The organism is Isoptericola sp. BMS4, assembly GCF_011634835.1.
In the GTDB taxonomy this organism is placed as follows: Bacteria; Actinomycetota; Actinomycetes; order Actinomycetales; family Cellulomonadaceae; genus Isoptericola.
In genome coordinates this window covers 1,636,252-1,812,779 of record NZ_SIRP01000001.1, presented here as the reverse complement: position 1 = coordinate 1,812,779, position 176,528 = coordinate 1,636,252, and the positions used below count along the sequence as shown (strand labels likewise).

Genomic DNA, 176,528 nt, shown 5'->3' with positions numbered 1-176,528 from the left:
CGGCGGGGAGAAACATTACCAGCAGCGGAGCGGTGCTCGGAAACCGTACGGCGCCGGCGGGCCTGTGACCTGCACGACAACGAGGCCGGGCGCCGCGGAGCCTCGACGGAGGCGGCACGGAGCACGCATCCGCTCAGAGGTACAGGCCGGTCGTGCCGGACTCCTGGTCGGTCTCGGCCACGCCGTGGACGTCGCGCTCGCGCAGCAGCACGTAGTCGGTGCCCGCGAGGTCCACCTCCGCGCGGTCCTCGGGGTCGTAGAGGACACGGTCGCCCACCGCGACCTGGCGCACATGCTCCCCCTTGGCCACGACGACGGCCCACGCGAGGCGCTTCGGCCCCGATGCCGTCGCGGGGATCACCAGCCCCGCCGTCGACTGCCGCTCGGCCGAGTCCACCTCGGGCTCGACGAGCAGCCGGTCGTGGAGCATGCGGATCGGCAGGGCCGGCCGCGACGCGCCGGTGCCGGACGAGGTGCCGGACGACCTGGGGCCGGTGGTGGGTGCTGCGGGTGTCACGGTGCCCACGCTAGTCGACGCAGCACATACGCTCGTCATGTCACCCCGGCCGTGGCCGAGCGCGTCGGCCCGCCGGCCCACCGCACCTGCGACAGACCAAGGAGACCCCGTGACCCGTCTCGCCGTCGGCGACACCGCCCCCGAGCTGCAGCTCGACGCCGTCCTGCCCGACCCCGCCGGAGGCACCACGACCGGCACGTTCTCGCTGTCGACGGAGCTCGCCGTCCCGGGGCGCAAGGGCGTGGTCGTGTACTTCTACCCCGCCGCGATGACGCCGGGCTGCACCACCGAGGCCTGCGACTTCCGCGACTCGCTGGCCGCGCTCCAGGGCGCCGGCTACGCCGTCGTCGGCGTCTCGCCCGACGGGGTCGACAAGCTCGCGCGGTTCGCCGAGCGGGACGCCCTGACGTTCCCGCTCGCGTCCGACCCGGACCACGCGGTGCTGGAGGCGTTCGGCGCCTGGGGCGAGAAGAAGAACTACGGCAAGACGTACGTCGGCGTGATCCGCTCGACCGTCGTCGTCGCCCCGGACGGCACCGTCGCCGTGGCGCAGTACAACGTCAAGGCGACCGGGCACGTCGCCCGTGTGCGCAAGGCGCTCGGCCTGGACTGAGGGCGCGGGCCAGACGGCGCTGGATCGACGGCGCGGTCCCGCCTCCGGCGCGCCACGACGGTGCCGGAGGCGGGACTCGAACCCGCACGCCCTGGGGCACGGCGACCTAAACACCGCGTGGCTGCCTGTTTCACCACTCCGGCCGGAGCGCGCGCCAGTCTAGCGCGCACCGCACCCCTCCCGCCCCTTGCCTGTCTCTTGACGTTCCCGTTGACGGAACCGGATGCGGTCAGTACCGTCCGTGGGAGCGCTTCCACAGCGCGGCCCGGCACCGCCGCCGGGCACCGAGCGCGGACGACGAGGTGCCGCGCGCGACGAGCACGAGGTGAGCCCGTGACCCCGCAGCCCAGCCGCAGACCCCGCACCACCCGATCCTCGCCGCCACGCCCCGCACCGCAGCGCCGGGCCGGCCGCCTCGCCGCCGCGGCGCTCGCGGCCACCCTGGCGACCGCCGGCCTCGTCGCCGTCGCCGCCCCGCCCGCCGCCGCGGACACCGTCCCGGTCGGCTCGGGCTCCTACACGACCGACTCCGTGGGCTCCACGCCGCAGGGCTGCGACGCCCTCGCCGCCGACCCGCGGGCGTTCCTCACCGCCGACGCCCCGGACGAGCCGCTGCCCACCAACGACTGGTGGACCTCCCTGGCCTACAAGAAGTTCGACTGCGCCTTCAGCGCACCCCTGCACGCCCACCCCGCGTCGTACCTGCCCGACGGTGAGGGCCTCGGCATGGGGTACACCACGACCGCGGCGATCAGCGGCGACGGCTCGGGCGTCTCGGAGTACCACTACCCCTACGGCGAGGACGTGCACGCCGGCGTCGTCGGGCTCACCGCGCCCGACGTCAAGGTCGCCGACTGGTCCGACTGGACCGTCACCGCGGCGTGGGACGACGGCACCCGGTCGCTCCGCGCGACCGTCGGCCACGGGCTGCCGCTCGCGTGGTTCGACGCGGCCGGCGGCGACGCCGAGCTGACCACGACGGCCCCCGCCCAGGTGTGGCTCGACGACGGCGCCCGGCTCGGCCTGCGGGTCGGCGACGCCGACTACCTCGCCGTCGCGCCCGCGGGCAGCACCTGGAGCGGCAGCGGCACCCGGTGGACCGCCCCGCTCGGCGCGGACGGCGGCTTCGCGCTCGCCGTCCTGCCCGACACCGACACGGCGGGCCGCGACGCCCTCGCGGCGGCCTACACCGACGCCGCGCGCGCCCCCGTCACCGACACCCGGGTCGACTACGTCTACGACGAGGCGGCGGGCGAGGTGCGCACCACCTACGCGTTCACCACCGAGCCGCGGCCCGGCGCCGCGGACGCCGGCACCGTGGCGGCACTGTATCCGCACCAGTCCGCCTACCTCTCCAGCGCCGACCCCGCCGGGCCGACGTACACCTCGGCCCGCGGCGACATGGCGGTGCTCGCCGGCGTCGACTCGTTCACGACCGCGACCCCGTTCCACGGCGTCCTGACCGAGCTGCCCGCCGTCGCCACGTCGTCGGGCACCGACGGAGCCATGCTCGAGACCTATCTCGACGAGGTGGCCGGCGACCCGCTCGGCCGGCAGGGCCCCGACACCTACTGGACGGGCAAGGCGCTCGGCCGGGCGACCCGGATCGTCGAGATCGCCGACCAGCTCGGCCGCACCGGCCAGCGCGACGCCGCTCTGGCCGCCGTCCGCGACGTCCTGACGGACTGGTTCACCGCCGAGCCCGGCGAGACCGAGGGGATCTTCGCCTACGACGACGGGTGGGACACCCTCATCGGCTACCCCGCCTCCTACGGCGCCGACACCGAGCTCAACGACCACCACTTCCACTACGGCTACTTCGTCGCGGCCGCCGCCACGCTGGCGCGCTTCGACCCCGGCTGGGCCGACGAGTACGGCGGCATGGTGGACCTGCTGATCCGGGACGCGAACGGCTACGACCGCACCGACACCCGCTTCCCGTACCTGCGCGACTTCGACGTCTACGCCGGCCACGACTGGGCCAGCGGGCACGGCGCCTTCGGGGCCGGGAACAACCAGGAGTCCAGCTCGGAGGGCATGAACTTCGCCGGCGCGCTGGTCCAGTGGGGCGAGGCCACCGGCGACACCGAGGTGCGCGACGCCGGGGCGTTCATCTACGCCACGCAGGCGGCCGCGATCCAGCGCTACTGGTTCGACGCGGAGGACTCCACGTTCCCCGACGGCTTCGCGCACCCGACGGTCGGCATGGTCTGGGGCGACGGCGGTGCGTACTCCACCTGGTTCAGCGCCGAGCCCGAGATGATCCAGGGCATCAACGCCCTGCCGGTCACGGGGTCCCACCTGTACCTGGGGCACTCCCCGGCCACGGTGCGCGAGATGTACGCGCACCTGGAGCAGGTCAACGGCGGGCCGCCCACCGTGTGGCAGGACGTCCTGTGGAGCCGGCTCGCGCTCGGCGACGCCGACGGAGCGCTGTCGCGGCTCCGCGCCGCGGGCGCCTACACGCCCGAGGAGGGCGAGTCCCGGGCACACACGTTCCACTGGGTCCGCAACCTCGCGGCGCTCGGCGAGGTGGACACGTCCGTGCGCGCGGACCATCCGCTCGCCGCGGTGTTCACCGACGACGGCGCCCGCACCTACGTCGCCTCCAACGTCACGTCGTCGGACCTGGACGTCACCTTCTCCGACGGCACCACGCTGACCGTCCCGGCCGGTCAGGTCGCCACGACGGGGGCGCACACGTGGAACGGCGGCAGCGCGCCGGGCGGCGGCCCCGGCGACGGCGGCGGAGACCCGGGCGACGGTGACGGCGGGGACCCGGGCACCTGCACCGATCCCGGTGACGCGGGCCCGGCGCTGCACGTGCGCGGCGACGGCACGCTGGCGGCCGACGCCGGCCCGGCGGGCACGGTGCGGCTGGCGAGCGCCGGAGGCGCCAACCACGACGGCACGCCGCACGAGCCGGCCGTGTTCACCGCGACCGGCGTCACGGCGTCGTACGACGGCGGCGCGACGGCGTTCGCCCTGCCGGTGGACGCCGGCACCACCGTGGGCCTGGGCGTGCAGGCCCGGGTGTCGTACGACCTCACCGGCGACGGGAGCTGGGACCGCACCGAGACGTACGCCTACTTCGCGACCGACCCCGTGCCGGGCGCGGAGACGTACGCCGCGGCCGGGCGGCTGGCCGACGCGAGCGGGTCGCTCGGCGACCTCGCCTGCGGCACCGTGCGGCTCGAGGTCTGGAGCGCGATCGGTGACGGCGAGCCCGTGCTGACCACCGGGCCGGACGCGACGCTCACGCTGCCGGCCACCGGCTGAGGGTCGGAACGCACGGAGGGCTCCCGGACCGGTGTCCGGGAGCCCTCCGCGCGCGTCCGTGGGGTCGTCAGCCCTGCGGCGCGCCGTCGTTCGCGGCGGCGATCTGCGCGCGGACCTCGTCCATGTCGAGGCCCTTGACGGCGTCGACGACCTGCTTCAGCGCGGGCGCGGGCAGGGCGCCGGCCTGGTTGAAGACCAGCACGCCCTCGCGGAACGCCATCAGGGTCGGGATGGCGGAGACCCCGGCGGCGGCCGCGATCTGCTGGTTCGCCTCGGTGTCGAGCTTGGCGTGCACGACGTCGGTGTTCTCCTCCGACGACGCCTCGAAGACCGGCGCGAACTGCTTGCACGGGCCGCACCAGTCGGCCCAGAAGTCCACGAGGACGATGTCGTTGTCGGTGACGGTCTTCTCGAACGTGTCGTCGGTGAGCTCGACGGTAGCCATGGGGTGTCCTTTCGCGTGGGTGTCCTGCTGGGCACAGCACCGCGTGCCGCTCGCGTATTCCCGGCAGCCTCCCGTGCGACCGCGGGCGCCGCCGCACGGCGGTGCGCCGTGGGCGGGGCGAAGGCTGGTAGAAACGACGATGTGACCGACACGGCCGACTTCCCGCCCGACGACGAGTACTTCTCCGAGCCGCCGCAGTCCTCGGGCTGGCTCAGCCCGGAGGACCTCGCCGCCGTGCGCGCCCAGCTCCCGCTGGTGTACGTGGACGCGGTGCCGGTGCGCGTCGACGACTCGGGCGACGTGGTCGCCGTCGGCCTGCTGCTGCGCGTGACCCCACTCGGCACGATGACGCGTGCCCTGGTCTCGGGGCGCGTGCTGTTCCACGAGCGGGTGCGCGACGCCCTGCTGCGCCACATCGAGAAGGACCTGGGCCCCGTGGCGCTGCCGCAGGTGCCGCCGTCCCCGCAGCCGTTCACCGTCGCGGAGTACTTCCCGACGCCCGGGATCACGCCGTACCACGACCCGCGCCAGCACGCGGTCTCGCTCGCGTACGTGGTGCCGGTCACGGGCGACTGCCGCCCGCAGCAGGACGCGCTGGACCTGGCGTGGCTCACCCCGGAGGAGGCCTGCAGCGACACCGTGCAGGCGGAGATGATCCACGGGCAGGGCACGCTGGTGAAGCAGGCGATGGCCTGGGTGGGCCGCCTGTCCTGACCCGCCCGGGGACGGCTCCGGGACAGGTGGCGGAACAGTTCAGGAGAGGTCCAGCACGTCCCAGTCGGCGAGGTCGGCGCGCATCCGGCGGTCGTGGGTCGCGACGACGACGGCCGCGGGCGTCACCTGCAGCGCCCGGGTGAGCTCGTCCACGAGGTCGACGGACAGGTGGTTCGTCGGCTCGTCCAGCAGCAGCAGGTGCGGCGCGTGCAGCAGCGCGCGGGCGAGCTCGAACCGGCGCCGCTGCCCCGCGGAGAGCTCGGCGAGCGGCCGCTCGAGATCGGCCTCGGTGAGCAGTCCCAGCGCGGCCACGGGAACCAGGTGGTCCGGGTCGAGCTCGCCCGCGGCCAGCAGCTCCAGGGCCTCCGCGGCGTAGGCGTCGAAGCCCGTGGGCGCCGCCCCGTCCGCCGCCCGGCCGGAGGGCCGCGGCTCGGCCTCCTGCGTGACGACGCCGAGGCGGGCGCCCGCGGTGACGGCACGCGCGCCGCGGTCCAGCGCGACCCGCCCGGCGAGCGCCGCGAGCAGCGTCGACTTGCCGGTGCCGTTCGCCCCGACGACGAGCAGCCGGCCCGACGGCGGCACCGCGAGGCGGGTGCCCGGCAGGTCCAGGCGCACCGTACCGTCGTCGGCCACCACCCGCGGCGAGCGCAGCTCGACGAGCGGGTCGGCGGGGTCCCAGCCCGGCGACATCGCCGGCAGGTCCGGGAACGCGAGCTCGAGCGGCGGCACGGGCACGTCCACGGCCTCCGCCTTCAGCTGCTCGACGAGCCGGTCCGCGGCCTTGACGTGGATGCGCGCCCGGGTGGCGCGCCGGTGCTTCTGCGAGCCCTTCGGCGGGCGCCACTCGTCGGACAGCCCCTCGTACGAGGCGTCGAGCCGCTCGGCGAGCCGCACCGCGCGCTTCTGCTCCGCCCGGTACCGCTGCCGCCACCGGTGCAGCGCCTGGTTCTTGGCGAACCGGTAGGCGAGGTAGCCGGGCTGCCCGTACAGCACGGGCCGGCCGTCCATCGACGGGTCGAGGTCGTAGATCGCGGTCGCGACGTCGTCGAGCAGCTCGCGGTCGTGGGTGACGAGCACGACGCCGCCCCGCCACGCGACGAGCTCGCCGGTGAGGAACTCGACGGCGTCGTCGTCGAGGTGGTTCGTCGGCTCGTCCAGGAGGAGCAGGTCGGCGCGCTCGGCCAGGCGGCAGGCGAGCCGCACCCGGTACCGCTGCCCCACGGACAGGGTGTCGAGCCGCCGGTGCGGGTCGCGGACGGCGCCCAGGCGGCTCAGCGCCACGTCGACGCGCCGGTCGGCGTCCCACACGGCGAGGTGCTCCGAGCGCGCGATCAGCGCGGACAGCTCGGCGAGGTCGCCCGCGTCGTGATCGAAGGCCGCCGCGGCGGCGTCGAGCTCGGCGGCCAGGGCGCGGAGCCCGGCGAGCGTGCCGCGGACCAGGTCGCCGACGGTCTGCCCGGGCGTGGTGACCAGCTCCTGCTCCACGAGCGCCACCGTCCCGGTCCGGTCCAGCCTCCCCGACGCGGGGGCCAGGTCGCCGGCGAGCAGGTGCAGCAGCGTCGACTTGCCCGTGCCGTTCTCCCCCACCACGCCGAGGCGGACGCCGTCGGACACCCGCAGGTCGACCCCGAACAGCACGGGCCGCCCGGGGTAGGCGAAGGCGAGGTCGGACGCGACGAGGTGCACCGGGAGACCCTATCGGCGAGTTGTCAGGGTGAGCACGAGGTATAGGTCGCGCAGGGTCTGACAACTCGCCACGAACGCGAGCTGTCAGGGTGAGCGCGGGGAATGCTCCGCGCTCACCCTGACAGCTCGGGGCGGTCAGTCGGCGCTGCGGACCGGGACGGTGCGCCGGGCCGGGTACCGGATCTCCTCGACCATCTCCTGCACGTGCTCCGACGGCGGCCGCGTCAGCGTCGAGACGACGACCGTGACGACCAGGTTCAGCAGCGCCCCGACGGCGCCGATCCCCTCCGGGCTGATGCCCAGGACGTGCTCGTGCGCCTGCGTGCCGAACACCTCGAGCGTGTAGATCATGTAGCTCGCGGTGAACACGAGGCCGGCGAGCATGCCGCTGACCGCGCCCGCCGCGTTGGTGCGCTTCCAGAAGATGCCGAGGATCAGCACCGGGAAGAACGTCGAGGCCGCCAGGCCGAACGCGAACGCCACCACCTGGCCCACGAACGCGGGCGGGTTGATGCCGAAGTAGATGGCGACGAGCACGGCCACCCCCATCGCGACCCGGCTGACGAACAGCCGGCGACGCTCCGAGGCGTGGTGGTCCACGTACCGGAAGTACAGGTCGTGCGACGCCGACGACGAGATCACCAGCAGCAGGCCGGCCGCCGTCGACATGGCCGCCGCGAGGCCGCCCGCCGCGACCAGCCCCACGATCGGGGCCGGCAGGCCGGCGATCTCCGGGCTGGCGAGCACCAGGATGTCGTTGTTCAGGAGCATGTCGGCACCGCCGGCGGCGAACGTGTCAGCGTTGTTCGTGATCGTCCCGACCGTGTCGGTCCCGTCGGCGAGCGAGACGAGCCCCGTCGCCTGCCAGTTCGCGACCCAGCTCGGCAGCGCGTCGACGGACACCCCCTGCACGCCCTGCAGCATGTTCAGCTTGGTGAACGCGCCGACCGCGGGAGCGGTCGTGTACAGCAGGGCGATGAACACCAGCGCCCACAGGGCCGAGAACCTGGCCCCGCGCACCGTCTTCGTCGTGTAGAAGCGGATGATGACGTGCGGCAGGCCGGCGGTGCCGATCATGAGCGACATCGTCACGAGGAACACGTCCAGCTGGGGCCGCGCGGTGAACGCCTGCGTGTAGGTGTCCATGCCGAACTCGCGGCCGATGGCGTCCAGCTCGGCGAGGATCTGCCCGAACGACACCTGCGGCACCGCGATGCCCGTCATGGTCTGCGCCACCGCCCACGCGGGGATGAGGTAGGCGACGATCATCACCGTGTACTGCGCCACCTGGGTCCAGGTGATGCCCTTCATGCCGCCGAACACGGCGTAGGCGAAGATGACCACCGCCGCGATGACGACGCCCCAGTGCTGCGGCACCTGCAGGAAGCGGGAGAACACGATGCCGCCGCCGGACATCTGCCCGACCACGTAGGTGAACGACACGACGATCGCCACGACCGCGGCCACCGAGCGCACGCTCTCCGAGAACCGGTCGCCCACGAACTCCGGCACGGTGAACTTGCCCCACTTGCGCAGGTACGGGGCGAGGAGCAGTGCGAGCAGCACGAACCCGCCCGTCCACCCCATGAGGTACACCGAGCCGTCGGACCCGAGGAAGGCGATGAGGCCCGCCATCGAGATGAACGACGCCGCGGACATCCAGTCGGCGGCGACGGCGGCGCCGTTCGCGAACGCCGGGACGTTCTGCTCGGCGACGAAGAAGCCCTTCGTCTCGCGGACGCGGCTGCGCCACGCGATGTAGATGTAGACGCTGAAGGTCAGGGCGACGAAGACGAGCGCCCAGGTCTGGATGTCGCTCATGACCGGCTCCCGTCGTCGTTGCGCTCGCTGACCCCGTACTCGTCGTCGAGGCGGTCCATGCGCAGGGCGTAGACACCGATCAGGAGGATGAAGACGTAGATCGACCCCTGCTGGGCGAACCAGAAGCCCAGCGGGAAGCCGGCGACCTCGATCTGGTTGAGCTCCTCGACGAACAGGATCCCGCAGCCGAACGAGACCACGAACCAGACCGCCAGCAGGACGACCATGAGCCGCAGGTTCTTCGTCCAGTACTCCTTGCGCCACCCGTTGTCCGGACCGCCGGCTCCGGGCGGTGGTGCCCCGCCGGTGCCGCCGTCCTGACCGGTGTCGGCCGTGTCAGCCATGCCGGACGCTCCCTTCGTCGCGTTCCGTCCCGGGCACCCTTGCCCGGGACGCGTCCAGTTCCCCGTCACCGGGAGCCAACTGCACCCGGCCGCGGGTGCACAAGGAGTTCTCGCCCGACGGCGGGTGCGGTGCCGTGAGCGGTCGTCCCGCGCCCGTGACCGGCCACGACGGTGGTGCGGACCGTTCGCGGGCCCGGACCGACCGTTCACGGGTGCGGCCGCGCCGTTCACCGACCCGCGGGGCTGCCGGGGCCGCCCGGGCGCTGACACCGCGGCCGCGCGGTCCTAGGGTCGGCCCATGGCCTCGACGACGAGCGCGACCGCACCGACCGTCCGCAGGCGGGTCCTGCACCCCGGCAGCGTCGGGATGCTCGTCGGCGGCCTCGTGACCGTCGTCGGGTCGCTCCTGCCGTGGGTGAGCACGCCGATGGGCACCCTCCTCGGCACGGCCGGCCCCGGGCTGTGGACCCTCAGCGCCGGGTTCCTCGCGATCGCCGGCGCGCTCATCCCGTCCCGGTGGTCCGCGATCGCGCACTGCGCCCTCGCCGGTCTCGTCGTCGGCGGCATCGCCGGGGCGCAGCTGGCGCGGATCCTCACCCTCAGCGCGGGCACGGGAGCCTGGGGGCAGCTGCTGCCCGGCATCGGGCTCGTCATGGTCGCGGGCGGCGCCGTGCTGCTGCTGCGCACCGGCGTCCGCCTCCTGCGCACTCCCCCGGTCGCCGCGTAGCGGCCGACGTCGTGGCATCCAGCGGGGTCTGGCGCCCGCCGGACGGCCTTCCGTAGGGTGCTCCGCATGGACGACGACGTCGACGCCCGCGACGCGCCCGCGGAGGTGGACGCCACCTTCCGCACGCTGCGCCGCGTCGCCGTCGGCTACTTCGTCCTCTTCCTCCTCGCCGTCGTCGGCTTCCCCGCCCTGTCGCTGACCCTGGGCTGGTGGTCCGACGCCCGGCTGGCGGGCGGGATGAGCCCGGGCTTCGCGATGGCGGCGTTCGGGCTGTACGTGTTCTTCGCCGTGGTGGGCGTCGCCGCGGCCCGGCTGTCCGGCGCCGTCGAGGCGCGGATGCTCGGCGACGACGCGCGCGACGCGCAGGTCGCGTCCACCGACGCCCCCGAGGGCGAGCGGTGAGCACACCGAGCGTCGCCGCGCTCGTCCTCGCGCTCGCGGTGGTCGCCGTGGTCGCGGTCGCGACGCGACCGCGCGGCGCGTCCACGCTCGACTTCTACCTGGCCGGGCAGCGCGTCGGCGTCGCGACGAACGCGTGGGCCATCTGCGGCGACTACCTCTCGGCGGCGTCGTTCCTCGGCGTGGCGGCCGCGGTCTACGTGTCCGGGCTCGACGGCGCCTGGTACGCCGTCGGGTTCGCGGCCGGCTTCGTGCCGGTGCTGCTGTTCGTCGCCGCTCCCCTGCGCCGGTTCGGGGAGTTCTCGATCCCCGACTTCCTGGGCCGCCGGCTCGCCTCCGAGCCGGTCCGGCTCGTGGCGGTCGGCGTGGTGCAGCTCGTCATCCTCGCCTACCTGGTGCCGCAGGCCGTCGGCAGCGGCATCACGTGGCAGCTCCTCGTGGGCCAGGGGGTCGCCGGCCTGTCCCCGTACGCCACCGGCGTGCTGGTCTCGACGGCGGTCGTCGCCGGGCTGGTCATGTTCGGCGGGATGCGGGGCACCACGTGGACGCAGGCGGTGCAGTTCGGCCTCCTCCTGGTCGCGCTGCTGTGGCTGGCCGCGACCGTCCTCGGCGAGGGGTTCCGGTACGGCGACGCGGTGCGCGAGCTGTCCGCCGAACCGCTGACGACCGTCGTCACGGGGCCCGGCGGCACCGAGCTCACCACCGAGCAGAACCAGATCCACCCCGACGGGTCCGCGACGTTCGGCGAGCCGGGCGCGCGGTACGGGGGCCTGGGGCAGTTCGCCCTGATCGTCACCCTGGCCCTCGGCACGGCGGGGCTGCCGCACGTGATGAACCGGTACTTCACGAGCCCGACCGGCGCCGCCGCCCGCACCACCACCGTGTGGGTGCTGTGCCTCGCGGGCGCCTTCTACGCCCTGGCGGTCATGCTCGGGACGGCGGCGCGGGCGCTCGTCCCCGGCGCCGTGGCGGACCACCCCTGGCTGGCCGACCTCACCGTCGACGGGGTCCTCGTGGTGCCCGAGCACGCCCTGCCGGTGCTCGGGCGCGTCTACGGCGGGGAGGCCGGGCTGGGGCTCGTCGCGGCGGGCGCCCTCGTCGCGGTCATGTCGACGATCGCGGGCCTGCTGCTGGCCGCGGCCGCGTCCTGGGGCCACGACGTCTACGAGCGGCACGTGAACCCGCGCGCCACCCAGCGCCAGGCCGTGCGGGCGGGGCGCGTCACCACGCTGGTCGTCGCCGGGGTCGCGGCGGGCCTGGCGCTCGCGCTGCGGCCCGAGGCGTTCACCTCGGTGACGCCGTCCGTCGTGGCCACGATGGTCACCTGGGCGTTCGCCGTGGCCGGGTCCGCCCTGACCCCGGTCTTCGTGCTGAGCATCTGGTGGCGGGGCACGACGGCGCCCGGCGCGGTCGCGGGGATGGTCACCGGGGTGGTGCTCGCGGTGGCCGTCTTCGTCGCCGGGTCGCTGGCCGCCGGCGGGCTGCTGCGCGAGGTGCTCGTCACCCCCACCCTGCTCGCGGCGCCGGCGGCGGCCGCCGTCACCGTCGCCGTCTCGGCCCGCACCCGGCCGCCGGCCGGCGTCGACGCGGCGTGGCTGCGGATGCACGGCACCGCCGCGGACCGGCAGGCCGAGCGACTCGCCCGCCTGACCGTGCAGCAGGGCGCCGTCGAGCCCGCCGGACGCGGGGCGTCCGTCCGTCCGGCCGCCGCGAGCCACCGCCGGGGGCGTCGTGCGCGGCGGTAGCGGGATCCTGGCCGGGGTGCTCGCCGCCGGCTGGGCGGCGGTGTGGCTGGTCACGCAGGTGCTCGTCGACCCTCCGCTCGCCGTGCTGCCCACCGTCGTCGTGGGCGTCGTGTGCTCCACCGCCGTCGTGCTCGGCTACCCGTCGGCGCTGCGCGGCCCGCGGGTCGCCCGCGCACCCCGCCGGCCCGCCGGGGTGCCGGGCGTCCGGCGCCCGGGGCTCGCGGCGACCGGCCGGTCGATGCCGCTGCGGCGTGGCCTCACGCCGGACGCGGCGAGGCGCACGGCGCAGCTGCTGCGCCCCGCGCTCGGCGGCGACGCGATCGCGATCACCGACACCGAGCAGGTGCTCGCCTTCGTCGGGCCGGGCGCGGACCACCACGAGGTGGGCGGCTCGCTGCAGACGAGGGTGGCGCGCGCGGCGATCGAGCGGCGGCGCACCGTCGTCGTGCACCGGCGCGCGGACGTCGGCTGCCCGGTGCCGGAGTGCCCCCTGCAGAACGCGGTCGTCGTCCCGCTCGCGATCGGCAGCCGCGTGGTCGGGACGCTCAAGGTCTACCGCACGGGCGACGAGCCGGCGTCGCGCGCGACGGTCGAGGACATGGCGGCAGTGCTCTCGCTGCACCTCGAGCTCGCGGAGATGGACCGCGAGCGCCACCTGGCCGCGGACGCCCGCCTGGACGCCCTGCGCGCCCAGATCAACCCGCACTTCCTGTTCAACATCCTCAACACGATCGCGTCCAAGGCGCGCACGGACCCCGAGGAGGCGCGCAGCCTGCTGCTGCGGCTGTCGGACTTCTTCCGGTACGCGGTGCGGCAGGACGGGCACTTCGCGGAGTTCGCGCAGGAGTACTTCTTCGTGCGCACCTACCTGACGCTGGAGCAGGCGCGCTACGGCGACCGCCTCCAGGTGCGCTACGACATCGACCCGCAGGTGCTCACGACGCGCGTGCCGGTGCTGACGATCCAGCCGCTGGTGGAGAACGCGGTCAAGCACGGCGTCGCGGACAAGGTCGCCGGCGGCACGATCCGGCTGCGAGCGCGGGTCGACCCGCTCACCCGGACGACGTCGATCCGGGTCAGCGACGACGGCGTCGGCATGGCGCCGGAGGTGCTCGAGCGGATCACGTCGGGCCGCCGCCCGGGCACGGCGCCGGAGGCCGACGGCGGCGCGCACCGGCACGGCGGCGTCGGGCTGTGGAACATCTCCCAGCGGCTGGAGTCGCTGTTCGGCGAGCGGTACTCGCTGGACGTCGAGTCCGAGGCGGGGTCGGGCACGGTGGTGGACCTGCGGATCCCGCTAAGGTGACGTCGATGCGACCCCGCGCCTTGATCGTCGACGACGAGGCCCCCGCGCGGGCCGAGCTGCGCTACCTGCTCGCCGAGGTCGGCGGGGTCCAGGTGGTGGGCGAGGCCACGAACGGCGAGGAGGCCCTGCTGCTGCTGGAGTCGCTCGACTACGACCTGGTGCTGCTGGACGTGCGCATGCCGGGCGGCTCCGGGCTGGACGTCGCGCGGGCGCTGGCGCGGCTGCCGCGCCGCCCGCAGGTCGTCTTCACGACCGCGTACCCGGACCACGCCGTCGAGGCGTTCGACCTGGCCGCGGCGGACTACCTCGTCAAGCCGTTCGACGCCGACCGGCTGCGCCGGGCGCTCGACCGGGCGCTCGCGCACGTGGGCGCGGACCCGGAGGCCCCGCCCGTCGCCCCGGCTGCCGGGGCCCGCGCCGAGACCGCCGCGGCGCCGCCCGCCGCGCCCGACCCGCTGGTCCGCGTGCCCGTGCAGCGCGACGGGCGCACCGTGCTCGTGGACGGCGACGCCATCGTGTACGCGAGCGCGACGCGCGGGTACTCGTCGCTCAAGCTCGCCGACGAACGGCTGCTGGTCAGCTACTCCCTCAACGAGCTGGAACGGCGCCTGCGGGGGCACTTCTTCCGCGCGCACCGCGCCTACCTGGTCAACCTGGACCACGTGCGCGAGCTGGTGCCCGACTTCCGCGGCACGCTCGCGCTTGTCATGGACGACCGGCAGCGCAGCCGGGTGGAGGTCTCGCGGCGCCACGCGCGCGAGCTGCGCCGCCGTCTGGGCCTCTGAGGTGTGCCCGGCCCGGCGCCGGTGGCGTCTACGCTGGCGCCATGACTTCTCCCGCTTCCGACGAGGCCGTGCTGCGCGCCGACGGCCGCACCCCCGACCAGCTCCGTCCCGTGACGATCACCCGCGGGTGGACCGAGAACGCCGAGGGATCCGTGCTCGTGGAGTTCGGCCGGACCCGCGTGCTGTGCACGGCGTCGTTCACCGAGGGCGTGCCGCGCTGGCGGAAGGGGTCCGGCGAGGGCTGGGTCACCGCCGAGTACGCGATGCTGCCGCGGGCCACGAACTCGCGCAGCTCCCGCGAGTCCGTCAAGGGCAAGATCGGGGGCCGCACCCACGAGATCTCGCGGCTGATCGGCCGCGCCCTGCGCGCCGCGGTGGACGTCTCCGCCCTGGGCGAGAACACGGTCGTGCTGGACTGCGACGTGCTGCAGGCCGACGGCGGCACCCGCACCGCCGCGATCACCGGCGCCTACGTGGCGCTGGCGGACGCGATCGCGTGGGGGCGCCGGCACGGGCACATCACGGGCGGCAAGGAGGTTCTCACCGAGTCGGTGGCCGCCGTCAGCGTCGGCATCGTCGACGGCGTGCCGATGCTGGACCTGCCGTACGTCGAGGACGTGCGCGCCGAGACGGACATGAACGTCGTGACCACGGGGACGGGGCAGTTCGTGGAGGTGCAGGGCACCGCCGAGCACGCGCCGTTCGACCGGGCGGAGCTCGACGCGCTGCTCGACCTGGCCGTCGCCGGCACCGCGGAGCTGACCCGGCTGCAGACCGAGGCGCTCGCCGGGGAGCCGGGCCGGTGACCGGCACGGACGCCGGCCCGGCAGCCCCGGCCCTCGTCGTCCCGGCCGGGGCCCGCCTGGTGCTCGCCACGCACAACCGCGGCAAGCTCGCCGAGCTGCGCGCCATCCTGCGCGAGCAGCCAGGCCTCGACGCCCTGCCCGACGAGGCCGTGGTCACCGCGGGCGACCTGGGCGCGCCCGAGCCCGTCGAGGACGGCGTGACGTTCACCGAGAACGCGCTGATCAAGGCCCGGGCGCTGGCCGCGGCGAGCGGGCTGCCGGCCGTGGCGGACGACTCCGGCCTCAGCGTCGACGTGCTCGGTGGCGCCCCGGGCATCTTCTCCGCCCGGTGGTCGGGACGGCACGGTGACGACGCCGCCAACCTCGAGCTGCTGCTCGCCCAGCTCGCGGACGTGCGCGCCGAGCACCGCGGGGCGGCCTTCGTGTGCGCGGCCGCCCTGGTCACCCCGGACGGCCGGGAGGAGGTCTGCCTCGGCGAGATGCCCGGCGTCCTCGCCACGGCGCCGCGCGGGACCAACGGCTTCGGCTACGACCCGATCCACGTGCCCGCCGAGCAGCCCCCGGCGTCGGACGGCACCCCGGGCACCCGCACGTCGGCGGAGCTCGACCCGGCGGAGAAGAACGCGATCAGCCACCGCGGCAAGGCGTTCCGGACGCTGGCTGAAGCCGTCGCCGCCGCCCTCTGACTCCCTGCCCCGATGTTGTGGGCGCGAGTTTGGCGTTATTCCCACAGGAATAGCGCCAAACTCGCGCCCACAACGCCTCAGGCCTGGCGGGAACGGCGCGTCAGCAGCGCGGTCAGTGCACGCCAACCCAGCATCGTCGCGCCGAGGAAGACCGCCGTCACGACCCCGAAGCTCACCGCCAGCCCGCCGCCGAACAGCGGGCGCAGCGCCAGCCCCAGGGCCACCGTCGCGAACCACACCGCCACGCCCGTCGGCCACGCCCGGGCCGGCGACCGCCAGGCCCGCGCCGCGACCCAGCCCACCGCGAGCCCCAGCAGGAACGGCAGCCCGACCAGCGCCACGTGACCGGCGTCCCCCGCCGTGGCATGGTTCGCCGTGCCCGCCAGGGTGAACGCGACGACGCAGACGACGTCGACGACGACCGCGGGCCACACGGCGCGCGCGCCGGTCGGCGCGCCCCCGGCGCTCACAGCTCGTGCTCCCCGCCGGGCACCGTGACGTCGACCGGGCCCCCGTACACCTCGCGGGCCTCCGCGAGCGGTACCCGCGGGTCGCTCCACGCCGCGACGTGCGTCAGGAGCAGCCGCCGCGCCCCGGCCTCGGCCGCCGCCCGCCCGGCGCGCCGCCCCGTCAGGTGGATGCCGCGCTCGATGCCGTCGTCACGGCCCTCCTGGAACGCCGCCTCGCAGAGGAACAGGTCTGCGTCCCGGGCCGCGTCCACCAACCCGGCGCACGAGTCCGTGTCGCCCGAGTACGCGAGCGTCGCCCGCTCCCCCGGCCGCACCGACGACGGGCCCGTCACCCGGAACCCGTACGCCTCCACGGGATGGAACACGGTGAACGGCTCCAGCTCCAGCGGGCCCAGCCGCACCGGGCGCCCCGGCGCCCACGAGCGGAAGTCGTACACGCCGTCCATCGACTCGCCCGGCCCCATCCCGTACATCGCCGCCGCACGCTCCGCCGCCGACCCCGGCCCGTACACCGGCAGCTGCCGGCTCGACCCCGTGCGCGCGTCGCCCCGCGTGGGGTGGTAGCGCAGGTACACGTACAGCCCCGACAGGTCCGCGCAGTGGTCCGGGTGCAGGTGCGACAGCGCCACGCCGTCCAGCGACAGCGGGTCCACGTGGCGCTGCAGGGCGCCCAGACCGCCGCTGCCCAGGTCGAGCACCACGTTCCACTCGCGCACGTCCGCGCCCGTGCACCCCGCCGCCGCGGCCTCCGCCGCCGACACCCGCACCAGGTACGTCGACGCGGGCGACTCCGGCCCCGGGAACGACCCCGACACCCCGACCGTCACGAGCCTCATGCGGTGCCCTCCTTGCACGGTCGCTGCGGTGCCTCGCTCCGGCACACCTCGTCCCTCGGCGTCCCTCCGCGGGGGCTCCTCGCGCTCATGCGGCCTCCACCCGCGCGACCTCCGGCCCCAGGAACCGCTGCGCCAGCTGCTCGAACGGTGCCGGGCTGCCGGTCGCGAGGAAGCGGTGGACGGGCGGCGGCGCGTCGACCGGGCGCTCCAGGCCGTGCGAGACCAGCATGCGGAACACGTCCTTCGCGGTCTCCTCGGCGCTGGAGACCAGCGTGACGTCCTCGCCCATCACGTACGACACGGCGCCCGCGAGCAGCGGGTAGTGGGTGCAGCCCAGCACCAGCGTGTCCACGCCCGCGGCCTTCACCGGGTCCAGGTAGCGGTGCGCGACGTCCAGCACCTCGGGGCCCGACGTCAGGCCCTGCTCGACCAGGGGCACGAACTCGGGGCACGCCTGCGTGGTGATGCTCAGCCCCGGGGTCACGTCGAACGCGTCGTCGTACGCCCGCGAGTCGACCGTCGCCTTGGTGCCGATGACGCCGATGCGGCCGGTCTTCGAGGCCAGGACCGCGCGGCGCGCGGCCGGGCGGATCACCTCGACCACCGGGATGCCGCGGCGCACCGTGTACCGCTCGCGCGCGTCGGGCAGCGCCACCGCGGTCGCGGAGTTGCACGCGATGACCAGCATCTTCACGCCGTCGTCCACCAGCCGGTCCATCACCGCGAGCGCCATCGCGCGCACGGCCGCGAGCGGCTTGGGCCCGTACGGGCCGTTCGCCGTGTCGCCGAGGTACAGCAGCTGCTCGTGCGGGAGCTGGTCGAGGATCGAACGCGCGACGGTCAGCCCGCCGACGCCGCTGTCGAAGATCCCGATGGGGGCGTCGTTCACGGCTGGAAGCCTAGTCGGTGACGGGCCGTCACCACCCCGCGACGTGACCGAGCGCACGGGTGGCGCGAACCACACCCGCGCAGGTCACCGGCGCGCCACCGGGCGACCTGTGCCGGGGCGGCCCGTACGGCGCCCGCGGTCAGCGCCCCGCGCGCAGGTCCTCGAGCATCTCCGTCACGAGGGTCTCCTGGGCGAACCCCGCCGCCACGAACACGCCGCCCCAGTAGCGGCGCTCGCCCGCCGTGAGTCCCGCGTCGTCCCGGGAGCCGTCGTCCGGCTCGTCGAGCTCGTCCGCGTCGTCGTCCAGCCCGGCGAGGACGGCGTCGTGCAGGTCCTCCACGTCCTCGTCGTCCACCAGGCCGAGCCGCTCGGCGAGCACCAGCCTCAGGTCCGTCAGGGCGCCGGCGAAGTCCTGCGCCGCCTCCCGTGGCACCACCACCTCGTCGTTCACCCGGGCCTCCAGCGCGGCGGCGTCGGCCTGCTCCTCGGGCGTGCCCTCCTCGCCACCGGCCTCGGCCGCGACACCGGGCGCCGTGCAGGCGACGAAGGCCTCGAGCCGCGCGACCTTGCCCGCCGCCAGGTCCGTCTGGGTGAGGTGGCGGAACTCGTCGGCGACGTCCGGGTCGTCGCGGTGCGCGTCCGGCAGCAGCCGCCGCACCGCCGGGTCGCTCGGCACGCGACCCACGCCGGTGAACGCCACCCCCTCGCCGACCTCCACGTCACGGCCGATGCCCGAGTCCGCGCGCACGAGCTCGGCCACGTCGCGCGCCACCCGGGCGAGCACCTCGCGCTCGACCGGCTCCCAGCGCGCGACGTACCCGGCCGGCGCGGAACGGAACGGCGTCATGCGGCGCCACCGTCCGTACCGCCGGCCGCGCCGCCGTCGGAGCCGCCCGACGTCCGCATCGTCGCCCACAGCCCGTAGGAGTGCATGGCCTGCACGTCGACCTCCATCCGCTCGCGCGGGCCCGACGAGACGACGGCACGCCCCGCGCGGTGCACCTGCATCATGAGCTTCTCCGCCTTCGCCCGCGGGTAGCCGAAGTAGCTCTCGAACACGTAGCTGACGTACGACATGAGGTTGACGGGGTCGTTCCACACGATCGTGACCCAGGGATCGGCGAGACCCGGGTCCTGCTCGGTGCGGGCCTCTGCCTCGGTGGCGGTGTCGCCTGCTGTCACGCTCACCCGTCCAGCCTACGGGTGGTGGCGTCCAGCAGCTCCGCCGCTGACCGGCGCGGGCGCCACGCGCGTCCGCCCGGCGAGTCGCGACCTGCCGGACGAACCGCCGCGGCCTACGGTGGGCTCATGATCGACGCGCACCGGGGCAGCGCGGCCTCGACGCCTGGCGGCGGGAGCGCGCCGCAGACCCTGCCCGACCCGCTGCCGGCGGCACCCCTGCCGGCGGTCCGTCCCTCGGTCGCGCTCCTCACCGACCGCTACGAGCTCACGATGCTGGCCGCGGCGCTCGCCGACGGCACCGCGCACCGGCACTGCGTCTTCGAGGTGTTCACCCGGCGCCTGCCCCCGGGGCGGCGCTACGGCGTCCTCGCGGGCACCGGCCGGGTGCTGGAGGCGCTCGCGCACTTCCGGTTCACGGACGACGAGCTGACGTACCTGGAGCGCGCCGGCGTCGTCGACGACCGCACCCTCGACTTCCTGCGCGGCTACCGCTTCACCGGCACGATCCTGGGGTACGCCGAGGGCGAGATGTTCTTCCCCGGCTCGCCGGTGATGCAGGTCGAGGGCACGTTCGCCGAGGCCGTGGTGCTCGAGACGCTGGTGCTGTCGATCCTCAACTACGACTCGGCGATCGCCTCGGCCGCCTCCCGGATGACGAGCGCCGCCGTCGACCGCCCCGTGCTGGAGATGGGCTCGCGGCGGGCGCACGAGCAGGCCGGCGTGGCCGCCGCCCGCGCGGCCGTCGTCGCCGGCTTCGCCGGCTCGTCGAACCTCGAGGCGGGGATGCGGTACGGCATCGACACCATCGGCACGGCCGCGCACGCGTTCACGCTGCTGCACGACGACGAGCCGTCCGCGTTCGCCTCGCAGGTCGCCTCGCTCGGCCCCGGCACGACGCTGCTGGTGGACACCTACGACGTGCGCCGCGGCGTGGAGAACGCCGTCGCCGCGGCCGGGACCGGCCTGGGCGCGGTCCGCCTCGACTCCGGCGACCTCGGGGTGCAGGCGGTCGAGGTGCGCCGGCAGCTGGACGAGCTCGGCGCCACCGGCACCAAGATCGTCGTGACGTCCGACCTGGATGAGCACGCGATCGCCTCGCTCGCCGCCGTCCCCGTGGACGTGTACGGGGTGGGCACCTCGCTGGTGACGGGCTCGGGCGCCCCCACCTGCGGCATGGTCTACAAGCTCGTCGCGCGCTCGGACGACACCGGGGTGCTGCAGCCCGTCGCCAAGGCCTCCGCGCACAAGCGCAGCACGGGCGGCCGCAAGGCCGCCGCGCGCCGCTACGACGCGACCGGGCGCGCCGTCGAGGAGGTGCTCGTCACGGGCCCGGACGACCGGGTGACCTCGTGGTCGCCGCCGGAGTCGGACGGCGACCTGCGCACGCTCCTCGTCCCGCTCGTCGTCGACGGCGCCGTGGACTCGCGCTGGGTGGGCGCCTACGGGGTGCAGAACGCGACGCTGCACCACGCGCAGGCCCGCGCCGAGCTGCCGCGCGGCGCCCGGCGCCTGTCCGACGGCGATCCCGCGATCCCCACCGTCGAGCTGGCGCTCTGAGCTCGCTCAGGGGCGGAGGTGCTGGATGTTGAGCACGTAGACGCCGTCCGACCGTTGGTAGGAAGGACCGGTCGGCACGACGATGCCGAGCGTGCTCGGTGCGCTCGCCGTCCGCATGGAGCGTGCAGCCGACAGCAGCCCGCCCGCCGCATCCTCGACGACACGGGGGGCCGCGCTGGCCTTCACCTCGATCGCCGACCATGTCTCACCGCCGTCGTGGAGGATCACGACGTCGATCTCCGTGGAGGAACGGGTGTCCTGCCAGGCACGTACCTGGCCCCCGTGCACCTGCGCGTACACACTCAGGTCACGGAAGACGAGCGACTCGAACAGGTGGCCGTACATCTTCCTCTGGGTCTTCTCGAGGGCCGCCGGACCTGTCCGCAGGACGGCGACAGCCAGGGAGGGGTCCACGAGGTGCCACTTCGGTGCACGTCGCACCTGCGCCGCAGACTTCAGCGACTCGCCCCACGCTTCCTGAGGCACCGCCACCCACAGCCGTCGCAAGGCGTCGAGGTAGTCGTCGAGCGTGTGCTGCGACGGCCCTTTGTCCCCCTCGATCCCGAGCCTGTCCTGCCCGTACCGGGCCGCGTCGGCCCGCATCGTCTTCTTGGACGTGTACTGGGCGACGCCGCGCGACAGGCTGAAGAGGAGCGCGGAGACCCTGCCCGGGTCATAGAGCTTCTGCCCGGCGGCACGGATGTCGACGAGCGCCATGTTCTGGACGTACGCGATGTTGGCATCCATCGCGGCGCCGAGGGTGCGCCGCAGGTTGGGGGGCCAGCCTCCACGACAGACGAGGTCGATGACGTCGCGGTCGTCCCCTCGGGTCGAGTCGGAGTAGATCTCGTTCCCGGCGAGCACGTCGGCGAGGGCGATCGTGCCGTCGGAATCCCCGGACTCGTGCAGGCTCATCGGGTGCATGCGAAGCCGGATGAACCTGCCGGCCCCGCTGTGTCTCGCGACGTCGTCCGCCGGCGTCGCGGACCCCGTCAGGATGAACTGCCCGTCGGCCTGCCTGTCGTCCACCTCCGCGCGGACGGCGTTCCACACCTCGGGCACCGCCTGCCACTCGTCCACGAGGCGCGGTACAGCGCCACGGAGCACGAGCCTCGGGTTCGACCTGGCGACCTGAACCGCCTGCAGGTCGTCGCCCAGCCGCACGTCGCTCGCCGCCGCCTGGGCTGCCGTCCAGGTCTTGCCGCACTGCTTCGGCCCCTCGATGAGCACCGCTCCGGACGCTTTCATGGCGCGTTCCAGCTGAGCATCGATGTGTCGGGGCAGGTACTCGGGCATACGCCCTCCCCTCGACAGCCCAACGGTCGATAAAAATAGCAGCCTGCTGCTGATTTTATCAGCAGCAGGCTGCTAGATCTACCAACGGCCGAGGAACCCGACGTCGACGACCTACTTCTTGCCGACGAACCAGCCCCGCACCATCTCCACGCGCGCGGACAGCTGGTCCGCGGTCGCCAGCGGCACCTCGGGCCCGCCGCACCGACGACGCAGCTCGCTGTGCACCTTGCCGTGCGGGGTGCCGCTCTTGCGGGCCCACGCCGAGACCAGCTTGGACAGCTCCTTGCGCAGGGCCGACGCGCGCCGGTGCTCCTGCTCGGACTGCTCCAGCACCGCCTCCCGCTGGGCGGCGTCACCCCCGGACGTGCCGCGCGCCTGCGCGGCCTGGCGCTGGCGCAGGAGGGTCGTGACCTGGTCCGCGTCCAGCAGCCCCGGCAGCCCGAGGTAGTCCTGCTCCTCGTCCGAGCCGACGTCCGCGCCGGTGCCGAACTCGCCGCCGTCGAAGAGGACGCGGTCGAACGACGCCTGCGCGTCGAGCGCCTCGAACGTGCCGGTGAGCTCTGCGGACGCCTTCTCCTCCCGGTTGGCCGCGGCGAGCAGCTCCGCCTCCGGGTCGTACTCGATCCCCTGCTCCTCGGCGGTCTGGGGCCGGTCGAGGGCGTGGTCGCGCTCGATCTCCATGCCGTTCGCCAGCTCCAGCAGCAGCGGCACGCTCGGCAGGAACACCGACGCGGTCTCGCCGCGCTTGCGGGCCCGCACGAACCTGCCGACGGCCTGCGCGAAGAACAGCGGGGTCGAGGTGCTCGTCGCGTACACGCCGACGGCGAGGCGGGGCACGTCGACGCCCTCGGACACCATGCGGACGGCGACCATCCACCGGGAGGTGCCCTGCGCGAACTCCTCGATGCGCGCGCTGGCGCCGTCGTCGTCCGACAGGACCACGGTCGGGCTCGTGCCGGTGATCCTGGCCAGGTGCCCGGCGTAGGCGCGGGCGTCGGTCTGGTCGGACGCGATGACGAGCCCGCCGGCGTCGGGCACGGCGCGCCGCACCTCCGTGAGGCGCTTGTCCGCCGCGGACAGCACCGACGGGATCCACTCGCCGTTCGGGTCCAGCGCGGTGCGCCACGCCTGGGCGTGCATGTCCTTCGTCATGGCCTCGCCCAGGCGGGCGCTGACCTCGTCCCCGGCCTTGGTGCGCCAGCGCATGTCCCCCGAGTACGTCATGAACAGCACGGGGCGCACGACGTGGTCGCGCAGCGCGTCGCCGTAGCCGTAGGTGTAGTCCGCCTTGGAGCGACGGATGCCCTCGCGGTCCTCGGAGTACGTCACGAACGGGATCGGGGCCGTGTCCGACCGGAACGGGGTCCCGGTGAGCGCGAGCCGGCGGGTGGCGTCCTCGAACGCCTCGCGCACGGCCTCGCCCCAGCTCAGGGCGTCGCCGCCGTGGTGCACCTCGTCGAGGATGACGAGGGTGGGGGCGGCCTCCGTGCGGGCCCGGTGCAGCGCGGGCTTGGCGGCGACCTGCGCGTACGTCAGCGCGACGCCGTCGTAGTGGGAGCCGTGCCGACCCTGGCTGTTCTTGAACGACGGGTCGATGCGGATGCCCACGCGCGCGGCGGCGTCGGCCCACTGGTGCTTGAGGTGCTCGGTCGGCGCGACGACGGTCACGCGCCGCACCGCCCCCGACTCGAGCAGCTCGGTGGCGATCCGCAGGGCGAAGGTCGTCTTGCCGGCGCCCGGCGTCGCGACCGCGAGGAAGTCCCGCGGCTCGCGACGCCGGTACAGCTCGAGCGCCTCGGCCTGCCAGGCACGCAGGTTCGACGCCGTGCCCCACGGGGCGCGGCGCGGGAACGCCGGGCTGAGGTGCGAGGCCGCCGACGACGACGGTGACTGCGGCAGCGGCTTGGCGGGCTCGGCCGCCGCGGCGAAGAGATCGGGGGTGTCGGGCTCGGGCAGCGGCTGCGCGCTCACTTGCCGGCGTCGCCGTCCTGTCCGGAGTCCCCGTCCTGCGGGTCGCGCAACCCGTCGTAGATCTCCTGGCAGATGGGGCATACCGGGAACTTCGACGGGTCGCGACCGGGCACCCACACCTTGCCGCAGAGCGCGATCACGGGCTTGCCGGACAGCGCCGACTCCATGATCTTCTCCTTGCGCACGTAGTGCGCGAAACGCTCGTGGTCACCCGGCTCGGCCGCCTGCTCGCTGGTCTCCGGGCGCTCCAGGACGCCCGTCGACGACCCCGTGTCCTGCGACGGGTCGGCGGGAGGTGCGGAGAGGGGATCGCTCATGACCGGCAGTCTACGACGCGCCCCCGACGTCCCGCGGGCGTCGCCGAGGTTCGGGGTCCTTCGCGCGGTCGCGTTCACGCGCCCCAGGGGGCGCTCCACTTCGGGACTGATACGACCGCGCGAAGGACCCCGGACCTCGGCGACCCCGGGGGACGGTGCCGTCGTCACAGGCCTTGCCAGTCCGGCTTGCTGTCGTAGGTCTGGCGGTAGTAGTCCGCGAGCTGCAGGCGCGACGCGGCGGCGTCGTCGACCAGCACCGTGGCGTGGGGGTGCATCTGCATCACCGTGGCGGGCCACATGGCCGAGACGGGGCCCTCGACGAGCTGGTGGACCGCCTCCGCCTTGTGCCGGCCCGTGGCCAGGAGCACCAGGTGCCGCGCCTCCATGATGGTGCCGAGGCCCTGGGTGAGGCAGTGCTGCGGCACCTGCTCGACGTCGTCGCCGAAGAACCGGGCGTTGTCCAGACGGGTCTGGCGGGTGAGCGTCTTGATGCGGGTGCGCGACGCCAGCGACGACCCCGGCTCGTTGAACGCGATGTGGCCGTCGGTGCCGATGCCGAGGAGCTGCAGGTCCACGCCGCCCGCGTCCGCGATCGCCCGCTCGTAGGCCGCGCAGGCGGCCGGGAGGTCGTCGGCGAGCCCGTCGGGGCCCTGCACCTGGTCGGACGGCCACGCGACGCGGGAGGCGACCTCCGTCTCGATGACGTTGCGGTACCGCTCCGGGTGGTCGGCCGGCAGGCCCACGTACTCGTCGAGCATGAAGCCGCGCGCGCGGGCGAACGACAGGCCCGCCTCCTCGTGGCGCCGCGCCAGCTCGTCGTACACCTTGAGCGGGCTGGACCCGGTGGCGAGGCCGAGCACCGTCGCGGGGTCGCGGCGCAGCAGCGACTCGATCGCGTCGGCCGCGAGCACGGCGAGCTCCTCGGCGGGGGCGATCACGACTTCCATCAAGGCTCCAGTCTCTCGGACGCGCCGGCCACGGCGGCGCGGCGTCGTCGGTGCGGTGGGTGCGTCCCCGATTGTTCCTGATCGGGGCGCGGGCGGCGCCGGGGCGGCCGCGTGTGCTGCCTCACGCCCGGCGGCTAGGGCCGCGGCTCGGGCGCAGTGGCGGCCCGCCGGCCGACCACGGCCGCGCCGACCGCGCCGACCGGCACCCGCCCGGGGGCGAGGCGGACCCGGTCCGGCAGACCGAGCGACGACAGGAACGGCGACGTCTCCGACTCCCGGGCGAGCGCGGACCGGACGGCCGCGAGCAGCGGCTCGCCGAGCTGCGCCACGCCGCCGCCCAGCACGACCCGCGGGACGTCGACCGACAGCACGAGCATCCGCACCGCCGCCGCGACGGCCGACGCGTACCGGTCGCGGGCCTCGGCGGCCCCGGCGACGCCCGCCGCGGCGGCCTCGAAGAGCTCGACCGGGGCGGGGCGCCCCGTGCGCGCCGGCCAGAGGGCGGCGACCGCCGACCCCGAGGCGTACAGCTCGAGGCACCCGTGCTGCCCGCACGGGCACCGCGGGCCCGCCGGGTCCACCGGGACGTGCCCGATCTCCCCCGCCGCGCCGCCCACGCCACGGCGCAGCCGCCCGTCGAGGACGAGCCCGGCGGCCAGCCCGGTGCCGAGCGCGAGGAACGCGAGGTCCGTCCCGCCCTCGGGCCCGCGCGGGGCGTCGGCGTCCGACGCCGCGAGGTGGGCGGCGCCCAGGGCCGCCACGTTGAGGTCGTTCTCGACGCCGACGGCGACGCCGTCGAGCTCGGCGGCCAGCAGGCGCGCCAGGGCGAGCTCCGCCCCGTCGACGCCGACGTTCACGGCGTGCCGCACGGTCCCCGTGACCGGGTCCACCAGCCCGGGGACGCCGACCCCGACTCCGACGACGTCGGACATCGCGATCCCCGCCTGGTGGGTGACGCCGCGCACGGCGTGGGCCGCGCCCGCCACGACGCCCTCGCCGCCGCGCCGCGTCGCCAGCCGGGCCTGGGCGACGACGTCGCCCGCCGCGTCGAGGAGCACGGCGAGCGTCTTCGTGCCTCCGATGTCGAGCCCCACCGTCGGCCCCGGGGCGGAGGCGGCCGCGGGGAGGGAGGCGGGGGCGCCGGTGGGCAGGGGGGCGGTCGTCACGGTCGTGTCCACGTCAGCCGTTCACCGTCCCGCGGGACGGTCCGGGCGCCACCGGGGTGGCGCACGCCGCCGGCGTCGCGGCGGTGGATCGGGTCCTCGTCACGGGTGGTGGTCCTCTCGCTGGTGGTGCGTGACGGCGTCGGCGCGCTGCCACGGGACGGGGTCAGGACACCCCGAGCTGGGCGGCCAGGACGAGCACGGCGGCGCCCGCCAGGACGACGTCCTCGTCGAGGCTGGCCATCCGCAGCTGCAGCCCCCTCGCGGTGGCGGGCATGGTGCGCTCGGTCAGGGTCTGCAGCGCGGCGGTGCGCAGCGCCCCGTCCAGGAGCTCGGGCGGTCCGCTGAGCAGCACGTCGGCGAGGTTGAGAGCCCCGACGACCGGCGCGAGGGCGGCGCCGAGCGTGCGCCCGACGCCGGCGAGCGCCGCGTCGGCCGCGGCCGGGTCGAGCCCGGACACGGCGGCGCGCAGCGCGGGGGCCGCCAGCACGGTCTCGAGGCAGCCCCGGCGGCCGCAGGCGCAGGGCTCGCCGTCGTCGACGACGGTCACGTGCCCGAGCTCGCCGGCCGCGTCGGCGGCGCCGTGCACGCGCGCGCCGTCGACCATCACGCCCGCGCCCACGCCCTGGCCGACGGTGAGGACGAGCATCGAGCCGGCGGCCCCGCCGTAGGTGTACTCGGCGAGCGCGGCGGAGTTCGCGTCGTTGGCCACGTGCACCGGCAGCGCGAGCCGGTCCGCGAGGATCGCCGCGAGCGGCAGGTCGGCCCACTGGCGGTTCGGCGCCTCGATGACGCGCCCGGCGGCGTCGACGACGCCGGGTGAGCCGACGCCCACCCCGACGACGGGGCGCGTGGCGGCGGCGACCAGCGTCCTCGCGAAGCGGGCGATGAGGTCCACGAGCTCGTCCCCGACCCGGCCGGCGGCGGGCAGCGATCGGCGCACCACGGCCTCACCGGTGAGGGTCATGACGGCGCCGCGCATCACCGCGTCGTCCGAGAGGTCCACGGCCACGATCTGATAGGCGTCGGTGCGCATCCCGACGAGGATCGCGGGCTTGCCCACGCGACGGCCGGGCTGGACGCCCAGCTCCTCCACCAGGCCTTCCGCGAGGAGCACGTTCACGAGGTCGGAGATGGTCACCCGGGTCAGCGACGTCGCGCGCGCGAGGTCCGCCCGGGAGGTGGGGCCCTCGTGGAAGAGGTGCTGCAGCACCAGGGACCGGTTGTGGGCCCTGGCGTGCTCCGGGAGTACCTTGGACGTGGCGCGCAGCCCGGCCCCCAGCCCCCTCCCGGTGCGGGTCGATGTGGACATGTTTGTTAGTAGACCGACTTAACCGCCCTCTTGTCTACCTCGTCTCATTCCGGCACCGCCCATCGTTACCCGATCGTGACGCACGTCACTCCGCGGACGCTGGGCGTACGGGACCGCCGGGCGCGGAATGTCACGGTCGCAGCACGGTCAGGTCACGATCGCGCTCGGTGACCAGGGATGACGTCGTGGCGCCCCGTAGCCTCGGAGCCATGCTCCGCGACACGCCGCCCCGCACGCCCGTGCGCCGCACCGCCGCCCTCGCCTGGCTCACCGGTGTCCTGGTCCTCGCGCTCGCGGCGTGCTCCGGCGGCGGGGCCGACAGCGGCGCCGAGTCCTCGTCCGCCGACTCGGGCGCGTCGCTCTCCGCCCCCGAGGGCGGCGACGCCGGCAGCGCGGGCGACGAGGCGGCGTTCGGGCAGGCGGAGGCCCCCAGCGACACCGACGCCGCCGCCGCGAGCGAGCGGCAGGTCATCACCACGGGCCACGCCACCGTCGTCACCGACGACCCGGTCGCCGCGGCGGGCGAGCTCGCCCGGCTCGTCGAGGAGGCGGGCGGGCGCGTCGAACGCCGCCAGGAGACCCGGGCCACCGGCGACTCCCCGGCCAGCGCCTCGCTCACCGTGCGGGTGCCCGCCGACCGGATGACGAGCGCCGTGGAAGCCCTCGGCACCCTGGGCGAGGTCGAGGACGTCCAGCTCGACAGCGAGGACGTCACGGGGCAGGCCCAGGACCTCGACGCGCGCATCGCCGCCCTGCGGACGTCGACCCAGCGCCTGCGCGGGCTGATGGCCGACGCGTCGAGCACGGCCGACCTCCTCGAGGTCGAGCAGGAGCTCTCCGAGCGCCAGGCGGACCTCGACGCGCTCACCGCGCAACGCCAACGCCTCGCGGACGAGGTCGCCATGTCCACGCTCGACGTCGCTCTCGTCGCCGAGCCGGTCGCCGCGGTGCAGTCCGGGGGCGGTTTCCTCGGCGGCCTCTCGTCGGGATGGAACGCGCTGGTCACGACCGCGCAGGCCGTCGTCCTCGTGCTCGGGGTGCTGCTCCCGTGGCTCGGGCTCGGCCTGCTGGGCTACCTCGGCTATCGCTGGGTCCGCCGGTCGCGGCGCTCCCGCACCGACGGCGGGCCGGGGCCCGATGACGACGGCGGCACGCCGGGGGCCCCGGACGGGCCGCACGACGGCGGAGACGCGGCGCGCGAGCCCGACGTCGCGGCCGCCCGCTCCTGACGCGTCAGCCCGCCGCGGCGCCGTCGGTGGGGCTCGTCCGTCCCGCCGGCGCGACGGACGCCTCCGGCCCCTCCCGGCCCTCGACCCAGCCGCCGACACCCGCCCAGCCCCCGGCCGCGAGCTCCGCGGCGAGGTCGCGCGGGTGGCCCGCGACCCCGGGACGGCGCTGCCACGGCAGCGGCCCGTCGAGCGGCCGGTACTCCACGCCGGCGGCGTCCAGCCGGGGCAGGTGGTGGGTCCGCAGCCGCTCCAGGAACTCCGCCGACGCCGGGCCACCCGGCGCGCGGCCCTGCTCGCCGTCGGCCCGGCCTCGGTCTCCGTCCCGGGACGGTGACCACACGGCCTCGGCGAACGCGGCCAGCCGCGGGTACGCGGCGTAGTCCACGCGGCGCACGGAGTCGAGGTGCTCGGCCCAGACCTGCGCCTGCCCGCCCAGCACCCGGCCCGCGTCCGCGCCCTCCAGGTCGGGGCGCTCGGCCCGGAACGCGGCGGGCAGCGGCTCGAACCCGTAGACGTCCTCGACCGTCCGCAGGAAGCCGACGGGGATCGGCTCGTCCGGGCCGTCGCCCGCGCGGTGGTCGAGGTAGGTCACCTGCTCCGGGGCGAGGACGACGTCGTGCCCCGCCGCGAGCGCGTCCGCGGCGACGGCCCAGCCGCGCCAGCAGGTCACGACGGTGTCCCGGGGCAGGTCCGGGCACAGCCCCTCGTCCCAGACGACGGCGCGGCGGCCGCGGTCGTGCAGGTGCTCGGCCAACCGTGCCAGGAACCAGCCGTGCAGCCGGGCCACGTCGCCCTCGCCGTCGGCCGTGCGGTAGCCGAGGCGCGCGGCGCGCTCGACGAGGTCCACCCGCTCCCGCCACGCCGTGGTCGGCACCTCGTCGCCGCCGATCGCGACGAAGGGGGCGTCGAAGACCTCGCAGACCTCGTCCAGGAGCTCGGCGAAGAAGTCCACCGCCTCGTCCGTCGGTGCCAGGACGTCCGTGCTGATGCCCCACGTGGTGCGCACCTCGTGGGGGCCCGGCCGCGACGCGAGGTGGGGGTAGGCGGCCAGCGCCGCCTCCGCGTGGCCCGGGACGTCGATCTCCGGCACCACCATGACGCCGCGCTCGCGCGCGTACGCGTCGATCTCGCGCAGGTCGTCCTGGGTGTAGAACCCGCCGTGGGGACGGCCGTCGCCGTGGCCCGTGCGCCAGGTGCCGACGGTCGACTCCTCGCGCCACGAGCCGACCTCCGTGAGGCGGGGGAACCGGCGCGACTCGAAGCGCCAGCCCTGGTCGTCGACCAGGTGCAGCTGCACGACGTTGAGGTGGTGCGCCGCGGCGAGGTCGACGAACCGCAGGACGTCGGCCTTCGGCAGGAAGTGGCGGGCGACGTCGAGGAGCACGCCGCGCCACTCGAAGCGCGGGGCGTCGGCGATCCGGCAGCACGGGAGGGTGGGCGCGGGCGCGGACCCGGCGCGGCGGTACGCGGACGGCCCCGCGAGCTGGCGCAGCGTCTGCGCCGCGGCGAACGCCCCGGCCAGGTCGGCCGCGGCCACGGCGACGGCCGCCCCGCCGTCCGCTCCCCCGACGGTCAGCCGGTACCCGCCCGCCGCCACGTCCGGATCCAGGCCGAACGTCACGTCGACGGCCTCCGGCGTGCCGGGGGCGAGGGGCACGACCTCGGCCTGGGACGACTCCTCGACGACCCGGCGCCACCACCGGGCGGCGGGTGCCAGCGCCGGCTCGGCGCGCAGCAGCACGCGTGCCGGCAGGGTGACGTCGCCGTCGAGGCGAGTGGCGTCCGCGGGCGCGGGCAGCAGTCCGAGAGTCCTGGGATCCGACATGAAAGCCACCCTAACGAACTCTCCTGGCCGGAGACGGCACGACGACGGCCCCGCCGGCTGGTGAGCCGGCGGGGCCGTCGCGGAGGGGTGGAGCTGCCGGGAATCGAACCCGGGTCCGGTAGCGCTTTTCGAGGACTTCTCCGGGCGCAGTCTGCTGTGATTTTCTCGGCCCCCGCACTCACGCAGACAAGGTGCGGACAGGCCCAGTCACCTGAGTGTCCCCGCCGCCCCGGTGACGAGGGCGACGAGCAGTGGCTCTCTAGATGACGTGAGCTACCGGGTCGAGAGCACTCCCGGGCTCACGGACTTCGGAGCTCGCTCAGGCGGCGAGGGCGAAGTCGGTGCGCTTGTTATCGGCACCTATAAGGTCGCAGGCAAGGCGTTTACGAGATGAGCCTGCATCCTCGGCCCGCTTCTCCTCGAAGCACGACCACCGTCGAAACCGATCAGCCCCTGTGGTGTTGTCAAAGCCCGTCCCACGGCGGACCGTGGGCTGCGGACGTGTCCATCGTAGTGGATGAACGCCGCGGGACGCACCGATATTTCCGCACGTGCCCGCAGCCGCGGACCGCCGCTGCGCCTCCGTCTCAGGCGTTCCTCATGTCGGCGGAGCCTGCGCTTCGCCTCCGTCTCAGCCGAGCAGCTCGTGGCGCCGCATCGCCCGCTGCGCCTCGCGCATGTCCTGCTTCTCGCGCAGGGTCTGGCGCTTGTCGTACTCCTTCTTGCCTCGGGCCAGGGCGATCTCCACCTTGGCGCGTCCGTCGAGGAAGTACAGCCGCAGCGGCACGATCGTGTGCCCCTTCTCCCGCGACCGCACGCCGAGCCGGTCGATCTCGTCGCGGTGCAGCAGGAGCTTGCGCTTGCGCTTGGGCGCGTGGTTGTTCCACGTCCCCTGGAAGTACTCGGGGATGTGGACGTTCTCCAGCCACGCCTCGTCGTGGTCGACGGCGACGTACCCGTCGACGAGCGAGGCGCGCCCCATCCGCAGCGCCTTGACCTCGGTCCCGGACAGCACGATGCCGGCCTCGAGGACGTCCTCGATCACGTAGTCGTGGCGGGCCTTCTTGTTGTTCGCCACGACCTGGCGCGGGTCGGCCTGCTGCTTCTTCTTGGCGCCCTTGGCCTTGCTGGACATCGGCTCCTCCTCCCGGGTGGTCGCGACGTCCCAGGATACGGGAACGCGGGCGGGCCACCAGCGTATTTCGCGAGGTCGCCGGTCAGTTCAGCCAGCCGCTCATGGGGTCGACGGTGCTGCCGTTGACGTACGTCTCGAAGTGCAGGTGGCACGCGGACGACGTGCCCGTGGTGCCCGAGTACCCGATGACCTCGCCCTCGTCGACGTACTCCCCCACGCTGACCGTGTCGTAGGACATGTGCAGGTACCGCGACATGACGTTGTCGCCCCGGTACGTGCCGTGGTTGATGAGCACGTTGTTACCCGGCCCGCTGCCGTAGTAGGCCTTCTCCACGTACCCGCTCTGCGCGGCGTAGATCGGCGTCCCGCAGTAGGTGCGGATGTCGGTCCCCGCGTGCAGGCGCCAGTAGCCCAGCGTCGGGTGGAACCGCATGCCGTACGAGCTCGTCACCACGTGGTAGTTCGTCGGCCAGCCGAAGAACGGTCCCGAGGAACCGCCCGACGACGATCCCCCGCCGGACGAGCCGCCGCTCGACGACCCGCCGTCGGAGGACCCGCCCCCGGACGACGAGCCGCCGCCCGAGGAACCGCCTCCCGAACCGCCGGAGTCCCGCTCCGCCTCGGCCTCCGCCTCCGCGGCGGCGCGGCGGCGCTCCGCCTCCTCGGCCTTGCGGCGCTGCTCGGCCAGCCGGGCGTCACGCGCCTTCTGCTTCTTGATGATCTGCTTGAGCTCGGCCTCGAGGTTCGCCTGCTCCTGCTCGTTGGCCTGGATCTCCTCGAGGGCCGTGTCGCGCTGGTCCGCGATCGACGCCTTGAGCTTCTTCTGCTGCGCGATGAGGCGCTCCACCTCGGCCTTGCGGTCCTGGGCCTCGCGCTCGGCGCGCTCGGCGGCGGCGACGTTCTCGTCCGCCTCCTTCTTCAGCTCAGCGATCGTGGCCCGGATGGCGTCCAGACGCGCCTGCTGATTCTTCGCGACCGCCTCGGCCTCCTGCAGCTCGGACAGCGTGCGCGCCTGGCTGCGGGCGGCCGACGACGAGACGGCGTACTCGTCGAGGAACTCGCTCGTGGACTGCGCCCCGGTCACGATCCCGACCGTGCTCGGGTCGTCGCCACCGCGGTAGGCCTGCCGCGCCATCTCGACGATGTCCGCGCGGGCGGCGGCCACCTTGCCCTCGCCGTCCTCGATCTGGGCCGAGACCGCGGACTCCTCCTCCTCGGCGTCCGCGAGCCGCTGGGCGAGGATCGCCGCCTTGCGGCGCGCCTCCTCGAGCTCGGCCTGCGCGGCCGCCAGCTCCGCCTGCGCCACCGGCAGCCGGCCCTCAACCTCGTTGAGGTCGAGGACGGCCTGGCTGTACTTCGCGTTGGTGTCCTCGAGCTCGTGCTGGAGCTCGTCGCGCTCGCGCTCCTTGGCGCGCTGCTCGGCCTCCGCCGCGGCCCGCTGGTCGTCGATGTCGTCGGCGACCGCCGTCGTCGTCCCCGTCAGCACGAGCCCGACCGCCAGGAGCGCGCCGACGACGCGCGCCCACCCCCGCCTGCCCGGCCCACGAGCCTCGGACCTCGCCATCGATGCCTCCGTCATACGACCTCAGACCCTCGTGTACCGGTTCAGCGTCACGACCGACGACACCACCGCGAGCAGCACCGCGATGCCGATCAGCAGCGGTGCGACGGCGAGCACGTCCCCCACGTCGACGTACGCCACCCAGTCGACCGCGTCCTGCAGCCAGTCGGTGACCAGGTACTGCACCGCGAGCCACAGCCCGCCCACCGCCAGCAGCGCGCCCACCAGCGCCGCGATCGCGCCCTCGAGCATGAACGGCAGCTGCACGAACAGGTTCGACGCGCCGACGAGCCGCATGATGCCGGTCTCCCGGCGCCGCGAGACGGCCGACAGCCGGATCGTGGTGGTGATGAGCAGGACCGCGGCGAGCAGCATCACGCCCGCGAGGCCGGCCGCGAGCATCGAGGCGCGGCTCAGTGCGACGAACAGCGGCTCGAAGACGGCGCGCTGGTCCTCCACGACCTCGACCCCGGAGCGGCCCTCCAGCACGTCGGCGACGACCTGGTACTGCTCCGGGTCCACCAGCTTCAGCCGGAACGACGCCTGCATGTCGTCCTCGGTGAGCTGCGTGCCCTGGTACCCGTCGGGGTACAGCTCGGTGAACGACTCGAACGCGTCCGCCTTCGACTCGAAGTACGTCGTGTCGACCACGTCGGCCAGCTCGGTGTCGATCACCTGCTCGACGGCGTCGATCTGCTTGTCGGTGGCCTCGCCGTCGGCGCAGGTCGGCGCCGTGGACCCCTCCGGGCACAGGAAGACCGACACCTCGACCAGGTCGTACCAGTCGCCCTTGAGCTTGCCGACCTGCATCTGCAGCAGCGCCGCGGCGCCCACGAAGGTCAGCGACACGAACGTCACGAGGATCACGGACACGACCATCGACGCGTTGCGTCGCAGGCCGTGGAGGACCTCGGTCAGGACGAACTGCAGGCGCACGCTCAGGCCTCCCGTCCGGCGCGGGCCGCCGTGGCCGTGTCGCGCTCGCGCAGCACGCGCTGCACCACCGCCTCCGCGGAGTCGTGCTCGACAGGCTCGGCGTGCGCGGGCACCTCGACGTGCGGCGCGGTCGGGTCGTCCGGGGTGTCGTCCGGCGTCGCCCGGGCGGCGGCCACCTCCGCGGCGCGCTCCGCCTCGAGGTCGGCGGGCTCGGGCGTGACCCGCACGCGCGGCGGGCGCGCGGGGGCGTCGCGGCCCGGGGCGTCCAGCACCGGCGTCTGCCCGACGGCCGGCAGGATCGGCTCGCGCTGGCCGTACCCGGCGTTGGCCTCGTCGCGCACCACCGCACCGGTGGAGAGCTCCACCACGCGCTTGCGCATCTCGTTGACGATCTCGTCGTCGTGCGTGGCCATGACCACGGTGGTCCCCGTGCTGTTGATGCGGTCGAGCAGGCGCATGATCCCGAGCGAGGTGGTGGGGTCCAGGTTTCCGGTGGGCTCGTCGGCGAGCAGGATCTGCGGGCGGTTGACGAAGGCGCGCGCGATGGCGACGCGCTGCTGCTCCCCGCCGGACAGCTCGTGCGGCATCCGCTTCTCCTTGCCGTCCAGGCCCACCATCTCCAGCACCTCCGGCACCGTCGTCTTGATCGTGTGCCGGGGCTTGCCGATGACCTGCAGCGCGAAGGCCACGTTCTCGTAGACGGTCTTGCCGGGCAGCAGCCGGAAGTCCTGGAAGACGACGCCGATGCTGCGGCGCAGGGACGGGACCTTCCAGCTGGACAGCCGCGAGAGGTCGCGCCCGGCCACGTACACGGTGCCGCCCGTGGGGCGCTCCTCGCGGTACACCAGGCGCAGGAAGGTGGACTTGCCGGACCCGGACGCACCGACGAGGAACACGAACTCCCCGCGCGCGACGTCGACGGTCACGTCCTCGAGCGCGGGGCGCGCCCCGCGTGCGTAGACCTTCGAGACGTTCTCGAAACGGATCACGACGCGACCTCCTCACCGTCACCGGCCGCACGACCCTCGGGCCTGTGCCGTCCGGCTCCGAGACTCGCACCGCGCGGGGCGCGTCACGGGAAGGACACGCCGGTGTGTCCGGCTTCCTCCGGTTGCCCGGGGCGACGTGCTCCGGACCGCGCCGCGCCTCCGGCCGGCGGGTCCGCGCAGGTCAGGAGGCGGCGCCGCCGCCCGAGCGGCGCCAGCGGACGCCCGCCTCGATGAAGTCGTCGATGGCGCCGTCGAACACGGCCTGCGTGTTGCCGGACTCGTGCTCCGTGCGCAGGTCCTTGACCATCTGGTACGGCTGCAGCACGTAGGAGCGCATCTGGTCGCCCCAGCTCGCCTTGATGTCGCCGGCGAGCTCCTTCTTCTTCGCGGCCTCCTCCTCCTGGCGGATCAGGAGCAGGCGGGACTGCATGACGCGCAGCGCCGCGGCGCGGTTCTGGATCTGCGACTTCTCGTTCTGCATCGACACGACGGTCCCCGTGGGGATGTGCGTCATGCGCACGGCCGAGTCGGTGGTGTTCACGGACTGCCCGCCCGGGCCGGACGAGCGGAAGACGTCGATCTTGAGGTCCGACTCGGGGATCTCGATGTGGTCGGTCTGCTCGATGAGCGGGACGACCTCCACCGCGGCGAACGACGTCTGCCGGCGGCCCTGGTTGTCGAACGGCGAGATGCGCACGAGGCGGTGCGTGCCGGCCTCGACGGACAGGTTCCCGAACGCGTACGGCGCGTTCACCTCGAACGTCGCGGACTTCAGGCCCGCCTCCTCCGCGTAGGAGGTGTCCATGACCTTCGTGGGGTAGCCGTGCCGCTCGGCCCACCGCAGGTACATGCGCATGAGCATCTCGGCGAAGTCCGCGGCGTCGACGCCGCCCGCGCCGGCGCGGATGGTGACGACGGCCTCGCGGGCGTCGTACTCGCCGGACAGCAGGGTGCGTACCTCGAGCAGGTCGAGGTCCTTGCGGATCGCCGCGACCTCCGCCTCGGCCTCGGTGAGCGAGTCCTCGTCGTCCATCTCCTGGCCGAGCTCGACCAGCGTCTCCACGTCGGCGATGCGCTGGCCGAGGCGCTCGACGCGCGCCAGCTCGTTCTGGGCCGTCGACAGCGCCGAGGCGACCTTCTGCCCCTGCTCGGGGTCGTCCCACAGGTCCGGTGCCGCGGCCTGCTCGGACAGGTCCGCGATCTTCGCCTGCAGCACGGTGGGGTCGCTCACGGCCTCGATGGACTCGAGGGTGGCGCGGAGCGCCTTGATCTCTGCGGGGAAGTCGATGGTGGCCACGACATTCAAGGTTACCCGCGGCCCGGGGGTGCTACTCCCCCCGCCCGCCCGCCGGACCCGGCGACGGCGGCGCGGGCAGCGTGCGGCCGAACATCTGCGCCGTGTCCCGGGCGCTGGGTGTCCCGGCGTCGGGGTCGGCGCCCGCGGCCTGGAGGGCCGCGACGACGTCGTCGGCCCCCTTGAACACCGCACCGGCCAGGGGCGCCTGGCCGCGCGCGTTGACGCGGTCGACGTCGGCGCCCCGCGCGGCCAGGCCCCGCACGAGCCCGGCATGGCCGTGGTAGGCGGCGAGCATGAGCAGCGTGTTGCCGGCCGCGTCCGCGTGGTCGGCGGGGACGCCCGCGTCCACGAACTCGAGCAGCAGGTCGGCGCCCGCGCGGGCGAGGTCGAACATCTGGTCCAGGTCGACGGGCAGCCGGTCCGCCCGCTCGCCCGCCGGGGGCTCGTCGTCGCTCATGCGGACGAATCTACCGGCCGCACCGGTCCCGCCGGGCAGGACGGCGCGTCGTCCGGGATGCTGGGTCGGGATGCGGGCTGAGGACCGGCCGAGGAGGGGCAGCGTTGACCACGTACGCATGGCGAGGAACGACCACCGGCAGCGTCGAGCACCTCGACCTCCTGCCCCGCGACGACCGGTGGCGCGCACGGTCCGTCGTCGACCTCGGGCCCGAGCGGGTGGAGTACGCGGTCGAGCTGGACACCGGGTGGGGCTTCCGCGCGCTGCGGGCGCGCTCCTCGAGCGGCAGGACGCTCGACCTCTCCCGGGCGGGCGGCGGGCAGGACGGCGCGGCGCAGGCCGAGCACCCGGGGCCGGGATGGCAGGCGGACGGCGTCGACCGGCCCGACCTGGACGGCGCGATCGACATCGACCTGGCGTTCAGCCCGTTCACGAACACGCTGCCGATCCGGCGTCTCGAGCTCGTCGTCGGCGCCTCCGCCGAGATCGTCACCGCGTACGTCACGCCTGAGCTGACGGTGGCGCCCGACCCGCAGCGGTACACCCGCCTGGCGGACGACCGCTACCTGTACGAGTCGCTCGACTCGGACTTCCGGGCCGAGATCACCGTGGACGCCGACGGGTTCGTCGTGGACTACCCGGGGCTGTTCGTGCGGCTGGCGGACCGGGGCTGACCACGGCACAGCGACCGCGCGTCCCGGTGCCGGGCCTCAGGGGCGTGCGACGGCGTACTCGTCGACCGTGACCACCTGGCTCGCCTCCACCGGGACGGCGAGGGGCACCCAGTCGCGCAGCGCCGCCGGGACGAACGGCAGCGGGACCTCCAGGCGGGCGCGCAGCTCGACGCTCGCGCCCGGGGACAAGCATGGGTCGGCGGAGCATCGCACGCCGAGGACGTCGGCGGCGGGGACGTCGTCGAACCCCTGGTCGGCGAGGGCGATCCCCGTCGCGGCCTCGGCGCGCGCCAGGCCGGTGCCCGAGTCCTCGGCGGTGACGAGCGCGCGGCCCGCCTCGCGCACGGCGCCCTCCGCCGCGAAGGTCCCCGCCTGGACCTGCGCCAGGGTGAGCACCAGGTAGACCAGCGGCACCAGGAGCAGCACCGCCGTGCCGAGGAACTCGACCAGCGCCGCGCCTGCCTCGCCGTCCGGGGCCTCGTTCGGCGTCTCGTCGCCCGGCGTCTGGTCCGTCGCCTCGTCCGTCGTCGCGGGCAGCGGGCTGTCCTGCGTGCCTCCGTGCGGCGGGGTCGCCCGGTCGACGCTCATGCCTCCTCCAGCGCGTGCCCGCGCAGCGTCAGCACCCCGGAGGGCCCGAGCAGCCCGACCACGGGCAGCGGGGCGTGCACCGTGACCTCCACGACGTCGAGTCCGTCCGAGGACGTGTGCCGCGCCGTGACGTCGTCGGCGTACGAGCGGCCCAGCGAGTCCGCGAGGAGCTCGCGGGTCCGTGCCGCGCCGGAGTCGAGGCCCCGGTCGGCGCGCGCCGCGAGCCGAGCGCCCTCGGCCGCCGCGTCGATGGCCGTCGCGCGCACGTGCAGCGCCAGCGCGACCTGCACGACACCGAGGAAGAGCGCGAGCACCAGCACCGACACCATGACGAACTCCGCCACCGCCGAGCCGGACTCCCCGTCCGGGTCCTCGGGCGCCGGCGCGCCGCCGCCGGGGAGCGGCCCAGCTCCGCGCCGGGGGCTCACCGCCCGGTGACGCTCGAGATCGCCTGCGTGAACGCGTCCTCGAGCAGCGGGCCCGCGATGGCCCAGAGCGCCACGACGAGGCCCGCGGTCATCAACGTCACGAGCACCCAGCCCGGCACGTCGCCACGCTCGGGGTCGTCGGCGGCGGGACGGTCCACAGGCGGGTGCGCGGGCGGGCCAGCGGGCCCCTCCGGCGCCGTCGGCTCGGTCGGGTCGTGCTGCATGGTGCGTCCTTTCGAGCGGGGCCGCGCTGCCGCGGCCGGGGAAGGGGCGTGGGTCAGAGGTCGATCCGCAGGGTGGCGAGGGACGGGAAGACGGCGAACACGACGGTGATGGGCAGGATGAGGAAGACGACCGGCACGAGCATGGCGACCTCCTTCTTCCCTCCGGCCTCCATGAGCGCCCGGCGCCCGGTCTCGCGCACGTCCTGCGCCTGGGCGCGGAGCACCTCGGCCAGCGGGGTGCCGCGCTCGAGCGCGACGGCGACGCCCTCCGCGAACCGCGTGAGCGACGGCAGGCCGGTGCGGTCCGCCATGGCCGTGAGGGCGGCGGCGATGGGCGCCCCGGCCCGCACCTCGGACAGCATCGTCGTGATCTCGCCGGACAGCTCGCCGCGGGCGGTGGCGGCGACGCGCTCGAGCGCGGGCACCGGGCCCTCGCCCGCGGTCACGGCGAGGGCCAGCAGCTCCGCGATGGTGGGGAACTCGGCCAGCATCCGCTCCTCGCGGCGACGCACCGCACGGCTCAGCTGCTGGTCGCAGAGCACGAACCCGGTGGCGCCGCAGAGCAGCACGAGAGCGACGAGCGGCACGGGCGTCGAGCCGCGGGTCGCCGCGAGCAGCAGCGCGAACGCGAGACCCGCGGCGAGACCCACGACGGCCCACACCACCTGGCGCACCCGGAACGACTCCACGCTCTGGTGCAGCCCGGCGCGGTCGAGGCGCCGGCGGAGCTCGGCGCGCGGCGACCCGAGCCGCTCGAACCAGTGGGCGGCGTCGGCGACCCACGGCGCCAGCAGGCGCTCGACGACGCCGAACGGGGTGTGCGCGTCGGCGTCGCGCAGCAGGCCCGACGTGGCGTCCCGGGGGCGCAGCGAGGGCGCGAGCCGCTCGTCCAGCGTGACCCGGCGTGCGCGCACGCGCGCCACGACGAGCAGGACGCCGAGGCCGCCGAGCAGCCCGATCAGGGCCCCCGACACGGAGAACCAGCCGCTCATCGCAGCACCCGGCCTTCCTCGGGCAGCCGCCCGATCCGGCGCATGAGCTGGTAGGCGAGCACGGTGACGCCGGCGCCGACGGCCAGCACCGCGACCCCGGCGGCGGAGTCGTACGCCTGTGCCGTCTCCGGGCGCGTGGCGAGGAAGCCCAGCACCACCCACGGACCGGCCGCCGCGAGCCGGGCACCGTTCACCGTCCAGGACTGGCGCGCCTCCAGCTCGCCGCGGGTGCGGGCGTCCTCGCGCAGGAACGCCGAAAGGGTGCGCAGCAGCCGGCCGAGGTCCGTGCCGCCCACCTCGCGGGTGAGGCGCAGCGCCTCGATGATGCGGTCGGCCACGGGGTCCGCGAGCCGTGCCTTGAGCAGGTCGAGGCACTCCCCGAACCGCCCGGTGGCCCGATAGTCCGCCGCGAACCGGGCGAACGGCTCGCGCAGCTCGACGGGCCCGCGCTCGCCGAGCTGGGCGACCGCCTCGGGCAGCGACAGGCCGGCGCGCACGCCGGAGGCGAGATGGTCGACGACCTCCGGCCAGACCTCGCGCAGGTCGCGGCGCCGCCGGCGCGCCCGGGCGCGCACGAGCACCTCCGGGGCGAGCGCCGCCATCGCGGCGAAGCAGACGGCGATGGCGGGCGACCGGGTGAGGGCGAGGCAGGCGAGGAACACGACGCCCCCGGCGGCCGCGCTGAGGGCCCACAGCGCCCGCGGCGTCACCGACCCGGCGCCCGCCTGGACGAGCAGGTCCTGCACGGCCGCGCTGCGCCCCGGGCGGCGCGGCGCCGGCGGCGCGGGCTCCCAGCACGACCACCACACGCACAGCAGCCCGGCGCCGAGCAGCAGACCGACGACGACTCCCACGCCCTCCCCCTCAGCGCGTCCCGGCGAGCAGCGCCCGCACGTCGACGCCGGCACGGGCGTAGCGCTCCTCGCCGGGCGGAAACCCGTCGCCCCGCACGAGCTCGGAGCCCTGGTCGATCCCGGTGCGGTGGAACAGGCCGGCGGTCTCCACACGGTCGCCCTCGACGCGGCCGGTGACGGCGACGATCTCCCGGACGCCCCGGCTGCCGTCCGCGGCCATGTCCAGGTGCACCACGAGGTCGATCGCGGAGGCCACGGTGGGCACCACGAAGCGGTCCGAGACGTTCTCCCCCGCGAGCAGCGGCAGCGTGCACATCTTCGTGACCGCCTCCCGCGCCGAGTTGGCGTGGATGGTGCACATCCCGGGGATGCCGGCGTTGAGCGCGACGAGCATGTCGAAGCTCTCCGCCTCGCGCACCTCCCCGATGACGATGCGGTCGGGCCGCATCCGCAGCGCCTCCTTGACCAACCGCCGCAGCGGGATCTCGCCGGTGCCCTCGAGGCTGGCCTGCCGGCACTGCATGGCCACGTGGTCGCGCGCCGACAGCCTGATCTCGAAGACCTCCTCCGCGGAGATGATGCGCTGGCCGACGGGGATGGACCCGGCGAGGGCGTTGAGCATCGTGGTCTTGCCGGCCTGCGTCGCCCCGGAGACGAGGACGTTGAGCCCGGCCCGCACGGAGGCGTCGAGGAACGCCGCGGCGTGCGGCGTGAGCGACCCGAGCCGGACGAGGTGGTCCAGGTGGTGGGCGCGCACCAGGTGCTTGCGGATGTTCACCGCCAGGTGGCGACGCGTGATGTCCGGGATGACGACGTGGAGGCGCTCGCCGCCGGGCAGGGACGCGTCGACGAACGGGCTGCTGAGGTCGAGCCGGCGCCCGCTGGACTTGAGCATGCGCTCGACGAGGTCGCGCACCTGGGCGTCGGTGAGGATCGTGGTGGTGAGCTCCGGCACGCCGCGGCGGGCGACGAACACCTGCGCGGGGCCGTTGATCCAGACCTCCTCGACCTCGGGGTCGTCGAGGTAGCGCTGCAGCGGGCCGAGCCCGCCGAGGGCGTCGGCGACGGTCCGGGCGGCGTCCGACGGGTCGTCCAGGGCGGGGACCACGCCGAGGGTCGCGCGCTCGTCGTAGTCGGCGGCGGCCTCGGCGACGAGCCGTTCCAGGCCCGCCCGGTCGCGGACGGGGTCGAGGCCCCGCCGGCGCACGAGCTCCCGGACCTCCTGCTCGAGGATCGCGGTGGCGTCGCGGCTCGCCAACGTCTCGGCCGGCACATGTCCCCCTGTCGTCATCGTCGCGTCCTCACGGCGTGCCCGGTCGGGCGCCGCCAGCGTAGGACATCGGGAGGTCCGGCCGTTGCGGGCCTGTGGACGACGCGCTCGTCGGCCCCCACCGCTAGGGTCGTCGCCATGCCCGACTCACCCCCGCCCGGACGCTGGCGCGACGTGGCGGCCGCGACCGGCCTGCTCGCGGCGGACGGCTCCGTCGCCCAGACGATCTTCGCCGAGATGACGGTGCTCGCGAACCGGGCCGGCGCGATCAACCTCGGTCAGGGGTTCCCCGACGTCGACGGGCCGGACGCCGTCCGGCAGGCGGCGAAGGACGCGATCGACGCGGGCCGCAACCAGTACGCGCCGGGCGACGGGCTGCCGGAGCTGCGGGCCGCCGTCGCCGACCACCAGCGCCGGCACTACGGCCTGGAGGTCGACCCGGCCACGCAGGTGCTCGTCACCACGGGGGCCACGGAGGCGCTGGCCGCATCGATCCTCGCGCTGACGGGGCCGGGCGACGAGGTGGTCACGCTCGAGCCGTTCTACGACTCGCACGCCGCGAGCATCGCCATGGCCGGCGCGACGCACGTGCCCGTACCGCTCACGACGGACGGGTTCCGGCTCGACGCCGACGCCCTGCGCGCGGCCGTCACGCCCCGCACCCGGATGATCGTCGTCAACACCCCGCACAACCCGACAGGCACCGTCCTGGAGCCCGCGGAGCTGGAGCAGGTCGCCGCCGTCGCGCGCGACGCGGACGCGATCGTGCTCACCGACGAGGTGTACGAGCACCTGACGTACGACGGCGCCGCCCACGTGCCGCTCGCCACGCTGCCGGGGATGGCGGGGCGCACTCTCACGGTGTCCTCCGCCGGCAAGACGTTCAGCCTCACGGGCTGGAAGGTCGGCTGGCTGCACGGGCCGGCCGACCTGGTCACGGCGGTGCGGACCGTCAAGCAGTTCCTCACCTACAGCTCCGGCCCGCCGTTCCAGGCCGCCATCGCCGGCGCCCTGGCCGACGACGAGGCGCCGCGCGCGCTGGCCGCCTCGCTCGCGGCCCGGCGCGACCTGCTGTGCGAGGGGCTCACCGCGGCCGGCTTCGACATCACGGTGCCGCAGGGCACGTACTTCGTCGTCGCGGACGCGACGCCGCTCCTCGACCGGGCCGGCGTGGCCGCGGGACCGGGCGCCGGGCACGAGCTGTGCCTGCGGCTGCCCGACCTGGCGGGGGTCGTCGCCGTCCCGGTGTCCGCGTTCTGCCGCTCCGGGTCGGCCGCCGCCGAGGCCACGGCGGCCCACCTGCGCTTCACGTTCGTCAAGCGCGAGCCGGTGCTGCGCGACGCCGTCGACCGCCTCGCGGGCCTCGCCCGCGCCGCCCGCTGACTACGCCCCGGCGACCAGGGAGACCGCGACGGCGACCATGATCGCCGCGACCACGGCGTCGACGACCCGCCACGCCCCTGGCCGCGCGAGCACGGGGGCGAGCAGGCGGGCGCCGTGGCCCAGGGCGGCGAAGAACAGCACGCTCGACGCCGCGGCACCGGCCGTGAACCACCAGCGCGCATCGCCGTACGAGGCCGCCACGGAGCCCTGCAGCACGATCGTGTCCAGGTAGACGTGCGGGTTCAGCCAGGTGATCGCGAGCGCCGTGAGCAGCACGGGCCGCAGCCGGCGTCCGGCGTCGGCCACCGCGCCGTCGGGCGCCGCGTGCAGCGACTCCTCCTCGCCGCGCCACGCCCGGCGGGCCGCGAGCGCCCCGTAGCCGAGGACGACGGCGGCGCCCGCCCACCGGGCGACCTCGACGAAGCCCGGGTGCCGCAGCACGAGCGCCCCGAGTCCGCCGGTACCCGCGGTGTACAGCAGGACGTCGGAGGCCGCGCACACGGCCACGACGGCGCCGACGTGCTCACGGCGCACGCCGGCGCGCAGGACGAAGGCGTTCTGCGCGCCGATCGCGACGATGAGGGACAGTCCGAAGCCGAGGCCGGCCAGCAGGGTGAGCACCCGGCGACGGTAGGCAGGCCACGATGATCAAGTCCATCTGTTCTTCCTTCACCTGATGAAGCCATACTTCAGGTATGCGATGGGACTCCGGTCAGCTCGAGGCGCTGGCGGCCGTGCTCACCGAGGGATCGTTCGAGGGGGCCGCCCGGGCGCTGCACGTGACGCCGTCGGCGGTGAGCCAGCGCATCCGTGCGCTGGAGAGCGCGGCGGGCGGCGTGCTGGTGCGCCGCACCCGCCCGGCCTCCCCGACCGCACCGGGGCGCACCCTGCTGCGGCTGGCCCGGCAGGTGGAGCTGCTCGGCGCGGAGGCCGCGCGAGAGCTCGGCGACCCCGGCGGGCCGGGGCCGGTCACCGTCCCGCTCGCCGTGAACGCGGACTCACTGGCCACGTGGGTGATGCCGGCGCTGGAGTCCGTGGACGGCGTGTGCTTCGACCTGTACCGCGAGGACCAGGACCGCACGGTGGACCTGCTGCCGACGGGGGTCGTGATGGCGGCCGTCACCTCGCAGCGCGAGCCCGTGCAGGGGTGCACCTCGGTGCCGCTGGGCGTCACGCGCTACCGCCCGGCCGCCGCGCCGTCCGTGATGGAGCGATGGTTCCCCGACGGGCCCACGCCCGACGCCCTGGGCCGGGCCCCGATGGTCGTGTTCAACCGGGCCGACGACCTGCAGGACGGCTGGCTGCGCGCGCGAGCGGCCGCGGCGGGGGTGCCCGTCCCGCGGCCGCCGCGGCACCACGTGCCGAGCACGTCCGAGTTCCTGGACGCGATCCGCCGCGGCCTCGGGTGGGGCATGTGGGGGCCGCTGCCGCGCCCCGGCGCCCGCTTCGGCCTGCTGGACGGCGGTCGCTCCGGCGACGGCGGTGACGAGGTCCGCATGCTCGACGACGACGCCGTGGTCGACGTCCCGATCTACCTGCAGCAGTGGAAGCTGCGCTCGGAGGTGCTCGACCGCGTGGCCGACGCCCTGGTCACCGCGGCCGCGCGGGCGCTGCCCCCGGTGCCGGGCCACTGACCCGACGGCGCCGGACGGCGCTCAGGCGCACACCCCGGGCAGCACGGACGGGCTGGACGAGGGGCTCGGCGACGTGCCGTCCGAGGGGCTCGTGGACGGGTCGGACGCGCCGGGGTCGTCGTCCTCGACCGGGGTGACGTCGGCCTCCTCGCCGTCCGAGCCCTCGCCGTCCTCGGTCCCTCCGGAGCCGCCGGTCTCTCCGCCGGACGCCTCGACGGCCGTGCCGGGAGGCGCCTCGTCGGCACGGATCCGCTCCCAGACGGCGTCGGCCTCGTCGGTCCACACCACCCGGTTGGGGTCGCTGGGCGCCGCGACGACCGGCACCGAGGTGAACACGATCCGCCGCGGGTCGATGTCCCGCACGCTCCACGCCAGGCCGGCGAGCGCCGTCGGGCTGGCGAGCTCCGGGCCGGTGGAGATCGACCCGAGGATCTCCCGCACCATCCGGTACAGGCGCGGCGAGTCGGTGATGACGTTCTGCGCCAGGATCTCGCGCAGCGCGGCGTCGAAGAACGCCTGCTGGCGCTCGATGCGCTTGAGGTCGCTGCCGATCTCCAGGCCCATGCCCTCGCCCTGGCGGGCGCGCAGGAAGTTGATGGCCGTGTAGCCGTCGAGGCGCTGCTTGCCGGCCTCGAGGTCGAGGTCGACCTTGCGGCCGACGACGGGCTCGGGCAGGCACATGGTCACGCCGCCGATGGCGTCGACGACCCCGATCACGCCGGTCATCTCGACGACCATGTGGTGGGTGACGCGCACGCCCGTGAGGGCCTCGACGGTGCGGATGGTGCAGGCCGCGGCGCCGGTGACGTCCTTGTCCGGGCCCCCGCCGAGCGCGAAGGCCGAGTTGAACATCGCGCCCGACCGCGCCTCGGTCTCGCCGCCCCCGGGCAGCGGACACGCGGGGATGTCGACGAGGGAGTCGCGCGGGATGGACACGGCCTCGATGCGGCTGCGGTCGCCCGAGACGTGCACCAGCAGGGTGGTGTCCGAGTGGAACTCGTCCCCCTCGCCGGCGATCTCGGCGTTGGCGTCGTCGCGGAAGTCCGTCCCCATGACGAGGATGTTCAGGGCCTGCCCGGCGAACGGGTCGCTCGGGTCCTGCTCCTCGGCGACGGCGGGCGGCCGCTCGCGGTCGTCGCCGAGCAACGTGTCGACGTCGGACACCTGGATCTGCGAGCGCAGGTCGAGGAACGTCGCGGCCATGCCGACCCCCAGGAGCACGACGACGGCCGTCACGACGAGCGCCACGACGCGCACCGCGCGGTGCGCGGTGGCCGTCGTCGCGTGCCGGGGGGCGGGCCGCTCCACACCTGCACCCTAGGCGCTGAGCAGCGCGTTCGCGCCTGGAGAGCTGCCACCCGCCCTGGCGGACGGCCCTCCCGGCGGCCGTCAGTGCGCCATGCCGACCCATCCCCCGCGCCGGTAGGCGGGGGTGGCGAGCGCGAGCACGAGCAGGGCGCAGCACAGCGCCCCGAGCATCACCGAGGACATCGCGACGGCGCCGCCTCCCAGGAAGCCGACCAGCGGCGAGACGACGCCCGCGACGCCGGACTGGGTGGCGCCGATGACGGCGGCGGCCGTGCCGGCCCGCTCGCCGTGGCGCGACAGGGCGATGGCGGAGGCGTTGGCCGGGATGAGCCCCTGGAAGGCCAGCACGACCCACAGCGCGACGAGCAGCCCGATGATGCCGCCGAACCCGGTGAGGGCCACGGCCAGCAGGACGACGGCGAACACACCCTGGATCGCCAGCGCGGCGCGCAGCAGGCGGATGGGCGCCACCCTGCGCACGAGCGCCGCGTTGATCTGCGCCGAGACGACGAGGCCGAGCCCGTTGAGCGCGAAGAGGACCGCGAACTGCCCGTGCGACAGTCCGTACCCGGTCTGGAAGACGAACGGCGAGCCGACGACGTAGCTCATCAGGACGGCCTGCCCGAGCCCCGGCATCACCGCGAGCGCCATGAAGTGCCGGTCCTTGACGAGCGAGAGGTACCCGGCGAACACGCTGCGCAGCCCGCCGGTCTGGCGGCGCTCGACGGCGTGGGTCTCCGGCATGACGCGCCACACCACGACGGCCAGGGTGGCCCCGGCGAGCGCGAGCACGGCGAACACCCAGCGCCAGCCCGCGGCGGCCGCGACCGCGGACCCGAACGTCGGGGCGAGCATCGGCGCAACCCCGATGACGAGCATCAGCCGCGACAGGATGCGTGCCGCCTCCGCACCGACGAACCGGTCGCGGACCACCGCCATCGCGGCCACGCCGCAGGCCGCGTTGAAGAACCCCTGCATCAGGCGCAGCCCGATCAGCACGGTCATGTTCGGCGCGACCGCGCACAGCAGCGAGGTCACGATGTGCAGCGCGAGCCCCCACAGGAGCGGCCGGCGCCGGCCGAACCGGTCGGAGAGCGGCCCGATGACGAGCTGCCCGGCGGCGCCGCCGACGAGCATGATCGACACGGACAGCTGGGCGAACGACTCCGACGAGCCCAGGTCCGCCGCGACCTCCGGCAGGGAGGGCAGGTACATGTCGACGGTGAAGGCGGGGAGAGCGGCGAGCGCGCCGAGCATCAGCACCCAGCGGTACGGGGAGCGGGCGCGCGTGGGTCTCGCAGGTTCGTCGGGCATGGCCGCCATCCTATCGAAACGATACGACGCGCGGCAGGGTCTTTCCGGTGCGGTTCGCGTGTCCCCGCTCACCCGCCGTCCCCCACCCCGCTCGGTGGTTCTGACGTGTCACGTATTCGGCCCCGTTCCGCGACACGTCAGAACCACCGGCGGGCGGCAGGGGCTGTCGGTGGCGTGCGCGACGATGGACCCATGTGCGGCCGCTACGCGTCCTTCCGCGACGCCCAGGACATCGCCGACGACCTCGCGATCGCCGAGATCGCCGACGACGCGCGGCTGCTGCCGCCGTCGTGGAACGTGGCCCCCACCGACCCGGTGCGGATCGTCGTCGAGCGGCCGCGGCGCATCGACGGGAAGAACACCGGCGAGATCACCCGCTCGCTGCGCGTGGCCCGCTGGGGGCTGGTGCCGTCGTGGGCGAAGGACCCCGGCGTCGGCGCCCGCATGATCAACGCGCGCTCCGAGACGCTGCTGTCCAAGAGCGCGTTCGCGCGCCCGCTGGCGGTGCGCCGCTGCCTGCTGCCGGCCGACGGGTACTACGAGTGGCGCAAGCTCCCGCTCCCGGAGGGAGCACCGGCCCGCGCCAAGGTGCCCAAGCAGGCGTACTGGATCCACCCGGCGGGCGGCCGCGTGGCCGCGCTCGCGGGGCTCTACGAGTTCTGGCGCGACCCGGCCAGGGCCGACGACGACCCCGACCGCTGGCTCGTCTCGGCAACGGTCGTCACAACGGCGGCCTCCGACGGCCTCGAGCGCATCCACGACCGCATGCCCGTGATCCTGCCGGCCGGCTCCTGGGACGCGTGGCTCGACCCGGCCGTCGGCGCCGAGGAGGCGATGGCGATCGTCGGCGGCCCGCACGTCGGCATGGACACGCGCCCCGTCGAGGCGGCCGTGGGGTCCGTGCGGAACAACCGCCCGACCCTGATCGAGCGCGACCCCGCGCCGCTCGACCCCGACGTCGTGTCCCTCGGGGCGTGAGCGTTCCCGGGGAGCACGTCAGCCGCCGGTGTAGGCCCGCTGCAGCCGGACCGGCGTGATCTCCCCGATGCCCTGCACGTCCCGGGCCGGCTGCTCCGTGAGCGCGTAGCGGGACGACGAGGCGAGCAGCGACGCGGTCGGCGGGTCCACGAGCACCGTCGCGGGCTCGGCCAGCTCGGAGATCCGCGAGGCCAGGTTGACGTCGGGCCCGAACACGTCGCCGAAGCGGGACAGCACGCGGCCCCACACGAACCCGACACGCACCGGGATCTGGTCGTCGGCCGCGTGGGGGGCGGCCAGGCCGAGGGCGACCTCGGCGCCGGTCGTGACGTCGTCGGCCACGAACAGGACCGCGTCGCCGACGGTCTTGACGACGCGCCCGCCGGCCTCGGTGATGACGTCCCGCGCCCGGGACTCGAAGAGCTGCACGAACTCCGAGAGCTCCTGCGAGCCCAGGCCCGCGGTCCGCTTGGTGAACGACACGATGTCCGCGAAGCCGACGGCGCGGCGCAGCGGCAGCTCGTCCACGCCGCCCGCCGCCGCGGGACCGCGGGCGCCGCCGAACTCCGTCGCGAGCCGGCCGGTGAGCGCCGCGAGCTGGCGCCGCCACGCGTGCTCGAGCTGGCGCGTGAGCTTGTCCGCCAGCTCGGGCACGCGGTCCAGGGCCATGAGCCGGGCGCTGACCTCGTCCAGCTCGTACCGGCGCTGCAGGTGCTCCACCAGCGCCTCCACGTGCCACAGCGCGAGCCGGTCCGTGGTGTGCCCGAGCGAGCGGATGAACGTCATCTGCGCCTGCTCGTCGAGGCGCTCGTCGTCGACGAGCGCGCCGATCTCCCGCATGGACGCCATGTCCGCGTCGGTGAACCACACCTCCGTGGGGTGGGTGACCGGCAGCCCCAGCCACCGCCAGTAGCTCTCGATGAACTCCTGGCTCAGGCCCGTGCCCTCGACCAGGTCCGTGAGGGTGTAGCGGCGCGGGCCGCCCAGGATCTCCTCGTCCAGCCGGGCCGCGGTGTCCGCCACGGTGTCGTCGTCCGCGGGGTCGCCGGCGGCACCGCCGCCGGTCATGGTGTCGCTCGTCACGCCTCCACTGTAGTCAGCGCCCCTGGGCGCGCCCTGAGCGCGCCCTGACGCCCTCCGGGCCTTCGTTCGGCAGTCCAGGACTCATTCGGTCCCGCCAGGTGCCGAACGAGTCCCGGACTGCCGAACGAGACCGACCCGGCGCAGGTGGTGGACGTCGCCGGCGGTGACGGCGCGCTCGCCGTCGCCGGTCGCCAGCACCAGACCGCCGTCGCTCGCCACCCGGGTGGCCACGCCCACCACCTCGCCCGCTCCCCCGGCCAGCTCGGCCCGCACCCGGGTGCCGAGCGTCGCGGACAGCGCGGCGTACTCGGACGCGACGCCCGCGGCCGCCGCGTCGCCGCCCGCCGCCTCCAGACGCCCGACGGCGGCGACGAGCTCGCGCACGAGGCCGGCGAGCAGGGCCGTCCTGTCGACCCTCGCGCCGGCCAGCGCGAGCGACGTCGCCCCGGCGACGGGCAGCTCGTCGGGGCGCTGGTGGACGTTGAGCCCGACGCCGACCACGACGGCCGGGCCGCCCGCCGAGCGACCCGTCGGCCCCGGCCCCGCGGGCACGACCTCGGCGAGCACGCCGGCCACCTTCCGGTGGGGGCCGAGGCCCGCCCCCTCGGTCGGCGCCGGCAGCAGCACGTCGTTGGGCCACTTGAGCCGGGCGGCGACGCCACCGGGCAGCACGTCGCCCACGGCGCGCGCGACGGCGCACCCGGCGACGAGCGGCAGCCAGCCCAGAGCGGCGGCGGGCAGGCGGGGGCGCAGGAGCAGCGAGACGGTCAGCGCGGCGCGCGGCGGCGTCTGCCAGGCCCGTCCGGCGCGCCCGCGACCGGCCACCTGGTGCTCGGCCACGAGCAGCGCGGGCGCCGGCCACGCGTCCGGGTCCTCGCCGGCGGCGCGCACCAGCGTCGTGTTGGTCGACGGCGAGGTGTTGACGACGTCGAGCCGCGCGAGCGGCCCCACGGGGCGGAGGAGGTCGCGGCGCAGCACGCCGGCGTCGAGCGGGGGGCGGGCCATGCACCCGATCCTCTCGCACCGCAGCGCCGTCCGGCACGACCCGGTTTGTATGAACCCCACAAGAGTCCGCGGGTGCGCGGCGGCCTGTCGCGCATCGAACCGTAGGCTTCGGCCATCTAGGGTCGGTCAGGTGAACGACGCGACCACCCCCACGACCGAGGCACCGGCCGGCACCCAGACCGGCACCGCCGCCAAGCTCGCCGACCTGGAGCGCCGCCGGGCGGAGGCCGTGACCCAGGCCGAGGAGAAGGCGCAGGCCAAGCAGCACTCGCGCGGCAAGAAGACCGCCCGCGAGCGCATCGAGGACCTGCTCGACGAGGGCAGCTTCGTCGAGCTCGACGCCCTCGCCGCGCACCGCAGCCGCAACTTCGGCCTCGACAAGCGGCGGATCGCGGGCGACGGCGTCGTGGTCGGCCACGGCACGATCGACGGCCGCCAGGTGTGCGTGTTCAGCCAGGACTTCACGGTGTTCGGCGGGTCGCTGGGCGAGGTGCACGGCCAGAAGATCGCCAAGGTGCAGGACCTCGCGTTGCGCACCGGGGTGCCGATCATCGGCATCTCCGACGGCGGTGGCGCGCGCATCCAGGAGGGTGTCGCGGCCCTCACCCAGTTCGCGGAGATGTTCCGGCGCAACGTCGCGGCGTCGGGCGTCGTCCCGCAGATCTCGCTGATCCTCGGCCCGAGCGCGGGCGGCGCCGTCTACTCCCCCGCCCTCACGGACTTCATCGTGATGGCCGACAAGACGTCGAACATGTTCATCACCGGCCCCGACGTGATCCGCACGGTCACCGGCGAGGACGTCGACTTCGAGACGCTCGGCGGCGGGCGCACCCACAACACCACCTCCGGCGTGGCGCACTACCTGGCGCCGGACGAGGACGACGCGATCGACTACGTGAGGCACCTCGTCGGCTATCTGCCGCAGAACAATCTCGGCGACGCGCCGTCGTTCCCGCCCCAGGACCCGGACGACGCCGTCGACCTGGCGCCCACGCCGGAGGACGAGGCGCTCGACACGATCGTCCCGGACAGCGACAACCAGCCGTACGACATGCGCGCCGTGGTCGAGGCGGTGCTGGACCCGGACTCGTTCCTCGAGGTGCAGCCGCTGTTCGCGCAGAACGTGCTGGTCGGCTTCGGGCACGTGGAGGGCCAGAGCGTCGGCGTGATCGCGAACCAGCCGCTGTCGATGGCGGGCACGCTCGACATCGACGCCGCCGAGAAGGCGGCGCGCTTCGTGCGCACCTGCGACGCGTTCAACATCCCCGTGCTGACGTTCGTCGACGTGCCCGGCTTCCTGCCCGGCGTCGGCCAGGAGCACCAGGGCATCATCCGCCGCGGCGCCAAGCTGATCTACGCCTACGCCGAGGCGACCGTGCCGCTGGTCACCGTCATCACGCGCAAGGCGTACGGCGGCGCGTACATCGTGATGGGCTCCAAGCAGCTCGGCGCGGACGTCAACCTCGCCTGGCCGACGGCGCAGGTCGCGGTGATGGGCGCCTCGGGTGCGGTGAACATCCTGCACCGCGCCACGCTGAAGGAGACCGCGGAGACCGGCGGCGACGTCGAGGCGGAGCGGGCGCGCCTGACCGACGAGTACACGGACGCCATCGTGAACCCGTGGGACGCCGCCGAGCGCGGGTACGTCGACGCCGTGATCCGCCCGTCCGAGACGCGCGAGCAGGTGACCCGCGCGCTGCGGGCGCTGCGCACCAAGCGCGCGGCCCTGCCCCCGAAGAAGCACGGCAACATCCCGCTGTGACCCTCGGTTGTAGGAGAATCGCCGGATGAGCCACGAGGACGCCACGCACGGACCGGCCCCGCTCGGGTCGGTCGACCCGGAACCGATGCACCGCGCCGTGGACGCGCTCGCGAACGCGCTGCACGAGTACGTGACCACCGCGGTGGGCGTGCGCGCCGAGTTCGGCGCCGCGGAGGCGGACGAGGACCCACGCGTCCTCGCGCTCGAGAACCGCGTGGGCACGCTCAACGCCTCGCTGTTCGACGCCATGCACGATTCGCTGGGCATGCACCCCGACCTCACGAGCTCGGTGTGGCAGCCGGGCGCGGGCGACGAGCCCGCCGAGGCGCACGACGCGCCGGAGGGGGCGGTCCCGGCGGAGGTGTTCTACCTCGGCTTCGTCGTCGCCGACCCCGCGCCGGGGGCGTCGATGACGCTGGACGGCGTGGTGGAGATGCTCGACGAGGCGGGCGCCGACGTCGCCCAGCGGCTGTTCGACGGCGGGTACGAGGTCGCCGAGTGGGCGACCTCGCGCGGCGCCGCGGTGGAGTTCGGCGACGACGACGAGATCGACGACGACCCCGAGGAGGACCGATGAGCCCCCAGGTGCGCGTGGTGCGCGGCCGGCCCGACGACGTCGAGGTGGCCGCGCTGGTCGCCGGCCTCGCGGCCGTCTCGTCGGCGAGCGGGCTGCCGGACGACGAGGCCCCGGTGGACGAGTGGACGAACCGCTCCCGCACGGTGCGCGGCAACGGCGCGGGCGTCACCGCGAAGAGCTTCGGCGGCCGGTGGGGCCGCCACCACGCCGACGCGTGGCGCTGGAGCCTGCGTTCGTGAGCGTCGTCTGGCAGCACGTCGACGGCGCGGACGACGTGGAGGCGCCGCTGGGCGAGCTGCCCGCCGCCGACCGTCCGGGCCCGCTGCGCCGCTGGCTGTGGGCGCCGGCGCTCGTGGCGGCCGGCGGCCTGTACGTGGCGCGGCGGCTCGTCGAGAACCCGTCGGGCGTACTCGAGCTCTGGCTGTTCATGGGCGTGCTCGCGGCACTGATGGTGACGGCCGTCGCGGCGCTGGTGCGGTACCGCGACGACCAGCGGCTCGCCGCCGAGACCGCCGCCTCCGCGGCGTTCGCCACCGGAGCCCGGGCTGCCACCGGGTCGGTCACGGTGCGCGAGCGCTCGACGTCGTCCGGCACCCTGCTCTCGGGCCTGCTCACCTACCCCACCGGCGACGGCACCGCCGAGGCGACCTGGTCAATGATGCTGCGCGCCGGGGACGAGACCGAGCCGCCGCGCGACGGCGACCCCGTCGCCGTGTGGTGGGCACCCGGCACCGACACCGTGGTGGCGCGGTACCAGCGGGACTGGGCCGACGCCCTGCGCCGCCGGGCCGAGGGCCGCTGACCCGCCTTCCCTCGGGTCGGCAGTCCGTCCCCGGGTCGGCACGGATGTCTGCCGACCCGGCGACGGAGTGCCGACATGGGCCCGTCAGCCGCGGGCGTCGCCGGCGGCGAAGAGCCCGCAGGCGTGGGCGGCGGTGTGCTCCAGCTCGACCAGGGCGTCGCGGGAGAGCTCGGCGAGCGTCCGCGGCCCCGGCGCGATGGAGAACGCGGCGGCGATGCCGGCGTCGCGCACCTGCGCGGGCGAGAGCTCCACTCCCCCGGCGACCACGACGACGCTCGCCCCGGCGGGCGCGAGACGCACCACGGTGTCGACGACCTTGCCGTGCAGCGACTGCTCGTCCAGGCGCCCCTCGCCGGTGAGGACGAGGTCGGCGTCCGCGAGCGCCGTGTCGAGCCCCACGGCCTCGGCGACCAGGACGCCGCCGGGCACGAGCTCGGCACCGAGCACGGCCGACAGCCCGGCCGGCAGCCCGCCGGACGCCCCGGCGCCGGCGAGCTCCCGCACGTCCTGGCCGGTCGCGGCGTCGAGCACGGCGGCGAACCGGGCCAGCCCGTCCTCCAGCGCCGCGACGTCGTCGGGGCCGGCGCCCTTCTGCGGGCCGAAGACGGCGGCCGCGCCCCGCTCGCCCAGCAGCGGGTTGTCGACGTCGCACGCGATGCGCCAGCGCACGCCGCGAGCGCGCCGGTCGAGCCCGTCGAGGTCGAGGGCGGCTACGTCGCGCAGGCCTCCGCCGCCCGGCGCGACCGGCGTACCGGAGTCGTCGAGGAACCGCGCCCCGAGGGCGGCGAGCAGCCCGGCGCCGCCGTCGGTGGTCGCGGACCCTCCGACGAAGAGCACGACCTCCTCGGCCGCCGGCGCCGCGTCGAGGGCGGCGAGCGCGAGCGTCCCGACGCCGTGGCTCGTCGCCTCCAGCGGTCGCAGGTCGTCCGCGACGAGCGGCAGCCCGTAGGCCTCCGCCGCCTCGACCACGACGGTCCGCCCGCCTGGCGACACGCCGTACCGCGCCGTCGTCGGCCGCCCGAGCGCGTCGGTCGTCTCGAAGGTGCCGGGCACCACGCCCCAGGCGTCGAGCACGGCGTCCAGGGTGCCCTCCCCGCCGTCGGCGAACGGGATCGCGCGGACGTCGGCGGCGGCGCCGAGGGCGGCGCGCGCCCCGGCGGCCAGCGCGTCGGCGACCTGCGTGGCGGTCGCGCTGCCCTTGAACGAGTCGGGGGCGACCACGACGCGCAGCGGCACGGTGGTGCCGGTGGTGCCGGTGGTGCCGGTGGTGCCGGTGGTCTGGCCGTCTCTCACGTCGTCGTGCACGGTCCGGAACGCTACCGGCTCGCGCCGCGACTGCGCCGTGGTGTCCACGGCAGGTCATAGGCTGCGGCCTGTGACCTCCAGCACCCCGCACCCGCACTCACCCCGCACCCCCACCCGGATCGACGCCGTCGCCGACGCGTACGTGGCCCGTTCCGCCGAGCTCGACCCGATCTTCGCGACGGCGGTGGGCGTGCCCGGCCACGACCACCGGATGCCGGACCTGTCCCCCGCGGGCCACGAGGAGCGCGCGGCGGCCGACCAGGCCATCCTGCGCGAGCTCGACGCCGCGGAGCGCGAGCAGGGCGGGCCGGCGGACGCCGTCGACCGCGTCACGCTCGCGGCGATGCGCGAGCGGGTCGGGCTGGCGCTGGAGCTGCACGACTCGGGCGAGCCGCTGGCCAGCCTCAACAACATCGAGTCGCCGGTGCAGCAGCTGCGCGACGTCTTCGACCTCATGCCGACCGGCACGACCGAGGCGTGGGAGAACGTCGCCTCCCGGCTGACGGGGATCCCGGAGGCCGTCGAGGGCTACGTCGCGTCCCTCACCGAGGCGGCCCGCCGCGGCCGGGTGGCGGCGGTCCGACAGGTGCGCGAGGGGATCACCCAGGCGCGCGAGCTCGCCGGCTTCGACGGCGAGTCGTTCTTCGACACGCTGGTGCGCGGCCCGGAGGTGGACGCGGTGCTCGACGAGTCGTCGGCCTGCAGCCTGGTGCGTGCCGAGCTGGAGCGCGGCGCGGCCGCCGCCCGGTCGGCGTACGCGCGGCTCGCGGACCACCTGGAGCGCGAGCTGGCGCCACGGGCGCCGGAGCGCGACGCCGTCGGGCGCGACCGCTACGGGCTGTTCTCCCGCGAGTTCCTCGGGGCCGAGGTGGACCTCGACGAGACGTACGAGTGGGGGCTCGACGAGCTCGCCCGCATCGTCGCCGAGCAGGAGGCCGTGGCCCGGAAGATCGCGGGGCCCGGCGCCTCCGTCGCGGACGCCGTCGCCGCGCTCGACGCCGACCCGGAGCGCACCCTGCACGGCACGGACGCGCTGCGGCGCTGGATGCAGGCCACCGCGGACGCGGCGATCGAGGACCTCGCGGGCACCCACTTCGACATCTCCGAGCCGGTCCGCACCATCGAGTGCCGTATCGCCCCGACGCAGACGGGTGGCATCTACTACACCCCGCCGAGCGACGACTTCTCCCGGCCCGGGCGCATGTGGTGGTCCGTGCCCGCCGACGTCACCGAGTTCAACACCTGGCGGGAGAAGACGACGGTCTACCACGAGGGCGTGCCGGGCCACCACCTGCAGTGCGCGGCCGCCGTCGAGGCCCGCGACACCCTCAACTCGTGGCGGCGGCTGGGATGCTGGGTCTCCGGCCACGGCGAGGGCTGGGCCCTGTACGCGGAGCGGCTCATGGCCGACCTCGGCCACCTCGACGACCCGGGCGACCGGTTCGGGATGCTCGACGCGCAGCGCATGCGTGCCGCGCGCGTCGTCCTCGACATCGGCGTCCACCTGGGCAAGCGCGCCCCCGAGCGGTGGGGCGGCGGCACCTGGGACGCCGAGAAGGCGTGGCCGTTCCTGCTGGCGAACGTTAACATGCCGGAGTCGTTCGTGCGGTTCGAGCTCAACCGGTATCTCGGGTGGCCTGGCCAGGCGCCGTCGTACAAGGTGGGCCAGCGGCTGTGGGAGCAGGCGCGCGACGACGCCCGGGCCGCCGCGGCCGCGCGGGGCGAGGAGTTCGACCTGCGCGGCTTCCACGCACGCGCCCTGTCGCTCGGGTCGGTGGGGCTCGACGTGCTGCGCGACGCGCTGCGCTGACCGTCCCGCATGCAAGGGATCTTCACCGGCTTCGCGATCATCGGCGTCGTCATCGCCGCCGGCTACCTCGCGGCGCGGCTGCGGCTCGGCGGGCCCGACGCCCGGACGGTGCTCAACCGGATCGGGTTCTTCGTCGCCAGCCCGGCGCTGCTGTTCACCGTCATCGCACGGGCGGACGTCGGCGCCCTGTTCCACGCGCCGCTGCTGGTGCAGGCCGTGGCCGCGGTCACGACCGCAGCCCTGTTCGTCGTGCTCAACCTGCTGTGGCTGCACCGCCCGGCCGCGGAGGCGACCGTCGGCGCGGTCGGCGCCGGGTACGTCAACGCCAACAACATCGGCCTGCCCGTGGCGGTGTACGTCCTGGACGACCCGACCGCCGTGGTACCGGTGATCCTGCTGCAGCTGCTGGTGCTGGCCCCCGTGACGCTGCTGGTGCTCGACGCGCAGACGTCCGGGCACGTGTCCGTGCGGTTCGTGCTCGCCCAGCCGGTGCGCAACCCGATCATCCTCGGGTCGCTCGCTGGCGCGCTCGTGTCGGCGGCGGGCTGGTCGCCGCCGGACGTGGTGATGGCACCGCTGGAGATCCTCGGCGGCGCGGCGATCCCGATGATCCTGCTCGCGTTCGGCATGTCGCTGCACGGCTCGCGGCCGCTCGCCCGAGGCGAGAGCCGCGCGCCCGCGCTCGTCGCCGCCGGCCTCAAGGCGGTGGTGATGCCGGCCCTCGCCTACGTGCTCGCCCGGTACGCCGCGGGCCTCGACGACGCGGGCGTGGTCACCGCGGTCACCCTGGCCGCGCTGCCGACGGCGCAGAACGTGTACAACTACGCCGCCCGCTTCCGTACCGCCGAGCTGCTCGCTCGCGACACCATCCTCGTCACGACCCTCGCCTCGCCGGTCGTGCTGCTGGTGGCGGCCGTCCTCCTCGCCTAGCCCCGCCGCGGGCCCGGTAGGGTCCTGCGCGTGACGCACCTCGTCCTCGCCTCGAAGTCCCCCGCCCGCCTGGCCACGCTGCGTTCGGCCGGCGTCGAACCCACCGTCGTCGTGTCCGACGTCGACGAGCCGGCGGTGCTCACCGGGGCGCGCGAGCGGTTCGGCGGGCTGGACCCGGCCGACGCCGTCCTGGTGCTCGCCCAGGCCAAGGCCGAGGCGGTGGCGCGCCGGCTCGAGGACGGTGACGAGGACTCCTCCGCGCTCGTCCTCGGCTGCGACTCCATGCTGGAGCTGGACGGCGAGGTCGTGGGCAAGCCCGCCGACGCCGACGAGGCGCGCGCCCGCTGGCGGTCGATGCGCGGCCGCTCCGGCGTCCTGCACTCCGGGCACTGGGTCGTGGACGCGCGCGAGCCCGGCGACGGCGGCACGGGCGCGACCCTCGGGGCCACGAGCTCCACGACCGTGCACTTCGGCGACGTCGACGACGACGAGATCGACGCGTACGTGGCGACCGGCGAGCCGCTGCACGTCGCGGGCGCGTTCACGATCGACGGCCTGGGCGGCCCGTACGTCGAGCGGATCGAGGGCGACCACCACGGCGTCGTGGGGGTGAGCCTGCCCCTGCTGCGCGAGCTGCTCGGCGAGCTCGACGTGCGGTGGAGCGCTCTGCGCGCACGCTGAGCGGGGCGGCCGCGCACTGCCGATTCCACCAACCGACCGGCACCCGGACCGCGCCCACGGGACGAAACAATGTCGAATCCCTCCAAACGGCCGCGATCCGGGTTGGTACCCGGCACAGACTTCTCCGCGGGCGCCGCGGCGAGTGCCTGAGCACGGGGGCACCCGCGTTACCGTGAGCCGTGCCCACCATCAGCAAGGTCCTCATCGCCAACCGCGGTGAGATCGCCGTCCGTGTCGCGCGCGCGTGCACCGACGCCGGTCTCGCGTCCGTCGCCGTGTACGCCGACCCCGACCGGGACTCGATGCACGTGCGGCTCGCCGACGAGGCGTTCGCGCTGAACGGTCAGCGCGCCGCCGAGACGTACCTCGACGCCGACAAGCTGCTCGACGTCGCGCGCCGCTCCGGCGCCGACGCCGTGCACCCGGGCTACGGGTTCCTCTCCGAGGACGCCCGGTTCGCCCAGGCCGTCCTCGACGCCGGGCTCACGTGGATCGGCCCCCCGCCCGCCGCGATCGAGTCGCTGGGCGACAAGGTCAGCGCCCGGCACATCGCCCAGGCCGCCGGCGCCCCGCTGGTCCCCGGCACGGCCGACCCGGTGGCCGGCGCCGACGAGGTGCACGCGTTCGCCGCGGAGCACGGCCTGCCGGTGGCGATCAAGGCGGCGTTCGGCGGCGGCGGGCGCGGCCTCAAGGTCGCCCGCACGGACGAGGAGATCGACGAGCTGTACGAGTCCGCGGTCCGGGAGGCCACGGCGGCCTTCGGGCGGGGCGAGTGCTTCGTGGAGCGGTACCTCGACCGGCCGCGGCACGTGGAGACGCAGTGCCTCGCGGACACGCACGGCAACGTCGTGGTGGTCTCCACCCGCGACTGCTCGCTGCAGCGCCGCCACCAGAAGCTCGTCGAGGAGGCGCCGGCGCCGTTCCTCACCGCGGCGCAGGAGGCCGAGCTCGACCGGGCGTCGAAGGCGATCTTCCGCGAGGCGGGCTACGTGGGTGCGGGCACGTGCGAGTTCCTCGTCGGCCTGGACGGCACGCTGTCGTTCCTCGAGGTGAACACCCGCCTGCAGGTGGAGCACCCGGTCACCGAGGAGGTGACGGGCATCGACCTGGTGCGCGAGCAGCTGCGCATCGCCGCGGGCGAGGAGCTCGGCTACGACGCCACGACCGTGCGCGGGCACTCGTTCGAGTTCCGGATCAACGGCGAGGACCCGGCGGCCGGGTTCCTGCCCTCCCCCGGGACCGTGAGCACGCTGCGCTGGCCGTCGGGGCCGGGCGTGCGCGTCGACACGGGCGTGGTCGAGGGCGACACGATCTCGGGGGCCTTCGACTCGATGATCGCGAAGCTGATCGTCACGGGCGCGTCCCGCGAGCAGGCGGCCCAGCGTGCGCGCCGCGCGCTGGACGAGCTCGAGATCGCGGGCATGCCGACGGTCGTGCCGTTCCACCGCGCGGTGCTGGACGCCCCGGACTTCGTCCCCGCCGGCGACGAGCCGTTCCGCGTGCACACGCGCTGGATCGAGACCGACTTCGCCGACACGGTGGCCGGGCTCGCCCCCGCCGTGCCGGCGCCGGCTCCCGAGGCCGAGGAGCCCGAGGAGGCCGAGCGGGTGGTCGTGGAGGTGGGCGGCCGCCGGCTGGAGGTCGTGCTGCCCGCCGGCCTGGGGGTCGCGGCGGGCCGCGCCCGCCGCGCGAACGCCGCCCGGCGCCCGGCGCGTCGCAACGGTGGCTCTCGGGCCGCCGGCGGGGCGGGCGGCGACACGCTCGCCTCCCCCATGCAGGGCACGATCGTCAAGGTCGCGGTGTCCGAGGGCGACACGGTCGCCGAGGGGGACCTCGTCGTCGTGCTGGAGGCGATGAAGATGGAGCAGCCGCTGCTGGCGCACCGCTCGGGCACGATCCGGTCGCTCGCGCTGGAGCCCGGTGCGGGCGTGACGGCGGGCCAGTCGATCTGCGACATCACCACCGACTGAGGCGGAGGTGCAGCGCAGGGTGAGGGCCGAGGAACGAGGCACTCGCCCGTAGCGGAACCGCAGCCTCTGTCGGCAACGGGCACCGACTGAGGTATCCCCCGTCCCCCGGTAGCCTGGCGGCGTGCCGAGCCCACCGTCCCCGCCCACGACCCTGCACCGTCACGCCGGGGACGGGTGGGTGACGTGCGGCGACCACCGGCACTGGGGGCTGTACGGCGCGGCGGGGCTGCTGCTGGCGCGGCGCGCCGCTCCCGCGGCCGGCCGGCCGGGGCCGGTGACCGACGTGGTGCTGCAGCACCGGGCGCTGTGGTCGCACGAGGGCGGCACCTGGGGGGTGCCGGGCGGGGCACTGGCCCCCGATGAGTCCGCCGTGGACGGCGCGCTGCGCGAGTCGCTCGAGGAGGCGGCGATCCGGCCGGAGCACGTGCACGTGGTGGGCACGCACGTGCTGGACCACGGCCCGTGGGCCTACACGACCGTCGTGGCCGACGTCATGCCCGGCGCCCGGGTCGAGCCGACGGCGGCCGACCCCGAGAGCCTCGAGGTGCGGTGGGTCGGCGTGGACGAGCTCGACCGGCTGCCGCTGATGCCCGCGTTCGCCGACGCCCTGCCGGCGCTGCTCGGCCTGCTGGGCCCGTCGCCAGACTAGGTCCGGTCACGGAACGGGTCAGCGATGCCAGAACACGTGATGGGTGACGCCACTCGGACTCGGCACGACGTCGTGGTGGAAGCGGTCGTCCAGCTCGTCGGGCGAGTCCCACAGACGCGAGCCGGCCCCGATCTCGACGGGGGCGACGGCGACGTGCAGCGTGTCGACGAGATCGGCGTCGAGGAACTCCCGGACGACGGTCGCCCCGCCCCCGAGGCGGACGTCCTTCCCTCCGGCGGCCTCGCGTGCCTGCTCCAGGACGGTGGCCGGGTCGGCGTCGACGAAGTGGAACGTGGTGTCCGAACGAAGTGGAACGTGGTGTCCGACAACGTGAACGACGGGCGCGGGTGGTGCGTCATGACGAACACCGGGGTGTGGAACGGCGGCTCGTCGCCCCACCAGCCGCGCCAGTCGTGGTCGGCCCACGGGCCCCGCTGCGGCCCGAACTTGTTGCGACCCATGACCTCGGCGCCGATGTTCCGGTGGAAGTCTCTGGTGAAGTAGTCGTCGAGGCCCCGGCTGCCGCCCGGCTCGGTCCGATTGGGCCAGCTCGCCGTCGCGCCCGCCCACGAAAACATGATCCCCGGGTCGGCGTCGCCGAACGGACGCTCGAGACTCTGGTGCTCGCCCGCACCGAAACCGTCGCTCGAGACGTTGAAGTTGTGGACTCTGAGCAGCTGGGACATGCTTCTCCCTCGGTTCGCCGGTCGTTGTCGAAGGGGTGACGACGACGATCCTGCGAACTCATCGGTGACGGCCGACCAGGTCCTGCGGTTCGGCCAACGCGTTCCGGAGGGCCTCCGACGGGTACGACGCCCCCGTGCACTCCTGCCGGAACCTCCGGGCGAAGTCCCCCATCGCCGCCGCCGCGGGGCCGTGCCGCAGGAACAGCGCCGCGACCGCCTCCGGGGCGTCCTCCGGGACCACCCCGCGGGCGCAGGCCTCCACGAACGACCGGCGCTCCTCCGGCCCGTACCCGTACAGGGCGACGGCCAGCCAGCTCACGAGGGACGAGGCGGCGTAGGCCCGGTCGTAGTCGCGGTGCTCGGCGACGAACGCGGCCTCGCCCGCGTCGAGCTCGAAGCGGGACGAGACCGCGAGGCCGTAGTCGGCGACGTAGAGCCGTCGCCCGTCGGTCAGGACGTTCTCGAAGTGGGCGTCCAGGTGCAGCAGGCCGCGGGCGTTCATGAACGCGATGCCGGCCCGGAGCTCGTCGTCCACCATGGCGCAGGCACGCTCGGCGGCCTGGCCGCCGGCGGCGACCTGGTCGCCGAGCCAGTCGTGGAGGTTCCACGGGACGTGCTCGAGGAACAGCACGAGGCTCGCCGACGACTGCCGCAGGGCCTCGATCCGCCGGCGGACGGCCGCCCCGCCTCCCCAGGCGGCGACCGCCCGCTCCACGTCGGCGAGCTCTGCGGGCAGCGGCGCGCCCCGGTCCGGCAGCACCCGCCAGTAGTACGTCAGGGGGAAGCCCTCGTGCTCGCCCGCGAGCACCCAGCCCGTCGTCATCGTGTGCACGGCCAGCTCCCGCCAGGCCCCGAACCCGGGGCTGCCGATCGCACCGATCCCGTAGTGGCAGCGGTCCGGGAGCCCGAAGAGGTTGGCCGTGGACCGGACGTTCTCCGGCCGTCGTTCGAGGTCGGTGAGGCGCACCTGCTTGACGAAGACCGGGGTGCCCTCGACCTCCAGCAGTCCGGTCCTCCCGCCGATGCCGGACCCGACCGGTGCGGCGGCGTCCACGAGGTCGCGCAGCCCGTGGTCGCTGTAGAGCGAAAGGGCGGTGGACACCGCCCCGTGGGCGGCCACCCGCCGTTCGCGTGACATGCCGGAGCGGCCTAGTGCACCTGGCGGTGCAGCACGCGTGCCGCCTCGGCCACGGACCCCGCGAGCGACGGGTAGACGGTGAACGCCTCGGCGACGTCGTCGACGGTGAGGCGGTGCGCGACGGCGAGCGTGATGGGGAAGATCATCTCGCTGGCGCGCGGCGCGACGACCACGCCGCCGAGCACCACGCCGGCCTCGGGGTGGGCGAACAGCTTGACGAAGCCGTCGCGCATGCCGAGCATCTTCGCGCGCGGGTTGCGCGCGAGCGGCAGCGTCGTCGTGACGTAGCGCGACCCCTGGTCCCGCAGGCGTTGCTCGCTGTACCCCACGGTCGCGATCTCGGGGGCGGTGAAGATGTTCGCGGCCACCTGGCCGAGCTTCAGCGGCACGACGGCGTCGCCGAGAGCGTGCGACATCGCGATGCGGCCCTGCATGGCGGCGACGGACGCGAGCGGCAGCTCGCCGGTGCAGTCGCCGGCCGCGTAGATGCCGCGCACGGACGTGCGGGAGACCTTGTCGACGGCGATGTGACCCGACCCGGTGACCTCGACGCCGGCCGTCTCCAGCCCCAGGCCCGCCGTGGACGGCACGCCGCCGACGGCGATGAGCACGTGCGAGCCGGTGACGACGCGCCCGTCGGTGAGCGTGACGGCGACGCCGTCGTCGGTGCGCTCGGCGGAGGCCGCGCGCGAGCGGGACATGACCGTCATGCCGCGCGAGCGGAAGACGCCCTCGATGAGCTCCGCGGCGTCCATGTCCTCGCCGGGCAGCACGCGGTCGCGCGAGGAGACCAGCACGACGTCGGTGCCGAGGGCCTGGTAGGCGCCGGCGAACTCGGCGCCGGTCACGCCGGAGCCGACGACGACGAGCCGCTCGGGCAGCTCGTCGAGGTCGTACAGCTGTGTCCAGGTGAGGATGCGCTCACCGTCGGGCTGCGCGGTCGGCAGGGTGCGGGGCGTGGCGCCGACGGCGAGCAGGACGGTGTCCGCGTCCCGGGCGGTCGTGGTGCCGTCGGCCTGCTCGACGACGACGCGGGCGGGCCCGTCGAGCCGCCCGGCGCCCGTGAGGATCTCGACGCCCTCGCGCTCGAGACGGGCGCGGATGTCGGCGGACTGGGCGGCGGCGAGCGCGAGCACGCGCGCGTTGACGGCCTTGAGGTCGACGACGTCGCGTCGCGGGGAGTCGGTCGGGAGGTGGTCGGCGCGGATCCCGAGCTCCGGGCCCTGCTCCGCCCCGGTGAGCCACTCGGCCGTGGCGATGAGCGTCTTGGAGGGCACGACGTCGGTGAGGACGGCGGCGCCGCCGAGGCCGTGCCGCTCGACGACGGTGACCTGGGCGCCGAGCCGGCGGGCGACGAGCGCGGCCTCGTAGCCGCCGGGCCCGCCGCCGACGACGACGACGCGCTGGCTGCGGGGGTCCGCCGACGTCGCGCCGGGTGCGGCAGAAGGTGCGGCGGCGGGGGCGGTGGTGTCCGTGGAGGAGGGGTTCGCGGTCGGCACGCGACCATTGTGACAGCCGCCGGCAGCACGGCAGGCAGCACGGCAGGCGCCGGGGCGAGCAGCACCGCGGTCCAGCGAGGCAGGGCGGACGCCACCCGACCGGGATACGCTCGGGACCATGAGCACGACGACCGCAGTCCCGGACCTCGACGACCCGAGCACCGACCCGTTCGACGTCGCACGGGCCGCCGCCGACCACATCGCCGAGGCGACCGGCGTCGCCGGGCACGACGTGGCTCTGGTGCTCGGTTCGGGCTGGGGCGGGGCCGCCGAGCTCGTCGGCGACGTCGTCGCGGAGGTCCCCACGCATGAGATCCCGGGGTTCGCGAAGCCGTCCGTCGTCGGGCACGGGTCGACGACACGCTCGATATGCGTGGAGCGGCCCGACGGCTCGGTGCGTCACGCCCTGGTGATCGGCGGGCGCACCCACCTGTACGAGGGCCGGGGCGTGCGGCGGGTCGCGCACGGGGTGCGCACCGCCGCGGCCACGGGGTGCGAGACGGTGGTGCTGACCAACGGCTGCGGAGGCCTGCACATCTCCTGGCGGCCGGGCCAGCCGGTGCTGCTGCGCGACCACCTCAACCTCACCGGGACGTCGCCGCTGGAGGGCGCGACGTTCGTCGACCTCACGGATCTGTACTCGCCGCGGCTGCGCGAGATCGCGCGCCAGGTGGACACGGAGCTGCCCGAGGGCGTGTACGCCCAGTTCCCCGGCCCGCACTACGAGACGCCGGCCGAGGTGAAGATGGCGGGGCTGATGGGCGCCGACCTCGTCGGCATGTCGACGACGCTCGAGGCGATCGCCGCCCGGCACGCCGGCATGGAGGTGCTCGGTATCTCGCTGGTGACCAACCTCGCCGCGGGCATCAGCCCGCAGCCGCTGTCGCACGAGGAGGTGCTGGAGGCGGGGCAGAAGGCGGGGCCCCGGATCAGCGACCTGCTCGCCCGCATCGTCAAGTCACTCTGACACCGTGACACCGTCCCGACCCGTCTGCGCGAAGGAGCGGAGGCCATGACGAGCCTCGACACCGACGACCCGGCGTTCGACCCGACGGGCGGCGACCGCGGCGCGGGGATGCCGCTGGACCTGCTGCTGGACCGGGCCGAGACGTGGATGCGGCACGACGTCGACGAGGACGACCGCGCGGAGCTGGCCGAGCTCACCCAGGCCGTGGCGTCCGGCAGGCCGGGGGCCCGGCGGGCGGCCGAGGCCGAGCTGCGCGACCGGTTCACGGGCAGCCTGCAGTTCGGCACGGCGGGGCTCCGCGGGGCGATGGCCGCCGGCCCGAACCGCATGAACCGGGCCGTGGTGGTGCGTGCCGCCGCGGGCCTGGCCGCGTACCTCACCGAGACGCTGGGGCGGCGTGCCACGCCGCGCGTCGTCATCGGCTACGACGCCCGGCGCCGGTCGGCGGACTTCGCGACGGACACCGCGGGGGTCCTCGTCGCCGCCGGGGTCGAGGCCCTGCTGCTGCCGTCGGCGCTGCCGACGCCGGTGCTCGCCTTCGCGGTGCGCCACCTGGCCGCGGACGCGGGCGTCATGGTCACGGCGAGCCACAACCCGGCCGCGGACAACGGCTACAAGGTGTACCTGGGCGGGCGGGTCGTCACGGACGCCGGCCAGGGGGTGCAGATCGTCCCGCCGCACGACGCCGGGATCGCCGCGCGCATCGCGGCCGTGGGGCCGGCGTCCGAGGTCCCGCGGGCCGACTCGGGCTGGACGGTGCTGGACCGGGAGGTCCCGCTCGCGTACCTGGAGAGCGTGCGCGCCCTGTCGGACGGTCGGCCCCGCACCCTGCGGCTCGTCACCACGTCGCTGCACGGGGTGGGTGGCCGGGTCCTCGCGCGGGCGCTGTCCGACGCCGGGTTCACGGACGTCGTCCCGGTCGAGGAGCAGCTCGACCCGGACCCCGACTTCCCCACGGTGCGGTTCCCGAACCCCGAGGAGACGGGGGCGATCGACATGGCGCTGGGGCTGGCGTCCGACGTGGGCGCCGACCTCGTGATCGCCAACGACCCCGACGCCGACCGGTGCGCCGTGGCGGTGCGCGACGAGACAGTCGGGACGTACCAGGGCGCCGAGACGGCCCGCTCGCACGGGTGGCGGATGCTGCACGGCGACGAGGTCGGCGCCCTGCTCGGCCGGGAGATCGTCTCGCACGGGCTCGGCGGCCGCCCGCCGGCGGGCGGCGACGGCGCGCGCCCGGTGCTGGCGTCGTCGGTGGTGTCGTCCCGCGTGCTGTCGTCGATCGCGGCGCACCACGGGGCCGGGCACGCGACCACGCTCACGGGTTTCAAGTGGATCGCCCGCACGCCTGGCCTCGTCTTCGGGTACGAGGAGGCGCTGGGCTACTGCGTCGACCCCGACCACGTGCGGGACAAGGACGGCATCAGCGCGGCGGTGGTGATGGCCCAGCTCGCCGACCGGCTCAAGGCCGAGGGACGGTCGCTGACCGACGCCCTCGACGACGTCGCCCGGGAGAACGGGCTGTTCCTCACCGACCAGGTCTCCGGCCGGTTCGCCGACCTCGCGCGGATCGGCGCGACCATGTCCCGCCTGCGGTCGGCGCCGCCGCGGACGCTCGGGGGCGCCGGTGTCGCGGAGGTGCTCGACCTGGCGGACGGCGTCGACGGGCTGCCGCCCACCGACGGGGTGGTGCTGCTCGCCGCCGACGACACCCGCGTGGTCGTGCGCCCGAGCGGCACCGAGCCGAAGGTGAAGTGCTACCTCGAGGTGGTCGAGCCGGTCACCCCCGACGCGACCTCGTACGAGGTGGGGCGGCTCCGCGTCGCGGCGCGGGGGCGCCTGGACCGGGTCGCGGCGGACATGCGCGCCGCGCTCGGCCTCTGAGGCCGGGACGGCCCGCAGGCGGGGCCCTCAGGCGGTGACGAGCGTCCCGTCGAGGGCGGCGTCGTCCTGCTCGACGGCGGCCACCCAGTCGCGCTTCACGGCGCGCCACGCCTCGTCGTCGTGCCCGCGACGCCAGTACCCGGACGCGGACAGCCGCTCCCGCGGGACGGCGAGCTCCGCGCGGGCCCAGCGCCGCAGGTCGCGGACGCAGGACGCCTCCCCGTGCAGGAAGGCGTGCGGCACGCCCGCGGGCAGGCGGCCGGCGGCGTGCGCGTCGGCGACGACGGCGGGCAGGTCCCGGGCGCCGACGTCCGCACGGTGCACCCACGTGACGTGCAGCTCCGCGGCGGAGGCCAGCTCCTGCTCCTCGGCGGCGGAGCCCACCTCGAGGTACACGTGCGCGACGGCGCCGGCGGGCAGCGATTCGACGGCGGCGGCGACGGCGGGCAGCGCGGACTCGTCGCCGACGAGCAGGTGCCAGGGCGCCAGCGGGTCGGGGGCGTAGGTCCCGCCCGGGCCGAGGATCGTCACGGGGTCGCCCACCGCGGCGCGCGCGGCCCAGGGGCCGCCGAGGCCCTCGTCGCCGTGCACCACGAGGTCGATGTCCCACTCGCCGCCCCGCGCCGCGCGGATCGTGTACGTGCGCACCACGGGGCGCGCGCCCTCGACGGGCGGCTCGCCCAGCACGAGCTTGACGTAGCGGTCCGTGCAGCCGGTGACATCGGCCGCCGCCAGGTCGGGCCCGGCGATCGTCACCCGCACCATGTGCGGGGTGAGGCGGCGGACGGCCGTGACAGTCGCGTGCCGCGGAGGGGAGCTCTTGCGTGCGGGAGATGCTGCGGAGGTGTCACTCATCGTGAGGTGAGCCTAACCTACTGAGGGTGCGGCCTGGCAAGACCCCGGATCACGCCCGCACGAACCGGCGCACCCCCGCGGACACGAGCCAGGCGGCCACCAGCAGCGCCACCACGACCGCCCCCGGCGACGCGGCCGTCCCGTCACCGCCCGTCCGGTGCATCAGCCACGCCGCGCCGGTCACCACCAGCCAGCCGCGGACGTACCAGGCCCCGAGGACGAGCATCGACGCGTCGCCGGCCGGGGTCATCATCGGCGTGAAGAGTCCTGGCGGCGCCGCCGTCGCGCCCGCGACCCACAGGCGCGCCGCCAGCACCACCACGAGCACGGCCACCACCGGCACCGCCACGGACCACGCCGACGGGCCGAGCGCCGCCGTCGCCGCCGCGGCGAGCGCCGTGACCGCCAGCGCCACCAGCCCCGGCACGACGGCGTGGGCGGCGATCACCCGCGGCACCGAGCCGGGCAGCAGCGCCCCGGGCTCCGGCTGGGCCGCCATCGCGCGCAGCCCGGCGCACCACGTGGCGGCCGCGCCGTACAGCACGCACGCCCCGGCGACCGTCGCGAGCGGCCCCGCGACCGCGCCCAGTACCACCAGGACGGCGCCGAGCACCCCGGCCACGACCGACCACGCGGCCGCGGCGGGCCGGCGGCGCAGACCGAGCAGGTCCCGGGCGGCGACCGGCGCACGCCGCAGCAGGGCGCGCGGGAGCGTCGCCCGCCGTCCGGCGTGGACCTGCGGCCCGAGCACCCCGGCCACGGCACCCGAGTCCCCACCGAGCAGCCCGACGCCCGCGGTCGCCGACCGCCGGAACCCTGCGGCCGCGGCGTCCACGTCGAACCGCCCGCGGGCCGTCTGCGCCGCCGCCCCCACGGCGAGCGGCACCTGGGCGAGCACCGCCGCACCGGCGCCCCAGACCCCGACCAGCCCCGGCGGCGCCCCGGCACCGTGCGCGACCGCCGTCACGACGAACGCCCCGGCGGCCGCGGCCCCCGCCGCCAGCGCCACGGCGCGCCGCCAGAGCACCTCCCGGACGCGGAACTGCCCGGCGAGGACGAACGTCGCCTCGGGCGGGCTCACCCACACCGGCCCGCCCGCGCGGGCCGCGACCAGCCCGCCCGCACAGGCGGCGGCCGTTCCGAGCACCGCGACCGCGGCGAGCGCCGCACCGTGCCGCGACGCGGGCAGGCCGGCCAGCAGCGTGCCGGCACCCGCGACCGCCGACCAGAGCATCGGCCCGTACACGAGGCCGAGCAGCACCACGCCGTAGACCAGGTACACCCGGTCGTGCGGGTCGGCGCCGGACTCCGCCGCGCGGGCCAGCACGGCGCGCCGCCGCAGCGAGCGCACCCAGCGCCTCCAGCGCCGGTACGGCACCCGCGTGCCGTCGTCGGTGCCGGCACCCCGGTCGGGCGCGGCCGTCCCGGCACGCTCCGGGCCGCGGGCCGTCATCGCGCGCCGGGGGCCGCGAGCTCGACCTCGCCGCCGCGGCGAGCCAGGTCGGCGCGCAGGTCCGGGTCGTGCGTCGCCACCAGCACCGTGCGTCCCGCGTCCGCGGCCCTGGCGACCATGCGCCGCGCCGCGGCGCGCCAGCGGGCGTCCAGCCGCTGCTCGGGCTCGTCGAGGAGCACCAGCCGCGACGGCCGGTACAGCGTCGTGACCAGCGCGAACATCTGCGACTCCCCCGACGACAGCTCACCGGGCAGCTGGTCGCGCACCCGCGTCAGCTCGGCGTCGGCGAGCGCCTCGTCCACGCCCGGGCCCCGGTGGCGGCCCGCCCACGCCGACGACACGAGCCGCAGGTGCTCGGCCACCGTGAGGTCCGGGTAGGCCGCCAGGCCGCCCAGCAGCAGCGCCACGTCCGCGCGCCGGCGACGGCGCGCCTCGACGGCCGGCAGACCCAGCACCTCGACCCGGCCGGACGTCGGCGCGTCCTTGCCCGCGACGAGCCGCAGCAGCGTCGACTTGCCGCTGCCGTTCGGCCCCACCACCGCGCGCGCCTCGCCGGGGGCGAGCCGCAGCGAGGTCGGTCCGAGCACCTCGACGGTGCCGTGGGTGCGGGTGGCGGAGTCGACCTCGACGATCACCTCACCCACCGGGTCGCCCTCAGTAGCCGGAGTCCGCCGCGGGCCGCGGGCCGCCGTCCTCGGCGAATCCTGCCAGCACCCCCGCCGTCCCCGACAGGCCGAGCCGGGTCGCGCCGGCGGCGACCATCGCGAGCGCGTCGTCCAGGGTCCGCACCCCGCCCGAGGCCTTGACGCCGAGGCGTCCGCCGACCGTGGCGGACATCAGGCCGACCGCGTGGACGGACGCGCCGCCCGCCGGGTGGAAGCCCGTGGACGTCTTCACGAAGTCGGCGCCCGCCGCCTCGGCGGCGCGGCACACCGCGACCACCTGCTCGTCGTCCAGGGCCGCCGACTCGATGATGACCTTGAGCACCTTGTCGCCCGGGACGGCCGCGCGCACAGCCGCCACGTCCGCCTGCACGAGGTCGAAGCCGCCCGCACGCGCGGCACCGACGTCGATCACCATGTCGACCTCGTCGGCGCCGTCGACGACCGACCGGGCCGCCTCCGCCGCCTTGATGTCGCTCGCGTGCTTGCCGGACGGGAAACCGCACACGGTTGCGACCGCGAGGCGGCCCGCAGCAGCCTCGACGGCGTGCGCGACGAACGTCGGCGACACGCACACGGAGAACACGCCGAGCCGCGCGCCCTCCTCGACCAGCGCCGTGACGTCGGCCGCCGTCGCCTCCGGCTTGAGCAGCGTGTGGTCGACGTACCGCGCGAGCTCCGCGGCCGTCGTCGGGATCGGGTGCCCGGTGCGCTCGTCGGTCATCGCTGGGCCCCCTCGAGCCGCTGGTAGCCGGGCAGGATCACCTGGTCGACGAGCTCGCGGCGCTCGTCGTGGTGCACGAAGGCGCTCCACGCCGCCGTCATCGTCACGTCGGCCAGGTCGTCGATCGTCCAGCCGGCCTCCGTGACCAGCCGCGTCATCTCGTGCGTCATCGACGTGCGCGACATCAGCCGGTTGTCGGTGTTGAGCGTGACCGCGAAGTCGAGCTCCTTGAGACGCGTGATCGGATGGGTCGCGATCGACTCCGCCGCACCGGTCTGCAGGTTGGAGACCGGGCACACCTCGAGGGTGACCTGGTGGTCGCGCACCCAGTGCGCGAGCGGCCCGAGCTCCGCGGTCCGTTCGCCGCCGTCGCCCGTGCCGAACGTGATGTCGTCCGCGATCCGCACGCCGTGGCCGATCCGGTCCGCCTGCCCGAGGTGCACGGCCTGCGCGATCGAGTCGAGGCCCGCGGCCTCCCCCGCGTGGATCGTCGTCGGGAAGTTCTCCTCGGCCAGGAACCGCCACACCCCCGCATGCCGGTCCGGCGGGAAGCCGTCCTCGGGGCCCGCGATGTCGAAGCCGACCACGCCGGCGTCCCGGTAGGCGACGGCGAGCTCGGCGACCTCCTGCCACCGGTCCGTGTGCCGCATCGCCGTGACGAGCTGGCCCACGCGGATGATCCGGCCGTGCGCCGCCGCCTCGCGGATGCCCTCGTCGATGCCCGCCTGCACGGCCTCCACCGTCTCCGGCAGCGTCATGCCGCGGCGCAGGTGCTGCTCCGGCGCCCAGCGCTGCTCCGCGTACACGACGCCGTCCGCGGCGAGGTCGAGCACCGCCTCGCGGGCGACCCGGGCCAGCGCCTCCGGAGTCTGCATGACCGCGATCGTGTGGTCGAACGTCTCGAGGTACCGCTCCAGCGACCCGGAGTCCGCCGACTCGGCGAACCAGGTGGCCAGGGCCTCCGCGTCGGCGGCGGGCAGCTCGTGCCCCACCTCCGCCGCGAGCTCGAGCACGGTGGCCGGTCGCAGGCCGCCGTCGAGATGGTCGTGCAGCAGGACCTTGGGCAGGTCGGGGATGAGATCGACGAGGGCTTGCGTCATGGGGCCAACCTACCGGCCGTCGTCCCCACCGCCGGCATCGTCCCCGCCCGCCTCGTCGTCCGCCCCGTCGGCCGGCTCGTCGAGGCCGGGCACCACCTGGGACTGCTCCACGACGTCGGCCTCCGCCGCCGCGCCCTCGAGGTCCGGGCGGGCCGTCCCGGGCCGGTACTCCTCCGGCCGCTCGTCGTCCGCGTCCGGCGCGTCCCGCACCTCCTCGACGAGGTTCGTGCCGTCCGGGTCCTCCAGCCCGGCGTCGCGCCAGGCGTCGTCAGGAAGCGTGCTCATCATGGGCTCCTTCCGGTCGGGCGATCACGTGGAACCATCGTGGCCCCGGCGGCATCCCCGCGCCACGTGAGTCGTCAGGCTCTCGTGCCGTTGTACGGCCACCAGGGTCTGACGACGCGCGGCCCCCACCCTCCGCTGCGTCTCCGTCTCAGCCGAGGCGGTCGAGCACGAGCGGGGCCGCGTCCACGGCGCCGGCGTCGTCCGCGACGTCCCACGCGCCGTCGAGCGCCGCCCGCGCGCGGTCGAACCGCTCGGGGGTGTCGGTGTGCAGGGTCAGCAGGGGGCGGCCCGCCTCCACCGGCTCGCCGGGACGCACGTGGATCTCGACGCCGGCGCCCGCCTGCACCGCCTCGTCACGCCGGGACCGCCCGGCGCCCAGCCGCCACGCCGCGACGCCCACCGCGAAGGCGTCCAGGCGCGCGAGCACGCCCGACCGGTCGGCCACGACGTCCAGCCGCTCGCGCGCCACCGGCAGCGGCGCGTCCGGGTCGCCGCCCTGGGCGGCGATCATGCGCCGCCACGTCGCCGCGGCGCGTCCGTCGGCGAGCGCGGCCCGCACCTCGGCCTCCGGCGTCGGGCGCCCCGCCCCGGCGAGCATCTCCACCGCGAGCGCGACCGTGAGGTCGACGACGTCGTCGGGCCCGCCGCCGGCGAGCACCTCCAGCGACTCGCGCACCTCGAGGGCGTTGCCGGCAGTACGCCCCAGGGGCGTCGCCATGCCTGTGAGGAGCGCGACGGTGCGCACCCCGGCGTCCATGCCCAGGTCCACCATCGTGCGTGCCAGCTCGCGCGCCGTGGCCAGGTCCTTCATGAACGCGCCGGAGCCGACCTTGACGTCGAGGACCAGGGCGCCCGTGCCCTCCGCGATCTTCTTGCTCATGATCGAGCTCGCGATCAGCGGCACCGACTCGACGGTGCCCGTGACGTCCCGCAGCGCGTACAGCTTCCGGTCGGCCGGGGCCAGCCCGGCACCGGCCGCACAGACCACGGCGCCGACGTCCTCCAGCTGCGCCATGAGCTCGTCGTTCGTCAGCGCCGCGCGCCAGCCCGGGATCGACTCGAGCTTGTCCAGCGTCCCGCCCGTGTGCCCGAGCCCGCGCCCCGAGAGCTGCGGGACCGCGACACCGAACGACGCCACGAGCGGCGCGAGCGGCAGCGTGATCTTGTCGCCGACGCCGCCGGTCGAGTGCTTGTCCGCCGTCGGCCGCGACAGCCCGGAGAAGTCCATCCGCTCGCCGGAGGCGATCATCGCGCCGGTCCAGCGGGCGATCTCGACGCGGCTCATCCCGTTCAGCAGGACTGCCATCGTCAGCGCCGACATCTGCTCCTCGGCCACCACCCCGCGGGTGTAGGCGTCCACCACCCAGTCGACCTGCGCGTCCGACAGGGCCAGCCCGTCCCGCTTGGCCCGGATCACGTCGACGGCGTCGAACGGCTCGTGCGGCATGCTCACTCCTCCTCCGCGCCCCGGCCGCGCACCCGGTCGAGGTCGTGCGCACCGAACGCGTCGGGCAGCACCTCGGTCATCGGCACCGCGCCCCGCGGCGAGTCCACCAGCAGGCCCGGCCCGCCGTGCTCCCACAACAGCTGGCGGCAGCGGCCGCACGGCATGAGCCGCCCCCCGTCGCCGTCCACGCACGTGAACGCGACCAGGCGGCCCCCGCCGCCGGCGACCAGGTCGGAGACCAGGCCGCACTCCGCGCACAGCGTCACGCCGTACGCGGCGTTCTCCACGTTGCAGCCCACCACGACGCGGCCGTCGTCGACCAGCCCGGCCGCACCCACGGGAAAGCCCGAGTACGGCGCGTAGGCGCGGGTGGCGGCATCGGCCGCGGCCGCGCGCAGCGCCACCCAGTCGACAACGTCCCGCTGGTCCATCCGGCTACTCCTTGGTGTACGGCGTGGCCAGCGCCGCGGGCGGCCGCGACCGCCCGACGAGACCGGCGACGGCGAACAGCGTCACCAGGTACGGGAGCATGAGCATGAACTGGCTCGGCACCGGCGACCCGACGACCGCGAGGACGTTCTGCAGGTTCGTCGCGAAGCCGAACAGCAGCCCCGCGAGCGCCGCACGCACGGGGTTCCACTTGCCGAAGATCATCGCGGCCAGCGCGATGAAGCCCGCGCCCGCGGTCATCTCCCGGTTGAACTGGTTGATCGACACCACCGTGTAGAACGCGCCGCCCATGCCGCCGACCGCGCCGGCGATCAGCAGCGCCCGGTACCGCGTGCGCAGCACGTCGATGCCGACCGTGTCCGCGGCCCGCGGGTGCTCGCCGACGGCCCGGAGCCGCAGGCCCCAGCGCGTGCGGAAGAGGGCGAACCACACCGCCGGCACCACGAGGAACATCAGGTACACGACGATCGTCTGGTCGAAGAGCACCGGCCCGATCACGGGGATCCGCTCGAGGAACGGGATCGGGATGCGCTCGAAGCGCACCGTCGTGTTGAGCGTCTCGGTGTTGGGGACCAGGACCAGCGAGTAGAAGAAGCTCGTCAGCCCGATGACCAGCACGTTGAGCACCACACCGACGATGATCTGGTTCACCCGGTAGGTGATGGTGAAGACGGCGAGCACCAGCGCGACGAGCGCGGCGGCGGCCATCGCGGCGACGAGGCCGGCCCACGGGCTGTGCGTGAGGGAGCCGACCACCGCGGCGGTGAAGGCGCCGGCGAGCAGCTGGCTCTCGATCGCGATGTTGATGATGCCGGCGCGCTCGCCGATGACACCGCTGAGGGACCCGTACACCAGCGGCACGGCGAGCACGACCGCCCCGCCCAGCAGGCCCACCACCGACAGGTCGCGCGGGCTGCCCGCCGCCGCCCAGGCCAGGAAGCCCACCAGCAGGAAGACGGCGAAGACCGCCGTCGCCCACAGCGGGGTCCGGCGCCGCGCGCGGGTCGCGAGGACCGACACGACGAGCATCACGAGGGCGACCGCGCCGCAGAGCCAGGCCGTCCCCAGCCCCGGCACCACGTACACGGGGAGCTGGAAGAAGTCCCCCGCCGTGGACAGCGCGAACCGCGCGTCCCCCTCGTGCGGGGCGAGCAGCAGGAGCAGGGCGTACAGCGCCAGCACGACGGCGAGCGCGATCGACGCCTTCCAGGTCACCGTGGACACGGTGCGGCCGCGCTCCGGCCGCTCCGGCACGGTGGCGGGGGCTCCGTCGACGGTCGTCGCGCTCATGCCGACACCTCCGCGGTCGCGGTCGTCGCGCCGCCGGCGCCGCGGCGCCTCGGCGGTCGCTTCTGGCGCGGGCCGGGCTGGGGCAGGCGGAAGATCGCCCGCACCAGCGGCGGCGCCGCGATGAACAGCACGATGAGGGACTGGACCACGAGCACGATCTCGATGGGGATGCCCTCGGCGGCCTGCATCGCCGAACCACCGGCCTTGAACGCGCCGAACAGGATGCCCGCGCCCAGCACGCCGACCGGGCTGGACCCGCCCAGCAGGGCGACGGTGATCGCGTCGAAGCCGATGCCGGCGTCGATGTCCGCGCCGAAGCCCGTGGTGACGGTCCCCAGCACCTGGGTGACGCCCGCGAGCCCGACGAGGGCACCGGCGACCAGCATCACCGAGACCGTGGCGCGCGAGACGTCGATGCCCGCGACGCGCGCGGCGCGCGGGTTCTCCCCCACCGCGCGGTAGGAGAACCCGACGGCCGACCGGTTGAGCAGCCACCACACGACGACGACCGCGACCAGCGCGAGCACGAAGCCCCAGTGCAGCGGGTACCGGTCACCGAGCAGCGGCGGCAGGATCGCGGACTCCTGCATCGGCGGCGTCTTCGGGTTCGCGGACCCGGGCGCCTGCATGAGCCCCGGCGTCGCCAGGAAGTACGACAGCAGGTAGTAGGCGACGTAGTTGAGCATGATCGTGACGATCACCTCGTGCGCGCCGGTGCGTGCCTTCAGCAGGCCGGCGATCCCGGCCCACAGGGCGCCGGCGAGGATGCCGCCCACCAGCGCGAGCAGCAGGTGCAGCGGGAACGGCACCCCGGTGACGCCGAAGCCGATCCAGCCCGCGGCCGTGGCGGCCATGAGGATCTGGCCCTGGCCACCGATGTTCAGCAGGCCCGCGCGGAAGGCCAGCGCGATGCCGAGGCCCGCCGCGATGAGCGGCGTCGCGTTCGTGAGCGTCTGGGTGAGCGGCCGGATGCCCTGCGCGAACGAGTCCGCGCCGAAGTTGTACACGGCACCCTGGAACATCGCCGAGTAGGCGCCGCCGACAGCGGTCCCGACCGCCGCGAGGGTGTCGCCCGGCCGGGAGAAGAAGTACTGCGCGGCCGCCTGGACGTTCTCGTCGGTGACGACGATCATCAGCGACCCGGCCAGGACCGCGAGCACCATCGCCCCGAGCCCGACGGCCCAGCCGCCCGAGACGATGCGGCGGAACGCCTCCCGCCAGCGCTCGTCGGGCGCGGGGGGCGCCTCGGCGACGCCCTCGCGGGCCCGCTCCTGCTCGATCTCCTCGACCACGCCCGGCTCGGCGGCCGGGTCCACGTGCTCGAGCGCCTCCTCCAGGCGGTCCTCGGAGGGCTCGGCGCCGCCGCCGTCCTCCGGGTTGCCCGTGCCCTGCGCGCTCACGCGGCGTCTCCTTCGCTCTCGGGCGGGATGCCGGCCATCATCAGGCCCAGCACGTCGCGGGGGGTGTCCGCCGGCACGATGCCGACGACGGCCCCGCGGTACATGACCATGATCCGGTCGGCGAGCGCCGCCGCCTCGTCCAGCTCGGTCGAGACCACGACCACGGGCACGCCCGCGTCGCGGGTGGCGACGATCTGCTTGTGGATGAACTCGATCGACCCGACGTCGACGCCACGGGTCGGCTGCGCCGCCACCAGCAGCCGCAGGTCACGCGACAGCTCGCGCGCCAGGACGACCTTCTGCTGGTTGCCGCCCGACAGCCGGCCGACCGCGAGGTCGATGCCCTGCGTGCGCACGTCGTACTCGGCCACCTTCTCGCGGGCGAACCGGTCGCGGAGCCCCGGCTGGACCGACCCGGCCCGCACGAAGGGCGGGCCGTCGGTGCGGTCGAGGATGAGGTTCTCCGCGATGGAGAACTCGCCCACGAGGCCGTCGGTGCTGCGGTCCTCGGGCACGAAGCCGACGCCCGCGTCGAGCACCTGCCGCACGGTGCGCCCCACCAGCTCGACCCCGTCGAGCCGGACGCTGCCGGCGACGTCGTCCTGCAGGCCGAGCAGCGCCTCGGACAGCTCGGTCTGCCCGTTGCCCTGGACCCCGGCGACGGCCAGGACCTCCCCGCCGCGGACGGTGAAGCTCACGTCGTCGACGACGACGTGCCCGTCGGGGTCCACGACCTGCAGCCCGGCCACCTCGAGGGCGTTGTCCCGCAGGTGCGGCGCCTCCTTGCGGACCGTGAGCTCCACGGCCCGGCCCACCATCAGCGACGCGAGCTCGGCGTCGGACGCCGTGGGGCTGGCCTCGCCGACGACCTTGCCGTGCCGCACCACGGTGATCCGGTCCGCCACCTCGCGGACCTCCCGCAGCTTGTGCGTGATGAAGACGATGGCGGTGCCGTCGTCGCGCAGCTGCCGCATGATCCCCATGAGCTCGTCGGTCTCCTGGGGGGTGAGCACCGCGGTCGGCTCGTCGAAGACGAGCACGTCGGCGTCGCGGCTCAGCGCCTTGATGATCTCGACGCGCTGCTGCACCCCGACGGGGAGGTCCTCGACGACGGCGTCCGGGTCCACCTGGAAGCCGAACCGCGCCGAGATCTCCCGCACCTTGGTCCGCGCGGCGTCGAGGTCCAGCACGCCCGGGCCCCGGGTGGACTCGTGGCCGAGCATCACGTTCTCCGCGACGGTGAACACCGGCACGAGCATGAAGTGCTGGTGCACCATGCCGATGCCCGCGGCCATCGCGTCGCCGGGGCCGTCGAACCGCTGGACGACGTCGTCCAGCAGGATCTCGCCCTCGTCGGCCTCGTACAGGCCGTACAGGACGTTCATCAGCGTGGACTTCCCCGCGCCGTTCTCGCCCAGCAGGCAGTGGATCTCGCCCGGCTCCACCACCAGGTCGATGTGGTCGTTCGCCACGAGCGCGCCGAAGCGCTTCGTGATCCCTCGCAGCTCGAGCCCCATGCTCCGCCCTCCTGGCACGTGCGCGGGCCCCGCAGCCGCGGGGCCCGCGCAGGATGGTCACGCGACGTGCGTGCCCGTCACCACCGACTCACTCCTGGCCCTCGAGGTACGAGGTGACCTCGACCTCGCCGGAGATGATCTGCTCCTCGAGCTTCTCCACCTCGGTCATCAGCGCGGGGTCCACCTTGTCCTCGAACTCGTGCAGCGGCGCGAGGCCGACGCCGTCGTTCTCCAGCGTGCCGACGTACGGGGTCGGGTCGAAGTTGCCCTCGCCGGCCGCCAGCACCGCGTCGTGGGTGGACACGTCCATCTTCTTGAGGATGGAGGTGAGCACGTACGGCTGGGTCGACGGGTCGGTCTCGTAGAAGTCCGCGTCGACGCCGATGAGGGCGATGTCGCGCCCCGAGTCCTTGATCGCGGCGATCGCGGACTGGTAGATCGGCCCGCCGACCGGGAGCAGCACGTCGACGCCCTGGTCGATGATGTTCTGCGCGGTCGTCTTCGCCGTCTGGTTGGCCTCGAAGCCACCCGTGAAGGCGCCGTCCTCGCCACCGGAGTACCCGACGACCTCGACGTCGGCGTCCTTGGTCTCGTTGTAGTACTCGACGCCCTGCTTGAAGCCGTCCATGAAGATCGTCACGGTCGGGAACGGCTGCCCGCCGAAGGTGCCGACCTTGCCCGACTCCGAGTAGCCTGCCGACAGGTACCCGGCGAGGAACGCCGCCTGCGCCGTGTCGTACAGCAGGGGCTTGATGTTCTCCGCGTCGGTCTCGCCGTCGAAGTCGGCGTCAGCCGCGTCGTCGACGATGATGTAGTGGGTCTCCGGGTTCGCCTTCGCCGACTCGATGGTCGTGGCAGACAGCGCGAAGCCGACGGAGACGATCGCGTCGCAGTTCTGCCCGACGAGCGACTCCATGTTGGGCTTGAAGTCGGACTCCGACTGCGACTGCACGTCGATGAGGTCCGCCCCGAGCTCGTCGGCGGCCTGCTTCGCCCCCTCGAAGCTGAGCTGGTTGAAGCTCTTGTCGTCGAAGCCGCCCTGGTCCGAGACGATGCACGGCTGGAAGTCGGTGGTCGCGGTGGTCTCGCCGCCGTTGCCGCCGGGCTCCTCCTCGGGCGCCTCCGCGCAGGCCGCGAGCGCGAGCGCCGCGACACCGGCGATGGCGGTGAGCTGAACTGCTCTCTTCACCTGTCGCTCCTGTCGATCGATCACCATGCCAGGTGATGTCCGGGTGAGTGGCGAGTGACGTCACGGTGGTCACCTGACGGGTCACACGGGTGCCCGGCGGGTCGCCGGCACCGTCACGATGGCAGCCTAGCCACGCGCTCGCACGGCGCTCGCCCCTGCGGGCCCCGACGGGACAGTCGTTATCGAAGCGGTATCAACATGTGAGATCTCACGGGGCGTCTCACACCGTGGGCGCCGGGGCCCCCACGGGCTCGAGCACGAAGCGGGCCAGCAGCCTGGCCCCGTAGGCGATCGCCCGCTCGTCGACGACGAGGTCGCCCTGGTGGATGTCGTACCGCCGCTGCCCCGGCGTCCCGGTGCCGAGGCGGGCCATGGCGCCCGGCACCTTGGTGAGGTACCAGGCGAAGTCCTCCCCGCCGAGCGACTGCTCGGTGAGCACGACGCCGTCGGCGCCGAGGACCGCCGCCCCTGCCGCCTCCAGCGCCCCCGTGACCACCGCGTCGTTGTCGACCGGCGGCACGCCGCGCGCATGGCGGACGCTCACGTCCACGTCGTAGGGCGCCACGACCTGCTCCACGGCGTCGTGCAGCACCTGGCCCGCCCGCTCCCAGGCGCGCACGTCGAGGCAGCGCAGGGTGCCGCTGACGACGCCGGTCGCGGGGATCGCGTTGTAGGTGCGGCCGGCGTGCACCGCGCCCCAGGTCAGGTTGACGCCCGACCTCGGGTCGAGGCGCCGCCCCAGCACGGCGGGGACCTGCGTGATGACCTGCCCGAGCGCGTACACGACGTCGCCCGTGAGGTGCGGCCGGGAGGTGTGGCCGCCGCCGGAGGACAGGGTGACGGTGACCGTGTCGGAGGCCGAGGTGATCGGCCCGATCCGGGTGCCGACCCGCCCGACGTCGAGCTTCGGCTCGCAGTGCACCGCCGCGATGCGCTCCACGCCGTCCAGCACGCCCTGGGCGACGACGTCGTGCGCCCCGGCGTTCATGACCTCCTCGGCAGGCTGGAACACGAGCCGGACCCCGACGTCGAGCCGCCCCTCGGCGTGCAGGGCCGCGAGCGCCAGCCCGGCACCGAGGACGACGGCCGTGTGCACGTCGTGGCCGCAGGCGTGCGCGACGCCGGGGGTGGTGGACTCGAAGCCGGTGCCGCAGGAGTCCTCCAGCGGCAGGGCGTCGATGTCGGCGCGCAACGCCACCCGGCCCCTCGGTTCGACCTGGCCGTCGGCCGGCTCGGGTCCGACGTCGCAGACCAGGCCGGTGCCGTCCAGCAGCTGCGGCCGCAGGCCGGCGCGGCGCAGCCGGTCCGCGACGAGCGTGGTGGTACGCACCTCCTCGCCCGCCAGCTCCGGGTGCGCGTGCAGGTCGCGCCGGATCTCGACGAGCTCGCCCGCCAGCGTGGCGACGAGGGCGTCGAGCCGCGCCCCCGCGTCCCCCGGGGTGCTCGCGGCGGCGCTCACAGCAGGTCCTCCCGACCGCTCGCCCGCACGGTGTCGACCATCTGCCGCACCTGCTGCGCCCGCGCGCGCGTGGTGACGAGCAGGGCGTCCGGGGTGTCGACGACGACGACGTCGTCGATGCCCAGGAGGGCGACGACCCGGTCGCCGGCGGGCACCACGACCGAGCCGGCCGACTGCACGCGCAGCACGTCGCCCGCGTCGCCGTGCTCGGTCGACAGCACCTTGGAGCCGGCGTCGTCGTCCGCGGGCAGCAGGGCCGCGAGGGAGTTGAAGTCGCCGACGTCGTCCCACCCGAAGGTGCCGGGCACGACGGCGACCCCGCCGGTGGCGGCCACGGGCTCCGCGACCGCGTGGTCGATCGCGATCTTCTCCAGCCCGGGCCAGACGGCGTCCATGACGGCGTCCCGCTCCGGGGTGTCCCACGCTGCGGCGATCTCGCGCAGGCCGTCGTGCAGCGCGGGACGCAGGCGGGCCAGGTGGTCGAGCAGCACCGACGTGCGGGACACGAAGATCCCGGCGTTCCACCGGTACTCGCCCGAGGCGACGTACTCGCGCGCCGTCGCGGCGTCGGGCTTCTCGGTGAAGCCGCGGGCGTGCAGGGCGCTCGGGGCGCCCGCCACGCCGAGCGGATCGCCGCTGCGCACGTACCCGAACGCGACCGAGGGGCGCGAGGCCGCGATGCCGATCGTGGCGACGTACCCCTCGTGCGCGGCGGCGGCCGCCTCGCGGACGGCGGCGTCGAACGCCGCCGCGCCGGAGACCACCTGGTCGGCCGCGAACGAGCCGACCACGACGTCGCCGTGGCGGCGCTGCAGCACGGCGGCGGCCAGCCCGATCGCCGCCATCGAGTCGCGGGGCGACGGCTCGGCCAGCACCTCGGCGTCCGAGAGCTCCGGCAGCTGGGCGCGGGCGGCGTCCACGTGGCCCGCCCCGGTGACGAGGACGACCCCGCCCGGGCCGGTGAGCGGCCGCAGCCGGTCCACCGTGCCCTGCAGCAGCGTGCGGCCGGCGCCGGTGAGGTCGTGCAGGAACTTGGGCGACGACGCCCGCGAGAGCGGCCACAGCCGGGTGCCGGCCCCTCCCGCCGGGACGATCGCGTGAAAACCGGGGACCGGTACGTCGGGAGGGGCGGCGGCACTCATGGGGGCATGATAGTGACGCAGCGCACGGGGACGACGTCTCGGCTGTGGGATCAGTCACGAAAGGCCCGAGGTCGTGCCGGTTTGTCGGCCCCGGTGCATCACGACACGACCGGATGTCACTACAGTGATCCCGAACGGAACCCACACAGAATCCGCCAACGGAGGCTTCCCCCGTGCCCACAGCACCCGCTGGCACGCTCTACCGCGGCCGTGAAGGCATGTGGTCGTGGGTCGCGCATCGCGTGACCGGCGTGCTCATCTTCTTCTTCCTGCTCGTGCACGTCCTCGACACGGCGCTCGTGCGGGTCTCCCCCGAGGCCTACGACGCCGTCATCGGGACGTACCAGACGCCGATCATGGGGCTCGGGGAGGCCGGCCTCGTCGCCGCGATCGTCTTCCACGCCTTCAACGGCATCCGCATCGCCCTCGTGGACTTCTGGGCCAAGGGCCCGCGCTACCAGAGGGTCATGCTGTGGGTCGTCCTCGGCCTGTTCGTCGTGACGATGGCCGGCTTCCTGCCCCGGCACCTGATGAACGTCTTCGGAGGTGGGCACTGATGGCCACGACGCAGCCCGGCTCCACCGCACCCGCCGTGATCGCCGAGCCCCGCTCGCCGTACGCGCGCCGCAAGACCACCCGCGGCAACTTCGAGCTGTACAGCTGGGTGTTCATGCGCGCCTCGGGCGTGCTGCTCCTCGTGCTGATCTTCGGGCACCTGTTCGTCAACCTCATGGTCGGCGAGGGCGTGCACGCGATCGACTTCGGCTTCGTCGCGGGCAAGTGGGCCTCGCCGTTCTGGCAGATCTGGGACCTGCTCATGCTGTGGCTCGCCATGTTCCACGGGACCAACGGCGTGCGCACCATCATCAACGACTACGCCCAGCGCGACGCCACGCGCGGCGTGCTCAAGGTGCTGCTCTACCTGGCGTTCACGATCGTCGTCGTGCTCGGCACGCTCGTCATCTTCACCTTCGACCCGTGCCCCGCGGGCGCACCGGCCGACCTCCTGCCGTCGATCTGCTCCGCGAACTAAGGACTGGCTCCCCCGATGCAGACACACCAGTACGACGTCGTCATCGTCGGCGCAGGCGGCGCCGGCATGCGCGCGGCGCTCGAGGCCTCCGGCGAGGCCCGCACCGCCGTCATCTCCAAGCTGTACCCCACCCGTTCCCACACCGGCGCCGCGCAGGGCGGGATGGCCGCCGCCCTCGCGAACGTCGAGGAGGACAACTGGGAGTGGCACACCTTCGACACCGTCAAGGGCGGTGACTACCTGGTCGACCAGGACGCGGCGGAGATCCTCGCCAAGGAGGCCATCGACTCCGTCCTGGACCTGGAGAAGATGGGCCTGCCGTTCAACCGCACGCCCGAGGGCCGGATCGACCAGCGGCGCTTCGGCGGCCACACCCGCGAGCACGGGCAGGCAGCGGTGCGCCGCGCCTGCTACGCGGCGGACCGCACCGGGCACATGATCCTGCAGACGCTGTACCAGAACTGCGTGAAGCAGGACGTGGAGTTCTACAACGAGTTCTACGTGCTCGACCTCATCACCGACCACGACCTCACCACCGAGGACATCGAGGACGGCGCCGAGGTCAACGCGACCGGCGTGGTGGCCTACGACCTCGCCTCCGGCGAGATCCACGTCTTCCAGGCCAAGGCGATCATCTTCGCCACGGGCGGCGCCGGGAAGATCTTCAAGACCACGTCGAACGCGCACACGCTCACCGGCGACGGGATGGCGCTGGCCTACCGCCGCGGCCTGCCGCTGGAGGACATGGAGTTCTTCCAGTTCCACCCGACGGGCCTGGCCGGCCTGGGCATCCTGCTGTCGGAGGCCGCGCGCGGCGAGGGCGGCATCCTGCGCAACTCCGAGGGCGAGCGCTTCATGGAGCGCTACGCCCCCACCATCAAGGACCTCGCGCCGCGCGACATCGTCGCCCGGTCGATGGCCAACGAGGTGCGCGAGGGGCGCGGCGCCGGCCCGAACAAGGACTACGTGCTGCTCGACCTGACGCACCTGGAACCGGCGCACATCGACGCCAAGCTCCCGGACATCACCGAGTTCGCGCGCACCTACCTCGGCATCGAGCCGTACACCGAGCCGGTGCCCGTGTACCCCACCGCGCACTACGCGATGGGCGGCGTGCCGACCAACGTCGCCGGCGAGGTGCTGCGCGACAGCCACAACGTCGTCAAGGGCCTGTACGCGGCCGGCGAGGTGGCGTGCGTGTCCGTGCACGGGTCGAACCGCCTGGGCACCAACTCGCTGCTCGACATCAACGTGTTCGGCAAGCGTGCAGGCCGGTCGGCCGCCGCGTACGCGAAGACGGTCGAGCGCCACCCCGACCTGCCGGAGCACCCGACCGCCCGCGTCGAGGCGCAGTTGTCGGAGATGCGCGACCGCCCCGAGGGCGAGCGCGTGGCCGACGTCCGCCGCGCCCTGCAGGAGACCATGGACGCCAACGCGCAGGTCTTCCGCACCGGCGAGTCGCTCAACGAGGCCCTCGCGGACATCCGCGAGCTGCAGAAGCGATACCGCAACGTGTCCGTGCAGGACAAGGGCAAGCTGTTCAACACCGACCTCCTCGAGGCCATCGAGCTCGGCTTCCTGCTCGACATCGCCGAGGTGACCGTCGTCGCCGCGCTCAACCGCAAGGAGTCGCGCGGCGGGCACTACCGGGAGGACTTCCCGAACCGCGACGACGCGAACTACATGCTGCACACGATGGCGTACCGCCGTCCGACGTCGGCCCCCGACGCCGGTGACGGGCACGTCCCGGGCTACTTCGACCACGTCGAGGACTTCGGGGACTACAAGGTCGTCCTGGGGTCCAAGCCCGTCACCCAGACGCGCTACGAGCCGATGGAGCGGAAGTACTGATGACTGCTGTACTCGAGAACCCCGCGACGGAGTCGCCGAAGCCCGAGGCCGGCGCCGTGTCGACCTTCGACGTCACGCTGCGCGTGCGCCGGTACAACCCCGAGTCGGAGCACGGCGAGGAGTCGGTCTGGGACGAGTTCACGGTCACCGCCCACGGCACCGACCGCGTCCTCGACGCCCTGCACAAGATCAAGTGGGAGCAGGACGGGTCACTGACCTTCCGGCGGTCCTGCGCGCACGGCGTGTGCGGGTCGGACGCGATGCGGATCAACGGCCGCAACCGCCTCGCCTGCAAGACTCTGCTCAAGGACGTCAACCCGGACAAGCCGATCACCGTGGAGCCCATCAAGGGCCTGCCCGTGATCAAGGACCTCGTGGTCGACATGGAGCCGTTCTTCGCCTCCTATCGCGAGATCATGCCGTTCCTCATCACCTCGGGGAACGAGCCGAGCCGGGAGCGGCTGCAGTCGGCCGAGGACCGCGAGCGGTTCGACGACACCACCAAGTGCATCCTGTGCGCCGCGTGCACGTCGTCCTGCCCGGTGTTCTGGACGGACGGGCAGTACTTCGGCCCGGCCGCGATCGTCAACGCGCACCGGTTCATCTTCGACTCGCGCGACGAGGGCGCCACGCAGCGCCTGGAGATCCTCAACGACAAGGAGGGCGTGTGGCGCTGCCGCACGACCTTCAACTGCACCGAGGCCTGCCCGCGCGGCATCGAGGTGACCAAGGCGATCCAGGAGGTCAAGCGCGCGATGATCACGCGCGCGTTCTGACGCTCTCCTCACGCAGGCCGTAGGAGCCCCGTCGTACCCCACGGACGACGGGGCTCCACGGCTTTCCGGCCCCCTGACCGCGGCGCACCACGCGGTCGATCTCCTCGGCGTCCCGCCGCGCGGCGACCTCGTCCTCCGCGTGGGCGAGCTCGTCGAGGCGCGGCGGGTCGTAGATCCACGCGCACACCAGCAGCAGCACCCGGGCGATGAAGTTCACGAGCACGAGCACGGTGACCAGCGCCGCGAACGACCCGAGGATGGGGTTGTCCGTCGCGCTCGCCGTGACGATCGACGTCCCCGCCCAGCGCAGCACGCCGGCGACGACGCCGGCCACCAGGCAGCCCACCAGGAAGTCGCGGCCGCGCCGCGGACGCACGCGGGCCACCACCCGGATCACGAGGAACACGAGCAGCGCGTCCAGGAGGACCCCGAACGCCAGCGTGCCCAGGCTCAGCGTGCGCGCCAGCAGCATCGAGTCGCCGAACCAGGCGGTGACCTGCCGGGTGATCGTCTGGGACAGGATGCTCGCCGCCGCCGACGCCAGCACCATCGCCCCGAGCAGCGCGAACCCCGCCAGCTCCCACACCTTCGACAGCACGGGGCTGACCCCGACGACGGGCTGGTCGAACATGGAGCGCACCGAGACACGCAGCGCCCGCATGAACCCGATCGCGGAGAACAGCAGCACGACGACGGCGATGACGTTCGGCAGGGTGAGCGCCGAGGGCAGGATGAGATCGTCCGGGCTGAGGATGTCGCCCTTGTCCGTGCCGATCAGCCCCGGCAGCCAGGTGTCGATCTGCGCGAACACCGCCTCCTGCAGCTCGGGGCGCCTGCCGAGGGTCACGGAGAAGAACGTGAACCCGATCGCCAGGGCCGCGAACAGGGAGAAGATCGCGGTGTAGGCGATGCCGCCGCACAGCAGCGCGCCGCGCCGGTCCGAGTACCACTTGAACGACCGCATCACCCGCAGGTCCTTGACGCGCTCGTTCAGCTGCACTGCGCGCTCGCCCGCGCGTCGGACCTGGTCGTTCACAGTGCCCGACCCTAGACAGCCGTGGCGAACCCCGCGAGCGGGACCCGGCGGGTCCGACCCGGCGCCGCCGCGACTCAGCCCGCCTGGACCAGGCGCTCCGCCGTCCACCAGAGTGCCACGAGGGCGATCGCCGCGGTCCCGGCGGTCACGGTCCACCGCGCTGTGCGCGGCGCGCGGGACCGCAGGAGCGCCAGCAGCGGGAAGAGCAGCGCGACGAGCGCGAGCTGGGCCGCCTCGATCCCGGCGTTGAAGGCGAGCAGCGACCACAGCAGGTCCCAGGACCAGGCCGCGTCGATCCCGAGGGCCCCGGCGAAGCCGAGCCCGTGCACCAGCCCGAACGCGACGACCACGGGCAGCCTCCACCGGTCCCATCGGGTCCCCCTCTTCCCCGCCGGCCGGGACCGGCGCAGCGCGTCGCGCAGCCCGACCGGGTCACCGCCGGCCGGCACCCAGGGCCCGGCGCGCCACAGCCCGGCCAGGTCCATGCCCGCGACGACCGCGATGGACGCCGCGATCACCGGCTCGATGACGGTCGCCGGTACGGCCATCAGCCCGAGCGCGGCGAGCAGGAAGGTCGCCGAGTGCGCCACGGTGAACCCGGTCGCCAGCAGCACGACGTCCCGCAGCCGCCGCACCCCGACCAGGAGCGCGAGCAGGAACAGCACGTGGTCCGGCCCGAGGAGCAGGTGCTCGGCCCCGAGCAGGAAGAACGACCCGAGCCGTGCCGCGACCTGCCGCTCCCCCGTGACCAGCGCAGGGGCGTCCACGGTGAGCACCGCGGACCCCCGCTCCCCGTCGAGGTCGTAGCGCACCAGCGTCTCGGTGGAGTGCACGAACGACTCCTGGTCCGGGAAGAGCGCACTGGTCACCCGGTGCGCCCGCCCGGGCTCGCCGTCGCACGCGAACGCGTAGTCGAGCGAGGCGTACATCGTCCCGCCGCGCTCGACGACGTCCGTGCCGCGCAGCGACGGAGCGCACGGCTCGCCGTCGTAGGCGACCTCGAACCGCCCGGTCACGTACCGGTCGACGTCGCCCTCGTACTCGTCGAGCTTCGCGAGCTGCGCCGCGCGCCCCGCCACCTCGTAGGCGTCGGCCCGCAGCCAGGCGGACTTCATGAGCAGGTCGTACTCGAGGTCGAGCGTCGCGTGCACGTCGGAATCCGCACCCTCGCCCGCTGACGCCGTCGTCCCGGAGACGTCCGCGTACACGTCGGACGTGGCGTCGTGCGCGGCGGCGGGGCCGGCGACGGCGACGAGGGTCGCCGCCGCCAGGCCCACCGGAACGAGGCGACGGATCACTGCCCGGCCGTCGTGAACCACGACGGCGAGGCCGTCGCGCGGCCCCCGCCGGCGGTCTCCGCCGTCGCGAACCACGCGTAGGTGCGGCCGGGCCGCAGCCGGCCGGCCCACTCCACGCGCGCCGTCCCGCCCGAGGCCACCGTGTCGCGTCCGATCTCCTCGACCGGGTCGTACAGCACCACGGCACCGGTCTCGACGCTGGTGGTGCGGCTGGTCAGGTCGACCGGCAGGACCATGTCGTCCTCGCGTCCGTCGAACCTCCCGTCCTCGTCGTACTCGGTCGCGCCGAACTCGTCCAGGAGCGGCGAGTACGTGTCGACGTGCATCTCGCCGGCGTCGACGTCGAACTGGAGCATCCGGAAGAAGGACGCCCCGAACCGCAGCCGCGTCGCGGGGTCGTACCCCACCGAGCCCAGCCCGAGGCGGTCCGCCCGCACCGTGTAGAACTGGTAGTCGGCGAGGAGCTCCACGACGCCGTGCCCGATGTCGCCCACCGCCGGCGGGCGGACGTTCGTGCCCACGCCGTGCCGGTGCCCGGCGAGCACGAGGAACACGTTGTCGTTGTCCCGCACCAGCAGGTCGTACAGGAGCGGCCCGTCCGACCCGCCGAGGTTCGCGCCGCGCCCGTCCGGGGATGTGGAGGGCTCCAGGTAGTCGTGCGTGAGCAGGATGCCGTTGCGGTCGCCGTAGCGCTGGAAGATCGACGCCGCCCACTCGGCCTCGTCCCGCGTGACGCCGTAGCTCAGCCCCACCACCACGAAGTCGAGGCCGCCGGCGGTGAACAGGTCGTAGTGGTTCTCGTTGGACCCCGGCGTCATGGTGCCGCCGTAGGTGGCGTTCTCCCAGGAGCTCGAGAGCGCCTCGTACCGGTCCGGCCCGAAGTGCTCGTCGTACAGGGTCGGGTCCTGGCCGGACCGGTTGTCGTGGTTGCCCGCCACGACCCCGTTCGGGATCCCTGCGGCGTCGATGCGCCCCTGCGCCGCGGACGCGAACTCGAGCTCGCCGGCGACCTGGTCCTCCAGCTCCGGGGGGATCGCACGGATGTTGTTCTCGATGATGTCGCCGGTGTGCGCGACGTAGGCGATCTTGCGCTCCTCGGCGTTGTCGACGATCCAGTCCATGACGCCGGTGTAGGCGCCCGCCCAGGTCCGGCGCTCCTTCTCGGTGGCTCCCTCGACAGCCCCCTCGGAGAGGTACTGCGTGTCGGTGTAGTGGACCATCGAGAAGTCGTAGTCGTCCGGGTCGGCGAACCTGTCGTGGTCGCCCGGGTCGATGTCGTCGGCGAACGGGTCGGTCCCCGTGACCATGGCGTGGACCGTGCCGCCGGTGACGTGCTCCGGCCGGACGGCGGCCTCGAGCGTGGTGTCGCCGTCGGCGGCGCCGCGCCGGGTGGCCAGGACGTCCCACGCCTCGTCGTCCGCGTCCCAGGCGTGCAGGGTGACCAGGCGCGCCGGGTCGGCCGTGCCCTCCCAGCGCAGCACGGGCTCGGTGGCCTTGCCGCGCACGGGGACGTCGAACCGCTGGTAGGTGACCTCCGCCGACGACGGCGACGCCACGCTCTGCCCGTCCCCTGGCGCGAGCCGACGGGCCTGGCGGACGCGCTGCTCCCCCGGGACCCGCAGCGTGGTGGGCACGGCGTCCGCCTCCCCCTGCCACGCGGCCTTCGGCGTCAGCGCCTCGGCCCGCGTGAACACGGTGGTCACGTCGCCGTCGTCCGGCTCGCTCACGGTGGCCGACAGCGTGACCGGCGCCTGCACGTCCTGCGTCCCGGAGGCCGGGGCGACGGCGGCAGGCACGTCGGGGATCCCGGCGCTGGTGAACGTGACCTCCCGGGTGGACTCGTTGCCGAGCCCGTCCGTCGCGGTGACCTCCACGGTGTGCTCGCCCGCCGAGAGGCCGGGCCCGACCGGGTCGCCGACGACGATGGCGGCGCCGTCGAGCGTCACGTGCGGGCCGTCGACCACGCCTGAGGCGTCCTCGAGCTCCACGGCCAGGGGCACGCTCGTGGTGATCCGGCCCCCGTCCGCGGGCGTGCTCGCGGTGACGGCGGGGCCGCTGTTGTCGGTGACGATCGTGCGAGTGGCGACCTCGCCGGTGGCCGACGTCGCCGCCAGGGTGTGCTCGCCGTCGGCCAGCTCGGCCGTGCGGACCTGCGCGAGCAGGCCGCGCGCCGGCGCGTCGACGTGGAAGTTCCAGTCGGCCTCGACCTCCGGGTTCACGCTGGACCCGCAGCTGCCGTCGCCCATGGTGTGGGTGGCGCGCATGCTCGCGTGCGTGGCCGTGCCCTCGGCGGGGATCAGCTCGGGCGCGGACAGCGCGAAGTCGTCGCGGTTGTCGCCGCACGAGGTGTCGTGCAGGGTCCCGGCGATCACGTCGACCCGGTTCCAGCCCGCCAGCAGCCACTGGTTCGGCACCGTGACCTCGACCCGCTCGGAGACGTGGTCCTCCTCGTCCAGGTCCACGCGGTGCCCGTTGACCAGCAGGTACGAGTGGTATCGGGCCTCCATCGAGTTCGAGCCGACGTCGAACGCGAGCGTCGCGTCGCCCGCGCCGAGCGAGTCGGCCAGGGTGACCGCCGGGGCGTCGATCGTGTACGTGAGCGACACCTCGCGCAGCGCGTCGTTCGACCCGCAGCTGCCGTCGCCCATCACGTACCGGTCGGCCGCGTCGCCGGGGACCGGCTCGCCGTCGTGCACGAGCGCCAGGCCGGAGATCGTGAAGTCGTCCCGGTTGACGCCGCAGGAGGAGCCGCGGTCGCCGGTGACGACCTCGATCGTGTTCTCGCCCGGGACCAGGATGCTGCCGGGCAGGGTGACGTCGACGCGCTCGTCGGCCCAGTCCCCGCCCAGCTCGACGCGGTGCCCGTTGACCCGCAGGAAGTCGTGGTAGCCGTCGTCGATCGAGTTGGAGCCGACGTCGAACGAGAACGTCGCCGCGCCGCCGCCGAGGTGCTCGGCCGCGGGCGGCGCCTCGCCGTCGAGCGTCAGGTCCGCGACGCCGCCCTCGCCGCCCGCCCGGGCCGCCGCGACGACCGGCACGATGCCGTGGGCGAGCGTCCCGTCCAGCGGGGTGAGGCTCGGGGCACCGGTCGGGGCGTTGTTCACCGTCACGGTGTGGGTGGTCGCGGCGCCCGCCGCAGTGCGGGCGGAGAGCTCGTGGGTGCCGTTGCCGAGCGCCGTCGTGTCGAGCTCGGCCGTCAGGCCCGTGGTGGACTGCGGGTCCGTCTGCACGAAGAAGCTCAGCTCCGCGCTGAGCACCTTCGACGTGCTGGAGCCGCAGCTCCCGTCCCCGAAGTCGTACGTGTACGCGTTCTCCTCGCCGTCGGCGGTCTCGCCGAGGAGCTCGAGCGTGAGGTTCGACAGGACGAAGTCGTCGTGGTTGGTGCCGCAGGAGGTGTTCTCCTTGGGGCCGGCGAAGATCTCGACCACGTTCTCGCCGGCGGTCAGGTACTCGTTCGGGATCTCGAGGGTGGCACGCTCGCCCGCCCACGTCTCGGGCTGGTCGATGCGGTGGCCGTTGACCTCGAACCAGTTGCCGAACGACCGGTCGGCCGAGTTGCTGCCCACGTCGAACCGGAGCGCGGACGTGCCCGTCGTCGCGGTGGCACCCGGGACGACGGCGCCGTCCATCCGCAGCTCCGCGACGCTCGCGCCGGGCGCCGTCGGGGTGGCCGCCACGGTGACGACGCCCTCGAGGTAGTCGCCGTCGTCCGGCACGAGGACCGGCGCGGACGCCTCGCCCGCGGGGCGGTCCTTCGCCGCCGGGACGCCGGGGTCGGTGCCGGCGGCGGCCGCTCCCGACGTCGACGTCATCCACGTGGTGAGCAGCAGCGCCGCCGTCGTCACGGCAGCCGCCGACTGGAGGAGCTTTCTGCGTGGTCGCCCGGTCTCGTGCATGGCGGTCCCTTCCGGTCGCGTGCGGATCGGGCCTCACGCTGCCGGGCAGGGGTGAACGTGGCCCGAGGCACGGGCGACGGGCGAGGAAACATCGGGCCGGCCGGGAGCACGCGGGTGAACACGCGCGACCCCGCAGGTCGCAGGGGCCGCCCCGGTGACGACCCGGGGAGATCGCGGGTCCGGCGGGCCACCGGGAGTTCACGCACCGGCGGTGGCCCGCACGAACGCCTCGGGGACCGGGCGCGCTAGCTAGGAGGCGAGGTCCCCCGTGAGCGGGAAGCAGCGCTGCGGACGCCACACCTCGTCGTCGCCGTGCTCGTACTGCCACAGGCAGTCGACGTCGAACGCCCCGTCGAATCCCGCCAGCTCGGTGAACGCGCGGTCCAGCTCGGCGTCGGGCACCTCGTGCGCCACCGTGACGTGCGGGTGGTAGTTGAACCGCGTCTCCTGGTGCAGCACTCCGGAGCGGGTCGCCCGCTCGAGCTGCTCGCACTCCGCGATGCCGGCCGCCAGGGCGACGAACACCACCGGTGAGACCGGCCGGAACGTCCCGGTGCCGCGCAGCTGCACCCGGAACGGCGGCGTGTCGGCCGCGACCTTGCTCAGGTGCTCGACGACCGTCGGCATCACGGCCTCGTCGACGACCGTCGGGCCGATCACGGTGATGTGCGGAGGGATGGCCTGCGCGAGGGGGTCGCCGAGCTCGGCGCGCGCCCGCTGCAGCTCGCCGGCGTACGGTTCGGGGACCGCGATCGCGATGCCGATCCGCACCTGGGCCGGCCCACGGGCAGGAAGGTTCACCGCGGGCCCCGCGGGAGCAGGCCGACGCGGTCGTAGAGCCGGTCCAGCACGGGACGGGCGATCGCACGGGCGCGCTCGGCCCCGTCGGCGAGGACCTTGTCGAGCTGGGCCGGGTCGGACAGGTACGTCTGCGCCCGCGCCTGGAAGGGCTCGAGGAACGCCACGACGGCGTCCGCGAGGTCCACCTTGAGGTAGCCGTAGCCGCGCCCGTCGTACTCCGCGGCGATCTCGTCGACGCCGCGCCCGGTGACCGCCGAGAAGATGGTCAGCAGGTTGGACACGCCCGGCTTGCTCTCCGGGTCGTGGCGCACGCCGTAGGTCTCGTCGGCGTCCGTCACGGCGGACTTGATCGCCTTGGCGGCCTTCTTCGGGTCCTCGAGCAGCCAGATGACGCCCTTGCCACCGGCGTTCGACTTGCTCATCTTGGCCGTCGGCTCCTGCAGGTCCTGGATCTTGGCCACGGCCTTGACGATGTGCGCCTCCGGGACCACCGCGGAGCCCGCCCCGAAGCGGCCGTTGAGGCGCTCGGCGAGGTCGCGGGTGAGCTCGAGGTGCTGGCGCTGGTCCTCGCCGACCGGGACGAGCGCGGTGTCGTACAGCAGGATGTCGGCGGCCATCAGCACCGGGTAGGTGAACAGGCCCACGGTGGTGCCCTCGGAGCCCTGCTTGGCCGACTTGTCCTTGAACTGCGTCATCCGGCCTGCCTCGCCGAAGCCGGTCTGGCAGCTGAGCAGCCAGGCGAGCTCCGCGTGCTCGGCCACGTGCGACTGGACGAAGAGGATCGACTTCTCGGGGTCGATGCCGCCGGCGAGGTACTGGGCCGCCGTGCGCCGGGTGCGCTCCCGCAGCGCGGCAGGGTCCGGCCCCACGGTCAGGGCGTGCAGGTCCACGACGCAGTAGAGGGCGTCGTAGTCGTCCTGGAGCCGCGCCCACTGGGCCAGCGCGCCCAGGTAGTTCCCGAGGTGCAGCGAGCCGTCGGTCGGCTGCATGCCGGAGAAGATGCGGGGCCTGGCGCCCTGGGAGGCCGGAGGGATCACGTCGGGCATGGGGCTCATTCTGGCAGGTCGGACGGAGCGGCAGGAAAACGCGGGCTCATGTGGCCTCGTCGTCGTACGGCGCGGGGTCGCCGCTCTCCGGCGCCGTCGTGGCCGGGGCCGGGGTGGCGGCGGACGCCGCGGCGGTGGCGCCCGCGGCGCGGCTCGCCGTGCGCCGCGGGGCGGGCTCGTCGTCGTCGAGGAGCGCCTCGCGCACGATCCTGCGGGGGTCGTACTGCCGCGGGTCCAGCTTCGACCAGTCGACGTCCTTGATCTCGTCGCCGAGCTCCTCGTCCATCCGCTCCTTCGCGTCGCGCAGCATCGCCTTGCCGCGCTTCACGAGCTTCGCGAGCTGCGCCGCGTACTCGGGCAGCTTCTGGGGGCCGATGAGCATGACGGCGAGCACCACGATGACGACGAACTCGGCGCCGTTGATGTCCAGCACGCACGCCAGCCTAGCGGGCTCCCGCCGTCGGCAGGACCCCCGCGTCCGGACCCGGCCTCATCCGCTGCGGCGCTCCTCGAGCACGACGCGCACGTCGCGCTCCCCCTCGCCGCTGCGCACCCGCAGCGTCACGGCGTCGCCCGGCTGACGGGCGCGGATGGCGACGATGAGCTCGTCGGTCCGCGCCACCGGTCGGCCGTCGACCGCCAGGATGACGTCGCCGGCGCGGATACCCGCCAGGTCCGCGGGGCCGCCGGGGGTGACCGGCTCCTGGCCCTGCTGGGCCTCCGTGACGACCTGCACGCCCTCGCCCGTGTACGAGCTGTCCAGCAGGACGCCGATCACCGGGTAGGTGGCCCGGCCGGTCTCGATGAGCTGCTCGGCCGTGTGCCGCACCTGGTTGGCCGGGATCGCGAAGCCGAGGCCGATGCTCCCGGTGCTCGTCATCGACCCGGGCGGCTGCGCGATGGCCGAGTTGATCCCCACGACCTCGCCGTCCGCGTTCACCAGCGGTCCGCCCGAGTTGCCCGGGTTGATCGCGGCGTCGGTCTGGATCGCGTCGATGAACGCCGTCTGCCCGGCGCCGTCCCCGGCCTGCACGGGGCGGTGCAGCGCGCTGACGATGCCGGTGGTGACCGTGGCGTCGAGCCCGAGCGGCGCCCCGACCGCGAGCACCGCGTCACCGACGACGACCGCGTCGGAGTCGCCCAGCACCAGCGGCTCGAGCCCGTCGGCGTCCACCTTCACCACGGCGAGGTCGTAGTCGCTCGTGCGGCCGACCACCTCGCCCCGGTGCTCGCTGCCGTCGGCGAACGTCACGGTGATCCCGGCGTCGCCCCCGGCCGCGCCCGCCACGACGTGCTCGTTCGTCAGGAGGTAGCCGTCGTCGCGCAGCACGAAGCCCGACCCGGTCGCGGCGCCCTCGCCCGTCGCGACCTCCAGCGACACGACGCTCGGCAGGACCTCGGCAGCCAGGGTCGCCACGGAGCCGGCCGGGCGGGACGACGGCGCGGCGTCGGCGTCGCTCGCGAGCCCTCCCACGGGGGTGGGCAGGGCGGCGTCGTCCGGGCGCCCGTCGTCCGTGGCGTCCGACAGCCGGTCCCCCGCGACACCGCCCACGACGCCGGCGAGGAACGCGAGCGTCACGACGCCCGCGCCGACGCGCCGGCGGGGGCGGGTGCTCCCGTGCCGCCGCCCGTCACCGGGGGGCCCGGCCGGCGCGGGAACGGTGCCGGCCGGCTCACCGGGCGTGCCGTGACCGGCCCTGGCGACGCCGGGCGGTGCCGGGGTACGACCGGCGTCAGGCGCGTCGTCGCGGACCGGGACGGGCGCGGCGGAGGGCTGCGGCCCGGACCCGGCGCCCGGGCCGGCGGCCTCCCCGCGCCCGGGAGGCTCCGGCGGCGCGAAGAGGTCGTCCGGGCGCGCCGGGCCGGTGCCCGGCGGTGCGTCGTCGGGGCGCTGCGTCATGGTCGCCAGAGAACTCCTGTCACGGTGGTCCACCCCCGGGACAGCTGGGGCAGGACCCCGGCATCGTAACGACCGCCGGGGAAGTCCGCCACGAGATCGGTGAGCACGTCGTCCGGCACGTCGGCGCTCACGTCAACCGCGGTGTCCCCCGCCTGCCAGACGACGTGCCACGGCTCGCTCGACAGCACGCGGACGTCGTGTCCCGGCACCTGCAGGGTCGTGCCGCCCGTGGTGGTGGCGGCGAGGCGGCCGTACCGCTGGCGCACGACGATCGTCCCGTCCGGCCCGGCGACGTCGAGCTCGACGACCCCGTCGCGCTCGGAGCCGCCGTCCGAGCCGGTGTCCGACCCCGTGTCCGAGCCGGCGTCCGCGGCGCCCACGCGGCGGACCGCGGGCCCCTCCGCGGCGCCGTCGACCCGCAGGGCCGTGACCTCGTACCCCTCCGGCAGCGCGGACGGTGCGGCCCAGCCGTGCTCGGCGAGCCACGCCAGGGCACCGGCGGTGGGCCCGTCCGGCCCCGACAGGTCGACCGCCGTGCCGGACGACGCCCCGCCCGCGAGGGTCTGCGCCGCGGGCTCCCCCGCGGCCTCGGCGAGCGTGGACAGCGCCGCCGCGCGCGACGGGTCGGGCGTGACGACCGGGGCCTGGCCGAGCGTGAGCAGGGCCACGCCCAGCAGCCCGACGCCGCTCGCGCCGACCGCCACGAACCGCCGCCGGCGCACCCGCCGGTGCCGGGCCTCGAGGTCGCCGGTGAGCGCCGGACCCCATGCAGGCTCCGGGTCGCGCCACGAGCGCGGGCCGTCGGCGCGCAGGGGGTCGTCGGCCGCGGGCGGGATGGACGCGGACAGCGCCAGCAGGCGGTCGGTCAGCCCCGGGTCGGGCGCGACGTCTCGCGCCGCGGCGAGGGCGCGGTGCGCGGCCCGTGCCGCCGCGAGCTCGTCGGCGCACCGGGCGCAGGTCGCGACGTGCGCGAGCGCGCGCTCCGTCGTCGCCGCGTCGAGCTGGCCGTCGACGAGGTCGCTGACCCAGCACCCCAGGTGCGCGCTCACCGTCGGCCCCCGCCGGCCGGGCCCGTCACCTCGTCACGGCGGTGCTCGAGCGAGTCCCGCAGCTGCGCCCTTGCCCGGTGGATCCGCGAGCGCACCGTGCCCAGCTTGATCCCGAGGGTCACGGCGATCTCCTCGTAGCTCAGCCCCTCGATGTCGCACAGGACGACGGCGGCCCGGTACTCGGGCCGCAGCGCGTCCAGCGCCTGCTGCACGTCGTTGTCGAGGTTGGCGTGCTCGAAGCCGCGCTCGGGGCGCCCCGGGCCCTCCGGGGACGCCACGCGGGCGGCGTCGTCGCCCATCGCCTCCATGCGGATGCGCTTGCGCCGGCGCACCTGGTCGAGGAACAGGTTCGTGGTGATGCGGTGCAGCCACCCCTCGAACGTGCCGGGCGTGTAGCTCGACAGGGAGCGGAACACCCGCAGGAACGTCTCCTGCGTGAGGTCCTCCGCGTCCTGCGGGTTGCCCGTGAGGCGGTACGCGAGGCGGTAGACGCGCGCGGAGTGGTCGCGCACGATCTGGTCCCAGGTGGGCGGCGTCCACGCGGCCGCGCCCGTGTCGTCCGCCGGTTCTCGCGCGGGCGCGCCCGGGCCGGTGCGGGCGACGCTCGTCCCGCTCATCGCTGTCCTCGTGGCCGGAGCACCGGCCGCTGCTTCGTCACTGACATCTCGCCCCCATCGTCCCACGGATGCGTGCGCGCAACCTGTGAGGTTCCCGCGTACGATCGCCACGACCTCACCGAGGGCTCGACCGAGACCTCGTCAGCATCCCGTGGAGGACCATCATCACCACCGACTTCACGTCCGGCGTCGACGGCGCCCGCGCGCGGACCGCGGCGTGGTCCTACGCCGAGGCGTTCGTGCCGGAGGACGACGTGCTGCTGCGGGCCCGCGAGCGCGCGGCGGAGCTCGGCTGCCACGCGGTGACGCCGGGCACCGGCGCGGTCCTGCGCGTGCTGGCGGCGGCGGTCGGGGCCCGCACCGTCGTCGAGGTGGGCACGGGCACGGGCGTCGCGGCGCTCTGGCTGCTGGGCGGCATGCCCCCGGAGGGCGTGCTCACCACCATCGACGCCGAGCTGGAGCACCAGCGGGCGGCCAAGCGGGCGTTCGCGGAGGCGGGCGTCGCGCCCACGCGGACGCGGGCGATCCCCGGCCGGCCCGCCGACGTCCTGCCGCGCCTCACGGACGCGGCCTACGACCTCGTGCTGGTGGCTGCCGACCCGCACGCCTACCCCGAGTACGTCGGCGAGGCGCTGCGCATGCTGCGCCCCGGCGGTGTCCTGGCCGTCGACGGTGCCCTGCACCACGGGATGGTGCCCGACCCGGCGCGGCGGGACGAGGTCACGACGGTCGTGCGGGAGGTGGGTCGGTCGCTGCAGGCGGACCCGCGCGTGCTGCCCTCGCTGGTGCCGGCGGGCGACGGCCTGCTCGTCGCCGTGCGGCGCTAGCAGTACAACTGGCGCGGGCGTCGAGGTCCGGTCGCGCGCCACGGCACGGGGCCGGACGACGCGACGGGCGTGGGACAGCCGCCGCTGTCCCACGCCCGTCGGTGCGAATCAGTCGCCGGACGATGTCATCCGGACGTCATCCGACGACGTCGTGGAGCGCCTCGCCCAGCTCGGAGGCCTCGGTCGCGTTGAGCTCGACGACCAGACGGCCACCACCCTCGAGGGGGACCCGCATGACGATCCCGCGGCCCTCCTTGGTGACCTCCAGCGGCCCGTCACCCGTCCGCGGCTTCATCGCAGCCATCTGTGGCACTCCATTCCGTTGTCCGGTTCCTCGGCCCGCCCCCTCCCCCGACGCTCGCCGGCCGGCGGGACGGCGAGGAGGCGCGCCCGACCATTCTAGGTCAGAACCGGGCCGCGACTTCCACACCTCGGACCGTGCCGGCCGACTGCCGAGACCGCGCGGGGAGGCGTCAGGCCATGCCGCGCGCGGCGCGACGCGGCGGGGCGTCGTCGCGCACCGCCGCCACCATGTCCAGCGCGTGCCGGGCGGCGGCGACGTCGTGGGCGCGGAAGACGGTGGCACCGAGCCACGCGGCCACGGCGGTCGCCGCGAGGGTGCCCTCGAGACGCTCGTCGGGCGGCAGGCCCAGCGTCTCGCCCACGAAGTCCTTGCGGGAGAGCGCCATGAGGAGCGGGTGCCCGAGCCCGGCGAGCGTGGCCGTGCGGCGTACCAGGTGCAGCGAGTGCCAGGTGTTCTTGCCGAAGTCGTGCGTGGGGTCGACCAGCACGGACGACGGCGGGACGCCGCACCCCACGGCCCGAGCGGCCGACGCCCGCAGCGTCGCGACGACGTCGTCCAGCAGCCCGTCGCGCGGGTCGCCGTCCCGCCCGGTGCCGGCGGGCGGGTACTCGACGCGGTAGGGGTCGGTGCGGGGCACCGCCCCGCCGGTGTGGGAGCACACGACGCCGACGCCGGCGGCGCCCGCCACCTCGACGAGCTCGGGGTCGTGGCCGGCCCACGTGTCGTTCACCAGGTCCGCGCCGGCGGCGACCGCCTCGCGCGCCACGCCCGAGCGCCAGGTGTCCACCGAGACCAGCAGGTCGGGCACCTGCTCCCGGACCCGCGCGACGAGGGGCACCACGCGGTCGATCTCCTCCGCCTCGCCGACCTCGGGGCCCACGCCCGCGCGCACCCCGCCGACGTCGAGGATCTGCGCGCCGTCGGACCACGCACGGTGCGCCGCCTCCAGCGCCGCCCCGTCGTCGGCCAGGCGCGCCGGGGCGTAGAACGAGTCGGTGGTGCGGTTGACGATCGCCATGACCACGGGGCGCAGCACGCCGTCCGTGCCCCGGCCGACCTCCCGGCCACGCAGCACCAGCGGGGTGCCCGCGGCGGGCACCCCGGGCGGCGGTGTCACGGCCGGTCGGCCGTCGCCGGCGACGCGTCCCGCTGGTCCTCCACCAGCTCGTCGAGGGCCTCCCGCTCGGAGGCCGCGAGCGCCCGGCCCCGCTCGACGACGTACTGCACGGCCTCGGCGGGCGAGTCCGTCAGGTGCAGCAGGTCGAGGTCGGCGCGGCCGATCATGCCGCGCTCCGCGACGGCGGAGCGGGCCCACTCCAGCAGACCGCCCCAGTAGTCCGAGCCGACCAGGACGATCGGGAACTCCGTGACCTTGCGCGTCTGCACCAGGGTCAGCGCCTCGAACAGCTCGTCGAAGGTGCCGAACCCGCCGGGCAGGACCACGAAGCCCTGCGCGTACTTGACGAACATCGTCTTGCGGGCGAAGAAGTAGCGGAAGTTCACGCCCAGGTTCACGTACTCGTTCATGCCCTGCTCGAAGGGCAGCTCGATCCCGAGCCCGATCGACGTGCCGCCGGCCTTGTGCGCCCCCGCGTTCGCGGCCTCCATGATCCCCGGCCCGCCGCCGGTGATCACGGCGTACCCGGCCTCGGCGAGCAGGCGGCCCACCTCGGTGGCCATCGCGTAGTCCGGGTGGTCGGGCGCCGTGCGCGCCGACCCGAAGACGGACACCGCCGGGCCGACCTCGGCCAGCGCGCCGAATCCCTCGACGAACTCCGACTGGATGCGCATGACGCGCCACGGGTCGGAGTGCACCCAGTCCGTCTCCCCGCCCGCCGCGAGGAGACGCTGGTCCGTCGTCTGCGCGGGGATCTGCGTGCCGCGCAGGAGCACCGGCCCCTTGCGGTATCCGCGGCCCGACTGCCGTACGCCCTCGTCGCTGCTGTCGCTCATGACCCGAGCCTACGGCGTCGCCGCGACGACACGTCCGCGGCTCGATCATGACGCGCGTTCCCGGTGGGATCCGTCACGCGCTCCCGCGCGTCAGCACGGCACCCGTCCGGTGTCTGGAAGGGGTGGAGGCCGGTACTACCTGCCGGCCCGACACGCACGACGAGGGAGAACCGTGCCACGCACACGACACCGCCAGCCTGCGTTCGCGCCCCGGGGGACGACGGTGCCTCCCGGCCGGCGCGGGACGCTCGCCCGCGCGACCGGGACGCTCGCCGCCCTCGGCCTGGCCGCCGCCTCGCTCGTGGCCGCCGGCGGCCCGGCGGCGGCCGCCGGCGCGGACTTCGAGGTCGACGGGAACCAGGCCACCGACACGACCCTCGACTGGGAGACCGTCGAGGGCGTCAGCGTCGTCACGGACGCGGTCGGCCAGGACGAGCAGGCCGCCGACCCGCAGACGTACTTCGGCCCGGGCGACCAGGAGGACGGCTACCCGGGCTGGGAGCCCGAGGGGACGCCGCCGTCGGGCAAGTCGGACGTCGGCAACGTCCTGGTCGCCAGCGAGGTCGACGACGACTTCGACCAGTGGCTGTACCTCGGCTTCGATCGTGACAACGGTCAGGGCACCGGGCGGTACTACGTCGAGCTCAACCAGGCCGACACGACCGGCGAGCTCGCCCCGACCCGCACCGAGGGCGACCTGCGGATCGTCATCGCCGACCGGGGCAACGTCGGCCTCGACTGCCAGAGCGTCGACGTGTGGGACGGGGGCTCCTGGTCCCCCACGGACTGCTCCGGGTTCGACGTCGCGGTCAACGACGAGCCCGTCGCGGACTTCTTCGGCTCCCCCGTCGCCGAGGAGGGCATGATCGGCGAGAACCAGTTCGTGGAGACGAAGATCGACCTCACCGAGCTCGGCGTCGGCGGCACGTGCCCGGCCGAGGGCTTCGCGACCGTGCACCTGCGCTCGCAGGAGGGCCAGGCGGACGGCGAGGGCAAGCTCAAGGACGACGCCGAGGGCCCGATCGACGTGCCGAGCCTGTGCGCCGACGTCACGATCCTCAAGGCGAACGAGGACGGCGAGCCGCTGGCTGGCGCCGAGTTCACGGTCAGCCCGGACCCGGCCACCCCGGCCGACGCGGACAGCTCGACGACCGTCACCACGGGCGAGGACGGCACGGTGACCTTCACCGAGCTCGGCGAGGACGCCTGGGGCGTCGAGTTCACGGTCACCGAGACGGCGGCCCCCGAGGGCTACCTGCTGCCGCCGCCGGGTGAGCGGACCCGGACGGTGACGCTCGAGCCCGGGGCCTCCGAGACCCTGACCTTCACCGACCCGCTGGCCTGGCAGCCGCTGGAGCTCGAGGTGGCCGGCGAGGCCGTGGCGACGATCACCCACGAGTGGACGGTCGACAAGGCGGCCGCCGAGGACGAGGTCACGATCCCGGCCGACCAGGAGTCGGCCGAGCTGCCCTACGAGATCGTCGTGACCGAGGGCGCGGCCGCGACCACGTCCGATCGGAGCGCCTCGGTGACGGTGACGAACCCGAACGACGGGGTGGTCACCGGCACGCTCGACGTCGTGATGAACGACGAGCCGTGCACGGTCGACGGCGCCGAGGACGCCGACCCCGGGACCGAGGGCCTGCAGGTGGAGCTCCCCGCCGGCGAGACGTCGTACGACGTCACCTGCGACACCGCGGAGCCGGGCGGCACGGCCACCGCCACCGTCACCTGGGACCGCGGCACCTACCCGGAGACGCAGGACGACGTCGACGACCCGGAGAACGCGCCGCTCGGCACGGCGACCGCCGCCACGGAGATCGACCCGACCACGACCCACGTGAACGGCTCCATCGAGGTCTGGGACGACTTCGTCGCTCCCGACGACGAGCCGGAGCTCCTCGGGACGGTCGACACCCAGGGCGAGGGCACGACCACGTCGTTCGACGTCACGCGGACCGTGGAGGTCCCGCAGGGCGAGTGCCTCGACGTCGTGAACGACGCGTACCTCGTCGCCGACGGGACCGAGCTGGACCGGGACACCGCCACCGTGCGCGTGTGCCGCGAGGTCCCGAGCGAGCCCACGCCGACGCCGACGCCGACCGTGCCCACCACGGAGCCGACGCCGCCGGCGACCCCGGGGCCGACTCCCCCGACGGAGCCGACCCTGCCCCGGACGGGCGCGAACATCGCGCTCGGCGTCCTCGGCGCCCTGCTCCTCGCGGGTGCGGGCACGGCGCTCGTCGTCCTGCGCCGGCGGGTCCGGGGCTGACCGCCCACCGCCGCCACGGCCACCCGTGGTGCGCGCCCGCTCCTGCGGGCGCGCACCACGGGTCTTCCCACGCGCCACGCGGCGGCCTACGCTCCAGGAGCCACCACCGACGGTGGCGACGAAGGAACGCATGAGACCACGCACCCGCAGTCAGGTCCCGCGTCGGGGCGGCACCGAGGCCGACGACCGGCGGCCGACCGCGCGCCCGTACGCCGACCTGGCCGACATCGAGCTCCTCGCGCGCGTGCGCGACGGGGAGGCCGAGGCCTTCGCCCCGCTGTGGGAACGGCACAGCGCCGCGGCCCGCCGCGTCGCCGCGCGCATCTCGTCGACGATGGACCCGGACGACCTCCTGCACGAGTCGTACGCGCGCGTCCTCGCGGCCGTGCGCGCCGGCCACGGGCCGCACACCGCGTTCGTCCCCTACCTCTATGCGACGATGCGCAACGTCTCGCAGAACGCCGCGCGCCACGTCGAGGAGCCGCTTGCCCTGGACCTCGACGTCACGGACCTGGTCGGCCCGACGGAGGACGACCTGCTGGACCGCGCGGTCCTCCGGAAGGCCTTCGCGGACCTGCGCCCGCAGTGGCGCGACGTCCTGTGGCTGACCGAGATCGAGGGGCTGGCGCCCCGCGACGTCGCCGCACGGCTCGGGGTCTCCTCGAACGCCGCGGCCGCCCAGGCCTACCGGGCCCGCGACGCGCTGCGCGCTGCCTGGCTCGCCGCCCACGTCCCGGGGCCCTACCCGACCGACGACTGCGCGTGGTGCGTCGCACGTCTGGTGCGGGAGCGTCCGCTGACGCGGCGCGGACGCCGGCGGCTGGACGCCCACCTCACCGGCTGCGACCACTGCCGGGCCGTCGAGCGCGAGCTCGTGGGTCTCCGCGCACGCCTGCGCGGCCTGCTCCTGCCGCTGGCCTGGTGGCCCGGCGCCGGCACCCTGCCCTGGCTGCCGCCCGAGGCCGGCGGTGGCGGCCCCCTCCTCGACGCGCTCGGCCGGGCGCAGCCGCCGCTGCCCGCCGCCCCCGGGGCGGGTGCCGGGGTCGCGGGGTCCGCGATGGCCGGTGCGACCGCCGTCGCCCTGTCCGGTGCGGCGGCGGTGTCGTTCGGTGCCGTCGCAGCCGTCCCCGACGACGCGCCGGCGATCGTGGTGTCCGCCGACGACGACGCGGCGGGTGGATCGGCTCTCGACCTCCCGGTCGCCGACGACGGCGACGCGGAGCTCGGCGACGACACGAGCGGGGCAGCCCCGGGACCGGCCGACACCACGGTCGCCGCAGCCCCGTCCGCCGCGGCGAGCACGCTCGAGACCGCCGAGGACGAGGCGGCCCCCGCCGTCGTCCCCGACCCCGCCCCGTCCGCGTCGCCGCCCGCCGCGACACCCTCCCCCACCGCCTCGCCGGGCGCGGCCACGCCGTCGCCGAGTCCCGAGCCCGAGCCCGAGCCCGAGCCCGAGCCCGAGCTCACGGTCGCGCCGGTCGCCGGCGACGGCCGATGGCTGCCCGAGCTGGCCGGCACGGGCCGGGCCGGCAGCCCGTTCACCGTCCTCGTGGACGGCGTGGCCGCCGCGACCGGCACGGTCGACGGTTCGGGGGCCTGGGACGCGGTCGTCGACGCCGCCCCCGGCGCGCACCACCTCACCGTCCGGTCCGGCGACGACGAGGTCGCGGCGGGCGCCGTCGACCTGACCGCGCCGCGCCTGCTCACCGTGCAGCGCGAGGGCACGGCCGCACCGAGGATCGTGGTCCGCACCGCCGGTCGCACCCCCTTCGCCCTCGTGGTCGACGGCACCCGCACGGAGGTGGTCGTCCCGGCGTCCTCGACCGTGCGACGGACCCTGCGGGGCCTCGACCCGGGCGAGCACGTGGTGACGCTGCGGCACCTCGACCCCGGGAGCGGGCGCCGGGGCGCCGCCCGGTCCCGCACCGTGCTCGTCGGCGACACGGCGCGGCCCGGCAGGCCGGCCACGACGCGGCCGGCACCGGAGGCCTCGCCCCGCGGACGGCAGGACGAGGTACGACCGGAGCCGGGACAGCCCGCGACCACCCCGTCACCGCCCGGCAGGCCCGCGGCGACGCCGCCCGTGGACCTGCCCGCCGTCAGCAGGCCTGCGCAGGCCCCCCACCGATGAGCCAGGCCCGCAGCGCGTCCCGGCACCGGGCGAGGCGGGCGACCGGGAGCCGCTCGTCGTCCTTGTGGGCCAGCACCGGGTCGCCCGGGCCGAAGTTCACCGCGGGCACGCCCAGCTCGGCGAAGCGCGCGACGTCCGTCCACCCGTACTTGGGCTGCGGGGTGCCACCCGTGGCGGCGAGCACCGCGGCGACGAAGTCGGCCGCGAGCGGCGCGTCGAGCCCGGGGCGCGCGCCCGGCGCGGCGTCGGTGACCACCACGTCGTAGCCGTCGAAGAGCTCGCGGACGTGCGCCTCGGCCTCCGCGACGCCGCGGGACGGGGCGAACCGGTAGTTCACGGTGACGGTGCACGCGTCGGGCACGACGTTGCCGGCGATCCCCCCGGAGATCCCCACGGCGTTCATACCCTCCCGGTACACGAGCCCGTCCACCTCGACGTCGCGCGCCTCGTAGTCCGCGAGCCGTGCGAGCACGGGCGCGGCCGCGTGGATCGCGTTGACGCCCGCCCAGGAGCGGGCGGAGTGGGCGGCGACGCCCGTGGTGCGCACCTCGACCCGCAGCGTGCCGTTGCAGCCGCCCTCGATGCCGGCGTTGCTCGACTCGCCGAGGATGGCGAAGTCGCCGGCGAGCAGGTCGGGGTGGTGGCGCGCGAGCCGGCCCAGCCCGTTGCGCTCGGCCTCGACCTCCTCCAGGTCGTAGAAGACCCAGGTGACGTCCACGCCGGGCTCCGGGCCGTCCGCCCGGCCGAGCTCGGCGGCCAGCGCCAGCATCACCGCGATGCCGCCCTTCATGTCCACGGTGCCGCGCCCCCACAGCTCGACGGTGCCGTCGGGCGCGGTGGCGAGCCGGGTGGGCAGGTTCGGCGGGTCGGTGAGCGGCACCGTGTCGAGGTGGCCGGCGAGGACGACGCGCTGCGCGCGCCCCAGCCGGGTGCGGGCCACGAGGGCGTCGCCGTCGCGCAGCACGTCCAGGCGCGGCTGCGCGCGCAGCACGACCTCGACGGCGTCGGCGAGCGCCCGCTCGTCGCCGGAGACCGACGGCACGTCGCAGACGGCCGCGAGCAGGTCGACGAGGTCCGAGTCGGGCAGCGTGGCCGGGTCGAGGAGGCCGAGCAGGTCGACGGCGGCGCGCGGGTCGGTGGGGGCGGCGGTACGGTCCGTGGTCACCCGCACATCCTGGCAGACGGGCCGTCTACCCTGGCCCCATGACGACGCCTGCTACGCACGCCACGCGCCCGGCCTGGGGCCTCGGCCTCGCCACCGTCACGGACGACGGCACGACGCTCGACGTCTGGTACCCGAGCCCGCAGCTCGGCGCGCCCCCCGCGTCCGACGTCGACGTCCCTGCGGAGCTCGACGCGCTCTCGGAGCGGGACGACGCCCGCCGGGTGGACGTCGTCGTCGTGCGCACCGAGATCGACCTCGACGCCGCCCCCGCCGACGCGGCCGACGCCTACCTGCGCCTGCACCTGCTCTCCCACCGGCTCGTGCAGCCCCACGGCGTCAACCTCGACGGCCTGTTCGGGGTGCTCAACAACGTCGTCTGGACGTCGCACGGCCCGTGCCCGGTGGAGGGCTTCGAGGCGACCCGGCTGCGCCTGCGGGCCGCGACCGGCCGCGCCGTGACCGTCTACGGCATCGACAAGTTCCCGCGCATGGTCGACTACGTCGTCCCGCCGGGCGTCCGCGTGGCCGACGCGGACCGCGTGCGCCTGGGCGCCCACCTGGCCTCGGGCACCACCGTGATGCACGAGGGCTTCGTGAACTACAACGCCGGCACCCTCGGCTCGTCGATGATCGAGGGCCGCGTCTCGGCCGGCGTCGTGGTGGGCGACGGCTCCGACGTCGGCGGCGGCGCGTCGATCATGGGCACGCTCTCCGGCGGCGGCAAGATCGTCATCAGCGTCGGCGAGCGCTCCCTGCTCGGCGCGAACGCCGGTCTGGGCATCCCCCTGGGCGACGACTGCATCGTCGAGGCGGGCCTCTACCTCACCGCGGGGACCAAGGTGACGGTGCTCGGCGAGATGGGCGCCGACGGCGACCCGCTGGTCGTCGCCGCCCGCGACCTGGCGGGCCGCGACAACCTGCTCTTCCGCCGGAACTCGCGCACCGGCGCGGTCGAGGCCCTGCGGCGCGGCGGCGTGGGCGTGGAGCTCAACGCCGCCCTGCACGCCAACTGACGCCGGCCGGACCGCGGGACGGGGACCGGACGGTGTCCGCACGACGTCGCCCGCGGCGGGGGTACGCCGCCGTCGCGGGCGTGCTGGTGGTGGGGGTCGCCGCGACGGTCGGCGTCGTGTGGACGCTGCGCGCCCTCGACGACCGTTCGCGGCCGGTGCGCTGCGCCGCGGCGCTGGACGGCACCGACTGGTACCTGACGCCCGTGCAGGCCGAGAACGCGGCCCTGCTCGTCGGGACGTCCCTGCAGCGTGACCTGCCCGCCCGTGCGGCGACGATCGCGCTGGCGACCGCGCTGCAGGAGTCACGGCTGGAGAACATCGACTACGGGGACCGGGACTCCCTCGGTCTGTTCCAGCAGCGCCCGTCGCAGGGCTGGGGCACGCCGGAGCAGATCCTCGACCCGGTGTACTCGACGGGCGCGTTCTACGACGGCCTCGTCGAGGTCGACGGCTACCAGGACCTGGAGGTCACGGTCGCCGCGCAGGCGGTGCAGCGCTCGGGGTTCCCGGACGCGTACGCGCAGCACGAGACCCGGGCCCGTGCCTGGGCGTCGGCGATGACGGGGCACTCCCCCACCGCCGTGACCTGCTCGCTGCCGTCCGACGAGGACGAGGCGGCGACCGACGGCGCCGGCGGGGCGGAGGTGCTGTCCGACCGGCTCGCGCGCGACCTCGGCCTGCACGACGCGACGTCGGCCGGCGACGACGGCGTGGTCCGTGTCGACGCCGCGGCGCTCGGCGGCGACACCACCACCGCCACCTGGGTCGTGGCGCACTGGGCGGTCGCGACGGCCTCCGTGACCGGCGCGACGGAGGTCCGCGCCGGCGACCGGGCGTGGACGCGCGACGCCGGCACCTGGTCCGCCGTCGACGACGGGGACGACCAGCCCGCCGGCCGGGTCACCGTCACCCTCCCCCGCGACTAGGGTCGGCCACCGCGCGCATCCGACGAACGAGGACGATCGTCGCGTCCGGCCGTGCGCCGGACGCGGCCGCACCCCACGACCGCCCCCGCCGTCGGGTCGGGATGGTCGTGTCGAGAGGCTGGACGGGCCTGGCGGGAGGTCGCGAGGAACGAGCGACCGGATGGACGCCTCGCGACACGACCATCCCGACCCGTCGGCCTACGGCCTGACGGTCAGCGCTGGTCGAGCGGCACGTACGGACGCTCGGTCGGCCCCGTGTAGACCTGACGCGGGCGGCCGATCTTCGTCTGCGGGTCGTTCATCATCTCGCGCCACTGCGCGATCCAGCCCGGCATGCGCCCGAGGGCGAACAGCGGGGTGAACATCGCCGGGGAGAAGCCCATCGCCTTGTAGATGAGGCCGGTGTAGAAGTCCACGTTCGGGTAGAGCTTGCGCTCGACGAAGTAGTCGTCGCTCAGCGCGATCTCCTCGAGCCCGCGCGCGATGTCGAGCAGCTCGTCCTTCGCGCCGAGGCGGTCGAGGACGGCGTCGGCGTGCTTCTTGACGATGGCGGCGCGCGGGTCGTAGCTCTTGTAGACGCGGTGGCCGAAGCCCATGAGCCGGACGCCGTCCTCCTTGTTCTTGACCTTCTTCATGAAGGTCTCCACGGAGTCGTCGCCGCTGCGAATGCTCTCGAGCATCTTCAGCACGGCCTCGTTCGCGCCGCCGTGCGACGGCCCGGACAGGGCGTTGACGCCGGCGGCGACCGACGCGTAGAGGTTCGCGTTCGACGAGCCGACGACCCGCACCGTCGACGTCGAGCAGTTCTGCTCGTGGTCGGCGTGCAGGATCAGCAGCTTGTCCATCGCGGACACGAGGACGGGGTCCGCCTCCCAGTGCTCGTACGGGCGCGAGAACGTCATGCGCAGGAAGTCGTCGACGTACCCGCGGGCGTAGTCCGGGTACATCAGCGGCTCGTCCCGCATGGAACGGTGCACGTAGGAGGTGATGGTGCGGACCTTGGCGAGGATGAGCACCGTCGCGAGCTCGACCGCCTCGGGGTCGTGGGGGTCCAGCGACTCCGGGTAGTAGGTCGCGAGCGCGTTCACCGCCGAGGCGAGGATCGACATCGGGTGCCCGCCCCGCGGGAACGACGACAGGAAGGCGCGGAAGCCCTCCGGCACGAGCGTGTGCCGGTTGACGCGCTCCTCGAACGCCTCGAGCTCGGACGGCGTGGGCAGCTCGCCGTTGATGAGCAGGTAGGCGACCTCGAGGAACGTCGAGGAGTCGGCGAGCTGCTCGATCGGGTACCCGCGGTAGCGCAGGATGCCCTGGTCGCCGTCGATGTACGTGATCGCCGAGGAGCAGGACGCGGTGTTCGTGAAGCCGGGGTCGACCGTGACCATCCCGGTGTCCCGCAGGAGCGACGACACGACGATGCCGTCGTTGCCCTCGGTGGCGGGGACGACGGGCAGCTGCCGGGCGGTGCCGTCGACGACGAGCTCGACCGAGGCGGCCTCGCCAGGCTGGCCGGCGGCAGGCGTGGTGGACGTCATGTCTTCCTTCCGTGACGGGCCCGGCGGCTCCCGGCGACGGGACCCGGAGGGCGCGTGACTCGTGACTCTGGGACGGAGTGCCCGGGGCGCACCGACCGTGGCGCGCTCCAGGACGACCTCGGCCTGCGGTCGAACCTACCCCTCAACACCAAGGTGTTCCAATCCCCTGCCTATCCTCCGCCTATCGCGGGGTCACGAGGATGTGAGGCGCGCCACAGCCCGTGCCACGGCGTCGTCCTGAGCGGTGAGCGAGACCCGCACGTGGTGCCGGCCCGCCGGGCCGTAGAACTCGCCGGGCCCGACGAGGATCCCCAGCCCGGCGAACCACGCGGCCAGCTCGCGGGACGTCGCGCCGGCCGGCGCGCCCGCCGGCCCCGGCGACGCGTCGGCGGGCCGGGCCCACAGGTACAGCCCCGCCTCGGAGCCGTCGATCGCGAAACCGGCCCCGCGCAGCGCCTCGGAGAGGGCGGCGCGGCGCGCCCCGTAGACCTCCCGCTGGGCGGAGACGTGCGCGTCGTCGCCCAGCGCCGCGGTCATCGCCGCCTGGACCGGCGCCGGCACGATCATGCCGAGATGCTTGCGCGTGGCCAGCAGGGCGCCGACGAGACCCGGGTCCCCGGCGACGAACGCCGCCCGGTAGCCCGCCATCGACGACTGCTTGGACAGCGAGTACGCCACCAGCAGCCCCTCGTGGCTGCCGCCGGTCACCCGCGGGTCGAGCAGGCTCGGCACCCGGGACGTGCCGTCCGGGGAGACCCACCGCGGCGACCAGGGCAGCTCCGCGTAGCACTCGTCGCCCACGACGACGGCCCCGATCTCCCGCGCCGCGTCGACGACGCGGCGCAGCCGGTCCGTGTCCGCCACCTCGCCCGTCGGGTTCCCGGGTGAGTTCACCCACACGAGGCGGACGTCACGCCGCCCGGCCCAGGCCTCGACGTCGTCCGTCGCCAGCGGCGTCGCCCCGGCGAGCCGCGCCCCCACGTCGTACGTCGGGTAGGCCGTCTCGGGGTGCACGACGACGTCCCCGGGCCCCAGGCGGAGCAGCGACGGCAGCAGGCCCACCAGCTCCTTGGAGCCGACGGTGGGCAGCACCGCGTCCGGGTCGAGCCCGGGCACGCCGCGGCGACGCGCGAACCAGCCCGCCACGGCCTCCCTCAGCGCGGGGGTGCCGTGCGTGGCGGGGTAGCCGTGCGCGTCGACCGCGGCCGCCAGGGCCTCGCGCACCACGCCCGGCGTGGGGTCCACCGGCGTGCCGATGGACAGGTCCACGACGCCGCCGGGGTGGGCACGGGCGGTGGCGCGCACGTCCCCCAGGGTGTCCCAGGGGTAGGCGAGGGAGCTGAGGTCGGCGAAACCCACGGGCTGTCCGCGGCGCCGGCTCAGGCCTGCGGCGGGAGCTCGGCGATCATCGGGTCGTCCTTGGAGATGACGCCCATCTTCGCCGCCCCGCCGGGCGAGCCCAGGTCGTCGAAGAACTCGACGTTGGCGCGGTAGTAGTCCTTCCACTGCTCCGGGACGTCGTCCTCGTAGTAGATGGCCTCCACCGGGCACACCGGCTCGCAGGCGCCGCAGTCCACGCACTCGTCGGGGTGGATGTACAGCGAGCGCGAGCCCTCGTAGATGCAGTCCACGGGACACTCCTCGATGCACGCCCTGTCCTTGACGTCGACGCACGGCTGAGCGATCACGTAGGTCACTGCGGGTACCTTCCAGGTCACGAGGGCACGGCACGGAGCGGGTCCGCACCGCGGCCCATGCGGTGTGGTGCGGCGGACCGGCGGACCGGCCCTCATCACCGAACTCTAGTATCGCTCAGGTGATGCCCCCGCCCTCGACCCCCAGATCGTCCACCTGGCGAGACCTGCCCGTCGGTACGCGTGCGGTCGTGCGCCGGCGGCTCACGACCGACGAGGCGGCCGCGAGCGGCCACGTGTGGACCGACGTCGTCGGCGTGGTGGTGGCCGTCGACGACGACGGGCTGCGGCTGCGGCGCGACCCCGCCCGCGGCGGGCCGACGGCGGGCGTGGAGGAGGACGTGCCGGGCCCGCAGGTGGAGTCCGTGCGGCGCCTGCCGCCGCGGCCGGCGGCGCGCCGGCCCCGCCGGGGCCGCGACGGCGCGGACGACACCGCCGGCACCGACGACGCCGGCGGCACCGAGGGCGGCGCACGGACGCCCGGCTAGCCCCGGAGGCGGGCGGCGCCCGGCGCGCCGTCGCCGCTCCCGGGGTCCATCCCGACGACGACGGCGCCGGCGCCGCAGCGCTCCACGAGCCGCCGGGGCCAGCCGTCGATGAGCGACTCGGACGTGACCCGCTCCGCGTCGGCGTCCCGCAGCCTGCCGGCACGCACGTCGTCCGCGGCGTGGAAGAAGCCGTGCAGGGGGGCGTTGGTCTCCAGGGCCGCGACGACGACCTCCAGGTCGCGCACGACCTTGCGCAGGGCGGGCGCCACCCACGCCGCGTTCTGGACGACCATCGCCTCGGTGCGCGCCGGGTCGGTGCGCGCCACGCGCGTGCCGTCCCGGAAGCTGCCCGCGGCCAGGCCGAGCGCCAGGTCCCGCACGGGCGCCCCGGCCACGGCGTTGAGCAGCTGCGTGGCCACGACGTGCGGCACGTGGCTCACGAGCGCCGTCGCCTCGTCGTGCTGCTCGTCCGTGACGACGGCGGCCGTGCCCGCGAGCGGGCCCGTCACCAGGGCCAGCACCTGCGCGAGGCGATCGGGGTCGGTCCCGGGCGCGCCGCCCGTCCCGGTGCCCTCCGCGACGGTCACGGCCCACGCGGCGCCGTCCAGCAGGTCCCGGGACGAGGCGTCGAACCCGCTGTGCTCGGTGCCCGCCATCGGGTGCGCACCCACGTAGCGCGGTCCCAGGCCGGCGGCCTCGACGGCGGCGCGCACGGGGCCCTTGACGCTGCCGACGTCGGTGACCGTCGGGCCGGGCCCGTCGGCCGCGTCGACGGCGCTGGCCACGGCCTCGGCGGTGGCCGGCACCGCCCGCAGGGGCACGGCGAGCACGAGCACCTCCGGCCGGGCCCCGCAGACGCCGGCCACGTCGTCGGCGACCGGCAGGCCCGCGGCGCGCGCCGCGGCGCGGGCCGCCGGGTCGACGTCCGTGGTGACGACCTCGACGTCGCGGGACGCGAGGAGCCGGGCGAGCGACCCCCCGATCAGGCCGAGGCCCACCACCCCCACGGTCGTCGGGGCGGCGGCGGTCACCACAGCAGGCCCCGCGCCAGGTCGGCGTCCGGGTCGTCGCGGCGCACGCTCCCGGTGGGCGCGTGGTCCGGCAGCACGCCGTCCAGGCCCCGCCCGCCGGCCTCCGCCGGGTGGACGCCGAGCACCTTGAGGGAGTCGCCTGCCGCGAGCAGCTCCCCGCACAGCTCGCGCACCACCGGGTCCCACGGTGCGCCCTCGAGCGTCACGACGAACACGTACTGGCCCTCGCGGACCTTGAGCGGGCGCTCCACCAGGCTCGACATGTTCACGCCGCGCCGGCCGAACGCCGCCGTCACCCGGGCGAGCACCCCCGGGCCGGTGACCTCCGGGGTGACGGCGAGCATCGTGCGCCAGCCGGCGGCGGCGTCGAGGGCGCGCAGCGCCTCGGGCGCCTCGGACCGGCGGGCCAGCACGAGGAAGCGCGTGCGTGCCCCGGCGACGTCGTCGACCTGCGTCGCGACCGTCTCCAGGCCGTACAGCTCGCCGCACAGCCGGGGGCCGAGCGCCACCTGGTGACCGGCCAGGTCGCGGCACGCCGCCGCGTTCGACGACGCGGGCACGGCGCGCAGACCCCGCTCGACGACGAAGCGGGAGCACTGCGCCAGCCCGTGCGGGTGCGCCGTCGCCTCGACCAGCGCCGCCGGGTCGTGCCCGGGACGGGCGAAGGCGTCGAACGACACGTCCAGCACGACCTCGTCGACGGCCACGACCTCGCCGCTGCCGACGAGCGCGTCGAGGGAGGGCACGACGTACCCCTCGACGGAGCTCTCGATCGCGACCACGCCGCGGTCGGCGCGGCCGGCGGCGACGGCGTCGTGCACCTCGGCGACGGTGCCGAGCGGCAGCGTCGCCGCCTCGGGCTCCCCCGTCCGCCCGGCCCACGCCAGGACCGCCTGGTGGGTGAAGGTGCCCTCGGGGCCGAGGAACGCGACGGAGGAGCCGCCGCTCACGAGGCGGCCCAGCGGGGTTCGAGCAGGTCCGGGCCGGGGACGAGGTCCGCGCCCGGGAGGACCGCCAGGGTGCGGTGCGCGACGCCCCGCGCGTCCAGGCCGGCGACGAGGGCGTCGAGCACACGCACGTCCGGGCACCGGAACGAGGTGAAGAAGACGTGCGGGCCGAGGGTCGAGGGGTGGCTGCGCAGGTGCTGCAGGTCCACGCCCGAGTCGGACAGGACGGCCAGCGTGTGCTGCAGCGACCCGCGGTGGTCGTCCGAGGGCCCGACCGCGAGCCAGACCTGGGCCGGCTCGTCGAACGCCGGCCACGAGGACCGCGACTCGAGCAGCCCGTACCAGACGGACCCGTCCGCCACGAGGTGCTCGCTGCCCGGCAGCTCCACCCAGCCGGCGGGCACCCGGGCACGCTCCACGACCAGGGACCCGGACGGGCCGGCGATGTCGGCCCGCTCCTCGACCGGGGTGCGGGTGGGGACGAGCCGCGGGCTCACGCCCATGCCGCGCAGCCGCGCACGACAGTCGCGCAGGCCGGCCTCGTCGATGACCACCTGGCCGCCGGACGGCGCGCCGGCGGGCGCCACCCACACCCACTGCGGGTGCACCGCGACGGCCCCGGTGACGATGAGGGAGGGGTCGCCGGCGAGCAGCGCCTGCTCCAGCGCGGGCGCGGGCTGCTCGGGGTGACCCAGATGGACGACCGCGGCGAGGTCGTCGATGTTCGCCACGGTCGCCAGGGTGTCCGAGGTGCCGCCCAGGTCCAGCAGCTCCGTGAGCTCGTCCGGAGCGTCCGCCGGCCCACCGGCGGCCCCGCCGTCCACGCCCGTCCAGCCGGCCTGCGCCGCGGCCGCGGCGGCGTGCGCCGGCGACTCGTGCTCCGTGCGTCCGAGCATCAGTCCTCCGTGTCCTCGTCGGGCTTTCCGGCGTCGTCCGGCTTGCCGTCCTCCGGCTTGTCGTCGGGCCTGCCGCGGTCGGTGCCGCGGTCCGCCTCCGGATCGTCGCAGACGACGGCGTTGTCCGGCTTGTAGGTCCACGTGAAGGACTCGTCCTTGACCTTCTCGCCGTCGTGGAACACCTGGCGGTAGTTCGTGATGGTGAAGCCGTCGTTCCCGCCCGGGTAGCCGGCGCAGCCGGCCCCGGTGTTGTGCACCGTCGACTTCGGCACCACGTTCTGCTTGCCGCTCGACGACGTCTTCACGTCGTAGTAGGGCGTGGACCAGATCGCGACGTGCAGCTCGCCCCCGGAGACCCAGGACTGCATCACCGCGCCGTAGGGCGTGTCGTTGGTGAACTTCATGTCGATCACGCCCACGTAGATCGTGGCCTCCCGGCCGGCCGGGTACCGGCTGAACCAGTAGCTGTGCGGGCGGTGGCCGGCGTCGTCGAAGCCCGCGAAGTACCCGGCGTTGTACGTGGTCGTGGCCATCTGCGACAGCCCGCCGCCGACGGCGTCCTTGTGCACGCCGTTGCTGACCACGCCCGCCGCGTAGAAGCCGTTGGCGGTGTCGATCGGCGAGAGCGTGTCCAGCAACGAGAAGGTCTCGCCGGGGGCGACGAGCGTACCCGTGACCAGCTGGGCGCCGCGCTCGAGGTTCTTCGTGCGGATCGCGTCGTTCGTGATCGGGGTGGAGAACGAGGACACGACCTCCTTGACGCCCATGTCCTTCAGCGCGTCCGCGCTGCGGTCCGGGTCCACGTCGACGAGCTCGACGTCGGTCTCGCGCTCCTCGCCGAGGGCCGCGTCGCCCACGGCGGACGCCACGGCCTTCGGCTTCAGGGTGGTCCCGGTGTCGCCGCCGACCACGACCGGCTTGCCGCCGGAGAACTCGAAGTGGGCGTCGTCGGGCTCGGTCAGCAGGTCCGACGTGCGGTCCACGACGGCCGTGACGAGCCGGTCGCCGTCGAACTGCGGCTCCAGAGCGCCGTCGACCACCTTGAACGAGGTGGCGCGCGCCAGCGCCCGGGCCGGCAGCTCGGCCGTCTGGTCTCCGACCGACACCTTCACCGGGCCCGAGACGACCTGCTCGGCCTGTGCGAGCGCCGCGTCCGTCTCGTCCTGCGTGATCGCCGGCTCGACGGCCTCGGTCGGCAGCTCGTACGGGCCGGGGCTGACGAGCCAGCCGGACGCGACCACGTCGACCGCCTCGTCGACGACCACCTGCGAGCCGTCCGCGGCCTTCGTCGCGACCGGCTCCCCGTCGTCGAACGAGACGGTGCCGTCGACGGGCTCGACGAGCAGGGTCTCCTGGAGCCCGTCGATCGTCGCCGCGAGCCGGTCTGTGTCCACGTCGACGACGGGGTCCAGCTCCCCGCCCCCGACGAGGTGCTCCCACAGCCGGACCGGGCTGAGGGAGAACCCGGTGAGCTCGTCCACGGTGGCGCCGCTGTCGAGCGCGAGGCCCGCGTCGGCGGGGTCGAAGGTGCTCGAGGCGTCCCCCGCGGCGACGGCGACGGGCTCGGCCGCGCGCGGAGCGAGCGCCTGGTCGAGCGTGCTGGTCGCCTCGGCGACACCGAGGCCGCCGATCTCCACGTCCGCGACGGTGGTGCCCTGCGGCACGGTGTCCGCGAACGCCCACTGCGCGCCGGCGTACGCCCCGGCCAGGACGACGACGCCGATCCCGGCCCACAGCGCGACCTTGGGGGCGCGGCTGGGCGCCCCGTCCCCCACGAGCGGGTCCAGGGGCGAGCTCGTGCGGGCCGCCGCCGCGGCCTCGGCGGCCGCGGCGGCCGCGGCGGCGGACGTCGCCGCCGCGGACGGCCCGGCGGCGGAAGGTCCGGAGGCCGAAGGTCCGGTGGCGGACGGCGCGGCGGGCGCTCCGCTGCCCGGTGGGGCGGCACCGGCGGCGGGGACGGTGGGCAGCGCCTGGGTCGGGGCGCCCGTGGCCGGCGCCGCGACCGTGGCGATGCTCTGCTGCTCGTACTGGCGGACCCGGGGCTGGTAGGGCACGTCGTCCGGCTCGGCGGGCTCCCCGGACCCGTCCGGCGCGTCACCACCGGCGGGCGGGCCCTCGGGCTCGCCCGGCGCGTCGCCGCCGACCGACCCGTCGGACTCGGCCTCTTCGTACAGGCGCACCCGCGGTTCGTAGGGGGCGTCGCCCGGCCCCGCGCCCGCGGCGTCACCCCGGGGCGCGGGAACCTGCCGGCCACCGGTGGCCTCGGTGTGCGGCTCGGGCGCGGGATCGCGCTCGGACGGATGACCCATGGAACGACTCCGCGGAGAGCTCGGGGCAGGGCCGGGCGGCCCTGGAACAGGACAGGGGTGGGCGGGGACCCACGGCGGTCGATCCTACTCGGCGCACGCCCCGATATCTGCACCAGTCCGGGTCAAATCTGGCGAAGCGGGCGGCGACCCGTACCGACCCGTCACAGGGTGGGCACCCCGGTCCACACGGCCCTCACGACCGGCGGTCCACGACGGCCGCGCGGCGCCGCGGGTCAGCGCTCCGTGAACCAGGAGCGCGGCAGGAAGGCGGCCACGAGGAACAGCGCCATGCCGCCGTAGGTCCACACCAGGCCCACCGCCTGCGCGGGCACGAGGACGTCCCCGCCCGGGCCCTCCACCGCCAGGGCCTGCACGGCGACGACCCATCCGGCACCGCACGCGAGCAGCGTGCCGATCCCGGCCCAGGCCCGGCTCAGCACCGCGGCCGACAGCGTGATGGCGAGCGCCAGGACGACGCCGGCGGGCAGGCCCTGCCAGTCGGCGCGGTGGGCCACCGTGCCGAGGACGCCCACGGTGGCGCCCAGCAGGACGGCGAGGAGGGTCCGGGCGAGCACCGCCACCCACCGGTACCGCCCGGCGCGCGGCGCGGCGGCGGCCCGGTCGGGGGGCGCGGGCTCGGGGGCCGGCGTGGGCGTCGGCTCGGGGATGCTCATCGGCGCGAGCCTACCGGCGCGCTCGTGAGGTACGACTCGTGCGCCAGGACCGGGGCGAGCACGCCGTTGCTCAGGGCGTAGCAGCCGACGACGCCGGGCACCGGGCCGCCGGCCTCCGTGGGCGGGAGCGCCAGCGCGTGCTGCACCTGGGTGGCGTGCGCGCGCATCGCCCCGAGCAGCCGGTCGAGGACGGGCCGGGCCGCCACCGCAGCCGTCCGCCCGTCGAGCTCGTCCACGCCGCGTGCCACGGGCGGCAGCGCGCCGTCGGGCGCCGGGAACGCCAGCCCGGCGCGGTCCGCGAGGGCGCGCACCGTCGGGCTCTCGGCGAGCGACTCCCGGGCGGCGCGCAGCTCGTGCGCCGGGGCGACCGCCTGCCACAGGTCGGCCGACCACGGCTCGCCGGGCAGCGGGGCGGCGGGGTCGCCCGCGAGGTCCAGCGCGCGCACGGTGACCTCGTGCGTGCGGACGTGGTCGGGGTGCCCGTACCCCCCGCCGGGCTCGTACGTCGCGACGACGGCGGGCCGGCGGTCGCGCACGACGGCGGCCAGCCGTGCGGCGGCCTCGTCGAGCGGGACGCGGGAGAACGCCGCCGGGCCGGAGTCCGGCGCCGGACCGGCGATGCCCGGCGCGACCCACGCCATCCCGGAGTCCTCGTACCGCTCCCCCGACGGCACGGGCAGCGTGTCCAGGAAGGCATGGTCCGTCACCCCGAGGGCCGCCAGCGCGGCGGCGAGCTCCGACTCGCGGTGCGCGGCCAGGGCCGGCCCGTCGCCCTCGAGGTGCTCGAGGCCGGTCGGGTGCGACGCCGTGTCGACGACCTCGCCGCGCTCGCCGCGCGTGCACGTCACGACCGTCACCCGCCGCCTGGCGTCCGCCCAGGTCGCGAGCAGCGCGCCGGTCGCCAGCGTCTCGTCGTCGGGGTGCGCGTGCACCGCCAGCAACCCGCCCGCAGGCATACCGGGAGCGCTCACCTCGCCCGCTCCCTCAGGCGCGCTTGGCCCGCGCCGTCGCCCGGGCGCGCGCGGTCGCGTCGAGCTCGACCTTGCGGATGCGCACGACCTCGGGAGTGACCTCGACGCACTCGTCCTCGGCCGCGAACTCGAGCGACTCCTCGAGCGTGAGCTTCTTCGGCGGGATGAGGTTCTCGAAGCTGTCGGCGGTCGAGGACCGCATGTTCGTCAGCTTCTTCTCCTTGGTGATGTTGACGTCCATGTCCTCGTTGCGGGAGTTCTCGCCCACGATCATGCCCTCGTAGACCTCCTGCGTGGGGTCGACGAAGAACGTGCCGCGCTCCTGCAGGTTGATCATCGCGAACGGCGTGACCTTGCCCGCGCGGTCGGCGACGAGCGACCCGGTCGAGCGGGACTCGATCGGACCGTGCCACGGCTCGTAGCCCTCGGCGTACGAGGACGCGATGCCGGTGCCGCGCGTGTCGGTGAGGAAGCGGGTGCGGAACCCGATGAGGCCGCGGGCCGGGACGACGAACTCCATGCGCACCCAGCCGGTGCCGTGGTTCGACATCGTCTCCATGCGGCCCTTGCGCGCGGCGAGGAGCTGCGTGACGGCGCCCAGGAACTCCTCGGGCACGTCGATGGTCATGCGCTCCATCGGCTCGTGACGCTTGCCGTCGACGTCCTTGGTGACGACCTGCGGCTTGCCGACCGTGAGCTCGAAGCCCTCGCGTCGCATCTGCTCGACGAGGATCGCCAGGGCCAGCTCGCCGCGGCCCTGGACCTCCCAGGCGTCCGGCCGCTCGGTGGGCAGGACGCGCAGCGACACGTTGCCGACGAGCTCCGCGTCGAGGCGGTCCTTGACCTGCCGCGCCGTGACCTTGTGCCCCTTGCCGCCCTTGCCGGCCAGCGGGGACGTGTTGATCCCGACGGTCATGGAGATGGCCGGGTCGTCCACGGTGATGCGGGGCAGGGGGCGCGGGTCGTCGACGTCCGTGAGCGTCTCGCCGATCATGATGTCCGCGATGCCGGCGACGGCGACGATGTCGCCCGGGCCGGCGGACTCGGCGGGCACGCGGTCCAGGGCCTTGGTCTCCAGCAGCTCGGTGATGCGCACGGAGCTGAGCGAGCCGTCCTGGCGGGCCCACGCGACCGTCTGCCCCTTGCGCAGGGTGCCGTTGAAGATGCGCAGGAGCGCGAGACGGCCCAGGAACGGCGACGCGTCGAGGTTGGTGACGTGCGCCTGCAGCGGCATCGCCTCGTCGTAGGTGGGCGCGGGGACCGACGCCAGGATGGTGCCGAACAGCGGCTCGAGGTCCTCGTTCTCGGGCAGACCGCCGTCGGCGGGCTGCTCGATCGAGGCCCGGCCCGCCTTGGCCGAGGCGTACACCACGGGCACGTCGAGGACGGCGTCCAGGTCGAGGTCGGGGACCTCGTCCGACAGGTCGCTCGCCAGACCGAGCAGCAGGTCGGTCGTCTCGCCGACGACCTCGGTGATGCGGGCGTCCGGGCGGTCGACCTTGTTGACGACGACGATGACGGGCAGCTTGGCGGCGAGCGCCTTGCGCAGCACGAAGCGCGTCTGCGGCAGCGGCCCCTCGGAGGCGTCGACGAGGAGCACGACGCCGTCCACCATCGACAGACCGCGCTCGACCTCGCCGCCGAAGTCGGCGTGGCCCGGGGTGTCGATGACGTTGATCGTGATGCCGTCGGGCTCACCCGCGGTGGCCGCGGACGGGCCGGCGTAGCGGATCGCGGTGTTCTTGGCGAGGATCGTGATCCCCTTCTCGCGCTCCAGGTCGCCGGAGTCCATGACGCGGTCGTCCACCTGCTGGTGCGCGGCGAACGCGCCCGCCTGACGCAGCATGGCGTCCACGAGGGTCGTCTTGCCGTGGTCGACGTGGGCGACGATCGCCACGTTGCGCAGGTCGGAGCGCACAGACATCTACGGATCTCATTCCTGTCGGAGAAGAACGGCGTCCGGGAACCCGGAGCCGATCCATCCTACCCGGCCGTCACACCCGGCGGCCGAGCAGCCGGCCGAGCCACCCGTCACGCCGTCCGACCCCGTTGGACGCCGGCTCGTCGCCGCCGGCCGCCGCCTGGTCGGCGAGCTCGTCCCAGTGCTCGGTGACGTGCTCGGTCACCTGCACGGTGACGTGCTCGGTCAGCTCACGACGGGCCACGCGCCGCTCGGCCCGCAGGATCTGGTTGTGCTCGACGCTCAAGGCCTTCCACACCGCGTACATCATCGCGATCAGCACCACGGAGAACGGCAGCGCGGTGAGGATCGCGGCCGTCTGCAGCGCCTGGAGCCCGCCGGTGTACAGCAGCGCGGCGGCGACCCCGCCCTCGAGGATGGCCCAGAAGAGCCGGCTCCACAGCGGCGGGTTGGCCTCGCCGCCGTTCGCGAGCATGTCGACCACGAACGAGCCGGAGTCCGACGACGTCACGAAGAAGACGACGACCAGGACGATGCCCACGACGGCCATCCACGCTCCGCCGCCGGGGATCGTGTCGAACAGCTGGAACATCGCGGTGTCGGTGTTGACGACCATGTCCCCGGTCTCGGGGTCCGGCGAGAGCAGCGAGCCCGGCTCGGCCAGCTCCTGGCGGATGGCCGAGCCGCCGAAGACGCTGAACCACACCGTCGTCACGAGCATGGGGACCAGCAGCGTGCCGAGCACGAACTCGCGCACGGTGCGCCCACGCGAGATGCGGGCGATGAACACGCCGACGAAGGGCGCCCACGAGATCCACCAGCCCCAGTAGAAGATGGTCCAGCCGGACTCCCAGGCCAGCCCGTCGTCCCCCTGGAACGCCAGGGTGTCGAACGTCATGAACATGACGTTCTGCAGGTAGTAGCCGATGGACTGCACCCACTCGCGGGCCAGGAACAGCGACGAGCCCATGAGCAGGACCGCGACGACCAGCAGGCCGGCCAGGATCATGTTGCCGTTGGAGAGCCACTTGATGCCGCGTTCAAGACCGGAGGCGACGGACGTCGCGGCGACGGCCGTGATGGCGGCGATGAGCCCCATCTGCAGCGCGAGCGTCGGGTTCGCGACGTCGAGGTAGTCGAGCCCGGCCGCGATCTGCGTCACGCCGAGCCCCAGCGACGTGGCGACGCCGAACACCGTGCCGAAGATCGCCAGCACGTCGATGACGTTGCCGATCCAGCCCTTGACGCGGTCGCCGAGGATCGGCTCCAGCGCCCAGCGGATCGACACCGGGCGCCCCTTGCGGTGGATCGCGTACGCCAGCGCGAGGCCGATGATCACGTAGATGCCCCAGGCGTGGAAGCCCCAGTGCAGGTAGGTCTGACCGATCGCGGCCTCGCCGAGCGCGGACGCCCCGCCGGTCACGCCGGGCTTGGGGTGCTGGAAGTGCGACAGCGGCTCGGCGACCCCGTAGTACACCAGGCCGATGCCCATGCCGGTGGCGAACAGCATCGCGAACCACACGGGCAGGCGGAAGCTCGGCTCCTCGTCGTCGGGGCCGAGCGTGATGTCGCCGAACCGGCTCACGCCCATCCAGATCGCGAAGACGGTGAACGCCGCGACGATGAGGACGTAGTACCAGCCGAACCCGCTGATGACCTTGGCCTGCAGCGTGTCCATCACCTCGGCCGTCGCGTCGGTCGCGAAGGCCGCGAGCAGGACGAACAGGACGATGAGTCCCGCCGCCGGGTAGAACACCGGTGGCGACAGGGTGGACCGACGACGATTCATGCCCTCCACGGTGTCGCGAATGTGAAGGTTCTGCAAATCAAACGCCGGTGGCCCTCCTCGCGGGAGAGCCACCGGCGTCCGTGCCGGCACGTGCCGACGGGCATGCGGCGTCGTCCGGCTCAGCCGGCGAGCTCGACCCCCTCGAGCCCGGCGCCCGGGATCGCGGCGAGCAGGTCCCGCGTGTACTGCTGCTGAGGGTTGTCGAAGACCTCGTCCGTCGTCGCCTGCTCGACGACCTTGCCGGTCTGCATGACGACGACGTCGTCGGCGATCTGGCGGACCACCGCGAGGTCGTGCGTGATGAACAGGTACGACAGGCCGAGCTCGTCCTGGAGCTTCCCCAGGAGCTCGAGGATCTGCGCCTGGACGAGCACGTCCAGCGCGGAGACCGCCTCGTCGAGGACGACGACCTCCGGGTTGAGCGCCAGGGCGCGCGCGATGGCGATGCGCTGGCGCTGGCCGCCGGAGAGCTCGTTGGGGAAGCGGCGCATGGCCGACGCGGGCAGCGAGACCATGTCGAGGAGCTCGCGCACCCGCTTCTCCCGCTGCTTCCGGCTGCCCTCGCGGTGCAGCTCGAGCGGCTCCTCGATCGAGCGGAAGATCGAGAACATGGGGTCGAGCGACCCGTACGGGTTCTGGAACACGGGCTGGATCCGGCGCCGGAAGCGGAACGCCTCCTGCGGCGACAGGCCGGCGATGTCGACGCCGTCGAACTCCACGGCGCCCGACGTCGGCTCGAGCAGCCCGAGGACCATGTTCGCCGCCGTGGACTTGCCCGATCCCGACTCGCCCACCAGGGCGAGCGTCTTGCCCCGCCCGAGCCGGAACGACACGTCGTCGACGGCCTTGAACTCCGTGGAGCCGCCGAACAGCGAACCGCGGATGTCGAAGACCTTGGTCAGGTTGCGCGCCACCACGACGTCGCCGGTCTGGCCGCCCTCGGCGCGGTGCACGAGCTCGGTCGGCGCCTGGCCGCCCTCGTGCGCCACCTGGATACGGCGCGAAGCCAGCGACGGGGCCGCCGCCACGAGGCGCTTGGTGTACGGGTGCTGGGGGTCGGCGAGGATCTGCTGCGCCGGGCCCGACTCCACCACGCGCCCCTTGAACATCACCACGAGGTGCTCGGCGCGCTCGGCGGCCAGGCCCAGGTCGTGGGTGATGAACAGCACGGCGGTGCCCAGGTCCTGGGTCATCGTGCCCAGGTGGTCCAGGATCTGCCGCTGGACGGTGACGTCGAGGGCCGACGTCGGCTCGTCCGCGATGAGGAGCTTGGGCCGGGAGGCCAGGCCGATCCCGATGAGGGCGCGCTGGCGCATGCCGCCGGAGAACTCGTGCGGGTACTGCTTGGCACGGCGCTCCGCGTCCGGCAGCCCCGCCTCGTTCAGCACGGCGGCGATGCGCTCGTTCAGCTCGGCCTTGGAGCCCTTGAACCCGTTGGCCTTGAGCGCCTCGGTCACCTGGGTGCCGATGCGCCAGACCGGGTTGAGGTTGGACATCGGGTCCTGCGGCACCATGCCGATCTCGCGGCCCCGCAGGGCCTCGTTCTCGGCGGCGGGCGCGCCCACGAGCTCGCGCCCGTCGAACACGATGCTGCCACCGGTGACCTTGCCGGTCCCGGGAAGCAGGTCGATGATCGCCGCCGCGGTCGTGGACTTGCCCGAGCCGGACTCGCCCACGATCGCCACGCTCTGGCCGGGGTACACGGTGATGTTCGCGCCGCGCACCGCGTTCACGGTGCCCACGGCGGTGGTGAAGGAGATCTCCAGGTCCTTGATCTCCAGCAGCGGCTTGCTCGGGTCGACGGGCGCGAGGCCGTCGTCGCCCGTACCGGCGTTCGTCACGGGGAACTGGGTCGTCATCGCTTACGCGCCTTCGGGTCGAGGGCGTCGCGCACGACGTCGCCCATCATCATGAAGCCGAGCACGGTCAGCGCCAGGCCTCCGGCCGGGTAGAGGATGATCTCCGGGGCGGTGCGGATCGCCTGCTGGTACTGGTTGATGTCGCCGCCCCAGGAGACCACGGAGGGCGGCAGGCCGATGCCGAGGAAGCTCAGCGAGGCCTCGGCCACGATGAACTGGCCCAGCGCGACCGTCGCGTAGACGATGATCGGCGCCGAGGCGTTCGGCAGCACGTGCCTGCGCAGGATGCGCCCACGGCTCATGCCCAGGGACCGCGCGGCGGTGACGAACTCGTTGTTCTTCACCGACATGACGGTGCCTCGCGTGATGCGGGCGATCTGCGGCCAGCCGAACAGCGCCAGGACGAGCGCGACGATGAAGGCGGTCCGGTTCGGCGTGACCGACATGATGACGATCGCCGCGAGCACCAGCGGGATGGCGAAGAAGATGTCGGTGACGCGCGACAGGATGGTGTCGAACCACTTGCCGTAGTAGCCGGCGATGGAGCCCATGACCGCCCCGACGAGCACGACCATCGTCGTCGACATGATGCCGACGAGCACGGACGCCCGCGCCCCGTAGATCGTGCGGGTGTAGATGTCGCAGCCCTGCTTGTCGAACCCGAACGGGTGGCCCGGCTCGGGGCCGCCCAGCGACTCGGTCAGCTCGCAGTCCAGGCGCGGGTCGAGCGACGTGAACCACCCCGGGAAGGCCGCCACGAGCACCACGAGCAGGATGATCGCGGCCGAGACCCAGAAGAGCCAGCGACCGCGCATCTCGCGCCAGGCGTCGCGCCAGAAGCTGGAGGGTGCGGAGTCGGACTTGACGGCGTCGACGGCACCGAGGCCGCCCTCGTCCACCTCCGCGACGAAGTGTTCCTGGCCGGGGCGCGGCGTCGCCAGCCCGCCCCGCGGGTCGTCGTAGTTGTCAGGCATAACGGATCCTCGGGTCGAGGGCGGCGTACAGCAGGTCTACGAGCAGGTTCGCCGCGATGTAGACCACGACCAGCACGGTGGTCATGGCGACGACGGTGACGCTCTCGCCGCGGGTGATCGCGTCGTAGAGCGTGCCGCCCACGCCGTGGATGTTGAAGATGCCCTCCGTGATGATCGAGCCGCTCATCAGGGCGCCGAGGTCGGCGCCGATGAAGGTCACCACGGGGATCAGCGAGTTGCGCAGCACGTGCCGCGTCGTCACCTGGTAGCGCCCCAGACCGCGAGCCCGGGCGGTCCGCACGTAGTCGGCCGTCGAGTTCTCCGCCACCGAGGTACGCGTCAGTCGTAGCACGTAGGCGAACGACGTCCCGGCCAGCACGATCGCCGGCATCAGGAGACTGACGAAGTCCGGGTTGTTGCCCACCGTCACGGGCAGCCATCCCAGGTTCACGCCGACGACGATCTGCATGATGAAGCCGAGCACGAAGGTCGGCACCGCGATCAGCGTCAGGCTCAGCACCATGACGGTGCCGTCGAAGAACTTGCCCTTGCGCAGGCCGGCGATCAGGCCGAACCCGATGCCGAACACCGCCTCGATCACGAGCGCCATGAGCGCGAGCTGCATCGTCACGGGGAAGGCGTTGGCGATCACCTCGGTGATCTCGCGGCCGCGGAAGTCGACACCGAAGTCGAGCGTCACGACGCCGCGGAGGAAGAGCAGGTACTGCACGATGAAGGGCTTGTCCAGGTTGTACTCCGCCCGGATCGCCTCCTGCGTCGCCTCGGGGAGGCCGCGCTCGCCGCCGAGCGCCGCGATCGGGTCGCCGGGGCGCAGGAACACCATGGCGTAGAGCAGGAGGGTCGCCCCCAGGAACACAGGGATCAGCTGAAGGATCCTGCGTCCGAGATACGAGAGCATGCGTGGGTTCTCCTCGTGTGCCCGGGGATCTCCCGGGCTACGGGTTTCTCGGTCTCCGTGGCCGTGCTCGGCCGACGGGCAGCGGCGGGGCGGGAGCACCGGTGGGTGCCCCCGCCCCCTCGCGACGAGCGGTCGACGTCAGACCGTACCTGACGAAGATGACCGCCGGCGTATCGCGCGACGTGACCGGGGCCGCGCGCCGCCCCGTGGGTGGAGGGGCGGGCGCGCGGCCCGGTCGCGCGTCACTCGGACTTGGTGACCTGGTACAGGATCGGGTCGCTGTCCCACCCGAACTGCACGTTCTCGACCGCCTGCGAGTAGCCGGCGGTCGCGTTCTGGTACCAGAGCGGGATGCCCGGGACGTCCTGGAAGAGGATCTCCTGCGCCTCCTTGTAGAGCGCGGTGGCGTCCTCGGGCGACTCCGCGGCCGCGGCCTCGTCGAGCTTCGCGTCGAACGCCTTGCTCGAGTACTTCATGTCGTTCGAGCCGGCGCCCGTGCCGTAGATCGGGCCCAGGAAGTTGCTCATCGAGGGCCAGTCGGCCTGCCAGCCGCCACGGAAGATGCCCTTGATCTCCTGGTTGTCACGCGCGTCGAGGAACTCGTCGAACGTGGTGTACGGGTCGAACTCGCACCCGATCTCCAGCACCTGGCGGATGTTGTTGCACACCGCGTCGACCCAGGTCTGGTGGTCGGAGTCCGCGTTCGAGGCGATGAGCAGGGTGTAGTCGTCGGCGATCGGCGACTCGGACTGCGCCTCGTCCCAGAGCTTCTTGGCCTCGTCGGCGTTGTACTCGAGGATCTCCGAGCCGGGGATGTCCTCCGAGTACCCGTCGATCACCGGCGAGGTGAAGTCGTGCGCCGGGGTGCGCGCACCCTGGTAGATCGTCTCGGTGATCGTCGGGCGGTCGATGGCCATCGAGATGGCCTTGCGGCGCTTGACGCCGGCCTCGCCCTGGAACTCCTCGACCCACTCGGGCACGTTGACGACCTGGATCACGGCCGCGGGCTGGTTGACCGCACGGTCGCCGAGGTCGTCCTCGAACGTGCCGAACGCCGAGGCCGGCACGTTGGTGATGATGTCGAGGTTGTCCGAGAGCAGGTCGTTGTACGCCGCGTCCTCCTCGGTGTAGGCGATCATGTCGATGCCACCGTTCGCCGGCGTGCGCTCACCGGCGTACGAGTCCGACGGGCGCAGGCTGATCTGCTGGTCGTGCTCCCAGCTCTCGATCTCGTACGGCCCGTTGCCGATCGGCTCGTCCGCGAAGGCCTCCGGGTCCTCGAAGAACGCCTCGGGCATCGGGTAGAACGCCGAGTACCCGAGCCACAGCTCGAAGTCGGAGGACGGCACGGACAGCTCCGCGGTGAACGTGTGGTCGTCGACCACCTCGACCGCGATGTCGGACGGCTTCTCCGGGTCGTAGCCCTTGAAGCCGTTGAAGAAGTACTGCTGGTTCTGCGCGTTCTCGATGTTCGCGATGTACTTCCACGAGTCGACGAAGCTGCTCGCCGTCACCGGCGTGCCGTCGGAGAACTCCCACCCGTCCTTGATGGTGATCGTCCAGGTCTTGTTGTCGTCCGACTCGATCGACTCGGCGACCTCGTTGTGGACGGCGCCCTCGGCGTCGTAGGACACCAGTCCTTCGTAGATGTTCTTGACCACGAGCCCGCCGTAGACCTCGTTGGTCATGCCGGGGGTCAGCGGGTTCTGGGGCTCGCCGCTGCTGACGGTGACGATCCCGGAGCTGTCGCCCTCGGCGCTGGTCTCGCCGGTGTCGTCACCGGAACCGCCTCCGCACGCGGACAGCAGCAGTGCTGAGGCGAGGGCGAACGAGCCCACGCCTGCAAGTCGTCGTCGAGGTGTCACTGGTCCTCCTGAGTAGTGTCTCCCACCGACGGGGGTGAGGTCGCCGGTGAGGCGCAGCGCGCGCGAGTGCACGCTCTGCGCTGTGCGCGGGTGAGCCTAGTCACGTCGTCGTGCTAGTCATACCCCGATCCCCTTGTATACCTCCAACCGTGACCATTCCGGTATCTGAGCGCAATCTTGCGGTCACGTCCGAACCCGGGTATGGGGCCCGGCGGGTCAAGGTTCGCGCAGCATACCGTCCCGCAGCACCAGCACCCGGTCCGCGCGGGCCACCAGCTCGGCGTCGTGGGTCGTGACGACGGCCGCCACGCCGCGCGTGTGCACGAGGTCGCGGACCAGGTCCATGACGAGGACCGCCGTCGCGGAGTCGAGCTGGCCGGTCGGCTCGTCGGCGAGCAGGACACGCGGCTCGTGCACGACGGCGCGCGCGATACCGACCCGCTGCTGCTGCCCGCCCGACAGCTCGTCCGGCCGCTGGTCGGCGTGCCCCGCCAGGCCCACCGCGTCCAGCGCCGCGGCGACGCGGCGCGCGCGCTCGGCGGCGGGCACGCGAGCCAGACGCAGCGGCACCTCGACGTTCTCCGCCGCGGACAGCACCGGGACCAGCCCGAACGACTGGAAGACGAAACCGATCTCCCCGCGGCGGGCGGCGTGCAGCTCGTCCTCGCTCATCGCCGACAGATCGCGCTCCCCGTCCCCGACCGCGGCGCCTCCGCCGAGCCACACCCGGCCCGACGTCGGCCGGTCCAGGCCGCCCAGGAGGTGCAGCAGCGTCGTCTTGCCGGACCCTGACGGCCCCACGACCACGACGAGCTCGCCCGCGGCCACCTCGAGCCCCGCGCCCGCCAGGGCGTGCACCTCGCCGTCGCCCCGCCCGTACACCCGGGCGAGCCGCTCCGCTCGCAGCACCGTCATCGTCCTCCCTCCGTCCCACCGGGACCGGCACGGTCCGGGCGCACCTCGACCCGGTCCGGCTCCAGCGCGAGCCGGACACGGTCGCGCAGGTCCAGCGCGGCCACGAAGTCCGCCGAGAGCTGCAGGCGCCCCACCCGGTCCAGCACCGCGAACTCCTCCGCGACGTGGCGCGTCGCGCCGTGCTCGTCGACCTCCTCGCGACGCAGCACCTCCGTCGAGGTGCGCCCGTCGCGGATCTGCACCGTGCGTGCCACGTGCTCCGCGACGGCGGGGTCGTGGGTGACCAGGAGCGTCGTGACGCCCGTCTCGGCGTTGACGCCCCGCAGCGCCTCGAGCACGTCCACGCTGGCCGCCTCGTCGAGCTCGCCGGTGGGCTCGTCCGCGAGCAGCACCCGCGGACCGTTCGCCACCGCCACCGCGATGGCGACGCGCTGCTGCTGCCCGCCCGACATCCGTCCGGGGCGACGGTCCGCGACGTCCGCCACGCCGAGCAGCTCCAGCAGCTCGCGGACGCGGGCGGCGCGACGCGACCGCGGGACCGCGCCGGCGACCTCGAGCGGCAGGAGCACGTTCTCGGCGGCCGTGAGGTAGGGCAGCAGGTTGCGCGCCGTCTGCTGCCACACGAAGCCGACCGTCGTGCGCCGGAAGCGCACGCGCTGGTGGGCGCCCATCGCGAGCAGGTCGGTGCCCGCCACGACGGCCGAACCCGCGGTCGGCGTGTCCATCCCGGACAGCACGTTGAGCAGGGTCGACTTGCCGGACCCGCTCGCGCCGACCACCGCCACGAGCTCCGAGGGCCCCACGCCGAGGTCGAGGCCCTGCAGCGCCTGCACCTCGATCCCGTCGGTCGCGAAGACCCGCACCAGGCCGCGGCAGAGGATCTCCCCTCCGCCGGCCGCGGCGCGCGCGTCCGCCACCGCTGTGCCCGTTCCCGTGCCCGTCATCCGGCTCCTCCCACGCCCCGTCACTCCTCCCTCGTCCCGTCCACGGCGGCCGAGCGGCCCCCGACCGACGCCAGCAGCGTCCCCACCACCACGACGGCGACGAACCCGGCCGCCCCGGCCAGCGCCAGCACCGGGTCGAGGGCCAGCGACGGCTGTCGCCCACCTCCCGTCAGCGGGGTGAGGTCGACACCGGCGCGCAGCAGGGCAGGGACGACGAGACCGAGCGCGCCCCCGACGACGAGCGCGACGACCGCCCACGGCCCCACCTCCCACGCGACGATCCCGCGGGCCTCGCCCCGGCGCAGCCCCAGGGACCGCAGGACGCCGAGGAGCCGCTCCCGGTCCGGCGCCGCCAGGACGAGCATCATCGCGACCACGAGCACGCCGAGCACGCCCGCCACCGCCACCGCGGTCGCCGCCGCGACCGCGATCCCGGCCACCGACGGCGACGACATCCGGGCGGCGGCCGCGCTGCGCGGGTCGTCCACGGTGGCCCGCTCCCCCACCACGTCGCGCACCAGGTCGCGCACGGCGCCGGCCGCGCCGTGGTCGTCGAGCGCGACCAGGGCGGTCCGGGGCTCCGGGGCGACGCCGAGCGCGCCGGCCGCGCGGCCGGCGTCGACGAGCACGAAGGGGGTGTGCACCGGCACGCCGGGGACCGTGCCCACGCGGGCCGCCACCTCGACGTCGACGCTCGCCTCGCCGAGCTCGAGGACGGCGTCCTCGCCTCCCGGCACGCCGTGCGCCACGACCCGCAGCGTGCCGTCGTCCGGCGGCTCGTCGAGCTCCTGGACACCGGTCGGCGCGCCGGGGACCGCGGCCTGGACCCGCGCGAGCGCGTCGGCGTCCGCGACGAGCACCGCCACGGGCGTCCGGCCGTCCGTGCCCGGGGCGTCGTGGACGATCGTGCCGACGTCGTCGAGCCGCGCGACGGTCGCGACCTCGGCCACGCCGTCGTGGTCGCGCAGCCCCGCGAGCGCCTCGGGCGTCACGACGGGCCCCGTGACCCGCAGGTCCGCCCCGACCTCGAGGTGCGCCTGCCGCTCCGTCCCCGCGCGCAGCGTCGACAGCACCACGGCCGAGGAGGCCGTGACGGTGACGCACAGGACGAGCGCGAGCGCCGGCACGACACCGCCTGCCGGCGCGCGCGTCGCCCGGGCGGCGCCGAGGAACGCCACGAGGTCGTCGCGGCGGGCCAGGGCACGCTCGAGCACCCGAGCGACGTGCGGGGCCGCGCGGACGGCGAGCACGGTCGCGGCCGCGCTGACCAGCAGCGGCGTGGCGGCCAGGAGGGGGTCGACGCCGCCCGAGACGACCCCGCGGCGCAGCAGCAGCGCCGTCGCGACGACGGCGAGGCCCACGAGCAGGAGCTCGGCCGTCAGCCGGGCGCGCGAGCGCCGTCGCCCGGTCAGGTCGGCACGCTGCGGGCGCAGGTCGCGCGGCACGCTCGCCGCCCCGGCGGCCGCGGGGGCGACGGCCGCGACGACCGTGAGCAGCACCTGGGTGCCGGTGAGCCCCCCGGGCCGCACCACGAGGCCGAGCACGAGTCCGGCGGCCGCCGCCGGCACGCACACGACGAGCCCCTCGGCCGCGACGAGGGCATGCAGCTGCCCCGACGTCGCTCCGCGGGCGCGCAGGACCGCCAGGGTGGCGCGCCCGCGCTCGACGAGGAGGCGGGCGGCGAGGGCCACGGCGGCGACGAGAGCCCCGAGCGGGCCGACGAGCAGGACGGCGAGCACCGCGTCGGTCCCGACGCGCTCGGCGACGACCTCGTCGAGGACCCCCGCCAGGCCGGTGGCCGCCTGCAGGCGGACCGGGTCGCCGGGGACCACCTCCGGCGTGTCGTTCGTCAGGCCACGGACCTGCGCGGCGAGCGCGGGCACGTCGGCGGCGTCCAGGCCCTGCGTGGTCACCGGGTACCAGAGCCGCGTCTGCGCGCCCCGGGCGGCCAGCGCGTCGATCATGGCCGGCGCCGTGTAGGCCGCGGCGGTGGCGAGGTCGCCGCGCTCGAAGTCCTTGGTGACCTGGGGCTCGAGACCGAAGGGCTGGTGGTACCAGGTGCCGGCGTCCGGGTCGACGGGCGCCACGACCCCGACCAGGCGCAGCGGCGGGTGCTGCCACACGTCCGCCCGGTAGTCCTCGCCGATCTCCCAGCCCAGCGTCTCGGCGGTCCGCTCCGTGGCGACCACCTCGACCGGCGCGTCGCCCGCCGGCCCGGCGGGCGTGACGGCGATCGGCGTGGCCGCCGGCCAGGCGCCGTCGACGAGGCGGAAGCTCTCGTCGAGCCGGGCGGTGGCGCGCAGCACCACCGCGTTCTCCTCCAGACCGGAGCCGGGCACGTCCCGCATGGCGACGGGCCTGGTCTGGACCGTGAGGTCGGGCGCGCCGAGGACGTCGCGCAGCGGGGCGGGCCGGGTGGCTGCGAGCTCGCGCATCCCGGCGAGGAAACGGTCCCAGCCCGGGTCCGGGGGGACCTGCGGGACGGGGTCGCCCTCGACGAGCCCGCCCAGGGGCGGGCTCGTGCCCGTCGTCGTCCCGGGGGTCCGGCCGGAGGTGGAGACGACGTCGCGCACGAGGGGCGTGAGGTCCTGCACGGCATGCTCGACCTGCCGCGCCCGCAGGTCCGCGACCTCGCGCACGGCGGTCGTCGCGACGGCCGCGGTCAGCAGCGCGACGAGCGCGAGGACGAGGCCGGCGCCACGCACGGTCGCCAGGTGCCGCCGCAGGAGCAGGCGGAGCATCACCGCACCTCCTCGCGGTAGGAGCCGTCGCGCGCCTGCGCGACGACGCGGGCGTACGTCACCGCCAGCACGGCTACCACCCCCAGCAGCAGTGTCGCCAGGGGAACGGCGGTGTCCCGCGCGGCGAGGGTGAGCACCGGGACCGGCTCGACGCCGGTGCCGACCAGCGCCGCGCCGGCGAGGCCCGGCACGGTCAGGGCCGCGGCCGCGGCGCCCGCGGCCGCGCCGAGCAGGACCGAGACGACCGCGACCCACGCCTGCTCCGCGGCCCGCAGCCGGCCCTGGACGCGGGGCGGCACCCCCACCGCGCGCAGCACCGCGACCTCCGGGCGCCGTGCCCGCAGCGCGGCGGACGCGACGGCCAGCAGCCCGACGACCGCGAGCAGCGCGGCGCCGGCCGCCGCGACGCCGAAGGCGGCACGGACCGGCGCCGCGGCGTCGACGGCGGGTGCCACGTCGGGCCTCGTCGTGACCGTCACCGTGCCGTCCGACGGAACCTCGGCGCGCAGCGCCCGCGCGACGGCGGCGGTGCTGCCCGCGCCGTCGATGCCGACCCACGTCTCGGCCGGCTGCGGCGGGCCCGAGACCCGGGCGACCAGGCCGGCCTCCACCCCCGCGAGGTCGGCGAGCGCCGCGTCCGGGCGACCCGCACCCGGCACCTCCGCCACGACCCCCGTCACCTCGACGGGCACGCTCGTCCGGCCGACCGGCAGCTCGACGCGGTCCCCTGGCCCCAGATCGAGCCGGTCGGCCAGCGAGGTCGTGACGACGGCGCGCGCCGGCGCCTCCCCCACGCCTCGCGCGAGGACCCGGTACGGGGTCGTCTCCCGGTCGGCGGGGGCCAGGACGGCCCCCAGGCCGGCCGGCTCGTCGCCGGGTCCCTCGCCGGGCACGGTGGCCGTCCGGGTGTCCGGGCCGACGGGAGCCCAGGCGGTCTCGGCCGGGTCCGTGACCCGGCCCGCGGGGTCCCCGGACGCCCTGACCGCGTCGACGGTCACGCCCACGCGGGTGTCCCACGGGACGCCGCCGCCGGCGAGCACGTCGAGGCCGACCAGCCGCAGGTCGCCCCGCAGCCGGTCGGGCACGTCGACCACGAGCTCGTGGCGGCGCCCTGACGGCCCGATCGGGTGGGTGCCGTCGCCGTCGCCGTCCAGGTCGTAGTCGAGGCGCCCCACCTCGACCCGCGCGAGCCGCCCGTCGGCGTCCGCGAGCCACAGCCACAGGCTGACGCCCGAGCTCTCGAGCCGTTCCAGGGTGCTGCGCGTCCGGTCCGACGCCCCGGCCCGGGCCAGCAGCTCGGGCCACGACGCCGGCCCTGCCCACGCCCCCGTGCCGGCCTCGGCGCCTGGATCGGACCCCTGGCCGGCCCCCCGTGTCGGCGAGGCCGGCGACCGCCACCCGCGCCGACACGGTGACCACCAGGGAGTCCGTCGCGCCGGGCAGCACGGGAGCGCCGCCGAACGGGTCCTCGCCGTCGAGCGCGTGGGCGAGGACGACGGGGTCCACCGTGCTCGCCGGGGCGCGGACGACGTCGGTGACCGCCCCGGGCGGCAGGGCCACGAGCGTGGCCGGCGCGTCGCCCGCCGACCCCTCGGCCACGAGCGCGGGAGCGGCCGCCGCGCCGCGGCTCGCGGCGTCGGCCGTGACGTCCGTCCCGTCCGACGCCACGACCCGCACGTCGGTGCCGTGGGCGAGCTGGGCGGCGTCCGCCTGCATCCGCTGCGCCGTCCCGGCGTATGCCCCGGCGAGCACGGCCGCGCCGCCCGCGAGCACGAGGAGCACCACCGGCACGGCCACGCCGGCCAGTCGCCGCGCCACCTGCCGGGCCACCAGCACGCCCACCGCACCGCGTCCGCGCGCCGACAGCGCCGCCCACCCGCGGGTGAGCGGGCCGAGCATCGCCAGCGCGAGCGCGGCCACCGCCACGAGGGCGAGCGCGGGAGCCGCCCCCGCGACCAGGTCGGGCTGCCCGCCGTCGGGCGTCGGCACCAGCGGCGAGCCGTGCCTGCGCAGCATCCACAGGGTGACGGTCGCCGCCGCGACGGCGACCACCACCGTGCCGGCCGCGGCCGCGCGCCGGCCGCGCCCGGCGTCGGACCGCTCGCGCCCGGCCACGACCCTGTGGCCCTGCAGCCCGGCGACCGATCCCAGCACGACGGCGGAGGCGACCGCCACGGTCGCGGCGGTCACGGCGACGGCGCCCCCGGCGCCGCCGGGCCCGACCCCGCGCAGGGCCAGCCAGGCGACGGCGGCTCCGGAGCCCAGGCCCGCGCCCGCCCCGGCGAGCAGGACGGCCTCCACGGCGGCCGCCCCGGCCACCTGGGCAGCGGACGCCCCGCGCGCGGCGAGGAGGCGCACCTCCGTCTCACGGGTCGCCGCCAGCAGCCGGGCCACCTGCGTGAGGACGACGACGCCCACGAACGCGAGGAGCAGCAGCGGGACGAGCGTCACCGCCGAGGCCGCACGCACGGCCTCGGCGGCCGCCGCGGCGCGCTCGGCGAGGTCGCCGGTGACCACCACGCCGCGCTCGGTGGCCACCTCGTCGTCGCGCAGCACCGGCAGCACGCGCCCCGCCGCCGACGCGAGCGCCCCCAGGTCCCCGGGCTCGGCGGACGCGACGTCCGGGGTCAGGGTCCAGCGGACGAACGGGTCGTCCGACCCCTCGTCGGCCACCACGGCCCGGTCGACGCGGACCGGCACGGCACCGAAGGTGCGGTGCACGACATCGCGCAGGGCCGTGTCCTGCACCTCGGCCGCGTCGGCGCGCAACCGGGTCCGCACCACGAGGTTCGCGGGGGTTCCGTGCCCGGCGAGGGACTCCCGGGCGATCTCGCGCTCGGCCGCGCGGACCGATCCGACGGTGGTGCCCAGGGCCGCCGTCATCGCCGCGACCAGGAGGAGCACCAGCAGGAGCAGGCCGCCGTGGGCCGCCCCGCGCCGGGCGAGCAGCCGGGTCCGACTCATCGGCCACCTCCTCGTCCGCGCGGCTCCGGCGCGTGCCGCGGGGACGCGCAGCGTCTGAGCGCCGGACCGACCACGAAGACTAGCGCCTGCGCTCGTTGCCGTGCCGGTAGTTCCCCGTGGCCCGCGCCAGCAGCTGCTGGTCCGTCTCGTCGTCGTGGCCGAGCAGGGGGATCAGCCGGGCCGCGCGGGCGCCGGCGACCGTGACCACGAGCCGGCCGCCGCGGCTCACCAGGACCTTGCCGTCCTTCGTGACCCGGTAGTCGAAGGGGTGCTCCTCGAGGCTCATCGTCAGCTCTCCGGCCGCACCCAGCGGTACGGGGTCGTGGTCGAGACCCTGAGCAGGCCCGACCGTTCCAGGATGGGGCGCGAGAACTCGGTGGAGTCGCTGTGCAGGTAGGTCGCCCCGGCAGCGAGCGCCGCGCGGGCGCGGGCCGCGGTGAGCGCGCGGTAGAGGCCGCGCCCGCGACACTCGGGCCGCGTGGCACCGCCCCACAGCCCGGCGAACTGCGTCCCGGGCACCGGCTCGAGCCGTCCCGTGCTCAGGACGACGCCGTCCGCCTCGGCGACCCACAGCTCCAGGTGCGGGTCGATCGCCTGGCGCCGCAGCAGCGCCTCCGCGGTTCCCGAGGTCGCGGGGTCGTCCCCGAAGACCTCGTCGGCCGTGGCGGCCATCGCCCGCACGTCACGCTCGGCCGTGACGCGGCGCAGCGTGACGCCGTCGGGCAGCGGGACGTCGACGGCCAGCGCCGCGGCCGCCCCGATCATGATCGACTCGGTCTCGTCCGGGATGAAGCCGTGCTCGACCAGGACGTCGTGCAGGCCCGGGGCGTGGTCGTGGCCGCGCGTCTTCCACTCCACGCGGGTGATCGCGGGGTCGGACCGGTAGTACCCCACCGCCTCGGCGACGAGGTCGCGCACGGCCGCCGCGTCGGCGCCGTCGAGCCCGGCGTAGGTGACGAAGCCGCGGCCGCCGGCGAAGGTGACCAGGCGCAACGGCCCACGCCGGACGACCGACGTCGCGCTCGGGGTCTCGGCGTCGGTGCGCAGCTGGTCGTCGTACGCGGCCAGCAGCATGGCGGCATCGGTGGTCAGGGTCACGGTCGCGACCGTTCCACGGCGCCGAGGTCGCGGCAAGCGATTAACCGGCGCCGGACGGCGCGGCGCAGCCGGGCAGGCCCAGCCCGCGGCAGAGCACCTCGACGGTGTGCCGCACCGCGGCGGCGGGGGCAGCGCGCCAGTCGTCGGCGTGCTGCGGCAGCGCGAGGGTGCGGGGGTAGCGGTCGGCGTAGTCGGTCACCAGGCGCCGCGTGGTGGTGGCCCGGGCGAGCCACGCGGCGGCGTCCGCACCCGAGGTGCGGGCGTGGGCGGCCGCGGTCCGCGCCGCCGCCTCGACGACCGCGTACAGCGTCGTGACGACGGCGGCCCGCGATCCTCCCGGCACCTCCCACCGCTCCAGGATCTCGAGCAGGCGTTCGAGCCAGTCCTGCTGGTGCGGGCCGCCCGGCGCCTCCGCCCAGGGGCGTTCGGCCAGCCAGGGGTGGCGGCCGTGCAGGGCGAGGAGCCGCTCGGCCCATGCCGTCAGGTCCGCGGCGGCCGACGTACCGGGGTCCTCCCAGGCCGGGAGCGCGGAGGCGTGGTCCACCACGAGGTCGAGCAGCTGGTCCTTGGTGCCCACGTAGGAGTACAGCGCCATGGCGCTGAGCCCGAGCCGGGCGGCGACGGCGCGGGTGGACACGGCGGCGAGCCCGTCGGCGTCCGCGACCCCGACGGCTGCGTCGAGCACGGCGTCGACATCGAGGCGGCGGCGTGGGCCGCGGCGCGGCTGGGGGACGGCGACCCCGCGGTGCCGCCAGAGGCGCCGCACGTGCGCCTCGACGGCCCGCTCGTCCGCCGACCCCGTCGCCTCGTCCATTCCCGGCATCCTTCCATCACCGCCCGTCACATCGTATTGCTATACAGTGTATAGAGTTGATCCGGCCCTACCTCCGGAGGTACCGATGCCCGCCGCCCGACTCCACGACGGTGCCGCCCTCGACGTGACCGTGCTCGACGGTCCGCACGCCGACGCGCCCACCGTCCTGCTACCCGTCAGCACCCGCCTGGTCGACGGCCCGCAGGCCGAGGCCGCACGAGCCTGGGGCGCCGACCCGAACCTCGGGCATGCCCTGGCCTCCGGGCTCGTCGAGGCCGGCTACCGGGTGCTCGCCGCCGACTACGAGGGACACCTCGCGGAGCACCCCAAGCCCACGACCCTGACCGCCGACGCCGTCGCGGCCGACCTGGTCGCCGTCGCCGACGCGGCCGGGACCGAGCGGTTCGCGTACTACGGCTACTCCTGGCTGGCCCTCGCCGGCCTGCAGCTCGCGCTGCGCACCGACCGGCTCACCGGGCTCGCGATGGGCGGGTACCCGCCGCTCGGCGGCCCGTACGAGGCCATGCTCACCGTCACCCGGGCGGCGCACGACCTCGCCGTCGCGCACCGCGACGCCCCGCCGCCGGCCACCGGCGCGGCCCCGGAGCCGGGCGACTGGGACTCCGTGGAGATGACGGCGAGCCCCGAGCAGACCCGGCAGTACGTCACGCTCTACGAGTCGCTGCGGGGGTTCGACGACCGCGCCTCCCTCGGCCTGGACGTGCCGCGGCTCGCGTTCGTCGGCGAGGACGACGACATCACCTACGGCCCCGGCTGGGGCGACGTCGAGGTCGTGATCGCCGGCGCGGTGCGCTCCCACCGCGGCGAGCTCGAGACGCACGGATGGCGCGTCGAGACCATGCCCGGCAGGGATCACCTGTCGGCGATGCGGGCCGAGGCCGTGCTGCCGCTGCTCGTGCCGTGGCTGGACTCCCGGCCCGTGCTCGGCAGAGCGGGCGTCGTCATGCGCCCGCTCCCCCGCCCGGCGGTGTGCCCTCCGGGACGGCCGAGTTGATCCGGGTCAGCCCCTCCGACGCGAACATCCACGCGGCGAACGTCGCCACGCCCGCCTCGAACGCCACGAGCGTGCCGTCCCACCGCCGGCCGGGGCCGGCCGCGGCCCGGACGAGGGCGAGGCCGCCGGCGAGGTTCACCGCGCCCCACACCAGGTTGACGAGCGGGCCCGACTCCCGGCCCGCCAGAGGTGTCAGGTGGATCCGCCCGGCGACCGCTGAGGCCAGGTGGGGCGCGCAGTTGCCCACCAGCAGCCCGCCGACGAACGCCTGCGTGTGCCGTCTCGACGTCATCCGGTGACCGTACCGCCCGGGGGCGACGCCGTGCCGCGCCTCAGCCTCGCTGCCGGGCCCGTGGTCCTCCCCGTACCGTCGCGCGTCGCCGCCATGCCGCCATGGTGACGGACGTCGCGCGCCGGCGCAGCCGGTGCGCGGCGGCCCAGTCGGTACGGTCGGCCGCGACCAGCAGCCGCAGCAGCAGACCCCCGACGAGAACCCCGCCCACGAGGTCGGTGATCCAGTGCCAGCCCAGGTAGTACGAGACCGCGACCGCGTTGACCGTGACGGCCCCGACGCCCCAGCGCAGCACCCGCAACGCGCGGTCCGACGCCGACGTCCAGCGGGCCACCAGGTGGACGGCGGTGCCGTAGACCAGCACGGCCTCGGCCGCGTGACCCGAGGGGAAGCTGATGCCGCTCCAGCCGAGCGTCTGCAGCCCGCCGTCGAAGAGGTCCGGGTCGCCCCTGACGGGCGCCGGTCGGGCGAGCACCACCTTGAGCAGGCCCACCCCGCCGTAGAAGGCGGCCTCGGCGGCGGCCACGCACCAGATCGGCTGCCAGGTGCGGTGGCGCCAGGCGAGCGGCACGGCCACCGCCACGAGCACCGGCAGGCAGACGGCCTGGCCGGCGATCGGGTCGAGGACGTTCTGGATGAACGGGACGGCACCCGGGGTCAGCAGCCGCGCCCACGGGCGGTGCGCCGCGTCGTCCACGGCCTGGACCGGCCCCGCCGCGAGGAGCGTCACGCCGACGAGCGCGAGCACGAGCACGGGTGCCGACGTCAGGCGCGAGCACAGGGACCGGCCGGGGAGCCCGGGGACCACCTGAGGGACCGCCGCCGACCGGACGTCGGCACGCGCCGACGGCGCGGAAGGCTGGGGCAGCATCACCTCGACGGTACGTCCCCGACCTGAACTTCACCCGGACATGTTCTTGCGGTGTCGGTCGCGTCCCGTGTAGGTGGGACATGACGGTCAATCGGCGCGGTGCGTCAGTTCCGAGGCGAGCCACTCGTTGCGCGCCCCCAGCAGCCGCGCCATGTAGCGCGTCAGCACCAGACGGTCGACGATCCGGCCCAGAGCCCCGGCAGGCGAGACGAGCTCCACGACGTCCGTCATGCGGGTGCCTCCCTCGACCGCCTCGAACCGGTGCTCGTGCCACCACCGCCGGAACGGGCCCGCCACCTGCCGGCGCCGCCCAGGCGGCGACGGAGCTCGGCCAGGCCGGGGCACAGTGGACGGCGGCCTCGTGGCGTGATCCCCTCGTCCCATGCGGATCGAGAGGATCGCCCCCGTCCTGACCGTCGACGACGTGGCCGCCGCAGTGCGGGAGCACACGGCCGTGCTCGGGATGCGGGTCGTGATGGACCTCGGCTGGGTCGCGTTCCTCGCGGACGAGGGCGGGCGCCAGATCGGACTCATGACGGTGGACGCGAGCGCACCGGTCAACCCGGACCTGTCAGTCTTCGTCGACGACGTCGAGGCCGCCCACCACGCGGCCGTGACCGCCGGCGTCGAGATCGTGCACCCGCTGTCCACCGAGGACTGGGGCGTGCGGCGGTTCTTCTACCGCGACTCGTCCGGGCGGGTGGTCAACGTGGGCACCCACGTCTGACCGCACGAGCCTGGCTCATCCGGGGACGCGGGACGCCGCGTCGAGCATCCGCGCGGCGGTGGCCGCGACCTGGTCGCGGAGCTCGTCGGGACGGTCGATGACCACCTCGCAGCCGAGGGCGGCGATGACGGCGGGGAGCCAGTCGAGGCTGTCCGCGTGGATCTCGGCCCGGTACCAGGGCGGGTCCGTGACACCCTCGAGCCGCTCGAGCCGGGCGACCGTGTCCGGGAGATGCGCGCGGACGTGGTCCTCTGCCGCCCGGACCCGGAGCACCACCCGCCAGCGGTAGTCCGCGCCGACGAAGTGCTCGACGAGCCAGGCCTCGACGTCGAGGGGTCGTGGGGCGTCGAAGGTGCCCGGCAATGCGCGGGCGGTCCTGACCCGGTCGATGCGGAACGCGCGTTCCTCGCCCCTCGCCGCGTCGAGCGCGACGAGATACCAGCGGCCGTCGTGCGCCCCCAGCCCGTAGGGGTGGACCGTCCGCCGCGACGGGACCCCCGCGCGGTCCCGGTAGCGCAGGTCGAGGCTGCGTCGCCGGTCGACCGCGTCCGCCAGCGTCAGCATCACCCCGGGGTCGGGCTCGGCGCGCTCCTGTCCTGCCCTGTGTGCCACCACGTCGAGGGCTGCGTCGAACCGTCCCGCGTCCTCGGGGCGCACGGCTCGCACGACCTTGGCCAGGGCGGTCTGCGCGGCCACGTCCGGCGCGTCCGACGCCACCTGCGCGCGGGAGAGGCCGAGGAGGACTGCGAGGGCCTCCTCGGCGCTGAAGACGAGAGGAAGAGCGCGCCGCCCGGGCTCGAGCCGGTAGCCGCCGTACCGACCCCGGACGGTCACGACCCGGACCCCGAGCGCGACCAGCCGGGCGACGTCCCGGCGCACCGTGCGCTCGTCGACGCCGAGGCGCTCGGCGAGCTCGGCCACGGTGCGCTGGTGCGCGGACTGCAGGAGCTCCAGGAGCTGCAGCGTGCGCGCGGTCGGGTCTGCCACAGGCCCATCCTCCACCGATACCGGACAGTTCTCGCCCGGTATGACGCCTACGGTCGAGACCGTGGCCGTCGCACGGGCCACGCCGTCACCCGACCGCACCACCAGGAGGTACCCGATGCAGCTGGCAGCCACCCGGATCTTCACCGACGACGTCGACGCGCTCGTCGCGTTCTACGAGAAGGCCACGGGAATCGGCGCCGCGCGCCTCCATCCCCTGTTCGCCGAGCTGCGCACGCCGGCCGGAACCCTCGCCATCGCCAGCACCGAGACCGTCCCGCTGCTCGGCGAAGGCGCCGCCGAGGCCCGCGCGAACCGCAGCGTCGCCCTCGACTTCCTGGTCGCGGACATGGACGCGACGCGCGAGGGGCTGCGCGACGTCGTGGACACCGTCGTCAGCGAGCCCACCGACATGCCGTGGGGCAACCGGTCGCTCCTCGTCCGGGACCCCGACGGCACCCTGGTCAACTTCTTCACCCCGACCGGCGAGGCGGCCCGAAGCCGGTTCGCGGGCCAGGCCCGCGGATAGGACGCGACCGTCGCGGCCAGGAAGCACCGTCCCGCGAGCACATTCATGCGGGCGTTCTGCGTCACCGCCCGCCGGATCCTGCCGGTCAGACGTTGAAGCGGAACTCCACGACGTCGCCACGGTTGGGACCGCATTCCATGATCATCGGGCATGCCGCCACTCGCGTGAATTCCGATACGGAAAGCCATCAGCCGCCATCAGCATGCGCAACGCTGGTCGGCTCACGGGACAGCCAGCGACTGAGCACGTCGATCCACTCCTCGAAAGCATCGAGGTGGGCATCATGACCACCGCCGTGGAGATCAATCCGGTCCGTCTGAGGTCTGCGCCGGATCAAGTCGTCCTTGTCGGCATCACTGAACCTCCCGTTCTTCGCGAATACCGCGAGCGTCGGAACCCGCAGACGCTCCCACTCGACCCAACGCGGTTCATGCACAGCTTCGATCGTGCGCCGCATGACATCTGCGTCGAAGCGCGGAACAAGCCCTCCATCCGCCATCTGGAGATCCGCCAGCCAGGCATCGACGATCGCGTCATCGCCGAGGAAGTCGCGAGCGGCAGCCTCGTCCTCGAAAGGCACCGGCCAGGATGCGAAGTACCTGCCGAGGCCCGCAGCGTCCTCTGGATCGTCGCTCCCCGCCACGTGTCCTTCCAGCATGACGAGACCATCGACGAGATCCGGACGTGCTGAAGCCGTGAGGAACGCCGTATGTGCTCCCATCGACTGACCGATGAGGGTCGCGCTTAGCCCCGGGGCAAATTCCTCCAGCACGGCGATGACGTCGCCGACGAAGGCCGCTCGACTCAGATCACCTGAACACCGAGTACTCTCACCATGCCCCCGCTGATCCACGAGGAGCACCCGGTTCCCCTGGAGTGCCCGCGCGGTGGGCAGCAGCTCCCGCGAGCTCCCGGCCAACCCGTGAAGCAGCACGACCAGGGGCCCGTCGCCGCCCAGATCGCTGACAGCGACCGAGACGCCGTCCGGGCGCAGGACCATGGTGGATGTCACGCAACCCTCAGCGGCGTGATCGCGGCGATCTGCCGGCCGGCCAGGTCCTCCGCACGGTCGAGCTCGTAGTGGCTCTGCAGGTTGATCCAGAACTCCGCCGAGGTGCCGAAGTACTTCGCCAGCCGAAGCGCGGTGTCGGCGGTGATACCTCGCTTGCCGTGCACGATCTCGTTGATCCGCCGCGGCGGGACGCCGATCGACACGGCGAGCTTGTTCTGCGTGATGCCGAAACCCTCGATGAAGTCCTCCATGAGGACCTCCCCGGGATGAATCGGCGCGATCTTGTCAGTGGTAGTCAACGATCTGCACCTCCTCCGGTCCTGCGTCGGTCCACACGAAGCAGATCCGCCACTGGTCGTTGATCCTGATGCTGTGCTGGCCGGCCCGGTCGCCCTTGAGCGCCTCGAGCCGGTTCCCAGGTGGGACGCGGAGGTCGTCGAGCGACTCCGCGGATCCCACCTGACGAAGCTTGCGCAGCGCGACCCGTTGGATCCGAGGATCCAGCGAGCGCACCCGCTCACGACGCCACAGCCGTTCGGTGTCCTTGTCTCCGAACGATCTGATCACGCGACCAGACTATAACGCGGAGCGTCAATAACGCTAGACGTTAAACCGGAACTCCACCACGTCGCCGTCCTGCATGACGTAGTCCTTGCCCTCGACACGCGCCTTGCCGGCGGAGCGTGCGGCCTGCACGGAGCCGGCCTCGACGAGGTCGTCGAACGAGATGACCTCGGCCTTGATGAAGCCGCGCTCGAAGTCGGTGTGGATGACGCCGGCGGCCTGCGGGGCGGTCCAGCCCTTGCGGATCGTCCAGGCGCGCGACTCCTTCGGGCCGGCCGTGAGGTAGGTCTGCAGGCCGAGGGTGTGGAACCCGACGCGGGCGAGCTGGTCCAGCCCGGCCTCGGTCTGCCCGCTCTCGGCGAGCATCTCCTTGGCCTCGTCCGGCTCGAGCTCGACCAGCTCGGACTCGAACTTGGCGTCGAGGAAGACGGCGTCCGCGGGGGCGACCAGGTCGCGCAGGCGCTGCTGGGCCGCGGCGTCGGCGAGGCCCGCGTCGTCGGTGTTGAACACGTAGATGAACGGCTTGGCCGTGAGCAGCTGCAGCGAGGCCACGTCGGCGAGGTCGAGCCCCTCGGCCTTTGCGCCCTGGAAGAGCGTGGTCCCGGACTCGAGGATCTTCTGGGCGGTCGTCGCGGCCTCGAGCAGGGCCGCGTCGCCCTTGCGAATCTTGACCTCCTTCTCCATCCGCGGGAGCGCCTTCTCCAGCGTCTGGAGGTCGGCCAGGATGAGCTCGGTGGAGATCGTCTCGATGTCGCCCTCGGCGTCGACCGAGCCCTCGACGCGGACGACGTCGCCGTCGTCGAACACGCGGGTCACCTGGCAGATCGCGTCGGCCTCGCGGATGTTCGCGAGGAACTTGTTGCCGAGGCCCTCGCCCTCGGAGGCGCCCTTGACGATGCCCGCGATGTCGACGAACGACACCGTGGCGGGCAGGGTGCGCTCGGAGGAGAAGATCTCCGCGAGCGTGTCCAGGCGCGGGTCCGGCAGGGGAACGACGCCGACGTTGGGCTCGATCGTCGCGAACGGGTAGTTCGCGGACAGGACCTGGTTGCGGGTCAGTGCGTTGAAGAGCGTGGACTTGCCGACGTTGGGCAGGCCGACGATGCCGATGGTGAGTGCCACGTCGGGAGAGTCTACGTGTCCCGGTGCCCGGTGCTCCGGCCCGCCTCGTCGTCCAGCCGGTCCAGGTCGCGCTCGACGAACTGGTGGTGGGCCCAGTGCTCGTTCACGATCACGCCGAGGCACCGGAACACGGGCAGCGTCCGGTCGGCCGGCTCCCACGGCGGCAGGCGCCGCGCGGGCCCGGCGAACTCCCCCTCGGTCAGCACGTCGTACAGCGCGCGGACCTGGTCGACCCGGTCCGCATGGACGGCGCGCACCTCGTCCCACGACGGGTCCGCATGGAGGTCGACTCCTACCCGCGGCGCGTGCGTGTCCCACTCGGAGAACGGCACCCCGATCGGGCTGAAGGCGTCGTCGATGCCTCGGAGGCCGAACCGCACCCACCCGTCGACGGCGAACACCAGGTGGCGCAGCGTCCGGACGACCGACCACTCGCCGTCGACGGACACCCCTTCCGTGCCCGGCGGCATCGACGCGACCCTGTCCACGGTGGCGGACCAGGTACGCAGGGCCGCCTCGAACGAGGCGCGCTGGTCGGCCAGGACGTCCGAGTGGGCGTCGGCCCAGCCCGGGTAGCGGCGATGCAGCTCGGCCGCGACCAGCGGCGCCACCTCGACGCCGTTGACCCGCAGGCCGTCGATCTCCCCGTCGATGTCCGCCCCCGTGAGGTCGACGCCGCGCATGACGGCGCCCGGCAGGTAGCTCTGGTCGACGCGCGCCCCGGAGAGGTCGGCGAAGCGGAACCGGGCGCCCGTCATGTCGGCCTCGACGAACTCGGCGCCCCGCAGGTCGTCGTCCGGCCCGAACCGTGCCATGGCGCCGACGGTAGGCCAGGCCACCGACAGCGCGCCGTCACACGGAGGTGTCGCGGTGCCAGGACTCCGTCGTGTACTTCGTGCGCCAGCCCCACCGCTCGTACAGGGCGGCGGCCCCCGTGGGGCTGTCGGCGTCGACCTCGAGGCCCACCCGGTCCCGCCCGCGCGCGGCGGCGTCGGCGACGACGGCGAAGAGCAGGGCGGTGGCCACGCCCCGGCCGCGGGCGCGGCGGTCGGCACCGAGGTACTCGACGTAGCTGCCCTCCTTGCCCGAAGCGCCGGACGGGAGCGCGGAGCCCACGAGCGCGCCCATGGGCACCGGGGCGGCCTGCGGGTCCTGCTCGTCCGCGACGAACGCCAGCCACCAGTGGTCCCAGCGGTGCCCGGGGTCCGCCCGCAGGCGCACGACAAACTCGGAGAAGCTCTCCCGGTAAGAGTTGAAGTGGTCCTCGAAGGCCGATTCCAGCACGCGGTGCACGGTCTGCAGGTCGTCGGCCACCGGAGACCCGTCGTCGTGGGTGGCGACCTGGCGCACCACGACCCCGGGTCGCGGGTCGGGCAGGACGCCGGCGTCGGCCTCCTCCGGCCGGACGGGGCGGCTCATCTGCAGCCACGACCGCGCGTGGACGTAGCCGGCCGCCGCCAGCCAGCGCCGCTGGACCCCGTCGCCCGCGTACGCGCCCGCGTCGAGCTGGGTGGCGGCGAGCCCGCGCTGCGCCGCGAGCTCGCGGCCCTGGCGCTCCGCCCAGGCCAGTCCCGCGGCGGCCAGCACGTCGGCGTCGGGCAGCTCCCGGTCGACGTCCAGGGAGACCACCACACGCCCCGCGGCACGGTCGTTGACGGTGAACCAGGCTCGGACGACGCCGTCGGCGTCCCGCGCGACGACCTGGCGCCGCGTCCACGACATCGGCCCGGCGACCTCGGCGGCGACCGCGTCGGCGTCGACGGCGGCCGACCCGGTCCAGGGCTCGGCCGCGGCACCGCGCAGCTCGCACAGCCGGGTGAGGTCGCCCAGGTCGGGCGTCGTGGCCCGCCAGCCGTCGGGCAGGTCCAGGTGCTCGTGGTTCACGGAGTTCACTCGCCCTATTGTGGCAAACCACCGGTTGACGGCTCCATGACCTGGAGCACAGTCACGCTCGGCGGCGGCAGCAGGACCGTCAGCGGAACGCCATGACCTGCTGCAGCAGCTCGGGCCGACGCCGGTCGAGCACGCGTGCTCCCCAGCGCACGCCGAGCACGAGCACCACGCCCCCGACCGCGCAGCCCACCGCGAGGGCGGCCCAGCCCAGCGCGGGGGCCGGCAGCAGGATCGCCGGCAGCGCGAGCGCCAGGACGGGGACGCTCAGCGCCAGGTCGATCCCCATCGCCGCGAACTGCGCGGCCATCGTCGCCACGGTGGCGCCCTGCGGCGTCTTGAACGGGCTCTCCCCCGGCTTCGGCACCGGGTACACGAGCCGCGCGGACACGGCGCTCGAGATGCCGACCGAGGTCGCGAGGGTGCCCAGCGAGACGCCCAGCATCGCGGGCAGCGCGTCCCAGCGGTCCGCCACGCCGCAGCCGACCAGGGCGAACGCCGCCACCAGCGGCAGCCCCGCGACCAGCACGGGCAGCGCCCGGCCCCAGCGGTCCGCGCGCCCGGGCACCCCGGTGGCGACGTGGAGGGCGAACGCCGTGTTGTCGTACCCGACGTCGTTGGAGATCCCGAAGCCCAGCACCCATGCGACCAGCGGCGCGGCCAGGAGCAGCAGGCCGCCGCCGACCTCGCCGGTCACCCCGACCACGCCCAGCACCACGGGCAGCAGCGGCACGATCGCGATCGACGCCGCGTACCGCGGGTCGCGCACCCAGTACGTGGCGCACCGGGCCGCGACGGCCCCGGTCGGCGTCGCGGGCAGCCGGGAGAACCAGCCCAGCCCGCGACCGGCGCCCGCCGCACCCCCGCCGCGCGGGGTGACCAGGGCGCGCGCCAGCGACCGGTCCCAGACCGTCCACGCCACCGCCAGCGTCGCCAGCGTGACGGCGAGCCGGGCGGCGAGCAGCCCCCAGGCGCCGTCGTGGACGGCGGGGCCGAACGACCAGGGCGCGCCGAACGGCGTCCAGGCGACGACGTCGACGAGCGGCGCGAGGGCCGACCCGAGCACCGAGCCACCACCGACCTGCACCTGGACCCCGCCGTCGACCGAGTCCGCGAGGGTGCCCGACAACCACCCGAACGCCGGCCCGACGAGGACGAGGGGCACGACGGCGACGACCGCCAGCACCTCGCGGTAGCGGCGCGAGTCCAGCAGCGGGGCGAGCGCCGTCGTCGTGGCGCGGGACCCCACGACGCACAGGGCGACGCCGAGCACGGCGCCGACGAGCGCCGCGACGAGGGCGACCGGGTCCCGCCACCACGTGAACGACACGCCCAGCGCCGCGAGCGCGGTGACCGCGGCCGGCACGGAGACCAGCCCGGCCAGCGCCAGCCCGGCGAGCAGGTGCCGCCGCGGGATCGCGAAGGTCACGAAGCGCTGGGGGTCGAGCGTCGCGTCGACGCCGAAGGCGAACAGCGGCACCACCCACCAGGCGAGGACGACCAGCGCCCCGCCCAGGGTGAGCAGCTGCGCGGTGAGCGCCGGGGCCGCGACGCTGCCCGCCACGGCGCCGAGCACGACGAGCACCAGGACGAACGCGCCGTACACGGAGGCGAGCACCAGCCCCACCGTCTGCCACACGCTCCGCCGGAACGCGTTGGCGAGGAGGGTCAGCTTGAGGCGGACGAGCTGCGCAGCCACGCCAGTCCCTCCGTCTCGCGACGTCCGCCGACGAGGTCGACGAACCGGTCCTCGAGGCTCTGCTCCCCGCGCACCTGGTCGACCGTCCCCGCGGCGAGCACGTGCCCGCCCCCGATGATCGCCACGTGCGAGCACATGCGCTGCACGAGGTCCATCACGTGGCTGGAGACGACGACCGTGCCGCCGCCGTCGACGTACGCGTGCAGGATGTCGCGGATGTTCGCCGCGCTGACCGGGTCCACGGCCTCGAACGGCTCGTCCAGGACGAGCACGCGCGGGGCGTGGATCATCGCGGACGCCAGGGCGATCTTCTTCGTCATGCCGGCCGAGTAGTCGACGACGAACGTGTCCCGGTCGCCCGTCAGGTCCATCGCGGTCAGCAGGTCCTCGGTCCGCTCGGCCACGGTGGCGCGGTCCATGCCGCGCAGCAGCCCGGCGTAGGTGAGCAGCTGGGCGCCGGTGAGCCGGTCGAAGAGGCGCACACCGTCGGGCAGCACGCCGAGGGTCGCCTTCGCGGTGTCCGGGTGCGCCCACAGGTCGGTGCCGTGCACGTGCACGGTGCCGAAGTCGGGCCGCAGCAGGCCCGTGGCCATGGACAGCGACGTCGTCTTGCCGGCGCCGTTGGGGCCGACGAGGCCGAAGAAGGAGCCGCTCGGGACGTCGAGGTCCGCGCCCGCGACGGCGATCTTCTGCCCGAACCTCTTCCACAGCCCGCGCAGGCTCAGCGCGGCGGACGGGTCGGGCGGGGCCGGGTCCTGCGGGACCGGGGACGGCGGTGGGGTCGCGGGCGACGCTGCGGGCTCGGTCACCACGCCAGCCTATCGACCGCGCTGCCTGCACGGACGCGATCCGGTCGCCGGGCGTGCCTTCCGCGGCGGCGTCGGTGGCGCGTGCGAGCCTGGGGCCATGACGCCGACCGCACTGCTGCTCTCGCTCGCCGCCCTCGTCGTGGGCGGTCTCGTGGGCTGGCTGTGGCACGCGAACCGCGCGGCCCGCAGCCGCCGCTCGGAGGAGATGGAGCACCTCCGCGTGCACGGCGAGCTGGAGCGTGCGCGGCAGGACGCGGCCGACCTGCGGGGCCGTGTCGACGGGGCCGCCGCGGAGGCGGAGCGACAGGTCGCCGCCGAGCGGGAGCGGGCCCGCGCCGACCTCGCCCGGGCCCGGGAGGAGGCCGACCGCCGCGTGGCGGAGACGCGCGAGCAGGCGGACCGGCTCCTGGCCCAGGTCAGGGAGGACCTGGAGCGGCAGGTCGCCGAGGCCAAGGGCGACCAGGACGCCGTCGCGCAGCGGTTCCGCACGCTGGCCGGCGAGGTCCTGTCGTCGAGCAACAAGCAGTTCCTCGAGCTCGCCGAGCAGCGGCTCAAGCAGTCCACGGTCCGCCACGACGAGGCGCTCTCCCAGCGGGAGGAGGCCTTCAAGGCGCTCGTCGACCCGATCGGCAAGAGCCTGGAGAAGGTGCGCGCCGAGGTCGCCGAGCAGGAGAAGCGCCGCATCGAGTTCGACTCGCGCCTGACGGAGAACATGCGCAGCCTCGCCGACGTCTCCGGCGAGCTGCGCAAGGGCACCAGCGACCTGGTCACCGCGCTGCGGTCCTCGCAGGAGCGAGGCGCGTGGGGCGAGCTGCAGCTGCAGCGCGTCGTCGAGGCCGCCGGGATGATCGAGCAGGTCGACTTCGACGTCCAGGTGCAGGCCACCAACGACGACGGCGAGACCCTGCGCCCGGACCTGGTGGTGAACCTGGCCGGCGGCAAGCACATCGTCGTCGACTCGAAGGTCGCGTTCCTCGGCTACCTGGAGGCCCAGCAGGCCGAGGACCCGGAGGTCCGCGACCAGCGGATGGCCGCGCACGTGCGGCACATGCGCAAGCACGTCGACGACCTCGCGTCCAAGCGGTACTGGGACCTCTTCGACCACGCGCCCGAGTTCGTCGTGATGTTCGTGCCCGCCGAGTCGTTCCTGTCGGCGGCGCTCGAGCGCGACCCGGCGCTCATGGAGGAGGCGGCCCGCAAGAACGTCATCCTGGCCAGCCCCGTGACCCTGCTGGCCCTGCTGCGCACCGTCGCGTACTCGTGGCGCCAGCAGGCGATGGCGGACAACGCCCAGCGAGTGCTCAAGGTCGGCAAGGAGCTGCACTCGCGCCTGGTGACCATGACCGAGCACGTCACGCGCATGGGCAAGTCGCTGGACGGGGCGACGAAGAACTACAACCGGATGATCGGCTCCCTGGAGCGCAACGTGCTCACCTCGGCCCGGCGCATGGTCGAGCTCGACGTCGTCGACGCCCGGGACGAGATCGGCGAGGTCAAGGGCCTCGAGGAGACCACCCGGCCGATCACCAAGCCGGAGCTGCTGGCGGCCGACGAGGGCGGCGTCGTCGGCATCGGCGAGGTGCGCATCGACGACGAGCGGTCCTCCGTGGAGTCCCTCGTCGACTCCGACCGCCGGGCGCTGGAGCGCGCGCGAGACGACTCGGCGCAGGACGGCGAGCCCGCCGCCGGCTGACCCGCCGAGCCTCAGGGCCGCCCCGGGGCTCGGGGCGGAGGGCTCAGGCGGGCTCGATCGGGAGCTGGCGGACGTTGCGCGGGGGGCGCAGCTCGCGCGGCAGCGAAAACACGAGGTCCTCCGTCGCCGTGCGGACCTCCTCGGCCTCGCCGTAGCCGCGCTCCGCGAGCTGGCGGAGCAGGTCCTCGACGAGGATCTCGGGCACGGACGCGCCCGACGTGACCCCGACCGTGGTGACGCCGTCGAACCACGAGTCCTCGACCTCGACCGCCCGGTCCACCCGGTAGGCGCTCCGGGCGCCCGCGTCCAGCGCCACCTCGACCAGCCGGACGGAGTTCGACGAGTTGGCCGAGCCGACCACGATGACGAGGTCGCACTCCGGGGCCAGCTTCTTGACGGCCACCTGCCGGTTCTGCGTGGCGTAGCAGATGTCGTCGCTCGGCGGGTCGGCCAGGTTCGGGAACCGCTCGCGCAGGCGGCTCACCGTCTCCATCGTCTCGTCGACCGACAGGGTGGTCTGCGACAGCCAGACCACGTTGTCCGGGTCGGGCACCTCGACGACGTCGGCCTCGGCGGGCGAGTTCACGACGATCGTGTGCTCCGGGGCCTCGCCCGCGGTGCCCTCCACCTCCTCATGCCCGTCGTGGCCGATGAGCAGGATCGTGCGGTCCGCCTTCGCGAAGCGCACCGCCTCCTTGTGCACCTTGGTCACCAGCGGGCAGGTCGCGTCGATCGTGTCCAGGCTGCGCGCCGCCGCGGACTCGCGCACCGCGGGCGACACGCCGTGGGCCGAGAACACGAGCCGTGAGCCCTCGGGGACCTCGTCGGTCTCGTTGACGAAGATCGCACCGCGCTCGCGCAGCGTCTCCACGACGTGCTTGTTGTGCACGATCTCCTTGCGCACGTACACGGGAGCCCCGTACGTCTCGAGCGCCTTCTCGACCGCGACGACGGCACGGTCGACGCCCGCGCAGTAGCCGCGCGGGGCCGCGAGGAGCACACGCTTCGTCGAGGTCGGTCGGGCGGGAGCCGGGGCGGAGACAGTCACCGGGCCAGTCTAGGCAGCCCGATGTGGACGGTTCGTGACGGCGGACGTGGCGCCGAGCACCACCTGAGGGCCGTGACGCGTCCCGATGGCGACCGTCAGGTCGTGCTCGGCGGGTGACCTGGAGGGTCGGTGGCGTGCGGCATCCTGGGTCGGGTGAGCGACACCCAGCCCGAGCCCCTGCCCGCGCTCGCCCGCGAGACCACCGCCGAGCGGCCGTGGCCGGTGCGCCTGCTGTCGGAGAAGATCCGCGACTACGTCGCCCGGATGTCGATGGTGTGGGTCGAGGGCCAGGTCGTGGAGCACACCTACCGCGGCAGGGCCGGGATGCAGTTCGTCACGCTGCGCGACACGGACGCCGAGGCGTCGCTGCCCGTGCACATGCTCACCCGCGTCTACGCGGGCCTGCACCACAAGCCCGAGGTCGGCGACCACGTCGTGGTGCAGGCCAAGCCCGAGTTCTGGGTCAAGAGCGGGCGCATGTCGATGCGGGCCACCGCCATGCGGCAGATCGGCGTCGGCGAGCTCCTCGCCCGCATCGACCAGCTGCGGCGGGTGCTCGCCGCCGAGGGGCTGTTCGACGCCGAGCGCAAGCGGCCGCTGCCGTTCCTGCCCGGCGTCGTGGGGCTCGTGTGCGGCCGGGAGTCCAAGGCGGAGCACGACGTGGTCGTCAACGCCCGGGCACGGTGGCCGCAGGTGCGCTTCGAGATCCGCGAGGTCGCGGTCCAGGGCGTGGACGCCGTGCGCGAGGTCAGCGCCGCGATCACCGAGCTCGACGCCCGCCCCGACGTCGACGTGGTCGTCGTCGCCCGCGGCGGCGGCTCGGTGGAGGACCTGCTGCCGTTCAGCAACGAGGCCCTGGTGCGCGTCGCCGCGGCCTGCACGACGCCGCTGGTCAGCGCCATCGGCCACGAGACGGACGCGCCGCTGCTCGACCTGGTGGCCGACTACCGCGCCTCCACCCCGACGGACGCCGCGAAGCGGGTCGTGCCCGACGTCGCCGAGGAGCGGTCGCGAATCACTCAGGCGCGCCGGCGGCTCCGTGCCGCGGCCACGGCCCGGCTCGAGCGGGAGCAGCACGGGCTCGACGCCGTCCGGTCCCGGCCGGCGCTGGCCAGGCCGCAGACGCTGGTCGACGCGCGGGAGCGCGAGATCGCACAGCACCTGCGGCACGCCCGCCACTGCCTCGACGCGGCGCTGCTGCGCGCCGGGGGCGAGATCGGGCGGCTCGAGGCGCAGGTGCGCGCCCTCTCCCCCGACTCGACGCTCGCCCGCGGCTACGCCGTCCTGCAGCGCGAGGACGGCCGGGTGGTGCGCGCCGCCGAGGACGTCGCCGCCGGCGACACGGTGCACGCCCACCTCGGCAGCGGCACCCTCGACGCCGCGGTCACGACGACGTCCCCCGCGCCGCACGCCTGAACCTCGCCGCGAGCCGGTCGAACGCCGCCGCGAGCTCGGCGCCCTCGAGCACCTCGACGTCGGCGCCGAGCTGCGCGACTTCCCACCGACCTGCGCGCCTTCTTCAGCGGCCGGGCGGGGCGGGCGTCGCCTCGGGCGCCCGCCCGTAGTCCCCGGCGCGCCGGGTGAGGAACGCCGCGAACGGCCCGCGCTGGACCAGGCGCATGACACCGGTCATGGCCGTGATGCCCCACCGTGTGCGCGGGGCGTACGACCGGACCCGGCCGGGGTACATGGCCTGCGCTCGCTCGACGACAGGCCGCATCGCGGACTCGTAGCCGGCGAGCGCCCCGGCCACGTCCGCCGGCACCTCACGCCCGAGTGCGTCCGCGAGCGTCGCGGCACCCCGGAGCGCGAGCGCGGTGCCGAGGCCGCTCAGGGGGCTCGCGCACCAGGCGCTGTCCCCCAGCAGGACGACGCGGCCGCGGGACCACCTGTCGGCGTGGATCTGGTCGTACGTGTCGAGCGCGAAGTCGTCGGCCACGCGGGCGGCCGCCAGGAGCTCCGCCGTGCGCCACCCCTCCCCCACGAAGGTCCGCTCGAGCACGGCGAACCGCGCCTCGGCGTCGCCGCGCGGCGGCAGGGAGGTGGCCGGGAAGGTGAACCCGACCTCCTGCTCACCCGCGCGCCCGGGCCGCGCCTCGACGACCCGCGAGCCGGGCAGGTTCAGCATGAGGAACCACCCGTCGAGGGACGGGGTCGCCGGAGTCTCGCGCAGCGTGAACCACGCGTGCGCCAGCCCCAGCGGACGCCGGAAGCACTCCTCTGGCCCGAGGACGAGTCGCCGGACGAGCGAGTGCGCACCGTCCGCCCCGACGACGAGGTCGTAGTCCTCCGGCGCGTGCCGGCGGAACTCGACCCGGACGCCCCGGACGGTCTCGGTCAGGCCGGTCACCGTGTCCCCGAACCGGTACCGGGTGCGCGGGCCGGCCGCGTCGTGCAGCAGCCGGGCAAGGTCGGCGCGCAGCAGCTCCTCCCTGGAGACGAAGCCCGCCCCGCCGAAGGCCTCGACCGGCATCTCGGCCCGGCGCCGCCCCCGCTCGTCGATCCACGCGAGCCCGCGCTGCTCGACCGTGGCTGCGAGCGCCGCGTCGAGCAGGCCGAGCCGGTCGAGCACCTCCCGGCTGTCCCCGCGCAAGTCCACGGTCTGACCGCCGGACCGCGGGCCGGGCGCGATCTCCACGACCGTGACGTCCCACCCCGCTCGGTCGAGCAGCACGGCCAGCGCGTCGCCGGCGATGCCCGCTCCCACGATCAGCACCCTGGACATCTCGCTACCCCATCTCCGTCCGACCCATCCTGATGCAACTCCGTTCGCGTTAGGACAATAGCCAACGCTCGCGCTCATGCAAATAGGGTTGCGTTAAGATCGAGGCATGTCCGATGCCCACGACGCCGGGTTCCAGGTGACCGGGACCGTCCGCCCCGGCGGTCGCACCTCCCGAACCAGGGAGGCCGTGCACCATGCCGTGCGCGAGCTGATGGCCATGCACAACGGCGAGCCGCCCGAGATCCCCGAGGTCGCCGCGCGCTCCGGGATCAACGCCGCGACGATCTACCGCCGCTGGCGCACCCGCGACGCGCTCGTGCTGGACGTCGCGGTCGCCGACGTCAACGCCGCCTCGCCCGTCCCCGCCACCGGCGACCTGCGCACCGACCTGCTCGCGTACACGCGCCGGCTGGTCGAGACCTTCGCCCGCCCCGGGGGGCTCGGCTTCGTCAACGCCCTCACGACGGCGTCGCGCGACGCGCGGATCGGCACCGACCGCGTGCGCGAGCTCGTGCAGCCGCGGCTGGACCGCTTCCAGGAGATGCTCGACGCGAGCGGCACCACCGAGCTCTCCCCGCTCGACCTCGTGCTGCTGATCCTCGGGCCCGCCCACCTCGGCGCGACCCTCGGCCTGATCGAGCCCGACCACGACGTCGCCGCACGACTCGTCGACAGCGTGCTCGACGTCGCCGCCGGCCGGCGGCTCCGCGCGGCAGGTGGTGGCTGAGCGCGCTACCTCGCCCGCACGACCCGCCCCTCGTCCCACACGGGCTCCGGGCTCTCGCGCACCTCGCCGTCCGCGCCGAAGACGAGGAAGCGGTCGAAGGAGCGCGCGAACCAGCGGTCGTGCGTCACCGCGAGCACGGTGCCGTCGAAGGCCTCCAGGCCCTCCTGCAGCGCCTCGGCGCTGGCCAGGTCCAGGTTGTCGGTCGGTTCGTCGAGCAGCAGCGCGGTACACCCGGACAGCTCCAGGAGCAGGATCTGGAACCGCGCCTGCTGCCCGCCAGAGAGCCGGTCGAAGGGCCGGTCGGCGGCCTCGGTGAGCTCGTAGCGGCGCAGGGTCGCCATCGCCGCGCCGCGATCGCGCGCGTGGTCCGCCCACAGGATCTCGGTGAGCGTGCGCCCGAACAGCTCGGGATGGGCGTGGGTCTGGGCGAAGACGCCGGGCACGACGCGCGCGCCGAGCCGCCAGAAGCCCGTGTGCGCGACGTCGTCCCCGCCGAGCAGCCGCAGGAAGTGCGACTTGCCCGACCCGTTGGAGCCGAGGACGGCGACGCGCTCGCCGTAGAACACCTCGAGGTCGAACGGCTTCATGAGCCCGGTGAGCTCCAGCCCCTCGCACGTCACCGCGCGCACACCGGTGCGGCCACCACGCAGGCGCATCCGCAGGTCCTGCTCGCGCGGCGGCTCCGGCGGCGGGCCGGCCTCCTCGAACTTCCGCAGGCGCGTCTGCGCCGCCCGGTAGCGCGACGCCATGTCGGGGCTGTTCGCCGCGGCCTGCCGGAGGGTCAGCACCAGCTTCCTCAGCTGCGCATGCTTCTCGTCCCACCGGCGGCGCAGCTCCTCGAAGCGCGCGAACCGCGCGCGCCGTGCGTCGTGGAAGGTCGCGAACGACCCGCCGTGCACCCACGCGTCGGTGCCGGCCGGCCCGACCTCCAGGGCCACGATCCGGTCGGCCACCCGGGCCAGCAGCTCGCGGTCGTGCGAGACGAAGAGGACCGTCTTGCGGGTCTCGCGCAGCCGGTCCTCGAGCCACCGCTTGCCGGGCACGTCGAGGTAGTTGTCCGGCTCGTCGAGCAGCAGCACCTCGTCCGGCCCGCGCAGCAGCGACTCCAGCACGAGCCGCTTCTGCTCGCCGCCGGACAGCGTGCGCACCTCGCGCCACCGCGCCTTGGAGTAGGGCACGCCGAGCGCGGCGACGGTGCACACGTCCCACAGCGTCTCGGCCTCGTATCCGCGCGCCTCGGCCCAGTCGGACAGCGCCTGCGCGTACGCCATCTGGGCCGGCTCGTCGTCGGTCTCCATGATCGCGAGCTCCGCGGCGTCGACGGCGCGCGCGGCGTCACGGATCCGCGGGGGCGCGACGGCGACGAGCAGGTCGCGCACCGTGCTGGCGTCGCGCACCGACCCGACGAACTGCGGCATGACGCCGAGCCCGCCGGAGACGGTGACCGTCCCGGCCTGCGGCGCGAGGTCGCCCGACAGCAGGCGCAGCAGCGTCGTCTTGCCGGCGCCGTTGGGCCCGACCAGCGCGGTCGCGCTGCCCTCGGGGACGCGGAAGGAGACGTCGTCGAGCAGCGTGCGTCCGTCCGGCAGCACGTGCTCCACGTGCGCCACCTCGAGATGTCCCATGCCAGGAGGCTCCCCGACCGCGGTGCGCCGGCCAAGGGATTTTCGCGCCTGCGGACCGAGACGGTTCCTCGGCCGTCGGAGGGATGCGGTTGACTGTCCCCGTGACCGACGCGAGCACCACCGACACCCCCGCCGAGACCCCCGCGGACGTCGCCACCCTGTCGTACGAGCAGGCGCGCGACGAGCTCGTGGCCGTCGTCGGCAGGCTCGAGGCCGGCGGCGAGCCGCTAGAGACGTCGTTGGCCCTCTGGGAACGCGGGGAGGCGCTCGCCACCCGCTGCCAGCAGTGGCTCGACAGCGCGCGCGAGCGGCTCGCCGCCGCCCGCCAGGACGCGGGCGACGACACCACCGACACCGGCGACACGGACGGAGACGACGAGTGAGCACCCATGTCCTGGCGGTCGGCGAGGCTCTCGTCGACGTGGTCCGCCGCCCCGACGGCTCCAGCGCCGAGCACCCCGGCGGCAGCCTGGCGAACGTCGCCCTGACCCTCGGCCGGCTCGGGCGCGACGTGCGCCTGGCGACCTGGCTCGGTCGGGACGCCCGAGGCGACGCGGTGCGCGGCTGGCTCGACGAGTCCGACGTCGCCGTCGTGCCCGGCAGCGACGGGGCGGACCGCACGAGCGTGGCGCAGGCGACGCTCGACGCCACGGGCGCCGCGACGTACGACTTTGACCTCGAGTGGCGGGTGCCGGACGGCGCCGCCACCGACGCGGACACCCTCGCGGTGCACACCGGCTCGATCGCCGCGGTGCTCGCCCCCGGGTCCGAGGACGTGCGCCGGCTGCTGGACGCGGCCCGCGCGACCTCGACGATCAGCTACGACCCGAACGCCCGGCCCGCGCTCATGGGCGAGGCCGACGACGTGCGCCCGCGCGTCGAGGACCTGGTCGCGCTGTCCGACGTCGTCAAGGTCAGCGACGAGGACCTCGCCTGGCTGGTGCCCGGGACCGACCCGCTCGAGGTGGCCCGCGCGTGGCAGCGCTCCGGCCCAGCGGTGGTCGTGGTGACGTTCGGCGGCGACGGTGCCACCGCCGTGACCGCGGCGGGTGAGGTCGCCGTCGCGTCCCGCCCCGTCGACGTCGTGGACACGGTCGGGGCCGGGGACTCCTTCATGGGCGCCCTGCTCGACGGGCTCTGGACCGAGGGGCTGCTCGGTGGCGCGCGCCGCGAGGAGCTGCGCGCGATCGACACGGCCACCGTGCGACGCGTCCTGGAGCGCTGCGCCGCCGTCGCCGCCGTCACGGTCTCGCGCGCCGGCGCCAACCCGCCGCGGTCCGCCGAGCTCGCGCCCACGCCGTGACCGCACGCACCGACCGATACCACGACAACGAGCACGACGAGCACCACCAGGAGGAACACGGATGACCCCCGCCGAGGCATGGGCGCGCCTGCGCGACGGTAACGGCCGTTTCGTGCGCGACGAGCCCGCGCACCCCTCGCAGGACGCCGCCCGCCGGCGCGAGCTGCGCACCGCCCAGCACCCGCACACGATCCTCTTCGGCTGCTCCGACTCGCGGGTCGCGGCCGAGATCGTCTTCGACCAAGGGCTCGGCGACCTGTTCGTGGTCCGTACCGCCGGTCACGTCGTGGACACGACGGTCCTCGGCTCGATCGAGTACGGCACCGAGGTGCTGGGCACGCCGCTCGTCGTCGTGCTCGGGCACGACTCGTGCGGTGCCGTCGCGGCCACGGCCCACACGCTCGCCACGGGCGAGCAGCCGCCGGGCTTCGTCCGGTCGGTCGTGGACAAGGTCATCCCGTCGGTGGCGGAGCTGACGAGCCGCCAGGGTGTCACCGGCCCCATCGACCCCGACGTGCTGCGCACCGAGCACGTCAAGCACACCGTGGCGCTCCTGCGCGGCTATTCCGCCGCGCTCGCCGCCGCGGTGGACGCCGGCCGCCTCGCGGTGGTGGGGGTCGTCTACGACCTCGACGACGGCAGCGCGCGGCTCGTGGCGGTCGACGGCGACGTGGGCGAGGAGCCCGTGGCCGCCTGAGCACGGTGGGGGCGGGGCGGGCCGCTCGGCACGGCTCAGTCCTTCGCCGCCGCGGCGAGGAGGCGCCGCACCGTGCCGAGCGTGCGCGTGGTGGCGACCCCGCCCGTGAACCGCTCGACGGCGGAGTTCGGGTCGCCACCCCTGCCTGGCCCGCCGCGGGTCACCCCCAGGACCACGCCCGCTCGCGCGACCACGAGGTCGAGCAGGTCGCGCGAGTCGGTCCACGGCAGCGCCACGGACAGCGGCTCGCCGCCGTCGACGAACGTCAGCGTCTCGCGGTACGTCCGCTCGTCGCGCGTCTGCGCGAACGGGTCGCCGTCGATCGCGGCCGCGACGCCGTCGAGCGCGCGCACCAGCGCCTCCCCGGCGTAGCCGCAGCCCGCGGCGAGGAGCGGGGAGGCGGCACGCGCCACGGCGCCGGCCGCCTCGTCGCCCGCGCCGTCGACGTCCAGCAGCACCGTGCCGTTGGTCTGGAACGAGCGCACGGCCCGGGCACCGCCGTCGAGCAGCGCACGCTCGAGGGCCTCGCGCACGGGGCTGCCGCGGTGCCCCAGGTTCATCGCGCGATACAGGATCACGTGGGTGAACGTCACGACCCCCATCCTGGCGGGCGCCACCGACACCCGGTCGCCCGACCGTGACCCGCCTCACGGCGGACCCGCCGCGAGGGTGCGGCACGATAGAGGCATGACTTCCGACACCGTCGCCGGCGGCGCCGCCGCGGCCGAGACCGAGTACCGCATCGAGCACGACACGATGGGCGAGGTGCGCGTGCCCGCCCACGCGCTGTACCGCGCGCAGACGCAGCGCGCCGTGGAGAACTTCCCCATCTCCGGCACCGGGCTCGAGCGCGGCCACATCGAGGCCCTCGCCCGCGTGAAGAAGGCGGCAGCCCGCGCCAACGCCGAGCTCGGCGTCCTCGAGGCGGACGTCGCGGACGCGATCGTCGCCGCGGCCGACGAGGTCGCCTCGGGCACCCTCGACGCGCACTTCCCGGTCGACGTCTTCCAGACCGGGTCGGGCACGTCGTCGAACATGAACACCAACGAGGTGCTCGCCACCCTGGCCACGCGGTCGCTGGGCCGCAACGTGCACCCGAACGACCACGTCAACGCCTCCCAGTCGTCCAACGACGTCTTCCCGACGTCGGTGCACGTGGCCGCGACCGCCGGCGTCGTGCGCGACCTGGTGCCCGCGCTGCAGCACCTCGCCGCGGCGCTCGAGGCGAAGTCCGAGGAGTTCGCCACCGTGGTCAAGTCCGGGCGCACCCACCTCATGGACGCCACCCCCGTGACCCTGGGCCAGGAGTTCGCCGGCTACGCCGCCGCCGTGCGCTACGGGATCGAGCGGCTGGAGGCGGCGCTCCCCCGCGCCGCCGAGGTCCCGCTGGGCGGCACCGCCGTCGGCACGGGCATCAACACCCCGGCTGGCTTCCCGCAGCGCGTCATCGAGCTGCTGCGCGAGGACACCGGCCTGCCCGTGACCGAGGCCCGCGACCACTTCGAGGCCCAGTCGTCGCGCGACGGCCTCGTGGAGCTCTCCGGCGCGCTGCGGACCATCGCGGTGTCCGTCACCAAGATCTGCAACGACCTGCGCTGGATGGGCTCCGGCCCGAACACCGGTCTGGGCGAGATCGCGATCCCGGACCTGCAGCCGGGCAGCTCGATCATGCCGGGCAAGGTCAACCCGGTGATCCCGGAGGCCGTGCTCATGGTCGCCGCGCGCGTCGTCGGCAACGACGCCACCGTCGCGTGGGCCGGCGCCACCGGCACCTTCGAGCTCAACGTGCAGATCCCCGTCATCGCGCAGGGCGTGCTGGAGTCGATCCGTCTGCTCGCCAACGCCTCGCGCGTCCTGGCGGACAAGACCGTCACGGGCCTGACCGCGAACGTCGACAAGGCGCGCGCCTACGCCGAGTCGTCGCCGTCGATCGTCACGCCACTGAACCGCGTCATCGGCTACGAGGCCGCCGCCAAGGTCGCCAAGAAGGCCGTCGCCGAGGGCATCACCGTGCGCGAGGCCGTCGTGGCGCTCGGCTTCGTCGAGCGCGGCGAGGTCACCGAGGCCCAGCTCGACGAGGCGCTCGACGTGCTGTCCATGACGCGGCCGCCGCAGGCCTGATCTCGCGTCGGCCCACCGACTGTGGTCGCGGTGGGCGCGTCGGCCCACCGGCGGTGGTTGCGGTGGGTGCGGGAGGGGGTCTTCGTCGTGATCGCGGCCGCGTTCACGCGCCCTGGGGGCGCTCCACTTCGGGACGGATACGGCCGCGATCACGACGAAGACCCCCTCCCGCGCCGCCAGTCCGGTGGTCGAGACGTTCGACGGAACCTTTGGTAAGCCTTACCTCACCTGGTACTGTGCAGGCACGCGGGAGGCGCGCCGCCGAGTGCACGGGGCTGGGGGGTTCCACCTGGGACGGCGCGCCTCCCCCGGGAGCACGAGCATCGAGCGTGTCGATCGAGACCTCAACCATGAGGAATGGGGTCCCGATCGACACGCTCGAAGCATGTGAGCGCTGGTCGGCGGTCACGCTGGCCGGTAGTCGCACGGTCAGTAGTCGCGCGGGTCCAGCCGCCGGAGCACGACGGCCAGCAGCCGGGCGAGCTCGGCGCGCTCGCCGTCGTCCAGGTCCACCAGCGCGGCCCGCTCGTGCTCGACCTGTCGCGGGAACAGCTCGTCGGTGAGCGCCCGGCCGCGGTCGGTGAGGGCGACGACGACGCCCCGGCGGTCCCGCTCCAGCACGGTCCGCTCGACGAGCCCGGCGCGCTCGAGGCGCGCCAGCCGCTTGGTGACCGACGCCCCGGGCGAACCGGTCATCGTCGTCACCTCGCCGGCGCGCAGCGGGCGCCCCTCGCGACGCAGGGCCGTGAGGACGTCGAGCTCGGAGCGCGAGACGTCGTGCGCGGCCAGGTCGTCGGCGATCTCGGCCTCCAGCAGGCCGGCGATGCGCCGGACCCGCGCCCCCACCTCGGCGGGCGAGGTGTCGACGTCGGGCAGCCGCTCGCCCCACTGCGCCCGCACCCGGTCGATGTAGTCCATCCGCCCAGGATAGGGGCATGCGTCACAGATGCTTCCCCGATGTTTTACCTATGAACTACTCTGCCCGGATGCCTCGCACCGACTCCCCCGTCCGCACGACCGCCCGTGACGTCCTCGACCCCCGCCACCTGCGCGCCGCGCTGCGGATCAATCCGGCGGACGCGACGGTCGCGGCCGCGCTGCGCGTCGGCGCCGCCGCCGCGATCGCCCTCGGCGCCGGTGCCGCCGCCGGGCGGCCGGACCTCGCGGGGACGGCCGCGCTCGGCGCGCTCACCGTGCTCTACGGGCGGTTCGAGCCGTACCGCCGCCGCGCCGCTCTCCTGGCCGCGGTCGGAGCCCTGTTCACCGCCGCGTACCTGCTCACCGCCTCCCTCACCGCCCTCGGCGCGCCACGAGCGGTGACGTTCGGCGCCGTGGCGGCGGTCGCCGCCGTGGCGACCGTCGGCTGCCTGCTGGCGCGCACCGGCCCGCCCGGGGCGACCATCGTCGTGTTCGCCGCCGCGGGCGGTGCCGCGGGACCCCTCGCGTGGTCGGACGTCGGCCAGCGCGGGGCCGTGTTCGTCGCGGGCGTCGCCGTCGCGTGGCTCGTCGGGATGAGCGGCTACCTCGTACGCCCGAGCGCCCCGGCCCGCCTCGCCGTCCGGCGCGCCGCCGACGCCGTGCGCCGGGCCACCGGAGACGGCGCGGCACCGGACGCGCGGGCGGCCGCCCGCTCCGCCGTCGCCCACGCTCGCGGCGTGCTCGCCGACGACCTCTCGCACCGCCGCACGCGGGACACCGCGCGGGTGCTCGCCGCGGAGCTCGCCGCGATCGCCGCGACGCTCGACGAGCGGCCCGGCGGACCCGACGAGCCCCGCCCGGGTCGCGACGCCCCGGCGGACGCGCTCCCCGCCCGCCGGCGGCTGCGCGACACCGTGCGCGAGGGTGCCCGCGACACGGGCTGGCGGCTCGCCGGCGTCCGCGTCGCGGCCTCGGGCGTCGCGGCCGGCGCGATCACCCTCGCCACGGGCCTCACCCACCCCGCCTGGGCCCAGATGGGGGCCACCGCGACCCTGCAGGGCACGACGACGCAGCACGCCGTCGTGCGCGCCCTGCAGCGCGGGGCCGGGACCGTCGTGGGCGCCCTGCTGGCCTGGCCGCTGCTCGCGGCCCACCTGCCCTTCGCCGCGATCTGCGCCGTCGTGGTCGCGCTCCAGGTGGTCACCGAGATCGTGGTGGGCCGCCACTACGGGATCGCGATGCTCACCATCACGCCCATGGCGCTGCTCATGACGTCGCTCGGCGCCGCGGCCGACCCCGGCACGATGGCCCTGTCCCGCGCGCTGGACACGGTCGTCGGCGCCGCCCTGGGCGTGCTCGCCGTCGTCGTCGTCCACGCGCGGCGGGGCCCGGCCCCCGGCTGACCGGCGACCAGGCCCCGAGGTCGCGGGCTCAGATGTCCAGCGACTCCAGCATCTCGGTGACCAGCGCCGCCACGGGCGAGCGCTCGGACCGGGTCAGGGTGACGTGCGCGAACAACGGGTGGCCCTTCATCGCCTCGATCACCGCCGCGACGCCGTCGTGCCGCCCCACGCGCAGGTTGTCGCGCTGCGCCACGTCGTGGGTGAGCACGACGCGCGAGCCCTGGCCGATCCGCGACAGCACCGTCAGGAGCACATTGCGCTCCAGGGACTGGGCCTCGTCCACGATGACGAACGCGTCGTGCAGCGACCGGCCGCGGATGTGGGTCAGCGGCAGCACCTCGAGCATCTCCCGGTCGATGACCTCGTCGACGACCTCGGGCGAGACGAGCGCGCCCAGGGTGTCGTACACCGCCTGGGCCCACGGGTTCATCTTCTCCGACTCCGACCCGGGCAGGTAGCCGAGCTCCTGGCCGCCCACCGCGTACAGCGGACGGAACACGAGGACCTTGCGGTGCTGCCGCCGCTCCAGCACCGCCTCCAGGCCCGCGCACAGCGCCAGCGCGGACTTGCCGGTGCCGGCACGCCCCCCGAGCGAGACGATCCCGACCTCCGGGTCGAGCAGGAGGTCGACCGCGATCCGCTGCTCCGCCGAGCGGCCGTGCACCCCGAAGACGTCCTGGTCACCGCGCACCAGCCGGATCGACTTGTCGGCCGTGACGCGACCCAGCGCGGAGCCGCCCGGCGAGTGCACCACCAGCCCGGTGTGGCACAGCAGCGGCGCGGCCGCCTCGACGACGCCCGGGTCCAGGGCCGTGAGGTCCAGCTCCCCCGTGTCGTAGAGCGCGCTCATCTGCTCGTCCGCCACGTCGACCTCGCGCATGCCCGTCCAGCCCGAGTCCACCGCGAGCTCGTGGCGGAACTCCTCGGCACGCAGCCCGACGGCGGACGCCTTGACGCGCATCGGCAGGTCCTTGGACACGACCGTGACGTCCCGCCCCTCGGACGCGAGGTTCGCCGCCACGGACAGGATCCGGGTGTCGTTGTCCCCCAGGCGGAACCCGGCCGGCAGCACCTGCGGGTCGGTGTGGTTGAGCTCCACGCACAGCGTGCCGCCCTCCTCGCCCACCGGGATCTCGGCGTCGAGGCGACCGTGCCGGACGCGCAGGTCGTCCAGCATCCGCAGCGCGCTGCGGGCGAAGTAGCCGAGCTCGGCGTGGTGGCGCTTGGCCTCCAGCTCGGTCACGACGACGACCGGGAGGACGACGTCGTGCTCGGCGAACCGGTAGATGGCTCGCGGGTCGGACAGCAGCACCGACGTGTCGACGACGAACGTACGGCGCCCCGTGTCGGGGGCGGCGGTGTCAGGGGTGGATGCGTACTGGGCCACGGCGCACTCCATGCTCGTGGTTGGGCGGGCGACCGTCCCGGGCGCCACGTGCGCGCCGGGCCGGTGCCGGCCCTCCCGCACGGAGCAACAACCCCATCGGACGGCCTCCCGGAGGACGGTTGGGCACCGTCCCTCGTCGCCAAACTACGACCCTGTGATTCGGACCACCATCGCAGGGACCGGCGGGTCGCGAAGAAGTCACCGAGCGTTCACGCGCGAGTCGACGGTGCGTGGGCACCGACGGGCGGCGCGCCCGGCCGCCGCCGGGGTGCGGTCGGGCCACGGTGGGGCAGCATGGTGCCCATGTCCGACACCGCCCACGTCGTCCTGCTGCGTGGCGTCAACCTCGGCCCGCACCGGCGTGTCGGGAGCGCCGACCTGCGGGCCGCGGCCACCGACGCGGGACTCACTCACGCGCGCACCTACGCGAACAGCGGCAACCTGGTCGCTGTCTCCGCCCGCCCGGACGCCGACGTCGCCGGCGAGGTCTCCGCCGCGCTCGAGCACCTCACGGGCACGGCCGTGCCGGCCGTCGCCCTCGCCGCGGACGACCTCGCCGCCCTCGTCGACGACGCCCCGTTCCCGGACGCCGCCCGCGACCGCCCGGCCCAGCTCCAGCTGCACGTGGGCCCGGAACCGGTCGACGAGGCCGGCCTGGCCGCGCTCGCGAAGCGAAACCCGGGGCGGGAACGCTTCGCGGTCGCGCGCGGCGCGCTGTTCGTCGACTACGTCGACGGCATCGGCCGCTCCCGCGTGACGACGGCCGCGGTCGACCGGGCGGCCGGCACCTGGACCACCGCCCGCAACTGGCGCACCGTCCTGCGGCTGCTGTCGATGGCACGCGAGTCCGCCGGGGCGCAGCGTGGCTGAGAGCACCGTCGACGTGTCCCGGGTCACCGTGCCCCACCGGCGCCGACCGATAGGATGGGCCGCGGCGAGCCGGGAAGTCTGGTCGGCGACGTCGGCTGGGACGCCGGCACCACCGACCCCCGAACCGACAGGAGCAACGCCCTGAGCACCGACGTCGCGCCCCCCTCGTTCACCGCCCGCCTGAGCCGGTTCGTCTCGCGTGAGACGACCGGCGGCGCCCTGCTCATCGGCGCCGCCGTGCTGGCGCTGGTCTTCGCCAACTCCCCCTGGCGGGACGCGTACGCCACCATGACCGAGACGGTCGTGGGCCCGCACGCCCTCCACCTCGACCTCACCCTCGCCGAGTGGGCGGCCGACGGCCTGCTCGCGATCTTCTTCTTCGTCGTCGGCGTCGAGCTCAAGCAGGAGTTCGTCGCCGGCAGCCTGCGCAGCCCCAAGGAAGCGGGCGTGCCCATGCTGGCCGCCGTCGGCGGCATGGTCGTCCCCGCGGTCATCTACGTGGTCATGGTCCTCGCGCTCGGCGACTCCAGCGCGCTGCACGGCTGGGCCATCCCGACAGCGACCGACATCGCCTTCGCCCTCGGCGTGCTGGCCGTCTTCGGCAAGGGGCTGCCCACGGCGGTACGCACCTTCCTGCTCACGCTCGCCGTCGTCGACGACCTGCTGGCCATCATCGTCATCGCGGTGTTCTACACCGAGTCGATCAACCTGCTGTTCCTCGCCCTCGCCCTCGTCGGCGTGGCCCTCTTCGGCTGGCACGTGCGGTCCCGTCGCCCCCGCTGGTGGGTGCTGGTCCCCGTGTTCGCGGTCACCTGGGCACTGATGCACGCCTCCGGCGTGCACGCGACGGTCGCCGGCGTCCTCATGGGCTTCACCGTCGCCGCCCGGCCGACCCACGGGGAGGCCGAGTCCCGCACCCACCAGCTGGAGCACGCCGTCAAGCCGTGGTCGCAGGGGCTGGCCCTGCCCGTCTTCGCGTTCTTCGCGGCGGGCGTGGACCTGGTCGACGGCGGCGGCGTCACCGAGATCATCGGCCAGCCCGTCGTGGCCGCCATCACCGCCGGCCTGGTGCTCGGCAAGGTGCTCGGCGTCATGGGCACCACGTGGCTGGTCACCCGGATCACACCGCTGAGGCTCGCCCAGGGCATCGGCGTGCGCGACCTGCTTCCCGTCGCGTTCCTCGCCGGGATCGGTTTCACCGTGGCGCTGCTGGTCTCCGAGCTGTCGTTCGGGCACGCCTCCGAGCACACGGAGGGCGCCAAGGCCGCGATCCTCATCGCGAGCGTGATCGCGGCCGTCCTGGGCGCCATCACCCTGCGCTGGGACGCCCGCCAGGCGCGCACCACCGACATGAACCTCGACGGCCGGGTCGACCAGATCACCGACTACATCGGCGACGAGAAGGACCGGCTGGAGCACTGACGCGACGTCAGCCGCGCTCCGGGCACGGCGCCGGAGGCCGCGGACGCTCGACGAGGGCCGGCACGACGCGACTCGTGCCGGCCCTCCTCGCGTCCCCGGGTGCGAGGTCCGTACCGCGCGCGCCCTCGGCCCGCTCGCGGAGCCGCGCGTCCGCACGCCCCTCCCGCGCACGGACCACGCGGTCCACGACGAGCCCCAGCAAGGTGCCGGTCACGATGCCGACGACGACGGCGAGCAGCGGCCGGTCCCCGAGCCACCGGCCCGCCAGCACCGCGATGAGCCCGTAGTAGGCCGCCCACAGCACGGAGGCCACCGCCGACAACGCCGCGAACCGGCGCCGCGAGAACCCGACGGCGCCGGCCGTGACGTTGACCGCCATGCGCCCGACCGGCACGAACCGGGCGGAGAGCACGACGGCCGCGCCCCGCCGCTGCAGGGCCCGGGAGGCCCAGTCGACCGCCCGCCGCCCGCGCGGGCCGCGCAGGAACGGCACGCGCCCCGTGCCGACCGCCCGGCCGAGCCAGAAGGCGACCTGGTCCCCCGTCCACGCCCCGAGCGCGGCGACGGCCAGCACGACGGCCAGCGGCACGCCGTCGCCGGTCTGCGCCGCCACGGCGAGCATGATGAGCAGCGTCTCGCCGGGCACCGGCGGGAAGAACCCGTCGGCCGCCGTCGAGACGAACAGGGCCGGCAGCGACCAGACGGACGAGGCGAGCGCGAGCAGCCACTCCTCCAGCTCCCCCCACCACTGACCCCCCTGCTGGGCCCACCCCGCGATCGCGTCGAACATGGGCTCCACGCTCCACGACGCGCCCCGCCCGCCACCATCCGGTGACCCACCGGTTCGACCCTGGGGGGACCCTGAACGTGCCCGTCGGGCCTGCCGTCAGCGCACCAGCGAGCGCAGCTGGCGCAGCGCGACGGAGAGCGTGGCGATGCCCGGCCGGTCCACCGCGTGCGCGGTGGCCAGCGCGTCCAGCGCGCGCCGCGCCGTCGCGCCGCCGCCCGCGACCCAGGCGTCGATCAGGGCCGCCTCGTCGCCCGGCGCCGCGCCCTCCTCCGTCTCGAGCACGGACGCGGTCAGCGCCACCATCACCGCGTACAGGTCGTCGCGCAGCGCGGCGCGCGCCATCGAGTCCCAGCGGTCGTCCTGGGGCAGCGCGGACACGCTGGTGAGCAGCTCGTCGAAGCGGACCCTGCCCGACAGCGAGAAGTACGTCCGCGCCACCGTGTCGAGGTCCCAGCCGCGGACGCGGGCGAGCTCGGCCACGTCCAGCAGCGGCAGCGACGCGAGGAGCCCGGCGCCGCGGCGGGCGAGGGCGGCGTCGCACCCCGCCTCGGTCAGCGCGGCCACCCGCTGCGTGAACTGCGCCAGCTCGTCGCCCTGCAGCAGCTCGCCGATCCGCGGGACGTAGGTGCGCACCGGGTCGGAGAAGGCGTCGATCTCCTCGCCGACGGACACGCGGTCGGGGCGGTGCTGCACGAACCACCGGGCCGCCCGGTCGAGCAGCCTCCGGAACTGCAGGTACAGGTCGGTCTGCACCTGCGTGGCCACTCGGGTGTCGGTGGCCTCGACCGCGACGACGAAGCCCCGCAGGTCGAAGATCTCCCGCGCCGCCACGAACGCCCGCGCGATCTGCTCGCTGGACGCCCCGGTCTCGTCCTCCGCGCGGAACGCGAACGTGATGCCGCCCCGGTTGACCATCGAGTTCACCACCGCGTTGACGATGATCTCGCGGCGCAGCGGGTGCGCCGCGAGGTCGTCCGCGTACGCCTCGCGGATCTTCGTGGGGAAGTACTCGGCGAGCGTGCCCGCGAACCACGGGTCGTCCGCCAGGTCCGTCTCGGTGAGGTCCGCCTTGAGCGCCAGCTTCGCGTAGGCGACCAGCACCGCGAACTCCGGCCGGGTCAGGCCCCGCTGCCGCGCGGCGCGCTCGGCGATCTCGGTGGCGTCCGGCAGGAACTCCAGCTCGCGGTCCAGCTCGCCGCGCCGCTCCAGCCACTCGACGAGCCGCTCGTGCACCGGCAGCATCACGGCCGCGTTCGCCCGGGAGTTGCCGAGCAGCACGTTCTGCTCGTAGTTGTCCCGCAGCACCTGGTGGGCGACCTCGTCGGTCATGGCCTGCAGCAGCGCGTCGCGCTCGGCCAGGTCCATCCGCCCCGACCGCATCAGCTCGCCGAGCAGGATCTTGATGTTCACCTCCTTGTCGGAGGTGCCCACGCCCGCCGAGTTGTCGACGGCGTCCGTGTTGACCTGCACGCCGGCCTGCGCGGCCTCGATCCGCCCCCGCTGGCTGACGCCCAGGTTCCCGCCCTCGCCGACCACCCGGACCCGCAGCGCGGCGCCGTCCACGCGGATCGCGTCGTTGGCGCGGTCGCCGATCTCGGCGTGCGTCTCGGTGGACGCCTTGACGTACGTCCCGATGCCGCCGTTCCACAGCAGGTCGACGGGGGCGAGCAGCACGGCACGCTTCAGCTCGGCCGGGGTGAGGGAGCCCACGGCGGGGCCGAGCCCGAGCGCCTCGGCCATCTGCGGACTCACCGGGATCTTCTTCGCCGACAGCGGGAAGACGCCCCCGCCGGCCGAGATCAGGTCGCGGTCGTAGTCGGCCCACGTCGAGCCGGACAGCTCGAACAGCCGCCGCCGCTCGGCGTAGGAGGACGCCGCGTCGGGGTCCGGGTCGACGAACACGTGACGGTGGTCGAACGCCGCCACCAGCCGGATGTGCTCGGACAGCAGCATCCCGTTGCCGAAGACGTCGCCCGACATGTCGCCGACGCCCACCACCGTGAAGTCCTGCGTCTGCGTGTCGTGCCCCAGCTCGCGGAAGTGCCGCTTGACCGACTCCCAGGCGCCGCGGGCCGTGATCCCCATCGCCTTGTGGTCGTAGCCCGCCGACCCGCCGGACGCGAAGGCGTCGTCCAGCCAGAACCCGTACTCGGCCGAGATGGCGTTGGCGATGTCGGAGAACGACGCGGTGCCCTTGTCCGCCGCGACCACCAGGTAGGGGTCGTCGCCGTCGTGACGCACCACCCGCTCCGGCGGCACGACCGTGCTGCCGTCCCGGTTGTCGGTGACGTCCAGCAGGCCCCGGACGAACGTGCGGTACGCCTCCTTGCCCTCCGCCAGCCACGCGGCCCGGTCCCCGGCGTCGGGCAGCTGCTTGGCGACGAACCCGCCCTTGGAGCCGGTCGGCACGATCACCGCGTTCTTGACCATCTGCGCCTTCACCAGGCCGAGCACCTCGGTGCGGAAGTCCTCGCGGCGGTCGCTCCAGCGCAGCCCGCCGCGCGCCACCTTGCCGAACCTCAGGTGCACGCCCTCGACCCGCGGCGAGTACACCCAGATCTCCGCCATGGGGCGCGGCTGCGGCAGGTCGGGCACGGCGGCGCAGTCGAGCTTCATCGACACCCACGGGCGGGGCGAGCCGTCGGCGTCGCGGGTGTAGAAGTTCGTGCGCCAGACCGCGCCGATCACCCCGACGAAGGACCGCAGGATCCGGTCGTGGTCGAGGCTGGCGACGTCGTCCAGGTCGGCCAGGAACGCCTCCGTCGCCCGGCGGGCCCGCTCGTCCCTGCCGGAGCCGTCGGCGCCCGCGCCGTCGTCCGCGCCGTCGTCCGGGTCGAAGCGCAGCGCGAAGAGGCGCACGAGGTCGGTCGCGAGCCGGGGGTGGGCGATCAGTGCCTCGTCGATGTACTCCACGGAGAACGCCGACCCGGTCTGGCGCAGGTACCGGCCGACCGCGCGCAGGATGACGATGGACCGCCACGGCAGCCCGGCCCGCAGCACGAGGGCGTTCAGGGTGTCGCTCTCCGCGGCACCCGACCACACCGCGCGGAACGCGTCCTCGAACGCCTCCGCCGTCACGTCGTCGCCCCACAGCGCGGGGTCGGCCACGGTGAGGCCGAAGTCGGAGACGTGCCGTGTCTCGCCGTCGGAGAGCCTGATCGTGTACGGGCGCTCGTCGACGACGTCGACGCCGAGGTCGGTCAGGACCGGCAGCACCTGCGTGAGCGGGTACTCGCGCAGCGACGCGACGGTGAGTCGGCGCACGCCCGGCTCGGCGCCGTCGGGGGCGTACAGGTGCACCGCGATCGGCCGGTCGTCACCGAGGCTCTCGAGCCGGGCGATGTCGCCGACGGCGGCCGCGGGGCCGACCTGCTCCTTGTAGGCCTCGGGGAACGCGGAGCCGTAGCGGCCCAGGATCGCCGCGGCCTCGTCCTCGCCGTGGCGGTGGTGCAGCTCGTCGACGAGCGCGGCCTCCCACGTGCGGATGGCGGCCTCCAGCCGCCGCTGCAGCTCCTCCTCCCCCACGTCCGGGACGGTCCCGCCCCGCGGCACCCGCACCACGAAGTGCAGCTGCGCGAGCGGCGCGTCGCCCACCCGCGTGGTGTGCTCCACCCGCTCGGCGCCGAACGCCGTGCGCAGCAGCTCCTCGACCCGCAGGCGCACCGTGGTGTTGTAGCGGTCGCGGGGCAGGAACACGAGCGCCGAGACGAACCGGTCGAACTCGTCCTTGCGCAGGAAGATGCGGGCACGGCGCCGCTCGCGCAGGCGGATCACCTGGGCGGCGACCTGGTGCAGGTGCTCCGCCGAGTCCTGGAACAGCTCGTCGCGCGGGTACTGCTCCAGCACCTGCAGCAGGTCCTTGCCCGAGTGGGACGTCGGTGCGAAGCCCGACGCGTCCAGCACCGACCGGACCTTCGCCGCGACGATCGGCAGCGTCAGGACGGAGGAGGCGTACGCGGCGGAGGTGAAGAGCCCGAGGATCCGCCGCTCGCCGGTGACGTTGCCGTCGTCGTCGAACGTCCGCACGCCGACGTAGTCGAGGTACACGTCGCGGTGCACGGTGGCGCGCGAGTTCGCCTTGGTGATGGTGAGCAGCCGCGGCTCGCGGGCCGTGCGCTGCGCCTGCGGGCGCAGGTGCACCACGGAGTCCGCCGGCTTGCGCAGGATGCCGAGGCCCGTGTGCGGCACCGGCCGCAGCACCTCCGCCCCGTCCTCCGTGCCGAGGGCGTACTCACGGTAGCCGAGGAACGTGAAGTGGTCCTCGGCGAGCCACGTGAGGAACTGCACCGTCGGCGCGACCGACTCGGGGTCCACGGTGGACGGCGGCTGCGTGCGCAGGTCGGTGCAGACGTCCAGGCACGCCCGCCGCATGGCCCGCCAGTCGTCGACGGCGCGGTGCACGTCGCCGACGACGTCCTCCAGACGAGCCGCGAGCTCGTCCCGCTCCTCCGGGGTGGCGATCCGGTCCGTCTCGAGGTGCATCCACGACTCGAGCCGGCCGCCGTGGGCGCCGAGGCCCAGCAGCGCGCCGTCGTCGTCGCGGCGCACCTCCACGATGGGGTGCGTGAGCAGGTGCACGGTGGAGCCGTGGCGGGCCACCGCGGCCTCGACGGAGTCGACCAGGAACGGCGCGTCGTCGGTGCAGACGTCGACGATCGTGCGCCGCGACGTCCAGCCGTTCTCGCGCAGGGTGGGCGTGAACACGCGGACGAGCGTCTGGCCCGGGTCGCGGCGGGCGGCGAGGTCGCACATCGACGCGATCGCGCCCGCGACGTCGCGGGGCTCCCGGTCGGTGAGGTCCTCCGCGGCGACGGCCGCGTACAGCCGCTGGGCCGCGTCTCTGATCTCGTCCGGCTGGTCCTCGGTGGCGCGCAGGATCTGCTCGCGCACGGCGTCGTCTCCGGTCATGAACCTCATCGTTCTCCGGTGTGTGGTGGATGCCCGATCAGGGCTCGTCGATGCTACCCAAGCGGGGGGCTTCCGTCGCGTCCCGTCACGCCGTCGGCGCGTGCCGTCCGTCGCCCGACGGGGCGTGCCGCTCGAGGAACTCGTAGACCTCGGTGGTGTCCACCCCGGGGAACGCGCCCGACGGCATCGCCGCGAGCATGGACGCGTGCGGGCGGGCGCTGGGGAACGCCTGGCCGTCCCACCGCTGCGCCAGGGGCTCACGCGGGCGCCGGCAGCAGCCCTCGTCGGGGCAGCGCGACGTCGCCCGCGCCGTCGTCTCCCGCCCCAGGAACCACTTGACCTGCGCGTACGGGACGCCGACGCTCACGGAGAACCGGCCGTCCGCGGTGTCCGCGACCCGGGAGGTGCACCAGTACGTGCCCGTCGGGGTGTCCGTGTACTGGTAGTAGGGGCTGAGCCGGTCGGTGATCCCGAAGACGACGCGGGCGGTCCAGTGCCGGCACACGTGCTGGCCCTCGACGGTGCCGAGGGCGTCGGCGGGGAAGCGCACGCCGTCGTTCTCGTACGCCTTGTGGATCGCCCCGGACTCATGGACCTTCATGAAGTGCACCCCGATGCCCAGGTGCCGGGTGGCGAGGTTGGTGAACCGGTGGGCCGCCGTCTCGTAGGACACGGCGAAGGCGTCGCGCAGGTCCTCCAGCGAGATCGCCCGGGCCTCCTTGGCCTCGCGCAGCGTCTTCACCGCGTCGCGCTCGGGGATCAGCAGCGCCGCGCACAGGTAGTTGGCCTCCACCCGCTGGCGCAGGAACTCGGAGTAGTCGCGCGGCTCGGCGTGGTCGAGCACGTGCGAGGCCAGGGCCTGCAGCAGGGCCGACCTCGCGTCGGAGCGCCCACGGATGCCGTCGCTCGGCAGGTACACGCGGCCGTGCCGGCGGTCGATGACGGCACGGGTGGACTGCGGGACGTCCGGCACGTAGTGGATGGCGAACCCGAGGTGCGCCGCGAGCTCCCCCGCCGCGCGCTGCGGCAGCGGCCCGCGCGCGTGCCCCACCCCGTCGAGCAGACCGCGGGCGAGATGCTCCAGCTCCGGGAAGTAGTTGTCCTTGGCGCGCATGTCCGCCCGCAGCTCGGTGTTGGCGCGCCGCGCCTCCTCGGGCGTGAGCGCCCGCTCGGTGTGCAGCCGCTCCAGCTCGTGCTGCAGCGCCACGATGGCCTCCAGCGCGTCGGTCGGCAGCGACTTCGTGACCCGGACCGGCCGTACCCCGAGCGCGGAGAAGAGCGGGCCGTGTTGCACACGCTCCAGCTCGATCTCCAGGCCGTCGCGGTGCGTCGGCGCCTGCGGGGAGAGCAGGTCCTCCACGCTCGCGCCGAGCGCGCGAGCGACCGCCTGCAGGCGCGCGATGGTGGGCTCGCGCTTGCCGTTCTCCAGCATCGAGACCTGCGACGGCGCACGTCCGATGGCCTCCCCGAGCTGCTCCAGGGTCATGCCACGGCGGGTGCGCAGGTGCCGCACACGCCGGCCGATGGTGAGCGCGTCGGCCTCCTGCGCGAGCGGGACGGCCGCGCCGTCCCGGGTATCGGGGCCCTGCCGGGTCGAGATCGCCATGCTCGAGGGTGACACAGGCCACTGCTTCCGTCCAGGAGAAGAATTCCGAAACTTCTCCCTCTGAGCGCTGGCCGCGGGGGTTGTCGACGGGCGAGGGTCGTGGCCAAGGACGCACCGCACCGACCCGGAGGTACCGACATGACCGCGACCCTCGAGCCCACGACCGGCACTCCGACCGCCCGCCCGGGCGACCAGGACGCCACGGCCGCCGACCTCACCGCGCAGTGGGCGAACGACCCCCGCTGGGCCGGCATCCGCCGCTCTTTCACGGCCGAGGACGTCGTCGCGCTGCGCGGGTCGGTCGGCGAGGAGCACACGCTCGCCCGCCGCGGCGCCGAGGTGCTCTGGGACCTGCTCCACACCGAGGACTACGTCAACGCGCTCGGCGCGCTGACCGGCAACCAGGCCGTGCAGCAGGTCAAGGCGGGCCTGCAGGCGATCTACCTGTCCGGCTGGCAGGTGGCCGGGGACGCGAACCTGTCCGGGCACACCTACCCCGACCAGTCCCTCTACCCGGCGAACTCCGTGCCCACGGTCGTGCGCCGCATCAACAACGCGCTGCTGCGCGCCGACCAGATCGACGTCGCCGAGAACGGCACGGCGTCGCGGAACTGGCTGGCGCCGATCGTCGCCGACGCCGAGGCCGGCTTCGGCGGCCCCCTCAACGCGTACGAGCTGATGAAGGCGATGGTCGCCGCGGGCGCCGCGGGCGTGCACTGGGAGGACCAGCTCGCCAGCGAGAAGAAGTGCGGCCACCTGGGCGGCAAGGTGCTGGTGCCGACCCAGCAGCACGTGCGCACCCTCAACGCGGCCCGCCTCGCGGCCGACGTCGCGGACGTGCCGAGCGTGATCATCGCCCGTACCGACGCCGAGGCGGCCACCCTGCTGACCTCCGACGTCGACGAGCGCGACCGGGAGTTCCTCACCGGTGGCCGCACGGCGGAGGGCTTCTACGAGGTGCGCAACGGGATCGAGCCGTGCATCGCGCGGGCGAAGGCGTACGCCCCGTACGCCGACCTCATCTGGATGGAGACCGGCACCCCCGACCTCGACCTCGCGCGCCGCTTCGCCGAGGCGGTCAAGGCCGAGCACCCCGACCAGATGCTCGCGTACAACTGCTCGCCATCGTTCAACTGGCGCAAGAACCTCGACGACGACACCATCGCGCGCTTCCAGCGCGAGCTCGGCGCCATGGGCTTCGCGTTCCAGTTCATCACCCTGGCGGGCTTCCACGCCCTCAACTACTCGATGTTCGACCTGGCGCACGGCTACGCCCGCGAGCAGATGACGGCGTACGTGCGGCTGCAGGAGGCCGAGTTTTCCGCCGAGGAGCGCGGCTACACCGCCACCAAGCATCAGCGCGAGGTCGGCACCGGCTACTTCGACCGCGTGTCCACCGCGCTCAACCCCGACGCCGCCACCCTGGCGCTCGCCGGCTCCACCGAGGCCGCCCAGTTCTGACCGCATCCGTCCCCGGCGTCCCGCTACTGCGGGCTATCGCGTGGATACCCCGCACGAGCGGGACGCCGGCCCGTGGAAGGACCGCACCATGACCACGCTCGCTCCCCCGCCCACCAGCACCCCCCTCGCCGACACCGCCACCGGCCCGTCGGTCTGGGGCGACCGGACCCTCGCCGAGGGCAGCATCAGCGTCACCGCGCCGCTCGGCCCCCGCGACGAGGAGATCCTCACGCCGGAGGCGCTGGCGTTCCTCGCGATGCTGCACGACCGGTTCGCCGACGCCCGCACCTCCCTGCTCCTGGATCGACAGCGGCGCATGCGCACGATCGCCGACGGCGAGGACCCGGACTTCCGACCCGCCACCCGCCCGCTGCGCGACGACCCGTCCTGGCGCGTGGCGGGGTCGGACGGCGCCCCCGGGCTGTCCGACCGCCGGGTCGAGATCACCGGGCCGACCG

The 176,528-nt window shown here is 74.7% G+C and carries 159 protein-coding genes, 1 tRNA gene, 1 other RNA gene and 1 pseudogene (1 of these 162 running past the window's edge); 52 read left to right on the top strand and 110 right to left on the bottom strand.

The features are described 5' to 3' along the window. Window positions 1–133: 133 nt before the first annotated feature. A complete protein-coding gene (locus tag EYB28_RS08055; RefSeq protein ID WP_205711007.1) occupies window positions 134–430 on the bottom strand; it encodes a co-chaperone GroES in 297 nt (98 codons plus the stop codon). A gap of 196 nt (window positions 431–626) precedes the next feature. Between EYB28_RS08055 and EYB28_RS08050 the strand changes: the two genes are divergently transcribed. Continuing rightward, window positions 627–1,130: a peroxiredoxin gene (locus EYB28_RS08050; RefSeq protein ID WP_205710869.1), complete on the top strand. Its 504-nt coding sequence runs from the start codon at window positions 627–629 to the stop codon at window positions 1,128–1,130. Window positions 1,131–1,191: 61 nt separating this feature from the next. On the opposite strand, the gene EYB28_RS08045 is transcribed toward EYB28_RS08050, so the two are convergent. Beyond that, window positions 1,192–1,273, bottom strand: a tRNA-Leu gene (locus EYB28_RS08045). A gap of 190 nt (window positions 1,274–1,463) precedes the next feature. Here EYB28_RS08045 and EYB28_RS08040 point away from each other — a divergent pair. Then, window positions 1,464–4,409 carry a glycosyl hydrolase gene (locus EYB28_RS08040; protein ID WP_166846439.1) on the top strand — a complete coding sequence of 982 codons (2,946 nt, stop codon included), beginning with the start codon at window positions 1,464–1,466 and terminating at the stop codon, window positions 4,407–4,409. A 67-nt stretch (window positions 4,410–4,476) separates the two neighbouring features. Here EYB28_RS08040 and trxA read toward each other — a convergent pair whose 3' ends face one another. Then, window positions 4,477–4,854 carry a thioredoxin gene (gene trxA / locus EYB28_RS08035; RefSeq protein ID WP_166846436.1) on the bottom strand — a complete coding sequence of 126 codons (378 nt, stop codon included), beginning with the start codon at window positions 4,852–4,854 and terminating at the stop codon, window positions 4,477–4,479. Window positions 4,855–4,995: 141 nt separating this feature from the next. Between trxA and EYB28_RS08030 the strand changes: the two genes are divergently transcribed. Continuing rightward, on the top strand, window positions 4,996–5,568 hold the full coding sequence (locus EYB28_RS08030; RefSeq protein WP_166846433.1) for an NUDIX hydrolase family protein: 573 nt from the start codon (window positions 4,996–4,998) through the stop codon (window positions 5,566–5,568). 39 nt (window positions 5,569–5,607) lie between these two features. Here the strand turns inward: EYB28_RS08030 and EYB28_RS08025 are convergent, their stop codons facing one another. The 3 genes from EYB28_RS08025 to EYB28_RS08015 form a co-directional block, all read right to left on the bottom strand. Beyond that, window positions 5,608–7,254, bottom strand: a complete 1,647-nt coding sequence (locus tag EYB28_RS08025; RefSeq protein ID WP_166846430.1) for an ATP-binding cassette domain-containing protein — start codon at window positions 7,252–7,254, stop codon at window positions 5,608–5,610. Between the two features lie 135 nt (window positions 7,255–7,389). Beyond that, window positions 7,390–9,075, bottom strand: a complete 1,686-nt coding sequence (locus EYB28_RS08020; RefSeq protein ID WP_166846427.1) for a sodium:solute symporter family protein — start codon at window positions 9,073–9,075, stop codon at window positions 7,390–7,392. Beyond that, window positions 9,072–9,419: a DUF4212 domain-containing protein gene (locus tag EYB28_RS08015; protein ID WP_166846425.1), complete on the bottom strand. Its 348-nt coding sequence runs from the start codon at window positions 9,417–9,419 to the stop codon at window positions 9,072–9,074. Before EYB28_RS08015 ends, EYB28_RS08020 begins: the two co-directional genes overlap by 4 nt. Window positions 9,420–9,717: 298 nt before the next feature. Here EYB28_RS08015 and EYB28_RS08010 point away from each other — a divergent pair, with 298 nt between their 5' ends. The 7 genes from EYB28_RS08010 to rdgB all read left to right on the top strand — a co-directional run bounded on the left by EYB28_RS08010 (window position 9,718) and on the right by rdgB (window position 15,873). Further along, window positions 9,718–10,146, top strand: a complete 429-nt coding sequence (locus tag EYB28_RS08010; RefSeq protein WP_166846423.1) for a hypothetical protein — start codon at window positions 9,718–9,720, stop codon at window positions 10,144–10,146. 66 nt (window positions 10,147–10,212) lie between these two features. Next, a complete protein-coding gene (locus EYB28_RS08005; RefSeq protein ID WP_166846421.1) occupies window positions 10,213–10,548 on the top strand; it encodes a hypothetical protein in 336 nt (111 codons plus the stop codon). After that, entirely contained in the window at window positions 10,545–12,290 is a 1,746-nt protein-coding gene (locus EYB28_RS08000; protein ID WP_166846419.1) for a cation acetate symporter, read from the top strand. The genes EYB28_RS08005 and EYB28_RS08000 overlap by 4 nt, the downstream gene beginning before the upstream one ends. Then, window positions 12,277–13,596, top strand: coding sequence for a histidine kinase (locus EYB28_RS07995; RefSeq protein WP_166846417.1), 1,320 nt, complete (start codon window positions 12,277–12,279; stop codon window positions 13,594–13,596). The genes EYB28_RS08000 and EYB28_RS07995 overlap by 14 nt, the downstream gene beginning before the upstream one ends. Before the next feature lie 5 nt (window positions 13,597–13,601). Continuing rightward, window positions 13,602–14,381 carry a LytTR family DNA-binding domain-containing protein gene (locus EYB28_RS07990; RefSeq protein ID WP_166846415.1) on the top strand — a complete coding sequence of 260 codons (780 nt, stop codon included), beginning with the start codon at window positions 13,602–13,604 and terminating at the stop codon, window positions 14,379–14,381. A 41-nt stretch (window positions 14,382–14,422) separates the two neighbouring features. Continuing rightward, window positions 14,423–15,187 carry a ribonuclease PH gene (gene rph, locus EYB28_RS07985; protein WP_304599241.1) on the top strand — a complete coding sequence of 255 codons (765 nt, stop codon included), beginning with the start codon at window positions 14,423–14,425 and terminating at the stop codon, window positions 15,185–15,187. Beyond that, entirely contained in the window at window positions 15,184–15,873 is a 690-nt protein-coding gene (rdgB, locus tag EYB28_RS07980; RefSeq protein WP_166846413.1) for an RdgB/HAM1 family non-canonical purine NTP pyrophosphatase, read from the top strand. The genes rph and rdgB overlap by 4 nt, the downstream gene beginning before the upstream one ends. A gap of 77 nt (window positions 15,874–15,950) precedes the next feature. On the opposite strand, the gene EYB28_RS07975 is transcribed toward rdgB, so the two are convergent. From EYB28_RS07975 to clpS, 5 genes are all read right to left on the bottom strand, one after another. After that, the gene (locus EYB28_RS07975; RefSeq protein WP_240930439.1) at window positions 15,951–16,343 is read right to left on the bottom strand and encodes a DUF3054 domain-containing protein; all 393 of its coding nucleotides are present in this window, start codon (window positions 16,341–16,343) and stop codon (window positions 15,951–15,953) included. After that, window positions 16,340–17,179: an MBL fold metallo-hydrolase gene (locus tag EYB28_RS07970; RefSeq protein ID WP_166846411.1), complete on the bottom strand. Its 840-nt coding sequence runs from the start codon at window positions 17,177–17,179 to the stop codon at window positions 16,340–16,342. The genes EYB28_RS07975 and EYB28_RS07970 overlap by 4 nt, the downstream gene beginning before the upstream one ends. An 85-nt stretch (window positions 17,180–17,264) precedes the next feature. Continuing rightward, on the bottom strand, window positions 17,265–18,068 hold the full coding sequence (gene murI, locus EYB28_RS07965) for a glutamate racemase (RefSeq protein ID WP_166846409.1): 804 nt from the start codon (window positions 18,066–18,068) through the stop codon (window positions 17,265–17,267). A 139-nt stretch (window positions 18,069–18,207) separates the two neighbouring features. Next, the gene (locus tag EYB28_RS07960) at window positions 18,208–18,915 is read right to left on the bottom strand and encodes a DUF2017 family protein (RefSeq protein WP_166846406.1); all 708 of its coding nucleotides are present in this window, start codon (window positions 18,913–18,915) and stop codon (window positions 18,208–18,210) included. Beyond that, the gene (clpS, locus tag EYB28_RS07955) at window positions 18,912–19,250 is read right to left on the bottom strand and encodes an ATP-dependent Clp protease adapter ClpS (protein ID WP_240930700.1); all 339 of its coding nucleotides are present in this window, start codon (window positions 19,248–19,250) and stop codon (window positions 18,912–18,914) included. The genes EYB28_RS07960 and clpS overlap by 4 nt, the downstream gene beginning before the upstream one ends. Before the next feature lie 126 nt (window positions 19,251–19,376). Here clpS and EYB28_RS07950 point away from each other — a divergent pair, with 126 nt between their 5' ends. Continuing rightward, entirely contained in the window at window positions 19,377–20,807 is a 1,431-nt protein-coding gene (locus EYB28_RS07950; protein ID WP_166846401.1) for a nicotinate phosphoribosyltransferase, read from the top strand. A 6-nt stretch (window positions 20,808–20,813) separates the two neighbouring features. On the opposite strand, the gene EYB28_RS07945 is transcribed toward EYB28_RS07950, so the two are convergent. From EYB28_RS07945 to EYB28_RS07920, 6 genes are all read right to left on the bottom strand, one after another. Next, the gene (locus EYB28_RS07945) at window positions 20,814–22,103 is read right to left on the bottom strand and encodes an ATP-binding protein (protein ID WP_166846399.1); all 1,290 of its coding nucleotides are present in this window, start codon (window positions 22,101–22,103) and stop codon (window positions 20,814–20,816) included. Between the two features lie 111 nt (window positions 22,104–22,214). Further along, complete coding sequence (locus EYB28_RS07940) at window positions 22,215–24,002, bottom strand: DEAD/DEAH box helicase (protein WP_370459505.1); 1,788 nt, start codon at window positions 24,000–24,002, stop codon at window positions 22,215–22,217. 68 nt (window positions 24,003–24,070) lie between these two features. After that, window positions 24,071–24,391, bottom strand: coding sequence for a DUF3039 domain-containing protein (locus EYB28_RS07935; protein WP_166846394.1), 321 nt, complete (start codon window positions 24,389–24,391; stop codon window positions 24,071–24,073). Window positions 24,392–24,555: 164 nt separating this feature from the next. Continuing rightward, entirely contained in the window at window positions 24,556–25,338 is a 783-nt protein-coding gene (nagB, locus tag EYB28_RS07930; RefSeq protein ID WP_166846392.1) for a glucosamine-6-phosphate deaminase, read from the bottom strand. A gap of 134 nt (window positions 25,339–25,472) precedes the next feature. Continuing rightward, window positions 25,473–26,504, bottom strand: coding sequence for an ROK family protein (locus EYB28_RS07925; protein ID WP_240930437.1), 1,032 nt, complete (start codon window positions 26,502–26,504; stop codon window positions 25,473–25,475). 163 nt (window positions 26,505–26,667) lie between these two features. Continuing rightward, complete coding sequence (locus EYB28_RS07920) at window positions 26,668–27,813, bottom strand: ROK family transcriptional regulator (RefSeq protein ID WP_166846389.1); 1,146 nt, start codon at window positions 27,811–27,813, stop codon at window positions 26,668–26,670. 209 nt (window positions 27,814–28,022) lie between these two features. Here EYB28_RS07920 and EYB28_RS07915 point away from each other — a divergent pair, with 209 nt between their 5' ends. Next, window positions 28,023–29,042 carry a DUF4349 domain-containing protein gene (locus tag EYB28_RS07915; protein WP_166846387.1) on the top strand — a complete coding sequence of 340 codons (1,020 nt, stop codon included), beginning with the start codon at window positions 28,023–28,025 and terminating at the stop codon, window positions 29,040–29,042. A gap of 4 nt (window positions 29,043–29,046) precedes the next feature. Here the strand turns inward: EYB28_RS07915 and EYB28_RS07910 are convergent, their stop codons facing one another. From EYB28_RS07910 to EYB28_RS07875, 8 genes and pseudogenes are all read right to left on the bottom strand, one after another. Then, complete coding sequence (locus EYB28_RS07910) at window positions 29,047–30,867, bottom strand: beta-N-acetylhexosaminidase (protein ID WP_166846385.1); 1,821 nt, start codon at window positions 30,865–30,867, stop codon at window positions 29,047–29,049. Window positions 30,868–30,952: 85 nt separating this feature from the next. Next, window positions 30,953–31,321: a transfer-messenger RNA gene (gene ssrA / locus EYB28_RS07905) on the bottom strand. Window positions 31,322–31,498: 177 nt separating this feature from the next. Further along, window positions 31,499–32,002 (bottom strand): SsrA-binding protein SmpB, encoded by a 504-nt coding sequence (gene smpB, locus EYB28_RS07900; protein ID WP_166846382.1) that lies wholly within the window; start codon window positions 32,000–32,002, stop codon window positions 31,499–31,501. Window positions 32,003–32,084: 82 nt separating this feature from the next. After that, a complete protein-coding gene (locus tag EYB28_RS07895) occupies window positions 32,085–33,566 on the bottom strand; it encodes a M23 family metallopeptidase (RefSeq protein ID WP_166846380.1) in 1,482 nt (493 codons plus the stop codon). Window positions 33,567–33,587: 21 nt separating this feature from the next. Then, complete coding sequence (ftsX, locus tag EYB28_RS07890) at window positions 33,588–34,499, bottom strand: permease-like cell division protein FtsX (RefSeq protein WP_166846378.1); 912 nt, start codon at window positions 34,497–34,499, stop codon at window positions 33,588–33,590. A 311-nt stretch (window positions 34,500–34,810) separates the two neighbouring features. After that, window positions 34,811–35,488 (bottom strand): annotated as a pseudogene (ftsE, locus tag EYB28_RS07885) (cell division ATP-binding protein FtsE); the annotation flags it as partial. A gap of 181 nt (window positions 35,489–35,669) precedes the next feature. Further along, a complete protein-coding gene (gene prfB, locus EYB28_RS07880) occupies window positions 35,670–36,785 on the bottom strand; it encodes a peptide chain release factor 2 (protein WP_166846373.1) in 1,116 nt (371 codons plus the stop codon). 31 nt (window positions 36,786–36,816) lie between these two features. Then, window positions 36,817–37,242 (bottom strand): ankyrin repeat domain-containing protein, encoded by a 426-nt coding sequence (locus EYB28_RS07875; RefSeq protein ID WP_205710868.1) that lies wholly within the window; start codon window positions 37,240–37,242, stop codon window positions 36,817–36,819. A 104-nt stretch (window positions 37,243–37,346) separates the two neighbouring features. Between EYB28_RS07875 and EYB28_RS07870 the strand changes: the two genes are divergently transcribed. Continuing rightward, window positions 37,347–37,916 carry a putative glycolipid-binding domain-containing protein gene (locus tag EYB28_RS07870; protein WP_166846371.1) on the top strand — a complete coding sequence of 190 codons (570 nt, stop codon included), beginning with the start codon at window positions 37,347–37,349 and terminating at the stop codon, window positions 37,914–37,916. A gap of 36 nt (window positions 37,917–37,952) precedes the next feature. On the opposite strand, the gene EYB28_RS07865 is transcribed toward EYB28_RS07870, so the two are convergent. From EYB28_RS07865 to EYB28_RS07840, 6 genes are read right to left on the bottom strand one after another with little or no spacing between them, the layout of a single operon-like run. Next, window positions 37,953–38,504, bottom strand: coding sequence for a pilus assembly protein (locus EYB28_RS07865; RefSeq protein WP_240930436.1), 552 nt, complete (start codon window positions 38,502–38,504; stop codon window positions 37,953–37,955). After that, a complete protein-coding gene (locus EYB28_RS07860; RefSeq protein ID WP_370459455.1) occupies window positions 38,501–38,932 on the bottom strand; it encodes a TadE family protein in 432 nt (143 codons plus the stop codon). Before EYB28_RS07860 ends, EYB28_RS07865 begins: the two co-directional genes overlap by 4 nt. Continuing rightward, window positions 38,929–39,156, bottom strand: a complete 228-nt coding sequence (locus tag EYB28_RS07855; protein WP_166843761.1) for a hypothetical protein — start codon at window positions 39,154–39,156, stop codon at window positions 38,929–38,931. The genes EYB28_RS07860 and EYB28_RS07855 overlap by 4 nt, the downstream gene beginning before the upstream one ends. Before the next feature lie 53 nt (window positions 39,157–39,209). After that, the gene (locus tag EYB28_RS07850) at window positions 39,210–40,148 is read right to left on the bottom strand and encodes a type II secretion system F family protein (protein WP_166846369.1); all 939 of its coding nucleotides are present in this window, start codon (window positions 40,146–40,148) and stop codon (window positions 39,210–39,212) included. Further along, window positions 40,145–41,002, bottom strand: a complete 858-nt coding sequence (locus EYB28_RS07845; protein WP_166846366.1) for a type II secretion system F family protein — start codon at window positions 41,000–41,002, stop codon at window positions 40,145–40,147. The genes EYB28_RS07850 and EYB28_RS07845 overlap by 4 nt, the downstream gene beginning before the upstream one ends. Before the next feature lie 10 nt (window positions 41,003–41,012). Beyond that, window positions 41,013–42,293, bottom strand: coding sequence for a CpaF family protein (locus tag EYB28_RS07840; RefSeq protein ID WP_166846364.1), 1,281 nt, complete (start codon window positions 42,291–42,293; stop codon window positions 41,013–41,015). Between the two features lie 117 nt (window positions 42,294–42,410). On the opposite strand from EYB28_RS07840, the gene EYB28_RS07835 reads away from it, so the two are divergent. Beyond that, entirely contained in the window at window positions 42,411–43,655 is a 1,245-nt protein-coding gene (locus EYB28_RS07835) for an aminotransferase class I/II-fold pyridoxal phosphate-dependent enzyme (protein WP_166846361.1), read from the top strand. Here EYB28_RS07835 and EYB28_RS07830 read toward each other — a convergent pair whose 3' ends face one another. Continuing rightward, window positions 43,656–44,276, bottom strand: coding sequence for a LysE/ArgO family amino acid transporter (locus EYB28_RS07830; protein WP_166846359.1), 621 nt, complete (start codon window positions 44,274–44,276; stop codon window positions 43,656–43,658). Window positions 44,277–44,350: 74 nt separating this feature from the next. Between EYB28_RS07830 and EYB28_RS07825 the strand changes: the two genes are divergently transcribed. After that, complete coding sequence (locus tag EYB28_RS07825; RefSeq protein ID WP_166846356.1) at window positions 44,351–45,289, top strand: LysR family transcriptional regulator ArgP; 939 nt, start codon at window positions 44,351–44,353, stop codon at window positions 45,287–45,289. Window positions 45,290–45,310: 21 nt separating this feature from the next. Here EYB28_RS07825 and EYB28_RS07820 read toward each other — a convergent pair whose 3' ends face one another. Further along, complete coding sequence (locus tag EYB28_RS07820; RefSeq protein WP_240930435.1) at window positions 45,311–46,597, bottom strand: LCP family protein; 1,287 nt, start codon at window positions 46,595–46,597, stop codon at window positions 45,311–45,313. 81 nt (window positions 46,598–46,678) lie between these two features. Beyond that, complete coding sequence (locus EYB28_RS07815; RefSeq protein WP_166846354.1) at window positions 46,679–47,911, bottom strand: multidrug effflux MFS transporter; 1,233 nt, start codon at window positions 47,909–47,911, stop codon at window positions 46,679–46,681. A gap of 192 nt (window positions 47,912–48,103) precedes the next feature. Here EYB28_RS07815 and EYB28_RS07810 point away from each other — a divergent pair, with 192 nt between their 5' ends. Next, window positions 48,104–48,889, top strand: a complete 786-nt coding sequence (locus EYB28_RS07810; RefSeq protein WP_166846352.1) for an SOS response-associated peptidase — start codon at window positions 48,104–48,106, stop codon at window positions 48,887–48,889. 18 nt (window positions 48,890–48,907) lie between these two features. On the opposite strand, the gene EYB28_RS07805 is transcribed toward EYB28_RS07810, so the two are convergent. Both EYB28_RS07805 and EYB28_RS07800 read right to left on the bottom strand, forming a co-directional pair. Then, window positions 48,908–49,957, bottom strand: a complete 1,050-nt coding sequence (locus tag EYB28_RS07805) for an adenylate/guanylate cyclase domain-containing protein (RefSeq protein ID WP_166851931.1) — start codon at window positions 49,955–49,957, stop codon at window positions 48,908–48,910. A gap of 96 nt (window positions 49,958–50,053) precedes the next feature. Continuing rightward, entirely contained in the window at window positions 50,054–50,977 is a 924-nt protein-coding gene (locus EYB28_RS07800) for a biotin--[acetyl-CoA-carboxylase] ligase (protein WP_166846349.1), read from the bottom strand. Between the two features lie 130 nt (window positions 50,978–51,107). Between EYB28_RS07800 and EYB28_RS07795 the strand changes: the two genes are divergently transcribed. From EYB28_RS07795 to EYB28_RS07780, 4 genes are read left to right on the top strand one after another with little or no spacing between them, the layout of a single operon-like run. After that, window positions 51,108–52,739, top strand: a complete 1,632-nt coding sequence (locus EYB28_RS07795) for an acyl-CoA carboxylase subunit beta (protein WP_166846347.1) — start codon at window positions 51,108–51,110, stop codon at window positions 52,737–52,739. A gap of 25 nt (window positions 52,740–52,764) precedes the next feature. Further along, window positions 52,765–53,316: a hypothetical protein gene (locus tag EYB28_RS07790; RefSeq protein WP_166846344.1), complete on the top strand. Its 552-nt coding sequence runs from the start codon at window positions 52,765–52,767 to the stop codon at window positions 53,314–53,316. Continuing rightward, on the top strand, window positions 53,313–53,555 hold the full coding sequence (locus EYB28_RS07785) for an acyl-CoA carboxylase epsilon subunit (RefSeq protein WP_166846342.1): 243 nt from the start codon (window positions 53,313–53,315) through the stop codon (window positions 53,553–53,555). The genes EYB28_RS07790 and EYB28_RS07785 overlap by 4 nt, the downstream gene beginning before the upstream one ends. Further along, a complete protein-coding gene (locus tag EYB28_RS07780; RefSeq protein WP_166846340.1) occupies window positions 53,552–54,118 on the top strand; it encodes a hypothetical protein in 567 nt (188 codons plus the stop codon). The genes EYB28_RS07785 and EYB28_RS07780 overlap by 4 nt, the downstream gene beginning before the upstream one ends. An 84-nt stretch (window positions 54,119–54,202) precedes the next feature. On the opposite strand, the gene EYB28_RS07775 is transcribed toward EYB28_RS07780, so the two are convergent. Beyond that, on the bottom strand, window positions 54,203–55,423 hold the full coding sequence (locus EYB28_RS07775) for a glycerate kinase (protein ID WP_240930433.1): 1,221 nt from the start codon (window positions 55,421–55,423) through the stop codon (window positions 54,203–54,205). 70 nt (window positions 55,424–55,493) lie between these two features. Here EYB28_RS07775 and EYB28_RS07770 point away from each other — a divergent pair, with 70 nt between their 5' ends. The 5 genes from EYB28_RS07770 to EYB28_RS07750 all read left to right on the top strand — a co-directional run bounded on the left by EYB28_RS07770 (window position 55,494) and on the right by EYB28_RS07750 (window position 61,463). Beyond that, window positions 55,494–57,233 (top strand): DUF885 domain-containing protein, encoded by a 1,740-nt coding sequence (locus EYB28_RS07770; protein WP_166846337.1) that lies wholly within the window; start codon window positions 55,494–55,496, stop codon window positions 57,231–57,233. Window positions 57,234–57,242: 9 nt separating this feature from the next. Beyond that, window positions 57,243–58,163, top strand: coding sequence for an AEC family transporter (locus EYB28_RS07765; protein WP_166846335.1), 921 nt, complete (start codon window positions 57,243–57,245; stop codon window positions 58,161–58,163). Window positions 58,164–58,193: 30 nt separating this feature from the next. Continuing rightward, entirely contained in the window at window positions 58,194–58,844 is a 651-nt protein-coding gene (locus EYB28_RS07760; RefSeq protein ID WP_166846332.1) for a nucleoside triphosphate pyrophosphatase, read from the top strand. A 179-nt stretch (window positions 58,845–59,023) separates the two neighbouring features. Then, entirely contained in the window at window positions 59,024–60,814 is a 1,791-nt protein-coding gene (locus tag EYB28_RS07755; protein ID WP_166846330.1) for a biotin carboxylase N-terminal domain-containing protein, read from the top strand. A gap of 121 nt (window positions 60,815–60,935) precedes the next feature. Next, a complete protein-coding gene (locus EYB28_RS07750) occupies window positions 60,936–61,463 on the top strand; it encodes an NUDIX domain-containing protein (protein WP_166846327.1) in 528 nt (175 codons plus the stop codon). An 18-nt stretch (window positions 61,464–61,481) separates the two neighbouring features. Here the strand turns inward: EYB28_RS07750 and EYB28_RS20605 are convergent, their stop codons facing one another. The 3 genes from EYB28_RS20605 to EYB28_RS07735 form a co-directional block, all read right to left on the bottom strand. Then, window positions 61,482–61,862, bottom strand: coding sequence for a dihydrofolate reductase family protein (locus EYB28_RS20605; protein ID WP_370459504.1), 381 nt, complete (start codon window positions 61,860–61,862; stop codon window positions 61,482–61,484). Window positions 61,863–62,207: 345 nt separating this feature from the next. After that, the gene (locus tag EYB28_RS07740) at window positions 62,208–63,287 is read right to left on the bottom strand and encodes a protein kinase family protein (protein WP_166846325.1); all 1,080 of its coding nucleotides are present in this window, start codon (window positions 63,285–63,287) and stop codon (window positions 62,208–62,210) included. Between the two features lie 11 nt (window positions 63,288–63,298). Next, window positions 63,299–64,786: an NAD(P)H-quinone dehydrogenase gene (locus EYB28_RS07735; protein WP_166846322.1), complete on the bottom strand. Its 1,488-nt coding sequence runs from the start codon at window positions 64,784–64,786 to the stop codon at window positions 63,299–63,301. A 118-nt stretch (window positions 64,787–64,904) separates the two neighbouring features. Here EYB28_RS07735 and EYB28_RS07730 point away from each other — a divergent pair, with 118 nt between their 5' ends. Next, window positions 64,905–65,753: a purine-nucleoside phosphorylase gene (locus tag EYB28_RS07730; RefSeq protein WP_166846319.1), complete on the top strand. Its 849-nt coding sequence runs from the start codon at window positions 64,905–64,907 to the stop codon at window positions 65,751–65,753. Between the two features lie 45 nt (window positions 65,754–65,798). Further along, window positions 65,799–67,637 carry a phospho-sugar mutase gene (locus EYB28_RS07725; protein WP_166846316.1) on the top strand — a complete coding sequence of 613 codons (1,839 nt, stop codon included), beginning with the start codon at window positions 65,799–65,801 and terminating at the stop codon, window positions 67,635–67,637. Window positions 67,638–67,664: 27 nt separating this feature from the next. On the opposite strand, the gene EYB28_RS07720 is transcribed toward EYB28_RS07725, so the two are convergent. The 14 genes from EYB28_RS07720 to EYB28_RS07655 form a co-directional block, all read right to left on the bottom strand. Next, window positions 67,665–68,492, bottom strand: coding sequence for a siderophore-interacting protein (locus EYB28_RS07720; RefSeq protein ID WP_166846314.1), 828 nt, complete (start codon window positions 68,490–68,492; stop codon window positions 67,665–67,667). Between the two features lie 49 nt (window positions 68,493–68,541). After that, a complete protein-coding gene (locus tag EYB28_RS07715) occupies window positions 68,542–69,945 on the bottom strand; it encodes a hypothetical protein (protein ID WP_166846311.1) in 1,404 nt (467 codons plus the stop codon). Continuing rightward, on the bottom strand, window positions 69,942–70,589 hold the full coding sequence (locus EYB28_RS07710) for an ATP-binding cassette domain-containing protein (RefSeq protein ID WP_166846308.1): 648 nt from the start codon (window positions 70,587–70,589) through the stop codon (window positions 69,942–69,944). The genes EYB28_RS07715 and EYB28_RS07710 overlap by 4 nt, the downstream gene beginning before the upstream one ends. A gap of 10 nt (window positions 70,590–70,599) precedes the next feature. Next, the gene (gene deoC / locus EYB28_RS07705) at window positions 70,600–71,331 is read right to left on the bottom strand and encodes a deoxyribose-phosphate aldolase (protein WP_166846305.1); all 732 of its coding nucleotides are present in this window, start codon (window positions 71,329–71,331) and stop codon (window positions 70,600–70,602) included. Continuing rightward, entirely contained in the window at window positions 71,328–72,431 is a 1,104-nt protein-coding gene (locus EYB28_RS07700) for an adenosine deaminase (RefSeq protein WP_166846302.1), read from the bottom strand. Before EYB28_RS07700 ends, deoC begins: the two co-directional genes overlap by 4 nt. Before the next feature lie 9 nt (window positions 72,432–72,440). Continuing rightward, window positions 72,441–72,716 carry a hypothetical protein gene (locus EYB28_RS07695; RefSeq protein ID WP_166846298.1) on the bottom strand — a complete coding sequence of 92 codons (276 nt, stop codon included), beginning with the start codon at window positions 72,714–72,716 and terminating at the stop codon, window positions 72,441–72,443. Window positions 72,717–72,864: 148 nt separating this feature from the next. After that, on the bottom strand, window positions 72,865–74,163 hold the full coding sequence (locus tag EYB28_RS07690) for a thymidine phosphorylase (protein WP_166846295.1): 1,299 nt from the start codon (window positions 74,161–74,163) through the stop codon (window positions 72,865–72,867). Between the two features lie 2 nt (window positions 74,164–74,165). Then, the gene (locus EYB28_RS07685) at window positions 74,166–74,594 is read right to left on the bottom strand and encodes a cytidine deaminase (protein ID WP_166846292.1); all 429 of its coding nucleotides are present in this window, start codon (window positions 74,592–74,594) and stop codon (window positions 74,166–74,168) included. 4 nt (window positions 74,595–74,598) lie between these two features. Then, entirely contained in the window at window positions 74,599–75,903 is a 1,305-nt protein-coding gene (locus EYB28_RS07680) for an ABC transporter permease (protein WP_166846289.1), read from the bottom strand. Beyond that, window positions 75,900–77,303, bottom strand: a complete 1,404-nt coding sequence (locus EYB28_RS07675) for an ABC transporter permease (RefSeq protein WP_370459453.1) — start codon at window positions 77,301–77,303, stop codon at window positions 75,900–75,902. The genes EYB28_RS07680 and EYB28_RS07675 overlap by 4 nt, the downstream gene beginning before the upstream one ends. Beyond that, a complete protein-coding gene (locus EYB28_RS07670) occupies window positions 77,300–78,820 on the bottom strand; it encodes an ABC transporter ATP-binding protein (protein WP_166846285.1) in 1,521 nt (506 codons plus the stop codon). Before EYB28_RS07670 ends, EYB28_RS07675 begins: the two co-directional genes overlap by 4 nt. An 88-nt stretch (window positions 78,821–78,908) precedes the next feature. Next, window positions 78,909–80,009 carry a BMP family protein gene (locus EYB28_RS07665; RefSeq protein WP_166846282.1) on the bottom strand — a complete coding sequence of 367 codons (1,101 nt, stop codon included), beginning with the start codon at window positions 80,007–80,009 and terminating at the stop codon, window positions 78,909–78,911. A 220-nt stretch (window positions 80,010–80,229) separates the two neighbouring features. After that, the gene (locus tag EYB28_RS07660) at window positions 80,230–81,468 is read right to left on the bottom strand and encodes an amidohydrolase (RefSeq protein WP_166846279.1); all 1,239 of its coding nucleotides are present in this window, start codon (window positions 81,466–81,468) and stop codon (window positions 80,230–80,232) included. Continuing rightward, entirely contained in the window at window positions 81,465–82,610 is a 1,146-nt protein-coding gene (locus tag EYB28_RS07655) for a mannose-1-phosphate guanylyltransferase (RefSeq protein WP_166846277.1), read from the bottom strand. The genes EYB28_RS07660 and EYB28_RS07655 overlap by 4 nt, the downstream gene beginning before the upstream one ends. A 173-nt stretch (window positions 82,611–82,783) precedes the next feature. Here EYB28_RS07655 and sdhC point away from each other — a divergent pair, with 173 nt between their 5' ends. Genes sdhC through EYB28_RS07635 form a run of 4 tightly spaced genes read left to right on the top strand, consistent with a single transcriptional unit; the run spans window position 82,784 to window position 86,270 of the window. Next, window positions 82,784–83,167 (top strand): succinate dehydrogenase, cytochrome b556 subunit, encoded by a 384-nt coding sequence (sdhC, locus tag EYB28_RS07650; protein ID WP_166846274.1) that lies wholly within the window; start codon window positions 82,784–82,786, stop codon window positions 83,165–83,167. Beyond that, window positions 83,167–83,643, top strand: a complete 477-nt coding sequence (locus EYB28_RS07645) for a succinate dehydrogenase hydrophobic membrane anchor subunit (protein ID WP_166846271.1) — start codon at window positions 83,167–83,169, stop codon at window positions 83,641–83,643. The genes sdhC and EYB28_RS07645 overlap by 1 nt, the downstream gene beginning before the upstream one ends. A 15-nt stretch (window positions 83,644–83,658) precedes the next feature. Then, complete coding sequence (gene sdhA / locus EYB28_RS07640) at window positions 83,659–85,494, top strand: succinate dehydrogenase flavoprotein subunit (protein ID WP_166846268.1); 1,836 nt, start codon at window positions 83,659–83,661, stop codon at window positions 85,492–85,494. Next, window positions 85,494–86,270 carry a succinate dehydrogenase iron-sulfur subunit gene (locus EYB28_RS07635; RefSeq protein ID WP_166846265.1) on the top strand — a complete coding sequence of 259 codons (777 nt, stop codon included), beginning with the start codon at window positions 85,494–85,496 and terminating at the stop codon, window positions 86,268–86,270. The genes sdhA and EYB28_RS07635 overlap by 1 nt, the downstream gene beginning before the upstream one ends. Here EYB28_RS07635 and EYB28_RS07630 read toward each other — a convergent pair. The 9 genes from EYB28_RS07630 to sigE form a co-directional block, all read right to left on the bottom strand. Next, the gene (locus tag EYB28_RS07630; protein WP_240930432.1) at window positions 86,254–87,306 is read right to left on the bottom strand and encodes a YihY/virulence factor BrkB family protein; all 1,053 of its coding nucleotides are present in this window, start codon (window positions 87,304–87,306) and stop codon (window positions 86,254–86,256) included. The genes EYB28_RS07635 and EYB28_RS07630 overlap by 17 nt on opposite strands. A gap of 74 nt (window positions 87,307–87,380) precedes the next feature. Continuing rightward, complete coding sequence (locus tag EYB28_RS07625; RefSeq protein ID WP_166846263.1) at window positions 87,381–88,604, bottom strand: HupE/UreJ family protein; 1,224 nt, start codon at window positions 88,602–88,604, stop codon at window positions 87,381–87,383. Next, on the bottom strand, window positions 88,601–92,500 hold the full coding sequence (locus tag EYB28_RS07620) for a metallophosphoesterase (RefSeq protein ID WP_166846261.1): 3,900 nt from the start codon (window positions 92,498–92,500) through the stop codon (window positions 88,601–88,603). The genes EYB28_RS07625 and EYB28_RS07620 overlap by 4 nt, the downstream gene beginning before the upstream one ends. A 249-nt stretch (window positions 92,501–92,749) precedes the next feature. Continuing rightward, the gene (locus EYB28_RS07615; protein ID WP_166846258.1) at window positions 92,750–93,301 is read right to left on the bottom strand and encodes a 2'-5' RNA ligase family protein; all 552 of its coding nucleotides are present in this window, start codon (window positions 93,299–93,301) and stop codon (window positions 92,750–92,752) included. After that, entirely contained in the window at window positions 93,298–94,347 is a 1,050-nt protein-coding gene (gene trpS / locus EYB28_RS07610) for a tryptophan--tRNA ligase (RefSeq protein WP_166846254.1), read from the bottom strand. The genes EYB28_RS07615 and trpS overlap by 4 nt, the downstream gene beginning before the upstream one ends. Before the next feature lie 46 nt (window positions 94,348–94,393). After that, complete coding sequence (locus EYB28_RS07605) at window positions 94,394–94,780, bottom strand: twin-arginine translocase TatA/TatE family subunit (RefSeq protein ID WP_166846251.1); 387 nt, start codon at window positions 94,778–94,780, stop codon at window positions 94,394–94,396. Window positions 94,781–94,837: 57 nt separating this feature from the next. Then, a complete protein-coding gene (locus tag EYB28_RS07600) occupies window positions 94,838–96,247 on the bottom strand; it encodes a trypsin-like peptidase domain-containing protein (RefSeq protein WP_205710867.1) in 1,410 nt (469 codons plus the stop codon). Further along, window positions 96,244–97,296 carry a zf-HC2 domain-containing protein gene (locus tag EYB28_RS20090; protein WP_205710866.1) on the bottom strand — a complete coding sequence of 351 codons (1,053 nt, stop codon included), beginning with the start codon at window positions 97,294–97,296 and terminating at the stop codon, window positions 96,244–96,246. The genes EYB28_RS07600 and EYB28_RS20090 overlap by 4 nt, the downstream gene beginning before the upstream one ends. Then, window positions 97,293–97,913 (bottom strand): RNA polymerase sigma factor SigE, encoded by a 621-nt coding sequence (gene sigE, locus EYB28_RS07590; protein ID WP_166846248.1) that lies wholly within the window; start codon window positions 97,911–97,913, stop codon window positions 97,293–97,295. Before sigE ends, EYB28_RS20090 begins: the two co-directional genes overlap by 4 nt. A 239-nt stretch (window positions 97,914–98,152) precedes the next feature. Between sigE and EYB28_RS07585 the strand changes: the two genes are divergently transcribed. After that, window positions 98,153–98,740: an O-methyltransferase gene (locus EYB28_RS07585; RefSeq protein ID WP_240930431.1), complete on the top strand. Its 588-nt coding sequence runs from the start codon at window positions 98,153–98,155 to the stop codon at window positions 98,738–98,740. Between the two features lie 136 nt (window positions 98,741–98,876). Here the strand turns inward: EYB28_RS07585 and EYB28_RS07580 are convergent, their stop codons facing one another. The 3 genes from EYB28_RS07580 to EYB28_RS07570 form a co-directional block, all read right to left on the bottom strand. Then, window positions 98,877–99,044, bottom strand: a complete 168-nt coding sequence (locus EYB28_RS07580) for a DUF3117 domain-containing protein (RefSeq protein WP_166846245.1) — start codon at window positions 99,042–99,044, stop codon at window positions 98,877–98,879. A 169-nt stretch (window positions 99,045–99,213) separates the two neighbouring features. Next, entirely contained in the window at window positions 99,214–100,161 is a 948-nt protein-coding gene (gene folP / locus EYB28_RS07575) for a dihydropteroate synthase (protein WP_166846242.1), read from the bottom strand. Continuing rightward, window positions 100,158–100,997: a TIGR00730 family Rossman fold protein gene (locus tag EYB28_RS07570; protein ID WP_166846239.1), complete on the bottom strand. Its 840-nt coding sequence runs from the start codon at window positions 100,995–100,997 to the stop codon at window positions 100,158–100,160. Before EYB28_RS07570 ends, folP begins: the two co-directional genes overlap by 4 nt. Window positions 100,998–101,169: 172 nt before the next feature. Between EYB28_RS07570 and EYB28_RS07565 the strand changes: the two genes are divergently transcribed. Together EYB28_RS07565 and EYB28_RS07560 are read left to right on the top strand one after the other, a co-directional pair. Next, entirely contained in the window at window positions 101,170–103,269 is a 2,100-nt protein-coding gene (locus EYB28_RS07565; RefSeq protein ID WP_166846236.1) for a prealbumin-like fold domain-containing protein, read from the top strand. Between the two features lie 130 nt (window positions 103,270–103,399). Further along, window positions 103,400–105,400: a sigma-70 family RNA polymerase sigma factor gene (locus EYB28_RS07560; protein ID WP_166846233.1), complete on the top strand. Its 2,001-nt coding sequence runs from the start codon at window positions 103,400–103,402 to the stop codon at window positions 105,398–105,400. On the opposite strand, the gene dapE is transcribed toward EYB28_RS07560, so the two are convergent. Continuing rightward, window positions 105,369–106,514, bottom strand: a complete 1,146-nt coding sequence (dapE, locus tag EYB28_RS07555) for a succinyl-diaminopimelate desuccinylase (RefSeq protein WP_166851910.1) — start codon at window positions 106,512–106,514, stop codon at window positions 105,369–105,371. The two genes, EYB28_RS07560 and dapE, sit on opposite strands and share 32 nt — an antisense overlap. Window positions 106,515–106,603: 89 nt before the next feature. Here dapE and dapD point away from each other — a divergent pair, with 89 nt between their 5' ends. After that, on the top strand, window positions 106,604–107,578 hold the full coding sequence (dapD, locus tag EYB28_RS07550) for a 2,3,4,5-tetrahydropyridine-2,6-dicarboxylate N-succinyltransferase (protein WP_166846230.1): 975 nt from the start codon (window positions 106,604–106,606) through the stop codon (window positions 107,576–107,578). Between the two features lie 32 nt (window positions 107,579–107,610). Beyond that, entirely contained in the window at window positions 107,611–108,504 is an 894-nt protein-coding gene (locus EYB28_RS07545) for a hypothetical protein (RefSeq protein WP_166846228.1), read from the top strand. 212 nt (window positions 108,505–108,716) lie between these two features. On the opposite strand, the gene EYB28_RS07540 is transcribed toward EYB28_RS07545, so the two are convergent. The 3 genes from EYB28_RS07540 to fdxA form a co-directional block, all read right to left on the bottom strand. Beyond that, a complete protein-coding gene (locus EYB28_RS07540; protein ID WP_166846227.1) occupies window positions 108,717–110,039 on the bottom strand; it encodes a citrate synthase in 1,323 nt (440 codons plus the stop codon). Between the two features lie 192 nt (window positions 110,040–110,231). Next, on the bottom strand, window positions 110,232–111,398 hold the full coding sequence (dapC, locus tag EYB28_RS07535) for a succinyldiaminopimelate transaminase (RefSeq protein ID WP_166846224.1): 1,167 nt from the start codon (window positions 111,396–111,398) through the stop codon (window positions 110,232–110,234). Window positions 111,399–111,418: 20 nt separating this feature from the next. After that, window positions 111,419–111,736: a ferredoxin gene (gene fdxA / locus EYB28_RS07530; protein WP_166846222.1), complete on the bottom strand. Its 318-nt coding sequence runs from the start codon at window positions 111,734–111,736 to the stop codon at window positions 111,419–111,421. A 119-nt stretch (window positions 111,737–111,855) separates the two neighbouring features. Between fdxA and EYB28_RS07525 the strand changes: the two genes are divergently transcribed. Further along, window positions 111,856–112,221 (top strand): hypothetical protein, encoded by a 366-nt coding sequence (locus tag EYB28_RS07525; protein WP_166846220.1) that lies wholly within the window; start codon window positions 111,856–111,858, stop codon window positions 112,219–112,221. Here the strand turns inward: EYB28_RS07525 and EYB28_RS07520 are convergent. The 19 genes from EYB28_RS07520 to EYB28_RS07430 form a co-directional block, all read right to left on the bottom strand. Further along, complete coding sequence (locus EYB28_RS07520) at window positions 112,218–113,252, bottom strand: prephenate dehydrogenase/arogenate dehydrogenase family protein (protein WP_166846218.1); 1,035 nt, start codon at window positions 113,250–113,252, stop codon at window positions 112,218–112,220. The genes EYB28_RS07525 and EYB28_RS07520 overlap by 4 nt on opposite strands. After that, a complete protein-coding gene (locus EYB28_RS07515; protein ID WP_240930430.1) occupies window positions 113,249–114,202 on the bottom strand; it encodes a prephenate dehydratase domain-containing protein in 954 nt (317 codons plus the stop codon). Before EYB28_RS07515 ends, EYB28_RS07520 begins: the two co-directional genes overlap by 4 nt. Then, entirely contained in the window at window positions 114,199–115,095 is an 897-nt protein-coding gene (locus tag EYB28_RS07510; RefSeq protein WP_166846216.1) for a hypothetical protein, read from the bottom strand. The genes EYB28_RS07515 and EYB28_RS07510 overlap by 4 nt, the downstream gene beginning before the upstream one ends. Then, the gene (locus tag EYB28_RS07505) at window positions 115,095–117,404 is read right to left on the bottom strand and encodes a VanW family protein (protein ID WP_166846213.1); all 2,310 of its coding nucleotides are present in this window, start codon (window positions 117,402–117,404) and stop codon (window positions 115,095–115,097) included. The genes EYB28_RS07510 and EYB28_RS07505 overlap by 1 nt, the downstream gene beginning before the upstream one ends. A gap of 233 nt (window positions 117,405–117,637) precedes the next feature. Then, complete coding sequence (locus EYB28_RS07500) at window positions 117,638–118,078, bottom strand: DUF6113 family protein (protein WP_240930429.1); 441 nt, start codon at window positions 118,076–118,078, stop codon at window positions 117,638–117,640. Continuing rightward, a complete protein-coding gene (locus EYB28_RS07495; RefSeq protein ID WP_240930428.1) occupies window positions 118,075–119,049 on the bottom strand; it encodes a PIG-L family deacetylase in 975 nt (324 codons plus the stop codon). The genes EYB28_RS07500 and EYB28_RS07495 overlap by 4 nt, the downstream gene beginning before the upstream one ends. A gap of 13 nt (window positions 119,050–119,062) precedes the next feature. Further along, window positions 119,063–120,973 (bottom strand): translational GTPase TypA, encoded by a 1,911-nt coding sequence (gene typA / locus EYB28_RS07490; RefSeq protein WP_166846210.1) that lies wholly within the window; start codon window positions 120,971–120,973, stop codon window positions 119,063–119,065. A 70-nt stretch (window positions 120,974–121,043) separates the two neighbouring features. Continuing rightward, entirely contained in the window at window positions 121,044–122,759 is a 1,716-nt protein-coding gene (locus EYB28_RS07485) for a BCCT family transporter (protein WP_240930427.1), read from the bottom strand. A gap of 119 nt (window positions 122,760–122,878) precedes the next feature. Continuing rightward, window positions 122,879–124,618: an ABC transporter ATP-binding protein gene (locus EYB28_RS07480; RefSeq protein ID WP_166846207.1), complete on the bottom strand. Its 1,740-nt coding sequence runs from the start codon at window positions 124,616–124,618 to the stop codon at window positions 122,879–122,881. Continuing rightward, on the bottom strand, window positions 124,615–125,592 hold the full coding sequence (locus EYB28_RS07475) for an ABC transporter permease (RefSeq protein ID WP_166846204.1): 978 nt from the start codon (window positions 125,590–125,592) through the stop codon (window positions 124,615–124,617). Before EYB28_RS07475 ends, EYB28_RS07480 begins: the two co-directional genes overlap by 4 nt. After that, a complete protein-coding gene (locus EYB28_RS07470; RefSeq protein ID WP_166846201.1) occupies window positions 125,585–126,511 on the bottom strand; it encodes an ABC transporter permease in 927 nt (308 codons plus the stop codon). Before EYB28_RS07470 ends, EYB28_RS07475 begins: the two co-directional genes overlap by 8 nt. A gap of 242 nt (window positions 126,512–126,753) precedes the next feature. After that, on the bottom strand, window positions 126,754–128,349 hold the full coding sequence (locus EYB28_RS07465; protein WP_240930426.1) for an ABC transporter substrate-binding protein: 1,596 nt from the start codon (window positions 128,347–128,349) through the stop codon (window positions 126,754–126,756). 243 nt (window positions 128,350–128,592) lie between these two features. Continuing rightward, entirely contained in the window at window positions 128,593–129,291 is a 699-nt protein-coding gene (locus tag EYB28_RS07460; protein ID WP_166846195.1) for an ABC transporter ATP-binding protein, read from the bottom strand. Beyond that, on the bottom strand, window positions 129,288–130,235 hold the full coding sequence (locus tag EYB28_RS07455; RefSeq protein ID WP_166846192.1) for an ABC transporter ATP-binding protein: 948 nt from the start codon (window positions 130,233–130,235) through the stop codon (window positions 129,288–129,290). The genes EYB28_RS07460 and EYB28_RS07455 overlap by 4 nt, the downstream gene beginning before the upstream one ends. Before the next feature lie 20 nt (window positions 130,236–130,255). Continuing rightward, the gene (locus EYB28_RS07450) at window positions 130,256–132,976 is read right to left on the bottom strand and encodes an FtsX-like permease family protein (RefSeq protein WP_166846188.1); all 2,721 of its coding nucleotides are present in this window, start codon (window positions 132,974–132,976) and stop codon (window positions 130,256–130,258) included. After that, window positions 132,976–134,151, bottom strand: a complete 1,176-nt coding sequence (locus EYB28_RS07445; RefSeq protein ID WP_166846185.1) for an FtsX-like permease family protein — start codon at window positions 134,149–134,151, stop codon at window positions 132,976–132,978. Before EYB28_RS07445 ends, EYB28_RS07450 begins: the two co-directional genes overlap by 1 nt. Window positions 134,152–136,019: 1,868 nt before the next feature. Beyond that, a complete protein-coding gene (locus EYB28_RS07440; protein ID WP_166846182.1) occupies window positions 136,020–136,226 on the bottom strand; it encodes a hypothetical protein in 207 nt (68 codons plus the stop codon). Between the two features lie 2 nt (window positions 136,227–136,228). Continuing rightward, entirely contained in the window at window positions 136,229–137,014 is a 786-nt protein-coding gene (locus EYB28_RS07435) for a GNAT family N-acetyltransferase (protein WP_166851897.1), read from the bottom strand. Window positions 137,015–137,078: 64 nt separating this feature from the next. After that, on the bottom strand, window positions 137,079–137,852 hold the full coding sequence (locus EYB28_RS07430) for a TetR/AcrR family transcriptional regulator (RefSeq protein ID WP_166846179.1): 774 nt from the start codon (window positions 137,850–137,852) through the stop codon (window positions 137,079–137,081). Between the two features lie 85 nt (window positions 137,853–137,937). Between EYB28_RS07430 and EYB28_RS07425 the strand changes: the two genes are divergently transcribed. Beyond that, window positions 137,938–138,867, top strand: a complete 930-nt coding sequence (locus EYB28_RS07425) for an alpha/beta hydrolase (protein WP_205710865.1) — start codon at window positions 137,938–137,940, stop codon at window positions 138,865–138,867. On the opposite strand, the gene EYB28_RS07420 is transcribed toward EYB28_RS07425, so the two are convergent. From EYB28_RS07420 to EYB28_RS07410, 3 genes are all read right to left on the bottom strand, one after another. After that, complete coding sequence (locus EYB28_RS07420) at window positions 138,815–139,159, bottom strand: hypothetical protein (RefSeq protein WP_166846176.1); 345 nt, start codon at window positions 139,157–139,159, stop codon at window positions 138,815–138,817. The two genes, EYB28_RS07425 and EYB28_RS07420, sit on opposite strands and share 53 nt — an antisense overlap. A gap of 40 nt (window positions 139,160–139,199) precedes the next feature. Beyond that, window positions 139,200–140,030 (bottom strand): phosphatase PAP2 family protein, encoded by an 831-nt coding sequence (locus EYB28_RS07415; protein WP_166846173.1) that lies wholly within the window; start codon window positions 140,028–140,030, stop codon window positions 139,200–139,202. A gap of 87 nt (window positions 140,031–140,117) precedes the next feature. Beyond that, window positions 140,118–140,261 carry a hypothetical protein gene (locus tag EYB28_RS07410; RefSeq protein ID WP_205710864.1) on the bottom strand — a complete coding sequence of 48 codons (144 nt, stop codon included), beginning with the start codon at window positions 140,259–140,261 and terminating at the stop codon, window positions 140,118–140,120. Between the two features lie 151 nt (window positions 140,262–140,412). Here EYB28_RS07410 and EYB28_RS07405 point away from each other — a divergent pair, with 151 nt between their 5' ends. Beyond that, a complete protein-coding gene (locus EYB28_RS07405; RefSeq protein ID WP_166846170.1) occupies window positions 140,413–140,757 on the top strand; it encodes a VOC family protein in 345 nt (114 codons plus the stop codon). Window positions 140,758–140,772: 15 nt separating this feature from the next. Here the strand turns inward: EYB28_RS07405 and EYB28_RS07400 are convergent, their stop codons facing one another. Beyond that, window positions 140,773–141,744, bottom strand: a complete 972-nt coding sequence (locus EYB28_RS07400) for a YafY family protein (protein ID WP_166846167.1) — start codon at window positions 141,742–141,744, stop codon at window positions 140,773–140,775. Between the two features lie 61 nt (window positions 141,745–141,805). On the opposite strand from EYB28_RS07400, the gene EYB28_RS07395 reads away from it, so the two are divergent. Beyond that, on the top strand, window positions 141,806–142,270 hold the full coding sequence (locus EYB28_RS07395) for a VOC family protein (protein WP_370459452.1): 465 nt from the start codon (window positions 141,806–141,808) through the stop codon (window positions 142,268–142,270). A gap of 187 nt (window positions 142,271–142,457) precedes the next feature. Here EYB28_RS07395 and EYB28_RS07390 read toward each other — a convergent pair whose 3' ends face one another. From EYB28_RS07390 to EYB28_RS07355, 8 genes are all read right to left on the bottom strand, one after another. Continuing rightward, window positions 142,458–143,282 (bottom strand): alpha/beta fold hydrolase, encoded by an 825-nt coding sequence (locus EYB28_RS07390; protein WP_240930425.1) that lies wholly within the window; start codon window positions 143,280–143,282, stop codon window positions 142,458–142,460. Next, a complete protein-coding gene (locus EYB28_RS07385; RefSeq protein ID WP_166846164.1) occupies window positions 143,279–143,581 on the bottom strand; it encodes a HigA family addiction module antitoxin in 303 nt (100 codons plus the stop codon). Before EYB28_RS07385 ends, EYB28_RS07390 begins: the two co-directional genes overlap by 4 nt. Beyond that, on the bottom strand, window positions 143,568–143,849 hold the full coding sequence (locus EYB28_RS07380; RefSeq protein WP_166846161.1) for a type II toxin-antitoxin system RelE/ParE family toxin: 282 nt from the start codon (window positions 143,847–143,849) through the stop codon (window positions 143,568–143,570). The genes EYB28_RS07385 and EYB28_RS07380 overlap by 14 nt, the downstream gene beginning before the upstream one ends. A gap of 33 nt (window positions 143,850–143,882) precedes the next feature. After that, complete coding sequence (ychF, locus tag EYB28_RS07375; protein WP_166846158.1) at window positions 143,883–144,968, bottom strand: redox-regulated ATPase YchF; 1,086 nt, start codon at window positions 144,966–144,968, stop codon at window positions 143,883–143,885. A gap of 11 nt (window positions 144,969–144,979) precedes the next feature. After that, window positions 144,980–145,783, bottom strand: a complete 804-nt coding sequence (locus EYB28_RS07370; RefSeq protein WP_166846155.1) for a DinB family protein — start codon at window positions 145,781–145,783, stop codon at window positions 144,980–144,982. Between the two features lie 37 nt (window positions 145,784–145,820). After that, on the bottom strand, window positions 145,821–146,861 hold the full coding sequence (locus EYB28_RS07365; RefSeq protein ID WP_166846151.1) for a GNAT family N-acetyltransferase: 1,041 nt from the start codon (window positions 146,859–146,861) through the stop codon (window positions 145,821–145,823). A 79-nt stretch (window positions 146,862–146,940) separates the two neighbouring features. Then, on the bottom strand, window positions 146,941–148,557 hold the full coding sequence (locus EYB28_RS07360; RefSeq protein WP_166846147.1) for a hypothetical protein: 1,617 nt from the start codon (window positions 148,555–148,557) through the stop codon (window positions 146,941–146,943). Next, window positions 148,527–149,366, bottom strand: coding sequence for an ABC transporter ATP-binding protein (locus EYB28_RS07355; RefSeq protein WP_166846144.1), 840 nt, complete (start codon window positions 149,364–149,366; stop codon window positions 148,527–148,529). Before EYB28_RS07355 ends, EYB28_RS07360 begins: the two co-directional genes overlap by 31 nt. Before the next feature lie 97 nt (window positions 149,367–149,463). Between EYB28_RS07355 and rmuC the strand changes: the two genes are divergently transcribed. Next, entirely contained in the window at window positions 149,464–151,059 is a 1,596-nt protein-coding gene (gene rmuC, locus EYB28_RS07350) for a DNA recombination protein RmuC (RefSeq protein WP_166846141.1), read from the top strand. Between the two features lie 43 nt (window positions 151,060–151,102). Here the strand turns inward: rmuC and EYB28_RS07345 are convergent, their stop codons facing one another. Then, window positions 151,103–152,107, bottom strand: a complete 1,005-nt coding sequence (locus tag EYB28_RS07345) for a 4-hydroxy-3-methylbut-2-enyl diphosphate reductase (protein WP_166846139.1) — start codon at window positions 152,105–152,107, stop codon at window positions 151,103–151,105. Between the two features lie 153 nt (window positions 152,108–152,260). Between EYB28_RS07345 and xseA the strand changes: the two genes are divergently transcribed. Further along, on the top strand, window positions 152,261–153,523 hold the full coding sequence (gene xseA, locus EYB28_RS07340) for an exodeoxyribonuclease VII large subunit (protein WP_370459451.1): 1,263 nt from the start codon (window positions 152,261–152,263) through the stop codon (window positions 153,521–153,523). Window positions 153,524–153,626: 103 nt separating this feature from the next. Here the strand turns inward: xseA and EYB28_RS07335 are convergent, their stop codons facing one another. Next, window positions 153,627–154,832: an FAD-dependent monooxygenase gene (locus tag EYB28_RS07335; protein WP_166846136.1), complete on the bottom strand. Its 1,206-nt coding sequence runs from the start codon at window positions 154,830–154,832 to the stop codon at window positions 153,627–153,629. Between the two features lie 106 nt (window positions 154,833–154,938). Between EYB28_RS07335 and EYB28_RS07330 the strand changes: the two genes are divergently transcribed. Then, on the top strand, window positions 154,939–155,559 hold the full coding sequence (locus EYB28_RS07330) for a TetR/AcrR family transcriptional regulator (protein ID WP_166846134.1): 621 nt from the start codon (window positions 154,939–154,941) through the stop codon (window positions 155,557–155,559). 5 nt (window positions 155,560–155,564) lie between these two features. On the opposite strand, the gene EYB28_RS07325 is transcribed toward EYB28_RS07330, so the two are convergent. Beyond that, complete coding sequence (locus EYB28_RS07325; RefSeq protein WP_166846132.1) at window positions 155,565–157,184, bottom strand: ABC-F family ATP-binding cassette domain-containing protein; 1,620 nt, start codon at window positions 157,182–157,184, stop codon at window positions 155,565–155,567. A gap of 83 nt (window positions 157,185–157,267) precedes the next feature. Here EYB28_RS07325 and EYB28_RS07320 point away from each other — a divergent pair, with 83 nt between their 5' ends. From EYB28_RS07320 to EYB28_RS07310, 3 genes are all read left to right on the top strand, one after another. Then, the gene (locus EYB28_RS07320; protein WP_166846129.1) at window positions 157,268–157,567 is read left to right on the top strand and encodes an exodeoxyribonuclease VII small subunit; all 300 of its coding nucleotides are present in this window, start codon (window positions 157,268–157,270) and stop codon (window positions 157,565–157,567) included. After that, the gene (locus EYB28_RS07315; protein ID WP_166846126.1) at window positions 157,564–158,487 is read left to right on the top strand and encodes a carbohydrate kinase; all 924 of its coding nucleotides are present in this window, start codon (window positions 157,564–157,566) and stop codon (window positions 158,485–158,487) included. The genes EYB28_RS07320 and EYB28_RS07315 overlap by 4 nt, the downstream gene beginning before the upstream one ends. A gap of 61 nt (window positions 158,488–158,548) precedes the next feature. Beyond that, window positions 158,549–159,184, top strand: coding sequence for a carbonic anhydrase (locus EYB28_RS07310; protein WP_166846123.1), 636 nt, complete (start codon window positions 158,549–158,551; stop codon window positions 159,182–159,184). A gap of 35 nt (window positions 159,185–159,219) precedes the next feature. Here the strand turns inward: EYB28_RS07310 and EYB28_RS07305 are convergent, their stop codons facing one another. After that, window positions 159,220–159,777 (bottom strand): DUF1697 domain-containing protein, encoded by a 558-nt coding sequence (locus tag EYB28_RS07305; protein ID WP_166846120.1) that lies wholly within the window; start codon window positions 159,775–159,777, stop codon window positions 159,220–159,222. A gap of 94 nt (window positions 159,778–159,871) precedes the next feature. Between EYB28_RS07305 and EYB28_RS07300 the strand changes: the two genes are divergently transcribed. Further along, window positions 159,872–161,305, top strand: a complete 1,434-nt coding sequence (locus EYB28_RS07300; RefSeq protein ID WP_166846117.1) for a class II fumarate hydratase — start codon at window positions 159,872–159,874, stop codon at window positions 161,303–161,305. A 429-nt stretch (window positions 161,306–161,734) separates the two neighbouring features. On the opposite strand, the gene EYB28_RS07295 is transcribed toward EYB28_RS07300, so the two are convergent. Further along, a complete protein-coding gene (locus EYB28_RS07295; RefSeq protein ID WP_166846115.1) occupies window positions 161,735–162,223 on the bottom strand; it encodes a MarR family winged helix-turn-helix transcriptional regulator in 489 nt (162 codons plus the stop codon). Window positions 162,224–162,291: 68 nt separating this feature from the next. Between EYB28_RS07295 and EYB28_RS07290 the strand changes: the two genes are divergently transcribed. Then, window positions 162,292–163,626, top strand: a complete 1,335-nt coding sequence (locus EYB28_RS07290; protein ID WP_166846112.1) for an FUSC family protein — start codon at window positions 162,292–162,294, stop codon at window positions 163,624–163,626. A 28-nt stretch (window positions 163,627–163,654) separates the two neighbouring features. Here EYB28_RS07290 and EYB28_RS07285 read toward each other — a convergent pair whose 3' ends face one another. Then, complete coding sequence (locus EYB28_RS07285; RefSeq protein WP_166846109.1) at window positions 163,655–165,025, bottom strand: PhoH family protein; 1,371 nt, start codon at window positions 165,023–165,025, stop codon at window positions 163,655–163,657. Between the two features lie 291 nt (window positions 165,026–165,316). On the opposite strand from EYB28_RS07285, the gene EYB28_RS07280 reads away from it, so the two are divergent. Both EYB28_RS07280 and nhaA read left to right on the top strand, forming a co-directional pair. Next, window positions 165,317–165,883: a DUF1697 domain-containing protein gene (locus tag EYB28_RS07280; protein ID WP_240930423.1), complete on the top strand. Its 567-nt coding sequence runs from the start codon at window positions 165,317–165,319 to the stop codon at window positions 165,881–165,883. A gap of 54 nt (window positions 165,884–165,937) precedes the next feature. After that, window positions 165,938–167,305: a Na+/H+ antiporter NhaA gene (gene nhaA, locus EYB28_RS07275; protein WP_166846103.1), complete on the top strand. Its 1,368-nt coding sequence runs from the start codon at window positions 165,938–165,940 to the stop codon at window positions 167,303–167,305. A 7-nt stretch (window positions 167,306–167,312) separates the two neighbouring features. Here nhaA and EYB28_RS07270 read toward each other — a convergent pair whose 3' ends face one another. The 3 genes from EYB28_RS07270 to EYB28_RS07260 all read right to left on the bottom strand — a co-directional run bounded on the left by EYB28_RS07270 (window position 167,313) and on the right by EYB28_RS07260 (window position 174,609). Next, complete coding sequence (locus EYB28_RS07270) at window positions 167,313–168,095, bottom strand: DedA family protein (protein WP_166846100.1); 783 nt, start codon at window positions 168,093–168,095, stop codon at window positions 167,313–167,315. Window positions 168,096–168,191: 96 nt separating this feature from the next. Beyond that, on the bottom strand, window positions 168,192–173,003 hold the full coding sequence (locus EYB28_RS07265; RefSeq protein WP_166846097.1) for an NAD-glutamate dehydrogenase: 4,812 nt from the start codon (window positions 173,001–173,003) through the stop codon (window positions 168,192–168,194). Window positions 173,004–173,088: 85 nt separating this feature from the next. Next, on the bottom strand, window positions 173,089–174,609 hold the full coding sequence (locus EYB28_RS07260) for an XRE family transcriptional regulator (RefSeq protein WP_166846094.1): 1,521 nt from the start codon (window positions 174,607–174,609) through the stop codon (window positions 173,089–173,091). Between the two features lie 138 nt (window positions 174,610–174,747). Between EYB28_RS07260 and aceA the strand changes: the two genes are divergently transcribed. Continuing rightward, window positions 174,748–176,070 carry an isocitrate lyase gene (gene aceA / locus EYB28_RS07255; protein ID WP_166846092.1) on the top strand — a complete coding sequence of 441 codons (1,323 nt, stop codon included), beginning with the start codon at window positions 174,748–174,750 and terminating at the stop codon, window positions 176,068–176,070. A gap of 88 nt (window positions 176,071–176,158) precedes the next feature. After that, window positions 176,159–176,528, top strand: partial view of a malate synthase A gene (gene aceB / locus EYB28_RS07250; RefSeq protein WP_166846089.1) — the 5' portion only. It continues 1,340 nt past the right edge of the window; only the first 370 of its 1,710 coding nucleotides appear in the window; its start codon is at window positions 176,159–176,161; its stop codon lies beyond the right edge, outside the window.

Bases quoted from the DNA above. Each gene is read 5' to 3' on its own strand.
- EYB28_RS07645 (WP_166846271.1), top strand. From the start codon at position 83,167: ATGGCCACGACGCAGCCCGGCTCCACCGCACCCGCCGTGATCGCCGAG.
- EYB28_RS07825 (WP_166846356.1), top strand. From the start codon at position 44,351: ATGCGATGGGACTCCGGTCAGCTCGAGGCGCTGGCGGCCGTGCTCACC.
- EYB28_RS07720 (WP_166846314.1), bottom strand. From the start codon at position 68,492: ATGAGTGACACCTCCGCAGCATCTCCCGCACGCAAGAGCTCCCCTCCG.
- EYB28_RS07850 (WP_166846369.1), bottom strand. From the start codon at position 40,148: ATGAGCGGCTGGTTCTCCGTGTCGGGGGCCCTGATCGGGCTGCTCGGC.
- trpS (WP_166846254.1), bottom strand. From the start codon at position 94,347: ATGCCCGACGTGATCCCTCCGGCCTCCCAGGGCGCCAGGCCCCGCATC.
- EYB28_RS07670 (WP_166846285.1), bottom strand. From the start codon at position 78,820: ATGGGGCTCGAGCTGCGAGGGATCACGAAGCGCTTCGGCGCGCTCGTG.
- EYB28_RS07685 (WP_166846292.1), bottom strand. From the start codon at position 74,594: ATGGACCAGCGGGACGTTGTCGACTGGGTGGCGCTGCGCGCGGCCGCG.
- EYB28_RS07935 (WP_166846394.1), bottom strand. From the start codon at position 24,391: ATGAGCGATCCCCTCTCCGCACCTCCCGCCGACCCGTCGCAGGACACG.
- EYB28_RS07265 (WP_166846097.1), bottom strand. From the start codon at position 173,003: ATGACCGGAGACGACGCCGTGCGCGAGCAGATCCTGCGCGCCACCGAG.
- EYB28_RS07260 (WP_166846094.1), bottom strand. From the start codon at position 174,609: ATGGCGATCTCGACCCGGCAGGGCCCCGATACCCGGGACGGCGCGGCC.
- EYB28_RS07435 (WP_166851897.1), bottom strand. From the start codon at position 137,014: ATGCTGCTGGCCGCGTACGACGACCAGCTGCGCACCGACGCCGAGACC.
- EYB28_RS07420 (WP_166846176.1), bottom strand. From the start codon at position 139,159: ATGACGTCGAGACGGCACACGCAGGCGTTCGTCGGCGGGCTGCTGGTG.
- EYB28_RS07540 (WP_166846227.1), bottom strand. From the start codon at position 110,039: ATGACGTCCACCACGCCTGCCGCCGGCCAGCCTGGCGAGGCCGCCTCG.
- EYB28_RS07910 (WP_166846385.1), bottom strand. From the start codon at position 30,867: ATGTCGGATCCCAGGACTCTCGGACTGCTGCCCGCGCCCGCGGACGCC.
- EYB28_RS07295 (WP_166846115.1), bottom strand. From the start codon at position 162,223: ATGGACTACATCGACCGGGTGCGGGCGCAGTGGGGCGAGCGGCTGCCC.
- rmuC (WP_166846141.1), top strand. From the start codon at position 149,464: ATGACGCCGACCGCACTGCTGCTCTCGCTCGCCGCCCTCGTCGTGGGC.
- EYB28_RS07690 (WP_166846295.1), bottom strand. From the start codon at position 74,163: ATGCCGCACGAGCCGTTCGACGCCGTCGACGTGATCCGGGCCAAGCGG.
- EYB28_RS07505 (WP_166846213.1), bottom strand. From the start codon at position 117,404: ATGGGTCATCCGTCCGAGCGCGATCCCGCGCCCGAGCCGCACACCGAG.
- EYB28_RS07280 (WP_240930423.1), top strand. From the start codon at position 165,317: ATGTCCGACACCGCCCACGTCGTCCTGCTGCGTGGCGTCAACCTCGGC.
- EYB28_RS07300 (WP_166846117.1), top strand. From the start codon at position 159,872: ATGACTTCCGACACCGTCGCCGGCGGCGCCGCCGCGGCCGAGACCGAG.
- EYB28_RS07455 (WP_166846192.1), bottom strand. From the start codon at position 130,235: ATGACGGGCACGGGAACGGGCACAGCGGTGGCGGACGCGCGCGCCGCG.
- EYB28_RS07430 (WP_166846179.1), bottom strand. From the start codon at position 137,852: ATGGACGAGGCGACGGGGTCGGCGGACGAGCGGGCCGTCGAGGCGCAC.
- EYB28_RS07475 (WP_166846204.1), bottom strand. From the start codon at position 125,592: ATGCCTGACAACTACGACGACCCGCGGGGCGGGCTGGCGACGCCGCGC.
- sdhA (WP_166846268.1), top strand. From the start codon at position 83,659: ATGCAGACACACCAGTACGACGTCGTCATCGTCGGCGCAGGCGGCGCC.
- EYB28_RS07580 (WP_166846245.1), bottom strand. From the start codon at position 99,044: ATGGCTGCGATGAAGCCGCGGACGGGTGACGGGCCGCTGGAGGTCACC.
- EYB28_RS07950 (WP_166846401.1), top strand. From the start codon at position 19,377: ATGATCGACGCGCACCGGGGCAGCGCGGCCTCGACGCCTGGCGGCGGG.
- EYB28_RS07415 (WP_166846173.1), bottom strand. From the start codon at position 140,030: ATGCTGCCCCAGCCTTCCGCGCCGTCGGCGCGTGCCGACGTCCGGTCG.
- EYB28_RS07270 (WP_166846100.1), bottom strand. From the start codon at position 168,095: ATGTTCGACGCGATCGCGGGGTGGGCCCAGCAGGGGGGTCAGTGGTGG.
- EYB28_RS08015 (WP_166846425.1), bottom strand. From the start codon at position 9,419: ATGGCTGACACGGCCGACACCGGTCAGGACGGCGGCACCGGCGGGGCA.
- EYB28_RS07810 (WP_166846352.1), top strand. From the start codon at position 48,104: ATGTGCGGCCGCTACGCGTCCTTCCGCGACGCCCAGGACATCGCCGAC.
- EYB28_RS07730 (WP_166846319.1), top strand. From the start codon at position 64,905: ATGAGCACGACGACCGCAGTCCCGGACCTCGACGACCCGAGCACCGAC.
- EYB28_RS08055 (WP_205711007.1), bottom strand. From the start codon at position 430: ATGCTCCACGACCGGCTGCTCGTCGAGCCCGAGGTGGACTCGGCCGAG.
- nagB (WP_166846392.1), bottom strand. From the start codon at position 25,338: ATGGAAGTCGTGATCGCCCCCGCCGAGGAGCTCGCCGTGCTCGCGGCC.
- EYB28_RS07285 (WP_166846109.1), bottom strand. From the start codon at position 165,025: ATGGAGTGCGCCGTGGCCCAGTACGCATCCACCCCTGACACCGCCGCC.
- EYB28_RS07635 (WP_166846265.1), top strand. From the start codon at position 85,494: ATGACTGCTGTACTCGAGAACCCCGCGACGGAGTCGCCGAAGCCCGAG.
- EYB28_RS07335 (WP_166846136.1), bottom strand. From the start codon at position 154,832: ATGTCCAGGGTGCTGATCGTGGGAGCGGGCATCGCCGGCGACGCGCTG.
- EYB28_RS07570 (WP_166846239.1), bottom strand. From the start codon at position 100,997: ATGAGCGACAGCAGCGACGAGGGCGTACGGCAGTCGGGCCGCGGATAC.
- EYB28_RS07320 (WP_166846129.1), top strand. From the start codon at position 157,268: ATGCGGTTGACTGTCCCCGTGACCGACGCGAGCACCACCGACACCCCC.
- EYB28_RS07700 (WP_166846302.1), bottom strand. From the start codon at position 72,431: ATGACGCAAGCCCTCGTCGATCTCATCCCCGACCTGCCCAAGGTCCTG.
- sigE (WP_166846248.1), bottom strand. From the start codon at position 97,913: ATGAGCGGGACGAGCGTCGCCCGCACCGGCCCGGGCGCGCCCGCGCGA.
- EYB28_RS07725 (WP_166846316.1), top strand. From the start codon at position 65,799: ATGACGAGCCTCGACACCGACGACCCGGCGTTCGACCCGACGGGCGGC.
- EYB28_RS07815 (WP_166846354.1), bottom strand. From the start codon at position 47,911: ATGCCCGACGAACCTGCGAGACCCACGCGCGCCCGCTCCCCGTACCGC.
- EYB28_RS07715 (WP_166846311.1), bottom strand. From the start codon at position 69,945: ATGACGGCCCGCGGCCCGGAGCGTGCCGGGACGGCCGCGCCCGACCGG.
- EYB28_RS07330 (WP_166846134.1), top strand. From the start codon at position 154,939: ATGTCCGATGCCCACGACGCCGGGTTCCAGGTGACCGGGACCGTCCGC.
- EYB28_RS07325 (WP_166846132.1), bottom strand. From the start codon at position 157,184: ATGGGACATCTCGAGGTGGCGCACGTGGAGCACGTGCTGCCGGACGGA.
- EYB28_RS07655 (WP_166846277.1), bottom strand. From the start codon at position 82,610: ATGAGTGCCGCCGCCCCTCCCGACGTACCGGTCCCCGGTTTTCACGCG.
- EYB28_RS08005 (WP_166846421.1), top strand. From the start codon at position 10,213: ATGGACGACGACGTCGACGCCCGCGACGCGCCCGCGGAGGTGGACGCC.
- EYB28_RS07695 (WP_166846298.1), bottom strand. From the start codon at position 72,716: ATGAGCACGCTTCCTGACGACGCCTGGCGCGACGCCGGGCTGGAGGAC.
- EYB28_RS07835 (WP_166846361.1), top strand. From the start codon at position 42,411: ATGCCCGACTCACCCCCGCCCGGACGCTGGCGCGACGTGGCGGCCGCG.
- EYB28_RS07620 (WP_166846261.1), bottom strand. From the start codon at position 92,500: ATGCACGAGACCGGGCGACCACGCAGAAAGCTCCTCCAGTCGGCGGCT.
- EYB28_RS07895 (WP_166846380.1), bottom strand. From the start codon at position 33,566: ATGGCGAGGTCCGAGGCTCGTGGGCCGGGCAGGCGGGGGTGGGCGCGC.
- EYB28_RS07875 (WP_205710868.1), bottom strand. From the start codon at position 37,242: ATGAGCGACGACGAGCCCCCGGCGGGCGAGCGGGCGGACCGGCTGCCC.
- EYB28_RS07920 (WP_166846389.1), bottom strand. From the start codon at position 27,813: ATGTCCACATCGACCCGCACCGGGAGGGGGCTGGGGGCCGGGCTGCGC.
- EYB28_RS07460 (WP_166846195.1), bottom strand. From the start codon at position 129,291: ATGACGGTGCTGCGAGCGGAGCGGCTCGCCCGGGTGTACGGGCGGGGC.
- EYB28_RS07790 (WP_166846344.1), top strand. From the start codon at position 52,765: ATGAGCCACGAGGACGCCACGCACGGACCGGCCCCGCTCGGGTCGGTC.
- EYB28_RS07450 (WP_166846188.1), bottom strand. From the start codon at position 132,976: ATGCTCCGCCTGCTCCTGCGGCGGCACCTGGCGACCGTGCGTGGCGCC.
- trxA (WP_166846436.1), bottom strand. From the start codon at position 4,854: ATGGCTACCGTCGAGCTCACCGACGACACGTTCGAGAAGACCGTCACC.
- EYB28_RS07470 (WP_166846201.1), bottom strand. From the start codon at position 126,511: ATGCTCTCGTATCTCGGACGCAGGATCCTTCAGCTGATCCCTGTGTTC.
- EYB28_RS07480 (WP_166846207.1), bottom strand. From the start codon at position 124,618: ATGACGACCCAGTTCCCCGTGACGAACGCCGGTACGGGCGACGACGGC.
- aceA (WP_166846092.1), top strand. From the start codon at position 174,748: ATGACCGCGACCCTCGAGCCCACGACCGGCACTCCGACCGCCCGCCCG.
- EYB28_RS08010 (WP_166846423.1), top strand. From the start codon at position 9,718: ATGGCCTCGACGACGAGCGCGACCGCACCGACCGTCCGCAGGCGGGTC.
- EYB28_RS07510 (WP_166846216.1), bottom strand. From the start codon at position 115,095: ATGCTCGGACGCACGGAGCACGAGTCGCCGGCGCACGCCGCCGCGGCC.
- EYB28_RS07405 (WP_166846170.1), top strand. From the start codon at position 140,413: ATGCGGATCGAGAGGATCGCCCCCGTCCTGACCGTCGACGACGTGGCC.
- EYB28_RS07485 (WP_240930427.1), bottom strand. From the start codon at position 122,759: ATGAATCGTCGTCGGTCCACCCTGTCGCCACCGGTGTTCTACCCGGCG.
- EYB28_RS07805 (WP_166851931.1), bottom strand. From the start codon at position 49,957: ATGACCGGCGGCGGTGCCGCCGGCGACCCCGCGGACGACGACACCGTG.
- EYB28_RS07560 (WP_166846233.1), top strand. From the start codon at position 103,400: ATGAGACCACGCACCCGCAGTCAGGTCCCGCGTCGGGGCGGCACCGAG.
- deoC (WP_166846305.1), bottom strand. From the start codon at position 71,331: ATGACCGACGAGCGCACCGGGCACCCGATCCCGACGACGGCCGCGGAG.
- EYB28_RS07915 (WP_166846387.1), top strand. From the start codon at position 28,023: ATGCTCCGCGACACGCCGCCCCGCACGCCCGTGCGCCGCACCGCCGCC.
- EYB28_RS07840 (WP_166846364.1), bottom strand. From the start codon at position 42,293: ATGACGACAGGGGGACATGTGCCGGCCGAGACGTTGGCGAGCCGCGAC.
- EYB28_RS07855 (WP_166843761.1), bottom strand. From the start codon at position 39,156: ATGCAGCACGACCCGACCGAGCCGACGGCGCCGGAGGGGCCCGCTGGC.
- dapD (WP_166846230.1), top strand. From the start codon at position 106,604: ATGACGACGCCTGCTACGCACGCCACGCGCCCGGCCTGGGGCCTCGGC.
- EYB28_RS07440 (WP_166846182.1), bottom strand. From the start codon at position 136,226: ATGAGCCTCGAGGAGCACCCCTTCGACTACCGGGTCACGAAGGACGGC.
- rph (WP_304599241.1), top strand. From the start codon at position 14,423: ATGACTTCTCCCGCTTCCGACGAGGCCGTGCTGCGCGCCGACGGCCGC.
- EYB28_RS07600 (WP_205710867.1), bottom strand. From the start codon at position 96,247: ATGACGCAGCGCCCCGACGACGCACCGCCGGGCACCGGCCCGGCGCGC.
- EYB28_RS07310 (WP_166846123.1), top strand. From the start codon at position 158,549: ATGACCCCCGCCGAGGCATGGGCGCGCCTGCGCGACGGTAACGGCCGT.
- EYB28_RS07370 (WP_166846155.1), bottom strand. From the start codon at position 145,783: ATGGCACGGTTCGGGCCGGACGACGACCTGCGGGGCGCCGAGTTCGTC.
- EYB28_RS07500 (WP_240930429.1), bottom strand. From the start codon at position 118,078: ATGAGCATCCCCGAGCCGACGCCCACGCCGGCCCCCGAGCCCGCGCCC.
- EYB28_RS07425 (WP_205710865.1), top strand. From the start codon at position 137,938: ATGCCCGCCGCCCGACTCCACGACGGTGCCGCCCTCGACGTGACCGTG.
- EYB28_RS07800 (WP_166846349.1), bottom strand. From the start codon at position 50,977: ATGGCCCGCCCCCCGCTCGACGCCGGCGTGCTGCGCCGCGACCTCCTC.
- EYB28_RS07970 (WP_166846411.1), bottom strand. From the start codon at position 17,179: ATGAGGCTCGTGACGGTCGGGGTGTCGGGGTCGTTCCCGGGGCCGGAG.
- EYB28_RS08020 (WP_166846427.1), bottom strand. From the start codon at position 9,075: ATGAGCGACATCCAGACCTGGGCGCTCGTCTTCGTCGCCCTGACCTTC.
- EYB28_RS07960 (WP_166846406.1), bottom strand. From the start codon at position 18,915: ATGACGCCGTTCCGTTCCGCGCCGGCCGGGTACGTCGCGCGCTGGGAG.
- EYB28_RS07945 (WP_166846399.1), bottom strand. From the start codon at position 22,103: ATGCCCGAGTACCTGCCCCGACACATCGATGCTCAGCTGGAACGCGCC.
- EYB28_RS07410 (WP_205710864.1), bottom strand. From the start codon at position 140,261: ATGACGGACGTCGTGGAGCTCGTCTCGCCTGCCGGGGCTCTGGGCCGG.
- EYB28_RS07865 (WP_240930436.1), bottom strand. From the start codon at position 38,504: ATGAGCGTCGACCGGGCGACCCCGCCGCACGGAGGCACGCAGGACAGC.
- typA (WP_166846210.1), bottom strand. From the start codon at position 120,973: ATGTCTGTGCGCTCCGACCTGCGCAACGTGGCGATCGTCGCCCACGTC.
- EYB28_RS07290 (WP_166846112.1), top strand. From the start codon at position 162,292: ATGCCTCGCACCGACTCCCCCGTCCGCACGACCGCCCGTGACGTCCTC.
- EYB28_RS07740 (WP_166846325.1), bottom strand. From the start codon at position 63,287: ATGTCACGCGAACGGCGGGTGGCCGCCCACGGGGCGGTGTCCACCGCC.
- EYB28_RS07680 (WP_166846289.1), bottom strand. From the start codon at position 75,903: ATGAGCGCGACGACCGTCGACGGAGCCCCCGCCACCGTGCCGGAGCGG.
- smpB (WP_166846382.1), bottom strand. From the start codon at position 32,002: ATGTCCAGCAAGGCCAAGGGCGCCAAGAAGAAGCAGCAGGCCGACCCG.
- nhaA (WP_166846103.1), top strand. From the start codon at position 165,938: ATGGGCCGCGGCGAGCCGGGAAGTCTGGTCGGCGACGTCGGCTGGGAC.
- EYB28_RS07765 (WP_166846335.1), top strand. From the start codon at position 57,243: ATGCAAGGGATCTTCACCGGCTTCGCGATCATCGGCGTCGTCATCGCC.
- EYB28_RS07785 (WP_166846342.1), top strand. From the start codon at position 53,313: ATGAGCCCCCAGGTGCGCGTGGTGCGCGGCCGGCCCGACGACGTCGAG.
- EYB28_RS07990 (WP_166846415.1), top strand. From the start codon at position 13,602: ATGCGACCCCGCGCCTTGATCGTCGACGACGAGGCCCCCGCGCGGGCC.